The 179,681-nt window shown below is 64.9% G+C and carries 165 protein-coding genes (1 of these 165 only partly in view); 62 read left to right on the forward strand and 103 right to left on the reverse strand.

Translation table 11 applies throughout. The features are described 5' to 3' along the window. On the reverse strand, positions 1–291 hold the beginning of the coding sequence (gene argF, locus ABIB78_RS22365; protein WP_429028660.1) for an ornithine carbamoyltransferase. 636 nt of this gene lie to the left of the window's left edge; 291 of the gene's 927 nt are visible here — the first part of the coding sequence; its start codon is at positions 289–291; its stop codon lies beyond the left edge, outside the window. Beyond that, positions 291–1,499 (reverse strand): aspartate aminotransferase family protein, encoded by a 1,209-nt coding sequence (locus ABIB78_RS22370; protein WP_429028662.1) that lies wholly within the window; start codon positions 1,497–1,499, stop codon positions 291–293. The genes argF and ABIB78_RS22370 overlap by 1 nt, the downstream gene beginning before the upstream one ends. A 499-nt stretch (positions 1,500–1,998) precedes the next feature. Between ABIB78_RS22370 and ABIB78_RS22375 the strand changes: the two genes are divergently transcribed. Continuing rightward, positions 1,999–2,511 carry a GcrA family cell cycle regulator gene (locus tag ABIB78_RS22375; RefSeq protein ID WP_429028664.1) on the forward strand — a complete coding sequence of 171 codons (513 nt, stop codon included), beginning with the start codon at positions 1,999–2,001 and terminating at the stop codon, positions 2,509–2,511. A 200-nt stretch (positions 2,512–2,711) separates the two neighbouring features. On the opposite strand, the gene phoB is transcribed toward ABIB78_RS22375, so the two are convergent. The 13 genes from phoB to ABIB78_RS22440 all read right to left on the reverse strand — a co-directional run bounded on the left by phoB (position 2,712) and on the right by ABIB78_RS22440 (position 14,758). Then, positions 2,712–3,422, reverse strand: coding sequence for a phosphate regulon transcriptional regulator PhoB (gene phoB, locus ABIB78_RS22380; protein ID WP_029079895.1), 711 nt, complete (start codon positions 3,420–3,422; stop codon positions 2,712–2,714). A gap of 130 nt (positions 3,423–3,552) precedes the next feature. After that, positions 3,553–4,269 carry a phosphate signaling complex protein PhoU gene (gene phoU, locus ABIB78_RS22385; RefSeq protein WP_429028665.1) on the reverse strand — a complete coding sequence of 239 codons (717 nt, stop codon included), beginning with the start codon at positions 4,267–4,269 and terminating at the stop codon, positions 3,553–3,555. Between the two features lie 107 nt (positions 4,270–4,376). Beyond that, positions 4,377–5,195, reverse strand: a complete 819-nt coding sequence (gene pstB / locus ABIB78_RS22390; RefSeq protein WP_429028668.1) for a phosphate ABC transporter ATP-binding protein PstB — start codon at positions 5,193–5,195, stop codon at positions 4,377–4,379. Next, positions 5,192–6,037 (reverse strand): phosphate ABC transporter permease PstA, encoded by an 846-nt coding sequence (pstA, locus tag ABIB78_RS22395; protein WP_429028671.1) that lies wholly within the window; start codon positions 6,035–6,037, stop codon positions 5,192–5,194. The genes pstB and pstA overlap by 4 nt, the downstream gene beginning before the upstream one ends. A 4-nt stretch (positions 6,038–6,041) precedes the next feature. Beyond that, a complete protein-coding gene (gene pstC / locus ABIB78_RS22400; RefSeq protein ID WP_429028674.1) occupies positions 6,042–7,031 on the reverse strand; it encodes a phosphate ABC transporter permease subunit PstC in 990 nt (329 codons plus the stop codon). 229 nt (positions 7,032–7,260) lie between these two features. Further along, positions 7,261–8,271, reverse strand: coding sequence for a phosphate ABC transporter substrate-binding protein PstS (pstS, locus tag ABIB78_RS22405; RefSeq protein WP_429028675.1), 1,011 nt, complete (start codon positions 8,269–8,271; stop codon positions 7,261–7,263). A gap of 136 nt (positions 8,272–8,407) precedes the next feature. Continuing rightward, the gene (locus ABIB78_RS22410) at positions 8,408–9,721 is read right to left on the reverse strand and encodes an ATP-binding protein (RefSeq protein ID WP_429028676.1); all 1,314 of its coding nucleotides are present in this window, start codon (positions 9,719–9,721) and stop codon (positions 8,408–8,410) included. A gap of 84 nt (positions 9,722–9,805) precedes the next feature. Continuing rightward, positions 9,806–10,861, reverse strand: a complete 1,056-nt coding sequence (locus ABIB78_RS22415; protein ID WP_429028679.1) for a UPF0104 family protein — start codon at positions 10,859–10,861, stop codon at positions 9,806–9,808. Between the two features lie 352 nt (positions 10,862–11,213). Next, entirely contained in the window at positions 11,214–11,441 is a 228-nt protein-coding gene (locus ABIB78_RS22420) for a SelT/SelW/SelH family protein (RefSeq protein ID WP_429028681.1), read from the reverse strand. A gap of 19 nt (positions 11,442–11,460) precedes the next feature. Next, entirely contained in the window at positions 11,461–12,369 is a 909-nt protein-coding gene (locus tag ABIB78_RS22425) for a haloalkane dehalogenase (protein ID WP_429028684.1), read from the reverse strand. Continuing rightward, on the reverse strand, positions 12,366–12,956 hold the full coding sequence (locus tag ABIB78_RS22430; RefSeq protein WP_429028687.1) for a TetR family transcriptional regulator C-terminal domain-containing protein: 591 nt from the start codon (positions 12,954–12,956) through the stop codon (positions 12,366–12,368). The genes ABIB78_RS22425 and ABIB78_RS22430 overlap by 4 nt, the downstream gene beginning before the upstream one ends. Before the next feature lie 108 nt (positions 12,957–13,064). Further along, complete coding sequence (locus ABIB78_RS22435) at positions 13,065–13,361, reverse strand: hypothetical protein (RefSeq protein ID WP_429028688.1); 297 nt, start codon at positions 13,359–13,361, stop codon at positions 13,065–13,067. 2 nt (positions 13,362–13,363) lie between these two features. Continuing rightward, positions 13,364–14,758, reverse strand: coding sequence for an OmpA family protein (locus tag ABIB78_RS22440; protein WP_429028690.1), 1,395 nt, complete (start codon positions 14,756–14,758; stop codon positions 13,364–13,366). 168 nt (positions 14,759–14,926) lie between these two features. Here ABIB78_RS22440 and ABIB78_RS22445 point away from each other — a divergent pair, with 168 nt between their 5' ends. After that, the gene (locus tag ABIB78_RS22445) at positions 14,927–15,985 is read left to right on the forward strand and encodes a polysaccharide deacetylase family protein (protein WP_429028693.1); all 1,059 of its coding nucleotides are present in this window, start codon (positions 14,927–14,929) and stop codon (positions 15,983–15,985) included. Positions 15,986–15,999: 14 nt separating this feature from the next. Here the strand turns inward: ABIB78_RS22445 and ABIB78_RS22450 are convergent, their stop codons facing one another. The 3 genes from ABIB78_RS22450 to ABIB78_RS22460 are packed head-to-tail and all read right to left on the reverse strand — an operon-like array spanning position 16,000 to position 17,165. After that, positions 16,000–16,725 (reverse strand): sulfite exporter TauE/SafE family protein, encoded by a 726-nt coding sequence (locus tag ABIB78_RS22450; RefSeq protein ID WP_429028695.1) that lies wholly within the window; start codon positions 16,723–16,725, stop codon positions 16,000–16,002. Between the two features lie 49 nt (positions 16,726–16,774). Beyond that, positions 16,775–16,966: a hypothetical protein gene (locus ABIB78_RS22455; protein ID WP_429028697.1), complete on the reverse strand. Its 192-nt coding sequence runs from the start codon at positions 16,964–16,966 to the stop codon at positions 16,775–16,777. Then, on the reverse strand, positions 16,953–17,165 hold the full coding sequence (locus ABIB78_RS22460; protein ID WP_429028700.1) for a hypothetical protein: 213 nt from the start codon (positions 17,163–17,165) through the stop codon (positions 16,953–16,955). The genes ABIB78_RS22455 and ABIB78_RS22460 overlap by 14 nt, the downstream gene beginning before the upstream one ends. 233 nt (positions 17,166–17,398) lie before the next feature. On the opposite strand from ABIB78_RS22460, the gene ABIB78_RS22465 reads away from it, so the two are divergent. Continuing rightward, positions 17,399–18,199 (forward strand): SDR family NAD(P)-dependent oxidoreductase, encoded by an 801-nt coding sequence (locus ABIB78_RS22465; RefSeq protein WP_429028702.1) that lies wholly within the window; start codon positions 17,399–17,401, stop codon positions 18,197–18,199. Positions 18,200–18,363: 164 nt separating this feature from the next. Here ABIB78_RS22465 and ABIB78_RS22470 read toward each other — a convergent pair whose 3' ends face one another. The 5 genes from ABIB78_RS22470 to ABIB78_RS22490 form a co-directional block, all read right to left on the reverse strand. Further along, positions 18,364–19,203: an alpha/beta fold hydrolase gene (locus ABIB78_RS22470; RefSeq protein WP_429028704.1), complete on the reverse strand. Its 840-nt coding sequence runs from the start codon at positions 19,201–19,203 to the stop codon at positions 18,364–18,366. A gap of 146 nt (positions 19,204–19,349) precedes the next feature. After that, a complete protein-coding gene (gene boxB / locus ABIB78_RS22475) occupies positions 19,350–20,786 on the reverse strand; it encodes a benzoyl-CoA 2,3-epoxidase subunit BoxB (protein WP_429028912.1) in 1,437 nt (478 codons plus the stop codon). A gap of 21 nt (positions 20,787–20,807) precedes the next feature. After that, complete coding sequence (gene boxC / locus ABIB78_RS22480; RefSeq protein ID WP_429028707.1) at positions 20,808–22,496, reverse strand: 2,3-epoxybenzoyl-CoA dihydrolase; 1,689 nt, start codon at positions 22,494–22,496, stop codon at positions 20,808–20,810. Positions 22,497–22,678: 182 nt separating this feature from the next. Then, positions 22,679–23,485, reverse strand: a complete 807-nt coding sequence (locus tag ABIB78_RS22485; RefSeq protein ID WP_429028709.1) for an alpha/beta fold hydrolase — start codon at positions 23,483–23,485, stop codon at positions 22,679–22,681. A 105-nt stretch (positions 23,486–23,590) separates the two neighbouring features. Further along, positions 23,591–25,132: a benzoate-CoA ligase family protein gene (locus ABIB78_RS22490; protein WP_429028711.1), complete on the reverse strand. Its 1,542-nt coding sequence runs from the start codon at positions 25,130–25,132 to the stop codon at positions 23,591–23,593. Positions 25,133–25,245: 113 nt separating this feature from the next. Here ABIB78_RS22490 and ABIB78_RS22495 point away from each other — a divergent pair, with 113 nt between their 5' ends. Continuing rightward, positions 25,246–26,217, forward strand: a complete 972-nt coding sequence (locus ABIB78_RS22495) for a helix-turn-helix transcriptional regulator (RefSeq protein WP_429028712.1) — start codon at positions 25,246–25,248, stop codon at positions 26,215–26,217. Positions 26,218–26,222: 5 nt separating this feature from the next. Here the strand turns inward: ABIB78_RS22495 and ABIB78_RS22500 are convergent, their stop codons facing one another. After that, a complete protein-coding gene (locus ABIB78_RS22500) occupies positions 26,223–27,008 on the reverse strand; it encodes an IclR family transcriptional regulator domain-containing protein (protein WP_429028715.1) in 786 nt (261 codons plus the stop codon). A gap of 110 nt (positions 27,009–27,118) precedes the next feature. Between ABIB78_RS22500 and ABIB78_RS22505 the strand changes: the two genes are divergently transcribed. Beyond that, positions 27,119–28,477 (forward strand): Rieske 2Fe-2S domain-containing protein, encoded by a 1,359-nt coding sequence (locus ABIB78_RS22505; RefSeq protein WP_429028718.1) that lies wholly within the window; start codon positions 27,119–27,121, stop codon positions 28,475–28,477. Positions 28,478–28,599: 122 nt separating this feature from the next. Next, a complete protein-coding gene (locus tag ABIB78_RS22510) occupies positions 28,600–30,036 on the forward strand; it encodes a glutamine synthetase family protein (protein WP_429028721.1) in 1,437 nt (478 codons plus the stop codon). Positions 30,037–30,199: 163 nt separating this feature from the next. On the opposite strand, the gene ABIB78_RS22515 is transcribed toward ABIB78_RS22510, so the two are convergent. The 5 genes from ABIB78_RS22515 to ABIB78_RS22535 form a co-directional block, all read right to left on the reverse strand. Further along, positions 30,200–30,928 (reverse strand): ABC transporter ATP-binding protein, encoded by a 729-nt coding sequence (locus tag ABIB78_RS22515; protein ID WP_429028724.1) that lies wholly within the window; start codon positions 30,926–30,928, stop codon positions 30,200–30,202. Then, complete coding sequence (locus tag ABIB78_RS22520; protein WP_429028913.1) at positions 30,921–31,688, reverse strand: ABC transporter ATP-binding protein; 768 nt, start codon at positions 31,686–31,688, stop codon at positions 30,921–30,923. The genes ABIB78_RS22515 and ABIB78_RS22520 overlap by 8 nt, the downstream gene beginning before the upstream one ends. Before the next feature lie 4 nt (positions 31,689–31,692). Continuing rightward, positions 31,693–32,640 carry a branched-chain amino acid ABC transporter permease gene (locus ABIB78_RS22525; RefSeq protein WP_429028727.1) on the reverse strand — a complete coding sequence of 316 codons (948 nt, stop codon included), beginning with the start codon at positions 32,638–32,640 and terminating at the stop codon, positions 31,693–31,695. After that, complete coding sequence (locus tag ABIB78_RS22530; RefSeq protein WP_429028730.1) at positions 32,637–33,554, reverse strand: branched-chain amino acid ABC transporter permease; 918 nt, start codon at positions 33,552–33,554, stop codon at positions 32,637–32,639. Before ABIB78_RS22530 ends, ABIB78_RS22525 begins: the two co-directional genes overlap by 4 nt. A 290-nt stretch (positions 33,555–33,844) precedes the next feature. Then, on the reverse strand, positions 33,845–35,029 hold the full coding sequence (locus ABIB78_RS22535) for an ABC transporter substrate-binding protein (RefSeq protein WP_429028731.1): 1,185 nt from the start codon (positions 35,027–35,029) through the stop codon (positions 33,845–33,847). A gap of 393 nt (positions 35,030–35,422) precedes the next feature. Between ABIB78_RS22535 and ABIB78_RS22540 the strand changes: the two genes are divergently transcribed. Next, on the forward strand, positions 35,423–35,971 hold the full coding sequence (locus ABIB78_RS22540) for a DUF805 domain-containing protein (RefSeq protein ID WP_429028734.1): 549 nt from the start codon (positions 35,423–35,425) through the stop codon (positions 35,969–35,971). A gap of 197 nt (positions 35,972–36,168) precedes the next feature. Here ABIB78_RS22540 and ABIB78_RS22545 read toward each other — a convergent pair whose 3' ends face one another. Next, positions 36,169–37,065: a sigma-70 family RNA polymerase sigma factor gene (locus ABIB78_RS22545; protein WP_429028737.1), complete on the reverse strand. Its 897-nt coding sequence runs from the start codon at positions 37,063–37,065 to the stop codon at positions 36,169–36,171. 35 nt (positions 37,066–37,100) lie between these two features. Continuing rightward, positions 37,101–37,409: a hypothetical protein gene (locus tag ABIB78_RS22550; protein WP_429028740.1), complete on the reverse strand. Its 309-nt coding sequence runs from the start codon at positions 37,407–37,409 to the stop codon at positions 37,101–37,103. 190 nt (positions 37,410–37,599) lie between these two features. Here ABIB78_RS22550 and ABIB78_RS22555 point away from each other — a divergent pair, with 190 nt between their 5' ends. Both ABIB78_RS22555 and ABIB78_RS22560 read left to right on the forward strand, forming a co-directional pair. Continuing rightward, positions 37,600–39,006, forward strand: a complete 1,407-nt coding sequence (locus tag ABIB78_RS22555) for an MFS transporter (protein ID WP_429028742.1) — start codon at positions 37,600–37,602, stop codon at positions 39,004–39,006. Between the two features lie 115 nt (positions 39,007–39,121). Beyond that, positions 39,122–40,396 (forward strand): NAD(P)/FAD-dependent oxidoreductase, encoded by a 1,275-nt coding sequence (locus ABIB78_RS22560; RefSeq protein WP_429028745.1) that lies wholly within the window; start codon positions 39,122–39,124, stop codon positions 40,394–40,396. 128 nt (positions 40,397–40,524) lie between these two features. Here ABIB78_RS22560 and ABIB78_RS22565 read toward each other — a convergent pair whose 3' ends face one another. Next, a complete protein-coding gene (locus tag ABIB78_RS22565) occupies positions 40,525–41,475 on the reverse strand; it encodes a helix-turn-helix domain-containing protein (RefSeq protein WP_429028748.1) in 951 nt (316 codons plus the stop codon). Between the two features lie 150 nt (positions 41,476–41,625). Here ABIB78_RS22565 and ABIB78_RS22570 point away from each other — a divergent pair, with 150 nt between their 5' ends. Beyond that, the gene (locus ABIB78_RS22570) at positions 41,626–42,291 is read left to right on the forward strand and encodes a cysteine hydrolase family protein (RefSeq protein ID WP_429028751.1); all 666 of its coding nucleotides are present in this window, start codon (positions 41,626–41,628) and stop codon (positions 42,289–42,291) included. A gap of 276 nt (positions 42,292–42,567) precedes the next feature. On the opposite strand, the gene ABIB78_RS22575 is transcribed toward ABIB78_RS22570, so the two are convergent. Together ABIB78_RS22575 and ABIB78_RS22580 are read right to left on the reverse strand one after the other, a co-directional pair. After that, positions 42,568–43,713 (reverse strand): ABC transporter substrate-binding protein, encoded by a 1,146-nt coding sequence (locus ABIB78_RS22575; protein WP_429028914.1) that lies wholly within the window; start codon positions 43,711–43,713, stop codon positions 42,568–42,570. Between the two features lie 135 nt (positions 43,714–43,848). Beyond that, positions 43,849–45,051 carry a cytochrome P450 gene (locus ABIB78_RS22580; RefSeq protein ID WP_429028754.1) on the reverse strand — a complete coding sequence of 401 codons (1,203 nt, stop codon included), beginning with the start codon at positions 45,049–45,051 and terminating at the stop codon, positions 43,849–43,851. Positions 45,052–45,133: 82 nt separating this feature from the next. Between ABIB78_RS22580 and ABIB78_RS22585 the strand changes: the two genes are divergently transcribed. Further along, positions 45,134–45,658, forward strand: coding sequence for a MarR family winged helix-turn-helix transcriptional regulator (locus ABIB78_RS22585; RefSeq protein ID WP_429028756.1), 525 nt, complete (start codon positions 45,134–45,136; stop codon positions 45,656–45,658). A gap of 432 nt (positions 45,659–46,090) precedes the next feature. Here ABIB78_RS22585 and ABIB78_RS22590 read toward each other — a convergent pair whose 3' ends face one another. Further along, positions 46,091–47,956, reverse strand: coding sequence for a feruloyl-CoA synthase (locus tag ABIB78_RS22590; RefSeq protein ID WP_429028758.1), 1,866 nt, complete (start codon positions 47,954–47,956; stop codon positions 46,091–46,093). Positions 47,957–48,111: 155 nt separating this feature from the next. Here ABIB78_RS22590 and ABIB78_RS22595 point away from each other — a divergent pair, with 155 nt between their 5' ends. Continuing rightward, positions 48,112–48,642: a MarR family winged helix-turn-helix transcriptional regulator gene (locus ABIB78_RS22595; RefSeq protein ID WP_429028761.1), complete on the forward strand. Its 531-nt coding sequence runs from the start codon at positions 48,112–48,114 to the stop codon at positions 48,640–48,642. Between the two features lie 235 nt (positions 48,643–48,877). Then, positions 48,878–50,665 (forward strand): allophanate hydrolase, encoded by a 1,788-nt coding sequence (gene atzF, locus ABIB78_RS22600; protein ID WP_429028764.1) that lies wholly within the window; start codon positions 48,878–48,880, stop codon positions 50,663–50,665. A gap of 53 nt (positions 50,666–50,718) precedes the next feature. On the opposite strand, the gene ABIB78_RS22605 is transcribed toward atzF, so the two are convergent. From ABIB78_RS22605 to ugpB, 10 genes are all read right to left on the reverse strand, one after another. Then, positions 50,719–51,438, reverse strand: a complete 720-nt coding sequence (locus ABIB78_RS22605) for a GntR family transcriptional regulator (RefSeq protein WP_429028767.1) — start codon at positions 51,436–51,438, stop codon at positions 50,719–50,721. Between the two features lie 13 nt (positions 51,439–51,451). Further along, positions 51,452–51,844 carry an oxalurate catabolism protein HpxZ gene (gene hpxZ, locus ABIB78_RS22610; RefSeq protein WP_429028770.1) on the reverse strand — a complete coding sequence of 131 codons (393 nt, stop codon included), beginning with the start codon at positions 51,842–51,844 and terminating at the stop codon, positions 51,452–51,454. A 56-nt stretch (positions 51,845–51,900) separates the two neighbouring features. After that, positions 51,901–53,283 (reverse strand): AtzE family amidohydrolase, encoded by a 1,383-nt coding sequence (locus ABIB78_RS22615; protein ID WP_429028915.1) that lies wholly within the window; start codon positions 53,281–53,283, stop codon positions 51,901–51,903. A gap of 28 nt (positions 53,284–53,311) precedes the next feature. Next, positions 53,312–53,491 carry a DUF4089 domain-containing protein gene (locus ABIB78_RS22620; RefSeq protein WP_429028773.1) on the reverse strand — a complete coding sequence of 60 codons (180 nt, stop codon included), beginning with the start codon at positions 53,489–53,491 and terminating at the stop codon, positions 53,312–53,314. 19 nt (positions 53,492–53,510) lie between these two features. Continuing rightward, positions 53,511–55,331, reverse strand: a complete 1,821-nt coding sequence (locus ABIB78_RS22625) for a dipeptide ABC transporter ATP-binding protein (RefSeq protein WP_429028775.1) — start codon at positions 55,329–55,331, stop codon at positions 53,511–53,513. Positions 55,332–55,584: 253 nt separating this feature from the next. After that, positions 55,585–56,484 carry an ABC transporter permease gene (locus tag ABIB78_RS22630; RefSeq protein WP_429028778.1) on the reverse strand — a complete coding sequence of 300 codons (900 nt, stop codon included), beginning with the start codon at positions 56,482–56,484 and terminating at the stop codon, positions 55,585–55,587. A gap of 3 nt (positions 56,485–56,487) precedes the next feature. Next, positions 56,488–57,501 carry an ABC transporter permease gene (locus tag ABIB78_RS22635; protein WP_429028781.1) on the reverse strand — a complete coding sequence of 338 codons (1,014 nt, stop codon included), beginning with the start codon at positions 57,499–57,501 and terminating at the stop codon, positions 56,488–56,490. Positions 57,502–57,810: 309 nt separating this feature from the next. Then, positions 57,811–59,433, reverse strand: a complete 1,623-nt coding sequence (locus ABIB78_RS22640; RefSeq protein ID WP_429028784.1) for an ABC transporter substrate-binding protein — start codon at positions 59,431–59,433, stop codon at positions 57,811–57,813. A gap of 548 nt (positions 59,434–59,981) precedes the next feature. Further along, positions 59,982–60,929 carry an aminoglycoside phosphotransferase family protein gene (locus tag ABIB78_RS22645; RefSeq protein ID WP_429028786.1) on the reverse strand — a complete coding sequence of 316 codons (948 nt, stop codon included), beginning with the start codon at positions 60,927–60,929 and terminating at the stop codon, positions 59,982–59,984. A 228-nt stretch (positions 60,930–61,157) separates the two neighbouring features. Beyond that, positions 61,158–62,477 carry a sn-glycerol-3-phosphate ABC transporter substrate-binding protein UgpB gene (gene ugpB, locus ABIB78_RS22650; protein ID WP_429028788.1) on the reverse strand — a complete coding sequence of 440 codons (1,320 nt, stop codon included), beginning with the start codon at positions 62,475–62,477 and terminating at the stop codon, positions 61,158–61,160. A gap of 182 nt (positions 62,478–62,659) precedes the next feature. On the opposite strand from ugpB, the gene ABIB78_RS22655 reads away from it, so the two are divergent. From ABIB78_RS22655 to ABIB78_RS22680, 6 genes are all read left to right on the forward strand, one after another. Further along, on the forward strand, positions 62,660–62,896 hold the full coding sequence (locus ABIB78_RS22655) for a hypothetical protein (RefSeq protein ID WP_429028790.1): 237 nt from the start codon (positions 62,660–62,662) through the stop codon (positions 62,894–62,896). A gap of 34 nt (positions 62,897–62,930) precedes the next feature. After that, positions 62,931–64,985 carry an ATP-binding protein gene (locus ABIB78_RS22660; protein WP_429028916.1) on the forward strand — a complete coding sequence of 685 codons (2,055 nt, stop codon included), beginning with the start codon at positions 62,931–62,933 and terminating at the stop codon, positions 64,983–64,985. Then, a complete protein-coding gene (locus ABIB78_RS22665) occupies positions 64,955–66,703 on the forward strand; it encodes an ATP-binding response regulator (RefSeq protein ID WP_429028792.1) in 1,749 nt (582 codons plus the stop codon). The genes ABIB78_RS22660 and ABIB78_RS22665 overlap by 31 nt, the downstream gene beginning before the upstream one ends. Next, positions 66,700–67,437 (forward strand): response regulator, encoded by a 738-nt coding sequence (locus ABIB78_RS22670; RefSeq protein ID WP_429028794.1) that lies wholly within the window; start codon positions 66,700–66,702, stop codon positions 67,435–67,437. The genes ABIB78_RS22665 and ABIB78_RS22670 overlap by 4 nt, the downstream gene beginning before the upstream one ends. Before the next feature lie 206 nt (positions 67,438–67,643). Further along, entirely contained in the window at positions 67,644–70,682 is a 3,039-nt protein-coding gene (polA, locus tag ABIB78_RS22675; protein ID WP_429028796.1) for a DNA polymerase I, read from the forward strand. Positions 70,683–70,931: 249 nt separating this feature from the next. After that, entirely contained in the window at positions 70,932–71,567 is a 636-nt protein-coding gene (locus ABIB78_RS22680) for a LysE family translocator (RefSeq protein ID WP_429028798.1), read from the forward strand. 183 nt (positions 71,568–71,750) lie between these two features. Here the strand turns inward: ABIB78_RS22680 and ABIB78_RS22685 are convergent, their stop codons facing one another. Beyond that, complete coding sequence (locus ABIB78_RS22685; protein WP_429028800.1) at positions 71,751–72,377, reverse strand: glutathione S-transferase family protein; 627 nt, start codon at positions 72,375–72,377, stop codon at positions 71,751–71,753. Positions 72,378–72,563: 186 nt separating this feature from the next. Between ABIB78_RS22685 and pyrE the strand changes: the two genes are divergently transcribed. Together pyrE and ABIB78_RS22695 are read left to right on the forward strand one after the other, a co-directional pair. After that, a complete protein-coding gene (gene pyrE, locus ABIB78_RS22690) occupies positions 72,564–73,127 on the forward strand; it encodes an orotate phosphoribosyltransferase (protein WP_173639249.1) in 564 nt (187 codons plus the stop codon). A gap of 303 nt (positions 73,128–73,430) precedes the next feature. Beyond that, positions 73,431–74,228, forward strand: coding sequence for a DUF2865 domain-containing protein (locus ABIB78_RS22695; RefSeq protein ID WP_429028802.1), 798 nt, complete (start codon positions 73,431–73,433; stop codon positions 74,226–74,228). 38 nt (positions 74,229–74,266) lie between these two features. Here the strand turns inward: ABIB78_RS22695 and ABIB78_RS22700 are convergent, their stop codons facing one another. Continuing rightward, positions 74,267–74,698 carry a hypothetical protein gene (locus tag ABIB78_RS22700; RefSeq protein ID WP_429028804.1) on the reverse strand — a complete coding sequence of 144 codons (432 nt, stop codon included), beginning with the start codon at positions 74,696–74,698 and terminating at the stop codon, positions 74,267–74,269. A 186-nt stretch (positions 74,699–74,884) separates the two neighbouring features. On the opposite strand from ABIB78_RS22700, the gene ABIB78_RS22705 reads away from it, so the two are divergent. Beyond that, entirely contained in the window at positions 74,885–75,175 is a 291-nt protein-coding gene (locus tag ABIB78_RS22705; RefSeq protein WP_429028806.1) for a GIY-YIG nuclease family protein, read from the forward strand. A 282-nt stretch (positions 75,176–75,457) separates the two neighbouring features. On the opposite strand, the gene ABIB78_RS22710 is transcribed toward ABIB78_RS22705, so the two are convergent. Continuing rightward, positions 75,458–75,691: a hypothetical protein gene (locus ABIB78_RS22710; RefSeq protein ID WP_429028808.1), complete on the reverse strand. Its 234-nt coding sequence runs from the start codon at positions 75,689–75,691 to the stop codon at positions 75,458–75,460. Between the two features lie 270 nt (positions 75,692–75,961). Here ABIB78_RS22710 and ABIB78_RS22715 point away from each other — a divergent pair, with 270 nt between their 5' ends. From ABIB78_RS22715 to rocF, 3 genes are all read left to right on the forward strand, one after another. Beyond that, positions 75,962–78,505, forward strand: coding sequence for a glycogen/starch/alpha-glucan phosphorylase (locus ABIB78_RS22715; protein ID WP_429028809.1), 2,544 nt, complete (start codon positions 75,962–75,964; stop codon positions 78,503–78,505). Positions 78,506–78,653: 148 nt separating this feature from the next. Beyond that, entirely contained in the window at positions 78,654–79,472 is an 819-nt protein-coding gene (locus ABIB78_RS22720; RefSeq protein ID WP_429028811.1) for an acyl-CoA thioesterase, read from the forward strand. Between the two features lie 218 nt (positions 79,473–79,690). Next, positions 79,691–80,668 carry an arginase gene (rocF, locus tag ABIB78_RS22725; RefSeq protein ID WP_429028813.1) on the forward strand — a complete coding sequence of 326 codons (978 nt, stop codon included), beginning with the start codon at positions 79,691–79,693 and terminating at the stop codon, positions 80,666–80,668. A 167-nt stretch (positions 80,669–80,835) separates the two neighbouring features. Here rocF and ABIB78_RS22730 read toward each other — a convergent pair whose 3' ends face one another. The 3 genes from ABIB78_RS22730 to ABIB78_RS22740 all read right to left on the reverse strand — a co-directional run bounded on the left by ABIB78_RS22730 (position 80,836) and on the right by ABIB78_RS22740 (position 84,130). Next, entirely contained in the window at positions 80,836–82,452 is a 1,617-nt protein-coding gene (locus ABIB78_RS22730; protein ID WP_429028815.1) for a phosphoenolpyruvate carboxykinase, read from the reverse strand. 177 nt (positions 82,453–82,629) lie between these two features. After that, positions 82,630–83,016, reverse strand: a complete 387-nt coding sequence (locus ABIB78_RS22735) for a hypothetical protein (protein ID WP_429028817.1) — start codon at positions 83,014–83,016, stop codon at positions 82,630–82,632. A gap of 379 nt (positions 83,017–83,395) precedes the next feature. Continuing rightward, positions 83,396–84,130, reverse strand: coding sequence for a HugZ family protein (locus ABIB78_RS22740; RefSeq protein ID WP_429028819.1), 735 nt, complete (start codon positions 84,128–84,130; stop codon positions 83,396–83,398). 239 nt (positions 84,131–84,369) lie between these two features. On the opposite strand from ABIB78_RS22740, the gene ABIB78_RS22745 reads away from it, so the two are divergent. The 5 genes from ABIB78_RS22745 (at position 84,370) to ABIB78_RS22765 (ending at position 88,366) form a co-directional block, all read left to right on the forward strand. Next, positions 84,370–85,071: a response regulator transcription factor gene (locus ABIB78_RS22745; protein WP_016843287.1), complete on the forward strand. Its 702-nt coding sequence runs from the start codon at positions 84,370–84,372 to the stop codon at positions 85,069–85,071. Between the two features lie 110 nt (positions 85,072–85,181). Then, positions 85,182–86,990, forward strand: coding sequence for a stimulus-sensing domain-containing protein (locus ABIB78_RS22750; protein ID WP_429028821.1), 1,809 nt, complete (start codon positions 85,182–85,184; stop codon positions 86,988–86,990). Continuing rightward, a complete protein-coding gene (locus ABIB78_RS22755) occupies positions 86,987–87,427 on the forward strand; it encodes an HPr kinase/phosphorylase (RefSeq protein WP_429028823.1) in 441 nt (146 codons plus the stop codon). Before ABIB78_RS22750 ends, ABIB78_RS22755 begins: the two co-directional genes overlap by 4 nt. A 214-nt stretch (positions 87,428–87,641) precedes the next feature. Next, positions 87,642–88,043 (forward strand): PTS sugar transporter subunit IIA, encoded by a 402-nt coding sequence (locus tag ABIB78_RS22760; RefSeq protein WP_021076632.1) that lies wholly within the window; start codon positions 87,642–87,644, stop codon positions 88,041–88,043. After that, complete coding sequence (locus ABIB78_RS22765) at positions 88,040–88,366, forward strand: HPr family phosphocarrier protein (RefSeq protein WP_429028826.1); 327 nt, start codon at positions 88,040–88,042, stop codon at positions 88,364–88,366. The genes ABIB78_RS22760 and ABIB78_RS22765 overlap by 4 nt, the downstream gene beginning before the upstream one ends. Positions 88,367–88,519: 153 nt before the next feature. Here ABIB78_RS22765 and ABIB78_RS22770 read toward each other — a convergent pair whose 3' ends face one another. The 3 genes from ABIB78_RS22770 to ABIB78_RS22780 form a co-directional block, all read right to left on the reverse strand. Next, the gene (locus tag ABIB78_RS22770) at positions 88,520–90,133 is read right to left on the reverse strand and encodes a glycosyltransferase family 39 protein (RefSeq protein WP_429028828.1); all 1,614 of its coding nucleotides are present in this window, start codon (positions 90,131–90,133) and stop codon (positions 88,520–88,522) included. Positions 90,134–90,307: 174 nt separating this feature from the next. Continuing rightward, entirely contained in the window at positions 90,308–91,072 is a 765-nt protein-coding gene (locus ABIB78_RS22775) for a M15 family metallopeptidase (protein ID WP_429028829.1), read from the reverse strand. Then, positions 91,073–91,207: a hypothetical protein gene (locus tag ABIB78_RS22780; RefSeq protein ID WP_429028830.1), complete on the reverse strand. Its 135-nt coding sequence runs from the start codon at positions 91,205–91,207 to the stop codon at positions 91,073–91,075. A 118-nt stretch (positions 91,208–91,325) separates the two neighbouring features. Here ABIB78_RS22780 and lepA point away from each other — a divergent pair, with 118 nt between their 5' ends. The 4 genes from lepA (at position 91,326) to ABIB78_RS22800 (ending at position 96,389) form a co-directional block, all read left to right on the forward strand. After that, on the forward strand, positions 91,326–93,137 hold the full coding sequence (gene lepA, locus ABIB78_RS22785) for a translation elongation factor 4 (protein ID WP_429028831.1): 1,812 nt from the start codon (positions 91,326–91,328) through the stop codon (positions 93,135–93,137). 207 nt (positions 93,138–93,344) lie between these two features. Further along, positions 93,345–93,680, forward strand: a complete 336-nt coding sequence (locus tag ABIB78_RS22790; RefSeq protein WP_429028832.1) for a hypothetical protein — start codon at positions 93,345–93,347, stop codon at positions 93,678–93,680. 151 nt (positions 93,681–93,831) lie between these two features. Next, positions 93,832–95,058 (forward strand): MFS transporter, encoded by a 1,227-nt coding sequence (locus ABIB78_RS22795; RefSeq protein ID WP_429028833.1) that lies wholly within the window; start codon positions 93,832–93,834, stop codon positions 95,056–95,058. Positions 95,059–95,216: 158 nt separating this feature from the next. Then, positions 95,217–96,389 (forward strand): acyl-CoA dehydrogenase family protein, encoded by a 1,173-nt coding sequence (locus ABIB78_RS22800; RefSeq protein WP_429028834.1) that lies wholly within the window; start codon positions 95,217–95,219, stop codon positions 96,387–96,389. A gap of 184 nt (positions 96,390–96,573) precedes the next feature. Here ABIB78_RS22800 and ABIB78_RS22805 read toward each other — a convergent pair whose 3' ends face one another. The 3 genes from ABIB78_RS22805 to ABIB78_RS22815 form a co-directional block, all read right to left on the reverse strand. Continuing rightward, entirely contained in the window at positions 96,574–96,882 is a 309-nt protein-coding gene (locus ABIB78_RS22805) for a hypothetical protein (protein WP_429028835.1), read from the reverse strand. Positions 96,883–96,928: 46 nt separating this feature from the next. After that, positions 96,929–98,431: an MmgE/PrpD family protein gene (locus ABIB78_RS22810; RefSeq protein ID WP_429028836.1), complete on the reverse strand. Its 1,503-nt coding sequence runs from the start codon at positions 98,429–98,431 to the stop codon at positions 96,929–96,931. A gap of 209 nt (positions 98,432–98,640) precedes the next feature. After that, a complete protein-coding gene (locus ABIB78_RS22815; protein WP_429028837.1) occupies positions 98,641–99,417 on the reverse strand; it encodes a hypothetical protein in 777 nt (258 codons plus the stop codon). Between the two features lie 810 nt (positions 99,418–100,227). Between ABIB78_RS22815 and ABIB78_RS22820 the strand changes: the two genes are divergently transcribed. The 3 genes from ABIB78_RS22820 (at position 100,228) to ABIB78_RS22830 (ending at position 104,444) form a co-directional block, all read left to right on the forward strand. Then, the gene (locus ABIB78_RS22820; protein WP_429028838.1) at positions 100,228–102,195 is read left to right on the forward strand and encodes a methyl-accepting chemotaxis protein; all 1,968 of its coding nucleotides are present in this window, start codon (positions 100,228–100,230) and stop codon (positions 102,193–102,195) included. Positions 102,196–102,265: 70 nt separating this feature from the next. Beyond that, positions 102,266–102,724 carry a DUF1801 domain-containing protein gene (locus tag ABIB78_RS22825; RefSeq protein ID WP_429028839.1) on the forward strand — a complete coding sequence of 153 codons (459 nt, stop codon included), beginning with the start codon at positions 102,266–102,268 and terminating at the stop codon, positions 102,722–102,724. Positions 102,725–102,980: 256 nt separating this feature from the next. After that, positions 102,981–104,444: a DUF5939 domain-containing protein gene (locus ABIB78_RS22830; protein WP_429028840.1), complete on the forward strand. Its 1,464-nt coding sequence runs from the start codon at positions 102,981–102,983 to the stop codon at positions 104,442–104,444. A gap of 290 nt (positions 104,445–104,734) precedes the next feature. Here the strand turns inward: ABIB78_RS22830 and modA (ABIB78_RS22835) are convergent, their stop codons facing one another. After that, positions 104,735–105,514 carry a molybdate ABC transporter substrate-binding protein gene (gene modA, locus ABIB78_RS22835; RefSeq protein ID WP_429028841.1) on the reverse strand — a complete coding sequence of 260 codons (780 nt, stop codon included), beginning with the start codon at positions 105,512–105,514 and terminating at the stop codon, positions 104,735–104,737. Between the two features lie 340 nt (positions 105,515–105,854). After that, on the reverse strand, positions 105,855–108,050 hold the full coding sequence (locus tag ABIB78_RS22840) for a putative bifunctional diguanylate cyclase/phosphodiesterase (protein ID WP_429028842.1): 2,196 nt from the start codon (positions 108,048–108,050) through the stop codon (positions 105,855–105,857). 737 nt (positions 108,051–108,787) lie between these two features. Between ABIB78_RS22840 and mepA the strand changes: the two genes are divergently transcribed. The 6 genes from mepA (at position 108,788) to ABIB78_RS22870 (ending at position 113,949) form a co-directional block, all read left to right on the forward strand. Further along, positions 108,788–109,735: a penicillin-insensitive murein endopeptidase gene (gene mepA / locus ABIB78_RS22845; RefSeq protein WP_429028843.1), complete on the forward strand. Its 948-nt coding sequence runs from the start codon at positions 108,788–108,790 to the stop codon at positions 109,733–109,735. Positions 109,736–109,868: 133 nt separating this feature from the next. After that, positions 109,869–110,390, forward strand: a complete 522-nt coding sequence (locus ABIB78_RS22850) for a hypothetical protein (RefSeq protein ID WP_429028844.1) — start codon at positions 109,869–109,871, stop codon at positions 110,388–110,390. A gap of 178 nt (positions 110,391–110,568) precedes the next feature. Beyond that, positions 110,569–111,354, forward strand: a complete 786-nt coding sequence (gene modA, locus ABIB78_RS22855; protein ID WP_429028845.1) for a molybdate ABC transporter substrate-binding protein — start codon at positions 110,569–110,571, stop codon at positions 111,352–111,354. A 4-nt stretch (positions 111,355–111,358) separates the two neighbouring features. Next, on the forward strand, positions 111,359–112,054 hold the full coding sequence (gene modB / locus ABIB78_RS22860) for a molybdate ABC transporter permease subunit (RefSeq protein WP_429028846.1): 696 nt from the start codon (positions 111,359–111,361) through the stop codon (positions 112,052–112,054). Positions 112,055–112,056: 2 nt separating this feature from the next. Continuing rightward, positions 112,057–112,728, forward strand: coding sequence for a molybdenum ABC transporter ATP-binding protein (gene modC / locus ABIB78_RS22865; RefSeq protein ID WP_429028847.1), 672 nt, complete (start codon positions 112,057–112,059; stop codon positions 112,726–112,728). A gap of 93 nt (positions 112,729–112,821) precedes the next feature. Beyond that, positions 112,822–113,949 (forward strand): hypothetical protein, encoded by a 1,128-nt coding sequence (locus tag ABIB78_RS22870; RefSeq protein ID WP_429028848.1) that lies wholly within the window; start codon positions 112,822–112,824, stop codon positions 113,947–113,949. 17 nt (positions 113,950–113,966) lie between these two features. Here the strand turns inward: ABIB78_RS22870 and ABIB78_RS22875 are convergent, their stop codons facing one another. Continuing rightward, on the reverse strand, positions 113,967–115,760 hold the full coding sequence (locus tag ABIB78_RS22875; protein ID WP_429028849.1) for a potassium/proton antiporter: 1,794 nt from the start codon (positions 115,758–115,760) through the stop codon (positions 113,967–113,969). A 324-nt stretch (positions 115,761–116,084) separates the two neighbouring features. Here ABIB78_RS22875 and ABIB78_RS22880 point away from each other — a divergent pair, with 324 nt between their 5' ends. Together ABIB78_RS22880 and map are read left to right on the forward strand one after the other, a co-directional pair. Continuing rightward, positions 116,085–117,401: a mechanosensitive ion channel family protein gene (locus ABIB78_RS22880; protein WP_429028850.1), complete on the forward strand. Its 1,317-nt coding sequence runs from the start codon at positions 116,085–116,087 to the stop codon at positions 117,399–117,401. Positions 117,402–117,568: 167 nt separating this feature from the next. Next, complete coding sequence (gene map, locus ABIB78_RS22885; RefSeq protein ID WP_429028851.1) at positions 117,569–118,393, forward strand: type I methionyl aminopeptidase; 825 nt, start codon at positions 117,569–117,571, stop codon at positions 118,391–118,393. 31 nt (positions 118,394–118,424) lie between these two features. On the opposite strand, the gene ABIB78_RS22890 is transcribed toward map, so the two are convergent. Then, the gene (locus tag ABIB78_RS22890) at positions 118,425–119,144 is read right to left on the reverse strand and encodes a DNA-3-methyladenine glycosylase I (protein ID WP_429028852.1); all 720 of its coding nucleotides are present in this window, start codon (positions 119,142–119,144) and stop codon (positions 118,425–118,427) included. A 241-nt stretch (positions 119,145–119,385) separates the two neighbouring features. Between ABIB78_RS22890 and radC the strand changes: the two genes are divergently transcribed. The 5 genes from radC (at position 119,386) to ABIB78_RS22915 (ending at position 126,904) form a co-directional block, all read left to right on the forward strand. Continuing rightward, positions 119,386–120,099, forward strand: a complete 714-nt coding sequence (gene radC, locus ABIB78_RS22895; RefSeq protein ID WP_429028853.1) for a RadC family protein — start codon at positions 119,386–119,388, stop codon at positions 120,097–120,099. 533 nt (positions 120,100–120,632) lie between these two features. After that, entirely contained in the window at positions 120,633–122,750 is a 2,118-nt protein-coding gene (gene glgX, locus ABIB78_RS22900) for a glycogen debranching protein GlgX (RefSeq protein ID WP_429028854.1), read from the forward strand. Positions 122,751–122,947: 197 nt separating this feature from the next. Further along, positions 122,948–124,813 carry a sigma-54-dependent Fis family transcriptional regulator gene (locus ABIB78_RS22905; protein ID WP_429028855.1) on the forward strand — a complete coding sequence of 622 codons (1,866 nt, stop codon included), beginning with the start codon at positions 122,948–122,950 and terminating at the stop codon, positions 124,811–124,813. 106 nt (positions 124,814–124,919) lie between these two features. Beyond that, positions 124,920–126,500, forward strand: coding sequence for a hypothetical protein (locus ABIB78_RS22910; RefSeq protein WP_429028856.1), 1,581 nt, complete (start codon positions 124,920–124,922; stop codon positions 126,498–126,500). Continuing rightward, on the forward strand, positions 126,500–126,904 hold the full coding sequence (locus ABIB78_RS22915) for a hypothetical protein (RefSeq protein WP_429028857.1): 405 nt from the start codon (positions 126,500–126,502) through the stop codon (positions 126,902–126,904). Before ABIB78_RS22910 ends, ABIB78_RS22915 begins: the two co-directional genes overlap by 1 nt. Before the next feature lie 9 nt (positions 126,905–126,913). On the opposite strand, the gene ABIB78_RS22920 is transcribed toward ABIB78_RS22915, so the two are convergent. From ABIB78_RS22920 to ABIB78_RS22935, 4 genes are all read right to left on the reverse strand, one after another. After that, a complete protein-coding gene (locus ABIB78_RS22920; protein WP_429028858.1) occupies positions 126,914–127,669 on the reverse strand; it encodes an SDR family oxidoreductase in 756 nt (251 codons plus the stop codon). A 415-nt stretch (positions 127,670–128,084) separates the two neighbouring features. Next, a complete protein-coding gene (locus tag ABIB78_RS22925; protein WP_429028859.1) occupies positions 128,085–128,639 on the reverse strand; it encodes a flavin reductase family protein in 555 nt (184 codons plus the stop codon). A 79-nt stretch (positions 128,640–128,718) separates the two neighbouring features. After that, the gene (locus ABIB78_RS22930) at positions 128,719–129,819 is read right to left on the reverse strand and encodes an LLM class flavin-dependent oxidoreductase (RefSeq protein WP_429028860.1); all 1,101 of its coding nucleotides are present in this window, start codon (positions 129,817–129,819) and stop codon (positions 128,719–128,721) included. 418 nt (positions 129,820–130,237) lie between these two features. After that, positions 130,238–132,574, reverse strand: a complete 2,337-nt coding sequence (locus tag ABIB78_RS22935) for a mechanosensitive ion channel family protein (protein ID WP_429028861.1) — start codon at positions 132,572–132,574, stop codon at positions 130,238–130,240. Between the two features lie 321 nt (positions 132,575–132,895). Between ABIB78_RS22935 and ABIB78_RS22940 the strand changes: the two genes are divergently transcribed. The 3 genes from ABIB78_RS22940 to ABIB78_RS22950 are packed head-to-tail and all read left to right on the forward strand — an operon-like array spanning position 132,896 to position 135,282. Beyond that, entirely contained in the window at positions 132,896–134,626 is a 1,731-nt protein-coding gene (locus ABIB78_RS22940) for an ATP-dependent Clp protease adaptor ClpS (RefSeq protein ID WP_429028862.1), read from the forward strand. A gap of 54 nt (positions 134,627–134,680) precedes the next feature. Next, positions 134,681–135,004 carry a type II toxin-antitoxin system RelE/ParE family toxin gene (locus tag ABIB78_RS22945; protein ID WP_429028863.1) on the forward strand — a complete coding sequence of 108 codons (324 nt, stop codon included), beginning with the start codon at positions 134,681–134,683 and terminating at the stop codon, positions 135,002–135,004. Continuing rightward, positions 135,001–135,282 carry a helix-turn-helix domain-containing protein gene (locus tag ABIB78_RS22950; RefSeq protein WP_429028864.1) on the forward strand — a complete coding sequence of 94 codons (282 nt, stop codon included), beginning with the start codon at positions 135,001–135,003 and terminating at the stop codon, positions 135,280–135,282. Before ABIB78_RS22945 ends, ABIB78_RS22950 begins: the two co-directional genes overlap by 4 nt. Before the next feature lie 52 nt (positions 135,283–135,334). Here ABIB78_RS22950 and ABIB78_RS22955 read toward each other — a convergent pair whose 3' ends face one another. Beyond that, positions 135,335–137,428, reverse strand: coding sequence for a tetratricopeptide repeat protein (locus ABIB78_RS22955; protein WP_429028865.1), 2,094 nt, complete (start codon positions 137,426–137,428; stop codon positions 135,335–135,337). Between the two features lie 139 nt (positions 137,429–137,567). Between ABIB78_RS22955 and ABIB78_RS22960 the strand changes: the two genes are divergently transcribed. Further along, positions 137,568–138,032, forward strand: a complete 465-nt coding sequence (locus ABIB78_RS22960; protein WP_429028866.1) for an Rrf2 family transcriptional regulator — start codon at positions 137,568–137,570, stop codon at positions 138,030–138,032. After that, a complete protein-coding gene (locus ABIB78_RS22965; RefSeq protein WP_429028867.1) occupies positions 138,019–138,837 on the forward strand; it encodes a class I SAM-dependent methyltransferase in 819 nt (272 codons plus the stop codon). Before ABIB78_RS22960 ends, ABIB78_RS22965 begins: the two co-directional genes overlap by 14 nt. A gap of 29 nt (positions 138,838–138,866) precedes the next feature. Here the strand turns inward: ABIB78_RS22965 and ABIB78_RS22970 are convergent, their stop codons facing one another. The 9 genes from ABIB78_RS22970 to ABIB78_RS23010 all read right to left on the reverse strand — a co-directional run bounded on the left by ABIB78_RS22970 (position 138,867) and on the right by ABIB78_RS23010 (position 145,292). After that, positions 138,867–139,049, reverse strand: a complete 183-nt coding sequence (locus tag ABIB78_RS22970; protein ID WP_429028868.1) for a hypothetical protein — start codon at positions 139,047–139,049, stop codon at positions 138,867–138,869. Between the two features lie 56 nt (positions 139,050–139,105). Next, on the reverse strand, positions 139,106–139,525 hold the full coding sequence (gene mscL, locus ABIB78_RS22975; RefSeq protein WP_429028869.1) for a large conductance mechanosensitive channel protein MscL: 420 nt from the start codon (positions 139,523–139,525) through the stop codon (positions 139,106–139,108). A gap of 76 nt (positions 139,526–139,601) precedes the next feature. Then, entirely contained in the window at positions 139,602–139,880 is a 279-nt protein-coding gene (locus ABIB78_RS22980; protein WP_429028870.1) for a hypothetical protein, read from the reverse strand. A 79-nt stretch (positions 139,881–139,959) separates the two neighbouring features. Continuing rightward, a complete protein-coding gene (locus ABIB78_RS22985) occupies positions 139,960–140,382 on the reverse strand; it encodes a DUF3597 domain-containing protein (RefSeq protein ID WP_429028871.1) in 423 nt (140 codons plus the stop codon). A 274-nt stretch (positions 140,383–140,656) separates the two neighbouring features. Then, positions 140,657–141,157: a Rab family GTPase gene (locus ABIB78_RS22990; RefSeq protein ID WP_429028872.1), complete on the reverse strand. Its 501-nt coding sequence runs from the start codon at positions 141,155–141,157 to the stop codon at positions 140,657–140,659. Continuing rightward, positions 141,157–142,887, reverse strand: coding sequence for an OmpA family protein (locus ABIB78_RS22995; RefSeq protein ID WP_429028873.1), 1,731 nt, complete (start codon positions 142,885–142,887; stop codon positions 141,157–141,159). Before ABIB78_RS22995 ends, ABIB78_RS22990 begins: the two co-directional genes overlap by 1 nt. A 1-nt stretch (position 142,888) precedes the next feature. Beyond that, a complete protein-coding gene (locus ABIB78_RS23000) occupies positions 142,889–143,254 on the reverse strand; it encodes a hypothetical protein (protein WP_429028874.1) in 366 nt (121 codons plus the stop codon). A gap of 159 nt (positions 143,255–143,413) precedes the next feature. Next, complete coding sequence (locus ABIB78_RS23005; RefSeq protein WP_429028875.1) at positions 143,414–144,070, reverse strand: response regulator transcription factor; 657 nt, start codon at positions 144,068–144,070, stop codon at positions 143,414–143,416. A 151-nt stretch (positions 144,071–144,221) separates the two neighbouring features. Continuing rightward, positions 144,222–145,292: a sensor histidine kinase gene (locus ABIB78_RS23010; protein ID WP_429028876.1), complete on the reverse strand. Its 1,071-nt coding sequence runs from the start codon at positions 145,290–145,292 to the stop codon at positions 144,222–144,224. Between the two features lie 245 nt (positions 145,293–145,537). Here ABIB78_RS23010 and ABIB78_RS23015 point away from each other — a divergent pair, with 245 nt between their 5' ends. Further along, positions 145,538–145,846 (forward strand): hypothetical protein, encoded by a 309-nt coding sequence (locus ABIB78_RS23015; protein ID WP_429028877.1) that lies wholly within the window; start codon positions 145,538–145,540, stop codon positions 145,844–145,846. 104 nt (positions 145,847–145,950) lie between these two features. On the opposite strand, the gene ABIB78_RS23020 is transcribed toward ABIB78_RS23015, so the two are convergent. The 9 genes from ABIB78_RS23020 to ABIB78_RS23060 all read right to left on the reverse strand — a co-directional run bounded on the left by ABIB78_RS23020 (position 145,951) and on the right by ABIB78_RS23060 (position 154,150). Further along, complete coding sequence (locus ABIB78_RS23020; protein WP_429028878.1) at positions 145,951–146,298, reverse strand: RidA family protein; 348 nt, start codon at positions 146,296–146,298, stop codon at positions 145,951–145,953. 7 nt (positions 146,299–146,305) lie between these two features. Beyond that, on the reverse strand, positions 146,306–147,433 hold the full coding sequence (locus tag ABIB78_RS23025) for an NAD(P)/FAD-dependent oxidoreductase (protein ID WP_429028879.1): 1,128 nt from the start codon (positions 147,431–147,433) through the stop codon (positions 146,306–146,308). After that, the gene (locus ABIB78_RS23030; protein WP_429028880.1) at positions 147,430–148,845 is read right to left on the reverse strand and encodes an FAD-dependent oxidoreductase; all 1,416 of its coding nucleotides are present in this window, start codon (positions 148,843–148,845) and stop codon (positions 147,430–147,432) included. Before ABIB78_RS23030 ends, ABIB78_RS23025 begins: the two co-directional genes overlap by 4 nt. After that, a complete protein-coding gene (locus tag ABIB78_RS23035) occupies positions 148,842–149,138 on the reverse strand; it encodes a (2Fe-2S)-binding protein (protein ID WP_429028881.1) in 297 nt (98 codons plus the stop codon). Before ABIB78_RS23035 ends, ABIB78_RS23030 begins: the two co-directional genes overlap by 4 nt. An 11-nt stretch (positions 149,139–149,149) precedes the next feature. After that, positions 149,150–150,286: an NAD(P)/FAD-dependent oxidoreductase gene (locus tag ABIB78_RS23040; RefSeq protein ID WP_429028882.1), complete on the reverse strand. Its 1,137-nt coding sequence runs from the start codon at positions 150,284–150,286 to the stop codon at positions 149,150–149,152. An 8-nt stretch (positions 150,287–150,294) separates the two neighbouring features. Beyond that, entirely contained in the window at positions 150,295–151,101 is an 807-nt protein-coding gene (locus ABIB78_RS23045; RefSeq protein WP_429028883.1) for an ABC transporter permease, read from the reverse strand. Beyond that, a complete protein-coding gene (locus ABIB78_RS23050; RefSeq protein ID WP_429028884.1) occupies positions 151,098–152,003 on the reverse strand; it encodes an ABC transporter permease in 906 nt (301 codons plus the stop codon). Before ABIB78_RS23050 ends, ABIB78_RS23045 begins: the two co-directional genes overlap by 4 nt. Further along, positions 152,000–153,043, reverse strand: a complete 1,044-nt coding sequence (locus ABIB78_RS23055) for an ABC transporter ATP-binding protein (RefSeq protein WP_429028885.1) — start codon at positions 153,041–153,043, stop codon at positions 152,000–152,002. The genes ABIB78_RS23050 and ABIB78_RS23055 overlap by 4 nt, the downstream gene beginning before the upstream one ends. Positions 153,044–153,112: 69 nt before the next feature. Then, on the reverse strand, positions 153,113–154,150 hold the full coding sequence (locus tag ABIB78_RS23060; RefSeq protein WP_429028886.1) for an ABC transporter substrate-binding protein: 1,038 nt from the start codon (positions 154,148–154,150) through the stop codon (positions 153,113–153,115). Between the two features lie 262 nt (positions 154,151–154,412). On the opposite strand from ABIB78_RS23060, the gene ABIB78_RS23065 reads away from it, so the two are divergent. Genes ABIB78_RS23065 through ABIB78_RS23085 form a run of 5 tightly spaced genes read left to right on the forward strand, consistent with a single transcriptional unit; the run spans position 154,413 to position 158,041 of the window. After that, complete coding sequence (locus ABIB78_RS23065) at positions 154,413–155,378, forward strand: LysR substrate-binding domain-containing protein (protein ID WP_429028887.1); 966 nt, start codon at positions 154,413–154,415, stop codon at positions 155,376–155,378. Between the two features lie 46 nt (positions 155,379–155,424). Further along, positions 155,425–155,877 carry a MarR family winged helix-turn-helix transcriptional regulator gene (locus ABIB78_RS23070; RefSeq protein WP_429028888.1) on the forward strand — a complete coding sequence of 151 codons (453 nt, stop codon included), beginning with the start codon at positions 155,425–155,427 and terminating at the stop codon, positions 155,875–155,877. Between the two features lie 40 nt (positions 155,878–155,917). Beyond that, positions 155,918–156,493, forward strand: a complete 576-nt coding sequence (locus ABIB78_RS23075) for an isochorismatase family protein (RefSeq protein WP_429028889.1) — start codon at positions 155,918–155,920, stop codon at positions 156,491–156,493. Next, the gene (locus ABIB78_RS23080; RefSeq protein ID WP_429028890.1) at positions 156,480–156,809 is read left to right on the forward strand and encodes a hypothetical protein; all 330 of its coding nucleotides are present in this window, start codon (positions 156,480–156,482) and stop codon (positions 156,807–156,809) included. Before ABIB78_RS23075 ends, ABIB78_RS23080 begins: the two co-directional genes overlap by 14 nt. Beyond that, positions 156,806–158,041 (forward strand): MFS transporter, encoded by a 1,236-nt coding sequence (locus ABIB78_RS23085; protein WP_429028891.1) that lies wholly within the window; start codon positions 156,806–156,808, stop codon positions 158,039–158,041. The genes ABIB78_RS23080 and ABIB78_RS23085 overlap by 4 nt, the downstream gene beginning before the upstream one ends. Before the next feature lie 22 nt (positions 158,042–158,063). Here the strand turns inward: ABIB78_RS23085 and ABIB78_RS23090 are convergent, their stop codons facing one another. The 7 genes from ABIB78_RS23090 to ABIB78_RS23120 all read right to left on the reverse strand — a co-directional run bounded on the left by ABIB78_RS23090 (position 158,064) and on the right by ABIB78_RS23120 (position 166,266). Next, positions 158,064–159,608 carry an acetolactate synthase large subunit gene (locus ABIB78_RS23090; protein WP_429028892.1) on the reverse strand — a complete coding sequence of 515 codons (1,545 nt, stop codon included), beginning with the start codon at positions 159,606–159,608 and terminating at the stop codon, positions 158,064–158,066. A gap of 72 nt (positions 159,609–159,680) precedes the next feature. Next, a complete protein-coding gene (locus ABIB78_RS23095; RefSeq protein ID WP_429028893.1) occupies positions 159,681–160,898 on the reverse strand; it encodes an acyl-CoA dehydrogenase family protein in 1,218 nt (405 codons plus the stop codon). A gap of 101 nt (positions 160,899–160,999) precedes the next feature. Beyond that, the gene (locus ABIB78_RS23100; RefSeq protein WP_429028894.1) at positions 161,000–161,428 is read right to left on the reverse strand and encodes a phasin family protein; all 429 of its coding nucleotides are present in this window, start codon (positions 161,426–161,428) and stop codon (positions 161,000–161,002) included. Positions 161,429–161,451: 23 nt separating this feature from the next. After that, a complete protein-coding gene (phaZ, locus tag ABIB78_RS23105) occupies positions 161,452–162,402 on the reverse strand; it encodes a poly(3-hydroxyalkanoate) depolymerase (RefSeq protein WP_429028895.1) in 951 nt (316 codons plus the stop codon). After that, complete coding sequence (locus ABIB78_RS23110; RefSeq protein ID WP_429028896.1) at positions 162,395–164,098, reverse strand: alpha/beta fold hydrolase; 1,704 nt, start codon at positions 164,096–164,098, stop codon at positions 162,395–162,397. The genes phaZ and ABIB78_RS23110 overlap by 8 nt, the downstream gene beginning before the upstream one ends. Beyond that, positions 164,095–164,571, reverse strand: coding sequence for a MaoC family dehydratase (locus ABIB78_RS23115; RefSeq protein ID WP_429028897.1), 477 nt, complete (start codon positions 164,569–164,571; stop codon positions 164,095–164,097). The genes ABIB78_RS23110 and ABIB78_RS23115 overlap by 4 nt, the downstream gene beginning before the upstream one ends. Before the next feature lie 42 nt (positions 164,572–164,613). After that, positions 164,614–166,266, reverse strand: a complete 1,653-nt coding sequence (locus tag ABIB78_RS23120; RefSeq protein ID WP_429028898.1) for a fatty acid--CoA ligase — start codon at positions 166,264–166,266, stop codon at positions 164,614–164,616. A 451-nt stretch (positions 166,267–166,717) separates the two neighbouring features. Here ABIB78_RS23120 and ABIB78_RS23125 point away from each other — a divergent pair, with 451 nt between their 5' ends. Next, positions 166,718–167,758 carry an AraC family transcriptional regulator gene (locus ABIB78_RS23125; RefSeq protein WP_429028899.1) on the forward strand — a complete coding sequence of 347 codons (1,041 nt, stop codon included), beginning with the start codon at positions 166,718–166,720 and terminating at the stop codon, positions 167,756–167,758. 107 nt (positions 167,759–167,865) lie between these two features. Here the strand turns inward: ABIB78_RS23125 and ABIB78_RS23130 are convergent, their stop codons facing one another. The 12 genes from ABIB78_RS23130 to ABIB78_RS23185 all read right to left on the reverse strand — a co-directional run bounded on the left by ABIB78_RS23130 (position 167,866) and on the right by ABIB78_RS23185 (position 179,319). Beyond that, positions 167,866–168,042, reverse strand: coding sequence for an MJ0042-type zinc finger domain-containing protein (locus tag ABIB78_RS23130; RefSeq protein WP_429028900.1), 177 nt, complete (start codon positions 168,040–168,042; stop codon positions 167,866–167,868). Positions 168,043–168,158: 116 nt separating this feature from the next. Then, entirely contained in the window at positions 168,159–168,578 is a 420-nt protein-coding gene (locus ABIB78_RS23135) for a hypothetical protein (RefSeq protein ID WP_429028901.1), read from the reverse strand. Positions 168,579–168,668: 90 nt separating this feature from the next. Continuing rightward, a complete protein-coding gene (locus ABIB78_RS23140) occupies positions 168,669–169,244 on the reverse strand; it encodes a lytic transglycosylase domain-containing protein (protein WP_429028902.1) in 576 nt (191 codons plus the stop codon). 405 nt (positions 169,245–169,649) lie between these two features. Further along, the gene (locus ABIB78_RS23145) at positions 169,650–170,180 is read right to left on the reverse strand and encodes a YbjN domain-containing protein (protein ID WP_429028903.1); all 531 of its coding nucleotides are present in this window, start codon (positions 170,178–170,180) and stop codon (positions 169,650–169,652) included. A gap of 13 nt (positions 170,181–170,193) precedes the next feature. Continuing rightward, positions 170,194–171,240, reverse strand: coding sequence for a peptidylprolyl isomerase (locus tag ABIB78_RS23150; protein WP_429028904.1), 1,047 nt, complete (start codon positions 171,238–171,240; stop codon positions 170,194–170,196). After that, positions 171,237–171,830: a hypothetical protein gene (locus ABIB78_RS23155; protein ID WP_429028905.1), complete on the reverse strand. Its 594-nt coding sequence runs from the start codon at positions 171,828–171,830 to the stop codon at positions 171,237–171,239. The genes ABIB78_RS23150 and ABIB78_RS23155 overlap by 4 nt, the downstream gene beginning before the upstream one ends. Positions 171,831–171,832: 2 nt before the next feature. Continuing rightward, complete coding sequence (locus ABIB78_RS23160) at positions 171,833–173,728, reverse strand: putative porin (protein ID WP_429028906.1); 1,896 nt, start codon at positions 173,726–173,728, stop codon at positions 171,833–171,835. A 78-nt stretch (positions 173,729–173,806) separates the two neighbouring features. Next, positions 173,807–174,625: a TonB C-terminal domain-containing protein gene (locus ABIB78_RS23165; RefSeq protein WP_429028907.1), complete on the reverse strand. Its 819-nt coding sequence runs from the start codon at positions 174,623–174,625 to the stop codon at positions 173,807–173,809. After that, the gene (locus ABIB78_RS23170) at positions 174,622–175,146 is read right to left on the reverse strand and encodes a hypothetical protein (protein ID WP_429028908.1); all 525 of its coding nucleotides are present in this window, start codon (positions 175,144–175,146) and stop codon (positions 174,622–174,624) included. The genes ABIB78_RS23165 and ABIB78_RS23170 overlap by 4 nt, the downstream gene beginning before the upstream one ends. Positions 175,147–175,166: 20 nt before the next feature. Beyond that, entirely contained in the window at positions 175,167–175,571 is a 405-nt protein-coding gene (locus ABIB78_RS23175; protein WP_429028909.1) for an ExbD/TolR family protein, read from the reverse strand. A gap of 5 nt (positions 175,572–175,576) precedes the next feature. Next, on the reverse strand, positions 175,577–177,613 hold the full coding sequence (locus ABIB78_RS23180; protein ID WP_429028917.1) for a DUF2341 domain-containing protein: 2,037 nt from the start codon (positions 177,611–177,613) through the stop codon (positions 175,577–175,579). A gap of 5 nt (positions 177,614–177,618) precedes the next feature. Continuing rightward, complete coding sequence (locus ABIB78_RS23185) at positions 177,619–179,319, reverse strand: ShlB/FhaC/HecB family hemolysin secretion/activation protein (RefSeq protein WP_429028910.1); 1,701 nt, start codon at positions 179,317–179,319, stop codon at positions 177,619–177,621. Between the last annotated feature and the right edge of the window lie 362 nt (positions 179,320–179,681).

Below are 179,681 nucleotides of genomic sequence, written 5' to 3' on the forward strand. Positions count from 1 at the left end.
CAGCACGCGCGCGGTGTCGGCGATGGTCTCGCCGCGGCCGAGCTGCATCTCGGCGCCGGTCAGCATGATGGATTCACCGCCGAGCTGGCGCATGCCGACGTCGAATGACACCCGGGTACGGGTCGACGGGCGCTCGAAGATCATCGCCAGCGTCTTGCCTTCGAGCGGCTTCCTGCCCTTCTCATGTGCCTTCAGCTTCGCCTTCATGGCGGCTCCGGCGGAGAGCATGTTGCGCAGTTCGGCGAGCGGCAGCTCGTTGATATCGAGGAAGTGACGGACCTGCTTGCTCATCACCCTGCCGCCTTCTTCGGCAGCGCCGCCGATAGCACGGAGCAGGCGCGCTCGAGCGAGACGATCGACTGGTCGATCTCGGCCTCGGTGACAATCAGGGGCGCGAGGAACCGCACCACATTGTCGCCGGCGCCGACAGTGAGCAGCTTCTCGTTGCGCAGCGCGGCGACCAGGTCGCCCGACGGCACCACGGCCTTGACGCCGATCAACAGGCCCTCGCCGCGCACCTCCGATAGCACGCCGGGATAGCGGTCGACGACGGAAGCGAGCTTCTGCTTGAGCAGCAGCGACATCTTCTGCACGTGGTCGAAGAAACCGGGCTTGAGCATGACGTCGAGCACGGCATTGGCGGCCGCGACCGCGAGCGGATTGCCGCCGAAGGTCGAGCCGTGCGAGCCCGGCGCCATGCCGGCCGCTGCCTGCGCGGTCGCCAGCACCGCCCCGATCGGGAAGCCGCCGCCGAGCGCCTTCGCCAGCGACATCACGTCCGGCGTGACACCCGTGCGCTTGTAGGCAAACAATTCGCCGGTGCGGCCCATGCCGGTCTGCACCTCGTCGAATGCGAGCAGCAGGCCATGCTCGTCGCAAAGCGCGCGCAATGCCTTGAAGAAGGCCTGCGGCGCCGAACGCACGCCGCCCTCGCCCTGCACCGGCTCGATCAGGATGCCGGCGGTGTGCGGGCCGATCGCCTTCTTCACCGCCTCGATATCGCCATGCGGCACCTGGTCGAAGCCGTCCATCGGCGGACCGAAGCCTTCGAGATATTTCGCCGCACCGGTCGCAGCGAGCGTACCCAGCGTGCGGCCGTGGAAGGCGCCTTCGAAGGTGATGATGCGGTAGCGCTCGGGATGGCCCTTGGAGAAGTGATAGTGGCGGACCAGCTTGATCACGCCCTCCATCGCTTCCGCGCCGGAATTGCAGAAGAACACGAAGTCGGCAAAGCTCTGCTCGCACAGCCGCGCGGCGAGCACCTCGCCGTCCGGGCTCTTGAACAGGTTCGACATGTGCCAGAGCTTGGTCGCCTGCTCCTGCAGCGCCTTGACCAGATGCGGATGCGCATGCCCGAGCGCGTTCACCGCGACGCCCGAGGTGAAATCGAGATAGCGATCGCCGTTGGTTGCGATCAGCCAGGCGCCCTCACCGCGCTCGAAGCCCAGATCGACCCTGGCGAAGACGGGGAGCAGATGCGACGAGGCACTGTTGGTCATGGCGTTCACTGACGGTTTGAAGCCAACAAATTGCCGCGCGCCTTGACGCCAGCGCAGCAACAGCCAGCTTCGGAAAACAAAACGTGCCGCCTTTGCGGGCGGCACGTGCCAAACATTCTATGCTGCGGCCAGTAACTGTCAATCGCCAGAAGCCGGCCTTTGCCGGTCTTCCTGCAATGCGAAACGAGCGCAATCCGGAGCATTCCGGTGCGGTGGAAAAGCCTCACCGCAATGCTTAACTTTGTGGGAACATGTGGACGCACGGCCGCGGACTCTTGCGCCAGAGTCACGCCATATTGTAGCGTTTGGCCTGTCGGGTACGACATCTCGTGCGGCAGTACTGGACCCTCTAAGTAGCCTTCGTGTCTCACGTAAACGTTCGGGCGCAAGACCGCGCCCGGCGAGGGCTAAGGGATTCTGGCCGCTGGGATTTTTATCCAGATTGGCTCGCAGCGCCCGCTCCAATGACTGGCCGGCGCTCCGCGAAAGGAAGAATGCGATGACTGTATTGACCTGGTCCGACGATCGCGTCGAACAGCTGAAGAAGCTCTGGGAATCCGGCCTCTCGGCCAGCCAGATCGCCGCGGAACTTGGCAATGTGACGCGAAACGCCGTGATCGGCAAAGTACATCGGCTTGGCCTCTCCGGCCGCGCCAAGGCTCCCTCCACGGCCGCGCCACGGCAGCGCAAGGCCCGCCCCGCCCAGCACATGATGCGGGTGGCGCGCCCTGTTTCGCGCGGCAACACGGCGCTCGCGCACGCCTTCGAGGTCGAGATGGAGTCCGATCCGATCTCCTACGATAATGTGGTGCCGATGAGCCAACGGCTGTCACTGCTCGAGCTCAACGAAGCCACCTGCCACTGGCCGGTCGGCGATCCATCGAGCCCGGAATTCTTCTTCTGCGGCGGCAAGGCGCTCGCCGGCCTGCCCTATTGCGCGCATCACTCGCGCGTTGCCTACCAGCCCGCCGCCGACCGCCGCCGGCCGTCGGCGAAGCCACAAATCAAGTAGCACTCGGGAAACAAGCCTGGACTGCACGAAAGAAATCCCCGCGAAAGCGGGGATTTTTTGTTGATGCCGTCACTGCGGGGAGCTCGCGACAAAATTGCAGAGCAATTTGCGCTGAAGCGACGAAGCAATGACGGAACCAAGGGTCCAGACCCAGAGTGCGATTGCATACCGGGCCAGGAGACTGCGATTGTTTGGGGCCGTTACGGCTGCGGCTCGGCCTTTGCAAACCGGTCGTCGAGCGCGTAGCCGGCGCCGCGCACGGTGCGGATCGGATCCTGCTCGCGGCCCGGATTGAGCAGCTTGCGCAGGCGGCCGATATGCACGTCGACGGTGCGCTCATCGATATAGATGTCGCGGCCCCAGACGCTGTCGAGCAGTTGCTCGCGGCTGAACACGCGGCCGGGATGCTCGAGGAAGAATTCGAGCAGGCGATACTCGGTCGGCCCGAGATCGATCGGGCGGCCCGAGCGCGCCACGCGGCGCTTCTCGCGGTCCAGCTCGATGTCGCCATAGGTCAGCACGGTCGCAAGCCGCTCCGGGCTCGCGCGGCGCAACAGGCCCTTCACCCGCGCCAGCAGCTCTGGTACCGAGAACGGCTTGACGATGTAGTCGTCGGCGCCGGTGGCAAGCCCGCGCACGCGCTCGCTCTCCTCGCCGCGCGCGGTCAGCATGATGATCGGAAGCTGCTTGGTCTCGGGCCGCGCCCGCAGGCGGCGGCACAGCTCGATGCCGGACAGGCCCGGCAGCATCCAGTCGAGCACCACGAGGTCGGGAATGCGCTCCTTCAGCCTTGTGTCGGCATCGTCGCCGCGCCCCACGGTCTCGACATCGTAGCCTTCCGCATCGAGGTTGTAGCGCAACAGCGTCGTCAGCGCTTCCTCGTCTTCGACTACCAGAATGCGTGCGCTCATCGGTTTAAGTTCTTTCTGTGTGGTGATCCGTTGCCCAGACGCAAACCGAAACGCTTACTTCCTTCAGCAAGGTCCCCGCGAAAGCCTTTTGTCGCGAGGACAATCCGGTTCCGCACGTGCGGATCATGCCCTAGTTGCCCGGCACCGTGGTGGCAAAAGTGGTCATGTCGCCCTTCGGGCGCTTGTCGGTGATCTGCTGGCCCTCGATCATGTAGAACACGGTCTCGGCGATGTTGGTGGCGTGATCGCCGATCCGCTCAATGTTCTTGGCGCAGAACATCAGATGGATGCAGAACGAGATGTTGCGCGGATCCTCCATCATGTAGGTGAGCAGTTCGCGGAACAGCGAGGTGCAGATCGCATCGACTTCCTCGTCGCCCTTCCAGACGTTCATCGCAGCCGGCAGATCGTGCGCGGCATAGGCGTCGAGCACCGACTTGACCTGCGACAGCACGAGGTCGGTCATGTGCTCGAGGCCGCGGATCAGCTTCAGCGGCTGGAAGTCGCTCTCCAGTGCTGCGACGCGCTTGCCCATGTTCTTGGCGAGGTCGCCGATCCGCTCGAGGTCGGTGGCCACGCGCATCGCACTGACGATCTCGCGCAGGTCGATCGCCATCGGCTGGCGGCGCGCGATCGTCAGCACCGCGCGCTCTTCGATGAGGCGCTGCAAATTGTCGATCTCGATGTCGGCGGCGACCACGCGCTTGCCCAGCGCGACGTCGCGACGGATCAGCGCGTCGACCGACTCGGTGATCATCCGCTCGACGAGGCCGCCCATCTCGGCGACCAGGCGGGTCAACTCCTGCAGATCGCTATCGAATGCCTTGGCGGTATGTTCAGAAGCCATCGCTTGTCTCCCCTCAATCATGATCCCGGGGATCATGATTTCGTTGTCCTCAATTTAGCATGATCTGATCGGAAAACCGGTTTCCACTTTTCCGGATCATGCGCCGGTCAGCCGAACCGGCCGGTGATGTAGTCCTGGGTGCGCCGATCGCTCGGTGAGGTGAATATCTTGTTGGTGTCGTCGAATTCGATCAGCTCGCCGAGATACATGAAGGCCGTCTTGTCGGAGACGCGCGCCGCCTGTTGCATGTTGTGGGTGACGATCGCGATCGTGTAGTCCTCGGACAGTTCCTGGATCAGCTCCTCGACCTTGGCGGTCGAGATCGGGTCGAGCGCCGAGCACGGCTCGTCGAACAGGATCACCTCGGGACGCACCGCGACGGTGCGCGCGATGCACAGGCGCTGCTGCTGGCCGCCGGAGAGCGAGAGGCCGGAGGCGTTCAGCTTGTCCTTGACCTCGTTCCACAGCGCGCCGCCGCGCAGCGCCTTCTCGACCCTGTCGTCCATCTCGGACTTCGAGATCTTCTCGTAGAGGCGGATGCCGAAGGCGATATTCTCGTAGATCGTCATCGGGAACGGCGTCGGCTTCTGGAACACCATGCCGACCCGCGCACGCAGCAAATTGAGGTCGAGCTTGGGATCGAGAATGTTGGTCTGGTCCAGCATCAGCTGGCCGACCGCGCGCTGGCCCGGATAGAGGTCATACATCCGGTTGAAGATGCGCAGCAGGGTCGACTTGCCGCAACCGGACGGGCCGATGAACGCCGTGACGCGGTTGGTGCCGAGCGTCAGGTTGATGTTCTTCAGCGCGTGGTGCTCGCCATAATAGAAGTTGAGGTTGCGCACCGTGACTTTCGGGGGCGCGTCCGGAAGCGGAACCTGGGGAACGTGGCCCGCGGCAGTCATGGAGACAGAAAGCTCGGTCATTTTGCGGCCCTTTCGGCACCAAGGATACGCGCGCCGATATTCAGCGCGAGCACGGTGAATGTGATGAGCAGCGCGCCGCTCCACGCCAGCTCTTTCCAATAGGCGTAGGGGCTCTGCACGAAGTTGTTGATGGTCACCGGCAGGTTGGCCATCGTCTTGGTCAAATCCCAGCTGAAGAACTGGTTCGACAGCGCGGTGAACAGCAGCGGCGCGGTTTCGCCGGCGACACGGGCGGTCGCCAGCAGCACGCCGGTGATCAGACCCGATCGGGCCGCACGATAAGCGATCCGCTTGATGACCAGCGAACGCGGCAGGCCGAGCGCCGAGGCCGCCTCGCGCAGCGGATTGGGCACCAGCAGCAGCATGTCCTCGGTGGTGCGCAGCACGACCGGGATCACGATCACGGCGAGCGCCAGCGCACCGGCGATCGCCGAGAAGCCGCGCATCGGCACCACGACCGCACCATAGATGAACAGGCCGATGATGATCGAAGGCGCGCTGAGCAGGATGTCGTTGATGAAGCGGATCACCGAGGTGAGCTTGTCGTGCTTGCCGTACTCGGCGAGGTAGGTGCCGGCGAACAGGCCGAGCGGCGCGCCGATGCCGACGCCGATCACCGTCATGATGATCGAGCCGACGATGGCGTTGAGAAGGCCGCCGTCGGTCGATCCGGGCGGCGGGGTGTTCTGGGTGAACAGCTGCACGCTCAGCCCGGCAAGGCCGTTATAGACCAGCGTGATCAGGATCAGCGCCAGCCAGGTGACGCCGAACGCCGCCGCCGCGAAGCAGAGCGCGCGGATGATGATGTCGTAGCGGCGACGCGATTTGTAGATCGGATTCATGACGTCACTTCCCCGCCTTCGTTTCCAACCGCATCAACATCAAGCGCGCCGCGGCGAGCACGAAGAAGGTCAGCACGAACAGCAGCAGGCCGAGCAGGATCAGGCCGGACTGGTGCAGGCCGTCGCTCTCGGCAAATTCGGAGGCGATCGCCGCCGAGATCGTGGTTCCCGGCGCAAATATCGACGACGAAATGCGGAACGAGTTGCCGATGATGAAGGTGACCGCCATGGTCTCGCCGAGTGCGCGGCCGAGCGCCAGCATGATGCCGCCGATCACGCCGACCCGGGTGTAGGGGATCACCACGCTGCGGACCACTTCCCAGGTGGTGCAGCCCATGCCGTAGGCGGCCTCCTTCAGCACTGGCGGGACGGTCTTGAACACGTCGACCGAGATCGCGGTGATGAAGGGCAGCACCATGATGGCGAGGATCAGCGCCGCGTTGAAAAGGCTGAGATAGGACGGCGGGCCTCCGAACACCGCGCCGAGCACCGGCACGCCCTCGAAGATCCTGATCATGAAGGGCTGGAAGGTGTTCGCAAGGAACGGGCCGAGGACGAAGAAACCCCACATGCCATAGATGATTGACGGGATGCCGGCGAGCAGCTCGATCGCGATGCCGATCGGGCGCCGCAGCATTTGCGGGCATAGCTCGGTGAGGAAGATGGCAATGCCGAGGCCAACCGGAATCGCGATCATCATCGCGATGATCGACGTGATCAGGGTGCCGTAGATCGGGCCGAGCGCGCCGAGCACCGGCGGATCAGCCGAGGGCGCCCAGCGCTGCGTCCAGAGGAAGGCAAAGCCGTATTCCTTCATCGCCGGCCAAGCGCCGACAATCAGCGACAGAATGATGCCGCCGAGGATCAACAGAACCGAAATCGCCGAGATGCGTGTGATCCAATAGAAGGTGAGATCACCCAGCTTGAAGGCGCTGAGGGCCTTGGCGCGATCGTAAGGTCCCGCGGCTTCCATTACATCGCTCTGAACAGCCATGTCTGCCACGCCAATTCCCTCTTTACTATGTGAAAGCCACGCAAACCGCCACGCCCCCGAAGCGATCCTTACTGACGCATTTGGCCGGGCGTCGTTCCGGCTTGCGCCCCCGGGGCGCGAACCCCGGGCCACGCCCGCGTTTCTTGCCGCGGTGGCGGAACCCGGGTCTCGATCGCTCTGCCTGTGCCGCCCTTGAGAGGCGGCACAGGCTTTGTTCGAAGCGTCAGGCTTAGCTCTTGATGTCCGAGGACCAGGTCTTCTCGATCAGCTTGACGACCGACTCCGGCATCGGGATGTAGTCGAGCTCTTCGGCCGCCTTGCCACCCTTCTCGAAGGCGTACTTGAAGAACTTGAGGGCTTCCTGCGAGGCCGCCTTGTCGGTCGAATCCTTGTGCATCAGGATGAAGGTCGCCGCGGTGATCGGCCAGGAGGCATCGCCCGGCTGGTCGGTCAGGATCACGTAGTAGCCGGGGGCCTTGGACCAGTCGGCATTCGACGCAGCTGCCTGGAAGGCGGCGATGGTCGGCTGCACGGTCTTGCCGGCCTTGTTGACCAGCGCGGTGTAGGTCAGCTTGTTCTGCTTGGCATAAGCGTATTCGACATAGCCGATCGCGTTCTTGGTCTGGCTGATGTTGCCGGCGACGCCTTCGTTGCCCTTGGCGCCGACGCCGACCGGCCACTCGACCGCGGTGCCGGAACCGACCTTGGACTTCCAGTCGGCGTTCGACTTGGCGAGGTAGTCGGTGAAGTTGAAGGTGGTGCCCGAACCGTCCGAACGACGCACGACGGTGATCGCGTCGGCCGGCAGGGTCAGCTTCGGATTGAGCTTGGCGATCGCCGCGTCATTCCACTTGGTGATCTTGCCGAGATAGATGTCGCCGAGCACTTCGCCGGAGAGCACGAGATCGCCCGACTTGACGCCTTCGACGTTCACGACCGGAACGATCGCGCCCATCACCATCGGCCACTGGACGAGGCCGTCCTTCTCGAGCTGCTCGGCCTTGAGCGGCGCGTCGGTGGCGCCGAAGGTCACGGTCTTGGCCTGGATCTGCTTGATGCCGGCGCCGGAGCCGATCGACTGGTAGTTCAGACCGTTGCCGGTGTCCTTTTTGTAGGCGTCAGCCCACTTCGAATAAATCGGGAACGGAAACGTCGCGCCCGCGCCGGTAATATCGGCAGCGAAGGCCGACGTCGAAGCGGCGACCATGCCGGCAGCGACGATTGCTTTGATGAAATTCATGGGTGGTCTCCATCCTTGTGAGCGAAGCGCCGAATGCGCCCGATTGCGCTCACGCCGGTCCATCTAGGAGCGGTCGGTGCTGCTTTTACGAAGGTTGGATGACAGTTGGATGACAGAGCCAAGCAGCTGAAAATGCTTAGCTTTGGGTCGGCAATGGGGTCTTCGGCCGGGGAAAACAGGCGGTAAAAGTCGCGCCATTCTTCGGCACGCTCTCGATCAAAAGGCGCCCGCGGTGACGGTTAAGAATATGTTTCACCAACGATAATCCGAGGCCCGTTCCGCCCTGATTACGGCTATCGCCGACATCCACCCGGTAGAAGCGCTCGGTCAGCCGCGGCAGGTGCTCCGGGGCGATGCCGGGGCCGAAATCCCGTACCATGACACGGATTTCGGGGCTGCCCTCGCCCGATGCGGCCGAAGCGGCCTGATTCAGCGACACTATGACGCGGCCCCCCGAGGCGCCGTATTTGAGGGCGTTCTCGATCAGGTTCTCGAACAGCCGCAGCAGTTCCTCGCGGTCGCCGGCGATGGTGACCGGGGTCAGCGGCAGGTCGACATCGATCTCGACCTGGCGCTCGCTGGCCAGCGCCTCGAGCCCGTCGGCCACCTGGCGGATGATCGGTACGATGTCGATCGAGGCCTCGGGCCGCACATGGGCCGACAGCTCGACCCGCGACAGCGACAGCAGATCGTCGATCAGCCGCGCCATGCGGGTGGCCTGGGTGTGCATGATGCCGAGGAAGCGCTCGCGCGCCCGCGCGTCGTCGCGCGCCGGCCCCTGCAGCGTGTCGATGAAGCCGGACAAGGCGGCGAGCGGCGTACGCAGCTCATGGCTGGCATTGGCGACGAAGTCGGCGCGCATCTCCTCGACCCGGCGCAGCGGCGTCAGGTCGTGGAAGGTCATCAGCATGCACTTCTCGGTGCCGCCGAACTGGGTCGGCACCGGCACCGGCGTGATGACCAATTCCATCCAGCGATCGACCGGGACGTGGTCGGTGTAGGTGGCGCGGCGCGGCTCGGTGGTCGCGATCGCCTCGCGCAACGCGGTGATGATCTCCGGCGAACGCAGGGCAAATTGCGCCAGCTCGTTCCTGCGCAGCGCCGGCGCGAGCTCGGCCGCGGCGGTGTTGAGATGGATGACGCGGCCGGCGCGATCGAGCAGCACAGCCGGATCCGGCATGCCGGCAACGACGGCGCTGACCGCGGCGGCCTCGACCGGATTGACGCCGCGGACATCCTCGCGCGAGGTTCCGGCATCATGCAGCCGCCAAGGCACCAGCGCGGCGGCCGCGATGCAAACGAACACCGCGCAGGCGCGCACCAGCGACAATTCGCCAAGCGCGACCACCACGCTCAACGCCAGCGCTGCGGCAAGCAGGATCAGCGCGGAATGGCGCAACCGGTCGGGCCAGGGCGAGAAGATCGAGGAAGCTGAATCGTCAATTGCCATCGCGGCGGCTTTCATCCCGTCGGTTCATGTCTCGCCCAGGCACGGTCACACCGACCTTCCCTCGGGAGGCATCGGGCCGCTTCATCAGACCCCGGAGTCTCCGCGCTTGCGAACCAGAACCGCCTCATGATGCGGCTCAGTGCGGGGACCCGAATCAGCCTGCGGCAGCCGTTTGAGTCGGGCGCCGACGATAACCTCCCGAAACGTCAGCAAGATTACAGATATGACGAACGGCGCAATATAGTAGAGCAGCCGGAACAACAGCATACCGCCGAGCAGGTCCTCGCGGTCCATCTGCCAGAGGCCGACCAGCATGGCGGCGTCGAACACCCCGAGCCCGCCCGGGGAATGGCTGGCGAAGCCGAGCAGGGTCGCCGACACGAAGATGACCGCGACCACCACGAAACCCAGATTGGGCTCGTCCGGAACCAGCACGTACATCGCCAGCGCGCAGAAGCCGAGGTCGACGATGCCGATCGCGATCTGCAGCAGCGTCAGCGGACCGCCCGGCAGGGTCACCGTCCAGGGGCCGCGGCCGACCGCCCGCGGCTGGGTCCAGACCCAGACCACATAGGCGACCAGCGCGACGATGATCGCGAGCGCCAGCGCGCGGTTGAGCCATGGCGGCAGCTGGTCGATGTTGGCGGCGGCCTCCGGATGATAGGCGATGCCGAGCCCGAGCACCGCGGCATTGCCGAGCCAGAAGGTGAGGCCGGCGAGGAAGCAGATCTTGGCGACGTCGATCGCATTCAATCCCCACGCCGAATAGATCCGGTAGCGCACCGCGCCGCCGGTGAAGACGCTGGCGCCGACATTGTGGCCGATCGAATAGGAGGCGAACGCGGCGAGTGCATTGATGCGATAGGGCACGTGGGCGTGGCCGATCGCGCGCACCGCGAACAGATCGTAGAAGGTCAGCGTGAAATAGCCGGCTGCGACGAAAAGTCCCGCCAGCGCGATTTGACGCGGCTCGGTGCTCTTGATGGCTTCGAGCACCTCGTGGGTGTCGATGCCGCGGAGCATGTGATAGAGGACGTAACAGGCGATGCCGATAACGGCGATGCTGATGACAACACCCAGCCGATGCAGGATTTGCTTCTGACGCAGAAACGCCATCGCCCTGCGGATTGCTTCCAGCATCTAGACCTCGAATTGCGATCCCACGACGACGGCTCCCGGGCGAACCCCGCCGGCGCTTCGCTGTTCCCTGCTCCGTGTAGCGCGTTTCAAGCCGGAGTGGAATTCGTCAAACGACAATAAAACGCGCATCTTCAAGATATTAGGGATGATTCATGACAGCGGGTGCACAAATATGCGCGTTTCTCGCCACCTTCGACAAGGCTTGGCGTGGGCGGACGGCAGTTGGCCCGCAGATCGATGCGCAAGGCCATCCGGGAAACTACGGGGACAGGCGCAGTCCGCGGCGCCTGATCAGCAAAGGTTGCCGTCGCAATAATCACGTGGCGGCAACGAGGCAAGCCGGCGCATCGCCTCAGGCCCGCGCAGCCGCCACCGCGGCGACGATCTCCGCGGCATCGGGGAAATGCCCCTTGGCGCGCTTGGCGATCACTTTGCCGTCAAGCGTGACCTCGAAGATGCCGCCCTTGCCGGGCACCAGCTCCGCATCGAGCGCGAGGCGTTCGCGCAGCAGCGCGGCGGCCTCCCTGGCGCGCTTCTCGTAGCCGCAGGGACGGCAATAGGTGATCGAGAGATCGGTCATGGCATGCTCTCCCATCAACTCATGCCGCGCGGCGCTGCGCGTTGGCGGCCTCGATACCGGCGATCCACCCGGCGACCGAGCGACCGATCGCCTCCGGATGATCTTCCTGCAGATAGTGCGCACCCGCGCCGAGCTGGATGACCGCGCAATGCTGCAGCTTCGCCGCAAAATCGGCGGCGAAGGCCGGCGACACCAGTGCGCCGGGACACCCGGCAAACAGCAGCTTCGGATACGTCGATGCCGCAAGCGCCGCATGCGCCACGGTGAGCGCATGATCGACATCGGCCGGCTCGCCTGCGACCGGCAGCTCGCGCGGCAGCATCAATGTCGGCTTGCGGCTCTCGCGCGTCGCAAACGGCGCGCGGTAGGCGGCCATCTCCTCCTCGCTGAGCGCGCGCAGGATCGAGCCGGGCAGCACGCGTTCGACGAAGGCGTTGTTGTCGAGGATCATGGCTTCGCCCTCGCCCGGCGTGCGGAACTTCCGGAACGTCTCCCGTGCCGCCTCGTGCTGGTGGAAGTCGGACCAATCCCGCATCGGGCGGATGAACTCCATGAAGGCGAGCCCACGCACCAATTCCGGACGACGCGCCGCGAGATGGAACGCGAGCGCCGTACCCCAATCCTGGGCGACGAGATACGCCGAGTTGATGCCGAGTTCGTCGATCAGCGCGTCTAGATAATCCGCATGGTCGAAGAAGCGGTATGCGATGTCGGGCTTGCCGGACTGGCCGTAGCCGATCAGGTCGGGCGCGATGCAGTGGCCGACCGGCGCGACCAGCGGCATGATGTTGCGCCAGATGTAGGACGACGTCGGGTTGCCGTGCAGGAACAGCACGTGCGGCGCGGCGCTGCGTCCGGTCTCGCGATAGGCCATCGTGGTCCCGAACACGGAGCGATGATGCAGGCTGATATCGGCGGATATGGTCATGGCAACTCCTTGAACACGGTTTGGAATGCGATCGTCTTGAAACGCTCAAGCGCAGCCGCGCTGCGCTCAACCTTCATGCGCAGCATCGCGCCCTGCCAGGATGCGAGCAGGAAATCGGCAAGTTCATCGGGATCGAAGTCGGACGCGATCTCGCCTTTGGCCTGAGCTTCGGCGATGCAGGCCGCAAACGGCGCGCGCCATTCCCGGAAGATTTCGTCGAGCTGCTCGCGCAGCATCTCGCTCGAGCCTGACGCCTCGAGGCTGAAATCGCCGATCAGGCAGCCGCGGGTGAAGCCGTCATGCGCAAGCTTGCCGGTGATGAGATCGAGATAGCGCCTGAGCCGTTCGCGCGGAGGCAGCGTCGTGTCGCTCAACGCTTCCGCGACGAGGCCGCGCACATAGAGGAAGTAGCGGTCGAGCACTTCGGACGCGAACAGCTCCTTCGAGCGGAAATGGTTGGTGAACGAGCCCTGCGGCGCGCCGGCAGCGGCCGTGACGTCGCGCACGCTGGTGCCGTGATAGCCGGTCCGGAACATGGCCTTGAGACCGGCGTCGAGGATGGCATCGCGGAGAGAGGGTTTTGGCATGGCTGCGATTTAATACGTACGTACGTATTAATGTCAAGCACTAAAATGCATGCGGCGCGCGCGGCATGTGGTGGTGCCGCTCAGGTCCGCTGGATCAGGGGTTTGGGATCAGCACGCGGGCTTGCTGCGGGAGACCACCCAGTCGCGCAACCAGGAGCCGATCGCGCAGCCGACGAGGTAGAGTGCGAACATGATCAGGAAGAGATCGAGCCAGTAGCCGAAGCGGCCGGGCACGATCCGCGCGAACGACGCCGCCACCAGCGCGGCGGCAAGCAGTGCCAACCAGCGCATCCAGACCTTCGAGACGCCCTGCGCCCGATGCACCACCGCGATCCAGCCCATGCAAAAGCCGAGCAGCGCGGCGCCGAGCAGCCAACCCCAGAAGAATGTCGCGAGCACAGTCATCGCTACTTCACCACGAATTCGATGCGGCGGTTCTGCGCCTTGCCGTCTTCACTCTCGTTGCCGGCGAGCGGCTGCGTGCTGCCATAGCCGATCGGCGTGAAGCGGTTGGCAGGCAGTCCGGCGCGCACGAGATAATCCACCACGGCCTGCGCCCGCCGCTCCGACAATGCCTGGTTGGCGGCTTCCTCGCCGTCGCTGTCGGTATGGCCGGCGACTTCGATCGTCGCGTTAGGGCAGCGCATCGCGGTCTCGATCAGTCGGTCGAGCAGGCCGGCGGAATCAGGAACGATGTCGGCCTTGCCGGACTCGAAGCGGATCTTGCCCTTTGAGAGGATCTCGGAAAACAGCTGCTGGCAGACCGTGGGATCGACCGGCGCCGCCGCCGGCTTGACCGTGACCTCGGCCTTGTACTGCCAGCCCTGCGGAAAGTCCTTGCCGAGCCCGTCGCGGATCTGGCCGGCCGCGGCATCGTAGAGTGCATCGCCTGACAGCTTCACCTCGCGGTCCGACACCACGAGCGTACCGGTCGACAGCCGCGACAGCGCGCCGAGCGCGGGCACCACGGCTGCCGCAAAACCTGACGGCGCGCCGAGGCTGGCCTTGAGATTATCGACCACCTTCTCACTGAAGAACTTGCGGCCGGCAGCCGCGACCAGCGCGGCGTGCACGTTGTTGTCGGGCACGTAGCCGGTCAGCGTCAGCGTCACCGCGACCGGGTCCTTGTAGGCCTGGAACACATAAGGCGGCGCCTTGATGTCGTTGGCAGCGATCGAATAGCCTTCCGGCAGGTTCTTCAGCGCCGCTGCGACCGCTTCGCGCCCGCCGAGTTCGCGCGCCATGCCTGCGAGAGCAACCTTGCTGTCGGTCAGCGTGATCTTGCCTTCCTTCAGCTTGCCGATCTGGTCGAGCAGCAACAGCGCTGCCGCGTCGAATCGCGACGGCGCGCCGCGGGCGAGCGCCATCTGATCCACCACCTCGACGCCGCCGAGACCGGCCTTCGCGGCCTCGGCCAGCTTGCTCTTGCTCGACGGCAGCGGCGCATTGCCGCCAAGCGTGACCCGCACGACGTCGCGTTCCGCCGACCAGACAAAGGGCTTGGCTTCGGGAACGAGGCGGGTCTCGTCGTTGACCAGCCGCACGCCCGGCACGGCATCGACCGACGCCACGGCACTGAGCCGGCCGTCTTCGGAGAAGGCGTTGGCCGCAAACGTCACGTCGCGGCCGTCGACGCTGATGCGACGCTTGTCGAGCACGGTGTCCTTGAGTGCGGCATTAGAGCGCGCGGCAAGATCCGCTTCGACCGTTGCCGTGCTGGTCCAGGCCGCGATACCCCACAGGACGACCAGTGGAATCACCCCCGGCCACCACTTGCTACTCCACTTGAAAAGTCCGTGCATTCAGCGTCCTGCGGGTCGGGAACCAGAGAGAAAACAAACCCTTGGCTGACTGTCAAACCCCAAATCAAGCGCCATGACGGGGGCGCCGCGTCGGATCGGGATAACAGTTTCTTCAGTGGTCTTTCGCTAAGTTTGCGGCGGAATGCAAATCGGCCGGCCCGCGCCCTCATGAAACAACTCCGCAACACCGTGATCCGCGCCGGGCTGGAGGCGCTGTATTTCTCGGGTGCGCACGTTCTGCTGCGACCGATCTTCGCCGGCGTCGGCGCCATCTTCATGCTGCACCACGTTCGTCCGCGTCGCGACGACGCGTTCCAGCCGAATCATCATCTTGAGGTCACGCCGGATTTCCTGCGCGCGATGCTGACGCATCTGCGCGCGCTCGACGTCGACGTCGTCAGCATGGACGAGGCGCATCGCCGTCTCACCGAACGGAATTTCGCGCGGCGCTTCGCCTGCTTCACCTGCGACGACGGCTATCGCGACAACCGCGATTTCGCGCTGCCCGTGATGCGCGAGTTCGGCGCGCCGTTTACCGTCTATGTCGCGAGCGATTTCGCCGAGGGTTGCGGCAGGCTGTGGTGGATCGCGCTGGAGCGGGCGATCGCGGCAGCGTCAGCGATCGAGGTGCCGATCGACGGCGCAATGACGCGGATCGACACCGCGACGCCGCAAGCCAAACGGGCCGCATTCGGCCGCGTTCACGACTGGCTCCGTTCGCTGCCGGGCGACAAGGAGATGCAGGCCGAGATATCAGCGCTGTGCGCCCGCCATGGCGTCGACGAGAGCGGCATCGCGCGCGAGCTCTGCATGTCATGGGACGAGTTGCGCGGCTTTGCCGACGATCCGCTGGTCACGATCGGCGCGCACAGCATCAGCCATTGCAATCTCGCCAAGCAGAGCGAGACCATCGCATCGTTCGAGCTCGCGACCAGCCGGGCTCGGATCGAGGATGCGCTGCAGCGGCCGGCGCTGCATCTCGCCTATCCCTATGGCGACCGGATCGCCGCCGGACAGCGCGAATTCGCGCTCGCCAGGTCGATCGGCTTTCGGACCGCGGTGACGACGCGTCCGGGTATGCTGTTTCCCGAAAGCGCCGATCATCTGACCGCGTTGCAGCGGGTCTCGCTGAACGGCAATTATCAGGACGCGCGGCTCTTGCCGGTCTTGACCTCCGGCGCCGCCACCGCGGTGTGGAACGGCTTTCGCCGCATCGACGCGGCGTGATCGAGCAACGCGTCTCAGATCACCAGCAACAGCCCCGACACCAGCAGCAGGCCGAGGATCACCCGCCTGAAGTTTGCTTCATTGATGTTGCGGAAGGCAAAGATGCCGAGCCACGAACCGGCAAGCAGCGCCGGCGCGCTCAGGACGACGTCATAGGCGACCTTCATCGACAGGTCGCGATGAAGCAGCATCATCGCGAGCGCTGAAATCTGCATCGCGGCGATGAAGGGTTGCACGAGGCCGCGCTGCTGCTGTTTCGGCACGCCATGGATATCGCACCAGATGGTCGGCAGTGCGCCGGGCATCGCGGTCAACCCGCCGATCAGGCCGCCGCCGAACCCGACGAGCGCGTTGCGCCCCTCGGGCAACCGCCCGTAGCCGATCGCGGGCCTGAACAGCATATAGCCGGCATAGAGCGCGACCATGATGCCGAAGCCTTCGCGAAACGTCCGGCTGTCGGCGTTGTGCAGCAGCCAGAGCGCGAGCGGCACACCCAGCAGTCCGCCGACAATCAGCGACAGGCTCTGCTTCCACTGAATGTTGTGCCGAAGCGCCCACAGGTTGGCCGCCTGCACGCCGACGCTGCACGCCATCATCAGCGGCACCGCCTCGGTCGGCGGCATCGCATGCAGCAGGATGGCGCCGGCGATTGCGGAGAAGGCAAAGCCGGCGAGACCCGACACGAAGGCGCCGCAAAAGACCGCTGCGCTGAGCACAAGAAATGACGTGACGTCGGCCACGAGTGGACCTCCGTTGATGACAGGGATGGTGCATGAATCCGGTGAAGCGCTAGTCGGTGTGAGCCGCCCTCACGTCTTGCGGCGCGGCCGCATCAGCCGTGGCCGCCGGCATCAACAATGTCGCGGTGAGGATATGCAGCACAAGAAACCCAATCGCGATTGCAATGAGCAACTTGGTCTCGCTGATCTCCGGAAGCCGGATGATCGATTTGCGCGTCGTCGACCGCTCAGAGATGGACATTGCCGCCCTCCGGACTGGTGCGGCGCCGGTCGGCACGGTCGATCAGATGCTGGTACTGCTTCAGAACCCGGCGCGCCTGGGCCCGCCGCGAAAAATGAATTGCGCCAAGGATTGCCGCAAACAGACCCTTCCGCCTTCGCCTAAATTGAACAGGGGTGACAGGCATCACACCCGTCACCGGCAATGAAATGTGCTTCATTATTGGAACTCCTTGTCCTGGAATTCCACCCCACGCGCATGATGTGTCAAAGCGGCTGACCCGTTTGTGCAATGCATCACATCTCAAGAAAGCTTGATCGGACCGACGCGCGCCCTGCAGGTCAACTGTCTGGACAGTGTCTGGGATTAATCCGGCGACACAATCTGCCGCGGCGGTTCCTTGACTAGCTCCGTCAACACGGCCAGAACGCTTGCCATAGCTACGGAGGCAACATGTTCAAGGATCTGTTCTCACTGAAAGGCCGCGTCGCACTGGTGACCGGGGGATCGCGCGGCATCGGCAAGATGATCGCGGCCGGCTTCCTCGCGCAGGGTGCCGCGAAAGTTTACATCACGGCGCGCAAGGCCGGGCCGTGCGAGGCCACCGCCCAGGAGCTCACCGCCGAATATGGCGGCGAATGCATCGCGCTTCCGATCGACATCTCGACCGTCGAGGGCTGCGAAAAGCTCGCCAGTGAGGTCATCAAGCGCGAACCGAAGCTCGACATCCTCGTCAACAATGCCGGCGCGGCATGGGGCGCGGATTTCGACGAATTCCCCGAGAGCGGCTGGGACAAGGTCATGAACCTGAACGTCAAGTCGATCTTCTTCCTGACCAAGGCGCTGGCCAAGCCGCTGCGCGCCGCGGCGACACATGACAGACCGGGCAAGGTGATCAACATCGCCTCGATTGACGGCATCTTCGTCAACCCGATGGAGACCTATTCCTATGCCGCGAGCAAGGCCGCGGTGATCCACCTGACGCGGCGGATGGCGACGCGCCTGATCAAAGACAACATCAACGTCACCGCGATCGCGCCAGGCGCCTTCAAGTCGGACATGAACAAGGCCGCGCGCGACCACGCTGATGACGTCGCCAAGCGTGTTCCGGCGAAGCGCGTCGGCACCGACGAAGATATGGCGGGTGTTGCGATCTATCTCGCCTCGCGCGCCGGCGACTATGTCGTGGGCAACACCATCGCGGTCGATGGCGGCGTGGTCTACGCGACGGCGGGGCTGGAGATCGCGGGGTAGGCGGCCGCCAGCCGACAAAAAGAGAAGGGGTGAGCCTGGGACCTTTTCGGCTCACCCCTCTCCGGTCTCTCCCAAAGGAGAGAAACCCTCAGCAGATCGGCGACGGCTCGCCAAAGCCGGTAGTGAGTGGCGAACAGCGAGCGGCCGTGCCTTGTTCGCCCGCTTCATAGGCTCGACGCGAACGCGTCGACGAAACGGTCGAACGCTTCGGCTCGTTCCCATTGCGTGGCGTGGCCGGCGCCGTCGATCACATGAACCTGGCCGCGCCATAATGTCGGCGCCGACAGCCGTTGCAGATAGCCGAGATCGACCATCTGCTCCTCGCTGCCGTGCACGATCGCAAGCGGAATCCTCAGGTCGCGCACGATCTCGACCTCGTCCGCAAAGCGGCCGGCCTGTACGCTGGCGCCGAGATACCCGCGCGCATTGCCGTCGGTGCGGCGAAAATCGGTGTCGACGAACGCTGGCAGCGGCGCATAGCCGGGCGCGAAGGCTGTTTTCAGCCACTCCGCGATCTCGGCATCACCAGGCGCCGGCGTGAAGGTGGTGGCCGACAGTCCCTTGAAGCCGGAAAATCCGTCCGGCGTCTTGCCGATCGGCGGCGTACCGAAAATCATCAGCCCGGCGGCCATCGGCAATGACGGGGCTGCGTTGAGCACGGCGTGTCCGCCGAGGCTCCAGCCCACCACCACCGCGTCCTTCAGGCCGAGTTCATGTGCGGCGGCGGCAATGCAGCCGGCATAGCCTGCGCCGGAATAACCATGCTCCGGATCGGGCGCAGGCGATGAGCCGCCATGACCGGGAAGGTCGATCGCGATCAGCCGGTATTTGGCGCCAAGCGGCCCTTGGAGCTGCTTCTGCCAGATCCGGGATGACGACGAATTGCCGTGGACGAGCAGGATGTCGCGGCCGGTGCCCTCGCTCTCGAAGCCTGTGATCGTCTGCGCGCCGAGCCGGAGTTCGAGCGGACGTAGCGCCGGCCCCGGAAAAATCTCTTCACCCATGATGGTATCGCCCGCGTTTCCAAACCGCGATGACTGGCCCAAGCCGTCATCGCGGCACGTGTGTTGGATTGGCGTGAATCTCCGCGCCACCCCATCGCGCTTGTCAAGCCAGCAGACGCTGGCTTACCGTCATGCCCTGCACGACCTTACGATTCGATCCTCACATATTCGAAATCGCCGGGCTTGTTGTCGATGCCGACCTTGGGCGGCGAGATCCAGGAGGCGAACTCGCCGGGCTCGGTCACCGGCTTCATCAGCGAGGCGATGAAGTCGCCATCCGCGGTCGACGGCAGCCAGTCGTTCTTGCGCTTGGCCCAGGTAGCGTCGTCGATCAGCAGGCCATCGGGCGTCGCATGGACGTCCTTGAACTCGCCGATCTGGCGATGGAAGGCCGTGCTCGGCACCGCGAGCTTGTAGTCGATGCCTGATGTCGAGATCACCTTGTTCCAGCGCAGCATGCCTTTGACGCAATCCTGCGTGTAGTCGTCGCGCAGCCGCATATTGAGCGCGGTCAGCGCCGGCTCGTCGACCATCTTGATCTGGCCGTCCACCATCTTCATGACCGGATAGGTCGAGCTCTTGAGTTGGTGATCGTCCTCGATCGTGGTTTCCTTGTAGCGGCCCTTGATGCCGGCGTTGAAGGCATTGGCCGCATTGGTCGACACTTCGGAGCCGAACAGGTCGAGCGACAGCGAATAGTGCAGGTTGAGCTTCTTCTGGATGGTCGGCAGGTCGATGACGCCGAGCGCGCGGACCCTGGCGATGTCGTTCGGATCGGTGATGCCGGCTTCCGTCATCGCATCGCAGGTGCGCTGCACGACGCGGGTGATGCCGGTCTCGCCGACGAACATGTGGTGGGCTTCCTCGGTCAGCATGAAGCGGCAGGTGCGCGACAGCGGATCGAAGCCCGACTGCGCCAGCGAGTGCAGCTGCATCTTGCCGTCGCGGTCGGTGAAGTAGGTGAACATGAAGAACGACAGCCAGTCCGGCGTCGCCTCGTTGAAGGCCCCGAGCATGCGCGGTGAGTCCGCGTCGCCCGAGCGGCGGCGAAGCAAATCATCCGCTTCCTCGCGGCCGTCGCGGCCGAAATACTTCTGCAAGAGGTAGACCATCGCCCAGAGATGGCGGCCTTCCTCGACATTGACCTGGAACAGATTGCGCATGTCGTAGAGCGAGGGCGCGGTCTTGCCGAGATGGCGCTGCTGCTCGACGGAAGCCGGCTCGGTATCGCCCTGGATCACGATCAGGCGGCGCAGCATCGCGCGATGCTCGCCCGGGACTTCCTGCCAGGCCGGCTTGCCAAAGTCCTCGCCGAACGGAATGACGCGGTTTTCCTCCTGTGGAGCAAGGAGAATGCCCCAACGATATTCGGGCATGCGCACGTAATCGAACTTGGCCCAGCCGCGCGGATCGACCGAATAGGCGGTGCGTAGATAGACCAACGATTCCTGGAACCCTTCCGGACCCATGTCGCCCCACCAATCCATGTAGCCGGGGTGCCAGCCCTCCAGTGCTTTCAGCACCTGGCGGTCTTCGGCGAGATTCACGTTGTTCGGAATCTTGGTCGAGTAATCGACGTTCATGATGTTCATGGCCGTGCTCCCTTAAACTCGCGTCATGTCGAATTGCGCCTTCTGGCCGGTGCCGTAGCGGCGCAGCGCGCCGTCTTCACCGACCGCGTTGGGCCGCTGGAAGATCCAGTTCTGCCACGCGGTGAGGCGCGAGAAGATCTTCGATTCCATGGTCTCGGGGCCGGCGAAGCGCAGATTGGCTTCCATGCCGGTGAGACCGTCGGGCGAGAACGAGGTGCGCTCCTCGAAGAACACGCGGACCTCGTCGTCCCAGTCGATGTCGTCGAGCGCGAAGGTGACGAGGCCGAGCTCCTCGGCCTCCTCCGCATCGAGCGCCTTGCCGATCGAGCCTTGCGCGCGCTCGAGATCAGACGGGTCGGCCTGGAAGCGCGATTGCAGCCGGGTCAGGCCGTGGCTCATCGGATACGGCCCGAAATTCATCGCCGTCAGCTCGATCGCCGGCGGCGGGCGGTTGTCGCCCTGCTTCTGGCCGATCAGCATGTAGGAGCGGTCGGCAGCGAACACGAGCTCGGCCAGGGTGCCGACGAAGCAGGAGCCGGGCTCGACCAGCGTCACCAGCGTGCGCGAGGTGACGTCGATGCGCTTGAGCACGCGCTTCCAGTAATGCCTGACCTCGTTGACCAGCCAGTGCGCCTTGTCGGCCTCCATGAACGCGTCGTAGGACACCACGTTGGCGCGGTCGCCATGGCTCTTGAACACCAGCATCGCGATCTCGAGCTCGTTGATGCGCAGATGCAGGATCGCATCGTCGAGCTCACGGGCGACCTGCAGCGGCCAGAACGCGGCGCCCTGCGCGATCATGCTGTCGATGTCGGCAGGCGCGGTGGCCTCCGGCGCCTTGATCGAGATGGTGGCGATGCGCGCCGCGCGATCGATGTCGACGCTGACAAAGCCGTAGCGGATGGCGCTGTCGTCGATGGTGCGCGTCAGCGGCGCCAGCGCGATGCCGCGGCCCTCACCGTTGCGCTTCGACCTGGCGGCGAATTCCTTGACGCGCTCGGCAAGCTTGCCTTCGAGTTTGGAGTTCGGTGCGATCTCGTCGACCAGCCGCCACTGCACGGCGCGCTTGCCCTTGATGCCCTCCTCGATGGTGCAGAAGAAATCGGCATGGTCGCGGCGCACCTTGCGCTTGTCGACGACGCGGGTCAGGCCGCCGGTGCCGGGCAGCACCGCGAGCAGCGGCACCTCCGGCAGCGCGACGGCGGCGGCGCCGTCATCGGCCATCATGATGTGGTCGGTCGCCAGCGCCAGCTCGTAGCCGCCGCCGGCCGCGGTGCCGTTGACGACGGTGATGAAGCTCTGGCCGGAATTCTCGCTGGAATCCTCCAGGCCGTTGCGGGTCTCGTTGGTGAACTTGCAGAAGTTGACCTTGTGGGCGTGGGTCGAGCCCGCCAGCATGCGGATGTTGGCGCCGGCGCAGAACACGCGGTTCTTGCCCGAGCGCATCACCACGACCTTCACTTGCGGATGTTCGAAGCGGAGCCGCTGCACGGCATCGGCGAGCTCGATGTCGACGCCGAGGTCGTAGGAATTGAGCTTGAGCTGGTAGCCCTCGAACAGACCGGCGTTCTCGTCGACATCCATGGTCAGCGTCGCGACATCGCCCGCAACGTCGAGCTTCCAGTGCCGGTAGCGCGACGGGTCGGTCTGGAAGTCGATGTACTTCGCCCCGCCTGCAAGGACGCGATCGTCACCAGCCATGGGCCACCCTTACCTGTTGTTCGTTTGAAGGTTCGTTGTCGAGGTCTTCATGCACAATAATGCATGTTTTCGATCTGGTCTAGTTCAAAACGCAAAAACATGCATTTTGTTACATGTTCGAAGAATTCGTTCGTACGGCCAATGACCTAGCACCGGCACCAAATGTCAGGCCGTCAGTGCCGTCAGGCCGCCAGTGCCGAGTCGTCGCGCAGGGCCGCCCTGGCGAATTCGGTGACCGCCTCGAGTGTCACCGCGGGCGCCTCGCGATGCGGCGAGTGTCCGGCGCCTGCGATATCAGCGACATCGACCGGGCAGTAGCACTCGTCCTGGGCGATCTCGACCTGGCGCATCGTGCCGTATTGATCGTCCGCGCCCTGCACGATCAGCACGGGCACGCGGATATAGGCGAGATATTCGGAGATATCCCAGTCGCGGAATTTTGGATCGAGCCAGGCGTCGTTCCAGCCATGAAAGGCGTTGTCGACATCCTTGTGCCAGCGCGCGAGCTTCTCCTTCAGATTGGTGGTCTCATACGCGGTCTTGATCTCGGCGATCGACTTGACTGAGATGTCCTCGACGATGAAGTGCGGCGCGATCAGCGCAAGGCCGTGCAGGCGATGATCCTGATGCGAGCCGGCATAGATCGCCGCGATCGACGCGCCGTCGGAATGGCCGGCCAGGAGGCCGCGGCGGAGGCCGATTCGATCGAGCAGCTTCGGCAGCACCTCAAACGCTTCGCGATGCATGTAGTCGACCGGGCGCGGCAGCTTCACCGGCGACGACGCGCCATAGCCCGCGCGCGAATAGGCGAACACGCCGGCGCCGGTCGCCGCCTGCAGCTTCTCGGGGAAATCGCCCCACAGCCCGACGCAGCCAAGGCCTTCATGCAGCATCACGATAGTAGGTGCCGTCTCGGGTGACGGACCGATCATCCGGTATTCGAGATCGGCGCCGTCGATGGTGAGAAAGCCTGTTGGTGCGAGGGTCATGTGAAGCTCTTCCGCTCTCGTCATGTCCGGCCTTGTGCCGGGCATCCACGTCTTTGAGTCCGCAAAGCAAGACGTGGATGGCCGGGTCAAGCCCGGCCATGACGGCTAGTGTTCGCGCAGCTTGAAGCGCTGGATCTTCCCGGTCGCCGTCTTCGGCAGATTGTCGACCACATCGATCCAGCGCGGATATTTCCATGGGCCGATCTTCTGCTTGACGTGCTCCTTCAGCGCCTCGTGCAGGCCGGCGATCGAGCTTTCGGGCCGCAGCACCACATAGGCCTTCGGCTTCAACAGCCCTTCCGGATCGGCCTCCGGCACGACCGCCGCTTCCAGCACCGCGGGATGGGTGATCAACGCGCTCTCGACCTCGAACGGCGAGACCCAGATGCCGGAGACCTTGAACATGTCGTCGGCACGGCCGCAGAAAGTATAGCGCCCGTCGCTGTCGCGAATGTATTTGTCGCCGGTCCGGGTCCAGGCACCCTCGAAGGTGGCGCGGCTCTTGGCGCGCTGATTCCAGTAGCTCTCGCCGGCCGAAGGCGCATCGACCAAAAGCTCGCCGACCTCTCCGTCAGCGACCTCGACCCCTAGCTCGTTAACCAGCCGCACCTTGTAGCCGGGCACCGGGCGGCCGGACGAGCCGTATTTGATGTCGCCCGGCGCATTGGACAGAAAGATGTGCAGCAGCTCGGTTGAGCCGACGCCGTCGAGAATGTCGACGCCGAACCGCGCCTTCCAGGCATTGCCGACCGATTCCGGCAGCGCCTCGCCGGCGGAGGTGCAGACCCGCAGCCGGTCACCGCACCGCTGCGCCTTCATCGCCTCGTCGTTCAGCATCGCCGCGAACAAGGTCGGCACACCGAAGAAGATGCTCGGATGATACTTGTTCATCAGCGCGAACATCACCGCCGGGGTCGGACGCTCCGAATTGAGCACCGTGGTGGCGCCGACCGACATCGGGAAGGTCAGCGCATTGCCGAGCCCATAGGCGAAGAACAGTTTTGCAGCCGACAGGCCGACATCATCCTCGCGGATCCCGAGCACTTGCCTGGCATAGGTCTCCGCCGTCGCCGCGAGATTGGAGTGCAGGTGGCGCACGCCCTTCGGCATGCCGGTCGAGCCCGACGAATAGAGCCAGAACGCCGGCTCGTCGGCATGCGTCGGCGCGGTTGCGAACACGTCGCTCTCGCGCGCGATCTCGTCCGACAGCTTCATGTGGCCGGGCGCGTCCTTGCCGGAGACCACGACATGCTCGAGGTCGGGCATGCGCGCGATGATGTCCTTCACGACCGGCAGCAGCGCCTCGGACACGAACAGCACGCGCGCGCGGCAGTCGCAGAGGATGTAGGCGTACTGCTCCGCGGTGAGCAGCGTGTTCAGCGGCACCGGTACCACGCCGGCACGGATCGCGCCCAGGAACACGACCGGGAAATCAACCGTATCCAGCATGATCATGGCGACCCGCTCTTCGCGTCGAACGCCGAGCCGGCGCAGCATGTTGCCAACCCGACGGGTCTGCTGCTGCAACTGGCCATAGGTGATTTGCGACACCGTGTCGTCGAACACCACCTTGTTGCCGCGGCCCTCATCGACATTGCGGTCGAGCAGCCAGGACACCGCATTGTAAGACACTGCGTTGGTGGTCATGCCCTGGCTCCTCAGGACGAGGCGCTTCGCGCCTGCCCTCTCCCGTCAAGATTTAAGAAGTATAATTCATACAAAGCCACCGCATTGGCTTGCTGTCAATCCTTCTCGGCATTATGTTTCCTAGACCTTTGGGTCTGATTCCAGTCAGAACAGCACCCGCGCGTCGCACAGGGATCATGACCTCAGCCAACGATCCGGAAACCGACTTCCTCGAACAGCTCGGCCGGCGTGTGCGCACGACACGCGGTCTGGCCGGCATGTCGCGCAAGGTGCTCGCCAAGGTTTCCGGCATTTCCGAACGCTACATCGCCCAGCTCGAAAGCGGCAAAGGCAATGTGTCGATCGTGCTGCTGCGCCGTGTCGCAGGCGCGATCGGCGCCCATCTCGAAGACCTGATCCCGTCGAGCGAGCCGGTTCCCGACTGGGCCGTGATCCGCGATCTCTTGCGCAAGGCGTCGCCGAACCAAATCGCGCAGGCCAAGGACATCCTCGCCGGCAGCAGCCCGTTGGCACCGCGCCGCGCCTCGTTCTCCGGTATCGCCCTGATCGGCCTGCGCGGCGCCGGCAAGACCACGCTCGGCCGGATGCTGGCGAAGAAGATCGGCTGGAGCTTCGTCGAGCTCAACAAGGAGATCGAGGCGCAGAACGGCCTGTCGGTCGCCGAGATCATCGCGCTATACGGCCAGGAAGGCTTTCGCCGCCTGGAGCAGGCCGCGCTGACGCAGCTGCTGGCGCGGAAGGAATTGATGGTGCTGGCGACCGGCGGCGGCATCGTCTCCGAGGCGCTGACCTTCGACCTGATCCTGTCGTCGTTCTACACGATCTGGCTGAAGGCCGAGCCGGAAGAGCACATGGCCCGCGTCCGCCGCCAGGGCGATCTGCGTCCGATGGCCGACGACCGCTCGGCGATGGCGGAACTGCGCAACATTTTGGTCAGCCGCGAGCCGCTCTATGCGCGGGCATCTGCGGTGGTCGACACCGCCGGGCTTTCAGTCGATGCCGCCGCCGCGCGGCTGATCGATTCAGTGCGGCCGGTATTGCAGAACGAGGCGCGCAGCTTCGGGCTGCGCAGCGTGGCGCTGTAGCCGCCCTACAACAACCGGCTCTTCACATCATCAGCGCCGTCGCGCAGCAGCGGCAGGAAACGGTCGATCAGTTCCTTGGCCGGCACGCGATCGACATGCGCGCCCATGTTGATCGCGGCGACGATGGTGCCGTCATAGCGGCGCACCGGCACCGAGATCGAGCGGAAATGTGGTTCGGCCTCGCGATCGACCAGTGAGTAGCCCTGCGCGCGATCGGCGATGATGGTGGCGAGCAGCCGCTTCGGATCGGTCGTGGTCTGCGGCGTCACCGGATCGCGACGCATCGCCTTCAGCCGCGCCGCGAGTTCGGCATCGCCGAGCCGGCCGAGCATGGCGCGACCAACTGACGTGCAGAACGCCGGCAGCCGGTAGCCGATATCGAGACCGGCGGAGAACACCCGCGTCGGGCTCGAGCGCGCGACGAACACGACGTCGTCGCCGTCGAGCAGCGCCAGCGACGCGATCTCCTGGGCTGCGGTCGCGATGCGATCGAGCACCGGTTGCAGCACCGTCACGACCTGGTTGGATTGCAGGAAGGAGCCCGCCAGCGTCAGCACATGCGGGGTCAATGTAAACAGCTTGCCGTCGGTGCTGACAAAACCGCCATGCGCGAGCGTGAACAGGATGCGGCGCGCGGTGGCGCGCGGCAGGTCGGCGGCACGCGCCAGATCGCTCAAGGTCGCCGGGCCGGTGACAGTGCCGAACACCTGCAGCAGGCGCAGACCGCGATCGAGCGCCTCGACGAAATCCGTCGCGCGCTCGTCCTGGTCGGTCCGCTTCAGCTTGGGCATGGGCTGGGCTTTGAACGGGTCAAAAATTGCGCTTGCTGTCCGAACGAGACATGGCATAATTCGCACATCCGTTCAATAGGCGAACAAATCCAAATTCAGGAGACGCCGCCATGATGAGCCAGGAAGCGAACGATCTGATCACCCGCACCGGGCGCAACGACCCCTGCGGAAAGCTGATGCGGATGTACTGGCAGCCGGCGGCGCTGGTCGACGAGTTGGAAGGGCCGCGCCCGGTGCGGCCGGTAAAACTGCTCGGCGAAAACCTGGTGCTGTTCCGCGGCGAGGACGGTCGCTACGGCCTGATCGATCGCCACTGCGCCCATCGCGGCGCCGACCTCGCCTTCGGCCGGCTCGAGAATGGCGGGCTGCGCTGCGCCTTCCACGGCTGGCTGTTCGACACGAGCGGCCAATGCATCGAGACACCGGCTGAGCCTGCTGGATCGCAGCTCTGCAAGGGCATCAGGCAGCGCGCCTATCCGGTGGTGGAGAAGGCCGGCATCCTCTGGGCCTGGCTCGGCGAAGGCGAGCCGCCGGCGTTTCCGGAGCTCGACGCGTTCGTTGCGCCCGACAGCCATACTTTTGCATTCAAGGGCCATTGGGGCTGCAACTGGCTGCAGGCGCTCGAGGTCGGCATCGACCCGTCGCACGCCTCCTTCCTGCATCGCTTCTTCGAGGACGAGGATACCTCGACCGCCTACGGCAAACAGTTCCGTGGCGCCTCCGCCGGCACCGACATGCCGATGACCAGGATCATGCGCGAATTCGATCGTCCCATCATCAATGTGGAGCACACCGAATACGGTCTCCGCCTGATCACGTTGCGCCAGATCGACGCGGAGCGCACCCATGTGCGGGTGACCAACCAGCTCTTCCCGCACGGCTTCGTCCTCCCGATGTCGACGGAGATGACGATCACTCAGTGGCATGTACCGGTCGATAACGAGAACTGCTACTGGTACGCAATCTTCACCAGCTACACGACGCCGGTGGACAAGAAGAAGATGCGCGAGCAACGGCTCGAGCTCTACGAGCTGCCCGACTACAAGTCGCGCAAGAACAAGACCAACGACTACGGCTTCGATCCGCACGAGCAGGCGACTTCGACCTATACCGGCATGGGCGTCGACATCAATGTGCACGACCAGTGGGCGGTGGAATCCATGGGAGCGATCCAGGACCGCACCCGGGAACATCTCGGGCAGAGCGACAAGGCGATCGTGCAGTATCGCCGGCTACTGCGGCAGGAGATCGAGAAGGTCACCGGCGGCGAGAAGCCGATGCTGTTCCTGGACGAGGCGCATGCGCGCGCGATCCAGGGTCCGGCGACCATGGACGGCATCGGGCCGACGCAAGGCTGGGAAATCTACTGGATGGAAGTCGACGTGAAGCGGCGTCGCGGCGCGCCCTGGGCGGCACCGGTGCCGTCGGAAATCGCCGGCAAGGTGCCTCATCTGACGGCGGCCGAGTGATGTGTTCAACACGCGTGAATTCGCCGTCATTGCGAGGAGCTTCGCGGAGCCTGTCATCCGGCGGCGCTTCGCGCCGACCGGGCGGCTCGCAATGACGGCTCATGAGACAAAGGAGTGACGCGGTGAGCTTTGTCGAACGCCACGGCCTGTGGTCGGCTGAGCAGAAGGACGCGGCAGGCCGCCTCTCCCGCATCGTCGAGGAGCGCAAGCTCGAGGTCGTCAGGCTGGCGTTTCCAGACCAGCACGGCATCCTGCGCGGCAAGACGCTGATCGCGAGCGAAGCGGTTGCTTCGCTCGAAAGCGGCTGCTCGATGACAACGAGCCTGCTTGCCAAGGATACCGCGCACCGCTCGGTGTTTCCGGTGTTCACCGCAGGCGGCGGCTTCGGAATGAAGGAGATGGAGGGCGCGGCCGACGCCGTGATGGTCGCCGACCCCACCACTTTCCGCGTGCTGCCCTGGGCGCAGAACACCGGCTGGCTGCTCTGCGACCTCTATTTCAGCGACGGACGGCCGGTGCCGTTCGCGACCCGCAACCTCTATCGCAAGGCGCTCGATCAGCTCGCAGGCCGCGGCTACGATTTTGTCGCCGGCCTCGAGGTCGAATTCCACCTGTTCAAGCTCGACGATGCCCACATGGCGCCCGAGGACGCCGGCCAGCCCAGCCGGCCGCCGTCGGTCAGCCTGCTGTCGCACGGCTATCAGTATCTCACCGAGCAGCGCTACGATCTGATGGAGCCGGCGCTCGAGATCATCCGCCGCGACATCATCGCGCTCGACCTGCCCTTGCGCACGGTCGAGGTCGAGTTCGGCCCGAGCCAGTGCGAATTCACCTTCGCGCCGACCACCGGGCTTGCGCCGGCCGACACCATGGTGCTGTTCCGCTCCGCCGTGAAGCAGATCGCGCGCCGCCACGGCTATCACGCCACCTTCATGTGCCGGCCGAAACTGCCGAACATTTTTGCAAGCGGCTGGCACCTGCATCAATCGCTGGTGTCGCGCGCCAATGGCGAGAACGTCTTCATGGCCAAGGAGACCGGTGAGCCGCTGAGCCCGCTCGGCCGCGCCTGGCTCGCCGGCCTGATCGAGCACGCACGTGCCTCGACCGTGTTCACGACGCCGACCATCAACGGCTACAAGCGCTACCGTTCCTATTCGCTGGCGCCGGACCGCGCGATCTGGGGCCGCGACAACCGCGGCGTGATGATCCGCGTGCTCGGCGGCGCAGGCGATCCCGCGACACGGCTGGAGAACCGGATCGGCGAGCCGGCCGCCAATCCCTATCTCTATATGGCTTCGCAGATCCTTTCCGGCCTCGACGGCGTCGACCGCAAGCTCGATCCCGGCCCTTCCGCCGACACGCCCTACGAGACCAAGGCTGCGCTGTTGCCAAAGTCACTGCGCGAAGCGGTGTTCGCGCTCAACGACGATCCGTTCTTCCGTCAGGCGCTGGGGCCTGAGTTCGTCGACTACTACGTGTTCATCAAGAACGCCGAGATCGAACGTTTCCAGGCCGAAGTGTCGGACTGGGAGCACCGCGAATATTTCGAGATGTTTTGACTTCGGTCGCAGCGGCCCAACCGCCCGACCCGTCATCCTGAGGTGCGAGCACTTGCGAGCCTCGAAGGATGCACGGCCCGGCTGGTGGCCGACGACCCTTCGAGACGCCTGCTGCGCAGGCTCCTCAGGGTGACGGAGCTGGAATTGGCGCGGCGATCCGATCTCAAATCCCGAGATACTTGTGCTGCAGATCCGGTTCGGCGATCAACTGCTCGCTGGTGCCGCTCCATACCGTGCGGCCGCGTTCGATGATGTAGTGGCAGTCGGCAATGCGGGCGAGGTTTCCGACATTCTTGTCGATGACCAGCACCGACTGCCCGCGCCCCTTCAACATCGACAGGCAGCTCCAGATCTCGTCGCGGATCAACGGCGCGAGGCCTTCGGTCGCCTCGTCGAGGATGAGGAGCTTCGGGTTGGTCATCAGCGCGCGGCCGATCGCAAGCATCTGCTGCTCACCGCCGGACAGAGTGACGCCCATGTTACTCGTGCGCTCGGCGAGCCGCGGAAACAGCGCATGGATCTTGTCGATCGTCCACGGATCCGATGCGCCGAGGCGATTGCCTGATGCGGCGACGAGATTTTCGCGCACCGTCAGATTCGGAAAGATCTGGCGTCCTTCCGGCACGAGGCCGATGCCGAGCTTTGCGATCTTGTAGGACGGCAGGCCGCGTACCGCCTCGCCGGCGAAGCGGATCGCGCCGGCGCGGGCCGGCGTCAGGCCCATGATCGAGCGGATGGTCGTGGTCTTGCCCATGCCGTTGCGGCCCATCAGCGCGACCATCTCGCCCGACTTGATCTGCAAAGACAGGCCGAACAGCACCTGGCTCAGCCCATAGCAGGTCTCGATCGCGTCGACTTCAAGCAGGGTATCAGCGGATATTGATTCAGCCATGGTGTGTCACCGCGTGCTGCTCGCCGAGATAGGCGCGCTTGACCTCGTCGTGCCTGCGGATCGCATCCGGCACGTCGCAGGCGATGACGCGGCCATAGACCAAGACCGTGATGCGGTCGGCGAGCGCGAACACCGCCTCCATGTCGTGCTCGACCAGCACGATGGTCACTTCCTTGCGCAGCTCCTTCAGCAGCGCGACCATCCGCGCGGATTCGGTGACGCCGAGCCCGGCCATCGGCTCGTCCAGCAACAGGAGCTGCGGCTTGGTGGCGAGCGCGACCGCGAGCTCGAGCTCGCGCTGCTCGCCATGGCTCAATTGTGACACCACGACATCGGCACGCTTGCCGAGGCCGACGCGCTCCAGCGCCGCGCGCGCGGTGTCGCGCAGATGCTTCTCCTTGCGCGCATTGCCCCAGAAGCGGAAGGAGTGGCCGTCATGCGCCTGCGCCGCGAGCGCGACGTTGTCGATCGCCGAAAAATCCTTCAGCAGCGAGGTGATCTGGAACGAGCGCGCCAGCCCGAGCCGGCTGCGCTTGTAGGACGGCAAGCTCGTGACGTCGCGACCCGCAAACCGGATTGTGCCGGAATTCGGCATCACCTGCCCGGTGAGCTGGCTGATCAGCGTGGTCTTGCCGGCGCCGTTGGGGCCGATGATGGCGTGCAGCTCCCCCGGCACCACCTCCATCGACAGGTTGTCGGTCGCGGTGATGCCGCCGAAGCGACGGACCAGATTGTCGACACGGAGCAAGGGTTCGGCCAAGGAATCAGACACGGCGCATCCTCCCGAGCAGGCCCATGATGCCGCCGCGCGCGAACAGCACGATCAGGAGCAGCACCGGGCCCAGAATCAGCCCCGAATATTCGGTGAACTGCGACAGCAGCTCCTCGAGCAGGAGATAGACGATCGCGCCGATCACGGGGCCGAACAGCGAACCCATGCCGCCCAGGATCACCATCACCATGAGATCGCCGGAGCGGGTCCAGTACATCACCGCCGGGCTGACGAAGTCGGTGTTGTTGGCGAGCAGCGCGCCGGCCAGGCCGCAGATCGTGCCGGATATCACGAAACAGACCAGGCGGTAGCGGTTGGCATGGAAGCCGATCGCCTGCATGCGCTGCTCGTTGGAGCGGACGCCCTGCACCACGAGGCCAAAGCGCGAATTGACGATGCGCCAGATCAGATAAAGGCCGCCGAACAGGCAGGCAAGGCAGAGGTAGTAGAACTGGTTGCGGTCCGACAGATTGATCAGGCCGGCAAAATCGCTGCGCTTGTAGACGGTGAGCCCATCGTCGCCGCCGTAGCGCGACAGCGCGGAGACGACGTAATAGGCCATCTGCGCAAAGGCCAGCGTGATCATGATGAAATAGACGCCGCGGGTCCGCAGCGAGAGCGCGCCGATCAACAGCGCAAACAGCGACGAGACCGCGAGCGCCACCGGCCACTGGATGAAGCCGGAACCGATACCCTCGGCGGCCAGGATGCCGACGGCATAGCCGCCGATGCCGAGATAGGCGGCATGGCCAAAGCTCATCATGCCGCCATAGCCCATGATCAGATTGAGGCTCGCGGCGGCCAGCGCAAAGATCGCGATGCGGGTGAACAGCGTGAGGATGAAGATGTTGCCGGTCACCGCCGAATAGACCGGCAACAGGAGTAAGGCGGCGCAAACCAGCGCCGCGACCGCATTGGAGGCGTTGAGCTTGGGCATCATCGTTTGGCCGCCGGGAACAGCCCCTCGGGCCGCAGCACAAGAATGATGGCCATCAAGAGATAGATCAGCATCGAGGACAGCGCCGGCGCCGCGGTCGAGGCCGCCGCCCCGCTCAAGACCTTGCGCAGCAGGTCGGGCAGGAAGGCGCGGCCCATCGTGTCGATGATGCCGACGAAGATCGCCGCCATGAAGGCGCCGCGGATCGAGCCGATGCCGCCGATCACGATGATCACGAAGGCCAGGATCAGGATGTTCTCGCCCATGCCGATCTGCACGGTGAGGATCGGCGCCTGCATCAACCCGGCGAGGCCGGCGAGCGCGGCGCCAAGGCCGAACACCAGGGTGAACAGCAGCTTGATGTTGATGCCCAGCGCCCCGATCATCTCGCGGTTCGAGGCGCCGGCGCGGATCAGCATGCCGATTCGGGTGCGCATCACCACGAGATAGAGCAGCGCGGCGACCGCCAGCGCGACCACGATGATCATCAGCCGGTAGGCCGGATAGTACACGCCGGGAATGATCTGCACCGGCACGGTGAGCCAGGCCGGCAGCGGCAGCGCGAGGCCGGCCGGGCCCCAGATCAGTCGGACGGCGTCGTTGAAGAACAGGATCAGGCCGAACGTCGCCAGCACCTGATCGAGATGGTCGCGGCCATAGAGATGCCGGAGCGCGACATATTCCAGCACGATGCCGAGCAAGAGCGTCGCCCCCAGCGCCAGCAGCGCGCCAAGAACAAAACTGCCGGTCCAGGCCACGAAGGTCGCCGCGAAATAGGCGCCCATCATGTAGAGCGAGCCGTGCGCCAGATTGACGAAATCCATGATGCCGAACACCAGCGTCAGTCCAGCCGCCAGCAGGAACAGCAGCAGGCCGAATTGCAGGCCGTTCAGCAGTTGTTCGACGACGAGATACATCGTGAGGCTACGTCACCTTCAAATGAAACAGCGGCAGCGCGGATGCGCCGCCGCATTGCACTTTGCGTGTTCTCCCTCGCCCCGCTCTTGCGGAGAGAGGGTCGGGGTGAGGGGCTGCTCCGCAGACCGGATTCGTGGAGAGTCCCCTCACCCGATCGCTTCGCACATAGCCGAAGCCTCGCTTCGGCGTTCTTCCTCAAGAACGGCCGCCGGAGGCGGCCTACGCTCTCCCCGCAAGGGCGGGGCGAGGCGAAAAAGAAGCAAGGCACGGGCCAGGATTGCCCTAAGAGTTATTTCATCGCGCACTTGTCGTGGAAGCGGTCCTGGTCGTCCTTGACGATGGTCGCGACCGTCTTCAGCGAAAGCTGGCCGTCGCCGTCCTTGACCACGTCCTGCAGATAGAAGTTCTGGATCGGGATGTGGTTGTTGCCATACTTGAACGAGCCGCGCACCGATTTAAAGTTCACCTTCTCCATCTCGGCCTTCATCGCGTCTTTCTTCGTCAGGTCACCCTTCACCGCGACCACGGCGCTGTTGATGAGGTTGGCAGCGTCGTAGGACTGCGCGCCGTAGAAGGTCGGTCGCAGGCCCGGATACTTCTTCCGGTAGTCGGCGACGAACTTCTTGTTCTCCTCGTTGGGCAGATCGTTGACCCACTGCTGCGCGCCGGGAACGCCGAGCGCATTGTCCTTCTGCAACGGCAGCGACAACTCGTCGATGGTGAAGGCGGTGTAGAGCGGGATCTGCTGCTTGATGCCGGCCTGGGCATACTGGTTCAGGAACTGGACGCCGGCAGCACCCGGATAGAACACGAAGATCGACTCGGCCTTGGAGTTGCGCGCCTTGGTCAGCTCGGCGGAAAAGTCGAGCTGGCTCGGCCACACCGTGTATTCCTCGCCGACCACCTCGCCCTTGAAGGTGCTCTTGACGCCCGCGAGCATGTCCTTGCCGGCGGCGTAATTCGGGCCGATCAGGAACACCGACTTGACGCCCTTCTGGTTCATGTAGGTGCCGACCGCCTGCGGGGTCTGGTCGTTCTGCCAGGAGGTCGAGAACACGTAAGGCGAGCACAGTTCGCCGGCGAGCTGCGACGGACCGGCATTGGCCGAGATCAGGAAGGTCTTCGAATCGACCGCGGTCTTCAGCGACGCCAGCAGCACGTTCGACCAGATGTAGCCGACGATGAAGTCGACCTTGTCGGACTGCACCAGCTTCTCGGTCTTCTGCTTGCCGACGTCGGGCTTCTGCTGGTCGTCCTCGTAGATCACCTCGACCGGCTTGCCGTCGATCTTGCGGCCGAGATGGTCGAGCGCGAGCTCGAAGGAATTGCGCATGTCATTGCCGATCACGGCGGTCGGACCGCTGAAGGTCGAGACAAAGCCGATCTTGACGCTGTCAGCCGCTATCACGGGCTGCGCCAGCGCCAGAGCCAGCCCTGAACTCATGGCGCCTGCCAGCCAAAATGCCTTTTTCATATTCACTCCCCTCCTCAACCAAAGATCCCGCCAGGCCCGATCACGAAGGCCGGGGGTCACGCTTTGCGCGCGTCGTTCTGTGACGTATTTTGTGCGCGATATCACAAGTCTGCAGCAAGCATGAACCGACGGCACTCAGTTAGAACCTTCGGCGCATACCCCAGCACCTTGCATCATAATTCGTCTAAACCGAGCAAGGCAAGAAATATAATGCCGGTTGCGTAGGCAACCATTGTCGCAGGCCTGCCCCCCGTTCGAAAGAACCGCGCCCGCACTGCAGCAGGCTTTAACGATCCCGTAAAGCACCCGGAAACCACTCGGCGGCGCGGCTTTGCGCATTTCACGGTCTGGAAAGCATCGCCGGGCGACGCTGAACCCGAAGGGACGGGTCACATGTTGAACTACATCTTCGGCCTGAACGCCCGGATCGGCCGGCTGGCCTTCTTCTTCTGCACCTTCGTGGTGGGCCTCGGTTTTGCGATGCTGGTCTACGGGATCACGGGCAACGTGCCATCGAGCGGCCGGATGGATGTGCTGCTGGCGCAGGCGTCGAACAGCCCCGCGTTGATGATTTCCTTCTATGGCATGCTCGTCATCTGCTTCATGCTGCAATCGATGCGGGTGCGTGACATCGGATGGGATCCGGTCTGTGTGATGGCGGCATGGATCGCCCTCATCGTGCTCGACAAGGCCATTGCCGGACGATTTCCCGAATATGCGCTGACCTACCAGCACACCGGAACCGTGGTCGGTGCGCTCGCCAATGCCGCGTTGAACATCGTCCTGATGTTCTGGCCGGGCGGCGGTCATGTCGAAGAACCGCCGCCGCTGCCGAGCGATGGCAGCGGCGACGGCTTCCTTCACAGAAGCGGTACCCCGGCAGCCGCAGGCAGCCGCGTCGCGCGCATTGCCAACGGCGAGTTCGGCGGAAAGACGCGCTAGCAGCGCTCTCTCCACCGTCGTCCCTGGAAAGCAGGGGCCCATAACCACGGCTTTGCGTTGTCGAAGCGAGCTGTAGCCCCAGCATCGCACACCAATTTCCATTGGTGGTTATGGGTCCCGGATCGCGCTTCGCTTGTCCGGGACGACGCGGAGTTTGTGGCGCGATCACTGCCCCACAGCAGCTCGTCGGCGAACCGCTAACCCCCATCCACCGCCCATTCGGCGCCATCGATCGCATAGGGCGCGTGGCGGAAGTCCCTGATCGTCGCGACCTTGTCGGCGGTCCAGTCGAGCAGCATGAAGGATCGCGGCGGCGCATCCAGAGCGTTCGGATCGAACACCAGGATCGCGGGACGTCCCTCGACCTGTCCGGTCACCAGGTGCCAGTCGTTGATCTTCGAATAATTGCCGAAGTAGTGCGACACCTCGGCCTTGCCGTTCAGCAGTGTGCGGTTCACGAGCTCGAGCCTGATGTCATCGGCGATCATGGCGCGGATGGCGTCGAAGTCGTGGGCGTTGAAGCGGCTGACATAGGCATTCAGCCTGTTGCGATCCGCGTGCGACAGACCGGGTCGCGGCGCATCATCCGGCTCGCTGGCGAATTCACGCAGCTGCGTGCGTCCACGGTGCAGCGCGGCCTTCACCGCGGGCAGGCTGAAGTCCATGATGCCGCAGACCTCCTGCAAGGAGCAGCCGAGCACATCCATCAGAATCACGCTGGCGCGCTGCGCCACCGGCAGGCGCATGAAGGTGCGCAGGCTGCTTGCAGCGATCTCGCGGCGGCCGACGTCATCGAGCTCTTCGGCCATCATGTCCACCTCCTCCGGCGCGTGAAGCGCTTCCTGGCGGTTGCGCCGCCTGAGGAAATCGAGCGCGGTGTTGTGCGCGATCCGGAACAGCCAGGCTTCCGGGTTCTGGATCGGGGCTGCGGAGGCGAAGCCTTCCATCGCCTTGATCAGCGCGTCCTGCAGCACATCCTCGCCGTCGATGACAGATCCGACCATGCGGGCGCAGTAGCGATGCAGCCTTGGCCGCATCGCCGCCAAAAGCGTGTCGACCTCGGTCGCAGCCGGCGCTTGGGGTTGTGACGTCATGATGGCTCCGCCAGATCGGTTCAAGGCCCGTCGGTTCACGGCTCATCCAGCATACGATAATTGCCGACAATCACAGCACTGCGAACCAGCGGCGGCTCGGCGCAACGATCGCGGATGCCGTCCTGGAAGGCCTGGAACGCGACGAGCTTCGGGATCGGGCTCGAGCCGTCTTCGGCTGCGGCTTCGACCATATGGATGAAGGTATCGTCCTCGAGCCGCAAGGTCAGATAGCGCACGCCATCCGGGTTTGCCGCCTTCAGCTCGGCGAACACAGCCGAAACCAGCGCGGCATTCTTGTCCGCCATCTCCGGCTTTGCCTTGTACCTGATCAGGGTCCGTCTCATCGCAGCCTCCTTGGCCTGGTTCGGCGGCCTGAACCGGCCGCGTCACATCCAAGGACGTTTGCCGGCGGCGAAAGGATGCGGTCCGGCAAAAATAATTCAAAAATAGTTCTTTGCCGCATCCTTTGCCCATCCCGGATCGTCTTGTCGACGAGCGCGCCACGACCTTGCGGCACGCCAACGGAGAACGACCATGCAGACCCCTCAGCAGCGCAACGAGCAGCGCTGGGTGCTCGGCCTCACCGCGCTGGCATCCTTCATGATGGCGCTGGACGCCATGATCATGACCACGGCTTTCGCGACCATCCGCGCCGATTTCGGCAGCCGGGTGGAAACGCTGCAATGGACCGTCAACGCGTTCAATTTGACTTTCGCGGTGCTGCTCTTGACCGGCGCGGCACTCGGCGACCGTTTTGGGCGGCGCAGGATGTTCGCGGCCGGGATTGGCCTGTTCGTCGTGGCATCCGCGGCCTGCGCGCTGGCCGGCGATGCCGCTTCATTGATCGCCGCCCGCGCCCTGCAAGGCGCAGGTGCGGCGCTGGTGATGCCGCTGGCGATGGCGATCCTGAGCGGCGCATTCGGTCGCGAGGAGCGGGCCCGCGCGCTCGGCATTTTCAGCGGCATCACCGGATGCGCGCTGATCATCGGCCCCGCGATCGGCGGCTTCATCACCGAGCATCTCGGCTGGCGCTGGATTTTCTGGATCAACTTGCCGATCGGCCTGGTCGCGATTGCGCTCGTGCTGGCGCGCCTGCGCGAGAGCTTCGGGCCGAGCGCCCCGCTCGACATCCCCGGATTGGCGCTGGTCGCGCTCGCGGCACTGACGCTGGTCTGGGGCCTGCTGCGCGGCAACAGCGTCGGATGGGCCAGCGCGGAAGTGACGGGCGCGCTGATCGCCGGCGCCGCGCTGGCCGTGACGTTCGCGCTGTCGGAGCTGCGGACGACAAGCCCGATGGTGCCGATGCGGCTGTTCGCGACACGACCGTTCGCCTCGGGCATGGCTGCGAGCGTGCTGTTCTATGCCGCGATGTACGGCGTGCTGTTCCTGCTGCCGCAGTTCCTGCAGATCGCGCTCGGCTTCGACGCCTTCGGCGCCGGACTGCGTTTGCTGCCGTGGACGGCGACGCTGTTCGTCACGGCACCGATCGCCGGCGCCGTGGTCAACCGGTTCGGCGAGCGCACGCTTGTGGTCACCGGTCTCCTGATGCAGGCGATCGGGCTCGGCTGGATCAGCGAGATCGTGAGCCCCACAGTGCCCTATTCCGCCCTGGTCACGCCGCTGATGCTCGCCGGCGTCGGCGTCTCGATGGCGATGCCGGCCGCACAGAACGCGGTGCTGAGCGCGGTCGCCGTCAGCGAGATGGGCAAGGCGTCAGGCGTCTTCAACATGGGCCGCTTCCTCGGCGGGATGTTCGGCATCGCGGCGCTGGTCGCGAGCTTTTCCGCCAATGGCGCGGCCGATTCATCCGGACATTTCAGCAGCGGATTCGCTTCGGCGATGAGCCTTGCGGCGACGCTGTCGTTCGCCGGCGCGGTCGCGGGACTGTTTCTGCCGATGCGGCGGCGGGTCGTTGCCGCAGCCGCGCCGCAGGATGCGTGAGGCTTGCGGCGATCGGGTTTTGCTATCGGGCGATCGGGCATTTCGTGTTGGAATGAGGCTGCGAATGACTACATAATCAGACGACGAAGCCGTTCGAAACCGAGGGCGACATCCGATGACGCAAGCGCCGGCCAAACCTCATCGCGTGGTGATCGTCGGCGCCGGCTTCGGCGGGCTGGAAGCCGCCTTCGGTCTCGTAGGCGCGCCGGTCGAGATCACGCTGATCGACCGCCGCAATCACCATCTGTTCCAGCCGCTGCTCTATCAGGTCGCGACCGCATCGCTTGCAACCAGCGAGATCGCCTGGCCGATCCGCTATCTTCTGCGCGACCGGCCCGAGGTGACGACGCTGTTCGCCAATGTCTGCGGTGTCGACGCGGCAGCGAAATGCGTGCAGCTCGACGACGGCGGCAGCATTCCCTACGACACCCTGATCCTCGCCACCGGCGCGCGCCACGCCTATTTCGGCCATGACGAATGGGAACCGTTCGCGCCCGGCCTGAAGACGCTGGAGGACGCCACCACGTTGCGGCGGCGCATCCTGGTCGCCTTCGAGCGTGCCGAACGCGAGACCGATCCGGACGCGCGCGCCGCGCTGCTGACCTTCGTCATCATCGGCGCCGGGCCGACCGGCGTCGAGATGGCCGGCACCATCGCCGACCTCGCCAAGGACACGCTGCCGCAAGACTTCCGTCACATCGACACGCGCAAGGCGCGCGTGGTGTTGATCGAGGCCGGCTCACGCGTGCTGGCGGGATTTCCCGACGATCTCTCGGCCTATGCACAAACGTCGCTGGAAAAACTCGGCGTCGAGGTGATGCTGGGCGAGCCTGTCACCGAATGCTCGGCCGACGGCGTGGTGTTCGGCGGCAAGAAGCTCGCGGCGCGCACCATCGTCTGGGCCGCCGGCGTGCGCGCCTCGCGCGCCGCCGAATGGCTGAACGCGCCGGCCGATCGCGCCCATCGGCTGCAGGTCGAGCCCGATCTCACCGTGCCGGGCCATCCCGATATCTTCGCCGTCGGCGATACCGTCACCATCAAGGGCCCCGACGGCAATCCGGTGCCCGGCATCGCGCCGGCCGCCAAGCAGGAGGGGCGCTATGTCGCCGCACTGATCAAGGCCCGGCTCGACGGCAAGACGCTGCCGCCGTTCCGTTACAAGCATGCCGGCAGCCTCGCCCAGATCGGCAAGAAGAAGGCGGTCATCGATTTCGGTTGGCTCAAGCTGCGCGGCTCTCTGGCATGGTGGATTTGGGGTCTCGCCCACATCTACTTCCTGATCGGCGTGCGCCATCGGATTGCGGTGGCGATGAACTGGCTCTGGATCCACACCCGCGACCAGCGCGCCGCGCGGCTGATCACGCAAGGCAGCAGCAAGGTCGCGCAGTAAGCTATCGCGAGGTTACGCGCGCTCACTCTATCTCCGTGATCCCCGCGCAAAGGCTTCGCCCTTGCGCGGGGATGACGGAATCGCGACCGGTGCCGCGACGCCACCATCGCGCGACGATCCGCGCCCCATCACCCCATCACCTGGTGCGGCGACCGGCCGAACGCAGCCTTGAAGGCGCGGCTGAAATGCGAGACGTCGCTGAAGCCGAAGCTCAGCGCGACATCGGTCACGTGAGTGAAGCGCCGTTCGGCCAGCGCTTGGTAGGCGCCGGCAAGGCGCTGCTGCCAGAGCCAGCGGATCGGCGTCGTGCCCTCGCGCGCAAACAGGCGATTGAGCGTCCGCGGCGCCATGTTCTGCGCCGTGGCGATCGCATCGAGATCGAGCTCGGGGTCGTCGAGATTGACCACGATGTAGGCCTTGACCCGCGCCAGCCGTTCATCGCCGCGCTGGGGCGCATCGTCCGTCAGCTCGGTCTGGAGCGTGGTCGCGAAAATATCGAGCACTGAGGCGCCAAGCCGGTTCACAGCGGGCCCGGCCTCGTTATCAAGCCGCGTGAGCCGGCGCATCAACGATCCCGCCAGCGCTCCGACTTTTGACGTGTGGCCGACCCGCCGGGCCGTCAGCCGCTGCGCATCCGGCAGGCGCGCAAGCAGCAGCGGCCGCGGGATCGACACCATGATCGAACGCGCGCTGGGGGCGAATTCGAGCGTGAAGGGCTGCGCCTGGTCATGCAGCATGAGATCGCCGCGGCGCATGTGCACCTCGCGGCCGCCCTGCGCGAAGCTGACCTCGCCGCGCAATGTGAGCCACAGCATGAAATAGTCGCGCGGGTCCTTGCGGACGTCGCTCGCGCTGCGCATCACCCGGATGCGGTCGGCAGCCGGCGTCGACGACCAGATGTCGTTGATCGCAAGCGGTCCGAAATTGCGGATCGAGATCGACGCGACAAACGCCTCGTCGGCGACGCGGCGGCATTCGGTCAGCGAGAATTCGCGGCAGGTGACGTGATGCCAGCGGTCGAAACCGTCACCCGGCGCGACCAGCGTTTGCGCGACGACTGTGTGATCTGGGGTCTGCATCGGACCTTGCTCCTGCCCAACCCGGCAGCGGGATATTCTGCGTCCACCCCTGCATTCTGGCAAGCAGAGTCCAATGACTGGCCAGCGCAGCCAAGAACGGCTGCCGCGGCGGATGTAGAAAATGTCTCCCACCAGGAGAGGAGACACCGGATGGGCTACCAATGCGACGTCATCGATCCCGCCAGCACCGTCATGATCGTGGTCGACATGCAGAACGATTTCGTGGCCGAGGGCGCCAAGCTGCGTTCGGCGCAGGCCGCCGCCATGGTGCCGCGGCTGGCGCAGACCCTGAAGGCCTGCCGCGACAAGGGCATCCGCGTCATTTACACCGCGCATGTGCATCGCCGCGACGGCAGTGACATGGGGCTATACGACGATCTCTATTCACCGATCGCCGACCGGTCGTCACTGGTCGACGGCACCGAGGGCGTCGAGATCTTCAACGACCTCGCACCCGCACGAGGCGAGCATGTCATCAAGAAGCACCGCTATAGCGCGTTCTTCGCCACCGACCTCGACCTCATCCTGCGCGAATGGGGCATCACGACGGTGATCATCTCGGGAACGACGACCGAGAACTGCTGCCACGCCACCGCGCGAGACGCCATGTTCCACAATTACAAGGTCGTCTTCCTGTCGGATGCGACGGGCACGTTCGACTATCCGGATGTCGGCCAGGGCGCCCTGTCGGCCGAAGAGGTGCACCGCGCCACGCTGACGATCCTCGCGTTCTCAACGGCGCATGTCATGACGGCGGCCGAGATGCTGGGGCGGGTGAAGGTGGCTGACGGGGCAGCGAGCCCGAAGGCGGCCTAAAGCGCGATGAGATTGGGTTGAATCGCCATCGCGCTTTAGCTCATTGTTTGAGCATGATCTTTTCGGAAAACCGCTTCACACTTTTCCGGATCATGCTCTAGGTCTTCTCCCTCTCCCCGTTCTTACGGGGTCGAGACGAGCGAAGCTCGCTCTTAGAGGGTTAGGGTGAGGGGCTTCATCCACGAGCACAACTCGCGGAGAGTCCCCCTCACCCGCCGCGCTCTTCGAGCGCGTCGGCCTCTCCCCGCAAGCGGGGCGAGGCAAACGGAGCGCGGCTCACTTCACCAGCGAGCAGCCGCCATCGGCGATCGGCCGGAATGCCTGCTCGGCCGGAATGGTCGCGATCAGCTTGTAATAGTCGTAGGGGTATTTCGACTCCTCCGGCTTCTTCACCTCGAACAGATACATCGGGTGGATGACGCGGCCGTCCTGGCGAATCGTGGTCTCGCCGAACAGTTTGTCCTTGCCCTTGAAGGTCTTCATCTGCGGCACCACGACCTTGGCGTCGTCGCTGCCGGTGGCGGCGACGGCGTTGAGATAGGCGAGCGTCGATGCGTAGACGCCGGCCTGGTTGCCGCTCGGCATCTTGCCGTTCATGCCGGGACGCGCGGCGAAGCGTTTTGCGAACGCGCGGGTGTCGTCGTTCATGTCCCAGTAGAAGGCTTCGAGCAGTTGCAGGCCCTGGGCGACCTTCAGGCCCATGCCGTGGACGTCGTTCACGAACAGCAGGAACGCCACCAAGGTCTGGCCACCCTGCTGGATGCCGAACTCGGCCGCCTGCTTCACCGCGTTGATGGTGTCGCCGCCGGCATTGGCGAGGCCGATCACTTTTGCTTTTGAGTTCTGCGCCTGCAGCAGGAAGGACGCGAAGTCCGACGTGCCGAGCGGATGCTTGCTCGAGCCAAGCACCTTGCCGCCGTGCTTCTCGATGTAGTTCGTCGCTTCGGCTTCGATGCCCTTGCCGAGTGCGTAGTCGACGGTCACAAAATACCAGTCCTTGCCGCCGCGCTGCATCATCGCGGCGGCCGTGGTGTTGCCGGTCGCCCAGGCGTCGTTGACCCATTGAATGGTGTTCGGCGAGCAGGCCTTGCCGGTGAGATCGGAGCTCGCGGTCGACGACGCCAGGAACGTCATCCTGGAGTCGCGCAGCACGGTGTTGATCGCGAGGCCGACGGCCGAGTTCGGCACGTCGACAATGGCATCGACACCCTCGACATCGAGCCATTTGCGTGCGATCGCAGATCCCACGTCGGCCTTGTTCTGGTGATCGGCATAGACGATCTCGACCTTGATGCCCTTGCCGCCGCCGTTGAAATCTTCCGCGGCCATGCGCACGGCTTCCACCGAGCCCATGCCGTTGGTGTCCTGGAAGATGCCGGAAATATCGTTGAGCACGCCGACGCGCACCACGTCGCCGGACATCTCCGCGCGTGCGCTGCCCGCGGCGCAGGCCAATGCCAGCGCAAGTCCAATCCTAAATCGTCCAACCCCAAAGCCCCTCATCGTCTCCACCCCCATGTTTCCTCGACCGACCTTTTGCCGGTATCGAGCCTCTCGTCAGACCGGCGTGATCTCGACCGGCAGGCTGGTGAGCCCGCGCAGCGTGTTGTTGAAAAGGCGCTTTGGCTCGCCGGTGATTTCGATCTTCGCGACACGACGCGCCAGCGCCGCCATCATCACTTCGCCTTCGAGGCGGGCGACGAGTTGGCCGACACACATATGGATGCCCGAACCGTAGCCAACATGACCCGAGGTACGACGCGTGATGTCGTAGCTATCGGGCTCATCCCAGCGGCGCGGATCACGATTGGCCGCAGCCAGGAACATCAGCACCTTCTCGCCTTCGGGGATGCTGGCCCCGCTGAGCTCGACGTCGCGGGTCGTGGTGCGGAAGAAAGTCTGGACCGGACTTTCGAACCGCACGGCCTCCTCGAAAGCGTTGCGCGCCAGCGTCGGATCGCCGCGCAGCCTCTGGAACTGGTCGGGGAAGCGGGCGAGGCAGTAGACGGCGGCGCCGATGCCGTTGACGGTCGTGTCGAGACCGGCCGACAGCAGCGAGCGCACCAGGAGCGGCGCCTCGGTCGCGGTGATGGCACCGCTATCGACATGGGCGTGGATACAGGCGCCGATACCGCCCGGGGTGAGATTGTCGCGCTGGCACTGCTCGGCGATATAGGCCTGGTGCGGCGCGGAGCGCTCGATTGCCTGCTTGCGCAGTTCGTTCGGCGGCCCGAACGCGTTGAACACCAGGCTTGCGTAAGGCAGCAGATGCTCGCGGCCCTCCGGCCGCAGCCCCAGCGCATCCGGGAAGATCGACAGCGGATAGGCTTCCGCCAAGTCCTCGATCGCGTCGAAACGGCGCTTCTCCAGCAGCGCATCGACGCGGGCCTCCGCGGCGGCGGCAAATCGCCCGCGAAGCTGCTTCATCACGGTCGCCGACAGCACGGTGCTCAGCACAGTGCGGGTGCGGGTATGCGCCGGCGGGTCGGCCTCCAGGATCAGGCTGGGCGGCCGCCACGGCTTCTCCCTGGAGAAGTCGCTCAAGCCGACGCCGCGGCTGGAGCAGTACGTCGCGGGATCGTTCAGGACCGCATGGACCTCGGCGTAGCGCGCCACGCCGTAGACATTCCACTTGTCGAGATAGACCACCGGCCCGGCCTCGCGCAGCCGCTCATGGGTCGGGAACGGGTCGGCGAAGAACTCGAGCGCGAACGGGTCGACGTCGAGGTGCGGGACGGACGCACCTTCTGTTGCAGTCATCGGGACCTCCCGAGGTTTGAACTTGTCAACACGGGCCGCATGTCTATTGCTCCCGAACAGTTTCGCAGCGATGATTTGAGAGATGAGCAGCCAGCCCCTCCCCCGAAAGCCCCGCCGGCCAAGACCGGCCGATCCCGCAGATGCCACCGATGGCCCGCTGCTGGACCTCGATCGCTATGTGCCGGCATTCATCACCTTCATCGGCAACAAGCTGTCGAACAGTGCCACCGCGTTTTACCAGAAGAATTTCGGCGTCAACGTCACCGAGTGGCGAATCATCTCGCAGCTGGCGATCGAGCCGGGCATTCCCGCCTCCCGGATCTGCCAGGTGATCGGCTTCGACAAGGGGCCGGTCAGCCGCAACCTCGCGGCGCTGCAGAAGCGCGGCCTGCTGACGATCCGCACCGCGCCCGATGACGGCCGCACCCATTCGATCACGCTGACCGCGCGCGGCCGCGCCATCCACGACAAGGTCATCGTCGCCGCGCTGGAACGCGAGCGGCGGCTGCTGTCGTGCCTGAAGAAGGACGAGCGCGAGGTACTGATCGACCTGCTGCGCCGGCTGCACGAGAATCTCGGCGCCGTGACCGGGCAAAGCACGACCTGACCGCACGGCAGCGCCACGGGCGGCACCCTGTGCCATCGCGGTAGATGCCCGGTTGCCGATGCGTGCCGTTCGCGCCTGGCTGCGCAACATTGTCCTCCCAAATGCATGGCCGTTGACCGGCCCTGTCCCGCTTGGGACGGAAACTCGCACAGCTTAGTTGCTCTGGCAACTAAAAATACGACCCCGTGCTGAGCAAGGCCCCAAGGAACCGGTGCAGACGGCTCAAATGAATGGGCCCGCCAAACGTGCCACAAACTCGGTGTCGTCCCGGCCTCCGAGCCGGGACCCATAACCGCCAATGCCGATTATTGCACACCAGCGGAACGACGACTTTTGTACACAACGTCGGCCACGGAGTGTGGGTCCCTGCTTTCGCAGGGACGACGGCGGTGTGCGTGGCGTCCTCCCAACACCGCGCCGGTACAAATCACGTCACGACCCCGCGCAGGCGATCGGCTCGGACGACCCGTCGTCCTCCAGGACCGCCAGTGCTGCGGCGCGGCGCGTCAGCACGGCGCGCTGGTTGATGTAGCCCTTGTCGGTGATCTCTCCACCGTCGACCGAGGCAGCCTCGGCGAGCAACAGCGCTCGGGCGGCGTGGCCGGAGGAATGGCCGCCCTGCGCCTTCAGCCGCGCCAGCCCCTGCCCGATCGCGGAACGGACCGCCGGATGGCCGATCACCTCCTGCGCGCCGACGCTCTCGGGCAGTCCCGCCAGCGAACGGCAGGCGGCGAGGTTCGGAAACACCAGGAAGCGCACCTCGTCGCGGCCGTGGCCCGCGACGACGATATCCTGTGCGAGCGGCGCCAGCGCCGCGATGCCGGCGACGCGCAGGGTGCCGACGCTGACCCAGGTGCCGGAATTGAGCTTGAAGTCCTCGGCCACGCGGCCGTCGAAGAACAGGCCGAGATCGGGCCTGTCAGGATCGGCGAAGGTCACCGCGTCGCCGATCTTGTAAAAACCCTCGTCATCGAAGGCCTCGGCGGTGAGTTCGGGCGCCTTCCAGTAGCCCGGCGTGACGTTGGGCCCGCGCACGCGGACCTCGAGCTTGTCGCCCGACGGCACGAGCTTCAGCTCGGTGCCGGGGATCGGCACGCCGATATTGCCGGAGCGCTTTGCAAGGAAGTGACAGTCGGTCGCCAGCGGCGAGGTCTCGGTCGAGCCCCAGGCCGACACCATCGGCAGCCTGCGGCCGACCGTTTGCAGCGACAATTCCTCCAGCGCGTCCCACAGATTCTGCGGCAGCGCGGCGCCGGCATAGAAGGCGAATCTGGTGCCTTCGAAGAACTTGCGGCGCAGTTCCTCGTCGGTGCGGAGCGCCGCGATCAGCATGTCGAAGCCGCGCGGCACGTTGAAATAGACCGTCGGCACCACGCTGCGCAGATTGGCGAGTGAGGTCGCGAACAGGCCGGGCGCCGGCTTGCCGCCGTCGATATAGAGCGTGCCGCCGTTGCGCAGCACCAGGTTGAAATTGTGATTGGCGCCGAAGGTATGGCTCCAGGGCAGCCAGTCCAGGATCACCAACTCGTCGCGGGACTTCTCGAGGAACGTCCAGGTCTGCGCCTTGGCCTGCTGGCTCGAGGTCAGCATACGCTGGGTGTTGATCACGGCTTTCGGCGTGCCTGTCGAGCCCGAGGTGAACAGGAATTTTGCGATCGTGTCGGGCGTCACTGCGGCAAAGGCCGTGGCGACCTCTGATGATTCCGGCGTCGCTGCCACGGTACGGAACGGCAATGCGTCGGCATCATCGGAATTGCCGCTGACGATGGTTGCGCGATGCAGCGGCGCGATCGCGGCAAGGGCCGCAGCGAACGGTTTTGTGCTCGTGACATAGATAGTGCCGGGATCGAGCAGCTCAATCATGCTCATTAGCTTGTCGAAATCCCGCGACATCAGCGAATAGGCCGGCGAGATCGCGGCCGACGGCACACCGACGTGCTGGGCGGCGAGCGCGAGCAACGCGTGGTCGATGCCGTTGTCGGAGAGGATGACGAGTGGCCGCTCAGTGCTCAGCCCTTGCGCCAGAACCCACGATGCCGTGCGGCGCACGATGGCGAGGGCATCGCGATAGGTGACCGTGCTCCAGGACGCTTCGGCATTGGCGCGCTCGCCGAGGAAGATGCGCTCCGGCACCTGCCGCGCCCAATGTTCCAGCCAGTCGCCGACACAGCGCGCGCCTGGCTTCAGCGGCCTGGTGGATCGAACCAGGATGCTGCCGTCATCGCGGCGCTCGGCAACGATTGCGGGTGTCGCGAACAGGCGGTGCGGACTGTCTCCGCTGGCGGCGGCCATCGTCATGGTTTCCTCCTCGCCCATGTCTTGTCGGGACGCGCTGCAACAGTGCGCAGCGCCGCGATCCCGGCAGGGCCTTTTGGTGATAATGTTGCGGACATCAATTGTTGTCGTCAACAACAATCTTTCCCTCGCACGTCGGGCGCGCTAGCATCGTCGTCATGGCAAGCCAGCAAAAGACGTCGCGCAAGGCGGCAGGAACGGCAGCGGCAATCCGCCGCCCCCAGGCGCGGGCGACGAATGGCGGGGCGCACGGCGGCGACGCCAGCGATGACATTGGCCTCGACGCACTGGTCGGCCACGCCGGGTATGCGGTGCGGCGCTTCCAGCTCTGGATCTTTCAGGACTTCATCAAGACGCTGGCGACGGTCGATATCCGTCCGACCCAATATTCGGTCATGACCGTGATCGGGGCCAATCCGGGCTTGAGCCAGATGGCGGTCGCAAAGCGGCTGGGGATCGAGCGCGCGCGCCTGGTGCATCTGCTCGACAGCCTGGAAGAACGCGACTTCGTCAGCCGCATCCCCTCCGCCACCGACCGCCGCTCACATGCGCTGCATTTGACCGCGCGCGGCAAGACCGCGCTGGCCCATTTCAAGCGCCTCGCCGCCGAACATGAGCGGCACGTGGCCGAGAAGATCGGCAAGCAAAACCGCGAGCGACTGCTGCAGATCCTTGCCAGCTTCACCTGACCGGCCGATCAGATTTCGGCTTGATCAGACTTGCCTCTAAATTGAGCAGACCCACTCGCAAGCCAGCCCGCATCAGTTTCCAGCGACCATTTCAAGCAACTGATATTGTGTAATAATCTGTCGTGTCGCTGCGCTGGCGAATTGTACACAATGGCACACTGCTTGCTTCGATCAGGCTACAATTCCCTCGCGGAGGGCATCCGATGCCTCGCCGCCCAACAGACGGGCCAACCACGTGACTGAAACTGTCGCCGCGATCGTTGCCGCGCACCGCGCCGGGACCCTGACGCCGGCACAAACCGTGGCGCGCAGCTACCAGCGCATCCGCGAGCACAATGATCCCGCCGTCTTCATCAGCCTGCGCGACGAGCAGGACGCGCTCGCCGAGGCCGAGCGGCTCGCGGATCCGGCGCTGCCGCTCTATGGCGTGCCGGTCGCGGTGAAGGACAATATCGACGTCGAGGGCCTGCCAACCACCGCCGCCTGCCCGGCGTTCTCGTACTTGCCGGCGCAGGATTCCACTGTTGTCGCCAGACTGCGCGCCGCCGGCGCCATCATCATCGGCAAGACCAATCTCGACCAGTTCGCCACCGGCCTGGTCGGCGTGCGCTCGCCCTACGGCATCCCCAGAAATCCGGTGCGCGATGATCTCGTGCCGGGCGGATCGAGTTCGGGCTCCGCGGTCGCGGTATCGGCGGGCCTCGTGCCGCTCTCACTCGGTACCGACACCGCGGGCAGCGGCCGCGTGCCGGCGATGCTCAACAACATCGTCGGTCTCAAGCCAAGCCTCGGGCTGATCTCGAACGCGGGGCTGGTGCCGGCCTGCCGCACGCTCGACTGCATCTCGGTGTTCTCGCTCACCGTCGACGATGCATTGGCCGCACTTGCCGTGATGGCCGGGCCGGATGACGCCGATCCGTTCTCGCGCGACCGGCCGCTGGCACCGCTTGCGGCGTTTCCGGCAAAGCTGAGGCTCGGCATTCCCAAAAGCGGCCAATTGATCTTCTTCGGCGACCGCGAGGCCGAGAAAGCCTATGGCGAAGCCTGCAAGCGCTGGCAGGCGCTCGGCGCCGATCTCGTCGAATTCGATCTCGAGCCGTTCTACGAGACCGCGCGGCTGCTCTATGAGGGCCCGTGGATCGCCGAGCGCTATCTCGTGATCCGCGACCTGCTGGCATCGTCACCCGAGGCGATCCATCCGGTGACGCGCGAGATCACGATCGGCGGATCGCGGCCGACCGCCGCCGATACTTTCTCCGCGCTGTACCGCCTGCAAGCGCTGCGCCGCGTCGCCGCGCGCACCTTCACGCAATGTGACGCCATCGTGCTGCCGACCGCGCCGACGGTCTACTCTACCGCCGATGTGCTGGCCAACCCGATCGAGCTCAACTCGCGGCTCGGCACCTACACCAATTTCGTCAACCTGCTTGATCTCTGCGGCCTGGCGCTGCCGGCGGCGATGCGGCCTGACGGCGCGCCGTTCGGGATCACCCTGCTCGCCCCCGCCGGCCGCGACGCCGACCTTGCCGGCATCGGCCGTGTGTTCCACGCCGACACCGGACTGGCGCTCGGCGCCAAGGCGCTGCCGCAGCCACCGCTTGCTGCCGTGCCGGCGCCGGCCGCATCCAACGAGATCACGGTCGCGGTGGTCGGCGCGCATCTCTCCGGCATGGCGCTGAACCACGAATTGACGACGCTCAATGCGCGCCTGCTCGAAGAGGCGGTGACCGCACCGGACTACAAGCTCTACGCACTCCACACCACGCCACCGAAACCCGGCATGCTGCGCATCGAGGCGGGCGCAGGTCATGCGATCAAGCTCGAGCTGTGGGCGATGTCGCCGGCCGCATTCGGAAAATTCGTCGCCGCGATTCCGCCGCCGCTGTCGATCGGCACGATCAGGCTCGCTGATAGGCGACAGGCCAAGGGCTTTATCGTCGAGCCTGCCGCGATCAATGGCGCAAAGGATATTTCTGCCTATGGCGGCTGGCGGGCGTTCATGGCGGAGAAGGCCACGGTCTAGGCCCTAGCCGCGCTGCGCTCCCTCTCCCCGCAAGCGGGGCGAGGTAAGAGGAACTAAACCGACACCGCGTAGGTCTCGTATTCCCCGCGCACCTGCTCGATGTGGGCGCGCATCGCAGCCGCAGCGCCTATCTTGTCGCCGCGCATGATGGCGACGACGACGCGGTCGTGCTCGGCGTGGGACTTTGCCAGCCGCCCGAGGTTGCGGAACTGGGCGCGGCGGAACGGCTGCACCCGCACTCGCGTCGCCAGCGTGATCTCGGCGATATAGGCGTTCTGCGAGCCAGCGTAGATCGCGTTGTGGAAGCGCTCATTGACCTCGTGGAAGCGCTCGGGATTGCCGGTGTAGCTCAACACCCGCAGTTCCTCATGGACCGCCTCCAGCGCGTGTCGCTCCGCCGGCGTCATCCGCTCGGCGGCAAGGCCGGCGCACATCGCTTCCAGCTCGGCCATCGCCTCGAACATGCCGGTGAGTCTTTCAAGCGAAGGCCGCGCCACCACCGCGCCGCGATGCGCACGGGCGTCGATCAGGCCGCTGGCGGCCAGCTGCCGCAGCGCCTCGCGCACCGGCGTACGCGAGACGTTGAAGCGGCGCGCCAGATCGGTCTCATCGAGCCCGGCGCCCGGCGGCAGCGTGCCGCGCACGATCTCGTCGGCGAGTTGCAGCCTCAGTTCCTCGGCGCGGGTGATCTTGTCGACCAGCGACGACGGCCGATCGATGCGGCGCACCGTCATCTCGGCTTCTGCGCCCTGCGGCAGATCGTCCAGGCTCATCCTCGAGCGCCCTTCAAGCACCTTTGGGTTCATCGATGACGCTGACATGGGCCGCGACGATTCTCCAGCCCTCGGGGAAACGAATCCACGTCTGCATCTGACGCCCCACTCTACCCGGTGCGCTGTCCCGATAGAACAGCGTCGAGGCGATCGCGGTGTCGCGGCCATAGGTCGTGATCACGGTGCGGTCGATCCTGCGCATCAGGCCGACCGACGAGCGCCCGGCGCGAAACGCCATGATCTCGGCATAGCCATAGAGGTTCTCGCCGATGCCGTAGCGCAGCGTGCGGCTGTCGTTGCGGAACAGCTCGTCGAGCACGGCAACATCGTTCGACACCAACGCCCTCTCGTAGCGCTCGAACTGCGCGGTGACCTCGGCGAGCACGTCTGGAAGATCGATATCCATGCTTTCATCTCACTCGCGCACGATCTTGTCGGAAAACCGGTTCTCACTTTTCCGGATCATGCGCCGATCCCTCTCGGCGCGGGAGCCGCAGCAACGCCCATCTGTTCCAGCGCGTAGGCGACCCGCAGCGCGATATCCTCACGCCAGGGCGCGGCGATGATCTGCACGCCGATCGGCATCGGTTCAAGCGGCACCGGCACGGCCACCACGGGCAGTCCGATGAAGGAGATCGGCTGGGTGTGGAGACCGATGTTGGCGCGCACCGGAAGCTCGACACCATCGAGCGTGAAATTGACCTGACCGAGCTTCGGCGCCGTGCACGGCGTCGCCGGCGCCAGGATCACGTCGACCGACTGGAACAGCTCCAGTACCTTGGCGCGGTACCAGCGGCGGAATTTCTGTGCCTTGTCGACATAGACCGCCGGGACCATCGCGCCCGCGATGAAGCGGTCGCGCACCGCTGGATCGAAATCGTTGGGACGCCGGCGTAGCCGATCGAGATGCAGCGCGGCGCCCTCGGTCGTGGTGATGATGTAGGCGGCGGCGCGGGCGCGGGCCGCTTCCGGCAGCTCCACGGTCTGCTTGGCGCCGAGCGCCTTCGCCACGCGCGCGATCGCTTCGACAGCCTCGGGAAACATGTTCTGCTGGAAGTAGCCGCCGGCGATCGCAATGCGCAGCCGGCCGATATCATTGGCAAGCAGCGGCACGGTCGGCTCCACCGACTGCACGATGCAGGCCGGATCATCGGCGTCAGGTCCCTGCATCGCGTCATAGGCCAGCGCGAGATCCTTGGCGCTGCGCGCCAGCGGACCGAGATGGTCGAGGCTCGCGACGAACGGATAGGACCGCGCGCGCGACAGCCGGCCATAGGTCGGCTTCAGGCCAAACGTGCCGCAGAACGAAGACGGCACGCGGATCGAGCCGTTGGTATCGGAGCCGAGCGCGATCGGCACCAGCGCGCCGCCGACGGCGCTGCCGGAGCCGCCCGAGGAGCCGCCGGTCATCCGCGTCGGATCATGCGGATTGCGCGATGGGCCATCATGCACGTTCTCGCCGGTGAAGTCGTAGGCGTATTCGCCCATGTTGAGCGCGCCGACCAGCACGGCGCCGGCCGCCTCCATCCGCTCGATCAGCGCAGCATCGCGCGGCGACGGCGGCAGGTCGCGGTTGATCTTCGAGCCCGCGCGTGTCGAGAGGCCCTGCACGTCGAACAGGTTCTTGACCGCGAAGGGAACGCCGGCAAGCGGGCCGACGGGTTGACCGGCCGCGATCGCGGCATCGATGGCTTTGGCTTTGGCGCGGGCGCGATCGGCAGTGACGTCGGTGAAGGCGTTGAGGACCTTGTCGTGCGCAGCGATGCGCGCGAGCGCAGCCTCGGTCGCGGCAAGCGCCGTGATCTTGCGGCTGGATACGGCCTGCGCGATTGCGGCGGCCGACATGAAATCGGGACTTTCGGACATCGCGATCTCAGGTCGAATAGACGGCGGCCGACGCGACGTCATCAGCCAGCGGGAAGTCATCGACCAGCCGCGCCAGCCGCAGCGAGACGTCGAGATTGGCGCGCACCGCGGGACGCCAGTCGTCTTCCAGCGGCAACGCCATCGCGCGGGCGACGGCATTGATGTAGTCGTCGAGATGATCGGCCATTTCGCTCCCAGTGAGTTTCTCAGGCAACCGGCAACGGCGGATGCGGGATCGCCGTCAGCAGCTCCCTTGTATAGGCATCCTGCGGATTGCCCAAGACGTGTTCCGATGTGCCCTGCTCCACGATGCGGCCGGCGCGCATCACGATGACGCGATCACAGAGCAGCCGCACCACGTTGAGGTCGTGCGACACGAACAGATAGCTCATGCCCATCGACTGCTTGAGGTCCTGTAGCAGATTGAGCACCACCGCCTGCACCGAGACGTCGAGCGCGGCGGTCGGCTCGTCGAGGACGACGAGCTTCGGGTGCAGCGCGATGGCGCGCGCGATGCCGACGCGCGCCTTTTGGCCGCCGGAGAGTTGATGCGGGAAGCGGTCCAGGAGATTGACCGGAAGGCCGACCAGCCGCGCGAGCTCCTCGCAACGGTCGCGGAGCGCGTTACGCCCCCTGATGTCGCCGAGCTGCATGATCGGGTCCACGATCGCGCGCGCGGCGGTAAACCGCGGGTTGAGGCTGTCGGTCGGATCCTGGAACACGATCTGGATCTGACTGCGTCGCGGCAGCCGCGCAAAGGACTGCGGCATGACGCCGCCGATGTCCTCGCCATCGAACACGATGCGGCCGGAGGTCTGGTCCAGCAGGCGCATCACCATCATCGACGTCGTCGACTTGCCGCAGCCGGATTCGCCGACCAGGCCGACGCTCTCGCCATGGTCGATCGAGAAGCTGATGGCGTCGACGGCGCGGAAAATCTCCTCCTCGACCGGCGGCTTGCGGCCGAACAGTTTTGCCAGCACCGAGCCCGCGCCCTGGCGCGGATATTCCTTGACGAGCTTTTCGACGAGCAGGAGGGGTTGTTGTCTCTCGTCACCCCCGGGCTTGACCCGGGGGTCCATCGAGGAAGACGCATCTTGCGGAGGTCGATGGATGGCCGGGCGTAGGCGAGCGGAAGCGACGCCGTCCTTCGGACGGCTATGCCCGGCCATGACGGAGGTTTGTCGCGGGGAGTTCACCTCCTCCTCCGGCAACAGATCCCGCAGCGACACCCCGAGCCGCGGCGTCGCGCGCATCAGCTTTCTGGTGTAGTCGTGCTGGGGCGCGGCGAAGATGTCGGCCGACTTCGCGGTCTCGACCACGCGGCCCTTCTCCATCACCACGACGCGGTCGCAATATGCGGCCGCAAGGCCGAGATCATGCGTGATCAGGATCGTCGACATCGCCCGGCGCCGGGTCAGCTCGACGATCAGATCCATCACCGCCTTCTGGGTGGTGACGTCGAGGCCGGTGGTCGGCTCGTCCGCGATCAGAAGCTGCGGATTGCAGGCCAGCGCGAGCGCGATGACGACGCGCTGGCACATGCCGCCGGAGAGTTCGAACGGATAGGCGTGGTAGCGCTCGCGCGGACGCGCGATCTTGACCTGCTCCAGCGCCTCGATCGCCTTCTCGCCGCGATCGGTGACCTGCGCCTGCTGGACATGCTGGCGCAGCACGTCCTCGATCTGGTGCCCGACCTTGCGGATCGGATTGAGCGCGGCACGCGGATTCTGGAAGATCATCGAGACTTCGCGGCCGCGCAGATCGCGCATCTGGCTTTCGGTCGCCGCCTTGACGTCGATGCCGGAAAACATCACCGAGCCCTCGGCGATCCGGCCGGCGCGATCGAGGATCCGCATCACGGCATAGGACGTCACCGACTTGCCGGAGCCGGACTCGCCGACGATGCCGACGGTCTCGCCCTTGCCGACGGATATGTTGACGTGCTGCACCGCCTTGACGATGCCGCGACGCGTCGTGAACTCGACCGTGAGGTCGCTGACGTCGAGCAGGGGCTGGGCGGTCATGCCCGCCTCCCAAAAAATATCGAAAACAACCCCATGCAAAGTGGCGGAGCGGTAACGTGACACCGTGCCGAGACAGTCATCAGGTCCTCCGCTCGCTCAATTCGTCATGCGCGGGCTTGACCCGCGCATCCATCGAAAGATCAAATTCGCGCTTCGCACGAAGGATGGCCGGGCGTAGGCGAGCGGAAGCGACGCCGTCCTTCGGACGGCTATGCCCGGCCATGACGAGGTAGTCAGTGGAACGCATCATCGCTCACGTCCTCCGCTGCGGGTCGACGATATCGCGCAGGCCGTCGCCGAGCAGGTTGAAGCAGAACACCGCGATCATCAGCGCAAGGCCCGGGAACAGTGCGATCCACCATTCGCCCGACACCATGAAGCCGGCGCCCTCGGCAACCATGATGCCCCACTCCGCGGTCGGCGGCCGAACGCCGAGGCCGATGAAAGAGAGACCCGCGGCATTGAGGATCGCATAGCCCATGGTCAAGGACATCTGCACGATCATGATCGGCATGATGTTGGGCAGGATGTGCCCGAGTAGGATGCGGTATTCGCCATTGCCGGAGAGCCGCGCCGCCTGCACGAAGCCGGCGTTGCGGCGGACATTTGCTTCGGCGCGCGCGACGCGGGCATAGAGCGGGAAGTTCACGATCGCAGTCGCGATGATGATGTTCTGCACGGTGTTGCCGAGCGCCGCGACGATGCCCATCGCCAGCACGAACAGCGGGAACGCCATGATGGTATCGGCGATGCGGCCGACGATACGGTCGGTCCAGCCGCCGAAATAGCCCGCGGCGATGCCGGCCAGCCCGCCCATCAGGAACACCAGCACCACGGAGGCAACCGCAATAAAGGTGTCCAGCCTGGTCGCGACGATGACGCGGCTGAAGATGTCGCGGCCGAGCTGATCGGTGCCGAACCAGTGCGCGGCAGACGGCGGCTTCAGTGCGGCCGCGGTGTCGGAGGCAAGCGGGTCGTATGGCACGACATAGGGTCCGAACAGCGCGGCAAACAGGATCAGGATCAGCAGCGCGAAGGCGAAGCCGGTGACCTTGTTCTCGCCCAGCACATAGCGGGTCTGCTCGAACACCGCGGCAAGGCCGGATGTGCGGGCGGGACCTGCGGGTTCGACAGCCGGCGCAACGGTACTCATGCTCTAGCCTTCCAGCCTGACGCGGGGATCGATCACGCCGTAGAGGATGTCGATCAGGAGATTGAGCAGGACATACATCACCGCCATGGTCAGCACGAAGCCCTGAACCGGTGCGAAATCGGACGCAATCAGCGCCTCGACCGCGTAGGAGCCGATGCCGGGCCAGGCGAATACCTTCTCCACCAGCACATTGGCGCCGAGCAGGAAGGAGAACACCATGCTGAGCGTGGTGATGACCGGCAGCATCGCGTTGCGGAAGGCGTAGGTCACGATCACCTTGCCGGGCGACAGGCCGCTGGCCCGCGCAGTGCGGACGAAATCGGACGCCAGCACCGCCAGCATCGAGGCGCGCGTCATGCGCGCGATCGGCGCCAGCGAGAAGATCGCGAGCGTCACCGCCGGCAAAATCAGCTGGCTGAGCGCAGAACGAAACGCCTCGAAATCCCGCGCGATCAGCGTGTCGATGAGATAGAAGCCGGTGATGGTAGGCGGCGCGCTATAGAACACGTCGAGCCGGCCGAGCGGCGCCGGCGCCCAGCCGAGCCGGAAATAGAACACGTAGACCAGCACGAGCCCGGTGAAGAACACCGGCAGCGAGACGCCGGCCGTCGTGGTGATGCGGCAGAGATGGTCGATCCAGGAGCCCGGCCGGGTCGCCGCCAGCACGCCGAGCGGGATCGCGATCACGATCGAGACCACAAGGCCGAGCAAGGTCAGTTCGGCCGATGCCGGCAGGCGGTTGCGCAGCTCGGCCGCAACCGGCTGGCCGGTGGTGAGCGAGGTGCCGAGATCGCCATGGGCGAGATCGTTGCTGTAGCGGACGAACTGCTCGATCAGCGGCCTGTCGAGACCGAGCTTCTTCCTGATCTGGTCGACCGCCTCTTTCGTTGCCGCAGGCCCTGCAAAATACGCCGCGGGATCGCCCGGCAGCGCGCGCGTCAAAAGGAACGTCACGATCACGACCCCGATCAGCGACGGGATCGCAAACAGCAGCCGCTTGGAGATCAGGGTCAGCATGGCGATCTCGCGGTTCGTCGCCGGAACGCCGCAACGGGACTAGCAGGGCTCCCTCCCCCCTTGCGGGGGAGGGTCGGGGAGAGGGGTACCGCTTGCTCCGACGCGAGATGGAATCGCGCTCCCGCTGAGTGGTTCGTGATGCGACGCAACGGCTTGGCACGATCTCGGTCGATGTCGTTCTTTCGAGTATGCGGCGTACCCCTCTCCCTGCCCCTCCCCCGCAAGGGGGGAGGGAATGAGAGAGTAGCGCTCACCTCACCAAAGTGAGCGGCCCGCGCCGCGGTATCGCGAACGATCAGCATGAGCGCCTCACCCCTTCGCCATCGCGCGATAGTCGAGGCGGCGGTGGAACCAGTATTCGTAACCCGTCACGTTCTTCTGCATCGCGACGTTGACGAAGGGCTGGTAGAGCGGGATGCGCGGGATGTCGGCGAAGGCGAGATCGACGAAGCCCTTGACGTCGGTATCGTAGGCCGCGGTGTCGCCGGTTGCGGCAGCGGTGCGCGCGCCGTCGATCAGTCTGTCCATCTCCGGCGACTTGTAGCTCATGGTGTTGAAGACGGAATTGTTGCCGTGATAGCACCAGTAGAAGAAGTACTCGGGGTAATCGAGCCAGCCCGAGAACACGTTGGTGAACAGCGGCATGTCCTTCTTGTTCAGCTCGGTGCGCCAGTTGGCGCCGGGCACCTTGTTGATCGTGGTCTTGATGCCGAGCTGCGCGAGGCTCTCCTGCACCAGCACGCAGAGCGGCTCGTTGACGCCTGCGAAGTTCAGATCGAACGAGATCGTGGTCTCGAATCCGTTGGGGTAGCCGGCCTCGGCGAGCAACGCCTTGGCCTTCTCCATGTCGGTGTAATATTTGGTCGGCTGCGGCCAGGCGACCTCGGTCGGCTTGTCCTTTGCCGCGCCGAACATCGGGTTGGCGAGACCGAACAGCACCGCATCCATGATCTTCTGATACGGCATCGCGTAGGCCATCGCCTGCCGTACCTTGGGATTGTCGAACGGCGGCTTGGTGACGTTCATGCCGATATACTGGATGCCGTTGGAGAACGGCAGCGACACCACGTTGAGCTTGCCGCTCGTCTTCATCTCCTGGAAATCCTTGAACGGCAGTTCATAGGAGATGTCGGCATCGCCGCGCTCGAGCAGCGCCCGGCGGTTGCCGGCCTGCGGCACCATGCGCCAGATCACGCGCTTGATCTTCGGCATCGGACCGCAGACCCAGTCGTCGTTGCGCTCCATAATCACTTCGGTGCCCGCGGTCCATTTGGTCACCTTGTAGGCGCCGGAGCCCGCGGTCTGCTGCTTGGTGAATTCGAGGCCCCAGGGATCCTTCTCGCTGGCGTTCTTCTTCACGAGTTCGGAGTTGACGACGCAGGGCACGATCACGGCGAGATCGGGGATCGTCAGCCTGTCCTTCTTCAGGAAGTCGACGCGCACCGTATAGTCATCGACGATCACGAACTGCTCGGGCTTGGTCAGCGAGCCCGCGCTCATCTGGAAGGCCGGGAAGCCGCCGACGCCGACGGCGCGATCGAGCGACCATTTGACGTCCTTCGCCGTTACCGGCGTGCCGTCATGGAATTTGGCGTTCTTGCGCAGCTTGAAGGTGACCGACATGTCGCCGATGTTGAAGTCCTCGGCGAGCTCGGGCTTGAACTTGTCGCGGTCGTAATAGGGCACACCGCCCGGACCGCTCTTCATCTCGTGGCTGATCAGCCGGTCGTAGCAATTCCACGACACCTCGTAGCCGGGCACGTTGGTGCCGACGCCGTGGATATCGAGATTGTTGGGACCGCCCTCGGAGACGATCAGCAGCGTCTCGGAGCGCGCGTCGGCCTTTGCCGGAGACCAGATCGCGGGCGCGGTCGGCGCCAGCGCACCCGCTGCCAGCCCAGACACCGATTTGAGGAACTCGCGACGCTTCATGTGATGCTCCAACGCCCTTGGGAACGGCCGTGGAACTTAGTTCGCAAGGATTGTGCCAACCCTTAACGAAACCTTATCAAGCACTAAACGACTGTAAGGATGGAAGAAATCGACAAAGGTCTTTCGATCTAGCACCTAGCGAATTGCATACAAAGGGGAATCATCTGATCAATAAATAAGCATCATATGAGCGATGCTTGCTTTCTGGCCAACGATCAATGCCACCGCAAGACCGGCATGAGATAGCGAACTCACGCCTTACCAGCCCGTTCAAGACAAGCTCACTCTTTTGGGTGGCGACTGTCGTAGTAACGTCCCCCTAGATATTGGATCGGGCCCTCCACCAACGCGCTGGCAAAAAAGATCGCTGCATAGAGCCACCCTCCACCGGAGGAGGTAAGACCGACGACCGCCCAGAGCACTCCGAGCCCAAGGGAGAACGGAGCGATCTTTAGAACGGTAACGGCGTCGTCTCTGGTCCACGGTCCCATAGGCGCAAACCATAGCAAGACAGGCAGAAACCTCCCAGACACGCCTGGGTGAGTTTGCTAGCCGGGCCAGATCAGCTCCTGCAATTGCACCAAGTCATCGACCCGATCCGGCCAGCCCGCGATGCAGATATGGCGCAGCGGATCGCTGGCCGAGTGCAGCATCATCAGCGCCATCAACCGCCGCTTCAGGGTGAACGTCACTTCAGTGCGCGGGATGCCGTAGCCGTCGAACAGGCTGCGCACCCGGCGCGGATGCCCGGCGGCCATGAAGGCGCTGGGGCCGAGCAGGTCGTACTCGCCCCATCCGGTCCGGACGTCGCCGAAGTCGAACAGGCCGGCGACGTGCCAGCCGTCGGCCCGGCGCCCCAGCACGAAATTCTCCGGGATGTATTCGCCGGTCAGGATCACCGGCGGCAGGTTCATCGGGATCAGTTCGGCGGCTTCATGCAGGAGATCGCCGAGCCCGGCGAGGAATTTCGCCGGCAGGCCGAGCCGTTCGTGCCGCGCCCGGCACTGCGCGATCTGCCGGCGCATGAAGGCCTCCCAGCGCGGCTCGATCGCAAGCAGGCTGCCGGGCGGCACGCGCTGCACCTCGGCAATCGCGGCCCCGATCTCGGCGAGCACGCGCTCGCGCTCGGCTTCCGACAGCGATGGCCATACCTCCGAACCGACGGTGCCGGACAGGCGGGTGATGACGAGATACGGCCAGCCGTCACGCTCGCCCTCCGCGACAAGGTCGGGGATCGGAATGCCGAGCCCCCCGCGCAACTGTGCGAGCGCGCCGCGTTCGGACACGAATTGCGGGCGCAGAAACGGCGGGAACAGCTTCAGGATCAGGTCATCGTCGAGCCCGATGACGAGATTGGTGCCGGTCGAGAACACATGCGGCGCAACGCGCGACAGCCCGTGGCCGTCGGCAATATCGCGCGCGACCGGCAGCCAGCGCGAGCTGTCGCCGCGCCAGGCGCGGTAGGCGTCGTAGTCGGTGAGGAGTGGAAGTGGCATTCGCGCGCGGCCTCTCAACGCTGTCGTCCTGGCGAAAGCCAGGACCCATAACCACCGAATTTGATTGTAAGCGGGAATCGCGGCCCTAGCCTCGCGCAACGACGAGCGGCCGGGGTAATGGGTCCTGGCTTTCGCCAGGACGACCCTGAGTGTGTGGCGCCGCTTGTGAGCGATACATTCACATTCTCTCAGGATGACGGGAAGCGCTTGTGCAACATGACACCACCATCACCGGTCCGGATTGGCGCGCTCGAACTGACGCAGCAGGCGGTTGCCGCGCTCGACGGCGTTATCCATCGCGGCCTGCGCGGAGCGCTTGCCGGCGAACACCTGCTCGAGCTCCTCCTCGATCACGTCGCGGATCAGGACGAACGAGCCGAGGCGGACGCCCCTGGAATTGTCGGTCGGCGGCTTCAGCGTGACCTCCTCGATCGAGATCGAGGCGCCGGCATTGCGATCGTAGAAGCCCTGCGCACGGGTCAGATCGAATGCGGCGCGGGTGATCGGCAGGTACCCCGTGTTCTGATGCCAGGCGGCCTGCACCTCCGGCCGCGACAGATAGGCAAAGAACTTCGCCACCCCGGCATATTCGGCGCGCGGCCGGTCGCGCAGCACCCACAGCGTCGCACCGCCGATGATCGAGTTTTGCGGCGCGCCCTGCACGTCGGGTTCGTACGGCATCATGCCGTAACCGACCTCGAATTTGGAGTTGGCCTTGATGTCGGCGCGCGTACCCGACGAGCCGATGAAGATGCCGCATTCGCCCTTCTGAAAGCGCGGCTCGGCCGCCTGCCCGCGACCGCTATAGTCGAAGGTCTTGTCGGCTTGCCATTTTGCGAGCTGCGCGATGTGGCGCACCAGCAGCGGGTTGTTGAAGATCAGCTGGGCCTCGAGCCCGGAAAAGCCGTTGGCCTTGGTTGCGATCGGCAGGTTGTGGAACGCGGAGAAGTTCTCGACATTGATCCACGACGGCCATGACGTCGTCACTCCGCACATCGCGCCGGCGGCACGCAGCCGCTTCGCGACGATGCCGAGCTCAGGCCAGGTCTTCGGCGGCTGGCTCGGATCCAGCCCGGCCGAACGGAACATATCCTTGTTGTAGTAGAGGATCGGCGTCGAGGCATTGAACGGGAATGACAGCATGTTGCCGTCGACATCGGCATAGTAGCCGGCCACCGTGGGCAGATAGGCCGACGGTGCAAACGCCTCCGATTGGTCGCGCATCAGCTCGAACACCGGATAGATCGCGCCGCGCGCCGCCATCATGGTTGCGGTGGCAATCTCGTTGACCTGGACGATCGCCGGCTGGCTGCGCGAGCGGAAGGCGAAGATCGCCGCGGTGACGGTCTCGGTGTAGTTGCCCTTGTAGGCCGGCACGATCCGGTAGTCGGATTGCGAGGTGTTGAAGTCGGCGGCGAGCTTCTCGAGCTGCTTGCCGAGCTCGCCCGACATCGCGTGCCACCACATGATCTCGGTCGCAGCGCGCGCCGGCGATACAAGCAGGACGGCCACGACCACGAGGTGCAACAGCTTCAAAGCGAACTTCACGACCAGCCGTTCCCGGATGCCAATATGCCGTCATACGGTGCTACAACCGCAGATTCAATCGACACCGCAGGTTGCAGCGCGGATTTAACGTTTGGCCGATGGCGAACCCGCGCCGTTCTGCTAAAAAAGCGTTGAACCTTTTCTTCCCGCCACGGACATAATCACAAGGGGAATTGTAGCCTGTGTACCGCCGCGCCGGCCTTTCGCGGATAACGATGCTTGCCGTCGCGCTGTTATGGACAGCGGTCCCGGCGGGCGTATTCGCGCGCGAATTCCGCAGGTCCGCCCCGCAGAACGACGATTATCCGATCGTCCAGGCGCTGGCAGGCGGCCTGATCGCCGAACGCACCGGCGGCCGGCACCATATCGCCGCCCTGCATCCGCTCCATCCGATCAAGCGCATCCGAAACATGGAGTAACCGGATCTTGGCCGCATCCAAACAGGACGGGACGATGCGACGGCCGGCGGCCTTTGGGCCGCAGGGCCGCTTCCGCATCGTCCAGTTGCTGCGCGCGGTGCCGATCCGCTGGCGCATCCTTTCGATCGCGCTGCTCAACTCCGCGGTCGTGATCGTGCTGGCGGTGCTGATCTGGAACGGCGCGAAGGTGCTCGGGTCGGCCTGGGAGGATGTCCGCCAGGTGCGGGAATCCGACAAGATCCTGGCCAGGCTCGAAAGCGAGACCAGCCGTCTGCAGAACCTGATCCATCGCTACATCAACCAGCCGAGCCCGGACCTGTTCGCGGAAATCCTGCTGTTGCGCGAGGCCGTGCTCGGCACGCTGACCAACCGGGCCTCGACCGACCCGATGCTGTCGGGCTCGGTCGAGCAGCTGGAGCGCGTCACCAGCCGTTTCCTCGACGGCTTCGGTGAATTGCGCACCGTGCAGACCACGATCTCCAAGACCTATGACGAACAGGTGCTGTCCCCGACCAAGGACATGGCCGGGCTCTATTCGATCATCGAGGGCGCCACCGGCCATCGCGACGCACTGATCTGGCCTGCGCTCGGCAAGTCGCGTGAAGCGTTCACCTCGCTGCTGGTGGCCGCAAACGCCTATTATCTTTCGCTTGCCTCGTCGTCGGCCGAGGAAGCCCGCCGCAACATCGATACGATCGAGAAGACGATTCCCGTCATGACCGATCTGGCCGAGAACGATTTGCAGCGCATGGCGCTGGCGCGGCTCAAGATCAAGACCGCCGAGCTGCGCGACGGGCTCGGCAAGCTCAGCGAACAGCTCTCCAACCGCACCGACCTGTTGCGCAACTCGATCGACGCCAGCCAGGCCGATGCGATCGGCGCGATCGACGATCTCTCGGTGAAGATGCGCCAGCGCGGGCAGAAGGCGCAGGAGACGTTCGACAGGACGCTGACGTCGATCTCGCGCCGGGTGCTGTCGATTGCCGTGATCTTCCTCGGCGTCATCATGTCCGCCGGCGTCATGATCGCACTGTCGATCCGGCTGCCGCTGGCGCAGATCATGGCCGCAATGCGCACCATCACCTCGGGGGACCTCGACCGGCCGGTACAGGGCACGTCGGCCAAGGACGAGGTCGGCGCCATGGCGCGTGCCGTCGAAGTATTTCGCGAAAATGCGATTGCCAAGCGCAAGACCGAGGACGAGCTGCGCACCGCCAAGGAGAAGGCCGAGAGCGCGCTGCTCGAGCTCAATGCCGCGCAGCAGAACCTGATCGATGCCGAGCGACTCGCGGCACTCGGCGGCCTCGTTGCCGGCGTCGCCCATGAGGTCAACAACCCGATCGGCATCAGCCTGACGGTGGCCTCGAGCTTCGCGCGCCGCAGCGAGATGTTCGAGAACGACCTGAAGACCGAACCGCTGCGCCGCTCCAAGCTCGACGAATTCGTGCGCGCCTCGCGTGACGCATCGCAGCAACTGGTCGCGAATCTGCAGCGCGCCGGCGAACTGATCCAGTCGTTCAAGCAGGTGGCCGTCGACCGCTCGCATGCCGAGCGCCGCCAGTTTGCCTTAAGCGAATCGACCGACCAGATCGTGGCGAGCCTGCGGCCGGTCCTGAAAAAGGCTGCGATCGCGCTGTCCGTCGATGTGCCCGAGGGGCTGCTGATCGACGGCTATCCCGGCGCCTATGGGCAGATCTTAACCAATCTTTTCCTCAACGCCGTCAATCATGCCTTCGCCGATGGCCGCTCCGGCACTATCACGATCTCGGCGCGCGGGCGTGGCGCCGATGATGTCGAGATCATCTTTGTAGACGACGGGGCTGGCATGACGCCGGACGTGCAGCGGCAGGCGTTCGACCCGTTCTTTACGACGCGCCGCAACGAAGGTGGTACGGGCCTCGGCCTCCACATCGTCTATAACCTGGTCACCCAGCAGCTCGGCGGACGCATGATGCTGGAGTCAAGGGTAGGACAAGGCACCACTTTTCGCATTATCATGCCCAGGATCGCCAAGGGGGAGCCCACGATCACTGACGCAGCAGCCGACGGAACCAGTCAATGGCCGAACAGGACGATGTCCTCCAACTGATCGACGATACCGAGAGCCCCCCGGAGGACTCGTCGGCCCGCAAATGGAAGATCGCCGTGATCGACGACGATCACGCCGTCCATGAAGGCACCCGTTTCGCGCTCAGCGACTACAATCTGAACGGCGCGACGCTGGAGATTCTCTCCGCCTATTCCGCGGCAGACGGCCGCACGCTGATGCGGGACAATCCCGACATCGCAGCCGTGCTGCTCGACGTCATCATGGAGACCGACGTCGCCGGTCTCGAACTCGTCGAGTACATCCGCAACGAGATCAAGAACGAGACCGTCCGCATCATCCTGCGCACCGGCCAGCCCGGCCAGGCGCCGGAACGGCGCGTCATCGTGCAGTACGACATCAACGACTACAAGGCGAAGACCGAGCTCACCGCCGACAAGCTGTTCACCTCGCTGACCGCCGCGCTGCGCAGCTACCAGCAGCTCGAGCGCATGGTGCAGACAAGGCGCGGGCTCGAGATCATCATCGATGCGGCCTCGACACTGTACGACTTCAAGTCGATGCAGCGGCTGGCCGAAGGCGTGCTGACCCAGCTCGCGTCGCTGCTCAATGTCGACTGTGCCGGCATTTTGGTGTTGCGCGACGACGGCAACGCGGCCGTGCCGGATTTCTCGGTGCTGGCCTGCTCGGGCTGCTACAGCCGATTCATCGGCACCACCTCATCAAAGGCGCTCGATCCGGACCTGAGGTCGATGGTGGAAGCTGCATTCCAGCGCCGCAAGAACGAGTTCGCCGACCACCGCAGCGTGCTCTATTCGCGCACCGGCAGCGGCCGCGAGGTCGTGGTGCTGCTGCAGGCCGAGCGCCAGCTCTCCGACACCGACCGTGCGCTGGTCGAGATCTTCTCGAGCCGGCTGTCGATCGCATTCGACAATGTGATCCTCTACCAGCAGCTGCACGAGGCCAACACCCAGCTCGAGGACCGCGTCGTGCAGCGCACCCGCGCGCTGATGCAGGCCAACCGGCGGCTGTCGGCGCAATGGCTGCGGCTGCAGCGCGCCAACGGCTTCAAGAACGAAATCCTCGGCACCGTCGCCCACGACTTGAAGAATCCGCTCGGCGTGATCCTCGGCCGCACCGAGATGCTGACCGAACTGATCGGCGCCGGCTCGCCGAAGGAAAACGTCACCGGCCAGGTCGAACACATCAGGGACGCCACCAAGCGGCTGACCTCGATGGTCGACCATCTGATCTCCGATGCGATGGCCGATGCGTTCGACATCACCATCCGCCGCGAGCCGGTCGACGTCGCGGCCCTCGTCAACGAGGTCACCGAGGCCAACCTGCCCTCGGCCGTCAACAAGCAGCAGAGCATCTCGGTCTCGGGACCGCAGCAATTCGTCACGATGTGCGACGCCGACCGGATCCGCGAGGCGATCGACAACCTGGTCAGCAACGCCATCAAGTATTCGCCGATCGGCGGCAAGATCACGGTCACGGTCAGCCATGAGGCGGACGACACCGTGATCCGCATCGTCGACCAGGGCCCGGGCCTCAGCCCCGAGGATCTCAGCCGGCTGTTCGGCCGGTTCCAGCGGCTGTCGGCCAAGCCGACCGCGGGCGAAAGCTCGACCGGCCTCGGCCTTTCCATCGTCAAGCGCATCATCGACATGCATGGCGGCCATGTGACCGCACAGAGCCCGGGCCCCGGACAGGGGTCGACCTTTACGGTTACACTGCCGGCGACAGAGACATCATGAGCCAGACACCGCATATCTTCATCGTCGACGACGAGGCGCCGGCCCGCGAAATGGTCGGCGATTACCTCAAGATGCACGGCTTCGGCGTGACGCTGTGCGATGGCGGCAAGAGCCTACGCAAGGAGATCGAGAGCAGCACGCCCGATCTCGTGGTGCTGGACCTCAACATGCCCGAGGAAGACGGGCTTTCGATCATTCGCGACCTCAAGAGCAAGATCAACGTCCCCGTCATCATGCTGACAGCTACTGCCAGCCCGATCGATCGGGTGGTCGGGCTCGAACTTGGCGCCGACGACTACGTGGCAAAGCCCTGCGAACTGCGCGAGCTGATGGCGCGCATCCGCTCGGTGCTGCGGCGGAGTGGACCCGCGAAATCAGCTGCGCCGGATCCGGCTAGCGCGAAGGCCGGGAAGGAGCAGCTGGTGCGGTTCGGCACCAAATGGCTCGATCTCGAGGCCCAGGCGTTGCGCGACGACGAGGGCAACGAGCATCCGCTGACGGCCTCCGAATTCGGCCTGCTGAAAGTGTTCGCGGCCAATCCGAAGCGGGTGCTGTCGCGCGAGCGGCTGCTGGAACTGGCCAATGCGCGCGACGCCGAGGCCTTCGACCGCGCCGTCGACCTGCGCATCATGCGCATCCGCCGCAAGATCGAATTCGACCCGACCAAGCCGTCGGTGATCCGGACCATCCGGGGCGGCGGCTATCTGTTCTCGCCGACCGGCGACAAGGCGTAGTATTCTCGATGTCGTCCTGGCGAAAGCCAGGACCCATAACCACGAGTGCCTCAGTTGGGTGAAGCTGGGGCCCCAGAGAATCCCGGCAACACCTCTTTGAGGTAATGGGTCCCGGCCTTCGCCAGGACGACAATTGCTTGTGTGGCAAACGCGGATTCAGCGACACAAAGGCTGTCAATTTGCGCAAAAATCCCTAAGTTTCGGCCATGCCGAAAACAGCCTCCAAAGACTCCGCCAAGCCAGCTCCGAAGACCGCGCCCACGCCCGTTGCCGCCAAGGCCGCGGCGAAGGGCGACCACGTCTTCCTGGTCGATGGTTCGTCCTACATCTTCCGCGCCTACCACGCGCTGCCGCCGCTGAACCGCAAGTCCGACGGGCTGCAGGTCAACGCCGTGCTCGGCTTCTGCAACATGCTGTGGAAGCTTTTGCGCGACATGCCCGAAGACAACCGCCCGACGCATCTGGCGATCGTGTTCGACAAGTCGGAGATCACGTTCCGCAACAAGCTCTATCCCGACTACAAGGCGCACCGGCCGCCGGCGCCCGATGATTTGATCCCGCAATTCGCGCTGATCCGCGAAGCGGTGCGCGCCTTCGAGCTGCCCTGCCTCGAGCAGGTCGGCTTCGAGGCCGACGATCTGATCGCGACCTATGCGCGGCTGGCGACCGAGCGCGGCGCGACCACGACGATCGTGTCATCCGACAAGGACCTGATGCAGCTCGTCAACGACCAGGTCGTGATGTACGACACGATGAAGGATCGCCGCATCGGCCGCGACGAGGTGATCGAGAAATTCGGCGTGCCGCCGGAGAAGGTGGTCGAGGTGCAGGCGCTGGCCGGCGACTCCACCGACAACGTGCCCGGCGTGCCCGGCATCGGCGTCAAGACCGCGGCACAGCTGATCATCGAGTATGGCGATCTCGACCAGCTGCTGTTCCGCGCCGCCGAGATCAAGCAGCCGAAGCGGCGCGAGGCACTGCTCGAGAACGCCGAGAAGGCGCGGATCTCGCGCCAGCTCGTGCTTCTCGACGACAAGGTCGAGCTCGACGTGCCGCTCGACGATCTCGCCGTGCACGATCCCGACTCGCGCCGGCTGATCGCCTTCCTCAAGGCGATGGAGTTCTCCACCCTCACCCGCCGCGTCGCGGACTACGCGCAGATCGACCCGGCCAATGTCGACGCCGATCCCGGCAACAAGAGCGGCGCGAGCGTGTTCTCGCCGCTGCCGCCGTCGGATGTGACGCCGGCGCCCGGAGGCACGCCGACGTCGGCCGCAGCACCACTGCCGAAAGCCAAGCCGACCGGCGCGCGCGACGACAAGAACTCGAACCTCAAGGGCACGCCGGCGACGCTGGCCGAGGCCCGCGGCGAGGCGATCCGCAAGACCGGCTTCGATCGCAAGGCGTACCAGGCGATCGGCAATCTCGAACAGCTCAACGCCCTGGTCGCGCGCGCGCACGACACCGGCTACATCGCGATCGAGGCGATGTCGGAATCGATCGACCCGATGCAGGCCGAGCTGTCGGGACTGGCGCTCGCCGTGGCGCCGAACGATGCCTGCTACATCCCGCTCAGCCATCGGCAGGCCGGTGGCGGCGCCGGGCTGTTCGATGCCGGTCTCGCGCCCGGCCAGCTCAAGACCGCCGACGCGCTGAAGGCGCTGAAGCCGCTGCTGGAATCCGCCGGCATCCAGAAGGCCGGCTTCAACGTCAAGTTCACCGCGGTGACGCTGGCGCAGCACGGCGTCACGCTGCGCAACATCGACGACGCGCAGCTGATGTCCTACGCGCTCGATGCCGGCCGCGGCTCGCATGCGCTGGAGGCGCTCGCCGAGCGCTGGTTCGGCCATGCCGTGGTGAACTACGGCAGCCTCGTCGGCAGCGGCAAGGGCAAGCTGACTTTCGATCAGGTCACGATCGACAAGGCCACCGAATATGCGGCCGAAAGCGCCGATTTGATCCTGCGGCTGTGGCGCGTGCTGAAGCCGCGCCTTGTCGCCGAGCGGATGATGACGGTCTACGAGACGCTGGAGCGGCCGCTGGTGTCGGTGCTGGCGCGGATGGAGCGGCGCGGCATCTCGATCGACCGCCAGGTGCTGTCGCGGCTGTCGGGCGAGTTCGCCCAGACCGCGGCGCGCGTCGAGGCCGATATCCAGGAGATCGCCGGCGAGCCGGTCAATGTCGGCAGCCCGAAACAGATCGGCGACATCATCTTCGGCAAGATGGGATTGCCCGGCGGCAGCAAGACCAAGACCGGCGCGTGGTCGACCACCGCGCAGGTGCTCGACGAGCTCGCCGAGCAGGGCCACGAATTCCCCAAGAAGATCCTGGAATGGCGCCAGGTCTCGAAGCTGAAATCGACCTACACCGACGCGCTGCCGACCTATGTCAACCCGCAGACCCATCGCGTCCACACCACCTACGCGCTGGCCGCGACCACCACGGGCCGGCTGTCGTCGAACGAGCCGAACCTGCAGAACATCCCGGTGCGCACCGAGGACGGCCGCAAGATCCGCCGCGCCTTCATCGCGACGCCGGGCCACAAGCTGGTGTCGGCCGACTACTCCCAGATCGAGTTGCGGCTGCTCGCGGAGATCGCCGACGTCCCGGTGCTGCGCCAGGCGTTCCGCGACGGCCTCGACATTCACGCCATGACCGCCTCCGAAATGTTCGGCGTACCGATCAAGGACATGCCGAGCGAGGTGCGCCGCCGCGCCAAGGCGATCAACTTCGGCATCATCTACGGCATCTCGGCATTCGGCCTCGCCAACCAGCTCGGCATCGCCCGCGAGGAAGCCTCGGCCTACATCAAGAAGTATTTCGAGCGCTTCCCCGGCATCCGCGCCTATATGGACGAGACCAAGGATTTCTGCCGCCGCAACGGCTATGTGACGACGCTGTTCGGGCGCAAGTGCTACTACCCCGACATCAAGGCGTCCAACGCCTCGGTGCGCGCCTTCAACGAGCGCGCCGCGATCAATGCGCGGCTGCAGGGCACCGCCGCCGACATCATCCGACGCGCCATGATCCGGGTCGAGGACGCGCTCGCCGAGAAGAAACTCTCGGCGCAGATGCTGCTGCAGGTGCATGACGAACTGATCTTCGAGGTGCCCGACGGCGAAGTCGCGGCGACGCTGCCGGTCGTGCAGAAGGTGATGCAGGACGCACCGTTCCCGGCCGTGATCCTGTCGCTGCCCCTGCAGGTCGACGCCCGCGCCGCCAACAACTGGGACGAGGCGCATTAGCTTTCTTCGCCTCTCCCGCTTGCGGCAGGGCAATCGCATTTGAGGATCAGCGCGATTACGTCCCGGTAGATTCGTCATGCCCGGGCTTGTCCCGGGCATCCACGTCTCCGTGTCATGGCCAAGAGAGACGTGGATGGCCGGGACAAGCCCGGCCATGACGGCGGGGCACATTGCTCCGAGAGCAATTCTGGCATGGCCGCGCGGCGGATGACACGCTAGAAGTGTGTGTATCCCCTCGCGAGACCTGACATGCCCCATATATCCGCGTTGCTCGGCTTTGCACTCGTCTGCCTCGGCATGGTGCTGACGCCCGGGCCGAACATGATGTACCTGATCTCGCGCTCGATCACGCAAGGGCCGGGGGCCGGCATCGTCTCGCTCGGCGGCGTGGCGCTCGGCTTCGTGTTCTACATGCTGTGCGCGGCGTTCGGCATCACCGCGCTGCTGTTTGCAATTCCCTACGCCTATGACGCGCTGCGTTTTGCCGGCGCCACCTATCTGCTCTGGCTGGCGTGGCAGGCGCTGAAGCCCGGCGGCCGCTCGCCGTTCCAGGTCAAGGCGCTCGAGGTCGACGGCCCGCGCAAATTGTTCGCGATGGGCTTTGTCACCAACCTGCTCAACCCGAAGATCGCGATGCTTTATCTGGCGCTGCTGCCGCAGTTCATCGATCCCGCCGGCGGCAGCGTGCTGACGCAGTCGCTCGCGCTCGGCTCGATCCAGATCGTGATCAGCGTCAGCGTCAACGCGATGATCGCGCTCGCCGCGGGCTCGATCGCGGTGTTCCTCGGCACCCGCCCGAGCTGGCTGTTGGTACAGCGCTGGCTGATGGGCACCGTGCTTGCGGGGCTGGCGATGAAGATGGCGCTCGAGGCGCGCAGGGCGTGAGCCCGACTCGTCATGCGCGGGCTTGCCGCCTTCGCTAAAGCTTCGGCGCGCCTCAGACCGTTAGCCTCGTCGAAGCCTTGGCGTAGACGGGACCCGCGCATCCATCGCCTGCGCATGCAGGCGCTGAGATGCATTCACGAAGAAGATGGATTGCCGGGTCAAGCCCGGCAACGACAGATTCGATTAGTCCAGCTTCGCGTCCATGCCGCGCCTGGTGGCGGGGCGGGCCATCAGCGTCTCATACCACCGCTTCACGTTGGGAAAGTCGGCCAGATCGACCTTGTGGCGCGGATGACGCCAGGCCCAGCCGAGGATGGCGAAATCGGCGACCGAGAGATCGCCGGCGACGAAATCGCGGTCGGCAAGCCTGCGGTCCAGCACGCCGTAGAGCCGCCGCGTCTCGGCCATGTAGCGCTTCAGGCCGTAGGCGCGGTCCTGCTCATTCTCCAGCGCGATGAAATGGTGCACCTGGCCCGGCATCGGACCGAAACCGCCCATCTGCCACATCAGCCACTCATAGACCGGGATCCGCTCCGCCAGCGGTTTCGGCAGGAACTTGCCGGTCTTCTCGCCCAGATAAAGCAGGATCGCGCCGGACTCGAAGATGCTGACCGGCTTGCCGCCGGGACCATCGGGATCGACGATCGCCGGGATCTTGTTGTTCGGGCTGATCGCGAGGAAGCCGGGCGCCATCTGCTCGCCCTTGCCGATATTCACCGGGATCACCTTGTAGGGCAGCCCCATTTCCTCCAGGGCGACGGAAATCTTGCGGCCGTTGGGCGTGTTCCAAGTGTGCAGCTCGATGGTCATTTCCGCTTCCGGTGCAACTGTTTGGCGCCTGCTTACGGGGAATGCAACGGCCGCACAACCCGCGCTTTCCGCAAGCTCGCCAGCTGAAATCGCGGCGTGGGCACTGTTGACGGCTGAATTTCCGCGCTGGAATGTGCCCGCCGGCGCCGATAGATTGCCGCCGCCTCAAACCGGAAAGAAGACGCCTTGTCCAAATCAGCTTCCCGCGCCCGCCTCGCCGAGATCATCCGCAAGCGCTCGTTCGGCCGCGGCGAGATCACGTTGGCGTCGGGCCGCAAGAGCGACTTCTATTTCAACCTGAAGCCGACGATGCTCGATCCCGAGGGCGCGGCGCTGCTCGCCGAACTCACCTATGAGGCGTTGAAAGACGACCGGCTCGATTTCGTCGGCGGGCTCGAGATGGGCGCAGTGCCGCTGGCCGGCGCCATCGCGCAGCTGTCCTGGCTGAAGGGCCATCCGATCGCCGCGTTCTTCGTGCGCAAGAAGCCGAAGGAGCACGGTGCGCGGCTTGCCGTCGAGGGGCTTGCCAAGGGCGAGACGCTGGCAGGCAAGCGGATCGTGATCGTCGAGGACGTCACCACCACCGGCGGCTCCGCGCTGAAGGCGGTGGAAGCGGTGCGCGAGGCCGGCGGCGAGATCGCGCTGGTCTTCACCATGGTCGACCGCGAGGAAGGCGCCACCGAGACGTTTGCCGAGGCCGGCTTGCCGTTCCGCGCGCTGTACAAGGCCGGCGAGTTCCTGAAGGACTGACGGTCTCTTCTCCCTTGCCCCGCTCTTGCGGGGAGAGGGTTGGGGTCTCTCCGCGCTTGCAACTGTCGAGGGACCTGTACCCCCTCACCCGGATCGCATTTCGCTTTGCTTCATGCGATCCGACTTCTCCCCGCAGGCGGGGCGAGGTGAAGAGGAGTTGGCGCGACCTTCTTGTGACGCCGTCACCTAATCAATCGCTCGTTTACCATCCCGCGTTATCGTGAATCCGCCGGGGCAGCTTGTCGCCGCGGCGTGGCGCGTCGGGTGGAGTTGGCGTTGCGTACAGAGTTGAGTGATCGGCGCATGCGGCGCCGCGTGATGCTTGCCGCCGCAGCCTTTGCGGGTTCCGTCCTGGTCGTGCCCGCTCCCGTGTCAGCCGAAGGGCTGTTCGATTTCTTCTTCGGCGGTTCCCAGAAACAGCAGGGCCGGCAGGCCCCGCCGCAAGCCAATTTCTTTGCCGATCCGTTCGGCCTCAACCAGCAGCCGGAACGGCAGACATCCGCGCCGGTGTCGGCACCGCGCGTGGCGGGTTCCGGACCGGCGTACTGTGTGCGCAGCTGCGACGGCAAGTATTTCCCGCTGACGATGCGCGGCAACGCGACGCCGGCGCAGCTCTGCCAGGCGTTCTGTCCCGCGAGCGCGACCAAGGTCTATTACGGCAGCAATATCGACAGCTCCGCGTCGACCACGGGTGAGCGCTACGCCGACAGTGAGAACGCCTTCGCCTATCGCAAGGCGCTGCGTGCCGACTGCACCTGCAACGGCCGCGACCCGGCAGGGCTCGCGCCGGTCGACCTCGCGCTCGATGCTTCACTGCGTGCCGGCGACGTGATCGCGACCACCGACGGCCTGGTCGCCTACACCGGCGTCCGCGTCGGCAACGAACAGTCCTTCGACTTCACGCCGGTCGCCTCCTATCCGGGATTGACCGCGGCGGTCCGCGCCCGGCTCGGCGAAATGAAGGTCGCTCCCGTCAGCGCGGAGATCGCGAGCGATGCGCCGCCGCCGGAAACCAGCCGCGATGTCGCGCCGTCAGCGCCAGCCTCGGCGGTGCCGAAAGCCAACGCCGCAAAGCCCGCCAAGCGGGCCGAGGCGGACTAGCGGTTTCGAGCGACGGCTGCGGCTTCGAGCTGCGCCAGTCAGCGCGCCACGATCACGCCGATCACGTTCGGCGCGGCCATGTATTTCTCCTCGATCGCGGCCCGCGCGGCCGCGCGGTTCTCCGGGTTGAGGAGGCCGCGCTTCTCGGCCAGGATCATCCAGCAATAGCCCCACCAGTCCGTCAGCATGCCGTGATCGTCGACCAGGTCGTAGCCCTGCTCACCTGCGAAGATGCGCGCATGCGCCTCATCGAGTGTATCGAGCCAGGCATGATCCTCGTCCGAGAACAGCTCGTCGCTGAAGTCATCGGTGGTGTAGCCCCAGACCGACATGCAGACCGCGTTGAACTCGCGATCGAGCTGGTCGTCGTCGATCGGCTGGCGCCGCGAGACCTGGTGCAGCCGCGACAGCGACCGCGCGAAATCGGCAATCCGGGTCAGGGCGAATTGATCAAAGGCGATGGTGGACATGTAGTCCTCGCGGAGACTGAGAGACCATAGATATTGTGCCGGCGCAGGCGCCGAATCACAACGATATATCAAAGACTTGCTAAAGTGTTCTTAATTCGTTCTGATGCCATCAATGGGCGTCGCCCCGGCGAAGGCCGGGGCCCATAACCACCGCTATCGGACATCTCACGTGATCGGTGCCGCGAAATGAATGCCGCCGTCTATTACGTTTACATTCTCGCGAGCCGCCGCCACGGAACGCTCTACATCGGCGTCAGCAACGATCTTTGCAATCGGCTTACGCTTCATCGCTCTGGACGCGGCTCACAGTTCGTCAAGAAGTACGGCGTCATGCGACTGGTTTACATGGAGGTCTACGCTTCACCACAGGAGGCGATCGCACAGGAAAAAGCGCTGAAGGAATGGCGCCGCGACTGGAAGATTCGCCTGATCGAACAAGACAATCCGGAGTGGAGCGACCTGTCCCATCTTCTCTGACGGCTGTGGTTATGGGCCCCGGCCTTCGCCGGGGCGACGAATTGCGGTAACTGCCTTGCCTCATGAAAAAGCGGTCGCATGCTCGCCCACCCCGCAAAGCAATTCGGGCCGCTGACTAGGTCAGCGGCCCGTTGAAAATTGCTTCGGAATGAAATGCGTCGGAGCTGAAAATTGTGCCCGCCCCACGAGCGACAGCTGTGTTTGTAAAGAACTCGTTAAGTCTTGGAAATCCGTATCACCACGGTGTTCCCGATTGCGCGTGAAGGCGCGTTTTGCCGCCGCTTAATTCGCTGCCGACAGCAATTTGTCACCGCAGGCATTCGCGTAGAACTTGCCGCCGCATTGCCGCTTGATGGCGGCGCAGCGCGCGGCCGGCGATGCGTTCTGCGTGACGCTGAAGCCGCAGCTCAGACCGTCGGCGCTGCGGCCCGGTTTGCCCGCCGCATAGGCTGCGCTTGTGGCCGTGATGCACACCACGAGCAACGCCGCGGCCGCGATCTCGATCAAGAGTCTCATCACGCATCCTCCGCCAATTTGTCGCAAAATCCCGGCTTTCACGGCCAATCGTAGCACCGGCAATGACGGTTCCGAAGGCCTCTAAATCGGCCCGGTCCTTGCATAAAATTGCGGCAGCGCTGTGTATGGCCTTGTCCCGGACAGTTTCGATTGGCATGCAACGCGCGTATCATTGTGTTGGAGCACGATCGGGAAAGCCACTGACACCGGAATTTCCGAGGGGATCATGCTCAAACAAGGAGACGAGATCGTGATGCTTGTCGTCGCATCATGTTCCCGTCTGAACGGCAGGGATTGGGTGCGTTGCAGGAACAAACAGACTACCCGGCATTGAACCAGCCGATCGACGAGCTGGCGCTGACCGAGATCAAGAGCGCGATCCTGGCCAAGCTCCGGCTTGCCATCGGCAAGGACGCCGGCATGGCGACTAGGCGCGACTGGTACAAGGCGGCGGCGCTGGCGCTGCGCGACCGCATCGTGCACCACTGGCTGACGGCCGAGAAGCAGACCTACGACGCCGGCGCCAAGCGCGTCTATTATCTCTCGCTCGAATTCCTGATCGGCCGCCTGTTCACCGACGCGCTGAACAATATGGGATTGTTGCCGCTGTTCGAGGCCGCGCTCGGCGACCTCGGCGTCGATCTCTCGGACCTGCGCAAATGCGAGCCGGATGCGGCGCTCGGCAATGGCGGCCTCGGGCGGCTCGCGGCCTGCTTCATGGAAAGCATGGCGACGCTGGCGATCCCCGCGACCGGCTACGGCATTCGTTATGATTTCGGCCTGTTCCGCCAGATCATGAACCAGGGCTGGCAGCAGGAATATCCCGACGAGTGGCTCGCCTTCGGTAACCCCTGGGAATTCCAACGGCCGGAGGTGGTCTACAACGTCCACTTCGGCGGCCATGTCGAGCATGTCGATGACCGCGGCCGCGACCGCGCCACCTGGCATCCGGCGGAAGCCGTCGAGGCGATGGCCTACGACACGCCGATCGTCGGCTGGCGCGGCCAGCACGTCAACGCGCTTCGGCTATGGTCGGCGCATGCGCCCGATCCGCTCAAGCTCGACGTCTTCAACACCGGCGACTACGTCTCGGCCAGCGCCGAGCAGGCGCGTGCGGAGGCGATCTGCAAATTCCTTTATCCGAACGACGAGAGCGCGGCCGGCCGCGAGCTCCGGCTGCGCCAGGAGTATTTCTTCGTCTCGGCCTCGTTGCAGGATCTCGTGAAGCGGCATCTCGCCTCCGACGGCGGACTGCGCAACCTCGCGCAGAAGGCCGCCGTGCAGCTCAACGACACCCATCCGAGCCTTGCGGTCACCGAGCTGATGCGGATCCTTGTCGACGTGCACAGTTTCCGCTGGGACGAGGCCTGGAAGATCACGGTCGCGACGCTGTCCTACACCAACCACACGCTGCTGCCGGAGGCGCTCGAAACCTGGCCGGTCGAATTGTTCGAGCGGCTGCTGCCGCGGCATCTCGAGATCATCTACCGCATCAACGTGGCCCATCTCGCGCTCGCCGAGGAGCGCTTCCCCGGCGACATCGAGTATCGCGCCTCGGTCTCGCTGATCGACGAGCGCAGCGGCCGCCGCGTGCGAATGGGCCAGCTCGCCTTCGTCGGCTCGCACCGCATCAACGGCGTCTCGGCGATGCATTCCGACCTGATGAAGGAGACCGTGTTCCACGACCTCCATCATCTCTACCCGTCGCGCATCACCAACAAGACCAACGGCATCACCTTCCGCCGCTGGCTGATGCTGGCCAATCCCGAGCTGACCGCGCTGCTGCGCGAGACCTGCGGCGAGGCTGTGCTCGACGACTTCTCGCTGCTCGAACGGCTCGAGACCCACTCGAGCGATCTCGAATTCCAGAAGCGCTTCCGTGACGTCAAGCATCACAACAAGCTGGCGCTGGCGCGGCTGATCAGCGAGCGCAACCACATCAAGGTCGACCCGTCGGCGCTGTTCGACGTGCAGATCAAGCGCATCCACGAATACAAGCGGCAGCTGCTCAACATCCTGGAGACGATCGCGCTCTACCACGCGATGAAGGACGAGCCGCAGCGCGACTGGGCGCCGCGCGTGAAAATCTTCGCGGGCAAGGCGGCGGCGAGCTACCGCTACGCCAAGCTCATCATCAAGCTGATCAACGACGTCGCCGAGGTCGTCAACAATGACGCCTCCCTCGGCGGCAAGCTGAAGGTCGCCTTCCTCGCCGACTACAATGTCAGCCTCGCTGAGGTGATCATCCCGGCCGCCGATCTCTCCGAACAGATCTCGACCGCCGGCATGGAGGCCTCCGGCACCGGCAACATGAAGCTCGCGCTGAATGGCGCATTGACGATCGGCACGCTCGACGGCGCCAATATCGAGATCCGCGACGCGGTCGGGCCCGAGAACATCGCGATCTTCGGCCTCGAGGCCGGCGACGTCATGGTCCGCCGCAAGCAGGGCCTCGATGCCAGCGATGTGATCCGCAAATCGCCGCGGCTCGAGCGCGCGATCCGCGCCGTCGAGAGCGGCGAGTTCTCGCCCGGCGATGCCGCCCGCTTCGCCTCGATCGGGCACGCGCTGCGATACCTCGATCACTACATGGTCTCGGCCGATTTCGATTCCTACTATGACGCGCAGCGCGGTATCGATGCCCGCTGGCAGGTGATCCCGGCATGGACCCGGGCCTCGATCCTCAACGTGGCGCGGATGGCGTGGTTCTCGTCCGACCGCACCATCCGCGAATATGCCGAGGACATCTGGCACGTGCCGGTGCATCCGGGCACATCGCCGCAGCTTGGCAACCAGCGCGAGGCGAAGGCGTAATCCCCGCGCGCGGAAATCGATTACGTCCGACGTCATTGAATTTCGCGCGATAGCCCGCGATATTGCAGCCGAACGTCACGCTGTGATTGCGAGCGCAGCGACCTGACCGCCGAATGACGGCGGCACGGATCGGTACTTAAGGAATTGCATGCTCACCAAGGCTCCGCACCTTTTCGATGAAGCCACTGCCGTGACTGCCGGCGACAGCCGCTGGCAGGGACGGACCAGCCCGGATTACTGGGCGTTCGTCGGCCCGTTCGGCGGCTGTACCGCCGCGACCATCCTGCGGGCGCTGATGCAGCATCCGCAGCGCGCGGGCGATCCGCTGGCGCTGACGGTCAATTATTGCGCGCCGGTCGCCGAGGGCGGGTTCGATCTCGATGTCCGCCTGGTGAAGGCCAACCGTTCGAGCCAGCATTGGTCGGTTGAGATGACGCAAGGTGGCGGTGAGGTCGCGACGCTGGCGACTGCCGTGTTCGCCGAGCGCCGCCCGTCCTGGTCGCACCAGCCGGCCGATTTTCCCGGTGCTGTGCCGTTCGAGCAGCTGCGGTCCTATCCGAAGCTCGCGATGACCTGGGCCAACCAGTACGATTTCCGCTTCGCCGAGGGCGAGCCGAAGCTCGGCGGCGGTGCCGCGAAGGAGCTGTCGCGTCCTTATTCAAAACTCTGGATCGCCGACCGCGTGCCGCGCAAGGTCGACGCGCTGTCGCTGATGTCGATGTCGGACGCGTTCTTCGGCCGCGTCTTCCATGCGCGGCACGAGCTGGTGCCGTTCGGCACGGTGTCGCTGACGACCTATTTCCACGTCGACGCAGCCGACCTGAATGCAGAGGATACGCCCCGCGTGCTCGCCACAGCCGATGCCAAGATCTTCCACAAGAGCTACGGCGACCAGCACGGCGAATTGTGGTCGCCCTCCGGCCGCCTGCTCGCCACCACGACGCAGATCGCCTATTTCAAGGCATAGCGCTTTCGAGCGAAGCCTGTCCCGCACTTGATGCGGGATGGGCACCGGTCGGCGTGAAGAAAACGCCTCAAAGCAAGAATCTGGGCGTCAGTTTCTGATTCAACCAGGGCGCTGAGCGCAACTATCCACATGGTCGAATTGGACCGGGTTGCCTATTTCAAGGGTTGAGGGAACATTGGCGCGTCGCTTCTGTTCCACGCCTTTGGGAGCCCTGCCGCATGTCCGGAGCCGACAATTCCAAACCCTCGCGCATCGCCTTGCTTGGCGTTCCCATCGAGATCGGCGCGTCGCAGCCCGGCCCGCTGATGGGACCGGACGCGCTGCGCACGGCAGGCATCGCGCGCCTGCTCGAGCAGCTCGACTTCCAGGTCGATGACCACGGCAACCTTGCGATCCCGGCGGTCGTCGCCGACGGCCCGGTGCCGGCCAACACCAAATTCTACGACGAAGTGAAGACCTGGACCCGCGCGCTCTCCGAGCGCGCCTACTGGCTGGCGCATTCCGGCGCGATCCCGATCTTCATGGGTGGCGATCATTCGTTGTCGATGGGGTCGATCAACGGCGTCGCACGCTACTGGCAGGAAAAGGGCCGGCCGCTGTTCGCGCTGTGGGTCGACGCACATGCGGACTACAACACGCCGGCCACCACCATTACCGGCAACATGCACGGCATGTCGGCGGCGTTCCTGTGCGGCGAGCCCGGCCTCGACGACCTGCTCGGCGGGCTGCCGCGCGCCTCGATCCCGCCCGATCAGCTCGACCTGATCGGCACGCGCTCGGTCGATCCGCTGGAGCGCAAGCTGCTGCGGCAACGCAACGTCTCGATCTCAGACATGCGCCAGATCGACGAGTTCGGCGTCGCCGTGCTGACCCGCCGCGTCATCGATCGCGTCAGGGCGAAGAACGGCGTGCTGCATGTCTCGTTCGATGTCGACTTCCTCGATCCGGCGGTCGCGCCCGGCGTCGGCACCACGGTGCCCGGTGGGGCGACTTATCGGGAAGCCCATCTCATTATGGAGCTGCTGCACGATTCCGGGCTGGTGCGCTCGCTCGATATCGTCGAGCTCAATCCCTTCCTCGACGAGCGCGGCCGCACCGCGCGCGTCGCCGTCGAACTGATCGGCAGCCTGTTCGGCCTGCAGATCACCGATAGGCAGACGCCGAGCAATGCGGTGCTGCCCGAGATGGGCGAGTAGCGGAGCAACACGCTCGATGTCGTCCCGGCGAAAGCCGGGACGACAGTGGAGTATGTGGCGCCGTTCGCTGCTCAGGTTGACGGATTGAGATGTCGCCGAGCTGGGTGGGCAAACAAAAAAGGCGGCCGCGAGGGCCGCCTTTTCAAATCGCGTGTCGCTTGCGCGAATTACTCGGCCGCCAGCTTCACTTCCGGCGCGGCGGCGCGGATTTCGGCGTCGACCTGCGCTTCGAACTTGGCAAAGTTCTTCTGGAACATGCCGACCAGCGCGCGCGCGGTCTTGTCGAACTCGGCCTTGTCGGCCCAGGTCTTGATCGGATCGAGGATGTGCGGCTCGACGCCCGGCAGCGAGGTCGGCACCGCGAAGCCGAAATACCTGTCGGTGCGGAAATCGGCATTACGCAGGCTGCCGTTCAGCGCCGCTGTGAGCAGCGCGCGCGTCGCCTTGATCGGCATGCGGCGGCCGGTGCCGTACTTGCCGCCGGTCCAGCCGGTGTTGACCAGCCAGCAATCGACATTGTGCTTGGCGATCAGCTCGCGCAGCATGTTGCCGTAGACCGACGGATCGCGCGGCAGGAACGGCGAGCCGAAGCAGGTCGAGAATTCCGGCTGCGGCTCGTTGCCGAGACCACGCTCGGTGCCGGCGACCTTCGCGGTGTAGCCGGACAGGAAGTGATACATCGCCTGCGCCGGCGTCAGCTTGGCGATCGGCGGCATCACGCCGAAGGCGTCGGCGGCGAGCATCACCACGTTCTTCGGATGCGGCGCGCAGCCGGTGCGCGAGGCGTTCGGGATGAAGTCGAGCGGATAGGCCGAGCGGGTGTTCTCGGTCTTCGAGCCGTCGTCGAAATCCGGAACGCGGTCGCGTTCACCGAGCACGACGTTTTCCAGCACCGCGCCGAAGCGCTTGCTGGCGGCATAGATTTCCGGCTCGGCTTCGCCCGACAGCTTGATGCACTTGGCGTAGCAGCCGCCCTCGAAATTGAAGACGCCGTCCTCGCTCCAGCCATGCTCGTCGTCACCGATCAGCGTGCGCTTGGGATCGGCCGACAGCGTGGTCTTGCCGGTGCCGGACAGGCCGAAGAAGATCGCGGTGTCGCCGTCGGGGCCGACATTGGCCGAGCAGTGCATCGGCATCACGCCCTTCTCGGGCAGGTAATAGTTCAGCGTGGTAAACACGCTCTTCTTCATCTCGCCGGCATATTGCGAGCCGCCGATCAGGACGATCTTGCGGGCGAAATCGATCGCGACCACGTTCTCCGACTTGCAGCCGTGACGTTTCGGATCGGCGCGGAAGCTCGGCAGGTCGATGATGGTGAGTTCCGGCACGAAGCTCGCGAGCTCCGACGCCTCGGGGCGAATGAGAAGCGTGCGGATGAACAGCGAGTGCCAGGCAAGCTCGGTGAAGACCCGCGTCTTGATCCGATGCTTCGGATCGGCGCCGCCATAGAGGTCCTGCGCGAACAGCGTCATGCCTTCGGCATGCTTGAGGAAGTCGGCATGAAGTGCCGCGAACTGCTCCGAGGTGATCGACTGATTGCCGGCCCACCACATGCTCTTGTCGGTCAGGCCGTCGCGGACCGTGAACTTGTCCTTCGGGCTGCGGCCGGTGAACACACCGGTGTCCGCGCAAAGCGCGCCGTCGGCGGACAGCACCGCTTCGCCATTGCGCAGCGAATGCTCGTAGAGCTGAGGCGCGCCATAGTTCCAATGCACGCCCTTGAGATTTTTTAAGCCGAATTTGTCGGCGCCGAAGGCACCGTTATGCACGCCCGTCTCTTGCACGAAGAACCTCCTCGAACCCGCGTATCCTTGTTCGCGCGAATGTCGCCAATCGCGCCTCGCCGCGGTGACCGTCATCAGAATATAGCCTCTCGGCCCCGGTCCGGCGACCTAATAGTGGGGATCGCCGGGCTTGCCAAGCCAGTCGAACGGCTTTTGGTTTATTCCGAGGCAGGCACATCATCTGATGCAAATACCGCAGCGCGAAACCCTTTCGCTTCGCTTTCGCTTTCCCGTTGTTTTCACAGCAGTCAGGCGACGTTTCGTCGCCTTTCCCGATGCGCACAGGGCGTTGCGATGCACAAAGAGTGCCAGCGATCGGCGCGCGCCCGCGGCAAGCAAAGCCCAGAATGCCGGGTATGCATTTCGCGCTGAGGGTGTGTCGTTGAGGGAAGCTGCCGCGAGTTGACGCAGCACTGCAGTGAGCATCTCGTCCGCAACCGTGTTGCACGCGGATAGCACCACATGGTCGGCGTTGAGCTGCAGGTCAGCAAATTCGATACAGTTCAACACGCCTTCGTCGAAGCTGAACGACTCCAATGCGCGACAACGGCGAATGTTCCGCAATGCCGCTCGCGTTCGCCGGCGATGAGATCGCCGACCGCAACGATCGATGGTAACGCAATCAGCCCAACCGCATCCGCGCGTCACCTCGGTTCGGGCATCGCGATAAGGCTAATCTCCTATGCAGCAGTGCTAGAAACTCTCGCACGCACATCGAGCCCACCGGGCGATGGCGTGACGCGCCGGCACGAAATGATCGCGCTGTCAGATACCCGGCAAGCAGCGAGCTGCGTGCGATTCGAGGACGCTTACGCCGCCTCGACAAACGCGCAGCGAGACCACAGCATGCGACACCATGCCTCGTCGGGCGCAGCACCGCCGTTCGGGCACGGCCGGTCGTCCTCCACCCTTTGCCCTATCCCTTGCTTGCCTATCTGTTGCCCTACCTCTTGGCGCGCGCCTCGCCGGCGAGCCGCACCAGCATCTTCCGCAGCTCGGTGCCGTTGGTGACGCGCTCGGGGAAATCGAGCCGCAGCGTGTCGCGGCCGGCCTGCATGTCCATGCCGTCGGGATCGCAGCCGGTGCAGAGCCAGTCGGCGCTTTCCGCGCCGAGCAGCCGCGTGGCGTAGAGATTCATCGCCTCGCGGTGATCCTCATTCATATGCGCTACCGCGCCCGGCTCGGCCTCCAGCAGGGCTTCGGCACCGCCGAGATCGGTCAGAAACTGCGCGGGCTTGAGGTCGACGATGCGGCCGAACCCGGCCACCAGATGGGCGCCGCTCGGCCGGACCACGAAGAACGAAAAATCCTTAAATTCTACAAAGACTTCCGACGCTGGATGGGCGCCAAGATAGCGCCGGCGGACGAGCTCCCGCTCGGCCTCTGCGACCTCCTCTGCGCGGCCGGCCAGCATGATCCGGGCGCCCTCCAGCGGATCACCCTCGGCGCGTTCGTCCAGCATCAGGGACACCCGGCGGTCGGCCAGGATGTTTCTGGTGTGCAGCGCCAGCCGGGAAATCAGCAGGATCGGCGAGCCGTCGGGGTGGCTGGCCAGATTGACCAGGGAGCAATAGGGATCGCCGGTACCGGCCATCAACGTGGCGAGCGCGCCCTGGCGGCTGCGGCGCAGCAGCGAGCGGGCAAGATGGGCAGGGTCGAAGCCGGCGGTCGGTTGCATGGGCCTATCGGGTCATTTTTGAGGGCGAATCGGGCCGGTTCCGCATGAAAAAGAGACTTCTCTCATGATCTCAAGGTGCTATATGGGGGTCCAACGCTAGGGTCGCAGAGCGTTTTTTGCGGAACTCGGTCACACTTCAGCCCAGCTTGCATTGCTCGTTGACCGCGTTCGAAGCCCATTTCTGCGGCGCGTCGCCAGAGTGCCCGCCGTCTAAGCCACTCTCATTGTGAAAGCAGATCATGCCCACAATCGCCCTGGTCGACGACGACCGCAACATTCTCACTTCGGTCTCGATCGCGCTCGAAGCCGAAGGCTACCGCATCATGACCTACACGGATGGTGCGTCGGCGCTGGATGGGTTTCGCACGTCGCCGCCCGATCTTGCGATCCTCGATATCAAGATGCCGCGCATGGACGGCATGGAAACGCTGCGCCGGCTGCGCCAGAAATCAGACCTGCCGGTGATCTTCCTCACCTCGAAGGATGAAGAGATCGACGAATTGTTCGGCCTGAAAATGGGCGCCGACGATTTCATCCGCAAGCCTTTCTCGCAGCGGCTGCTGGTCGAACGCGTCAAGGCCGTGCTCCGCCGCGGCCAGCCGAAGGATCCGACCGCCGCACCGAAGGAGCCGGACGCCCGTGCGCTCGACCGCGGCCTGCTGCGGATGGATCCGGAGCGCCACACCTGCACCTGGAAGAACGAGCCGGTGACGCTCACCGTGACCGAATTCCTGATCCTGCAGGCGCTCGCCACCCGCCCCGGCGTCGTGAAGAGCCGCAACGCGCTGATGGACGCCGCCTATGACGACCAGGTCTATGTCGACGACCGCACCATCGACAGCCACATCAAGCGGCTGCGCAAGAAGTTCAAGGTGGTCGACGACGACTTCGAGATGATCGAGACGCTGTACGGCGTCGGCTATCGCTTCAAGGAAGCCTGATCTGCGCTTCCCGGGCGGCTTGTTAACTGACAGGCTCCGCACGGCTGGGGTAAGCTCGGGCGACGGTCTGCTTCGCGGGACGACATCCATACCAACCGGCAGCTTTGCCAGTGCTTGATCGAACGCAGCTCGAGCAGGGACTGAACACCGAGGACGCGTCACAGCTCCTCGATCAAGAGGCCGTGGCTGACGACCTGGCGCAGGACAAAGGCTGGCGCCGTCCGCTCGGTTGGCTGCGCCGCGCCGGTCAGTTCTTCTTCGCGCTGTCGTTCTCGAGCCTGACGCGCCGCATCGTCTCGCTCAACCTTGCCGGCCTCGTCGCGCTGGTCGCAAGCATTCTTTATCTCTCGCAATTCCGCGCCGGCCTGATCGAAGCGCGGACCCAGAGCCTGCTGGTCTATGCCGAGATCATCTCGGAGGCGATCGCCGCCTCCGCGACCGTCGAAGGCAATACCGTCACCATCGATCCCGACCGGCTGCTCGACCTGAAGCCCGGCGAGAGTTTCGGCCAGCCGGATGAATCGGCCGATTTCCCGATCAATCCCGAGCGCGTCGCGCCGATCCTGCGCCGCCTGATCGCGCCGACCAAGACACGGGCCCGCATCTTCGATCGCGATGGCGGCCTGATCCTCGACAGCCGCAACCTGTTCGCGCGCGGCGACGTGCTTCGCATGGAGCTGCCGCCGCCGTCGGAAAAGCCGTCGCTGTATGAGAAGACCAAGGCCACGATCAAGACCTGGCTCAACCGCGGCGACCTGCCGATCTACCGAGAACTCGGCCCCGAAGGCGGCAAGGGCTATTCCGAAGTCGCGCAATCGCTCGAGGGCATGAAGGGCAGCGCGGTGCGCGTCACCGAGCGCGGCGCGATCATCGTGTCGGTTGCCGTCCCGGTGCAGCACTTCCGCGCCGTGCGCGGCGCATTGATGCTGACCACCCAGGGCGACGACATCGACCAGCTGGTGATGTCCGAGCGCCTCGCCATCCTCAAGATCGGCGGGGTCGCGTCCGCGGTCATGATCATGCTGTCGCTGTTGCTGGCGAGCACGATCGCAGGCCCGGTGCGGCGGCTCGCCGACGGCGCCGAACGCGTCCGGCACCGCATCCAGACCCGCGTCGAGATTCCCGACTTCACCGGGCGCCGCGATGAGATCGGCCATCTCTCCGGCGCGCTGCGCGACATGACGAACGCGCTCTACAGCCGCATCGAGGCGATCGAGATGTTCGCTGCCGATGTCGCCCATGAGCTGAAGAACCCGCTGACCTCGCTGCGCTCCGCGGTCGAGACGCTGCCATTGGCGCGCAACGAGAACAGCCGCGCGCGGCTGCTCGCCGTGATCGAGCATGACGTCAAGCGCCTCGACCGCCTGATCTCCGACATCTCCGACGCGAGCCGGCTCGATGCCGAATTGCAGCGGCAGGATATGGCACCGGTCGATCTGCGCCGCCTGCTGACGACGCTGACCAGCGTCGCCAACGAGACCCGGCTCGGCCACGACGTCGCCGTCGAAGCCCGCTTCGAGGGCCGCGGGCCGACCGATACGCTCTCGGTGCCCGGCCATGATTCCCGTCTCGGCCAGGTGATCTCGAACCTGCTGTCGAACGCGCAATCGTTCTCCAGGCCGGGCGACAAGGTGCGCATCGTCTGCCGCCGCAGCCGCGGCGAGGTCGAGATCGTGGTCGACGATGACGGGCCCGGCGTCGGCGAGGATGCGCTGGAGCGGATCTTCGAGCGCTTCTACACCGACCGGCCGCATCAGGGCTTTGGCCAGAATTCCGGCCTTGGGCTTTCGATCTCCAAGCAGATCATCGAAGCACATGGCGGACGCATCTGGGCCGAGAACCGTCCCGGCCCTGCGGACGAAGACGGCAAGCCCTCGGTCGCCGGCGCGCGCTTCGTGGTCAGGCTGCCGACGCTATGAACGACAATTCAAGCGTGCACGCGTCCGCCGTTCTGGTCGGCGAGCGTGCGGTGCTGATCCGCGGCCCGTCGGGCGCCGGCAAGTCGCGTCTGGCCTTCGATCTGATTCTCGCAGGGCGCACCGGAGCGCTCCCGCCGGCCATTTTGGTGGGGGATGACCGTGTCCATCTCGACACAGCCGGCGAACAATTGTGGGTACGCCCCGCACGGCAATTGGCCGGTCTGATCGAGATACGAGGCCTCGGAATCCGCCATTGTCCGTTCGCGGACGAGGCCGTGGTCGGCTTGATCGTCGATCTGGCCGCCGACGATGCCGGGCGGCTGCCACCGCCGGAAGCGCTCAAAACTCACCTTAATGGTGTTTCGATACCGCGAATCCCTGTGCCGGCCGGCTTCCAACCCCTGCCGCTGGTTGTCGCTGCGCTCACGACAACCTGAAAGTTCATGTTCCCGTAACCTTGGGGCCAATTGTGGGAAGGGAATTGGTAACCATATCACCTCCACTATCGCGTCGGATTTTGCCGGCGCAGCCTCCCCTCTCTACCGCCAGGAACCGGGAGACTAGCCGAGATGCCCTCTTGCGCAGGGCCTCTGGATGGTCAAAGTGGCGCGTTCGTGCGGTGCACCAAAGGGCGCCCGCGAGGAGTTTCCGATGATTGGTCTAGTGCTGGTGACCCATGGGCGCCTTGCCGACGAGTTCCGAGCAGCGCTCGAACACGTCATGGGTCCGCAGAAACAAATTGAAGCGATTACGATCGGAGCCGAGGACGATTCCGATCTCTGTCGAAGCGACATCATCGAAGCGGTGAATCGCGTCGATAGTGGCGACGGCGTCGCGATCCTCACCGACATGTTTGGCGGCACGCCGTCCAACCTCGCGATCTCCTGCATGAGCCGCCCGAAGGTGGAAGTGCTCGCGGGCATCAATCTTCCCATGCTGGTCAAGCTTGCCAAGGTTCGCGAGGAGCGTTCGCTGCCCGACGCGATCGCGATGGCGCAGGAAGCCGGCCGCAAATACGTCACCATCGCCAGCCGCGTTCTCGCAGGCAAATGAGCGACGAGGCCCCGGGCGAAAACCAAGCCGGCCCGGGCGTGCCAGCGGGCGCCATGTCCCGTGAACTGCTGATCGTCAACAAGCGCGGCCTGCATGCGCGGGCATCGGCCAAATTCGTCCAGCTGGTCGAACGCTTCAACGCCGAGATCTGGGTGACGCGCGGCAGCGAGACCGTCGGCGGCACCTCGATCATGGGCCTGATGATGCTGGCCGCAGGGCCCGGCACCACGGTGGTGGTCTCCGCGAAGGGCGCCGAGGCGCAGCAGGCGCTGGACGCCATTGCCGAACTCGTCGCCAGCAAGTTCAACGAGGAAGGCACGTAAGGGGTCGAGACGAGCGTAGCTCGCTCTTAGAGGGCTGGGGTGAGGGGCTCCAACCGCCACGGCGGTCTACGGATAGACCTGTACCCCCTCACCCGAAATTCGAGCGCGCTCGAATTTCGACCTCTCCCCGCAGCGGGGCGAGGTAAGAGGAAGCTACTTCGCCGGCGGCACCAGGTAGACCTTCCACACAGTCGACGGACCGGGATGGCCGTTGAAGAACCGCATGGTGGTCATCACCAGCGGCTCGGCATCCTTGGCATGCTCCGCCATCCATGCCTCGCATGGCTGCAGGAACACCGGATCGGTGGTGTCGCAGACGCCGATGAAGCCAAGACGCTTGGCTTCGTCGAGCGACGTCAGCCCCGACGACCACGCTTCGCCCGGCACGAGCGACGCCGGATGATCCGGACTGTAGAACGTCATCGGCTCGCCGATGTCGGAGCGTGCGACGACCACGGCCCAGCGCGAATGGAATTTGGCCTGCCAGGTCTGGGTGAGCTCGCGCGCCAATTCAGACCGCGCGGCGTAGGTCGAGCCGCCGACATGATTGGACGCGATCTCCTGCGTGGCGATGCTGGGCGCGGCGATCAGCGTGACCATCGTGGCCACGAACCAGACCGCCGTGATCGAGAACAGCGCCATGCGCGGGAAGCGAAGCGAGGGGATCGCAACCAGCGCAAGCGGCACCAGGAAGAACAGCGGGATGCCCCAATCGGTCTTGATATAGACGGAGAACGCCAGGGCGCCGAGCGGCGGTCCGATCGCGACGATCAGCTGGATGATCCAGATGTTGAGCGCCTGCGGAAGGTTGACGGCCGGATTGGGTCCGCGCGACCAGATCCGCGCCAGCACGTCCGATGGCCGCCACGGCACCGATCCCAACAGCAGCGCCACCAGGCCCAGCACGGTCGGAATCGCGAGCAGCCCAATATTGTGCACGATATAGCCGATCACCAACTGAACGTTGAGCTCGCGGCTCGACAGCGCGTAGACGTCGCCGGCATAGGTGAACGGCACGAAGTCCACCTCCTCCAGCCACACCAGATGCGGAATCATCGCCACGACCATCGTGCCAATCGCAACCCATGGCGCCGGCGAGCGCAGGAATTGCATCCGCTGCGGATGGATCAGCGCGGCAAGCCCGACGGCGCCGATCATTGTCACCACCCAGTACTTGGTCATCAGTGCCAGCATGCCGGCAAAGCCGAGCCAGAGACCCGATTTGAAGCTGCGCTTCTCGAACGCGTTCAGATAGGCCAGCACCAAGAGCGGCAGCGGCACCAGCTGCGCGAGGTCGGCGTTGTATTTGAAGCCCTTGAAATTGAAGATCGGGTAGAGCGCGAGCATCACCACCATGAAGAACGCACGGCGGCGGTCGACGACGCGCAGCGCGATCAACCAGCACACCACCAGCGCGAAGCTGACCGTCGCCATCGCGAGCGCATAGGTCGACCAGTTGGTGACGGGGAAAATCCTGAACCAGACCCCGGCGATCCAGCCCGACAGCGGCGGATGCTTGCCATAGCCGAGCAGGAAGCGCTGGCCCCAGGCATAGGCCTCCGCGACATCCATATGGACGTCCTGCGCGGCCTTCAGCTTGACCAGGATCAGCGTCCACAGCACCGCATGAACCAGTGCGAAGCCGATCACCAGCCACAGGCTGGTCTTGGGCTCGGTGGCGCGCGAGGCAATCCAGGCGGCGATCCGCCGGATCGTCAGCCTGCGGCTGGAGCGCCGGGCGGCGGGAAGAGTGGGGGCGGTCGACATGGCCTGTGCCTGAGGCATGACCCGGAAACGTGGAAAGCGGTTTCCCGGAAGCATCATGCCGAATGGAAGCGGAAGGGGCGATGAGTGAGTGCTCACCAGCATCTCACCGCGCTTTAGCGCGTTTTTGTGGCCAGTGAAATCAGCTTGGCGTGAGAACGCCTCAAGCCGGCCGATTCACTTTTCGAGAAGCTCCGGCCGGTACTCGAAATGCATGGTATCGTAGTGATACCACTTGCCGCCCCAGATGAAGCCGTGGCGCTCGAAGATGTCGACGATCTTCCGCGGCATCCGATTCTTGTAGGGGATGGTTTTGCCCTTGCCCGCCCACAGCCAGTAATCCGAAACCTTCAGGTTGAGGTCGATGGCAGCGGCGTAGCCATGCATGCTCATCCGGCCCGTATCGGCGACGGCGCGACATGACAGCACACCCGCGATCGGAAAGGCCGCGGCACGCAGCGCCGGATCGAGCGCGTCGATCTCGGCCGAGACTTGCTTGAGCCGCTCGGCCACGCCGTTGACCCGCGTGACCTGAACCGGCTTGCCCCAGGACCGCGGCAGCCAGGTGATCGTCACCAGGTTCCGCCTGACCTCGGCCGTATGGCAGTCACCATACATCTTCTTGAAGAAGGCCTCGTTGCGGAAGCGGCCGGGATCGACATTCGGCGCCGGCGCCGCCGATGCTCCGGACGGATAGGGCTGCCGCAGCTGATCGAGGATCGACGCATCGCGCAGCATTTGGTCGAACGGCTTGCCGGAGACGCCGTCGTCGACCGGCATCACCGTGCCGTCGCGCCAGGTGATCGTGTTGTCGTCGTGCCCGGACAGCGCATCGGGATAGGCGCGCACCAGGCGGTCGAGCATCTCGCCTCTGCTTTCGGCATGCGCAAGCGGTGTCAGCGCGAAGAAGGCAACAATGCAGGCCGTCCCGCGCGCGGCCATTCAGCGGTTTCCGGCCTGATCGATCAGCGCGACATTGGCCTCCTCGATCGCGTTCAGTTTCGGATTCCAGCTGTTCGGCGCATCCTTGGGGAAGCGCGAAAACGATTTTCTAGCCGCCAGACCTAGCAGAAACATGCCCGAAAATCGATCACGGCAGCCCTAGCTGAAACGCCCCGGTGATTCGCCGTCACATCCCTGCAAAATACCGCAATATGGTTGCCCGCGCGGGGGTGCGGATGCTATCCCGCGCCCCATGACAGCTGCCCCGATTTCGAACATCCGCAACTTCTCCATCGTCGCCCATATCGACCATGGCAAGTCGACCCTCGCCGACCGCCTGATCCAGATGACGGGCGGCCTGACGGATCGCGAAATGGCGGGCAAGGAGCAGGTGCTCGATTCGATGGATATCGAGCGCGAGCGCGGCATCACCATCAAGGCGCAGACCGTTCGGCTGAACTACCACGCCAAGGACGGCAAGGATTACATCTTCAACCTGATGGACACGCCCGGCCATGTCGACTTCGCCTACGAGGTCTCGCGGTCGCTGGCGGCCTGCGAGGGTTCCCTGCTCGTGGTCGACGCCAGCCAGGGCGTCGAGGCGCAGACCCTCGCCAACGTCTACCATGCGCTCGATGCTGGTCACGAGATCGTGCCGGTCCTGAACAAGGTCGACCTGCCCGCGGCCGAGCCCGAGAAGGTCAAGCAGCAGATCGAGGACGTGATCGGCATCGACGCCTCCGACGCCGTGATGATCTCGGCCAAGACCGGCCTCGGCGTCCCCGATGTGCTGGAGGCCGTTGTCACCCGCCTGCCGCCGCCAAAGGGCGACCACAACGCGACCTTGAAGGCGCTCTTGGTCGACAGCTGGTACGACGTCTATCTCGGCGTGGTTGTCTTGATCCGCGTCGTCGACGGCGTGATGAAGAAGGGTAGCCGCATCCGCATGATGGGCACCGGTGCGGCCTACGACGTCGAGCGCGTCGGTTTCTTCACCCCGAAGATGCAGCAGGTCGAGGAGCTCGGCCCCGGCGAGATCGGCTTCATCACCGCGGCGATCAAGGAAGTCGCCGACACCCGCGTCGGCGACACCATCACCGACGACAAGAAGCCGATCAGCGAAATGCTGCCGGGCTTCAAGCCGGCGATTCCGGTCGTGTTCTGCGGCCTGTTCCCGGTCGACGCCAACGACTTCGAAACGCTCCGCGCCGCGATGGGCAAGCTGCGGCTCAACGATGCCAGCTTCTCCTACGAGATGGAAACCTCGGCCGCGCTCGGCTTCGGCTTCCGCTGCGGCTTCCTCGGGCTGTTGCACCTGGAGATCATCCAGGAGCGGCTGTCGCGCGAGTTCGACCTCAATTTGATCGCGACCGCGCCGAGCGTGATCTACAAGATGAAGCTGACCGACGGCACCGAGCTTGAGATCCACAACCCGGTCGACATGCCGGACGTGGTCAAGATCGCCGAGATCGAGGAGCCGTGGATCGAGGCCACCATCCTGACGCCCGACGAATATCTCGGCAGCGTGCTGAAGCTGTGCCAGGACCGCCGCGGCGCGCAGAAGGAGCTCACTTATGTCGGCTCCCGCGCGATGGTGAAATACGACCTGCCGCTCAACGAGGTGGTGTTCGATTTCTACGATCGCCTGAAGTCGGTCTCCAAGGGCTATGCCTCGTTCGACTATCATCTGACCGACTACAAGCCGGCCGACCTGGTCAAGATGCAGATCCTGGTCAACGCCGAGCCGGTCGACGCGCTGTCGATGCTGGTGCATCGGACCCGCGCCGAGGGCCGCGGCCGCGCCATGGTCGAGAAGATGAAGGAACTGATCCCGCCGCACATGTTCCAGATCCCGATCCAGGCGGCGATCGGCGGCAAGGTGATCGCGCGCGAAACCGTCCGCGCGCTGCGCAAGGACGTCACCGCGAAGTGCTACGGCGGCGACATCACGCGCAAGCGGAAACTTCTGGAGAAGCAGAAGGAAGGCAAGAAGAAGATGCGGCAGTTCGGCAAGGTCGACATTCCGCAGGAAGCCTTCATCGCCGCGCTCAAGGTGGACAGCTGAGGCGCCGACGCGGATTGTCGCCAGCTTGACGACAACCTCGCCAGCCCGGTCCCAATCGAAAATCTCGAAAACAACCCCATGCAAAGTAGCCGGAGGTGGATAGCTGACGCGCTGCCGCTGGCCCACTTGTTGCCCATTCTTGTCCCAGCAACAAAACGCACCATGATTTGAATCGCCACGACGCGGCGGCCCGACTAAGCTTCGATCATGTTGCGCATCCTGTCCTTCTCGATCGTCATCCTCGCCCTGCTGCAGCCGGACCTGAGCGCGGCCGCCTCCTCGAAAAAGCGGCACGGCAGCACCCGCTGGCATGGCTATGGCTTCCTGCCCGGCTACCGCCAGCCGCCCAACGAGACCATTCCGGTGCTAGGCCCGCGCGGCGCCGCCCGCGGCTACCCGGACTACTCGCCGGAATATTGGTATGGTGGGGATTGGCACTATTTCGGCCGGCCCGGATTCCATGGCGGCGGGCGCTACAACGGTGGCAGCTACGGCCCGTGCTGGAGCTGGACGCCGATCGGGCGGGCCTGGAATTGCGGGTAGCCGCGCGTCGCTGCGACATCTTGCGCATGCAACGCACGATCCGCTGATCCCGGAATGAGAGGCATGTTGCCCGTCATATTGCCCCCGGACCTCGGATAGGCCACGATCCTCCCTGCGCGCACCACAACAAACAACAGCGCAGAGGAAACGCATGAGCAAGGACGCTCGGTTCGACTATGGCTGGGTCGTCGTCGGCGCGGGCGCGCTGATGACTTGCGTCGGCTTCGGCACGATGCTGTCGCTCGCGGTGTTTCTGCAGCCGATCTCGGATGCGATGGGCTGGTCGCGCGCTGGCGTGTCGGCGGCCGCGACGCTGGATTTCCTCTGCATGGGTTTTGCGGCGTTTGCCTGGGGCGCGCTGTCCGACCGGTTCGGCACCCGCATCGTGGTGCTCGCCGGCAGCTTGCTGCTCGGGCTCGGACTGGTGACGGCAAGCCAGGCGCAAAGCCTGTGGCAATTCCAGCTGTGCTTCGGTGTCCTGATCGGGATCGCCGCCGGCAGCTTCTATGCGCCGATGATGGCGCTTGCGAGCGCCTGGATCGACAAGCATCGCAGCCTCGCCGTCGCATTGGTGTCGGCCGGCATGGGCGTGTCGCCGCTGACGGTCGCGCCATCCGCGAGCTGGCTGATCACAGCCTATGACTGGCGCTTCGCGATGCTCGTCATCGGCATCGCCGCGTGGGCGCTGTTGATCCCCGCATCGTTCCTGGTGCGCCCGGCGCCGCAGGGAACGACCGTCGCGATGCCAACGGCTGCGAACGCGCCGCAAGCGGAATGGACCGTGGCGCAGGCGCTGCGCACGCCGCAATTCATCACGCTGGCATTGGCCCATTTCGCCTGCTGCGCAGCGCATTCGGGGCCGATCTTCCACATGGTGTCGTACGCCATGGTCTGCGGCATCGCGCCGTTGACCGCGGTCACGGTCTACAGCCTCGCCGGCTTCTCCGGGCTCGGCGGCCGGCTGCTGCTCGGCGTGCTCGCCGACCGGCTCGGCGCCAAGCCGGTCCTGGTCGGCGGCCTGCTGGTGCAGGCGGTGTCGATCGCGACCTATCTTGCGGTGGCGCAGCTCGGCGAGTTCTACGCGCTGTCGGTCGTGTTCGGGCTCGCCTATGGCGGCGTGATGCCGCTCTATGCCGTGCTGGTGCGCGAGTTCTTCGGCGCGCGCATCATGGGCACGGTGTTCGGGGCGGTGTCGGCTTTCGCAAGCCTCGGCATGGCGCTCGGGCCATGGGCCGGCGGTTACGTGTTCGATACGTTCCACGGCTATACGTGGCTGCACGCCGGTTCCTTCGCGATCGGCCTTGCCGCCGTCGCGGTGGCGCTGAGTTTTTCGACCAAGCGCCAGCCATCGTTCGATCTCGGCCGCGCCGCGGCCTGAGCGCCGGCTGCATTCGCCAAACTCTCGCGCTCGCGCATCGGCGCCGGGAACGGATAGCTGATCTGCGACCGCGCCATCCCGCCTTGCCCTCCGTTTTGGGATGGGCCACCATCGTTTGACCCGCCCAACAACAACGTCAGAAGGGGCCGAGGAAACGCATGAACAAGCCGCAGGGATTCGACCTTGTCGAGCGGGCGCGCGCGCTGGCGCCGCTGATCATAGCTGAAGCCGACGAGATCGAGCGGACGCGGCGGCTGACGCCGGCCGTCACCGCGGCCCTCGTCGAGAACGGGCTGTATCGCGCGCTGCTGCCGAAGCGCTTCGGCGGCGCCGAGGCGACGCTGGACGCGTTCATGCAGATGCAGGAGGAGATCGCCAAGGCCGATGCATCGACCGCCTGGTGCCTCGGCCAGTGCGGCGTCTGCGCCATGACCGCGGCCTATCTCGAGCCCGACGCCGCCAACGCGATTTTCAACACCGCGCCTGGCATTCTGGCCTGGGGCGCGATCGCCCATGAGGTCCGCGCCGAGCCCGGCGGCTACCGCGCCAATGCGCGTTGGGACTTTGCCTCGGGCTCGCGGCAGGCGAGCTGGCTCGGCGCCCATGTCCGCGTCGTCGAAGCCGACGGTTCACAACGCAAGAAAGCCGACGGCTCGCCGGAGATCCGCACCATCCTGTTCCCGACGTCGCAGGCTGTGATGTACGACGTCTGGGACGTGATCGGCCTGAAAGGCACCGGCACCGATTCCTACTCGGTCGACAACCTCTTCATATCAGAGAAATTCGCCGCGTTGCGCGACGATCCCGCCGCGTGCCGCGAGCCGGGGCCGCTCTACAAGCTCTCCACCAACATGGTGTTCAGCATGGGCTTTGCCGCCACCGCGCTCGGCGTCGCTCGCGCCATGCTGGATGCGGCGACCGAGCTTGCCCGCGGCAAGACCCCGCAAGGGTTGAAGGCGATGCGCGACAATAATGCCGTGCAGGGCCAGATCGGCCGCACCGAGGCGAGCCTGCGCGCCGCGCGCGCCTATCTCTACACGACGGCGGACGAGGTCTGGCGCGACCTGTCGCGCGGCGATCCCCTCACCGAGGCGCATCGCGTCGCGATCCGCATCGCCTCGACCTGGACCATCCACCAGTCGGCCGCCGTGGTCGACATCGCCTACCACATGTCGGGCGCAACGGCGGTGTTTGCGAAGAATCCGTTCGAGCGGCGGTTTCGCGACATGCATGCGATCGCGCAGCAGATCCAGGCCCGCGACACCCAGTATGAGGATGCCGGCAAGGCGATCCTGGCGGGAAATCTCGGCGCTCCGCCGACGGCGCGCTAAGGCGCGATGAAGTCAGATTGAACTGGGCGCGTACTCATAAATCCCATGTCGGCTCTACACCCTAAAACCGGACATCGCCGGGTAAACACGGCATGTCGGTTTTGGGCCAACTCCGGACTCATGCACCGCAACATGACCGGTACAAAAGGAAGGACAGCCTGGAGCGCAGGGGCGCTATTTTTCGTTACGCGGGGGCGGTCTCGGCGACGATCTCAAGCGGCAGCACCTCGACCGAACCGCCTGCGGCCGCGCGGGTCTGCTCGTTATAGCGCTTGAACCAGTCGCGGCTTTGCAGCGCCTTGACTGCGGCGTCGTCCGTTGGCGTCGCAAGGTGCATATATTCGTCGCTGTCGCGCACCTTCATGCACCGGTAGGAGATCCGTCCGCGCAATTCCGGATCGGCCTCGATATGCGCGATGAAGCGCTTGATGTCCTCGTGCCAAGCTTCGGCGGTAGCGGTCGTGCGGCGGTAACGGATCAGGAACTGCTTCATCTCATACCTCTCACAATCTCGGCGCCGGCGTTCGGCTATTGAGGGTTCACAGTGGATTTTGCTTGCCGCTTCCACGGAGGGCTTGGGTCAATTCTCGGATATCCTTTAGCTCTTCGAGACCATCAACGAGTGACATGACACGTTCGGCTCCGACCTTACCAACCACGGGTACGGCAAGGTTTGAGAACTTGCGTTCGAGCGACGATCGCGAAAGCGGCCGTTCCGGGTCGCCTTCGGGAACGTCTACGGTCTCGCGCAAGGTCTGGCCATCTGCAAATACAATCTCGACACTCGCGCCACGCCCCCTGGGGAGCCTGGCGACAAGTGCCTCTCCCGGCTTCACCGACGTCTTTTCCACCAGCGCCATCACGTCTTGCGCCCGCCACCGATCCCTCTCGAATTGAGCAACTGTCACGTCGCCGTCGAGGAGTGCCATGGCAAGGCAGACCGGAAGGCTATGATCCGCAGTACCCTTGGTCTGTGGCTTGAATTTTGCGGGATCCGCGACGCGCTCGATGGTTCCGGGATAGGTCTCGACCGTGATGGACCTGATCTCTCGTGTGCGGTCGTTGATCTTTGCGGAGAGCAAGGCACCGGCTTCTGCCACGGCTTGCAACTCGATTTGAACGGGAAAGCGTTTGAATGCCACCCGTGGCAACCGGTATCGTTCAGCATCAAGATCGACCGTAATCCCCTCTTTGACTGGCTTCATTTTCGACGCAAGCCATTCCAGCGTGCCCGATGGGCCGGTGAATCCCTGCGCGGCGAGCCGGGCTGCGAAAACGCCATCCACTGCGGTGGCAGCGAGCCCCATGGCCTTCATCATGCTGATAGCGCCGCTATTGACGACAAAGCTCGTGAACCCACGCGCTCCTGAAATTCCAACCGCGTTTGCGATGGCTTCGCTGGGAAGCCCCCAAATCTTGCCGGCGATCAGGGGGATACCGTAGGCAGCCGCACACAATGGGTGGAAACCACGCTCAACGAACGAGATGGCGTCATTGACACGCATGCTGGCCTCATATCCGACGACCAATGCCTCGATGAAGTCTCGGCCGCTTCGTCCGTTCTCCTCGCAAAGCGCAATGGCCGTCGGAATCACTTCGCTCGGGTGAAGTGGCTCGGTACCGATGTAGGTATCGTTCAGGTCGAGAGAGCGAACAAGAACACCGTTGACGAACAGTGCGCCTTCCGCGGTGGCGGGCCGCGGATAGCCTATGATGGTGGCTGTACTTCCGTCTCCGAAAGTCTTGCGAATTGTCGTCTCAGCTATATTTGCGGGCTCACCCCCTACCGAACCGAATGCGCATCCTAGCGTGTCAAGAAGCACCCGCTTGGCTGCTGCCCTGACTTCCGCTGGAAGGCCTTCATATTTGATGGACAGTGCAAAGTCGGCGAACTTCTGCTCAAGGGTCGGTTTTTGCCGATCTCCCTCGCCGGTGGCACGGGCTGCATCGATCAAACGATAGCCGTCGGACCGAACGCTTCCCAAGAGGATGCTGGCGGAAACACCAACTGCAGTTCGTGCCAGAAAGTCGCGACGTTTCATCAATGCCTCCATTATAAATTTCGCTGCAACAGCAGCGAGCAGGATGCACGGCTTAACGCGAATAAGGGCGGCGGAACGGCGAAACCAAAAACGGATTCAGGTCCTTGGCAATCTCGTCGAGTATGAGCAAGAGCTATGGCGTTAGGAAGCTCAAAATGTCGGCTCCGGGTCAGACTCGGAGGTCGGGCCGTCCACCTGCCCAGTCTGCTTTACCCCAGCGAACGGACATTCCAAGGATGGCTGCCTTGCTTTATCATTGCCGCGCTCTGCCAAGCCCTCATGAGTTGCACTAACTCCTCTGGTCGCAAGCCGTAAGTGCCAGACAACTGCCCATCACGCCCGCCCGCACAGTAAGCATTTATTCTGGACCAAATATTTTGATCCGGCTTCGTCGTCCTGAAAACAACGCTGGCATTGCCCCTATACTGGAAAATGTCGAAGTCGCTTACTTCGCTCCATTGGTATCGTCGTCGAAAGAGGCCAAAGAACTCAAAGCCGTCTGCATCCAGACGTAGTGAGTGATGTCGAAGCAATCGCACTGCTTTGGCAGTGCATAGTCCAAAGAAGCATGCGCCGAGTGCCGATATTGCTAAGCCTATACCGGCTCCGGTTTGGCCGGCCCTCACGCCAAGGACGGCCAGCACACCAACAAAGATAGAGGCGGCGGTCATGCCAACGCCCAGCACGGTCACTAACCACCATTTGGCACGCGACCCATTCAGAGTAACGGCGGCAGGAAATTTGCCGAGCAAATCTTCGCCCTGAGGGCTGAGCGGAGCAATGCTCGCATCACGGCTGCGAAAAGCAGCCGCTCGAGACCGCAAGACTATGATGACAAGACACACACCCAAACAGACTAGGCTTGCGGCTGTCCCAAGCCAGAATGATTCATGAAACAAGCGCCCAACGCCAACTTTCAAAAATCCGATGAACAGTGTTGCAGCGATCACTGCGACCAGAAGCATGAGTAAGCGGATAATCTTCATGTTCGCCGAACAATATGGGACATCACAAACATCGTCAGCCGACGTATTCGCATCATTTGTAGACTAGCACGCCCGAAGTAACCGCGCACGCATAGCGTGTGTCGAGTGTTAACAGTCCGTTGGTAGCGTAGGCTGATGGACTGTGTGGCACCAATCAATCGATTTACCGTGCCGTTGACGCAACAGAGCCTTATCCAACAGCATTAGAGATCAGATGGACCCGCCGCAGTGAGGAAGTCCGCTCCGGGTCATTCTCGACCGATTTCAACGCGGCTTCGCGATGTCAGCTTATTCTCCGGAAGCGGACCGCTGGCGTTCATGAGGACGCGCCCTAACGACAGCGAGGACGCTGCGCTCCCTCTCCCGCTTGCGGGCTGGGGTTGGGGTATCGCCGCGAATCCCATCGTGGAGAGAGCCCCCACCCGCCGCAAGCGCAGGGCTATCGCATATGTGCTCGATCCCTCCACAAGCTCGTCATGCCCGGCCTTGTGCCGGGCATCCACGTCTTGGTGCAACATGACGAAAGACGTGGATGGCCGGGACAAGCCCGGCCATGACGACATTGCGGTTGGCAACTTCAGAATACTGCCGAAGGGCCATATGCGATTCCCCTGCCCGCAAGCGGGAAAGGTGAAGCGAGTCCACGGTCCGACTGATGCAACCAAACCTCATCTCGACTTAGCCGCACAGTACGAAAGTCGCACCGCCTGCAATGGTCGCGGTACGAATACCGGCAGCAACGACATCCGGTTGTTAAGCTTTTTCTGCGACCTTGCGGACGGCGCTAATGCCTGGAGTTCCGCTGGTCCCATGTTCACGCTTCGATCGATTGCCGCCCGCCTGATCCTGGCGATTTCACTGACGGTTGCAGTCGCCTGCGCCATCCTCGGCGGCTTCTCCATCAGCCAGCAGCGCGCGCTGACCCGGCTAGCGCTCGATCAGCAGCTCAAGCTGCAATATGACAGCGTGATTGCAGCCATCGACTACGAGGGGCGCGCCGCGCTTGCGGTCTCGGCGGTGATTGCCGCCTTGCCGCCGGTCGAGGACGCCATCGCCAAGGGTGACCGCGACGGCCTCGGCAAGCTGCTCGGCGCCCCCTGGGCGGCGATGAAGGCGCAGGGCATCCCGCTGATCTCGTTCTGGCAGGCGCCGGCCGTTGGCTTCTACCGGGTCCACGCGCCGAAGGTTTTCGGCGACGACGCCTCCGCGCGGCGCACGACGGTGGTGGAATCGATCAAGACCGGCAAGCCGATCGTCGGCGTCGAGCCCGGCCGCGAGGCGCTTTCGATCTTCGGCATGACCCCGATCGTGCACGACGGCAAGACGCTGGCCAATGTCGACGTCGGCGCCGCCTTCGGCAAGGAATTCGTCGACCGCGCCAAGAAGCGCTTCGGCATCGACCTCGCCGTGCATTCCTTCGACGGCCAGAGCTTCAGGCGTCTGTCCTCGACCTTCGGCGACACCGTGGTCGCGACCCAGGACGAGCTCAAGAGCGTGATGAACGGCGCGGCGCTGCTGCGCGACGCAACGCTCGACGGCCATGCCATGGAGCTCTATCTCGGGCAGATCAAAAACTATGCCGGCGAACCGGTCGCCGTGCTCGAGATCATCAAGGACACCCGCGACTATGAAGCCGCCGCCGCGAGCGCGCAGCGCAATCTGATCCTTGGCGTGGTCGCGATCCTTACCACTGCGGTGCTGCTCGCGTTCCTGCTCGGCCGCGGCCTGTCGCGGCCACTTACCGCGATCACCGCGGTCATGAACCGCCTGTCCAGCGGTGACACCGGCGTCACGATTCCCGGCAGCGAGCGCCGCGACGAACTCGGCACGATGGCCAAGGCGGTCGACGTGTTCCGCCGCAGCATGATCGAAACCTCTTCGTTGCGCGACGCGCAGGAGGCCGACAAGGTGAAGGCGGAAGCCGACCGGCAGGCGCTGCAGCGGCAGATGGCCGACCGCTTCGAATCCGACGTCAAGGGCATGGTCGCCGCCGTCGCACGGTCGTCGAGCGACATGCAGCGCGTCGCCAACGAGATCACGGCCAGCGTCAACGGCGCCTCCGAACGGACCTCGGCGGCAGCCGCCGCGTCCGAGGAAGCCTCGGCCAGCGTCAATGCGGTCGCAGCCGCCACCGAAGAGCTGGCCTCCTCGATCACCGAGATCGGCCGCCAGGTCACCCATTCCAGCCGCGTCGCCGACAACGCCGTGGTCAAGGCCAGGGAGACCACCGAGATGGTGACGAGCCTCGCCGCATCCGCGGAGAAGATCGGCGACGTGCTGCGCCTGATCAGCGCGATCGCCAGCCAGACCAATCTGCTGGCGCTCAACGCCACCATCGAGGCCGCGCGCGCCGGCGAGGCTGGCCGCGGCTTTGCCGTGGTCGCCGCCGAGGTGAAGGAACTGGCGAGCCAGACCGCGAAGGCGACCGATGAGATCGCCGGCCAGGTCGGCGCGATCCAGTCGGCCACCGGCAATTGCGTCAGCGCGATCGGCGACATCAGCGGCACCATCCGCGAGATCTCGGGGATAGCAACCGCAATCGCGGCCGCCGTCGAGCAGCAGGATTCGGCGACGAGGGAGATCGCCCGCAGCGTGCAGCAGGCGTCCGCCGGGACCGGCGAAGTCTCCGCCAATGTCGCGGGTGCGAGCGAGGCTGCAGGCCAGTCGCGCGCCCTCACCGGCAATGTGCTGGATACTTCGAGCCAACTCGGCGATCACGCCTCCGCGCTGTCGCACAGCGTCGACACGTTCCTTGCCGGACTGCGCAACGCGGCCTGAGCGGCGGGCTATGTGACCTTCAAGGCGTTGTGGTAGATAGACGCGATACGTTCTCCTCGCGGAGCCCTCCATGCGCAAGCCGGCGGCATCGACCAGCAAGACGGCACGACGACCGCAAGCGAAAGCGGGAGATGCGCTGTTCGACGCTTACCCTGCCCCCGTCAAAGCCAAGCTGCTGGCGCTGCGGCGCCTGATCTTCGACACCGCGAAGGCAACCAAGGGCGTCGGCGCGCTGGAAGAGACGCTGAAATGGGGGCAGCCGAGCTATCTCACGCCGGAGACCGGCAGCGGCAGCACGGTCCGGATCGATCAGGCGAAACCGGCCGCCGACCAGGTCGCGATCTATTTCCACTGCCAGACCAATCTGGTCGAGACCTTCCGCGAGCTCTATCCCGAACTCCGCTATAGCGGCAACCGCGCGATCCTGCTCGACGTCACGGGCAAGCTTCCGGAGCCCGCGCTGCGCCATTGCGTTGCGCTGGCGCTGACCTATCACCTGAAGAAGCGGACGACGGGCAGCAGGGCCTAGCTCCACGTCATTGCGAGGAGCGAAGCGACGAAGCAATCCATCTAGCCGCGCGTGAGGCTGGGGCGCGTATTCATCATTCCTGGATGTCCGCTTCGGGGTAAGCGGACACGCGGTCTAGACCGCGGGGTTGTCGCCTTGTGACCCATAAGCGACATGGGCGGATTGAAAATCCTTGCAGTGCAATAGGCCGTGCGGCATCGGATGGCTCGCTAGGACCGGGCGAAGCTGATAGATTGCCATCGTCAGGAGCGGATCGATGACATCCATTAACGAGCGTCTTCTCGAAAGCAAGATGACTCAGATCGAGCAGGCCCGCGTTTGGAGCCCGCGCGTCATCTCCAAGTTCGAAATGTTGATCCGCAGCGGTGATGAGGTCAGCCTGTACCGCGCCAATCCGCTGGCGTTCGCCCGTGATCGCAATGTGCCTGAGCCGGAGTCGATCGATCTGTTTCTCCATGCCGCTCGCGCCGGGCTGGTAGACATGCATTGGGACATTCTCTGCCCCCACTCGGGTCTGGTGCTGGAAAGCTTCGGGAGGCTCCGTGCGCTCCGGAGTCATTTCGTCTGCGGGCTTTGCGATATCGAGGGTCAGACCGAACTCGACGACTTCATCGAAGTGTCCTTCTCCGTCTCGCCGCAAATTCGGCGCCTCGCCTTGTATGACGTCGACAATCTCTCGATCGAAGATCTGCACTGGAAGCTCAAGTTCGCCAACAGCGGACGGCTGCCCGGTGGACAGACTCGATTTGTCGATGTCTTGCGCGGTTTCGTTCGCGGAATGACTTATTTGCCGTCCGGCCTGACAACGACGCTGCAGGCCGATATTGGGCCGGGCGCGGTCTCAGGCGTCAACGTCCAGACGCAGGCGGGCTTTACGCTTCCGGTCGCACTGAATCCCACTGCCGTGCAGGTGCCGAATACTCCGACGATCGTTCGTATCACCTATGACGGGCAGCGGTTCACGCCCGCCGCTTCGGCCGTGGCGTCGGGGCCTGTGGTCTTCGAGATCAGCAACACTGGCCCTAAGCGCGGTTCGCTGCTCCTGATCAACTGGCCGCCTGAAATCTTGGAAATGCCAGAGAAGCCGACGCTCGAATTCGATCCCTACGTCTCGGGCGGGATGCTGCTGACGCGTCAGACGTTCCGCAAGCTCTTCCGTTCGGAGCGCGTGGATGAGGAGGAGGGTCTCGGCGTTCGGCAGGTGACGTTCCTGTTCACGGACCTGAAAGGTTCGACCGCGCTCTACGAGCGCCTCGGGGATCTTAATGCCTATGCTCTCGTCCGCGAACATTTCGCTCTCCTCGACGCAATTGCCCATCGGCATGCCGGTGCCATCGTGAAGACCATCGGGGACGCCGTCATGGCTGCGTTTTTCCGGCCGGTGGATGCCGTGGAGGCAGCGCTGCACATTCTGCGGGACATCGGAGAGTTCAACTCCAAGCACGGCCAACCCGCCGTCATTCTCAAAATGGGGGCACATTGCGGGCCTTCCATCGCCGTGACCCTCAACGAGAATCTCGACTATTTCGGCCAGACCGTGAATATTGCCGCGCGGGTGCAATCATTCGCCGACGCCGGCGAAATCTGTCTCACGGAAGCACTTTACACGGCCCCCGCTGTTCGCCAACTGCTGGCGGGCCACGATGTCGAGGAGTTCGAGGCGCCGCTGCGCGGCGTCGAGGGCGAGGCGCGAGTCTACCGGATCACTGGCCGATTGTAGCCTAGGCTCTGCGGCAGTCCGCACAGCGTAGTGATCGAAGTCAATTTCCGACGTCTGGCCGCTGCGAGGCGGCTTTTCTTGGACGCGACAAGAGCAAAGGAGTCTGTTCGTGGCTCATCGGCGAAGTGGCGGCACCGCTCATGCGTGTTCGCTCAGTGAGGCAGGGCGGACTAGATTTGCTCACGTTGAGTTCTTCGCATTTTGACCCATAGGCGACATCGAGGTCGGTTCCGGTATCGGATTTATGGCACGTCGCCTCAGAAGCCAGCTTTGCGGTAGCCCCACGCGCCTTATTCGAAACCCTTTGCTTTCAGAACGGTCTCGGCGGCGGGCGAGGAAAGGAACGTGATCAGCGCTCTTGCGGCCTCAGCCTGACTGCTGACGGTAACAATGCCAGGGGCGAACTGGGTATAGTTCTGAATCGCTGGCGGCAGCGGGCCAGCGAATTCGACGGTGGGTTGAGCCAAGACTTCGCTGATTTGATTGAATCCGATCTCAACGTCGCCGCTGGCAACGCTTGCGTACAGCACTTTCGCAGACGGAGATAGGTTGGTCTTGGGTTTCATTTCCTCAGCGATGCCCAATCGTTCGAGCAAGCTGGCCATGTAGATGCCACTGGCGCCCCCACCGGCCGGATCAGGATAAGTAATCGATCTTGCGGCCAATACCGAGCGTTTGAAGGCGTCGGCTGAACTGATGTCGGGCTTCGCGGCACCCTTCTGCACAAAGGCACTAACACCGACCTTCGCGATGATAATGCGGTCGCCAGCCACGACTTTGCCTTGCGCTCGAAGTTGGTCCATCAGTGGCGCAGTGTTTATCACAAGATCGGCGGCCTCACCCTTTTGAAAACGGTCCGCGATAGCGCCCGCATTTCCGTAGGCGACCGTTACCTTGTGTCCCGAGGATTTTTCGAAATCCGGTATCAGTGCGTCAATCGCCGGATGCAAAGCCACGGCGCATAAAAGCTTGATCTCCGCGGCTCTTGCCGTACTCCCGGCACTGTTACCTAACAACGCAAGTCCCAAAGCGATTGTGGCGGAGACACTCAGAATGCTGCGGCGATTCATCTTATCTCTCCATACATGCTTGTTTCGGCGTCAGCGGCATAGCCAATAATCAAACTATCTGGACGTAGGTTTTGAGCCGATAGCATCCTGCTGCCAATTACAATGATCGAGTTTCGCACGTCTGGCTAGTCAAGTTACCTAAGCAGGTTGGTCCTGCCGAAGGAAACCACGTCGCCTGTTGGCCCTTTGCGGACATTCACTTAGGCATCGTCGATGTCTGCTTTTGAGGGCAACCAGGACCTCGCTATTTCCGCGCACGCGCGTAGCGGCTTTATGAGTACACGCCCCCGGATGGATCGCTTCGCTGCGCGACAGCAATGACGCGGTGGAGGCGGCTCCGCTACGCCACCAGCGCGGTGGCGATGCGCTGCGCCTTCAGCAGGCTGATGATCTCGGCGTTCGGCCGGGCGCGGCTGAACAGAAAACCCTGGCCCTCGTGGCAGCCCTCGGCGCGCAGGCAGCTCAGCTCCGCCTCGGTCTCGACGCCCTCGGCGGTGATGGTGACACCGAGCCCCATGCCGAGGCTGACGATCGAGCGCACGATCGCCTGCGCGTCCGGGTTCGCGCCGAGGTCGCGCACGAAGGACTGGTCGATCTTGATCTTGTCGAATGGAAAGCTGCGCAGATAGCTGAGGCTCGAATAGCCGGTGCCGAAATCGTCCATCGACATCCGCACCCCGAGCGCGCGGAGCGCATGCAGCGTCGCCAGTACCTGGCTGCTCTTCTCGAGCAGCAGCGTCTCGGTGATTTCGAGCTCGAGCCGCCGCGCCGGCAAGCCGGATTGCCGCAGCGCGTCGGTGACCAGCGCCAGCAGGTTGCCGGTGCGGAATTGCAGCGGCGAGAGATTGACCGCGACACGTACGTCGTCCGGCCATTGCGCCGCGTCCATGCAGGCGCGATGCAGCATCAGGCGGCCCAGCGGATTGATCAGGCCGGTTTCCTCGGCCACCGGGATGAACTCGCCCGGCGAGATCATGCCGCGCTCGGGATGCGGCCAACGCACCAGCGCCTCGAAGCCGGTGATGCGTCCGCTCGTGAGATCGACCAGCGGCTGGTAATAGGGCCGCAGACCTTCGTCCTGGATCGCATCGCGCAGATCGATCTCGATCTTGCGGCGGCTCTGGGCGCGCGCATCCATCTCGGCCTCGAAGAAGGAGAAGGTGCCGCGGAATTCGCTCTTGGCGCGCGACAAGGCCATGTCGGCGCTCTTCAGCAGCTTTTCGGAATCCTCGCCGTCGCCTGGCGACATCGCGATCCCGATGCTGGCGCCGATCACCACCGAATGTCCCTCGAGCAGATAAGGCTCGCTGATCGCATCCAAGATCCGCCTCGCCAGCAGCACCGCATCCTCGGGCCGCATCACGCCGCCCTGCACGATCGTGAATTCATCGGAGTTGAGGCGAGCCAGCGCGTCTTGCTCGCGCAGCGTCGAGCGCAGGCGCTTGGCGACCCCGCGCAACAACTTGTCGCCGATGCCGTGGCCGAGCGTGTCGTTGACCGCCTTGAAATTGTCGAGACCCAGCATCAGCACGGCGACCTTGTCGGTGCTGCGACGAGTGTGCTGCAGCATGTCTTCCATCTGCTGGCGCAGCAGATTGCGGTTGGGCAGGCCGGTCAGGCTGTCGTGCTGGGCCATGAAGGCGAGCCGCGCCTCGGCGCGCTTGCGCTCGGTGATGTCCATCAGCGCGAGCAGCATCGCCGGCTGATCGCCATGCATCAGCTGGCGCGAATAGATCGCAAGGTCGATCAGCGTGCCGTCCGCGCGCACATGCTTCCAGGTCCGCGCCGCCTGCTCGTCGCTGCTGCGGCCGGCAGCCCAGGGCAGTTCGGCATCGAACGCCTGCAGGCTCCTGATTGTCATCTTCTCGAATTCGGCACGGACGTAGCCGTAATGCACGATCGCGGCGTCGTTGACGGCGAGAATCCGTTCGCCGTCGAGTGCGCAGAGGATCATCGGCACCGGATTGCCCTCGAACAGCAGACGGAACGATGCTTCGCGTTGCTTGAGTTCGGTGATGTCGACGCGCAGGCCGACGATCCCGCCATCCGAGGTCAGCCGCTCCTCGATCAGCACCACGCGACCGTCGGCCAATACCTGCTCGTGCCGCTCGCCCGGCTGGTACATCTTCCTGAGCCGCTCGGCGATCCACTCTTCCTCGCGGCCGGTCGCCTCGGGATAATCGCCGCGCGCGACGCCGATGCGGATGGTGTCTTCCAGGCGCGCACCGTGTTCGAACAGATCGGAGCTGCGCTTGTAAATTTCCGAGTATTTCTTGTTCCAGAGGAGATAGCGGCCTTCGGAGTCCAGGAACACGATGCCCTGCGGCAGGATGTCGACCGCCTCGCGCAGCCGCGCGTTGGACTTGCGGGCCTCGGCGATCGCGGCATCGGCCTGCGCGCGCTGGCGCACCAGTTCGCCGATCTCGACGGCGGTACGGCGCGAACTGGCGGACATCTTCGGCAGCGGCCTGGCTCGGCGGCCCCGAGGACCGGACAGTTTGGCCTGCTTCGGTTTCTTGATCTTTTTTTGCCGCATCATCGGTATCGCACGCCCCACGCGCATTCCAGTTCGGCGATATTTCTGCGATAAGTCTCTGAAAAATTGGTATCTCTTGGCGAATAACTGCGCTGTCCAGGAAGGCCGGGCGTGCCTGCTTTGGAGGCGAATTCACGCCGAACGCAAGTGGCTGGCGGTGCGCAAGCGACCCACAGCGCCGATTTGCGGCGCGGAAGCGCCGCAGCGTGGTGAAGGAAGGGTAAACCAGCGCGCGACTGCACAATGAATGCGCCAGAAACGTTTCAAACGCATCAATGTTTGCCAGCGTCTGACAGGGTTATCGCGCGGTAAAAGCGCGACTGGATTCACCGCGCCTTGCGAGGCTAGTTGGTGATCTCGATCCGCGTGCCGCCACGACCGTTGCGCTCGACCAGTCCATAGAGCATCGCGCCGTCGCCGCCATGCGCTGCGATGATTTATCGATGTGAACGACAATGTCGGCTTTCGCCGGAGAGAGCGCCAATGTCGACGCGGCAATCGCGGCGACGAATGCCAGCCGCACGCAACATGCGCTTGTCATAACAACGCCTGCCCTGAAATTGTTGCGCCCATGATGTCGCCTGCAACGCGTGCCTGTAAAGTCGTGCGGATCACATGCGAGCCGGGAAGCCGCGGGTAATCATGATCCGCCCTGTGGGCGATCAAGCAAATTGGATGAAAGCGCGGTCCGTCTGGCACGAATCCATGCTAGCCTTTACGCTGACAGAGTGATCCGAATGATATCCCGCCTGCGTCTGATCCCGCTCCTGATCTCCGTCCTCGTTGCCTGCACCATTTCCGCGCGGGCGCAGGACAAGGGCTCGCTCAATCCGAATCCGCTGCCGCCGCTCGCCAATCCTAACGATCCGAAGATCGCGGCGAAGGAGTTGTTCGCGCGCAAGGTGCTGCCGGCGGCGATGCCGACACGATCGATCGGCGGCTATGTGAAGGGCTGTCTCGCCGGCGCTGCTCAGATGCCGCTCAACGGCGACACGTGGCAGGTGATGCGCTTGTCGCGCAACCGCTACTGGGGTCACCCGAACATGATCGCGCTCTTGAAGCGGCTTGCGGCCAACGCGCACAAGGACGCCGGCTGGCCGGGCATCCTGGTCGGCGATATCGGCCAGCCGCGCGGCGGCCCCGCGCTCTCCGGTCACGCCAGCCACCAGATCGGGCTCGACGCCGATATCTGGCTGACGCCGATGCCCGATCGCAAATTGTCGCGTGAGGACCGCGAGGAGATGTCGGCGGTGATGATGGTGCGAGACGACCGGCTCGATGTCGATCCCAGCGTCTTCACGCCGGGTCATGTGCTCGTCATCCGCGACGCGGCGCGGGAGCCGGCGGTGCAGCGCATCTTCGTCAACCCCGCGATCAAGAAGGCGCTGTGCCGCGAGGCCAAAGGCGACCGCAGCTGGCTGTCGAAGATCCGGCCGTGGTGGGGCCACGACTACCACTTCCACATCCGCATGCGATGTCCGTCCGGCAGCCCCGAATGCGAGGGACAGAAGCCTCAGACGGACGGCGAAGGCTGCAAGCCCTCCGATCTCGCCTTCTGGTTCAAGGATTCGGTGCTGCATCCGAAGCCGCCGCCGAAGCCGCCGAAACCGCGCCCGCCGATGACGCTGGCGCAGATGCCGGCGGCCTGCAAGACGGTGCTGAACGCGCCCGAGGCCAAGCAATAACATCTTTGTCAGGCGGCTATGCCGGCCGGCTCGAACTGCGTTATGATCTCGCATCGTCGCGCCGTAAGCGCGTTCGAGCGATGGATCGGGGCCACTGATCTATTTCATCCATCATGAATGTAGTGGATCAGACATGCGCAAATCGCTCTTCGCCGCATCACTCCTGCTTGTTTCCGCTCCCGCTTTCGCGGCGGAAGAGCCGAGCGGCTGCGACAAGTTCAAATGGTCGATCGACCGCGCACGCGCCGCGCTCACCGCGCCCGATCGCACCAGGCTCGCCTCGGGGAGCGAACAGGCCGCACTGCCGTCGACCGGCATCACGCTGGCGCTGGTGGCGCCCGGCGACGCCAAATTGCCGACACCGCCGGAGCGCGCGCCGAAGGACGGCACCTTCGCCGGCTTCACCAGCTTCAAGGCCGCGCCGAAGGCCGGGCTCTATACCGTCAGCCTCTCGGCCGGCGCCTGGGTCGACCTGGTGCAGGACGGGCACGTCCTGAAGCCGAAGGCATTCAGCGGCGCGACCGATTGCGACGGTATCCGCAAGACCATGAAATACGATCTCACCGCGAGCTCCTTCGTGCTGCAGGTCAGCGGCTCAAAGGAGAACTCGCTGTCGATCGCGATCCAGCCGGCGGATGAAGAGGCGATCCGTTAGACAAACAGTCGCCTTTACCGTAAGCCCCAGCCTGCTATGTTTGCAGTGCGATATCCCTCAGGACCGTAAGTCCTTCGGGGACCAGCGGAACAGCGCTTCCGTCCGTCGCGGCCAGACCTCACCCAACGCCTGATTTGCGCGTACCCGTTCGCGCGCGAACCCGCACGGAGCGCTTTCCATGTCACGACTTGCCGGACTCTTCACCGCCTTCGTCATCCTGCTCGGCGCGATGCATTCGCCCGCGAGAGCCGAGGACAAGACGCTCACCGTCTTTGCCGCGGCCTCGACGAAGAACGCGCTCGACGACATCGACGCGGCCTATACCGCCAAGACCGGCGTCAAGATCACCGCCAGCTATGCTGCGAGCTCGGCGCTCGCCAAGCAGATCGAGCAGGGCGCGCCGGCCGACGTGTTTGTCTCCGCCGACACCGACTGGATGGACTATGCGATCAAGCAGAAGACCATCAATGAGCAGACGCGGGCCAACCTGCTCGGCAACTCGATCGTGCTGATCGCGCCGAAGGATTCCATGATCGGAAATGTCAGCATCGGACCGGGCTTCGATCTCGCCAAGCTCGCAGGCGACGGCCGGATCGCAACCGGCGACGTCAAGGCGGTGCCGGTCGGCAAGTACGCCAGGGCCGCACTCGAGAAGCTCGGTGCGTGGCAGGCGGCGGAGCCGAAATTCGCGATGGCCGAGAGCGTGCGCGCGGCATTGACGCTGGTGGCGCGCGGCGAGGCCGTGCTCGGCATCGTCTATTCGACCGACGCCAAGGTCGAGCCGGGCGTCAAGATCGTCGGCACCTTCCCGGCCGACACCCATCCGGCCATCATCTATCCGGTTGCGGCGACCACGACCGCGAAGCCGGAGACCGGTGAGTATCTGGCCTTCCTGCGCTCCTCGGCGGCGAAGACGATCCTCGAGAAGTACGGCTTCAAATTCCTGATCAGCCCGACGACATAAGCACGTGTTGGATATTTCGCCGACCGAATGGACGGCGATCCTGCTGTCGCTGCGGGTCGCCGTCATCGCAACGCTGGTGGCGACCCCGTTCGGTATAGCACTCGCCTGGCTGCTGGCGCGGCGCGATTTCTGGGGCAAGTCGCTGCTTGATGCCGCCGTGCATCTGCCGCTGGTGCTGCCGCCCGTGGTCACGGGCTATTTGCTGCTGCTGACCTTCGGCAAGCGTGGCCTGGTCGGTGGCTGGCTCGCCGATCATCTCGGCATCGTGTTTGCCTTCCGCTGGACCGGCGCTGCGCTCGCCTGCGGCGTGATGTCGTTTCCGCTGCTGGTGCGGCCGATCCGCCTCTCGATCGAGGCGGTCGACCGCCGCCTCGAGCAGGCGGCGGAGACGCTCGGCGCCGCGCCCTGGCGAGTGTTCGCAACGGTGACGCTGCCGCTGGCGCTTCCCGGCGTGCTGGCCGGCATGGTGCTCGGCTTCGCCAAGGCGATCGGCGAGTTCGGCGCCACCATTACCTTCGTCTCCAACATTCCCGGCGAAACCCAGACCATTTCGTCGGCGATCTATTCGCTGATCCAGACACCTGACGGCGACACCGCCGCAGCACGGCTCGTGATCATCTCGGTCGTGCTCGCGGTCGGCGCGCTGGTCGCCGCCGAAGTGTTCGCGCGCCGCGCCACCGCGCGCCTGCACGGGCAATAGCGATGCTGCGCGTCGACATCACCAAGCAGCTCGGCGAGTTCTCGCTCGCGGCGTCGTTCACGAGCGAGGGCCGCGTCACCGGCCTGTTCGGCGCGTCCGGCTCCGGCAAGACCTCGCTGATCAACACCATCGCGGGACTGCTGCGGCCTGACCGCGGCACCATCGTGATCGACGGCGAGACGGTCGACGACACCGCAGCCGGCATCCACGTCCCGACCTGGCGCCGCCGCGTCGGCTACGTCTTCCAGGACGCTCGGCTGTTTCCGCATCTCGACATCAGGCAGAACCTCGACTACGGCCGCCGCATGAACGGCCTCACCGGGGATCCCGCGCAACACAAGCGCGTCGTCGACCTGCTCGACATCGGCGCCCTGCTCGACCGCCGTCCCGGAAAGCTTTCCGGCGGCGAGCGCCAGCGCGTCGCGCTCGGCCGGGCGCTGTTGTCCAAGCCACGGCTGCTGCTGCTGGACGAGCCGCTGGGCGCGCTCGACGAGAGCCGCAAGCTCGAAATCCTGCCCTACCTGGTCCGGCTGCGCGACGAGGCCGGCGTCCCGATGGTCTATGTCAGCCACGACGCGGCCGAGCTGCGCCAGCTCGCCACCCAGATCGTCATGCTGCGCCGCGGTCAGGTGACCGCGTTCGGCGGTGTTAAGGTGTTGACGGCGGGCGCATAGCTGGCTGTTTTTCCGAAAGTCGGCATAAGATAGCCCATCTTGTCTGCTAGGCCCGCGTCGGGACGTCCGATCGGGCATGGGGAAAGGTGAATTGTGCGACTGACTGGCTGGGTATTGCTGGCGATCGGCGGGCTGCTGTGCGCCACTATTTCGTGGGCCGCACTGGGCTTCCTGCTGATGGGTATCGGCCTGATCTCGCTGCAGGTCGCCGAGCGGCGCCGCCGCCCGGCTGCCGTGCCGGCGGGCGCTTCGCGATTTACCCCGCCGCGCCTCAGTGCCGGACTGCAGCCGCCGACCCTCGACGAGATCGTCGGCCAGGACACAGGGCCGAAGCGCCAGGCCCGCCGGGTGGCCTGGCCCGACAAGACGGCGGATGCGCCCTACGACCAGGAGACGTGGCGCCGGCTGGTCGAGAGCGACCCCGATCTCGCCCAGCTCGCCAGCGTGCTCGCCGATTACGGCCCGCAATATGTCGACGAGCTGGCGGCCAGCTATCTCGCCGCCCCCGACAAGGGCCGCCTGGGGGCAATCGTCGACGGCATCATCGCGCGCGCCCGGGGCGGTCAGCCGGTCCCGCCGCCTGCCCCGCCGGAAGCATCACGGCCTCTGCCGCCGCCGCCGGAGCCTCAGGTGTCCACTCCCACCGCAAGGCCGGATGCTCCGCCGCCGGTGCCGCCGGCCACCCCCGCCGGTGCACTCGAAGCGTCCCTGTTCGCCGCGGTCGAGGAGGCTTCCGCCAAGCTCACCGCCGAGCGCACCGATCTCGCCAAGGCCGCCGAGGGCCGGTCGTTGACGCCGAGCCGGCGGGAACCGCTGTTCGGTCGGGCGCCCCGGGACGCGAAGCCCGTCGGGCCGCCGCCTGAGATTCCCGCCGATCTCGAAGCATCGCTGATCGCCGCCGTCAGCGAGGCTGCCGCCAGGCGGGCGGACGCCCCCATGCCGACGCCGGAGCAGGCGCCGATCGTGGCGAAGCCCGAGCCGGAGACCGGCGCCGTCGCGCCGGACCCCGCTCAGCCGGCGCCCGTCAAGACTCCGGCCGCAAAGGCATCGGCCGATGATCTCGACGAGTCGCTGCTCGCGGCGCTGGCCGAGATTTCCGGCCAGAAGTTCAAGGACGAGCCCAAACCGGACGCCGCGTCCAAGGGCCCACCGGCCGACGACGGCCTGTCCGACATGATCAAGAAGTTCGCCCCGGATTCGAACTTCTTGCGCAAGACGTAGCGACGCCGGTCTGAGGCTCATATCCCCGCCACCGACGCCCAGATATCGGCGAGCTTGCGCCGAACGGTCTGCATCCGCGTTTGCGGCACGACCTTCTCCTCATCCTCCGGCAGGCGCAGGCCGACGACATTGACGCGGCCGCCGCTGATGCTGCGCGCCACCAGCACGATCGAATCGAGCCAGAGCTCCGCGCCTTCCTTCGGCGCGCGGTCGAGATTGATGTCGAAATAATCCGCCAGCGTCAGCCTGGCCTGGTTCTCATCGACCTTGACCCCGTAGATCTCGGCAAGCTCGCCCAGCGTATGCTCGGCCGAGACCATGAAGTCGCCGAGCAGATGCGGGTCGGGCGCGCTCGACGGCGCCATGTCGACGAAGAAGCGGTCGAGCGCCTCGGCGCGCTCCGGCGGCGCCAGCAGATAGATGTAGTCGCCGGGCGCGACCGGATCAGCCTCGACAGGCGTCAGGATCCGCTCGTCGCGGATCACCAGCGTCGGCTTCGACCAGGACGGGATCAGCCCGCGGCGGAAATACAGGCTCTTCGGCCGCACCGGATAACCGACCAGCTGCTGCTCGAGCTGGCCAGGCAGATCCAGTTCGACACGGCGCGGGCCGCGGTCGGCGCGCGGCAGCGCGACATGCAGCCGCCGCGCCGCCGGCGCCAGCGTCCAGCCCTGCAGCAACAGCGAGATGATGACGACGACGAAGGCGACGTCGAAATAGAGATAGGCCTTCGACAGGCCGACCAGCATCGGGATCGAGGCCAGGAAGATCGCGACTGCGCCGCGCAGCCCGGTCCAGGCGATGAAGACCTTTTCCCGCCAGTTGAACTTGAACGGCGCAAGGCAGATCAGCACCGCCAGCGGCCGCGCAACCAGCATCAGCGCGAACGCCACCAGCACCGCGCCGCCGGCGCTGGAGAGCAGTCGATGCGGCGAGACCAGAAGGCCGAGCAGCACGAACATCACGATCTGCGCCAGCCAGGTCGCGGCGTCGAGGAACGTCACCACCGAATTATGCGCGCGGGTCGGCCGGTTGCCGATGATGATACCGGCGAGATAGACCGCGAGAAATCCCGAGGCATGCACGATCTGCGAGCCGCCGAAGATCACCAGCGCCGCGGTGGTGACGAACGGCGCATGCAGGCCCTGCGGCAGCGCCACATAGTTCAGCGCCAGCACCACCAGCCGGCCGCCGATCACCCCGATGATGGCGCCGAGCACGGCCTCCTGGATGAACTCCAGCGCGATGTGCGACGCCGAGCTCTGGCCGATCGAGATGAACTCGACCAGCATCAAGGTGAGGAAGATCGCGAACGGATCGTTGGTGCCGGACTCCGCCTCCAGCGTCGCGCCGACACGCGGGCGCAGGCGCAGGCCCTGGGTGTGCACCAGAAGGAACACCGCCGCGGCGTCGGTCGAGGCCACGACGGCGCCGACCAATAGCGACTCGGTCCAGTTGAGATCGAGCACATAGCGGGCGACCGGCGCCGTGATCAGCGCCGTCAACAGCACGCCGGCGGTCGCCAGCACCATCGACGGCACCAGCACGGTGCGGATGCTGGCAAACCGCGTCTTCAATCCGCCGTCGAACAGGATCAGCGCCAGCGCCACCGAGCCGACCAGATAGGTGGTGCGGACGTCGTCGAACTGCAGCCGGCCCGGCCCGGAATCGCCGGCCAGCATGCCGACCAGCAAGAACACCAGCAGCAACGGGGCGCCGAACCGCAACGCCAGCAGGCTCGACAGGATGCCGGCCATCACCAGCACCGCGCCGAGCAGGATCGCTATACTGACGGAGTCGAGGGATGCCATGCGCCTTCGGAGGTCTCAAATACTTGCAATTGCATCCTTATCGTCGCCACACTGGGACGCCAACCGATTTCTGAGATGAGCGGCAATGTGCCCGGTCCCGTCAGCCCCGAGAGCCTTTTTCCGTTCCGACAAAGTCGGAACGGGGCTCTCGATTCTTGTTTGGACGCGTTTTCTTCACGCGAACCGGTGACCACTTCGCTCGAAAACGCTCTAATTCGCGCCGACACTGTGGTGTATCGATGGTCGCGCGCGCGCCATTGTGGGATTCTGCGCGGCATTCGAATCACATGTGCCTGACCCGCGCTCCGAGTTGAGATTTTGCCGATGGACATGAGCTGGAAGGACGTCCTGGAATCGATCCAGATGGCAGCGCGCTCGGTCGGGGCCGAGATCGCCTCGCCCTGGTTCTATCTGCAGTTCGGCATCATCCTCGCCGCCGCGGGGCTCGCCTACGCTGCCGATACCGCGATTCATGCACGGGTCGACATGTCGTCGCTGGCGATGCGCTGGCCGCTGCCGCTGCGGCACTTCGCCCGCGTGATGGTGAAGAGCGCCTCCACCGCCGTGTTCGCTATGTTGATGGTGATCTCGCGCATCGTGATGTGGCACGCCACCTGGCCAAGCCGCAGCTATTTGATCGCGGTTGCCGCCAAGCTGGCGCTGGCGTGGCTCGTGATCCGCCTCGTGACCTCGGTGATCGACAACGCCTTCATCGTCAAACTGGTCTCGATCGCGGCCTGGGTGGTCGCGGCGCTGAGCATCATCGGCCAGCTCGACTGGGCGGCCGATACGCTGGATTCGTTCGCCGTCGTCGTGGGCGGTTTGCGGCTGACGCCGCTGCTGCTGATCAAGGCCGGCGCGCTGCTGCTCGTGGCGCTGTGGCTGAGCAATATCGCCAGCAATTTCATCGACGGCCAGATCACCCGCTCGACCGACCTGACCCCGTCGATCCAGGTGTTGTTGGTCAAGATCATTCGCATCGGCCTGATGGTGGTCGCGATCGCCATTGCCTTGAGCGCCGTCGGGATCAACTTGTCGGCGCTGGCAGTGCTTTCCGGCGCGGTCGGCGTCGGCATCGGTTTCGGCCTGCAAAAGATCGTCGCCAACTTCATCTCGGGCATCATTCTGCTGGTCGACAAGTCGGTGAAGCCGGGCGACCTCGTCACCATCGGCGATAGCCAGGGCCGCATCAGCGCGATGAAAACCCGCTACATCTCGGTCGCCGCCGGCGACGGCCGCGAGTTCCTGATCCCGAACGAGGACTTGGTGACACAGAAGGTCACCAACTGGACCTACACCGACAAGAATACGCTGGTGAAGATCGCTTTCGCCGCCAATTACGACGCCGATCCGAGGCTGGTCTGCAAGCTCGCGATCGATACCGCCGCGGCCCATGCCCGCGCGCTCAAGGGCAAGCCGCCGAACTGCATCCTGACCGAATTCGCCGAGGCCGGGATGAAGTTCTCGCTGACCTTCTGGATCGCCGATCCCGACGGCATGGACAATGTGAAGAGCGACGTCATGCTGTCGCTGTGGGACGCCTTCAAGCAGCAGGGCATCAGGGTGCCCTACCCGGTGCGGGAACTCCGCATCCGCGGCGGCGCGCTGCCGGTCGAGAGCGTGGTCGAGGTCTCCAGCTAGCGTTTGGGCGCGGTCTTTTCGGAGTGGCGGCCGCCGCTGTTCCGGATAGGAGCGGAAAATCAGGCCATTTGGACATTGACCCCATGCCCAACCTTGGCTTGCGCTGGGCGCACCGATCATTAAATTAGAGCCTGAAATCAGCCCCTTGCCCGCAGAAACATCCGCCCATGAGCTATATCGACGCCACCGACACTTCCCTTCGCAAGACCGGCCAGATCAAGCTGCACGGACCGAGCGGCTTTGCCGGCATGCGCAAGGCCGGCGCCTTGGTGTCGAAATGCCTCGATGCGCTCACCGACATCGTCAAGCCGGGCATCCCGACCTCCGTCATCGACGAGTTCGTCCGCAGGTTTGCGTTCGACCACGACGCCTATCCGGCGACGCTGATGTATCGCGGCTATCGCTACTCGACCTGCACCTCGATCAATCACGTGGTCTGCCACGGCATGCCGGGCGACCGCCCGCTGAAGGAAGGCGACATCGTCAATGTCGACGTCACGTTCATCGTCGACGGCTGGTACGGCGATTCCAGCCGGATGTATGCGATCGGCGCCATCGCGCGGAAGGCCGAGCGGCTGATCGAGGTGACCTATGAGGCGATGATGCGCGGCATCGCCGCCGTCAAGCCCGGCGCCACCACCGGCGATATCGGCCACGCCATCCAGAGCTTTGTCGAACCGCAGGGCATGAGCGTGGTGCGCGACTTCTGCGGCCATGGCCTCGGCCGCCTGTTTCACGACGAGCCGAACATCATTCATATCGGCCGCCCCGGCGAAGGCGCGCCGCTGAAGCCCGGCATGTTCTTTACCATCGAGCCGATGATCAATCTCGGCAAGCCGCATGTGAAGATCCTGTCCGACGGCTGGACCGCGGTGACCCGCGACCGTTCGCTGTCGGCGCAGTTCGAGCACTCGGTCGGCGTTACCGCCGACGGCGTCGAGATCTTCACGCTGTCCGAGCGCCACGGCGAGAAGCCTTGGGTTCAGGTGTAATTGGGCGCAGGTGTAATCAGCCGCGGCGCGATCAATAGTCGCTTCGCGTGCGCTCGACGATCTCCTCGGGCGTGTGGTTCTCTCCGATCGACATCGCGCAGATCCGCGACAGATGCAGATAGGACAGCCCGGTCTCCTCCGCCCAGGCGTTGAACTGCGCCTGCACCTTGGCGAGATCGCGCTTCGACTTGACCTCCTCGGCGATATCGAGGCCGCCATCGCGCAGGCAGGCGACGACGTCGCGCGAGGTGACGAAGCCGTCCCAGCCCAGAAAGCGCAGCAGCATCTGCCCGGTGTTGCCGCCGAGCCGGCTGCCGCGCTTGGCCAATAGCTCCAGCAGCCCGATCTCGTCCGATGCCGGCCAGGCCGCGAGAAACTTGCCGAAACTGCCGTGCTCGCGCGCGATCTCCTGAACAAAGCGGCCATTGTCGCGCACCAACATGATCTTGGCGCCGTTGCGCACGATCCTGGTGTCGCTGACGAGCTTCTCCCAGAACTCATCGGGCTTGAAGGCGAGCTTGGCCGGCTGAAAGCCGAGGAACGCTTCCTCGAAGCCCGGCCATTTGGCGTCGATCACGCTCCAGGCGAAGCCTGCGCAGAACACGCGTCTGGTCATCTCGGCCAGCACGCGGTCGTCACCGAGTTTTGCCAGCGCTTTTGCGCCCGCCGGCGGCCGCAGCAGTTTCTCGAGCGCCTTCGGCCCGCCCTTGCGCTTCTCGGCGCGCGCCCGGATCACCTTGAACGACGTCACGCTGCCCTCCCCTTTCGATCTCGTTGCAGCCAACGGTAATTCGCCCGTCGCATCGTGGCAAACCGGGAAGTGGGTGCCTCACACACGATCGTCATTCTGGCGAAAGCCAGGACTCATTCGCGGTGTCATCACCCGCGAAAGCGGGTGATCCAGTATTCCAGAGACGCCGGTCGAGCCGGGCGATGACCGTGGGTTGCATCGGCCCTTGCAAAACCCGGCAGGCACGGCATGGTTGTGACCGATGCCCGCCAAACCCGATGCCAGCACGGACGACACCGACGAGACGCCGCACTATCACGGCCATCGCGAACGGCTGCGCGAGCGCTTCTACGCGGCCGGGCCTGACGCGCTGACCGACTATGAGCTCCTGGAAATGGCGCTGTTCGCCGCCATCCCGCGCCGCGACACCAAGCCATTGGCCAAGGCGCTGTTGAAGAAGTTCGGCTCGTTCGCCGAGGTCGTGCACGCGCCGGTGGCGCGGCTGCGCGAGGTCGACGGCGTCAAGGATGCCTCGATCCACCAGATCAAGCTGCTCGCCGCGGCCGCCGGCCGGATCGCCAAGGGCGAGATCAAGCGCAGCGTCGCGCTGTCATCGTGGAACGACGTCATCGACTATTGCCGCACCAGTATGGCGTTCGCCGACAAGGAGCAGTTCCGCCTGCTGTTCCTCGACAAGCGCAACCAGCTGATCGCCGACGAGGTGCAGCAGACTGGCACCGTCGATCACACCCCGGTCTACCCGCGCGAGGTGATCAAGCGCGCACTGGAATTGTCCGCGACCGCACTGATCCTGGTGCACAATCATCCGTCCGGCGACCCGACGCCGTCGCAGGCCGACATCCAGATGACCAAGGCCATCGTCGACATCGCAAAGCCACTCGGGATCGCCGTGCATGATCACATCATCGTCGGCAAGAACGGGCACACGAGCTTCAAGGGCATGCGGTTGATTTGAGCCCGCGTCGTCCCGGCGCAGGACGTGCCTTCGACGCGACATGCCAAGCAACTTGTTCGGCGTCATCACCCGCGCATTGTTTAGCCCGGAGACATGGCTGACACCTGTTCCGACACATCACTGACAGGTTGGCCGTTGGTCGTTGCATGCAGCACGTGAGGTGAGCACATCAGTCAGGCTCCCTCCCCCCCTTGCGGGGGAGGGCGGGGAGAGGGGTGCCGCTTGCTCCGCTGTTCGACGAATTGGCGGGAGCCTCGTCCGCCACGGCGGAGTGGATGCAGCAACGCGCGATCACTCGCATCACGCTTGGGGCCACCCCTCTCCCCAACCCTCCCCCGCAAGGGGGGAGGGAGCCCGAGCCGTGTGCTCACATCACCATTGTTCGGAAGTTACGCGCACTGCCTTGCGTCACACGACCATGTGCAACTGCCGCTAGAATAACCAATGCAACGTTTTCCGCGCGCCGGCGTTTGTTGCAGGTTGATTTTGACGGCTTGTTCAAGGATGGGTTTGTCGCAAGCTTTGGGGGACCGATGTCCGATTTCGTCATTGAGGAAGGGCTGCCCTATCCGCTGGGTGCCCACTGGAGCGGCAACGGCACCAACTTCGCGGTGTTTTCCGCCAACGCCACCAAGGTCGAGGTCTGCCTGTTCGACGGCGAACGCGAGACCCATCGCTTCGAGCTTCCCGAATACACCGACCAGGTGTTTCACGGCTTCATCAACGGCATACAACCCGGCACGTTCTACGGCTATCGCGTGTACGGCCCGTATCAGCCCGACGGCGGCCACAGATTCAACCCGAACAAGCTGCTGCTCGATCCCTATGCCTGCGCCCATGCCGGCAGCCTCACCTGGAATCCGGCGGTGTTCGGCTACAAGATGGAGAGCGGCGACGATTTGACCTTCGACGAGCGCGACAGCGCGCCGTTCATGCCGAAATGCGTGGTGGTCGATCCCAATTTCGACTGGGTCCAGGAGGCGCAGCGGCAGAACGTGCATTGGGACGAGACCGTCGTCTACGAGACCCATGTGAAGGGCTTTACCAAGCAGCACCCCGGCATCCCTGAAAACCTGCGCGGCACTTATGCCGGCTTCGGCTCGGATGCCGCGATCGATCATCTCAAGGCGCTCGGCATCACCTCGGTCGAGCTGCTGCCGGTGCATTCCTTCGTCAACGACAGCAATTTGCTGGAAAAGCACCTCACCAACTACTGGGGCTACAACACCATCGGCTTCTTCGCGCCGGACCCGCGCTATGCCGCCGACGTCGCCAACAGCCTGCGCGAGTTCAAGGAGATGGTGTCGCGGCTGCATGGCGCCGGCCTCGAGGTGATCCTCGACGTCGTCTACAACCACACCGCCGAAGGCAATGAGCGCGGCCCGACACTGTCGTTCAAGGGCATCGACAATGCGAGCTATTACCGGCTGCTGCCCGACAAGAGGCGCTACTACATCAACGACACCGGCACCGGCAACACCGTGAACCTGTCGCATCCGCGGGTGATCCAGCTGGTGATGGACAGCCTGCGCTACTGGGCCGGCCACATGCATGTCGACGGCTTCCGTTTCGATCTCGGCACCATCCTGGCGCGCGAGGTCTATGGTTTCGACGAGCAGTCCGGCTTCCTCAAAGCGATGAACCAGGACCCGCTGCTCGCGACAGTCAAGCTGATCGCGGAGCCGTGGGACTGCGGTCCCGGCGGCTACCAGGTCGGCGGCTTTCCGCCGGGCTGGGCGGAGTGGAACGACAAGTACCGCAACACCGTGCGAGATTTCTGGCGCGGCGAGGCCGCGCCCGGCGCCCTCGCGCCGCGGCTGCTCGGCTCGCACGACGTGTTCAACCGCGAGGGACGCCGCACCTGGGCCAGCGTCAACTTCATCACTGCGCATGACGGGTTCACGCTGAACGACTGGGCGAGCTACAACGGCAAGCACAATGAGGCCAATGGCGAGAACAACAACGACGGCTCATCCGACAACCACTCCTGGAATTGCGGCGCCGAAGGCCCGACCGACAATCCCGAGATCCGCAGCCTGCGCGAGCGCCAGAAGCGCAACATGCTGGCGACCCTGCTCGCCTCGCAGGGCACGCCGATGCTGCTCGGCGGCGACGAGTTCGGCCGCACCCAGCGCGGCAACAACAACGCCTATTGCCAGGACAACGACATCTCCTGGCTGGATTGGAGTTTTTCCGACGATGCGAACAGGCTGCTCGCCTTCACCAGGCGGATGATCAAGCTGCGGCGCGACTATCCGATCCTGCGCCGCAGCCGCTTCCTCTCCGGCGATCGCGATCCCCAACTCGAGATCCGCGACGTGGTCTGGATCAATGCCTCGGGCGCCGAGATGTCGCAGGCCGACTGGACTACCGGCTGGATCAAATGCTTCGGCATCGTGCTCGACGGCCGCGCGCGCAAGACCGCCATCGCCCGCGAGGGCGAAGACGACACGGTGCTTGTGATCCTCAACAGCTATGAGGGGGTGGTCGACTTCAAGCTGCCGTCGACGTCGGCCGGCCCGCACTGGTCGCTGCTGCTCGATACCAACGCGCCGGAGCAGGCGGCGGGCGCGCAGTTTGCGTTCGAGGGCACGTACAAGGCCGTCGGGCGCTCGCTTGTATTGCTCACCGCCGGTGAGCCCAGAGCATGATGATGTAGATCGAAAGGCGGCCGCGCAGGGATTGCGCCCCCTCTCCCGCTTGCGGGGGAGGTGGAATGAGTCCGCGGACCGCGGCTCGCGCCATCCGCTCCATACACCCAACGTCCCTCCCCGCGACCCCGTCGGCCAATTGACATTCGCCGTCGGGCTGCCAGACTTCGCGGAAAATTAGGGGTGGAGACCTCTGGATGGCCAATCTTTCGGCCTCAAATCACGTCGCCCGTGTTTTGTCGGCGGCCAATCAGGTGGCCGGCGTCGACACTGGCTCGCGGATTGCAACGTCCTGGCGGCGCTGCCTGGTCAATCACAACCTCGATCCGGCCCGGCGCGGGCCGCCGCAGACCCTGACCGAGGCCGAGGTCCGGCACATCGCCGAACCGATGGAGGACCTGATCCAGGTCGCGGTCCCGGAGCTCGAGGACCTTGCCCGGGTGCTCCACGACTCCGGCTACTGCGTCAACCTCGCCGACCCCAACGCCACGATGCTGGTGAGCCGGCTGCCCGGGGGCGATTACGCGCGGATGTTCCTGGAGTGGAAGATCTACACCGGCTCGAACTTCGCCGAGACCTTCGAGGGCACCAACGGGCTCGGCACCGCGCTCGCCGAGCAGCGGCCGATCATCGTGCATGGCGACGAGCATTTCCGCGAGCAGTGGCACATGTTCACCTGCGCGGTGTCGCCGCTGTTCGACCATGCCGGGCGGCTCGCCGGCGCCGTCAACATCTCCTCGTGCCGCAGCGATCTCGGCCGCAATGCGCATGAACTGGCACTCGCCGTCACCACGGAGGCGACGCGGCGGATCGAGCAGTCGTTCTTCCGCCGGCGCTACCGCGCCTCCTGGATCGCGACGCTGCCCGGCGACGGCCATGGCATGCTCGCCTATGACGACGACCGCCGCGTGGTCGGGGCCTGCCGCACCGCGCGCGGCGAGTTCGGCCTGACCGACGCGATGATCGATGACGGCATCGACCTGTCGCATCTGATTCAACTGGACGATCGCGCGACGCACGCTGCGGACGAGGCGGTCACGCTGCGCCGGGCCGACGGCACGCCATGGGGACGCGGCCATCTCGCGCCGCCGGTGCGTGCGCGATCTCCCCGCCCCTTGCCCGCATCGCCGCGCGAAAAACCGGTCGGACAGTTCAGCGGCCTGCACAGGCTGGCCGGCCGCGACCCCGTGCTGATCAAGGGCGTGAAGCGGCTGATGACGGTCGGCAATCTCGATCTGCCGATCCTGCTGCATGGCGAGACCGGCGCCGGCAAGGACGTGTTCGCGCGCGCCATCCACGCCGCCAGCAATCGCGCCGGCCGCAACTATGTCGCGCTGAACTGCGCGGCGATGCCGGAGAGCCTGATCGACGCCGAACTGTTCGGTTACGAGGCCGGCGCCTTCACCGGCGCACGGCGCGAGGGATCGAAGGGACTGATCGTGCAGGCCAGCGGTGGCACGCTGTTCCTCGACGAGATCGGCGACATGCCGCTGGCGCTGCAGACCCGGCTGCTGCGGGTACTGGAAAATCGCGAGGTCTGGCCGCTCGGCGCACTGAAGCCTGTACCGGTCGATATCCGCCTGATCAGCGCCACCCATCGCGACCTCGCGCGGATGGCCGAGGACCGCACGTTCCGCTCCGATCTGTATTACCGGCTGCGCGGCATGGAGGTCCGGCTGCCCGCCTTGCGCGAGCGTGCCGACAAGCGCGATATCATCGCGCAGATAGCCGACGAGGAAGCGCCGCACTGCCGCATCTCAACCGAAGCCTGGGCGGAGCTGATGGCCTATCCGTTCCCCGGCAACATGCGCCAGCTCCGTCATGTGCTGCGGCTCGCCGGCTGCACCGCCGAGGGCAGCGTCATCACCGAAGCCGATCTCGATCTGCCGCCGTTCGGCGCGCGCAGTGTGGAGACCGATCATGCGGCGGCCGAGCGTGCGGCGATCGTCGAAGCGTTGCGCACCAATGGCGGCCGCGTGAGCGACGCGGCCAGCGCACTCAAGCTCAGCCGCGCCACGCTGTACCGCAAGATTAAGGCGTTGAGGGTCGGGCTGGACGGCTAGCCCGGCTATTTCGGTCCAACGACATCCGACAGCGGGCTGGCTTGTTCCGGTCGCGCGAAAACAGTGATACGATGCCGCTTTCCTTCAACGCCACGGAGCGGGTCCTATGAAACGGTTTCCCCTCGCTGTGGTCGTTGGCCTGGTTGCCGCGACCATTTCGCAACCTGCCGCCTCGGATTCTGAACAACGCCTGGGCAAAGTCCATTTTGCGACGTCCTGCAAACCGGAGGCGCAGGAACTGTTCGATCGCGCCATGCTGTATCAGCATTCGTTCTGGTACAGCGCATCGCGGCGCACCTTCGAGGAGGCGCTCGAGGCCGATCCGCAATGCGCCATCGCCTATTGGGGGATCGCGCTCAGTTATCTGTACAACCCGCACGCTCCGCCACCGCCGGACAACCTTCCCCGCGGTCTCGAAGCCGCGAAGAAAGGCCAGGCGCTGAATGCGAACACGCAGCGCGAGCAGGATTACATCAATGCGATCGCCGCGATGTATGTCGACTACGACAAGGTCGATCACCGCACGCGCGTGCAGAGATTCCTGGCGGCCGAGGAGCAGGTCGCGACGCGCTATGCCGACGATGACGAGGCGCAGATCGCGTATGCGATCACGCTCAACGTCGCGGCGTCCCCGGCCGACAAGACCTATGCCAACCAGCTGAAAGGCGCGGCGCTGCTCGAACCGATCTTCAAGCGCCAGCCCGAGCACCCGGGCATCGCGCACTATCTGATCCATCTCTACGACTATCCGGCGCTCGCCGAGAAGGGCCTCGACGCGGCGAGGCGCTATGCCAAAATCGCGGCCCGCGCGCCGCATGCCCAGCACATGCCGTCGCACATCTTCACCCGCGTCGGCTATTGGAAGGAATCGATCGCCTCGAACAGGGAATCCGCGCGCATCGCCAAGGAGGATGGCGAGCAACAGGACCAGGCGCACGCGATGGACTACCTGGTCTATGCCTATCTGCAGCTGGGCCAGGACAACGAGGCGCGCGCGGTGGTCGACGAACTCGCCACGCTTGACTTCAAGCTCGATCGGTTCGCGGGCCCTTACGCCGTGGCGGCGAGCCAGGCCCGCTATGTTTTCGAACGCGGCGACTGGAAGGCGGCTGCCGCGCTTCAAGTGCATCCGACCAAATACGCCTACGCGGATGCCATCACCTATTTCGCGCGGGCGGTCGGCGCCGCGCGCTCCGGTGACCCGGCTGCCGCCAAGGCCGATATCGCGAAGCTGGTCGAGTTGCGCGACAAGTTGAAGGACGCGAAGGACGCCTACTGGTCGAACATCGTCGACATCCAGCAACAGATCGCGAGCGCCTGGGTGCTGTACGCCGAAGGCAAATACGACGAGGCGCTCAGCGCGATGAATTCCGCCGTGGAGGCGGAAGACAGGACCGAGAAGCATCCCGTCACCCCGGGCCCGCTCGCACCGGCGCGCGAACTCTACGCGGCAATGCTGCTCGATCGCGGCATGGCCAGGGAAGCGCTTGCCGCCTATGAGGCCGTGCTCAAGAAGGAGCCGAACCGGCTGGCGGCCTATGTCGGGATGATCAAGAGCGCCAGGGCGTCCGGCGATCAGGCGAAGACCCAGGAATGCGCTGTGCAGATTGCCCGGCTCACCGCGGATGCCGATCTATCGAGGCCGGAGCTGATCGAATTGCGACAGACAACCGGAAGCAAGCTTTGATGCCGCTGATAACATGGCGCAACGGTGGGACGGCGCTGCTCGGCGCCGCTGCGCTATGTCTCTGCCACGTGCCTGACCTCGGCGCGATGGAGATCCTCGGTCAGGCCGGTGTCCTTGGCGAATGGGAGCTGACCGGGCATCTCACCGAAAGCGGACCGGACGCACGCGGGCAATTCTCCGGATCGCTGAAGATGAAGCATGTGGGACTCTGCACACAGGACGGACCGGAGGAACGCGCCGGAGAGATCCGACTGCAATTCATGGGTGCGGATTCGCAGGTCACGGCGGAAATGGTGCTGGACGGCGCACCCTGCACCTACAGCGCCCGCAAGACGCACAGTTACGAGGGGACGCTGTCCTGCGCGGGCCGCGCGCCCGTCCCGCTGCTGGTGTGGCTCAAATAGCGGCTGCCGTCAGGCTGCCGGCCGCGAGCGGCGCAACCATTCGTTCAGATCGATGCGGCCGATGCGGGCCTCGCCCAGCGGCACCAGTGAGTGCTCCTCGACCCGACCGCCCCAGTAGAGTGCATCAGGGTCCTTCACCACCTGACGCGGATCGCCGGTTGCCTTCAGGTAGCGGGCCACGATTTCGTTGAACGGCGCGCGATCCGGACCTGCGATCTCGACGATGCCGTTGCGCGGCGGCTCGAGCGCCACATCGGCGACGAGCGCCGAGACGTCCTCCGCCGCGATCGGCTGGAACAGGCCGGGCGAGAGCCTGATCGTATTTCCATCTCCACTCGCGTCGGCGATCGCCCCGACGAATTCCATGAACTGCGTCGCGCGGATGATGGTGTAGGGAATACCGGAGGCCTCGATCAATCTCTCCTGCGCCACCTTGGCGCGGAAGTAGCCGTTCTCGGGCGTGCGGTCGGCGCCGACGATCGACAGCGCGACATGATGCTTGACGCCGGCCGGCTTCTCCGCCGCCAGCAGGTTGCGGCCGGAGGTCTCGAAGAATTCCATCACCGCCTTGTTCTCGAACGATGGCGAATTGGCCAAGTCGATCACCACGGCCGCGCTGGCCACGGCCTCCTTCAGCCCCTCGCCCGAGATGGTATTGATGCCGTTCTTGGGCGAAGCCGCGACGACCTCGTGGCCGCGCTGGCGCAGAATGGCTGTTGTCCTGGAGCCGATCAGTCCGGTGCCGCCGATGACAACGATCTTCATGATTGGGTCTCCCTTGTCGATGACGAGAGATTCTGGGGCGCGCGCTGCCACCGCATCGGTCGCTCCTGCTTGCGCGACGGCGCTTATAGCATGCGCGTGCGTCGATCGCGCGTTCGTCAAATTGATCACGATCGGTCAGCAGTGCTGATTGACTATTGGGGAGAATGGCTTGCGCTCGGCCGAAGAAAGCTCTCCAGCTCTACCGGCCAACGCTACACGGGTAGGCCAAGGCGTTGACGATCGGGCTGAACGGTTAGCGAGTTCGTATTGTATCTCCGTCATGGCCGGGCTTGTCCCGGCCATCCACGTCTTGGCCGTACGGGAAGTAAAGACGTGGATGCCCTCCACAAGGCCGGGCATGACGAGTGCAAATAGTGTCGCAGCGATCCAAACGATCGCGGATTTGATCAAACCCTCAGGAAAACTCGTTCCAGCTGATGCGGCGCGCGTCGAGGTCGCCGAGCACGACGGGATCGTGGATGTTGCGGACGCTCTGGAAGCTGCTGCGCAGGTAGATCAGCGGGTCGACCGTGGTCGCGGCGCGCACATGCTGGACTTCGCCGATGAAGATCGAATGGGTCTTGGTCTCGAGCTCCTGGGTCAACACGCAGTCGAACGCCGCGACGGCATCCTCCAGCACCGGGGCGCCGGTCGCGCCGGTGGTCCAGCGCCCAAACGCAAAACGGTCGTCGCCGTTGACACCCTTCTGGCCGGAGAAGGTCAGTGCCAGCAACGCGTGCTCCTCGTTCAGGAAGTTGATGACGAAATGGCGCTCCGCGCGGATCCGCTCGTGCGCGCTGGCATTACGGTTAACGCAGACCAGGACCGAAGGCGGATTGTCCGACAGCGAGCAGGCCGAGGTCACGGTCAGGCCGGTGCGCTGCCCGCTCTCGGAGCCGACCGTCACCAGGGCAACGGCACCCGCGCAATGGCGCATGGCCTGCTTGAAACTCTGTGCGTCGACCGTCATGCCGCAAACCTCGATGAAGACACTCCGTTAAAGATATGCGACGCGGGGTGCGAGGCAAGCCCCGCACCCTGCGCACCAGTCATGCAGCCTTCTCGAACTCGGCTCCGAGATGCTTGAGCCGCGGCATTACCTCGTTCTTGAGCAGGTCCAGCGAGTGCCGCCAGGCTTCCGGCTTGTGCTTGTAGTCGAAGCCGAACACGCAGAGGACGCCGAAGCCGCCGACCTCCCGGTAGATCTTCTCGATCTTCTCGGTGACCGTCGCGGGCGAGCCGACGATCCAATTCCGGCGCGCGCAATATTCGACGGTGACGTCGCTATCGGGCACGTCGGGCGCGTGCTTCAGGTAGTCCTTGAAGCCGAAATGGCCGAGCAGAGGCAGGAAATACTCGCCCATCATCCGGCCCATCATGTCGCCGGTCGACAGTTTCCACGCCTCTTCATCGGTGTCCGCCACGAACACCTCGCGCACCAGCCGCCAGTCCTTGCGGCTCGGCTTGCGGCCGGTCTTGGCCGCACCAGCTTCCACCGAATCCCAGTGGCTGCCGACATAGGCCGGATTGAGGTTGAGGCTCATCGGAATGAAGCCGCGCTCGCCGGCGAGCTTCAACGTGTCCGAGTTCTTCGACAGCCCGGCGACGCCGATCGGCGGATGCGGTCCCTGCAACGGCTTGATGTGCGGCTTGAGGAAGTCGAACATCGTGTCCGGCTTGCTCACCGTCCAGAACTTGCCCTTGTGCGTCCAGGGTCCAGGCTCGGACCACATCTTCAGGATGATCTCGAGCGCCTCGCGGGTCATGTCGCGGTTCTGGCCCGACATGCCGTCGACATTGAACATCGCCCAGTCGCTCGGCAGGCCCGAGGCGGCGACACCGAAATTGAGCCGCCCGTTCGAGAGATGGTCGAGCATCGCGACGCGGTTCGCAAGTTCGGCCGGGTGATGATACGGCAGCAGGAAGCCGCCGGGCCCGATGCGGATGTTCTTGGTCTGCAGCAGCGCCTGCGCCACCAACAGATCGGGCGACGGGTGCGGCTCCCACGGCGCGGTGTGATGCTCGCCGATCCAGGCTTCCTGATAGCCAAGTTCGTCGAGCCAGCGCAGCGTCTGCAGATCCCAGTCGTGGCCCTCCTTCAATCCGCACTCCGGCGGGTGCGAGGGCATGGTGAAGTAGCCAAGCTCCATGTGCGTTTCCTTCCTTCGCTTGTGATTCAGTCATGCAATGCGTCTTGCCGCGCATTCGCACGACAATCAGCAAGCGCTGTGCCAGCGGAGGAAATCGCAGGAGAGAAGGAGAAAGGCGGCGTTTTCGGTCAAGTGTGAGCCGTGCCTCGGGCCCGGCAAGGCCCTTGCCGTCTCATCGTCGCGAGACGGTGTCGCAACGATGAGACTCGCCGATAGGCATTCAGCTAGTTTGCTCCCTCTCCCCGTTCTTACGGGGTCGAGACGAGCGAAGCTCGCTCTTAGAGGGTTGGGGTGAGGGGCTACCTCCGCACATACGGAGACAGATACTCTCGCGGAGACTCCCCCTCACCCGAATTCGAGCTTCGCTCGAATTCGACCTCTCCCCGCAAGCGGGGCGAGGTGAAACGAAGCGAGCAAATCAGCCCGCGGCGCGACGCGGCTTCGCGTTGGAATCCGGCTCGGACGGCGCGGGAAGCTGCATCAGGATGGTCTGGCCCATCGAGGCGATCTCGATGCCCTCCTCCTGGAAGCGAAGCTTCATGCGGCGGTTGAACTCGCGCTGCACCGACCAGCGGCCGCCGTCGGTGCAGCGGATCTGTCCGACGATGGTCACGACGGAGCCGTCGACCTTGTCGACGCCCCACAATTCGAGATCGCCGCGGATCAGCGCGCGATATGCCGTCTCCTGACGCATCCCGGCGACGATATCCTTCAGGATCTCGCCGGCGCGGTCGGTGTCCTCCTTGTAGGACACGTTGACGCTGACCGCAGCGTTGCCGGCGCCGCGGCTGGCATTGGTGATTGTCGTCACCGCGCTGAACGGCACAATATGCACGGAGCCGTCGCCGGCGCGCAGCCGCATGGTGCGGATCGAGACGTTCTCGACCACGCCCGAGAGGCCCGACACCGTGACGGCGTCGCCGACCTGCACGGTGTTCTCGATCAGCAGGAACAGCCCGGTGATGAGGTCCTGGACCAGCTTCTGCGAGCCGAAGCCGATCGCAATGCCGACGATGCCGGCGCCGGCGAGCAGCGGCGCGACATTGACGCCGATCTCGCTGAGCGCGGTGAGCCCGACCACCGCGACGATCATGCAGAACAGCGCGGTGCGCAGCATCGGCTGGAAGGTGCGCAAGCGCGCGGCGCGGGCGAAATGCCCCTCGCGCGACAGCGCGTCGATCTGCCGGTCCATCACCGCGTTGGCAACTTCCCAGATCGCGGCCGCGGCAAGTGCCGCAATGCCGATCGTCACCAGCGCCGAGATCAGACGGCTGCCGATCTGGCCGCCATAGAACCAGACGACGGCGTCGACGCCCCAGACCTCGAGCAGCGCGACGAAACCGATCAGCGCGATCACCGCCGTCACCACCTTGCGCAGCAGCGGCAGATAGCGGTTGGCGCGCGTCTCCAGTCCCGGGAAACGCTGCATCAGGTCCGGGCTGATGCGGAAGCCGCGATCGATCAGGCTCAGCACCACCATGGTGACGAGGCGGGTGACCAGCAGCACCGCGACGGTGCCGACGAAATATTGCAGCAGTAGCGAATAGCCGTTGCGGATGTTGAGCGCCCACACCGCCCACAGCGCGAGATCGAGCGCGATCGCCAGCACATGCCAGAGCGCGGCGAGACGGTTGCGCGTCCGCGCCGCGATGCCGGTGCGATCGGCCGGCGCGCGGATGGCGTCGGCGACCTGCCGGCGGCACTGCAGGATGATGACGACGACGAACAGATGCACGACCAGCATCACGAGCCGCAGCAGCGCGGCGTAGCCGGCGCGACTGAGGCCGAGCAGCAGCGCGACGTTGGCGAAGGCGATGCCGGAGACACCGACGGCAACGATGCGCCGCGCCCAGATCTCGATGTAGGCGGCGGTCTCGGCGCGCACCCGGAACAGGCCGAATGGACCGGCCAGCGCGCGCACCGCGCAGATCAGCGCGCGCGAGAACGCATAGGCGTTGACCACGGCCAGGATCACGAGCCGCGTGGTCGACTGATCGCCGATCTCGGTGCCGAGCAGCGCGGTGGCGACGCCGACAAAGGCGACTACCGGCAACAGTTCGAGCACGAGACGCCCGAGCACGAATGGCAGCCGGACCAGCGACTGCCAGGCCCGCGCCAGGCTGAGCCGGCGGCGCTGCGACTCGGGCTCCGGCGTGACGTCGGCAACCGACGATGGCGGATCGACACTCGCGAGCGCCTGCGCCGGCACGCGCGCGGTCTGCGGCAGCCGCGTCTCCAGGTACGCGACCGGCCGCTTGATCAAGCGGAACACCACCCATTCGGCTGATAGCGCGCAGCCGAACACCAGCGCCAGCTTCCAGGCGATATCGATCAGCAGGCCATAAGCGGCCGGATCGTTGGCGGTGCGCACGAACCAGTAATAGAACGACGGGAAATTGGTCAGCGTGCGTGCGACGCCGGCGATCTCGCGCGACGTCTCGCCGACCTGCTCCGAGACCATCAGCAAGAGCTGCGCACCGAGGCTGTCCGCGTTGAGCGGGATCGACGAATGCTGCTCGGGCGCCGGCTGCGCTTCCTGCGGCGAGGCGTTGGCGATGGCGCGCAGCGTGTTGATGATCTCGCCGCGCTTGGTGTCGTCCTGCAGCGTCTCGAGCGCGCGCTTCGCCTGCTCTGATGTCAGCGCGTCGCTGGTACCGGGTTGCGCCGGCGCCGGCCTGGCAGCCGGCTGCGCGAGCGCGGGAGAGACGAGCAGGGCGAAGACGAGAAGGATCGCAAAACGAAACTTGTGCGACATGAGGGCCTCTTATTAAAAGTAATTGCGCGACGGCAAATCCTTGAGAGGAAGCTGCTCTCGCGCTCGCGCCATGTCGGATCGCCCCTTTTCGCCCCGATGATGTGTCGGAAGTTTGCCGCTGTGGCGGCCATCTTTTGGCATTTGCGGCAACACAACCGTCACAAGCGTTGAGTGGCGTTTACGCATGCAGGCGTACCGGACCCTGGCCCGCCGATCGGCCGCACCACACGCCAGGGCTGAGATCGGACAATCTTTCGCTTGACGCGCAGCTGCCGCCATGATGTTCTTATTTTGTTCTTTTCGTTGCGTTTCGGAGGCCTCATGCACGACGTCTTTGCCGATGACGGTCCGGTACAGCTCTTCATTCACGACGACGGCGAGACGCCGCTGGTATTCGTGCAGGACCTACTGCGCACGGTATTCGGGAAATCCCAACAGGAAGCCATCGCTACCGCTGCGCTGATCGAGGCCAGGGGCGCCGTTCCGTGCGGCCCCTATCCAGCACCCGTCGCACGGGCAATGTTCAACAGCGCCAAATGGTTGATCCGCTCCAACGGCCACCCGTTGATGATCACCAGCGAATCCGCCGATGCCAGCCGCCCCTGCGATCTCTGCGAAGCCCCGAACGCCGTGACGGAGATTATTCTCTCGGGCACCACGGCCTCACTGTGCAGGGACTGCCTGCTCGCCGCGCGTCGCAGCTCGGAAGAATTGCCGAGCCACGAGTTTCGATACGCTTTTGTTGCGCTCGATTGGCATTTCGCCGGCGTGCCGCGCAACCTGATCGTGACGCGGGCACGCCAGTTTCCAGGCCACATGCGCGCCGACGTTCAGGTCGCGATCGACAAACTGCTCACCGACCCGATCCACTTCTTCGGGATCCACGAGGAATATCGTTACGAGACGATTGGATTTGCGTCCTTGATGAAGGACAGCCGTAATGCGCCGGCGATCGCGCCTCCGCAGTATCAAGACGTCGATATCGGCGAGCCTGAGCCGGTGAAATGCCTCGTCAACGGCTTGTGGCTGTGCCGGTCCGGCACGTTACGCTACGCCGTGCTGCTGACCTATCATCGCGAATATGACCGCGAACCCGCCGTTCGGATCGAGATCGCATTGCCGGCGGGCTCGGCTGGCGATGCCTTCGTACAGCCGACCTTTGCCGCGCTGGAAGCCGCTGTACACGCCGCGCGATCCTATCGCGGCAAGATACTCTCGCTCGAGGGTGGTTCGGACTATCGCGGACGTTCGCGCGGCGTGACAGTGCATCGGCTGCCGACGGTTGCCCGCGATGACGTAATCCTGCCGGAACGGACGCTGCGGCTGCTCGACCGCAATGTGCTCGATTTCGTCGAAAGCCGCCATCTGCTGCGCGGGCTCGGGCAGTCGACCCGCAAGGGCATCCTGCTCTATGGCCCGCCCGGCACCGGCAAGACCCACACCATTCGCTATCTCGCCACCAACCTGCCTGACCATACCACGCTGATCATCACCGCCGAACAGGTCGGCCTGCTCGGCGCCTATATGAACCTCGCCCGGCTGCTGCAGCCGACCATGGTCGTGATCGAGGATGTCGACCTGATCGCACGCGACCGAGAGGACATGGGCGGGCCGTGCGAGGAATCCCTGCTCAACAAGCTGCTCAACGAGATGGACGGCCTGAAGGAGGATTGCGACATCCTGTTCCTGCTGACCACCAACCGCCCCGAAGAGCTCGAGAGCGCGCTGGCCGGCCGGCCCGGCCGCATCGACCAGGCGATCGAGATGCCGCTGCCCGACGAGACCGGACGCGGCAAGCTGATCCGGCTCTATGGCAAGGGCCTGCCGCTCGCGCAGCCCGTCATCGACGACGCCGTGCGACGCACCGAAGGCGTCAGCGCTGCCTTCATCAAGGAGCTGATGCGCCGACTCGCCCAGGCCAGCATTGTCCGTGACGATGGCGGGGAGATCACCGCCTTCGACCTCGACGGCGCGGTCAGTGAAATGCTGTTCGACGGCGGCCGGCTCAACGCCAAGCTGCTCGGTGGCGCGCAGGGGATGAGTGCGACGTGATGGGGCACAGGCTTACACCACTTGATGCTATCTCAAAAATGAGATATCCTTTCGATGTCGTGGCGTGTGGAAATCCTCAATGAGGTCGTTGCAGCCGAAATAACGGCATTACCGACTGACATGCAGGCGCGTTTCCTCCGTCTCTCCGAACGTATTCTTGCCGCTGGGTTGGAAGGCTTGGGAGAACCGCACGTCAAGCACCTGACAGGCAAGCTGTGGGAGTTGCGACTAACCGGGCGTGACGGAATCGCACGAGCACTCTACGTGACGGCTTCTGGTCGGCGAGTCGTAGTCGTTCGGGCGTTCGTCAAGAAATCTCAGAAGACGCCACCGGCGGAGATCGAGTTGGCGTTGCGCCGAGCAAGGGGAATTGCATGACCATTCCGTTCGAAAAGCTCAAGGCGCGCCTATTGGCTAACCCCAAAGTCCGGGCCGAATACGACGCACTTGCACCCGAGTTCGAGATCGCAGCAGAACTGGTGAAGGCGCGTCGACGCGCGGGACTATCGCAATCCGAGTTGGCAGCCAAGATGGGCACCAGTCAGTCGACTGTCGCTCGCCTTGAAAGCGGCCAAACGCTCCCGAGCACCAAGACGCTGCTGCGATTTGCCAAGGCAACCGGCAGCAAGTTCCAGGTCCGGCTCTCGGCGGCGTAACACTCTGCCAAAGCAGCAGACGATCTGCCCACCTGTCAGCGCTGTTGGCTGACTATTTCCGTAATGCCTGCGGCAGCAGCAACGCGCGCTCCCCTCGCGCGACGCGGGCAAGCTCGTCCGACATCCGCGCCAGCACACGATCCCAGGCCTGCGGCTTGTCCTGGCGGAACAGCCGCATGGTCGGATACCAGGGCGTGTCGGCGCGATCGCGCAGCCAGCGCCAGTCGAGCGCATAGGGGCACAGCATCCAGACCGGGCGGCCGAGCGCGCCGGCGAGATGCGCCACAGAGGTGTCGACGGCGATGACGAGATCGAGCGCGCAGACGGCCGCCGCGGTGTCGGCGAAATCGCCGAGCGTCGGCGCAAGGTCGACGATATCGGAACCGAGACGCCGCAGCACCGGAGCATCGTCGGGCCGCGGCTCCTTCTGCAGGCTGTAGAGCTGGACGCCAGGTGTGACCAGCCGCGGCAGCACGGCGTCCGCCGGCAGCGAGCGCTGGCGGTCGCCCTTGTGCCTGGGATTGCCGGCCCAGACCACGCCGACCTTGAGCGCGGTCACGCGGGCAAGCGCCGCGCGCCAGCGCGCGAGCTTGACGGCGTCCGCCTGCAGGTAGGAGACGGCTGCGGGAATGGTATCGACGGTGGTGTGGAAGATCCGCGGCAGGCTCAGCAGCGGCAGTTGCAGGTCGAACGGCGGCAACACCTCGTCGCGGGCGAACACCGCGACATCGGGCAGCATCGGCCGCAGCAGCGAGACCAGTGCCGGCTGCACCTGCAGAATGATCCGGCCGCCTTTGCCCGCCAGCAGCATCGGCACATAGCGGACGAAATTGATGGCGTCGCCGAGCCCGTATTCGGCGAACAGCAGCAGCGTGCGTCCCGCCAGCGGCTCACCCTGCCATTCCGGCTCGTCGAACACGGGATCGCCGTCACTGAGCATCTTGGTCTTGCGGCGCCACTCGTACTCTTCGAAACCCTCCTCGAACTCGCCGTTCATCAGGAGGAAATGCGCATGGTTGTAATGCGCCAGCGGCTGATCGGGATCGAGCGCAATGGCCCGACGCGAGGCCACCAGCGCCGCATCGATCTCGCCGGCATTGCGCAGCGCGACCGCAAGGTTGGCATAGCCCTTGGCGTAATTGGCGTCGAGCTCGACGGCGCGCCGATGCGCCGCGACCGCCGCCTCGACCAGATTCTGCGCCTCGAAGATGATCCCGAGATTGGTGTGCGCGGCGGCGTAATCCGGCTTGAGCGCCAACGCGAGCTCGGCGCAGGCAATGGCGTCGTCGACCTGTCCAAGCTCGAACAGGCAGGCACCGAGATTGTTGAGGATGACGTGATCGGACGGATCGCGGGCCGAGACCTGCCGATAGATGCGGACCGCCTCCTCGCGCTCGCCCAGTTCGTGCAGCACCATGGCAAGCAGGCGCTGCGGCACGAAATTGTCGGGTTCGAGCGCGGTCGCGCGGCGATAGTGCAGGATTGCGTCCTCCAGCCGGCCCAGGCGGTAGAGCGCCGCGCCAAGGCCGCAATGCAGCCCCGGATTATCGGGATCCGCGCCAAGCCCGCGGCGATAGGCGGTGACGGCGGCGTCGAGCTTTTTCTGATCGGTCAACGCATTGCCGAGATTGAGCCAGACGCCGCGATAGGCCGGATCACGCGCGATCACCTCGCGATAGGCCTGCTCCGCCTCGACCGGCCGCCGCTGCCCGGCCAGGGCAACGGCGAGATTGAACCGCGCCCGCGTCAGGCCGCCATCGAGTGCGATCGCGCGGCGAAACGCCGCCTCGGCCTCGTCGAAACGCGACAGATCGCACAACGCAACGCCGAACTTGATGTGCAGGCCGGCATCCTGCGGCCGCAGCGTCACGCCGCGCTGGAACGCCGCCGCCGCGCCCTCGCGCTCGCCCTTCACGGCGAGCGCATCACCGAGCGTGGCGAAGGCCGGGCCATGATCCGGATCGAGGCTGAACACCCGGTTCAGCAGCACGGCACCTTCCGCGGCGCGGTCGGTCACGAAGGCGATGACGGCAGACAGATGCAGCGCCGGAACATGATCGGGATCGGCGGTGAGGATGTTGCCGCACAGCGTGCCGGCCTCCGTCGTGCGGCCCGCACCATAATGCGCCACCGCATCCAGCAACATCCGATCAACCGCCACACTGCCCACGATACCGCCCCCACCTCTCAAGACCCGATGGGGATTAAACGGACGGCGTCGAGAATTCCGGCAGCGAAGATCACCCCTCTTGACGGCCACGCCATCATGTAACATATGAAGTTGCATGATGCGCGATAGCCGTTTGTCCGGTGTCCTGCACGGCCTGCTCCATATGATCGGAGCGGGCGAGCCGGTCACGTCGGAACAACTTGCACAGGCGATGGCCACCAACCCGGTGGTCGTCCGCCGCGTGATGGCGGGGCTGCGCGAGCAAGGTCTGGTGCGTTCGGAGAAGGGCCATGGCGGCGGCTGGACGTTGGCGCGCGATCCCGCCGACATCACGCTGGCCGACATCTATCGCGCGGTCGGTGCGCCCACGATCGTTGCGATGGGCCATCGCTCGGAGAATCCCGGCTGCCTGGTCGAACAGGCCGTCAACGACGCGCTCGGAGACACCTTTCGCGAGGTCGAGGCGATCTTCCTGAAGCGGCTCGGCGCGGTAACGCTCGAAGCGCTCGCGAAGGATTTCAAGCGCCGCCTCGCCAAGCACAAACAAAGCCTCGAGGACCAGATTCATGCCATTAAGTGAGCAGGCGAAACCTCTTCCGTTCAACGATCCCGCGCACTGGGACAAGATGGTCGCCACCTACGAGGCGCAGTCGCAGCCGTTCACGACGCACTTCGCCGAGGCCGCGGTCGCGATGCTCCCGATCGGCCCCTCGTCGAAGGTGCTCGACGTCGCCACCGGCACCGGCGCCGCAGCGCTTGCCGCCGCCCGCACCGGCGCTGACGTCACCGCGATCGACTTCTCCGCCGGCATGGTGGCGCGGGTCCGCGCGCATGACGTGGCGAACATCGAGGCGCGGCAGATGGACGGCCAGGCGCTCGATTTGCCGGATGCCGCCTTCAATGCGGCGATTTCGGTGTTCGGCGTAATGCTGTTTTCGGACTGGCGCGCCGGACTGCGCGAGATGGCGCGGGTGACGCAGCCCGGCGGATCGGCGGCGATTGCGGTCTGGAAAAGCGCCGACGGCGCCGCCGTCCATCTGCTGCTCTCGCAGATTATCCGGCGGCTCTATCCTGATAATGTCACGCCGATGCCCTGCACCGGCCTCGCCGAGCTCGCCGATCCCGGCCGCCTCACTGCTGAAGTCATCGCCGCCGGCTTCTCCGATCCTGTCATCGCCGAGATCACCCACGACTTCAAACTCAATGTCGCCAATCCCGGCGACATCGACAGGCTGTTCGAGTTCATGCCGCATTGGAGTGGGCTTGATGCAGACCAGAGCGCCGCAGTGGCGCGCGCGTTCCGGGGCGAGATCGAGCGGGGGCGAGTCGGAGACTGCTTCGCAATTCCCTCGACTGCGCTGATCGCGACCGCGCTGCGGGCTTGATCGCAGTAGCCGTTCGCGCCTGACCTGCGCTAGCGCTTGTCGTCGTCCTGCTTTTCATCGTCACGCCTGTCGTCGTCGCTCGGCGGCTGCAGGCCGGGGCTGTTGGCCCAGCGGTCGAGCTCCTCGATGACCCGCTGGTGGCTCGGCCGTAGCGGCTCCGGACTACCGGGCTCTTGCGAAAGCTTTCGGGGCAGCTTGACCTGATCTGGCATGGCTGGGCTCCAGAGCTGGGGGCTGTGCGCAGAATTCCGCTAGAGATCAGGGATCGCTACGCTCGCGACTTGAGGAGATCGCGCATCTCGGTGAGCAGCTCCTGATCCCGGGTCGGCTTCGGCGGCTCGGCCGGCGTCGCGGGCGCTTCGCGCTTGAGCTGGTTCATGAGGCGGACCACCATGAACAGGACGAAGGCGACGATCAGGAAGTTGAGCGTCAAGGTAAGGAAGTTGCCCCAGGCCAGCACCGCGCCCTGCTTCTTGGCGTCGGCAAGGTTGGTCGCCGTCACCGACTTCGACAGCGCGGTGAAGTAGTTGGAGAAATCGAGGCCGCCGCTGACCGCGCCGATAATCGGCATGATGATATCGGCCACCATCGACGAGACGATTGCGCCGAATGCTGCGCCGATGAGCACGCCGACGGCGAGATCGACGACGTTGCCCTTCATGGCGAATTCCCTGAATTCCTTCAGCATGTGATCTCGTTTCCTCAAAACGGGATGTGGCGCGGCCCGGCGACTGAATCGCCGGCCGCAACAAAGGCGCGAAAGACTATCTGCGGTCTGCCGGCTTCACTGGAGCCGCGACAGGCTGCGCGGGTGCCGCCTGCTCCCACGGCGCCGGCAGGATGACCCGCGCCGGCGGCAGGTTCTGTGCGGCGCGCTGCACATTCGCGTTCGCCGACTGCGGCTCGTCGCCGGCGTTGTCCGCGCGGGCGATGGCGATAGTGATGCCCAGCGCCAATGCCGCGAGGCCGAGTCCCGCGCCGATCGAAGCGGCGACGACGCCGGTCCGCGACCTGTTCAGGATGGCAAGATGAGATGAGGTCATCGCAACTGCTCCTCACACAATACACATCGTCCGAAGCCGTGCGGGACGCGAGCGTCGCGCACGGCTCAAAGGCAGACCGTCAGGTCTTGATGTCGTCCGGCAGCTTGCCGCCATTGGCGGCAAGCTTGGCCATCACCTGCTGATGCAACCAGACGTTCATGGTGGCGGTGTTGTTGGTATCGCCGGTGTAGTGCAGCTCCTTGGCGAGCTCCTTGCGCGCCGAAAGGCTGCTGTCGAGGCCGAGCGCTTTCATCAGGTCGACGATCGAGGTGCGCCAGTCGAGCTTCTCGCCGGTGGCGGCCGCGGCCTTGTCGACGATCGCCGCGACGTCGACCGTTTGCGCCGCAGGCGTGCCGGGTGCCGCGGATGCGGACGTCGATGGTGCCGCCGGCGAGCCGCCGGGCGCTGCCGTCGTTATGGTCTCGGCCGTCTTGGTCTCAACCGTCCTGGCCTGGGCGCCGTGGCCGAAGATTGCACCCATGATGTTTCCAAAAATGCTCATGTTCTCTCACTCCGTGCGCCCGAGACAGCGTTCGTCTCGCGGCTGGTTCCGGTGACGTGGCGGACGATAGGCAGGCCATTGGCCGAGCGGAAGATGACCATCGTCACTATCGGAGTGTGGGACGGCGTGGTGCAGTTGGCGGGGAAAGTGTGCGGCTTCAGCGGCCGCGCGAGAGCCTTTCATCGCACGCCCCACGTGCGATGAAGTCAGCCGCCCCGGCCCGATTCGCCAGCCCCGAGAAGTCGGGGCGGCTGACACAAGCGCGAGTTGCGAGCTAAAGCTGACGGCGGCGGATGGTCTGGGCGAGTTCGACAAAGCTTTCCGCGATGCCGGCGCCGGTCTTGGCGCTGACCGATTTGACGCTCGACTTCGCGAGTTCGGCGATCGCGCCGGCGCTTCCCGCGGCTTCCGGCAGGTCGATCTTGTTCAACAGCGCCCGGTAGGGCCGGCCTGGGAATCGCTCCTCGAAACCGCGGACCAGTTCGACCATGCGGGTCACGGTCTGCGGCCGGGTGACATCGGACACGATGATGGCCGCGGACGCGCCGGTGACATAGACGGTGTCGAAGATCTGCGTACCGAAATCGCCGTCGGTGTCCCACAGCACGAGGCGCATCGGATCGCTGCCGTCCGCCGGCACCACGTCATGGCTCAGGATCTCGACGCCCAGCGTGGATTTGTACTGGCCCTCGAACCGGTTGTAGATCAGCCGATAGAGGATCGACGTCTTGCCGACCCCCATATCGCCGAGCAGCATGACTTTTGCGGTGAGCATCAGCGGGCCACTTCGCCTCGATAGACCGTCTCGAACGCCACCCGGCGGTTGCCGCCGACGGTGGCGTCGACCCGGTCGGTGATCGGCATCGTCGCGGCGCGCGACACCAGGATCAGCCGCGACGGGTCGACCCCAAGCGCGGTCAGCTTGCGCTGCACCTGCTCCGCCCGCTTGCGCCCCAGCGTCTTGTTAGTGCCTTCGGTACCGCTCTGATCGGCATAGCCGACGATCCGCAGCCTGAGATCGTTGCTCGCCAACAGTCCCGCAAGCTCGCGAAGCTGCTGCTCGGCCTGGTCGTTGTCGAGGAGTTCGTCTGAATTGTTGACGAAGAAGATCGCGGTCGAGGCGATGAAGCGGTCGAGCCGCGCCGCCGGGCCATCGACGACGGATTGCAGCTTTGCATATTGCTCGCCCAATCTCGCGTATTGCTCGCCGAGCCTGTCATATTGCGCGGTCAGCCCGGCGTATTTCTGGTCGCCCGACTTTGCCTGCGTACTCATCGCCTCGCGCATCTGGTCGAGGCTCGCCTGCAGGCCCGCGATGCCGGCCTGCGATGCCGCCATTTGCTCCGGCGTGGACATCAGCCCGATGCGGTTGACGATCTTGTAGGGCGCTGCCGCCGCCGTGAGCGCGTCGAGCAACGGCGCGGTCTCCAGCTGGCTCGGCTCGATGCCCGAGACCGCGACGCTTCGGCTGCCATGGTCGAAGTCGAGCCGCAGCGGGAACGAGGCCAGCAACGGCTGCTGCGTGGCGAGTTGCTCCAGCGCGGCATGGGTCCGCCGCTCCAGCAGGGCGCGCGTCACCGCGGTCGCGGCAAAATAAAGCAACAGCGCGGCCACGGCGGCGAGCACGGCAAACAGGATCACCTTGCCGCGCCGGCTCGCGATCCTGTGCGGCGCGTCGTCGGTCTCGATCGCGGCCGCGAGCGACGCAAGCATCGGCGCATCGCAATCCGCGCCGCGGTCGATGCGCTCGATCGCATCGAAAAACAGCGAGTTGATCCTGGCGTTGTCGGCGGGACGCAGCGGCCCCAGGCACTCCGCCGCCAGGATGAAGCGCGGCGAGGCGCGCAGCGCGAGCTGCCGCCCGCCGAAATCGAGCGTCTGCAGATTGCCTTCGCCGGCGAGCGCCTGCACGGAGAACTCGAGGATCGCCGCGACCATTGCGCTGAGCAGGTCGGCGCGCTCGTCCGGGCTCGCCTCGCGCTTCCAGTCGGCGATCAGGCGGCCATTGCCGCGTTCGATGATCAAGAGCCGGTTGATCTGCGGCGGGCTATCGGCGAGCACGAACTCGCTGATCGGTCGTCCCGTCACCAGCGACTTGACGCGCCCGACCCACAATTGCGCCGAAGTCAGCGCATTGATGCGCTGCTCGAGCGAGGCAACCAGTTCCCGGAACGCGTTCGCGACCGCGGCGCTGACCAGCCGGCCGACGATCGGATAGAGCGCCTCAATCATCTGCTCGCGCGAATTCTTGATTTCGCTCCGGATCGCGGAGACCACGACCGGCGCAATCGCGCTGGCAAGCTCGCGCGGCCGGTTGACCTCGGCGCGCTCCAGCGCCTCGACCAGAATGCCGGCAGTGGCCGTCTCCAGGCGGTCGGCGTTGCCGACATAGCGCTGCAGCGAGTCGAGGTCGGCCTCCAGCGACGTCAGACGCGTCGCCTCGGGCTGAAACAGCAATATCTTGAGCTGCTCGATCTCGCGATTCTGGCCGGCAGCAGCTGCCATGCTATTTGCCCGTGCGGCCGGATCCCAATCCGCTGATGGCGGCGCCGAGCTGCGTGATGGCCGCACCGACATCCTTGAGCGAGTCGAGGCGCTTCTGCTCGGTATCCCGCTCGAGGTCGGAGAGCCGCGCCTGAAGCGCGGAGAGCTCGTTGGTGAAGTCCGCCTGCATCTGCTTGAGCGATGCCTGCATCTCGTCGCGCAGACCCGAGAGGTTGGTCTCGAGCGAGCGTTGCGCGCCGCCGAACAGGAGGTCGCGGACCTGATCGATCGTCGCCGTGCCATGCGCCGCGGCATCCGCGCCGTTCCCGGCCGCCGCAGCGTCTGCCAGTCCGTCGGTCCCCTTGGTCTGGCGCTCGATACCCTTCATGGTCAATCCCTGCTTACTCAAAGCTGCGCAATCCGGACCTGCGGTGTCAAAAGCAAATCCGAAACAATGTTATAGCCAATTTTGCGGGCGCGGCCCAGAGAAAGGCGAGCAATCTCAGCCGGATCAACCGAACGGTTGTGCGGTCGCGGACAATTATTTCTAGTAAGTTATTGCCTTTATTGCGAGTTCTGTACGGTTCTTGACCTGGCATTTCTCCAGGATCGTGCTGACATAGTTCTTCACGGTTCCCTCGGCCAAATGCAGCCGTTCGCCGATCTCGGTATTGCTCTTGCCCTCGACGATCAGCGTGAGAATTTCATTCTCCCGCGCCGTCAGCCCGTCGCGAACCGGCAGCTTCGCCGAGATGCGCGGACCGCGCAGCCGTTTGAATTCGTCGAGGATACGCGCGGCGACGCTGGGCGAAAGCCCGGATTGACCGTTGATCACGGCGCGGATCGTCCCCGCGATCTCGTCGATCCTGGCATCCTTCAGGAGATACGCCTTGGCGCCCGCGCTCACCGCCTCGAAGATCAGATCGTTGGTCTCGAACGTCGTCAGCACCACGATATGGGTCTGCGGCAGCTCGCGGAGAATCCGCTGGGTCGCCGCGATGCCGTCGACGCGCGGCATCTGCAGGTCCATCAGGATGACGTCCGGCCGATAGCGCCGCGCGAATTCGATGGCCTGCTCGCCGTCGGCAGCGCCGGGAAGGATCTCGAAATCGTCGTTCTGCTGGGCGAGCAGTGTGGCGATGCCTTCCCTGATCAGCGTCTGATCCTCGGCGATCAGCACCCGTACCTTCTCAATAGTGCTCACGGGCTTCCGTCATCCTCTCGAAGGTCCTGTCGCTCCAGAGTATGATCCGATTGAAGCGGATCATGCTCTTGTCTTTTTGCTGGTCGCGTTCTCTTTACGCGAACCGGTAGCCACTTCGCTCAAAAAACGCGCTGAATGCGCGGCAACGACATCAATCGGCCAGCACGCCGGCAGACGCCGCCGGCGGCACCGCCACGGGGAGCGATATCCGGACCAGCGTTCCCTGTCCGGGCGCGCTCTCCACCGCGCAGCTTCCGCCGACAAGTTCAGCAAATTCGGCCATTCCAATCAATCCGAAATGTCCGGGTGTCGGGACCGCGGGGTCGAAGCCGCGGCCGTCATCGTGGATCTCGACAATGAGCCTTCGGCCTACGGCGGCCGGCTGATCGTACGCGTGAAAGGAGACGCGGCGCGCCTGCGCATGTGCCTGAACATTGCGCAAGGCCTCGCTGAGGATGCGTTGAACCGTCAAGCCGCAGTCGCGCAGGCCGGCCCGCGCCTGCTCGTCGATCTGGATCGACACCCTGACACCGCTGCGTGCGGCGAAGTCGCTCAGCAGTCCCTCGACATCGGGATCAAGCTTCAAATCGTCGGGCATGCGCAGGCGCGCGACGGCCTCGCGGGCGCGCGAGAGGCCGCTCGCCGCCGCGTCTTCCGCCGTCGCAAGGCTGTCCGCCACGCGTGCCGGATCGGCCGTCAGGTAGTGCCTGATCAGGCGGATCTGGGTCAGCAGCGCCACGATCGAATGCACCAGCGTATCGTGCAGATCGCGTGCCAACCGAAGACGCGTCCGCGCCAGCGAGGCAAAGCGCACCTCCGCGCTCGCCGCCTCGAGCTGCTGCTCCATCAGGCGCCGGGCCCGGCGCTCGCTTCCGAGCAGCGCTTCGACCTGACGGCCCGCGAAATCCGGCATGGCGATAACGAAGTAGTGCGACCGCGCGCCATTCCACAGCACGACCGCCGTCATCGGCTGCGTGATGTCAGGCGACGCACCACGCACACCGGCGAGTGCAATCATGTCCCGCTGGCCTTCGGCAAGCGCCGCCAACTCGGCTTCCATGCCGACCAGCAGCATGCAGTCGCAGCAATCGATGCCGATTGCGGGAAGCCATTCGACCAGCCGCCCGATTTTCCGCTGCATGCTTCGGTCGGCACCGATGACGGCGAGACCGATGACATCGGCTTCTGCGGCCGCAAGCAAATCCGCGCTCAGATCGATCATGCGTGGCCCATCAACTCAGCGAGCAGCCCACTCTGGCGTAAGCCGGCAGCGGCCGCAAACGAATATGACTTTCGTCACAACCGATCCTGACCTTCGTCAGATGCCGCCGCCGCTCGAAATGCGGTTGTCTCTCAAGAATGAGCAAAGGCGCAATCCATGATGTGCCAAATGCCGTCGCCGATGGCGACGCCAGCCGGGCCACGCCCTGGGAGGGCCGCGCCGGTCGACCGGAGTGTGAGCTGACAATGAGCGCCGCGCCACGGAAATCGTCGCGCATCGAGCTGCGCATATTGGCGGAGGCGGCAAAGCCCGCGCGGCGCCGGCGCCTGAGCGGGACCCAGAAGCTGGCGTTGCAGGAAGCGCTCACCGGCCGCCTGCAGCTCTACCCGCGCGGATATGCCGCGAGCAAGACCGGACCGTTCCACTCGCGACGCGCCATTCTCGGACTGGTACGCGCCGGCCTGATGAGCCTCAGCGCGACCGGGCGCTACGCGGCCGTGACCAAGCGCGCACGGGAAATCTATTCCGACCGAGCAGCGGATGCAGAGGTCTAGAGCATGATCCGGAAAAGCGCGAAGCGGTTTTCCGGATCATGCTGGAGCGCGATGACGATTCAACCTGACCCCACCGCGTTCCAGCGCCGGAGCCGGATCATGCGCTAGCCCTTGAGCGCGGTCACCACCACCTCGATCAGGGCACCGCCGCCGAGATCGGCGACGCCGACGGTTGCCCGCGCGGGCAGTTCGTCGGCGAAGAACTCGGTCCAGACGGCGTCCATCTCCTTCTTCTTCGACAGGTCGGTCACGAAGATCGAGGCACTGACGATCCGCGAGGTGTCCGTGCCGGCCTGCTTCAGATAGCCGGATATCTTGCCGAGGATGTTGCGGGTCTGCTCGCCCATCGAGACGCGGGTGTCGTCGGCGATCGTCCCACCGACGAACACGAAGCCGTTGGCCTCAACGGCACGGTGCATGATCGGCGTGCGGATGCTGCGGGTAATGGTCATGATATCCTCATCTTTGGGTCTGGGAGGTGTGGAAGCGATCGATACCGAGATCGCCGATCCGGGTCTGGGTGCCGCCGTTCACGATCAACTCGGTCATCACCGCGCCTGCGGCGGGACCGAGCTGAAAGCCATGCATCGAAAAGCCGAACTGGTGGTAGAGCCCTTTGTGTCGGGCACTCGGCCCGAGCACGGGCAAATCGTCTTTCGTGCGGGCCTCGATGCCGGCCCAGGCGCGCATGATTGTCGCGCCGCGCATGACCGGAAACAGCTCAAACACCGTGCGCGCGCTCACCGACAGGCTGCGCCAGTCGAGCATGGTCTCATTGCGGTCCTGATCCGGCGTCGCCAGATGGCCGCCGCCGATCAGCACGGTTCCGTTGGCGAATTGCTTGAACGACAGCTTGCGGCCGCGCAGGATCACGACGGGATCGATGAAATGCGGCACGCGCGAGGTGATCATCAGCATTGGCGCCACTGTTTCGACCGGGACCGGCTCCCCAAGGCTGGCGGCGATCCGCCCGGCCCAGGCGCCGGCGGCGTTCACGAGGACCGGCGCGGTGTAGCTATCGGCGCCGACATCGACCTGCCATAGCCCGTCGCGGTGTCGGATGTTGGTTGCGGCAACGCCCTCGCACACCGTGGTGCCGAGCGCCGCGGCCTTACGTCGGAACGCCGTGGTCGTCTGGGCCGGATTGGCCGCACCATCGCGCCGCGAGACCACGCCGCCGGGACAGGTTTCGGCTACGGCAGGGACCAGCCGCCGCAGTTCGGCACCGTCGATCAGTTCCTCATGGGTGAAGCCGAGGGCGTTCAACTCCGCGACCCGGGCGCGGCAGTTTTCCAGCTCCGCCGCGTGCTCGGCGACCAGCACCTGGCCGTGGCTCTCGAAGCTGCAATCGTCGTCGACCAGCTGCTCGATCCGCGCCCATATGTCCATCGAGCGAATCGAGAGCGGAATCTCGGCGACATGCCTTGCAAGTTGCCGCACCCCGCCGGCGTTGACGCCGGAGGCGTGCCGGCCGGCATAGTCCTTCTCGATCAGCACCGGCTTCATGCCGGCCAGGCACATGTGAAGCGCGGTCGAGCATCCGTGGATGCCGCCACCCACGATGATGGCATCCGCAAGCTTGTTCATCCGCGCACCACCGCTTTGACGTCGGCCTCCGACTGCGGCAGCGCCGCAAGCTCCGCCAAGGTGATCGGCTTCACCGGCGCTCGCAGCCGGTAGTAGCCGATCTCCTGCGGGCTCTTGCCGCGCGCCTGCGCCATCAGCTCGGTGACGGTGAGACCGCAAAGACGCCCCTGGCACGGCCCCATGCCGGTGCGGCGATAGGCCTTGAGCTGGTTCGGACCTGTCGCACCGATGGCGACGGCGTCGAGGATATCCTTGGCCGTCACCTCCTCGCAGCGGCAGACGATCGTGTCTCCCGACGGCACACGAAACTGCTGCGCCGGACGGAACAACACGTCGAGAAAGGCGCGGCCGCGTTCGGCCTTCGCCAGCGCCGTTCTGAGCACGTTCTCGGCGGTGAGCTTTGCTGTGGCGGCCGGCGCGAGCGCCTCGACTGCGGCGCGCGCGGCGATGCGGCCACGCGCCACCGCAACGGTCGCACCGCCGATGCCGGCGCCGTCACCCGCGATGGCAATGCCTTCGACCGACGTGTTGCCATCGGCATCGAGCACCGGCGACCAGCACAGTTGCCGGTCATCCCAGCGATGCTCGATCCCGGCCGCCATTGCGAGATTGACGTTCGGCACGACGCCCTGGTGCAGCAGCAATAGCTCGGCAGGGATCGTCTCGCGCCGCCCGCCGGCGACATAGCTCACGCGCGCAAGCTGGCCCTCGCCGGCGGCGGCGAGCTCACTGACCCCTGTGGTCACCGGAACGCTCGCCTTCACCTCCCGCATCATCGCCATGCCCTTGGCGAAGTAGGGCGATGTCACGAAGTCGAAGGCGTGAGGCAATGCCGCGAGGTAATTGCGGCGCTCCGTCGTATCCAGAATGCGATCGATCCGGCCGCCGAGGCGCAGGATCTGGGCCGCCAGCAACCACAGCAGCGGTCCCTGGCCCGCGATCACGGTGCGGCCATCGGGCACCAGGCCCGACGATTTCAGCATCGTCTGGGCGGCGCCCGCGGTCATCACGCCCGGCAGCGTCCAGCCGGCGATTGGAAACGGCCGCTCCAGCGCGCCGGTCGCGAGAATCACGCGCCGCGCCTTGATGAAGGACGACGCGCCGCCGACCGAGACGCCGATCTCGAGCTGACGATCGAGGCTCCAGACCATCGCGCGGTGAACGATCTCCGCACCGCTCGACTGCACCGCGTTGACGAGTTCGGCGCCCGCCCAATAGTCGGCACCCAGCAGTTCGGGCGCCTTCACTGGCGTCGATGCGATGGCGCGCCAGACCTGGCCTCCGGGGCCCGGATTCTCGTCAAGCAGCAGCGTCGACAGGCCGGCTCCGGCCGCCATCGCCGCCGCGGCAAGCCCCGCCGGGCCCGCTCCGATCACCACGGCATCATAATTGTCGCGACCAGGGGTCGTCATCGGCCGATCTCCCTCTTGCCTTTCTGGATTTCGATCTGCATGCCCTCAGTGACCGGTACGAGACAGCCCTGGCGATTGCCGACGCCATCGATGGTGACGAGGCAGTCGAAGCACACGCCCATCATGCAATAAGGCAGCCGCGGCGCGCCGCTGACCGCGGTGGCGCGCCGCACGTCGCGGCCCGAGGCCAGCAACGCCGCGGAAACTGTATCCCCCTGCCGCGCCTCAATGGCCGTACCGTCGACAAAGATCTGCACGTGTGGCCGGTTGTCTTGATCGGTTCGTTTGAACATCTGATGCCTCTTCAGTGCGCGCCCATGCCCGGCGCAGTGGCGGCGCCGAAGCGGCGGGCCGAGAATGCTCCCACCAAGTCCGGCTCGAGCGCGCCGGCGTCGACCATGCGCGCGACGTCGAAGGCATGGTTGGATGCGAGGGTCACGCCGGAATGGCAGCAGGCGACGAATGCGCCGGGCGCGCTCTCCGACTGGTCGTAGATCGGAAAGCCGTCCTGCGACATCACGCGGATGCCGGCCCAGGTGCGGACGACATTGAGGCGCGCGAGATGCGGGAACATGCGCTGCGCGCGATCCGCCATCACCGCGCTCACCGCGTGATTGACCACGCGATCATCGAGCTGCTCTTCCCGGCTGTCGCCGATCATCACCGTACCCTCGTCGGTCTGGCGCACCGTGGTCAGCGGGTGCGGCAGGAACGGCACGGTGCGCTCGGTCACGACGATCTGGCCACGCGTCGGCTCCATCGGCGCGAACAGGCCGACCATCGGTGCCAGCTTCTGGTTGGCGTTGCCGGCTGCAAGCACGATCTTGGCCGCACGGATTTCGCCCGGCGGCGTCGAGAGCCGGAATTCGCCGCCATCGCGGGCGATCGCGGACACCGGCCGCTCCGGGAGATAGTCGACGCCAAACAGCTTCATGCCGGTATGAAAGGCGCGGAACGTGCGCAGGGAATTCACATGACCGTCCAACGGACAGAAGCTGCCGCCCGAAACTTCGGGACCGATCAGCGGCAGCATCTTCCTGACGGCGGACGCCGACAGCATTTCCATCCTGTAGTCGGCTGCGCCGGCCTGGTTGTGCATGCGCGTGACGAGTTCGCCGCGCTGCGCGAACTCCTCCTCGCCAAGCGTCAGATGAAAGCCGCCATTCTGCTGCAGGGCGACGTCGAGGCCGGTCTGGTCCTTCAATGCGGCGGCCAGCCTGCCCCAGCTTTCCGACGCCCGCACCGTCCAGCCGGTATAGGCCGGCATGCCGAGCCCCTTGCTCTGCACCCAGACCAGCGCAAAATTTGCGCGCGAAGCGCGTTTGGCGATGTCGCCCTCGTCAAGCACGGCCACCGTCTTGCCGAGCCGGCCAAGCCCCCAGGCAATTGCGGAGCCGAGCAGACCGCCGCCGACGACAGCGACGTCATAATCCTTGTGCATGGGTTCTCCTATCGCCCGGGATCGCTCTTGCCGGCGAGCACACGGTCAAGCCCGTAGAAACGGTCGAGCAGGATCAGCGCCGTCATGGTGATCGCGATCACGCTCGCGGATACCGACGTCACCAGCGGATCAATGTTGTCCTGGATGTAGAGGAACATGCGGACCGGCAGGGTTTCGGTGCCCGGCGCGGCCAGGAACACGGTCATGGTCAGATCGTCGAAGGACTGGATGAAGGCGAGCGCCCAGCCGCTGATCACGCCGGGCAGGATCAGCGGCAGCGTCACGCGGCGAAACAGCGTCCAGCCTCCGGCGCCGAGCGAGACGGCGGCCATCTCGATCGAGCGGTCCATGCCGGTTGTCGCCGCCAATGTCAGACGCAGCGCGAACGGAAACACCACGATCACATGGGCAACCAACAGTGCCGCGAAACTGCCGCCCATGCCGATCGAGGTGAAGAAGCGCAGGAACGCGATGCCGAGCACCACATGCGGGATCATCAATGGCGACAGGAACAGCGCCATGAGTGCGTCGCGGCCGCGAAACTGGTAGCGGGCAATCGCCAGCGCCACGGGCACCGCGAACAACAGCGCGACGAAGGAGGACAGCATGCCGAGCCCGAGGCTGACCCAGAATGCGTGAACGAATTCGGGATAGTTCGCGATCTCCCTGAACCAGCGCAGCGAGAAGCCATTGGTCGGCAGCGACAGGAACCCGTCGGGCGTGAAGGCGACCAGACAGACCACGACGATCGGCGCCAGCATGACCGCAACGAAGATTGTGTGGAAGGCGAGCGCCAGCGGGCCGTTGGTTCTCATCGGAACACCTCGGCATAGCGCCGCTCGATCAGCGTGTTGCTGCCGACGACGATGAGCGCCAGCGCCAGCAGGAGCAGCACCGCGACCGCAGCACCAAGCGGCCAGTTCAGCGTGTTGAGAAATTCGTCATAGGCGAGCGTCGCCGCGACCTTGAGCCGCCGGCCGCCTATGATCGCCGGCGTGGCGAATGCACTGGCCGACAGCGAGAAGACGATGATCGCCCCGGACAGCACGCCGGGCATGATCTGCGGCAGGATGATGCGGCGGACGACGGTGAAGGCGCCGGCGCCGAGCGACATCGCGGCGTTCTCGATCTGCGGGTCGACGCGCTGCAACGCGACCCAGACCGAAAGCACCATGAATGGCATCATGACATGGGCAAGCGCGACGACGATGCCGGTTTCGGTAAACATGAAGGGTAGCGGCGCGTTGATCAGTCCGAGCGAGATCAGCAGCTTGTTGACGAGCCCGTTGTTGCCGCCGAACAGCAGCGCCCAACCCAGCGTGCGTGCCACCACCGAGATCAGCAGCGGCCCGAGGATCAGCAGCATGAAGAAGCCTTTCCAGCGTCCGCTCATGCGGTTGAGGATGTAGGCCTCCGGCGCACCGAGAACGGCGGTGATCAAGGTCGCGAGCAGCGCGATCCGGAAAGTCCGCCAGAACATCTCCGCGTAATAGGGATCGCTCGCGATCTCGCGCCAGTTCTTCAGGATGAAGACCGGCTCGATGCCCTTGTACTGGCCCCAGTCGTGAAACGAGAGCATCACGGTCATGGCCAGCGGGATCACCAGCACGCCGACGAACAGCATCAGTGCCGGCGCGGTCAACAGCCATGGCGCGCCCGCCGAACTCTGGTCGGACGATGCTGCGACCGACCGCGACACGGTGTCGACGGTGCTCATGCGGCGCCTCCGCTCGGGCGCACGCTCATGTCCTCGGGCCGCCAGGCAAGGCGAACGGCCTCGCCCTCGGCCGGCTGCGGCTGGCCGTCGTTCTGACGGACCACGAGCGCGGGCCCGCATTCGGTGTCGCATTGGAACAGCCAATGATTGCCCTGGAAAATCCGGCTGACAATCGTGGCGGCGAGACCTGCGTCGGCAAAGCTGATGCGTTCCGGGCGAAGGCTGATCGTCACGCGGCCGGCGGCGACCGCAGGCGCAGGCGCGTGCCAGGAGCCGGCAACCAGCCGTGCCGGGGTTGCCGTTCGGTCAATGGTCGCGGCGAAATCATTGGTCTTGCCGAGAAACTGCGCGACGAAGGCCGATGCCGGCCGCTCATAGGTTTGCTGCGGCGTGCCGATCTGCTCGATGCGGCCCTGGCTCATGACCACGATGCGATCCGACAGCGACATCGCTTCGTTCTGATCATGCGTGACGAGGATCGTGGTGGTGCCCAACGTCCGCTGGATCTGGCGCAGCTCGATCTGCATCTCTTCGCGCAGCTTGGCGTCGAGATTCGACAACGGCTCGTCGAGCAGCAGGACGCTCGGCTGGATCACCAGCGCGCGGGCCAGCGCCACGCGCTGCTGCTGGCCGCCGGACATCCGGCGCGGATAGCGCTCCTCATAGCCTGCGAGCCCAACCATCGCCAGCGCAGCAGCAACGCGCTCGGCACGCTGGCCCCGCGGCACGCGCCGCATCTCCAGCCCGAAGGCGACGTTCTCGGCCACGGTCATGTGCGGAAACAGCGCATAACTTTGAAACACCACGCCAAGTCCGCGCCTGGCGGGATGCACCGCGGTGAGATCTTGCCCCTCGAGCCGGATGGTGCCCCGTGAAGGCTCGAGGAAACCCGCGATCATCTGCAACGTCGTGGTCTTTCCGCATCCGGACGGACCGAGAAACGAGATGAACTCGCCCTTCCGCACCGTGAGACTGAAATCGTCGACGACGGTCTGCGAACCGAACTGCTTTGCGACGTGCTCGAGTTCGAGAAAGGACATCAATGTGCTTTCCGGATATTGAAGGAGCCGGGATTGATGGCGCGGGCGAGAGGCGACCCTCGCGAGAGCTCAGCGCTCGACCTCGCGATTCCAGCGCTTGGTCCAGTCCTCGCGCTTCTCGTTGATCGCCGTCCAGTCGGGATTGTAGAGCTTCGCCGCGCGCTCGCCGATCGGCGCCATCTTGCCGAGCCCCTCGGGGATCACCAGCGATTTCAGCACCGGCCCGTAGCCATATTCCTTCAGCAGCACGAGCTGGATCTTCGGATCAAGCAGCATCTTGATGAAGGCGCCGGCCAGCGGCGACGCGTTCGGCCTGGCGATCGGGCAAGCGGTCGTGAGCAGCGTAGCGGCATCTTCCTTCGGGTAGACGAAGTCGACGGGGAAACCGGTGCTGGCAAAACTCTGCACGCGGCCGGTGCCCCATACCGCGAGCACCGCCTGGCCCGACTGGAACAGCTCGGTCATCTTGCCCGGCGACGGCTCATAGGCGAGCACGTTCGGATTGATGTCGTTCTTGAAGATCTTGAAGCCGGCATCGACGTTGGCTTCGCTGCCGCCGTTCATCCGCGCCAGCATCAACAGCGCTTCCAGGCCGTAGGTGTTGTTGATCGGCGGAATGACGAGCTGCTGCCGGTACTTCGGATCCTTCAGGTCATTCCAGGAGGTCGGCGGCGCCCAGCCCTTCTCGGCAAAGACCTTGGTGTTGTACATCAGGCCGGTCGCGACGATGCCGATCGCCACCGCGCGATCATCCTTGAAGCGGGCAGCGTCATAGAGATCGATGGTCGACAGGCCGTCGAGCTTGCCGCAGAAGCCCAGCTGAATCGCCTGGTACATCGGACCGTCGTCCACGATCGCGACGTCGATCTGCTGATTGCCCTTCTGGGCTTGCAGCTTGGCGAGCGTATCCGTCGAGTTGCCGGCGACGTATTGAACCTTCACGCCATTGGCCTGCTCGAACGCGGGGATCACCTCGTCGCGCATCGTCTTCTCGTACGAGCCGCCGTACCCCGCGACGTAGAGCGTCGTCGGCTGGGCCGAGGCCTGCGACGAGAGCGAGATCAGCGCCGCGAGGCTGACTGCGCACAGAAGGCGAAGATGCTTCATCGTCCAAGCTCCCATTTCGCTGCGCAGCGGCGTCCCGGGAGTCGATGACCGGGAGGCCGGCGCGTGTGTTGATCTTGCGCCCGTCCAAAGCCCGGCCGAGCAATACGGTATCAGGGAACCGCCAGCCCCCTTTCAGCCATTCCAATCTGCTGAAAAAACATGCGGTATCCAGACTTGATGAAAAAGATCGCAGCCCTCGCTTTCGCCGTCCAATGAATAATGGCAGGCTTCGTATGCCGAAATATTATGAAGGACGAACAATGTGGCGCGGATAAATCCACGGCAGGTCGAGGCGTTCCGGGCCATGATGCTGACCGGCAGCGTAACCGAGGCGGCCAAGCTGATGGCCGTGACCCAGCCGGCGGTGAGCCGATTGCTCCGCGATTTCCAGGCGCTGCTGAAGATGGAGCTGTTCGAGCGGCGTGGCAGCGGGCTGGTGCCGAGCACGGCGGCCACGGCACTTTATATGGAGGTCGAACGCTCCTTTGTCGGCCTCGAGCGCATCACCGCGGCCGCCGAAGAGATCCGCAGCCGCCGCACCGGCACGCTGCGAATTGCCGCGCTGCCTGCGCTGTCCAACGGCTTCCTGCCGCGGCTCACCGGACATTTCCTGAAGGAGCGGCCCAATTTCAACCTCGCCTTCTTCGGTCTGATCTCGCCGATCGTCATCGACTGGGTGCTGAACAATCAGTGCGACATCGGCTTTGCCGAGGCCCCGATCGCGCATTCCGGCCTGCCATGCGTGCGGATGCCCGCGCTGCCGCGCGTCGCCATTCTTCCCGCCGGCCATCGGCTCACCAGCAAGGCCACGCTTGAGCCGGGCGATTTCGAGGACGAGACGTTCATCTCGCTGTCGGCCGGCTCGACCGGCCGGCACCTCATCGACCAGGCCTTCAGCCGCAACGATGTCCGCCGGATCCTGCGCGTCGAAACGATGCTGTCGGAGATCATGTGCGGACTGGTCTCGTCCGGCCTTGGCGTGGCGCTCTGCGATCCGTTCACGGCGCGGGAGTTCGAGAGCCGCGGCGTCGTGGCGCGCCGCTTCCTGCCGCGGATCGATTTCGAATTCGCCGCGGTGTTTCCCCCGCAGCGGCGTCCCTCGCCCGTTGCGCTGGAACTGGTGGAAACGCTGCGGCAGGCGCTCGTTGCGCTGGATGAGGAAAGCGCCGGTCCGGAGCATGACGCCGGGCGGCAGAGTGCCGATCACCTAATTATGAAGCCTAGCTGATAAGTTAATCTTTACAGTTTACCTTCATATCGGCTAACCCGCCGACATGAATAGCTCACCCGCCCGCACCGGCTCCGCGCGCACATCCGCGCTCGCCGAGGATCTTCGCCTGTTGATCGGCACGCTGAAGCGCCGGCTGCGCGAGCAGGGCCAGCGTGACGACCTGCCGCCTTCCCAGGTCGCGGTGCTGCTTCGCCTCGAAAAGGACGGTCCAGCGACCGTGTCCAGCCTGGCGCGGTCGGAGGGGATGCGTCCGCAGTCGATGAGCTCGGCAATATCCGCGCTCGAGGCTGCGGGCCTGGTCCGCGGTGCGCCCGATCCGGACGACGGCCGGCAAACCATCATGTCGCTCACCGATGCCTGCCGCGAGCGGCTGCGCACCGGCCGCGCCGCGCGGCAGGACTGGCTGTCGCGCACCATCGCCGACCGGCTGTCGGCGCGGGAGCAGGATGAACTCGCCGCCGCCGTCGGCTTGCTGAAACGGCTGGTCGAGGATTGACGCCGGCCGCACCGCGCCAATCGCGAGAAAGGAGACGATCATGGCTCTGACGACGCTCGATCCGATCACCGCCCTCATTGTCGTCGATTTGCAATCAGGGCTCGTCGGCGCGCCGTTCGTGCATCCGTTCGGAGACGTCGTGGCGCGCGCCTGCGCTCTCATCGATGCGTTTCGACGGCGCGGACTGCCGATCGTGCTGGTCAATGTTGACGGCACAGCACCCGGACGAACCGAGCGGCCACGCCACAGTGGACAATTTCCCGACGGCTGGACCGACCTGCTCCCGGAGCTTGACCGGCAAGCGAGCGATATCGTCGTGACCAAGCGGACATGGGGCGCGTTCGCCAGCACCGATATCGAGAACCAGCTAAGAGCCCGTGGCGTCACACATGTCGTGGTCGCCGGCGTTGCGACCGGCACCGGCGTCGAATCGACGGCCCGGCAGGCCTATGAAGCGGGCTTCAACGTCGCGCTCGCGGTCGACGCCATGACCGATGCGCGGCCGCACGCACATGACTACAGCATCGAACACGTGTTCCCGCGGCTCGGCGAAACCGGCTCGACGCAGGCGATCATCGACCTCCTTGAAAGGACCAACGCGCATGAACTGGCTTGACCTCGTCGCCTACGTCTTCGGCGGCGCCTTCCTCACCAACGCGATCCCCCACGTCGTCGCCGGCATGATGGGCGAACCGTTCCAGAGCCCGTTCGCAAAGCCGCCGGGCAAGGGCCTGTCGTCATCGACCGTCAACGTCGTGTGGGGCTTCTTCAACCTCGCCGTCGGATATCTCCTGGTCTGCCGCGTCGGCGATTTCGGCTTGAGAACCACCAGCGACGTCGCAGCGCTCGGCCTCGGCGGCCTCCTGATCGGCCTGTTCCTGGCGCGACGGTTCGGACGGTTTCACGGCGGGAATGAACCTCAGCGAACATGAGACGCGTCTTTCGATCGTTCGCGAGCTTCAACTACCGGGTCTGGGCGGCCGGCGCGCTGGTGTCCAACATCGGCACCTGGATGCAGCGCGCCGCCCAGGACTGGCTCGTTTTCACTCAGCTCACGCAGCATAGCGCATCCGCCGTCGGCATCGTGATGGCGCTGCAATTCGGACCGCAGCTGCTGCTGATGCCGTGGACCGGCTTTGCCGCCGATCATTTCAACCAGCGCAAGCTGCTGATGGCGACCCAGGCGACGATGGGCGCGCTCGCACTCGTCCTCGGGATGCTCACCGTCACCGGGCTGGTGCAGCTCTGGCAGGTCTACACTTTCGCGTTCCTGTTCGGCTGCGCCGCAGCGCTCGATGCGCCGGTGCGGCAGACCTTCGTCGCCGAGCTGGTCAGCGATACCAACCTGTCGAACGCGATCGCGCTGAACTCGACCTCGTTCAACGCTGCGCGCATGATCGGCCCCGCCGTCGCCGGCCTCATCATCGCCTCGGTCGGCACCGGCTGGGCGTTCCTGTTCAACGGCGCATCGTTCCTCGCGGTGCTGACCTCGCTGACCCTACTGCGCCCCTCCGAGCTGCGCCCGAACGCGCGCGCCCATCGCACCAAGGGCAGCGTCATGCAGGGTTTTCACTATGTCTGGTCCCGCCCCGACCTCAGGGCGACGCTGATCATGCTGTTCCTGATCGGGACCTTCGGACTGAACTTTCCGATCTTCATCTCCACAATGGCGGTCGGCGTGTTCCACACCGATGCGCGCGGCTTCGGCCTGCTGTCGTCGGTGATGGCGCTCGGGACGATGTCGGGCGCGCTGCTTGCCGCCAGCCGCGAGCAGCCGCGATTCTCTTCCCTGATGCTGGGCGCTGCGATCTTCGGCCTGGGCTGCACGCTGGCCGCATTGGCGCCGGGCTATTGGCTGTTCGCCGCCGCGCTCGTCGTGATCGGCGTCGCCGCGCTGACCGTCACCAACACCTCGAACGCGCTGATGCAGCTCTCGACCGAGCCTGCGATGCGCGGTCGCGTGATGGCGCTGCGGCTCGGCGTTGCGCTGGGCGGCACGCCGATCGGCGCACCGATCGTCGGCTGGGTCGCCGACCACCTCGGCCCGCGCTGGGCACTCGGGGTCGGCGCCGCCGCCGGTTTTGCCGCCGCGATCGTTGCAGTAACCTTCCTGTTTCAACGGGACGCCGAAGCAGGCCACCTGCCGCCCGCGGTGAAGCGGTAAGCCGGTCGGTCGACGCTCAGAATCACAAAATGACCTCGATCAGACGGGGGCCGCGATCTCTCATCGCGCTGGCGAACTGGCTCGCGAATTCGTCAACCGATGTTGCGCGGCTCGCCTCTACGCCCATGCCGGACGCAAGTTTGACCCAATCAAGCTCGGGATTGTGCAGATCGAGCATCGAAAATGCCTTAGGACCGGGATCACCGGCTCCGACCCGCCCGAGTTCGATGTTGAGAATCGCGTAAGAGCGGTTGGCGAAGATCACCGTGGTGACGTCGAGCGACTCCCGGGCCTGCGTCCACAACGCCTGCAGCGTATACATCGCCCCACCGTCACCGTGGAGACAGACGACTTTCCGGTCCGGGCAGGCCACCGCAGCACCTGTTGCAAGAGGGATGCCCTGTCCGATCGCGCCACCTGTCAGCGTCAGATGATCGTGCGGCTCGATCATGGCCGCAAATCGATGCACGCCGCCGCCTGCCGTTGCACCTTCGTCGGAAATGATGGCGCCATCAGGAAGATAGTGGGCGATGACCTGTCCGGCCGTCCGCGCATCAAGCGGCCCGGCCGGAATGTCTGGCTTGTTCAATACGCCGACGTGCAGCGGCCGACCTGTGGCCTTCACTGCGTCGGCAAGAGCCTCCAGGGCGGCGGTACCATCCTCATGCGCGTGGGCGAGATGGAGAATCCTGCAATTCTCGGGCGTGCACCAGGACGGCTTGTTGGGATAAGCGAAGAAGCTGACAGGAGGTTTGGCGCCGACCAGGATGAGTTGCTCCGTCCCGTTCATGAACTCGACGATTTGCTCCGCGAAATAGGGAATGCGTTCGACCCGCACGCGGCCGGCTCCGCGCTGGCAACGTGGCGCGAACGTATCGCATGCGATCCGTGTGCCGGTCGCCGTGGCGATCCGGCCGGCCGCGCTGAGCCCGCGCTCCTTCAGCGCGGCTCCGCGGATCAGCATCATGGTTTTCCTTCCGGATCGGAGCGCGGCCGCAGCCTGGTCGATCGCCTCGGTCGCAACCTGTGCCGGCGTCGGCTTCGGCAAGGCCGGCGCCGGGCGATCGGCTTCCAGCCAGGCGGTGTCGGCGGGCAGGATCAAGGTCGCGATCTGACCGGGATATTGCAACGCCGCCTGAACGGCACGAGCTCCGTCCGCAGCAACGGTCTGGGCACTTGCCAACGAATGTACCCAGGCGGAGACCGGCCGTGCGAAGCCATGGACGTCGGAAGCGAGCGGCGCGTCATATTGCGCGTGATAGGTCGCGTGGTCACCGACGATATTGACGATCGGTGTCGCCGCGCGCCGCGCATTATGGAGATTGGCTAATCCGTTCGCGAGCCCCGGCCCGAGATGCAGGAGCGTCGCGGCGGGCTTCTCTGCCATGCGACCATAGCCGTCGGCCGCCCCGGTCACCGCGCCTTCGAACAGGCCAAGCACGACCCGCATGCCCTCGACCCTGTCGAGGGCTGCGACGAAGTGCATCTCCGACGTGCCGGGATTGCCGAAACAGACCTCGACATCCGATGCGACGAGTGTCCGCAAAAGACTTTCCGCGCCGTTCATGCCGGTTCTCCGTCGTACGGTTGTTCGCTCGGCTCGTTATGATGCTCCCACCTAGGCGTCGGCCTCGTCCAGTCAGACGAAGGCGCTCAATCCAGTGATCGACTTGCCGACGATCAGGGTGTTCATCTCGCGGGTGCCCTCGTAGGAGTAGATCGCCTCGGCGTCGGCCACGAAGCGGCCGATATGGTTCTCGAGCAGGATGCCGTTGCCGCCGAGCAACTCGCGCGCATAGCCGACGGTCTCGCGGCATTTGACGGTGCAGAACGCCTTCGCCAGCGAGGCGTGTTCGTCCAGCATCACGCCCTCGTCCTGCATCTGTCCGAGCCGCAGCATCATCGCCTGCGTCGCGGTGACGTTGCCGAGCATCCTGACCAGGAGATCCTGCACCAGCTGGAAGCCGCCGATCGGCCTGCCGAACTGGTGCCGCTCGGTCGCATAGCGCAATGCATGCTCATAGGCGCCCATCGCGCAGCCGACGGCGAACCACGCGACCCCGGTGCGGGTCATGCGCAGCACCTTGGCCGTGTCCTTGAAGGTGTTGGCGTTCTGCAGGCGATCCGCCTCGGGCACACGGCAATCCTTCAGGGTGATCAGGCCGTTCTGCACCACGCGCAACGCCATCTTGGTCTTGATCTTCTCGACCGAGAAGCCGGGATTGTCCTTGGCCACGACAAAGCCCTTGACCTGGTTGGAGCCCTCCTCGCGCGCCCAGATCACGTTGATGTCGGCGAAGGTGGCGTTGCCGATCCACTTCTTCTGGCCGTTAAGAATCCAGACGTCACCCTCGCACCGGCAGGTGGTCAGCATGCCGCCAGACGTCGCGGAGCCGACCAGCGGCTCGGTGAGGCCGAACGAGCCGATCTGCTCGAAGCGCATCATCGCAGGCAGCCAGCGCTGCTTCTGCGCCTCGTCGCCGCACAGATAGATCGAGCCCGCCGAGAGCCCGGTATGCACGCCCCAGAAGGTCGCGATCGAGGAATCGACCCGCGCCAGCTCCATCGCGACGAAGCCGTTCAGCAGCCAGCTGCCGCCGGCCGCGCCATAACCCTGGTAGCCGACGCCGCCGATGCCGATCTCGGCCATCTTCGGGATGATCGCGAACGGAAATTCGTCGCGGGCCCAGAACTCCTCGATGACCGGCGCGACCACGCCCTCGGTGAATGCGCGCACGCGCTGCACCAGCGCGCGCTCCTTCTCGTTCAGGACGGTGGCAATCCGGTAGAAGTCGCCGTCGACCGGCGGCGGCGCATAGTCCGGCTTTCCAGCTCGTGTCGCCTGCGGATTCGCCATGTTGTGCTCCCTGATGCGGTCGAGATTTGACCTTGTGTCGCGAGCCCCGCCGGGGCGTGGCGTTCCGTCGGGGTGGATCGCGTGCTGTTTCGGGAGCGCTCTCAACCCGATTTGTCCGGACGGACGCTGGCGCGGAACTCCTCGAAGCTTTCCTTCATGCGATCCTGGATGATCTTGACCGAATCGGTGGTCGACTGCCGCGCCGTCGACGCGCTGTCCTGGGCACCCTTCACGGCAATGTCGAACATTTTTCGCGCGAATTCGGTCTGCAACGCGAGGTTCTCGTGAACCTTGCCGAGCGGCTTGTATTCGCGGGCCAGCGTCGAGGCCTCGTGCAAGCCCGCCTCCAGCACCTCGCGCTGCTTTTGCGCCACGGATTGCGCGCCTTGCGCCGCGACCTTCGCGCTCTGGCCAAGTGCCTCGAGGTTCTTTTTCTGGGCCTGCAGCAATTCGTCCACGTTCAGCTTCGGCAAGCCGAGATCACTGCCGAACTTCCGCAGCATCTCGATGTAAGAGGTATTGTCGGTCACGATATCCTCCCTGGTTGCTGTGTTTAAGGCTTCTGTCGCCCGCCTCCGGACGTTGGAACGAGATCCCTGAAGTAGCTCGTCGTTCGCGCGAGCAGAGATGACGACGCGGCCTGACGGCTGTCGTCAGCCAGAAACGCTTCGATCAGGCCGGCGGTTTCCGTTGGCCGCGTCACCATGAACAGGTGCCCGTCGTCGATCAGGCGCAACTCGGCGTTCGGGATCAGGCTCGCCATGATCTGACCGTTGACCGGAGGCACCAGCGGATCGTCACTGCCCATCAGGATCAGCGTCGGCTGCGGCAGCGACCACAGCCAGGGCAGGCTGGTCCAGCCGGTCATTGCGAGCAGCTGATAGAAGTAACCCATGCTGCGCGCACCGTGCATCGCGGCCGCATGCCGGCCGATCAATGACGGATCGTCGCGAAACGCCCCGCCATAGATGTCGGCGGCGATCGTTTTCATGTAGCCCTTGTCGGTGTAGCGGCGCGGCGTCGCCATCTTCCACAGCACCGCGGGGCTTGCCGGCACCATGGTGAAACCGGGTGCGGTCGCGGCCAGCACCAGCCGGCGGCAGCGTTTTGGAAACTGATGCGCGAATTGCTGTGCGATGCCGCCGCCCCAGGACACGCCGGCGACGTCGACCTCGGCGTAGCCCAGCTGGGCCACGAGCCCGGCGGCAAGCCGCGCCAGGGTCGACGGACGATACGGCCACGCCGGCCTCGGCGATCCGCCGACGCCGGGCACGTCGAAGATGATGGCGGTGGTGCCGGTGAGCGCGTCGAGCAACGGCCGCGCCAGCTCCCAGTTGGCGCCGATCCCGTTGAACAGCAGTAACGGCGGCCCGCTGCCGTCACCGTGCCGGATCGCAACCTGGAGCAGCTGGCCGTCGACCGTGATCTGCCGCGTCTCGATCGTGCCGCGCTGCGCAACCGCCGCCGGCGTCGCCGTATCGGCGCTGGTGAGATCCTCACTCAAAGACGTAGGTCCCTGGAGCCGCAGCAAGGGTCGGATAGCGCGTGCTGCCGAGCGCGGCGGGCGCATTCACTTCGTCGCCCGAGCGCGCCTGCAGCCAGTCGCGCCAGTCGAGCCACCAGCTGCCCTTGCGCTTTTCGGCCGAGGCCATGAACGCATCGGGCTTGTCCGCGGAGATCGGCCCGATCATGAAGGACGCCTTGGGATTGGTCGGCGGATTGAGCAGGGATTGCAGGTGCCCGCTGTTCGAGAGCACGAAGGTGGTGCCCTCGCCCATGATCTGGGCGGTCTTGTAGACGCCCTTCCACGGCGTGATGTGGTCGGTCACGCCGGCGACCACGTAGCTGTCGGCCTTGACCTTGCTCATGTCGATGGTCTTGTCGTTGAGCGTCAGCTTGCCGGCGTTGACGAACGGGTTGGAGAAATAGAGATCGAGATAGTCGCCATGCAGCGCCGCCGGCAGGCGGGTCGTGTCGGCGTTCCAGTACAGGATGTCGAAGGCCGGCGGCTGGTTGCCGAGCAGATAGTTGTTGACCCAGTAATTCCAGATCAGGTCGTTGGGCCGCATCCAGGCGAACATCCGCGCCAGGTCGTGGCCGTCGACGATGCCGCGCAGTTGCGACGACGCCTTGGCCGCGCGCATGGTCTCGGGCGTCATCAGGCAGCCGAACGTGCTCTCCTCGGCCGAGTTGGGATCCAGCAGGCAGACCGCCAGCACCAGGTTCTTGATCTTCTTCTCTGCGGCAGTGCCAAGCGTCGCGAAATAGGCCGACGAGGTGATGCCGCCGGAGCAGGATCCCATCAGCGAAATGTCTTCGCTGCCGGAAATCTCGCGCGCCGCGTCGACCGCCTCGTCCAGTGCCGCGACATAGGTGTCGAGCCCCCAGTCGCGGTGCGCCGCGGTCGGGTTGCGCCAGCTTACCGCAAAAACCTGGATGCCGCTCTCGAGCAGGAAGCGCACCATGCTCTTCTCCGGCGAGAGATCGAGCGCGTAGTACTTGTTGATCTGCGGCGGCGTGATCAAAAGCGGCCGCTTCCGCACCATCGGCGTTGTCGGCATGTACTGGATCAGCTCGAGCAGCTCGTTGCGGAAGATCACCGCGCCCGGCGTGGTCGCGAGGTTCTCGCCGACCTTGAACGCACTCATGTCCACCATCGACGGCATGCCGCGATTCTGCGTCAGATCGCCGATATAGTTCTTCAGGCCGCTCCAAAGGCTTTGTCCGCCGGTGTCGATGAACTTGCGGACCGCCGCCGGGTTGGTGAGCATCGTGTTGGTCGGCGCGACCGCATCGATCAGGATATCCGTGATCAGATGCGCGCGCTGCTTGTCGATGTCGCTGAGGCTGGTCTTGTCGACCAGGCCGCTCACCGCCTCACCCCAGGCCAGATAGGCCTTGAGCAGGCCGGAGTGCAGCGAGCTCTCCTTCCAGGTCGGATCGGCAAACCGCTTGTCGCCCGCCTTCGGCGCCCGCTCCGACTTGCCGCCAGCGATCGAGCCGAGTTCGCCGACGAACGACAGCCACTGCTCGGTTGCGACCTTCGGTTCGTTGATGACGGCCTTGAACAGGATGCCCGCGCCCTCGACGAGGTCCTGTCCCTGGATGCCGACCAGTGGATTGAGCGCCAGCGTGTTCCTGGATGCGGCCTCGGATATGTCGGATGTGGGCGGAGCCGGCGTGCGATTTTCCGTGCTCATTGCTTTGCTCCCGACGCGGGGATCAGAAGGGCCAGCGTTTCGGCGATCAGCGCCGGCTTCTCCGACCCTTCGACCTCCAGCGTGTTGAGGGTTTTCATGATCACCTGGCCGCCGTCCTTCGGCTCGACGCTGGAAAGCACCACACGCAGCCGCACGCGCGCACCGGCAGGCACCGGCGCCAGGAAGCGCACCTTGTCGATCCCGTAGTTCAGCCCGGCGGCGGCATCGCGCGGAATGATTCCGACCTGCATCGCGAGCGGCGCCACCATCGCGAGCGTCAGGTAGCCATGCGCGATCGGACCGCGGAACGGACTTTCTCTTTTGGCCCGTTCAACGTCGACATGTATCCACTGGTGATCGCCGGTGCAGGACGCAAACGTGTCGATACGCTGCTGATCGATCGTGACCCAGTCGGAAAGCCCGACCTCCTTTCCAACATGCTCACCCAGGCCGGCAAGTGTGAGGCTGCTCATGATGTTGTCCTCCTCGATCTTCTCTCGGCTGCATTCGGGCACTCACATGTCGCCGTACAGCTCGCGCAGCTCCTTCTTGTTGATCTTGCCGACGCTGGTCTTGGGAATGCTGTCGATGAACAGGATCTTGCCGGGTATGCCGTACTTCGAGATGACGCCCTTGTCGGCGAACACCTTGAGATGGTCCTTGATGGCGTCGTCGCTGAGGCCGTCGGCGCCGGACGGCTTCTTGACCACGAGCGCGAGCGGCCGCTCGCCCCATTTCTCGTCTTTTACGCCGATCACCGCGGCCTCGGCCACGCCGTCGCATTGCGAGATCAGATCCTCGATCTGCAGCGACGACACCCATTCGCCGCCGGTCTTGATCACATCCTTGATGCGGTCGGTGATCTGGACGCAGCCGCCCGGACTGACCACGGCGATATCGCTGGTGTGCAGATAGCCGCCTTCCCAGAGTTGCTCCGAGCCTTCGGGGTTGTTGAAGTAGCCCTGGGTGAGCCAGGGCGCCCGCAGCACGATCTCGCCAGGGGACTTGCCGTCATGGGGCACGTCCTTCATGTCGGGATCGACGATGCGCAGATCGACCAGCGGGCCGGCCATGCCGGCGCGGGTGCGGAATTCGACCTCTCCGTCAGGATCGCCGCTGAGATCCCTGGATTGGACATGGGAGACCGCGGCAAGCGGGCCGGTCTCCGACATGCCGTAACCCGCGAAGATGTCGATGCCGGCCTCCATCGCCTGCTTGGCCAGCGCCTTCGGTAACGCAGAGCCGCCGATCACCATCTTGAGGCCGTTGAGATCGACCTTGGCGGCAGCGGCGGCGTTGAGCAGCATCTGCAGGATGGTCGGCACGCCGTGGGTGAAGGTGACGCCTTCGCTCTTGATCAGCTTGACCAGCATCGCCGGCTCGTAGCGCCCAGGATAGACCTGCTTGGTGCCGGCAAGCGTCGCCGACCAGGGGAAGCCCCAGGCGTGAACGTGGAACATCGGCGTGATCGGCATGTAGACGTCGTCGCGCGAGAAACGCCCCTGCGACCCGGCCATGCCGAACAGTGCAAGCCCGGCGATCGTGTGCAGCACGAGCTGGCGGTGGCTGTAATAAACTCCCTTCGGCAGACCGGTGGTGCCGGTCGTATAGAAGGTGGTGGCCTGGGTGTTCTCGTCGAAATCGGGAAAGTCGTAATCCGGCGAGGCCGCGCCAAGCAGGTTCTCATATTCGCCGATGAAGGACAGACTGCCGGTCTGCGGCGACGGCTTGTCCGACATCACGATCATCCGCTTGACCTTGGGCAACTGCGCCTTGATGCCTTCAAGCAATCCGACGAACTCTTCATTGACGAGCAGGGTCGACGCGCCGGCGTGATCGATCGTGTAGGCGATCTGCTCCGGCGACAGGCGAACGTTCACCGTCTGCAACACGGCGCCCATCATCGGGATCGCGAAGAAGGCCTCGAGAAAGCGATGGCTGTCCCATTCGAGCACGCCGACGGTGTCGCCGGGCTCGACGCCTGCCTTGCTGAGCGCCGAGGCGAGGCGGCCGATCCGTTCTCTGGTCTGTCGATAAGTCTGACGCTTGAGATCGCGATAGACGATCTCCTGGTCGGGCGCCTGCACGCGCGGCGTGTGCCAGAGCTGCTTGAAGATGAGCGGATATTGATAGGCGGATTGGGCAGTCTGAATCAGCCTTCCAACCATGGAAGCCTCCCTCGACCTGGCATGTCCTCCGACCGTTGCGTCCGCAGTTCTTGAGCGAGCGGATCGCGTGGCCTGCCGTCCTAAGTCACGACGGTCAGACCGTGTGACATTAGGACGAAGCCTCGCGTGATGCCCGAGATTTGTGAAGGTCCGAAACGGACATCGGCGGGGTCTTAACCGGACAAGCTGCTCTCGTCGACGGCAGGCGGCCCTTACCGAGGATGCTCTTCTTGCGTGTCTTCATCTTTTTCACCGCTGCCATTTTGCTGCTATGCAACAACGGCGCCCCATTGATAAGCCTTGGATTGGCCTTGGGTTGTGCCCCGAACCGGCTATGTTGCGAGGCACTGGCGAACCAAAATTCGTCCGGCTCAAGCTTTGCGCCGTCCGGCATCCGGACAAAAGGAAAGGCTGGTTCAATTTGCAACCAACCATGCGACCGAAGAGACCCTTGGGCCCCCGCAACGATATCCTGACCGTCGGCAGCAGCGACAAGGTTTACGAGACGACCAAGCTTGGCGCCGTGTTCGACATGCTGGCCGGCGCCGGCGTCCCGGCCGACGCCATCCTGCGCGGCACCAACATTCCGCTCGCCGACGTCCATTCACCGCAGGCACGGATCTCGCTGACGCAACTGATGATGGTCTGTCAAAACGCCTTGCGCCTGTCGACCGACCGTCATCTACCTTATCGCATCGGCGCATCGATCCACATCTCGACCTACGGAATGTACGGCTACGCGCTGCTCTGCTGCCCGGACTTCCGCAAGGCGATGGAATTCGCGATGCGTTACCACGCGCTCGCGGCGCCGCTGGCGGCGATCGACTTCAGGGAGGACAAGGTCCATGCGAGATGGACGATCGAGCCCAACCTGCATGCGTTTGCCGATCCCGCGCTCTACCGGTTCGTCGCCGAGATGCAGATCGGCATCCACATCTCGCTGATGCGCGACGTCATGGGGCCGGGCTTCGTCCCCTTCGAAATCACGCTGGCCTATCCGCAGGCAGCGGACTTCGATCTTCCGCTCGACCATGTCGGATGCCCGGTGCGCTTCAATCAGCCGGCCAACCAGATCGTCTTCAAGGCGCAATGGCTGGATCGGAGCGCCGATCTCGGCAACAAGACGACGTATCCGACCATCGTCGCCCTCTGCGACGACCTGCTCGGGGACTTGAGATTGCGGACCGGCGTTGCCGGAAAGATTCGCGCCATCCTGCTTGGCGACATCGCAAATCCGCCGACCTTCGAGGCGATCGCGAAGCTGCTCGGCGTGAATGACCGCTCGTTGCGGCGCCAGTTGCGCCAGCAGGGCTTTTCCTTTCGGGGGCTGCACGACGAGCTACGGACCCAGATTGCCCTGAAATATCTCCGCAACACGACGCTGGCCAACGAAGATATCGCATTGGCGCTCGGGTTCAGCGATGCGGCGAACTTCAGGCGCGCGTTCCACCGCTGGACCAACAAGGCACCGAGCGACATCCGCGGCGAATGATTGCCGGCTGCGACCTTTCAGCGCCTTGCTTGCGCGAAGGCGGCTTCGGCGCATTGTCCGAGCATGATCTTTCGGGAAAACCGCTCGGCACTTTTCCGGATCATGCCCTAGTAAGCGTAAGCCGTCTTGCCCGGCTGCACGGTCAGCCGAAAGGCAACATCGGTCGAACCGTCCAGCAGCTCGATCACGTGGTCACACACCAGGCACCGAAACTCGCCGGCGACGCCGCCCTTCGACGTCAATTCGATCCGGCGATAGCCGGCCTGGCAATGGGGGCACGTCACGTCAGATTTTCGCATCGAATCAGCAAGCCGTTGCTCGATCTATTTTCCACACGCCCATGGTCAGAAATGTGACGGCGTCACGATCTCTGAGAAACAGGCATAGGGTCGCGCGATCGTTATCGGTGGCTGTAGACGGGTGCCGGCGGCCGATAGGGAAAGGCCGAGACCCCGAAGTTGCGGCCATATTGCTGCTGCACCGCCGGGACGTTGACCACACCGATCTTGATGTCCTGCGACTTCGCGTCGAGCGGCGGCGTGTTGGTCACCGGCGGATTGACCTGATCGACCTGCTTCCTCAGCCGCTCATTGATGCAGCCAAGCGAGACCGCATCGCCGCAGCGCTCGGGGGCGCCGCCGCCACCTCTTGCCGGAGCCCGGCCGGTGCCGCCACTCGTGTCGCGGTTGAGATTGACCGCCGGCGGAGGTGCACCGACGACAATTTCCGGCAGCGGCGTGTGCTGCTGCGTCTGTGTCTGAGCCTGCGCCGGCATCGCCGACAATCCGGCAACGGCGATCGCCAACATAAGTGCTTTCATCGGTGCTGCTCCTTGCAGAACCAGAACTGTTTCAAACGATAGGAAGCGAAGGGCGGATATCAAGCGAGGATATCAAGACGACGATATCAACTACGGCGGCGTGGCCGCTTGCCATTTCCCTCCCCGGGCCTGGATCACAAGCGCGTTCAGCCGCGTGTTGAGCGCAACGAGATCGACGCGCCCGATGCGCCCGCCGCCGCCGAGGCATTTGCGGCCACATCCGCCGCCACCCCCAGCGCCGCTTCGCCCAGGTTCGCCGAAGGTCGCGACCGGCACGGTTCCCGTCACCCGAAAGCCGCGGGCAAACAACCGGGCGCGCACCGCCACGCAATAATTCACCGACAGATAGGAGAAACGGGTCTCACCGTGACCCGCACGGTACTTCATGACCGCGGTGCAGAGGTCGCCGCCGGCAAGGCGCCACGCCTGCGCAAGGTACATGACGCCAAAACGAATGTTGTTTTCGGGAATCGCAAGTTCGGCGAGCGAGCCGGAAAAGCCCAGCATGCGCGCGGTCGATGGCAACAGCTGCATCAGCCCGATTTCGCCGACGCCGCCGATCACATCCGGATTGTAGCCGCTCTCCACGCCCATCACGGCCTCGGCGATCTCGGGTGCGAGCCCGCTTCCGGCCGCCTCCTTCTCGATCAACGCGCGATAGCGCATGCGCGCATCCGAAACCGCGGCCTGGTTCCCGGGCGGAGGCGGGAGACTTTTCCCGCCAGCATCCTTCGCCTCACCTTTGGCCGTATCTTTGGCCGCATCCTTTGCAGGCGCGGCCGGCTTCGTCGTCACCTCGGCCGGCGGCTTTGCCGTCGCATCGGCAGCAGGCTCCGCCGACCCGACGGCGGCAAAGCGTGTGCTGAATGATGGCGCCGCCGTCTCTGCCTCCGCGTGAGCGGTCTGCGCAAGACCAAGCGCGAGCGCAAGACCGCCGGCTGCAATGCAACTGCTCCAGTGACGAGCAGGATCGAGCTGCTTCCGCCATCGGCTGATGCAGCTCGCCTTCATCGTGGAGGCACCGTCATTCATTGGTCGCTTGCGGTCCTGATCGTCGCGCGCCGGCACGACTTACTGGATGGTGGGAACTGCCCCTGCTTCCGCGGTGCGCTCATGCGCCGGCTGCTGGCCGGGCGCACTGGGTTGCGGGGCGGCAGCCGCGCCATTCCGGGCGGCGAGTTTCGGCAGCTCCTCGCGCAGATAGGCGATCAGCTCCTGAACCAGCCGGTCCCAAACCTCGATCTGCGCCCGCACGAAGTTCGGCGCCACCCCACCGGCAACGGAGACATCGAGGCAGAACACCAGGAACGGATGGCTGAGTTGCAGCCGACCGAACCGCCGCGTCGCGTTCCAGCGATTGACGAGGTCGAGCGGCAGCTCGCCCTGCACCTGGAGCGTGGTGACCAGCGTGGCGTCGACGAAACCCTGTTCCTCGCCGAGCAGCTGATTTCCCGGCCGGATCTCGAAGCCGAGCCCCGCCGTCGCCGAACGCAGATAGGTCGTGTTGGCGACCGGATCGGTCAGCGTTTCGACGCGATAGCCGACATTCTGGAAGTTGTCGCGCAATCCGTCGATGGTGAGTTTGGTGATGATCTCGGACATCTTTATCTCCATATTACTTTTTCGACGCGTCGAGCAGGCTCGACAGTGCAAGCTCGTTGAGGACGGGCGGATGCTGCTTCAAGAGCTCGGCGAGATAGGCCCGCCGCATCATGTTCGACCGCTCGGAGCGAATCTGCAGCGCCAGCTGGTCGCGCACTTCGGGCAAGGTGCGGGTATAGGATGCCTTGGTGTCGATCAGCTTGATGATATGCCAGCCGTCGTCGAGCTTGATCGGCTCGGACACGCTGTTCCTGGCAAGCCCCATCACCTGACTGCGGATCTCCGGACGAATCTGGGTCTCCGCAACCCATCCGAGGTCGCCGACGTCCTTGGCAGCGTTGTTGTCGCCGCGCGCGATCGCCGCGAAGTCCGCTCCCGGCGCCTTCAGCTTGCGCTGCACGTCGTCGAGCTCCTGCCTCGCCTTGTCCTCGGCGGCCTTGTCGCCCTCCTTCGGAGCGGCGATGAAGATCTGCGCGAGCTGGAATTGCCGCGGCATCAGGAACGCGGCGCGATTGGCCTCATAGACCTTCTGCAGATCGTCCTCGCTCGGGAAGCTGGCCGGCGGCGTCGACACCGATTGCAGATAGAGCTCGACCACTGCGCTCTCGCGCGTCCGCTCGAGCTGCGCCGCGACGCCGGGTTGCTGATCCCATTTCTTCGCCACCGCCTCCTGCAGCACGAGGCGGTTGGCAAGCAGCAGCCGGACCGCCTGGCTCAGCATGGCCGGATCCTTGGCGAGCGCAGCCTGCTCGCGCGGGGCAAGCGCAGCAACATAGCTGCGAAGATCATCGGCGGAGATATTGGTGTCGCCGACGCGCGCGATGACATTCTCGGGAGCGGTGGCGGGCTTCGGCGCCGCCGCGACCGGAGCCGGCGCGGGAGCGGCGGCGGCTTGCGCCTGTGCCGCGGGCTGCGGCTGCGGCTTCCTGACGGGAGCCTGCACCGTGCGTGGCGCCGGGGCTTGCGCCTGCGCCGACGCATCCATCGGCGCAAACAAAGCCGCGACAACGGCGGCGAGACCGATCGACCGAAGCGGCTTCACGATAAGGGCGGTCGTCATGGATTCACCTTCTGATCGAGGAACTTGTCCTGGCTTTCCTGCAGCTGATTCTGGATTTCGACCCGGCGCTGCTGAATCGCCGGCTCGCGCGAGACCACGATCTCGCCGATCGTCAGGTCCTTGTAGCGTTGCACCATCTCCTTGCCGGCCTTGACCAGCTGGGTGTTCTTGGCGATGCAGCTCTTGGTGCTGGCCTTGTAGGCGGTGGCCTCACCTTCGAACTTGGCGCGCTCGGCGTCCTTGGTGCGGGCGACAGTGGCGGCCTCCTCATAGGCAGACTTCCACTTCTCCAGCGTCTCATCGCGTTCGGCGAGCCGTTGATTGAACTCATCGACCGCGTCGCGATGTTCCTTGTCGGCTTTCTTCAGCTGCGCCTTGAGGTCGTCGACCTCCTTCTTGGCCGCCGCCTTTTCGCGATCGGCGTCGGCGATTTTTGCCTGCAGGGCCGTACGCTGGTCTTCCAGCGCGCGGGTCTGCGCCGTCGCGCTGCGCAGGGCGTCACGCAGGCGGTCGGTCTCGGACTGGGCGAATGCGGTGCCGGAGCTCAACGCTGCGATCACCATCGTCAGGACAAAGAGTGCGATGCGCATGGTCAGAACTTCGCGTTGAGGTCGACTTGCAGGACGTCGACGGCATAGGGGTTGCCGGCGATGCTGTTGGCGCTCATCCAGCGCAAGGTCGCCCAGACATTCTCGCCGAGACCGATATTGCCGCCGACGAAATAGCCCTTGAGGTTGGTGCCGCCGAGGCCGAAATCAGAGTCGGCGAAGGCATCGATGGTGGCGTCGGATTCCAGATATTTGTAGCCGGCGTGGACGTTCCAATCCCAGAGATGCTTGATCTCCCTGTTGCCGACAGTGACGCGGCCGAGCCAACCCTGATTGCCGCCGTTGAACGGACCCGGTGTGGTGCCGCCATCCGGGCTCGGCCCGCGGTTGTTCATCAGAACGCCGTAGGTTGCAGCGGCCGTGTTCATGAGAGAGCGGCTGAACGCGGTGTTGTTGACGTACTCGCCGTCGAGCACGATGTGGGTCGGATGGAAATGTCCGAGATCGAGCTGTCCGCTGACGACCACCGGGCGGTACTGGCTGACCAGTCCGAAATACTGGTACTGAAAGTTCTGGCCGCCATTGTTACCTTGGCCGATGGGATCGGGGATAATGGTACGCAACGGGAAATAGGTATTTCCCTTCTGCGCGAAGGACGGCCGGGTTATGTCGGTATCGCAAACATCGGATGACGTCTCGACGATGCAGGGACTGGAGCGCTGGCCCTGCACGTTGTCGAAGTCGTAGTAAGCGACGCCGAACCGGAACGCATATTCCGGGCTGAAGCGGGCATTGAAGCCGACCTGGCCTCCGAACAGCCACTTGTCGTGGCTTGCGAACTTGGTCGGCGCCCCGGTGGCCGGATCCGCCAGATTGATTCCGGCGTTGAAATCGGTGTTGTAGATCGGGAATGCGCCGGCCACCGCGAATGGCGTGAAGCCTTCCCACACCTCGTGCTTGGCCTGAACGGCGACGCCGTCGAAGCCGAGCTCGCGGTACCAGACCAGATCGGTCGGCGACCAGAACGGGTTGTCGAAACGGCCTGCGGACAGGCTCAAATCGCCATTCCAACCCTGCCAGTTGATGTAGCCGCGATCCAGCCAGAGCGCATATTTCGAAAAGTTGCCTCCGGTGGCACCAAACGTCTGGTTGGTCGACACCGGCGAGTTGTTTTCGCCGGTCGCGATGCGCAAGCCGGCGGTGAACCCGTAGAGCAGGTCCGCTTCCATGCCGAGGCGGCCGCGAAACCGGAACTGGTTGCGGTCCTGCGTGGCGTCATAGGTCGGTCCAAAGTACGGGTTCGAGTTCGATACGTCGAGCGGCGAACCGGTATTGATCGCGTTGAAGTTGGCGGCGCCGGCCTGGTCGTTGCCGGTCGGGAAATAGTTGCCCTGATAGCGCACGCGCGCATCGCCGTAGAAGCGGATACGTTGCGCCCATTCCGGGTAGGTTCCGGGCGACGCCCAGTTCTCTTTCTGCGCCTTGGCCATCACCTCCTGCTTAATCTCTTCCCGTAACTGTCTTTTGACGACTTCGGGAACGTAGGTGACGTGCCTGGTGCCGGGCGGCTGCGCCGCGGCCGCAGCGGCGGTTGCTGCCTTGCTGGCGTCGTCGGCCTTGGCCGTGGCGTCCTTGGCGGCCTGGCGGGAGACATAGGCCTCGTCCTCGGCCTGCTTGATCAGCGCCTGGGCCTGCTCTTCCTTGAGGACGCCCTGCTGCACCAGGAGATTGACGAGATTGACGGTGGCGTTCGACGATGTCGGCTTCGCGCTCGACACCTTCGGCCGCTTGGTATCGGTCCGCTTCGCTGCGGCGGCGGGCGCCTGGTCGGCGGCCTGGTCCGCAGTCTGGCCCACGGCCGGCGTTGCGCAGGCGAGCGCGCTCAGCGACACCGCAAGCGGCAACGCGCGCCATCCTGCGTGAGCTCGTTTCTTAAACATCAGTCCCCCAGTTCTCACTCGCACTTTGAAGTTCAAAGGTTGGTCGTTCAAAGGTTGGTCGTTCGTCAGTTGGTCTCGTCAGCTCGGCCGGCGCGCGGTGACGCGCGTGACCACCGGCATCGGCATGTCCTTGGGTGGCGGTTCGCGCAGCGTCAGGCTGCCGATCACCTCGTTGCGGAGCGCCGCATCGATCTCCGGATTGCCGGACGACGGCGTCAGGACGACGCGGGTGACGTGGCCGGAGCCATCCACCCACAGCCGCACCTGAATCTGCGTGGCCATGTTGCGCGTCTTCGGATTGGCGCGGATCGCCGCCTCGACCTGCGAGGTGATGATCGTGGTGTACCAACCCCAACGGCTGCCGCCGCCGCCCCCGCCATACGGGTTGCCGCCGGGCTTGCCGCCCAGATTGAACAGATCGCCGGGTCCCGTCGGCTTGGCATCAAGCGACAGCGGACCGGGGGGCTCGTCGTTCTTGGCATCCTTGGCCGGCTCGTCCTTCGGCTTGTCGACCGGCTTCTCTTCCTTGAATTCGGGCTCCGCCATCTTCGGCTGCTCGATCATCTTCTGCTCGGGCGGCGGCTGCTGAGGCGGAGGTGGCGGTGGCGGCGGCAGCGTCACATTGACGATGGTGAGATCGCGCACCTGACGCGGCGGCGGCATGTCGTCATGACCGAGCAAGAAATAGACGATGCCGCCAAGGAACAGCACGACCACCGCCACCACCGAGCCGTAACGCAGCAGCGCATTGCGCTCGCCCTTCCGGGCAGCCGTGTTGCGGGCAGGCCCCGACGGCGCCGCGGCCGTTGTTGCGGGAGCGACGGCGACAGCGTGATCTTCAGCGGACGGCGCGGCGCGCGCGGCCTGCGCGTTCTGGTCGCGCATCGGCGCGTTCATGGCGCGGTCTCCATCGAGACGCGGTTGGTCAGCCTGTCATTGACGTATTGCGTGACGAAGCTCGCGAGCGCGTCGAAGTCCGTGGTCTTCAGGATGACCCAGGTGTCGGGGCCTGCCTCGATCGCAGCCTGAAAGGTCTCGGACTCGCTCAGATAATCCACACAGGCCGCCGCATCGATCGAGAGCCGGGTCCACGGGCATCGTGAGATCGTCAGCCGCAGCGGATTGTCAGCGGGTTGGCGCCCCGCGACGTGCCGGCGCAGCACATCCGCGAGCTTGACCAGTAAGGCCTCGCCATGGACAGGAAACGGCAGGACCTCACCACGCGCCGGTTCGCGCGTATCCGCGATGGGCGGCAACACACCAAGCTCCGCGCCAAGACCGGTGCCGACCGACGCCGGCTCTACGCGCATGCCGCCTGCAATCCCGTCGCCGGGATCGAACGACCGCATCACGCCATTCAGCCAGGACCGCAACGTCCGGCGCCGGGGGAGTGGGAACGGTGCTGGCTGCGTGATCATGGCGTCGTTTCTCGGCTGACTCACTTCACGAGCGGCTTGGTGGCGAGCCCGACCTGGCTCAGGCCGATGCGGCTGAGCAGATCGAACACGTCCATCACGCTCTGGTACTGCGCCTGCGCATCGCCGCGCAGCACCACGGGAAACTCCGGCGTCAGCGCCTTCTGCTGGATCAGCCGTTGCTCGAGCTCGGCCAGCGTGACCGGAATCGTGTCGAGGAAGATCTTGCCGTCATTGGCGACCGTGATCGCCTTGGTGGTCTGGGTCGCGAGGCTCGGCGCCGCCGAGGCCTTCGGCAGATTGACCTTCTGTCCCTGCACGGTCGCCGTCGTCATGATGATGAAGATCACCAGCAGCACGTAGGCGAGATCCAGCATCGGCGTGATGTTGATGTCGTCATAGGGTTTGGAATCGGTCTGGATCTGCATCGCCGTCACTCCGCCGCGATGCGGTGTTCGATCGGGTCCGGCCGGTCGGCGGAATAGAATTCCGCCATCTTGGTCACGAACTCGTCGACGAAGACCTGAATGTCGTTGCTCAGGTCCTTGATCCGCGAGATCAGGTAGTTGTAGCCGAACAGCGCCGGGATCGCGACGCCGAGACCGGCGACGGTCGCCACCAGCGCCGCAGCGATGCCGGGCGCGATCGCATTGACGTTGACGTCGCCGCTGGCCGCGATCGCCGCGAAGGTGATCATGACGCCGACCACGGTGCCGAGCAGGCCAAGGAACGGTCCGCCGGAGATCGCAATCGTCAGCACCACCATCAGACGGTTGAGCCGCTGCATCTCCTTGACCACGCCGCTATCGAGCGCCGCGCGGATCGCAGCGATCGAAACCGCCGACAGCACCGGCACGCGCTGTGGATTGTTGGTCCCGAAGCGGTGGCGGATCTCCGCAGCGCCGATGTGATAGATGCGATAGAGCGAGGACGAGCGCATCATCTTGGCGTCGGCTTCGGTGAGGCGTCCGCCCAGTGTCGAGATATCGTCGGCATCGCCACGATCCAGCATGGTCAGATCGGCGGCGATCTCGCGAAACCCCTTCATGAACTGGGCGTTCGCCTTGGCCTGCTTGCTGAGATACGAGGCTCGGTCGAACATCACCACCCAGCTGATCGCAGCCATGATCAGGAGAATGCCGATCACCACCCAGCCGTCGAGCGTCACCGACTTCAGGATCACCGCGAAATAGCCGGACAGCCAGCTTGCGGTCTCCTCGTCGACGCTGAATGCCATCAGCTTGGCCTGGTCGGGGCCCTGCCCGATCGCCATCACCTTGATCAGTCCGGCGGGGCGCGCGACCTTGCTGATCTGCAGTTCGTCGATGTCGCCGACGAAGCCGGCCATGGCGGCAACAGGCGCCGGAGCCGGCGTGGCCGCTGCATCCGGCGTCGCCACAGGCGCGGCTCCACCGTCCGCAGCCGACGCATCAGGGGGCACTGATGGTGTTGCTGCGGACGGTGCCGTCGCAGGCGCGATCGGAGAAGCGCTGGAGGTCGACGAGTCTCCTCCGATCAGGCCAACAGTATTGAGAGCCGGCAGTCCCGCGCTGAGCGCGGCATGGGATACGCCGTCGAGATAGAGCGTGATTTGGCCGTTTGCGGCAACGACAGCGACGTGATGCCAGCTGCCGGCCGCCACCGGTGCTCCGGCGGTCGAGCGCTGCACCGAGCCCGCATTGGTGACCTCGACAAACGGGCTGCCGTTGTCGACACCGATCACCAGCGCGTTGGCACCGTCACGCCGGCTGAACAGCGCGGCGCTTGGCTGCAGCGCGGCAGGCTTGATCCAGGCCGACCAGGTCAGCGCTGCACCATCCGGCCAAGCGAGCGACGGCGAGGCCGGCACGGTCACCGGAGCGCGGCCGTCGAGCCGCAAGCCGGTCCCGATCAGCGAACCGTCCGCCGGCTGGCCGACGCTTTGGGCGTTGTTGGCCCACACCGAGGAATCAATCGCCGGCGTGCCGCGCTCGTTGAAGTGATAGACCGTCAGGGTATCCGGATCGTAGGTTCCCTTGGGGTCGCCGGTCGCGAGCGCTTTCTTGTTGCCGTAATAGAGCCAGATGTCGGTTCGCGCGCCCGGCGCGAGGTTAGGCATCGCCACCCAGACCAGGCCTTCGCCGAGCAGGGAATCGAACTTCTCGATGTGATGCTTCAGCGGCGTCTTGTCGTCGCCGGCGACGAACCGCAGATCGCTGCCGTCATCCTTGGCGGCGCTGAAGCGGAAGTTTCCGACATGCAGCCGCACCAGCACCGGCGCCGCCCCGATCGGATCGGTGACGTTGGCGCCGGACGCGCTGACGTCGACCGTGATCTTCTTGCGCAGCGACCATTCGTCGTTCCACCACGCGTTCGCCGGCGCGAACGACGCCACCAGGGCGACGAGCCCGAACAACAATGCCGTCGCGACATTCGCGATGCCTCGCCGCAGCGCCAGCCGGCGCGTACGTCGCTCGACTGTAAGATCCATCCCCATCAGAATTCACCCCAGATTCGGAAGTTCACGCGCGGACTGTTGGCGTGCGTGTATGCTTGAGTAACCCCCGGCACGGAAAACGCGACCATGCCGTTGAAATAATCGAACGTCTTGAATCGGGTGCCGATGCCGTAGCTCCATGCGACGAAGGACGGCTGCTGCTGCGGAAGCGGCTGCTGAATCGCGGCGTACCCGGCATCGAAGAACGTGAAGAAGCGCCAATCGTTGAAGGTGACGAAGCGCGGCTTGCCATCGCCGGTTTCGCTCTTGAGCTCGCCTTGCAGCATGCCGCCGACATTGGGGGTGCGCAGCTCGAGATTGGCGACCGCGCCGTTGTCGCCGAGTACCTCGGATTCGAGATAGCCGCGAACGGTGTCGAGGCCGCCGAGGCTGAACTGCTCGCTCGAGACCAGCGGACCGTCGGCAATCTGGCCCTGCACCTTGCCGTAGAGCTGAAAGCCTTCCGGCAGCTCCTGGGTATGCGAGACGTCGAGGTTGAGGTGCGTGAAGCTCGGCGAGGCCTTGTAGCGCTTCGCGTCGAACTCGTCCAACGGGCTGCTCAGCGTCCGGACATTGTAGGTGATGCCGGCATTGAACTGCGTCGTGAACTTCTCTTCCTGGAACGTCGCCCCATAGGTCGCGACAACAGGATAATAGGTCACCGGCGACGAGAAGCCGTCGGTACCTAGATTCACGGTCTGGTCGAAATGCTTGTAGTCCATGCCGACCGACAGCGTGTGGAACAGGCCTTCGCGCGTCGGCAGCGTGATCACGGCGCGCTCGCCGATGATCAGGCCGGGACCGACCACGTTAGTGCCGCCGATGGTCGCGACATTGCTGTTCGACTTGACGCTGTAGAACAGCAAATTGAGCCAATCGACGTTCGGTACCCGCGCCATGTAGGAGCCGGAGAACACCTCGGCGTCGCTCGGGCGTTCCGGCGCGACTTGGTAGGTGAAGCTCAAGGAGTGGCCGAGCTGCCACAGATTGTCATAGTGCACGGTGGCGGAGACGCGGCTCGGCGTCGTCGACGGCGATTGCCGGTTGTTCACCTCGAGGCTGGCGTGGATCGGCGCCTTGTCCTCGACGTTGAGATCGACGTCGACGGTGCCGGGCGCCACGCCGGCGCGCAGTGCCGGAGTCACACGACGATCCGGCCATTGATTGAGCGACACGATGTCCTTGGTGACATCGCTGAAATTGGGAACACTGCCCTCCTTCAGCGAAGGCGCACTATCCTTGATCCGGTCGAGATCGAAATAGCGCGAGTTCTTGACCCGCAGCCGCCCGACCTTCAGCTCGGTCACCTTGAGGGTGACCACGCCGCCCGTGACATTCTGCTGCGGGACCGCGACACTGACGGTCTGGAGGCCCTTGTCGTGATACGCCTTCTCCAGCGCCGCGCGCGCCTTCTCGACATCGTCGGAGGTCTTGTTCGGACCGAGGAAGGGATAGATCGCCTCCTCGATCTCGACCTGGGGCAGCTTGTCGGCGCCCTGCACCGCGAAGTCGTCGATGTCGAAGCGCTGCAGCGGCGCCAAAGGCTTTTGGGCCGACGCATTCGCCGGGGCCTGCTGCTTGCCCGCTGCCGGCGCTGCGGCCGCAGCGGCAGTATCCTTTGCCTCTTCCTTCGCTGCGCGCGCCGGCACAATGGCTAGCGCGGAGCCAACCACGGAGAGCGCCGCAGCCGACACGCGCAACCCGATCCGACATCGCGGACGATGTCCAAAAACCCAATGATCTCTTCGACTACGCACAGACGTCCCACTTACTTCGCGCAGACGCGCGCCATCGCGACAGGAAGGCCGCGATGACGACGCCTTACTCAGAAGACGTCTGGGCGAGCGCAAACCCGCAAAAGAATCTGCGGCATCGCGGAAGAAATTTTCGGTTTGTTAGGAAGTCGAGTGGGGCGGCGTCGATTCGTTCGATGAGAGCCCCGTTACGATTGAAGCGGAACGGGGCTCTAGTACCCGGAATCAGAGCTGAGTGATACGGCGGCCTTTGAAGCGGCGTTGGCGGACCTTTTTCTTGGTCCAGACGAAAGGCTCGGCTTTGTCGT

Origin of the sequence: Bradyrhizobium sp. I1.14.4, from assembly GCF_050435825.1 — a bacterium.
Lineage (GTDB): Bacteria > Pseudomonadota > Alphaproteobacteria > Rhizobiales > Xanthobacteraceae > Bradyrhizobium.

Excerpts from the sequence above, each read along its gene's own strand:
- ABIB78_RS22370 (WP_429028662.1), bottom strand. The coding sequence starts at position 1,499 with ATGACCAACAGTGCCTCGTCGCATCTGCTCCCCGTCTTCGCCAGGGTC.
- ABIB78_RS22375 (WP_429028664.1), top strand. The coding sequence starts at position 1,999 with ATGACTGTATTGACCTGGTCCGACGATCGCGTCGAACAGCTGAAGAAG.
- phoB (WP_029079895.1), bottom strand. The coding sequence starts at position 3,422 with ATGAGCGCACGCATTCTGGTAGTCGAAGACGAGGAAGCGCTGACGACG.
- phoU (WP_429028665.1), bottom strand. The coding sequence starts at position 4,269 with ATGGCTTCTGAACATACCGCCAAGGCATTCGATAGCGATCTGCAGGAG.
- pstB (WP_429028668.1), bottom strand. The coding sequence starts at position 5,195 with ATGACCGAGCTTTCTGTCTCCATGACTGCCGCGGGCCACGTTCCCCAG.
- pstA (WP_429028671.1), bottom strand. The coding sequence starts at position 6,037 with ATGAATCCGATCTACAAATCGCGTCGCCGCTACGACATCATCATCCGC.
- pstC (WP_429028674.1), bottom strand. The coding sequence starts at position 7,031 with ATGGCTGTTCAGAGCGATGTAATGGAAGCCGCGGGACCTTACGATCGC.
- pstS (WP_429028675.1), bottom strand. The coding sequence starts at position 8,271 with ATGAATTTCATCAAAGCAATCGTCGCTGCCGGCATGGTCGCCGCTTCG.
- ABIB78_RS22410 (WP_429028676.1), bottom strand. The coding sequence starts at position 9,721 with ATGGCAATTGACGATTCAGCTTCCTCGATCTTCTCGCCCTGGCCCGAC.
- ABIB78_RS22415 (WP_429028679.1), bottom strand. The coding sequence starts at position 10,861 with ATGCTGGAAGCAATCCGCAGGGCGATGGCGTTTCTGCGTCAGAAGCAA.
- ABIB78_RS22420 (WP_429028681.1), bottom strand. The coding sequence starts at position 11,441 with ATGACCGATCTCTCGATCACCTATTGCCGTCCCTGCGGCTACGAGAAG.
- ABIB78_RS22425 (WP_429028684.1), bottom strand. The coding sequence starts at position 12,369 with ATGACCATATCCGCCGATATCAGCCTGCATCATCGCTCCGTGTTCGGG.
- ABIB78_RS22430 (WP_429028687.1), bottom strand. The coding sequence starts at position 12,956 with ATGCCAAAACCCTCTCTCCGCGATGCCATCCTCGACGCCGGTCTCAAG.
- ABIB78_RS22435 (WP_429028688.1), bottom strand. The coding sequence starts at position 13,361 with ATGACTGTGCTCGCGACATTCTTCTGGGGTTGGCTGCTCGGCGCCGCG.
- ABIB78_RS22440 (WP_429028690.1), bottom strand. The coding sequence starts at position 14,758 with ATGCACGGACTTTTCAAGTGGAGTAGCAAGTGGTGGCCGGGGGTGATT.
- ABIB78_RS22445 (WP_429028693.1), top strand. The coding sequence starts at position 14,927 with ATGAAACAACTCCGCAACACCGTGATCCGCGCCGGGCTGGAGGCGCTG.
- ABIB78_RS22455 (WP_429028697.1), bottom strand. The coding sequence starts at position 16,966 with ATGTCCATCTCTGAGCGGTCGACGACGCGCAAATCGATCATCCGGCTT.
- ABIB78_RS22460 (WP_429028700.1), bottom strand. The coding sequence starts at position 17,165 with ATGAAGCACATTTCATTGCCGGTGACGGGTGTGATGCCTGTCACCCCT.
- ABIB78_RS22465 (WP_429028702.1), top strand. The coding sequence starts at position 17,399 with ATGTTCAAGGATCTGTTCTCACTGAAAGGCCGCGTCGCACTGGTGACC.
- ABIB78_RS22470 (WP_429028704.1), bottom strand. The coding sequence starts at position 19,203 with ATGGGTGAAGAGATTTTTCCGGGGCCGGCGCTACGTCCGCTCGAACTC.
- boxB (WP_429028912.1), bottom strand. The coding sequence starts at position 20,786 with ATGAACGTCGATTACTCGACCAAGATTCCGAACAACGTGAATCTCGCC.
- boxC (WP_429028707.1), bottom strand. The coding sequence starts at position 22,496 with ATGGCTGGTGACGATCGCGTCCTTGCAGGCGGGGCGAAGTACATCGAC.
- ABIB78_RS22485 (WP_429028709.1), bottom strand. The coding sequence starts at position 23,485 with ATGACCCTCGCACCAACAGGCTTTCTCACCATCGACGGCGCCGATCTC.
- ABIB78_RS22490 (WP_429028711.1), bottom strand. The coding sequence starts at position 25,132 with ATGACCACCAACGCAGTGTCTTACAATGCGGTGTCCTGGCTGCTCGAC.
- ABIB78_RS22495 (WP_429028712.1), top strand. The coding sequence starts at position 25,246 with ATGTTTCCTAGACCTTTGGGTCTGATTCCAGTCAGAACAGCACCCGCG.
- ABIB78_RS22500 (WP_429028715.1), bottom strand. The coding sequence starts at position 27,008 with ATGCCCAAGCTGAAGCGGACCGACCAGGACGAGCGCGCGACGGATTTC.
- ABIB78_RS22505 (WP_429028718.1), top strand. The coding sequence starts at position 27,119 with ATGATGAGCCAGGAAGCGAACGATCTGATCACCCGCACCGGGCGCAAC.
- ABIB78_RS22515 (WP_429028724.1), bottom strand. The coding sequence starts at position 30,928 with ATGGCTGAATCAATATCCGCTGATACCCTGCTTGAAGTCGACGCGATC.
- ABIB78_RS22525 (WP_429028727.1), bottom strand. The coding sequence starts at position 32,640 with ATGATGCCCAAGCTCAACGCCTCCAATGCGGTCGCGGCGCTGGTTTGC.
- ABIB78_RS22530 (WP_429028730.1), bottom strand. The coding sequence starts at position 33,554 with ATGTATCTCGTCGTCGAACAACTGCTGAACGGCCTGCAATTCGGCCTG.
- ABIB78_RS22535 (WP_429028731.1), bottom strand. The coding sequence starts at position 35,029 with ATGAAAAAGGCATTTTGGCTGGCAGGCGCCATGAGTTCAGGGCTGGCT.
- ABIB78_RS22540 (WP_429028734.1), top strand. The coding sequence starts at position 35,423 with ATGTTGAACTACATCTTCGGCCTGAACGCCCGGATCGGCCGGCTGGCC.
- ABIB78_RS22545 (WP_429028737.1), bottom strand. The coding sequence starts at position 37,065 with ATGACGTCACAACCCCAAGCGCCGGCTGCGACCGAGGTCGACACGCTT.
- ABIB78_RS22550 (WP_429028740.1), bottom strand. The coding sequence starts at position 37,409 with ATGAGACGGACCCTGATCAGGTACAAGGCAAAGCCGGAGATGGCGGAC.
- ABIB78_RS22555 (WP_429028742.1), top strand. The coding sequence starts at position 37,600 with ATGCAGACCCCTCAGCAGCGCAACGAGCAGCGCTGGGTGCTCGGCCTC.
- ABIB78_RS22560 (WP_429028745.1), top strand. The coding sequence starts at position 39,122 with ATGACGCAAGCGCCGGCCAAACCTCATCGCGTGGTGATCGTCGGCGCC.
- ABIB78_RS22565 (WP_429028748.1), bottom strand. The coding sequence starts at position 41,475 with ATGCAGACCCCAGATCACACAGTCGTCGCGCAAACGCTGGTCGCGCCG.
- ABIB78_RS22570 (WP_429028751.1), top strand. The coding sequence starts at position 41,626 with ATGGGCTACCAATGCGACGTCATCGATCCCGCCAGCACCGTCATGATC.
- ABIB78_RS22575 (WP_429028914.1), bottom strand. The coding sequence starts at position 43,713 with ATGTCCGGCGACGTGGTGCGCGTCGGCGTGCTCAACGATATTTCCGGC.
- ABIB78_RS22580 (WP_429028754.1), bottom strand. The coding sequence starts at position 45,051 with ATGACTGCAACAGAAGGTGCGTCCGTCCCGCACCTCGACGTCGACCCG.
- ABIB78_RS22585 (WP_429028756.1), top strand. The coding sequence starts at position 45,134 with ATGAGCAGCCAGCCCCTCCCCCGAAAGCCCCGCCGGCCAAGACCGGCC.
- ABIB78_RS22590 (WP_429028758.1), bottom strand. The coding sequence starts at position 47,956 with ATGACGATGGCCGCCGCCAGCGGAGACAGTCCGCACCGCCTGTTCGCG.
- ABIB78_RS22595 (WP_429028761.1), top strand. The coding sequence starts at position 48,112 with ATGGCAAGCCAGCAAAAGACGTCGCGCAAGGCGGCAGGAACGGCAGCG.
- ABIB78_RS22605 (WP_429028767.1), bottom strand. The coding sequence starts at position 51,438 with ATGAGCCTGGACGATCTGCCGCAGGGCGCAGAAGCCGAGATGACGGTG.
- hpxZ (WP_429028770.1), bottom strand. The coding sequence starts at position 51,844 with ATGGATATCGATCTTCCAGACGTGCTCGCCGAGGTCACCGCGCAGTTC.
- ABIB78_RS22615 (WP_429028915.1), bottom strand. The coding sequence starts at position 53,283 with ATGTCGGCCGCCGCAATCGCGCAGGCCGTATCCAGCCGCAAGATCACG.
- ABIB78_RS22620 (WP_429028773.1), bottom strand. The coding sequence starts at position 53,491 with ATGGCCGATCATCTCGACGACTACATCAATGCCGTCGCCCGCGCGATG.
- ABIB78_RS22625 (WP_429028775.1), bottom strand. The coding sequence starts at position 55,331 with ATGACCGCCCAGCCCCTGCTCGACGTCAGCGACCTCACGGTCGAGTTC.
- ABIB78_RS22630 (WP_429028778.1), bottom strand. The coding sequence starts at position 56,484 with ATGAGTACCGTTGCGCCGGCTGTCGAACCCGCAGGTCCCGCCCGCACA.
- ABIB78_RS22635 (WP_429028781.1), bottom strand. The coding sequence starts at position 57,501 with ATGCTGACCCTGATCTCCAAGCGGCTGCTGTTTGCGATCCCGTCGCTG.
- ABIB78_RS22640 (WP_429028784.1), bottom strand. The coding sequence starts at position 59,433 with ATGAAGCGTCGCGAGTTCCTCAAATCGGTGTCTGGGCTGGCAGCGGGT.
- ABIB78_RS22645 (WP_429028786.1), bottom strand. The coding sequence starts at position 60,929 with ATGCCACTTCCACTCCTCACCGACTACGACGCCTACCGCGCCTGGCGC.
- ABIB78_RS22660 (WP_429028916.1), top strand. The coding sequence starts at position 62,931 with ATGCGACGGCCGGCGGCCTTTGGGCCGCAGGGCCGCTTCCGCATCGTC.
- ABIB78_RS22665 (WP_429028792.1), top strand. The coding sequence starts at position 64,955 with ATGGCCGAACAGGACGATGTCCTCCAACTGATCGACGATACCGAGAGC.
- ABIB78_RS22670 (WP_429028794.1), top strand. The coding sequence starts at position 66,700 with ATGAGCCAGACACCGCATATCTTCATCGTCGACGACGAGGCGCCGGCC.
- polA (WP_429028796.1), top strand. The coding sequence starts at position 67,644 with ATGCCGAAAACAGCCTCCAAAGACTCCGCCAAGCCAGCTCCGAAGACC.
- ABIB78_RS22680 (WP_429028798.1), top strand. The coding sequence starts at position 70,932 with ATGCCCCATATATCCGCGTTGCTCGGCTTTGCACTCGTCTGCCTCGGC.
- ABIB78_RS22685 (WP_429028800.1), bottom strand. The coding sequence starts at position 72,377 with ATGACCATCGAGCTGCACACTTGGAACACGCCCAACGGCCGCAAGATT.
- ABIB78_RS22695 (WP_429028802.1), top strand. The coding sequence starts at position 73,431 with ATGCGGCGCCGCGTGATGCTTGCCGCCGCAGCCTTTGCGGGTTCCGTC.
- ABIB78_RS22700 (WP_429028804.1), bottom strand. The coding sequence starts at position 74,698 with ATGTCCACCATCGCCTTTGATCAATTCGCCCTGACCCGGATTGCCGAT.
- ABIB78_RS22705 (WP_429028806.1), top strand. The coding sequence starts at position 74,885 with ATGAATGCCGCCGTCTATTACGTTTACATTCTCGCGAGCCGCCGCCAC.
- ABIB78_RS22710 (WP_429028808.1), bottom strand. The coding sequence starts at position 75,691 with ATGAGACTCTTGATCGAGATCGCGGCCGCGGCGTTGCTCGTGGTGTGC.
- ABIB78_RS22715 (WP_429028809.1), top strand. The coding sequence starts at position 75,962 with ATGTTCCCGTCTGAACGGCAGGGATTGGGTGCGTTGCAGGAACAAACA.
- ABIB78_RS22720 (WP_429028811.1), top strand. The coding sequence starts at position 78,654 with ATGCTCACCAAGGCTCCGCACCTTTTCGATGAAGCCACTGCCGTGACT.
- rocF (WP_429028813.1), top strand. The coding sequence starts at position 79,691 with ATGTCCGGAGCCGACAATTCCAAACCCTCGCGCATCGCCTTGCTTGGC.
- ABIB78_RS22740 (WP_429028819.1), bottom strand. The coding sequence starts at position 84,130 with ATGCAACCGACCGCCGGCTTCGACCCTGCCCATCTTGCCCGCTCGCTG.
- ABIB78_RS22745 (WP_016843287.1), top strand. The coding sequence starts at position 84,370 with ATGCCCACAATCGCCCTGGTCGACGACGACCGCAACATTCTCACTTCG.
- ABIB78_RS22755 (WP_429028823.1), top strand. The coding sequence starts at position 86,987 with ATGAACGACAATTCAAGCGTGCACGCGTCCGCCGTTCTGGTCGGCGAG.
- ABIB78_RS22760 (WP_021076632.1), top strand. The coding sequence starts at position 87,642 with ATGATTGGTCTAGTGCTGGTGACCCATGGGCGCCTTGCCGACGAGTTC.
- ABIB78_RS22765 (WP_429028826.1), top strand. The coding sequence starts at position 88,040 with ATGAGCGACGAGGCCCCGGGCGAAAACCAAGCCGGCCCGGGCGTGCCA.
- ABIB78_RS22770 (WP_429028828.1), bottom strand. The coding sequence starts at position 90,133 with ATGTCGACCGCCCCCACTCTTCCCGCCGCCCGGCGCTCCAGCCGCAGG.
- ABIB78_RS22775 (WP_429028829.1), bottom strand. The coding sequence starts at position 91,072 with ATGGCCGCGCGCGGGACGGCCTGCATTGTTGCCTTCTTCGCGCTGACA.
- ABIB78_RS22780 (WP_429028830.1), bottom strand. The coding sequence starts at position 91,207 with ATGTTTCTGCTAGGTCTGGCGGCTAGAAAATCGTTTTCGCGCTTCCCC.
- lepA (WP_429028831.1), top strand. The coding sequence starts at position 91,326 with ATGACAGCTGCCCCGATTTCGAACATCCGCAACTTCTCCATCGTCGCC.
- ABIB78_RS22790 (WP_429028832.1), top strand. The coding sequence starts at position 93,345 with ATGTTGCGCATCCTGTCCTTCTCGATCGTCATCCTCGCCCTGCTGCAG.
- ABIB78_RS22795 (WP_429028833.1), top strand. The coding sequence starts at position 93,832 with ATGAGCAAGGACGCTCGGTTCGACTATGGCTGGGTCGTCGTCGGCGCG.
- ABIB78_RS22800 (WP_429028834.1), top strand. The coding sequence starts at position 95,217 with ATGAACAAGCCGCAGGGATTCGACCTTGTCGAGCGGGCGCGCGCGCTG.
- ABIB78_RS22805 (WP_429028835.1), bottom strand. The coding sequence starts at position 96,882 with ATGAAGCAGTTCCTGATCCGTTACCGCCGCACGACCGCTACCGCCGAA.
- ABIB78_RS22810 (WP_429028836.1), bottom strand. The coding sequence starts at position 98,431 with ATGAAACGTCGCGACTTTCTGGCACGAACTGCAGTTGGTGTTTCCGCC.
- ABIB78_RS22815 (WP_429028837.1), bottom strand. The coding sequence starts at position 99,417 with ATGAAGATTATCCGCTTACTCATGCTTCTGGTCGCAGTGATCGCTGCA.
- ABIB78_RS22820 (WP_429028838.1), top strand. The coding sequence starts at position 100,228 with ATGTTCACGCTTCGATCGATTGCCGCCCGCCTGATCCTGGCGATTTCA.
- ABIB78_RS22825 (WP_429028839.1), top strand. The coding sequence starts at position 102,266 with ATGCGCAAGCCGGCGGCATCGACCAGCAAGACGGCACGACGACCGCAA.
- ABIB78_RS22830 (WP_429028840.1), top strand. The coding sequence starts at position 102,981 with ATGACATCCATTAACGAGCGTCTTCTCGAAAGCAAGATGACTCAGATC.
- modA (WP_429028841.1), bottom strand. The coding sequence starts at position 105,514 with ATGAATCGCCGCAGCATTCTGAGTGTCTCCGCCACAATCGCTTTGGGA.
- ABIB78_RS22840 (WP_429028842.1), bottom strand. The coding sequence starts at position 108,050 with ATGCGGCAAAAAAAGATCAAGAAACCGAAGCAGGCCAAACTGTCCGGT.
- mepA (WP_429028843.1), top strand. The coding sequence starts at position 108,788 with ATGATATCCCGCCTGCGTCTGATCCCGCTCCTGATCTCCGTCCTCGTT.
- ABIB78_RS22850 (WP_429028844.1), top strand. The coding sequence starts at position 109,869 with ATGCGCAAATCGCTCTTCGCCGCATCACTCCTGCTTGTTTCCGCTCCC.
- modA (WP_429028845.1), top strand. The coding sequence starts at position 110,569 with ATGTCACGACTTGCCGGACTCTTCACCGCCTTCGTCATCCTGCTCGGC.
- modC (WP_429028847.1), top strand. The coding sequence starts at position 112,057 with ATGCTGCGCGTCGACATCACCAAGCAGCTCGGCGAGTTCTCGCTCGCG.
- ABIB78_RS22875 (WP_429028849.1), bottom strand. The coding sequence starts at position 115,760 with ATGGCATCCCTCGACTCCGTCAGTATAGCGATCCTGCTCGGCGCGGTG.
- ABIB78_RS22880 (WP_429028850.1), top strand. The coding sequence starts at position 116,085 with ATGGACATGAGCTGGAAGGACGTCCTGGAATCGATCCAGATGGCAGCG.
- map (WP_429028851.1), top strand. The coding sequence starts at position 117,569 with ATGAGCTATATCGACGCCACCGACACTTCCCTTCGCAAGACCGGCCAG.
- radC (WP_429028853.1), top strand. The coding sequence starts at position 119,386 with ATGCCCGCCAAACCCGATGCCAGCACGGACGACACCGACGAGACGCCG.
- glgX (WP_429028854.1), top strand. The coding sequence starts at position 120,633 with ATGTCCGATTTCGTCATTGAGGAAGGGCTGCCCTATCCGCTGGGTGCC.
- ABIB78_RS22905 (WP_429028855.1), top strand. The coding sequence starts at position 122,948 with ATGGCCAATCTTTCGGCCTCAAATCACGTCGCCCGTGTTTTGTCGGCG.
- ABIB78_RS22910 (WP_429028856.1), top strand. The coding sequence starts at position 124,920 with ATGAAACGGTTTCCCCTCGCTGTGGTCGTTGGCCTGGTTGCCGCGACC.
- ABIB78_RS22915 (WP_429028857.1), top strand. The coding sequence starts at position 126,500 with ATGCCGCTGATAACATGGCGCAACGGTGGGACGGCGCTGCTCGGCGCC.
- ABIB78_RS22920 (WP_429028858.1), bottom strand. The coding sequence starts at position 127,669 with ATGAAGATCGTTGTCATCGGCGGCACCGGACTGATCGGCTCCAGGACA.
- ABIB78_RS22925 (WP_429028859.1), bottom strand. The coding sequence starts at position 128,639 with ATGACGGTCGACGCACAGAGTTTCAAGCAGGCCATGCGCCATTGCGCG.
- ABIB78_RS22930 (WP_429028860.1), bottom strand. The coding sequence starts at position 129,819 with ATGGAGCTTGGCTACTTCACCATGCCCTCGCACCCGCCGGAGTGCGGA.
- ABIB78_RS22935 (WP_429028861.1), bottom strand. The coding sequence starts at position 132,574 with ATGTCGCACAAGTTTCGTTTTGCGATCCTTCTCGTCTTCGCCCTGCTC.
- ABIB78_RS22940 (WP_429028862.1), top strand. The coding sequence starts at position 132,896 with ATGCACGACGTCTTTGCCGATGACGGTCCGGTACAGCTCTTCATTCAC.
- ABIB78_RS22945 (WP_429028863.1), top strand. The coding sequence starts at position 134,681 with ATGTCGTGGCGTGTGGAAATCCTCAATGAGGTCGTTGCAGCCGAAATA.
- ABIB78_RS22950 (WP_429028864.1), top strand. The coding sequence starts at position 135,001 with ATGACCATTCCGTTCGAAAAGCTCAAGGCGCGCCTATTGGCTAACCCC.
- ABIB78_RS22955 (WP_429028865.1), bottom strand. The coding sequence starts at position 137,428 with ATGTTGCTGGATGCGGTGGCGCATTATGGTGCGGGCCGCACGACGGAG.
- ABIB78_RS22960 (WP_429028866.1), top strand. The coding sequence starts at position 137,568 with ATGATGCGCGATAGCCGTTTGTCCGGTGTCCTGCACGGCCTGCTCCAT.
- ABIB78_RS22965 (WP_429028867.1), top strand. The coding sequence starts at position 138,019 with ATGCCATTAAGTGAGCAGGCGAAACCTCTTCCGTTCAACGATCCCGCG.
- ABIB78_RS22970 (WP_429028868.1), bottom strand. The coding sequence starts at position 139,049 with ATGCCAGATCAGGTCAAGCTGCCCCGAAAGCTTTCGCAAGAGCCCGGT.
- mscL (WP_429028869.1), bottom strand. The coding sequence starts at position 139,525 with ATGCTGAAGGAATTCAGGGAATTCGCCATGAAGGGCAACGTCGTCGAT.
- ABIB78_RS22980 (WP_429028870.1), bottom strand. The coding sequence starts at position 139,880 with ATGACCTCATCTCATCTTGCCATCCTGAACAGGTCGCGGACCGGCGTC.
- ABIB78_RS22985 (WP_429028871.1), bottom strand. The coding sequence starts at position 140,382 with ATGAGCATTTTTGGAAACATCATGGGTGCAATCTTCGGCCACGGCGCC.
- ABIB78_RS22990 (WP_429028872.1), bottom strand. The coding sequence starts at position 141,157 with ATGCTCACCGCAAAAGTCATGCTGCTCGGCGATATGGGGGTCGGCAAG.
- ABIB78_RS22995 (WP_429028873.1), bottom strand. The coding sequence starts at position 142,887 with ATGGCAGCTGCTGCCGGCCAGAATCGCGAGATCGAGCAGCTCAAGATA.
- ABIB78_RS23000 (WP_429028874.1), bottom strand. The coding sequence starts at position 143,254 with ATGAAGGGTATCGAGCGCCAGACCAAGGGGACCGACGGACTGGCAGAC.
- ABIB78_RS23010 (WP_429028876.1), bottom strand. The coding sequence starts at position 145,292 with ATGATCGATCTGAGCGCGGATTTGCTTGCGGCCGCAGAAGCCGATGTC.
- ABIB78_RS23015 (WP_429028877.1), top strand. The coding sequence starts at position 145,538 with ATGAGCGCCGCGCCACGGAAATCGTCGCGCATCGAGCTGCGCATATTG.
- ABIB78_RS23020 (WP_429028878.1), bottom strand. The coding sequence starts at position 146,298 with ATGACCATTACCCGCAGCATCCGCACGCCGATCATGCACCGTGCCGTT.
- ABIB78_RS23025 (WP_429028879.1), bottom strand. The coding sequence starts at position 147,433 with ATGAACAAGCTTGCGGATGCCATCATCGTGGGTGGCGGCATCCACGGA.
- ABIB78_RS23030 (WP_429028880.1), bottom strand. The coding sequence starts at position 148,845 with ATGACGACCCCTGGTCGCGACAATTATGATGCCGTGGTGATCGGAGCG.
- ABIB78_RS23035 (WP_429028881.1), bottom strand. The coding sequence starts at position 149,138 with ATGTTCAAACGAACCGATCAAGACAACCGGCCACACGTGCAGATCTTT.
- ABIB78_RS23040 (WP_429028882.1), bottom strand. The coding sequence starts at position 150,286 with ATGCACAAGGATTATGACGTCGCTGTCGTCGGCGGCGGTCTGCTCGGC.
- ABIB78_RS23045 (WP_429028883.1), bottom strand. The coding sequence starts at position 151,101 with ATGAGAACCAACGGCCCGCTGGCGCTCGCCTTCCACACAATCTTCGTT.
- ABIB78_RS23050 (WP_429028884.1), bottom strand. The coding sequence starts at position 152,003 with ATGAGCACCGTCGACACCGTGTCGCGGTCGGTCGCAGCATCGTCCGAC.
- ABIB78_RS23055 (WP_429028885.1), bottom strand. The coding sequence starts at position 153,043 with ATGTCCTTTCTCGAACTCGAGCACGTCGCAAAGCAGTTCGGTTCGCAG.
- ABIB78_RS23060 (WP_429028886.1), bottom strand. The coding sequence starts at position 154,150 with ATGAAGCATCTTCGCCTTCTGTGCGCAGTCAGCCTCGCGGCGCTGATC.
- ABIB78_RS23070 (WP_429028888.1), top strand. The coding sequence starts at position 155,425 with ATGAATAGCTCACCCGCCCGCACCGGCTCCGCGCGCACATCCGCGCTC.
- ABIB78_RS23075 (WP_429028889.1), top strand. The coding sequence starts at position 155,918 with ATGGCTCTGACGACGCTCGATCCGATCACCGCCCTCATTGTCGTCGAT.
- ABIB78_RS23080 (WP_429028890.1), top strand. The coding sequence starts at position 156,480 with ATGAACTGGCTTGACCTCGTCGCCTACGTCTTCGGCGGCGCCTTCCTC.
- ABIB78_RS23085 (WP_429028891.1), top strand. The coding sequence starts at position 156,806 with ATGAGACGCGTCTTTCGATCGTTCGCGAGCTTCAACTACCGGGTCTGG.
- ABIB78_RS23090 (WP_429028892.1), bottom strand. The coding sequence starts at position 159,608 with ATGAACGGCGCGGAAAGTCTTTTGCGGACACTCGTCGCATCGGATGTC.
- ABIB78_RS23095 (WP_429028893.1), bottom strand. The coding sequence starts at position 160,898 with ATGGCGAATCCGCAGGCGACACGAGCTGGAAAGCCGGACTATGCGCCG.
- ABIB78_RS23110 (WP_429028896.1), bottom strand. The coding sequence starts at position 164,098 with ATGAGCACGGAAAATCGCACGCCGGCTCCGCCCACATCCGACATATCC.
- ABIB78_RS23115 (WP_429028897.1), bottom strand. The coding sequence starts at position 164,571 with ATGAGCAGCCTCACACTTGCCGGCCTGGGTGAGCATGTTGGAAAGGAG.
- ABIB78_RS23120 (WP_429028898.1), bottom strand. The coding sequence starts at position 166,266 with ATGGTTGGAAGGCTGATTCAGACTGCCCAATCCGCCTATCAATATCCG.
- ABIB78_RS23135 (WP_429028901.1), bottom strand. The coding sequence starts at position 168,578 with ATGAAAGCACTTATGTTGGCGATCGCCGTTGCCGGATTGTCGGCGATG.
- ABIB78_RS23140 (WP_429028902.1), bottom strand. The coding sequence starts at position 169,244 with ATGCGCTATCGCGCGTTGATCGAGAAGGAGGCGGCCGGAAGCGGGCTC.
- ABIB78_RS23145 (WP_429028903.1), bottom strand. The coding sequence starts at position 170,180 with ATGTCCGAGATCATCACCAAACTCACCATCGACGGATTGCGCGACAAC.
- ABIB78_RS23150 (WP_429028904.1), bottom strand. The coding sequence starts at position 171,240 with ATGACGACCGCCCTTATCGTGAAGCCGCTTCGGTCGATCGGTCTCGCC.
- ABIB78_RS23155 (WP_429028905.1), bottom strand. The coding sequence starts at position 171,830 with ATGCGCATCGCACTCTTTGTCCTGACGATGGTGATCGCAGCGTTGAGC.
- ABIB78_RS23160 (WP_429028906.1), bottom strand. The coding sequence starts at position 173,728 with ATGTTTAAGAAACGAGCTCACGCAGGATGGCGCGCGTTGCCGCTTGCG.
- ABIB78_RS23165 (WP_429028907.1), bottom strand. The coding sequence starts at position 174,625 with ATGAACGCGCCGATGCGCGACCAGAACGCGCAGGCCGCGCGCGCCGCG.
- ABIB78_RS23170 (WP_429028908.1), bottom strand. The coding sequence starts at position 175,146 with ATGATCACGCAGCCAGCACCGTTCCCACTCCCCCGGCGCCGGACGTTG.
- ABIB78_RS23175 (WP_429028909.1), bottom strand. The coding sequence starts at position 175,571 with ATGCAGATCCAGACCGATTCCAAACCCTATGACGACATCAACATCACG.
- ABIB78_RS23180 (WP_429028917.1), bottom strand. The coding sequence starts at position 177,613 with ATGGATCTTACAGTCGAGCGACGTACGCGCCGGCTGGCGCTGCGGCGA.